The 230,686-nt window shown below is 69.5% G+C and carries 191 protein-coding genes, 5 tRNA genes and 3 pseudogenes (2 of these 199 running past the window's edge); 123 read left to right on the top strand and 76 right to left on the bottom strand.

What is annotated here, in order from left to right; translation table 11 throughout:
- The 17 genes from ACQP0P_RS35295 to ACQP0P_RS35215 form a co-directional block, all read left to right on the top strand.
- Positions 1 to 99 carry the end of a hypothetical protein gene (locus ACQP0P_RS35295; protein ID WP_433363547.1) on the top strand. Its footprint begins 1,659 nt before the window's first position, so 99 of the gene's 1,758 nt are visible here — the last part of the coding sequence; the start codon falls outside the window, past its left edge; the stop codon is at positions 97 to 99.
- Between the two features lie 91 nt (positions 100 to 190).
- The gene (gene ndk, locus ACQP0P_RS35290) at positions 191 to 601 is read left to right on the top strand and encodes a nucleoside-diphosphate kinase (RefSeq protein WP_030924808.1); all 411 of its coding nucleotides are present in this window, start codon (positions 191 to 193) and stop codon (positions 599 to 601) included.
- Positions 602 to 792: 191 nt separating this feature from the next.
- Positions 793 to 1,824, top strand: coding sequence for a rod shape-determining protein (locus tag ACQP0P_RS35285; RefSeq protein WP_030924806.1), 1,032 nt, complete (start codon positions 793 to 795; stop codon positions 1,822 to 1,824).
- Positions 1,824 to 2,732, top strand: a complete 909-nt coding sequence (mreC, locus tag ACQP0P_RS35280; protein WP_433363542.1) for a rod shape-determining protein MreC — start codon at positions 1,824 to 1,826, stop codon at positions 2,730 to 2,732. The genes ACQP0P_RS35285 and mreC overlap by 1 nt, the downstream gene beginning before the upstream one ends.
- Before the next feature lie 4 nt (positions 2,733 to 2,736).
- Positions 2,737 to 3,264, top strand: coding sequence for a rod shape-determining protein MreD (mreD, locus tag ACQP0P_RS35275; protein ID WP_355562595.1), 528 nt, complete (start codon positions 2,737 to 2,739; stop codon positions 3,262 to 3,264).
- Between the two features lie 48 nt (positions 3,265 to 3,312).
- Positions 3,313 to 5,376 (top strand): penicillin-binding protein 2, encoded by a 2,064-nt coding sequence (gene mrdA, locus ACQP0P_RS35270; RefSeq protein WP_433363537.1) that lies wholly within the window; start codon positions 3,313 to 3,315, stop codon positions 5,374 to 5,376.
- Positions 5,377 to 5,467: 91 nt separating this feature from the next.
- Positions 5,468 to 6,631, top strand: a complete 1,164-nt coding sequence (rodA, locus tag ACQP0P_RS35265; protein WP_433363534.1) for a rod shape-determining protein RodA — start codon at positions 5,468 to 5,470, stop codon at positions 6,629 to 6,631.
- Positions 6,632 to 6,686: 55 nt separating this feature from the next.
- Positions 6,687 to 8,597 (top strand): TIGR03960 family B12-binding radical SAM protein, encoded by a 1,911-nt coding sequence (locus tag ACQP0P_RS35260; RefSeq protein ID WP_433363531.1) that lies wholly within the window; start codon positions 6,687 to 6,689, stop codon positions 8,595 to 8,597.
- Between the two features lie 104 nt (positions 8,598 to 8,701).
- On the top strand, positions 8,702 to 9,481 hold the full coding sequence (locus ACQP0P_RS35255; protein ID WP_433363528.1) for a TIGR03936 family radical SAM-associated protein: 780 nt from the start codon (positions 8,702 to 8,704) through the stop codon (positions 9,479 to 9,481).
- Between the two features lie 97 nt (positions 9,482 to 9,578).
- On the top strand, positions 9,579 to 12,371 hold the full coding sequence (locus tag ACQP0P_RS35250) for an Rne/Rng family ribonuclease (RefSeq protein WP_433363525.1): 2,793 nt from the start codon (positions 9,579 to 9,581) through the stop codon (positions 12,369 to 12,371).
- Between the two features lie 333 nt (positions 12,372 to 12,704).
- Positions 12,705 to 13,007: a 50S ribosomal protein L21 gene (gene rplU, locus ACQP0P_RS35245; RefSeq protein WP_030924785.1), complete on the top strand. Its 303-nt coding sequence runs from the start codon at positions 12,705 to 12,707 to the stop codon at positions 13,005 to 13,007.
- 19 nt (positions 13,008 to 13,026) lie between these two features.
- Positions 13,027 to 13,284 (top strand): 50S ribosomal protein L27, encoded by a 258-nt coding sequence (gene rpmA, locus ACQP0P_RS35240; RefSeq protein ID WP_030924780.1) that lies wholly within the window; start codon positions 13,027 to 13,029, stop codon positions 13,282 to 13,284.
- Between the two features lie 105 nt (positions 13,285 to 13,389).
- Positions 13,390 to 14,742 carry a GTPase ObgE gene (obgE, locus tag ACQP0P_RS35235; RefSeq protein ID WP_433363521.1) on the top strand — a complete coding sequence of 451 codons (1,353 nt, stop codon included), beginning with the start codon at positions 13,390 to 13,392 and terminating at the stop codon, positions 14,740 to 14,742.
- 48 nt (positions 14,743 to 14,790) lie between these two features.
- The gene (gene proB, locus ACQP0P_RS35230) at positions 14,791 to 15,915 is read left to right on the top strand and encodes a glutamate 5-kinase (protein ID WP_433363518.1); all 1,125 of its coding nucleotides are present in this window, start codon (positions 14,791 to 14,793) and stop codon (positions 15,913 to 15,915) included.
- 18 nt (positions 15,916 to 15,933) lie between these two features.
- The gene (locus ACQP0P_RS35225; RefSeq protein WP_433363515.1) at positions 15,934 to 17,223 is read left to right on the top strand and encodes a glutamate-5-semialdehyde dehydrogenase; all 1,290 of its coding nucleotides are present in this window, start codon (positions 15,934 to 15,936) and stop codon (positions 17,221 to 17,223) included.
- Between the two features lie 246 nt (positions 17,224 to 17,469).
- Positions 17,470 to 17,661 (top strand): hypothetical protein, encoded by a 192-nt coding sequence (locus tag ACQP0P_RS35220; protein ID WP_433363512.1) that lies wholly within the window; start codon positions 17,470 to 17,472, stop codon positions 17,659 to 17,661.
- Between the two features lie 222 nt (positions 17,662 to 17,883).
- Positions 17,884 to 19,653, top strand: coding sequence for a protein kinase domain-containing protein (locus tag ACQP0P_RS35215; RefSeq protein WP_433363509.1), 1,770 nt, complete (start codon positions 17,884 to 17,886; stop codon positions 19,651 to 19,653).
- Positions 19,654 to 19,856: 203 nt separating this feature from the next.
- On the opposite strand, the gene ACQP0P_RS35210 is transcribed toward ACQP0P_RS35215, so the two are convergent.
- Positions 19,857 to 20,882 carry a M48 family metallopeptidase gene (locus ACQP0P_RS35210; protein WP_433363506.1) on the bottom strand — a complete coding sequence of 342 codons (1,026 nt, stop codon included), beginning with the start codon at positions 20,880 to 20,882 and terminating at the stop codon, positions 19,857 to 19,859.
- A gap of 74 nt (positions 20,883 to 20,956) precedes the next feature.
- Between ACQP0P_RS35210 and nadD the strand changes: the two genes are divergently transcribed.
- The 4 genes from nadD to ACQP0P_RS35190 all read left to right on the top strand — a co-directional run bounded on the left by nadD (position 20,957) and on the right by ACQP0P_RS35190 (position 23,174).
- Entirely contained in the window at positions 20,957 to 21,628 is a 672-nt protein-coding gene (gene nadD / locus ACQP0P_RS35205) for a nicotinate-nucleotide adenylyltransferase (protein ID WP_433363503.1), read from the top strand.
- 312 nt (positions 21,629 to 21,940) lie between these two features.
- The gene (gene rsfS, locus ACQP0P_RS35200) at positions 21,941 to 22,348 is read left to right on the top strand and encodes a ribosome silencing factor (protein WP_030924760.1); all 408 of its coding nucleotides are present in this window, start codon (positions 21,941 to 21,943) and stop codon (positions 22,346 to 22,348) included.
- Positions 22,345 to 22,977 carry a histidine phosphatase family protein gene (locus tag ACQP0P_RS35195; protein ID WP_433363495.1) on the top strand — a complete coding sequence of 211 codons (633 nt, stop codon included), beginning with the start codon at positions 22,345 to 22,347 and terminating at the stop codon, positions 22,975 to 22,977. The genes rsfS and ACQP0P_RS35195 overlap by 4 nt, the downstream gene beginning before the upstream one ends.
- A gap of 124 nt (positions 22,978 to 23,101) precedes the next feature.
- Positions 23,102 to 23,174 (top strand) — tRNA-Ala (locus tag ACQP0P_RS35190).
- 420 nt (positions 23,175 to 23,594) lie between these two features.
- Here the strand turns inward: ACQP0P_RS35190 and ACQP0P_RS35185 are convergent.
- Positions 23,595 to 24,935 (bottom strand): sensor histidine kinase, encoded by a 1,341-nt coding sequence (locus ACQP0P_RS35185; protein WP_433363492.1) that lies wholly within the window; start codon positions 24,933 to 24,935, stop codon positions 23,595 to 23,597.
- The gene (locus ACQP0P_RS35180; RefSeq protein WP_433363489.1) at positions 24,932 to 25,609 is read right to left on the bottom strand and encodes a response regulator transcription factor; all 678 of its coding nucleotides are present in this window, start codon (positions 25,607 to 25,609) and stop codon (positions 24,932 to 24,934) included. Before ACQP0P_RS35180 ends, ACQP0P_RS35185 begins: the two co-directional genes overlap by 4 nt.
- 50 nt (positions 25,610 to 25,659) lie before the next feature.
- Between ACQP0P_RS35180 and ACQP0P_RS35175 the strand changes: the two genes are divergently transcribed.
- Positions 25,660 to 26,280, top strand: a complete 621-nt coding sequence (locus tag ACQP0P_RS35175; protein WP_433363486.1) for a hypothetical protein — start codon at positions 25,660 to 25,662, stop codon at positions 26,278 to 26,280.
- Here the strand turns inward: ACQP0P_RS35175 and ACQP0P_RS35170 are convergent.
- A complete protein-coding gene (locus tag ACQP0P_RS35170; protein ID WP_433363483.1) occupies positions 26,277 to 26,774 on the bottom strand; it encodes a DUF523 domain-containing protein in 498 nt (165 codons plus the stop codon). The two genes, ACQP0P_RS35175 and ACQP0P_RS35170, sit on opposite strands and share 4 nt — an antisense overlap.
- 86 nt (positions 26,775 to 26,860) lie before the next feature.
- Between ACQP0P_RS35170 and ACQP0P_RS35165 the strand changes: the two genes are divergently transcribed.
- From ACQP0P_RS35165 to ACQP0P_RS35155, 3 genes are all read left to right on the top strand, one after another.
- Positions 26,861 to 27,223 carry a hypothetical protein gene (locus ACQP0P_RS35165; protein WP_433363480.1) on the top strand — a complete coding sequence of 121 codons (363 nt, stop codon included), beginning with the start codon at positions 26,861 to 26,863 and terminating at the stop codon, positions 27,221 to 27,223.
- Complete coding sequence (locus tag ACQP0P_RS35160) at positions 27,220 to 27,600, top strand: hypothetical protein (RefSeq protein WP_433363477.1); 381 nt, start codon at positions 27,220 to 27,222, stop codon at positions 27,598 to 27,600. Before ACQP0P_RS35165 ends, ACQP0P_RS35160 begins: the two co-directional genes overlap by 4 nt.
- A gap of 566 nt (positions 27,601 to 28,166) precedes the next feature.
- A complete protein-coding gene (locus ACQP0P_RS35155; RefSeq protein ID WP_433363474.1) occupies positions 28,167 to 29,396 on the top strand; it encodes a CynX/NimT family MFS transporter in 1,230 nt (409 codons plus the stop codon).
- A 62-nt stretch (positions 29,397 to 29,458) separates the two neighbouring features.
- On the opposite strand, the gene ACQP0P_RS35150 is transcribed toward ACQP0P_RS35155, so the two are convergent.
- Both ACQP0P_RS35150 and sigJ read right to left on the bottom strand, forming a co-directional pair.
- Positions 29,459 to 30,640 (bottom strand): phytoene desaturase family protein, encoded by a 1,182-nt coding sequence (locus ACQP0P_RS35150; RefSeq protein WP_433363471.1) that lies wholly within the window; start codon positions 30,638 to 30,640, stop codon positions 29,459 to 29,461.
- Positions 30,641 to 30,688: 48 nt separating this feature from the next.
- Positions 30,689 to 31,585 carry an RNA polymerase sigma factor SigJ gene (gene sigJ, locus ACQP0P_RS35145; protein WP_433363468.1) on the bottom strand — a complete coding sequence of 299 codons (897 nt, stop codon included), beginning with the start codon at positions 31,583 to 31,585 and terminating at the stop codon, positions 30,689 to 30,691.
- A gap of 109 nt (positions 31,586 to 31,694) precedes the next feature.
- Here sigJ and ACQP0P_RS35140 point away from each other — a divergent pair, with 109 nt between their 5' ends.
- Positions 31,695 to 33,125, top strand: coding sequence for an MFS transporter (locus ACQP0P_RS35140; protein ID WP_433363465.1), 1,431 nt, complete (start codon positions 31,695 to 31,697; stop codon positions 33,123 to 33,125).
- Between the two features lie 19 nt (positions 33,126 to 33,144).
- A tRNA-Ala gene (locus ACQP0P_RS35135) sits at positions 33,145 to 33,217 on the top strand.
- A gap of 243 nt (positions 33,218 to 33,460) precedes the next feature.
- Here ACQP0P_RS35135 and ACQP0P_RS35130 read toward each other — a convergent pair.
- Positions 33,461 to 33,958 carry a hypothetical protein gene (locus ACQP0P_RS35130; protein ID WP_433363462.1) on the bottom strand — a complete coding sequence of 166 codons (498 nt, stop codon included), beginning with the start codon at positions 33,956 to 33,958 and terminating at the stop codon, positions 33,461 to 33,463.
- Between the two features lie 166 nt (positions 33,959 to 34,124).
- On the opposite strand from ACQP0P_RS35130, the gene ACQP0P_RS35125 reads away from it, so the two are divergent.
- Both ACQP0P_RS35125 and ACQP0P_RS35120 read left to right on the top strand, forming a co-directional pair.
- The gene (locus ACQP0P_RS35125; protein WP_433363459.1) at positions 34,125 to 35,042 is read left to right on the top strand and encodes a diacylglycerol/lipid kinase family protein; all 918 of its coding nucleotides are present in this window, start codon (positions 34,125 to 34,127) and stop codon (positions 35,040 to 35,042) included.
- Between the two features lie 248 nt (positions 35,043 to 35,290).
- Complete coding sequence (locus ACQP0P_RS35120) at positions 35,291 to 35,728, top strand: SRPBCC family protein (RefSeq protein WP_433363456.1); 438 nt, start codon at positions 35,291 to 35,293, stop codon at positions 35,726 to 35,728.
- On the opposite strand, the gene ACQP0P_RS35115 is transcribed toward ACQP0P_RS35120, so the two are convergent.
- Entirely contained in the window at positions 35,712 to 36,533 is an 822-nt protein-coding gene (locus tag ACQP0P_RS35115; protein ID WP_433363453.1) for a MerR family transcriptional regulator, read from the bottom strand. The two genes, ACQP0P_RS35120 and ACQP0P_RS35115, sit on opposite strands and share 17 nt — an antisense overlap.
- A gap of 107 nt (positions 36,534 to 36,640) precedes the next feature.
- On the opposite strand from ACQP0P_RS35115, the gene ACQP0P_RS35110 reads away from it, so the two are divergent.
- Both ACQP0P_RS35110 and ACQP0P_RS35105 read left to right on the top strand, forming a co-directional pair.
- Positions 36,641 to 37,381 carry an SAM-dependent methyltransferase gene (locus ACQP0P_RS35110; protein ID WP_433363450.1) on the top strand — a complete coding sequence of 247 codons (741 nt, stop codon included), beginning with the start codon at positions 36,641 to 36,643 and terminating at the stop codon, positions 37,379 to 37,381.
- Between the two features lie 61 nt (positions 37,382 to 37,442).
- Positions 37,443 to 38,234 (top strand): SDR family oxidoreductase, encoded by a 792-nt coding sequence (locus ACQP0P_RS35105; RefSeq protein ID WP_433363447.1) that lies wholly within the window; start codon positions 37,443 to 37,445, stop codon positions 38,232 to 38,234.
- A gap of 33 nt (positions 38,235 to 38,267) precedes the next feature.
- On the opposite strand, the gene ACQP0P_RS35100 is transcribed toward ACQP0P_RS35105, so the two are convergent.
- Together ACQP0P_RS35100 and ACQP0P_RS35095 are read right to left on the bottom strand one after the other, a co-directional pair.
- Positions 38,268 to 39,530: a serpin family protein gene (locus ACQP0P_RS35100; RefSeq protein WP_433363444.1), complete on the bottom strand. Its 1,263-nt coding sequence runs from the start codon at positions 39,528 to 39,530 to the stop codon at positions 38,268 to 38,270.
- A 1,068-nt stretch (positions 39,531 to 40,598) separates the two neighbouring features.
- Positions 40,599 to 41,408 carry a hypothetical protein gene (locus ACQP0P_RS35095; RefSeq protein WP_433363441.1) on the bottom strand — a complete coding sequence of 270 codons (810 nt, stop codon included), beginning with the start codon at positions 41,406 to 41,408 and terminating at the stop codon, positions 40,599 to 40,601.
- Between the two features lie 747 nt (positions 41,409 to 42,155).
- On the opposite strand from ACQP0P_RS35095, the gene ACQP0P_RS35090 reads away from it, so the two are divergent.
- Positions 42,156 to 42,302 carry a hypothetical protein gene (locus tag ACQP0P_RS35090; RefSeq protein ID WP_433363438.1) on the top strand — a complete coding sequence of 49 codons (147 nt, stop codon included), beginning with the start codon at positions 42,156 to 42,158 and terminating at the stop codon, positions 42,300 to 42,302.
- Positions 42,303 to 42,361: 59 nt separating this feature from the next.
- Here ACQP0P_RS35090 and ACQP0P_RS35085 read toward each other — a convergent pair whose 3' ends face one another.
- The gene (locus tag ACQP0P_RS35085) at positions 42,362 to 43,387 is read right to left on the bottom strand and encodes a helix-turn-helix domain-containing protein (RefSeq protein WP_433363435.1); all 1,026 of its coding nucleotides are present in this window, start codon (positions 43,385 to 43,387) and stop codon (positions 42,362 to 42,364) included.
- 215 nt (positions 43,388 to 43,602) lie between these two features.
- On the opposite strand from ACQP0P_RS35085, the gene ACQP0P_RS35080 reads away from it, so the two are divergent.
- Positions 43,603 to 44,061 carry a rhodanese-like domain-containing protein gene (locus ACQP0P_RS35080; RefSeq protein WP_433363432.1) on the top strand — a complete coding sequence of 153 codons (459 nt, stop codon included), beginning with the start codon at positions 43,603 to 43,605 and terminating at the stop codon, positions 44,059 to 44,061.
- Positions 44,062 to 44,333: 272 nt separating this feature from the next.
- Here ACQP0P_RS35080 and ACQP0P_RS35075 read toward each other — a convergent pair whose 3' ends face one another.
- A complete protein-coding gene (locus ACQP0P_RS35075) occupies positions 44,334 to 46,103 on the bottom strand; it encodes an asparagine synthase-related protein (protein ID WP_433363429.1) in 1,770 nt (589 codons plus the stop codon).
- 65 nt (positions 46,104 to 46,168) lie between these two features.
- Between ACQP0P_RS35075 and ACQP0P_RS35070 the strand changes: the two genes are divergently transcribed.
- The 3 genes from ACQP0P_RS35070 (at position 46,169) to ACQP0P_RS35060 (ending at position 48,108) form a co-directional block, all read left to right on the top strand.
- Positions 46,169 to 46,297: a hypothetical protein gene (locus ACQP0P_RS35070; RefSeq protein ID WP_433363426.1), complete on the top strand. Its 129-nt coding sequence runs from the start codon at positions 46,169 to 46,171 to the stop codon at positions 46,295 to 46,297.
- Positions 46,298 to 46,396: 99 nt separating this feature from the next.
- Positions 46,397 to 47,905 (top strand): YfbK domain-containing protein, encoded by a 1,509-nt coding sequence (locus tag ACQP0P_RS35065; protein WP_433363424.1) that lies wholly within the window; start codon positions 46,397 to 46,399, stop codon positions 47,903 to 47,905.
- 130 nt (positions 47,906 to 48,035) lie between these two features.
- Positions 48,036 to 48,108: transfer RNA gene (locus ACQP0P_RS35060), tRNA-Ala, on the top strand.
- Positions 48,109 to 48,166: 58 nt separating this feature from the next.
- Here ACQP0P_RS35060 and ACQP0P_RS35055 read toward each other — a convergent pair.
- Positions 48,167 to 48,559, bottom strand: coding sequence for a DUF3224 domain-containing protein (locus ACQP0P_RS35055; protein ID WP_433363421.1), 393 nt, complete (start codon positions 48,557 to 48,559; stop codon positions 48,167 to 48,169).
- Between the two features lie 117 nt (positions 48,560 to 48,676).
- Complete coding sequence (locus tag ACQP0P_RS35050) at positions 48,677 to 50,410, bottom strand: ABC transporter family substrate-binding protein (RefSeq protein ID WP_433363418.1); 1,734 nt, start codon at positions 50,408 to 50,410, stop codon at positions 48,677 to 48,679.
- Positions 50,411 to 50,762: 352 nt separating this feature from the next.
- Here ACQP0P_RS35050 and ACQP0P_RS35045 point away from each other — a divergent pair, with 352 nt between their 5' ends.
- The 6 genes from ACQP0P_RS35045 to ACQP0P_RS35020 all read left to right on the top strand — a co-directional run bounded on the left by ACQP0P_RS35045 (position 50,763) and on the right by ACQP0P_RS35020 (position 58,339).
- Entirely contained in the window at positions 50,763 to 52,040 is a 1,278-nt protein-coding gene (locus tag ACQP0P_RS35045) for an MFS transporter (RefSeq protein ID WP_433363415.1), read from the top strand.
- A gap of 131 nt (positions 52,041 to 52,171) precedes the next feature.
- Positions 52,172 to 53,161: a hypothetical protein gene (locus ACQP0P_RS35040; RefSeq protein ID WP_433363412.1), complete on the top strand. Its 990-nt coding sequence runs from the start codon at positions 52,172 to 52,174 to the stop codon at positions 53,159 to 53,161.
- Positions 53,162 to 53,392: 231 nt separating this feature from the next.
- Positions 53,393 to 55,399 carry an ATP-dependent zinc metalloprotease FtsH gene (gene ftsH, locus ACQP0P_RS35035; RefSeq protein WP_433363409.1) on the top strand — a complete coding sequence of 669 codons (2,007 nt, stop codon included), beginning with the start codon at positions 53,393 to 53,395 and terminating at the stop codon, positions 55,397 to 55,399.
- Between the two features lie 113 nt (positions 55,400 to 55,512).
- Positions 55,513 to 56,106 (top strand): Maf family protein, encoded by a 594-nt coding sequence (locus ACQP0P_RS35030; RefSeq protein ID WP_355566103.1) that lies wholly within the window; start codon positions 55,513 to 55,515, stop codon positions 56,104 to 56,106.
- A 90-nt stretch (positions 56,107 to 56,196) separates the two neighbouring features.
- Complete coding sequence (locus ACQP0P_RS35025; RefSeq protein WP_433363406.1) at positions 56,197 to 56,970, top strand: EI24 domain-containing protein; 774 nt, start codon at positions 56,197 to 56,199, stop codon at positions 56,968 to 56,970.
- 187 nt (positions 56,971 to 57,157) lie between these two features.
- A complete protein-coding gene (locus tag ACQP0P_RS35020) occupies positions 57,158 to 58,339 on the top strand; it encodes a DUF4192 domain-containing protein (RefSeq protein ID WP_433363403.1) in 1,182 nt (393 codons plus the stop codon).
- On the opposite strand, the gene ACQP0P_RS35015 is transcribed toward ACQP0P_RS35020, so the two are convergent.
- Positions 58,306 to 58,644 carry a hypothetical protein gene (locus ACQP0P_RS35015; RefSeq protein ID WP_433363400.1) on the bottom strand — a complete coding sequence of 113 codons (339 nt, stop codon included), beginning with the start codon at positions 58,642 to 58,644 and terminating at the stop codon, positions 58,306 to 58,308. The two genes, ACQP0P_RS35020 and ACQP0P_RS35015, sit on opposite strands and share 34 nt — an antisense overlap.
- Before the next feature lie 193 nt (positions 58,645 to 58,837).
- On the opposite strand from ACQP0P_RS35015, the gene ACQP0P_RS35010 reads away from it, so the two are divergent.
- Complete coding sequence (locus tag ACQP0P_RS35010; protein ID WP_433363397.1) at positions 58,838 to 59,431, top strand: DUF1707 and DUF4870 domain-containing protein; 594 nt, start codon at positions 58,838 to 58,840, stop codon at positions 59,429 to 59,431.
- A 21-nt stretch (positions 59,432 to 59,452) separates the two neighbouring features.
- On the opposite strand, the gene ACQP0P_RS35005 is transcribed toward ACQP0P_RS35010, so the two are convergent.
- Positions 59,453 to 60,976, bottom strand: a complete 1,524-nt coding sequence (locus ACQP0P_RS35005) for an ATP-dependent DNA ligase (RefSeq protein ID WP_433363394.1) — start codon at positions 60,974 to 60,976, stop codon at positions 59,453 to 59,455.
- Positions 60,977 to 61,193: 217 nt separating this feature from the next.
- Positions 61,194 to 61,568, bottom strand: coding sequence for an FKBP-type peptidyl-prolyl cis-trans isomerase (locus ACQP0P_RS35000; RefSeq protein ID WP_343980220.1), 375 nt, complete (start codon positions 61,566 to 61,568; stop codon positions 61,194 to 61,196).
- Between the two features lie 612 nt (positions 61,569 to 62,180).
- Between ACQP0P_RS35000 and ACQP0P_RS34995 the strand changes: the two genes are divergently transcribed.
- The 5 genes from ACQP0P_RS34995 (at position 62,181) to ACQP0P_RS34975 (ending at position 67,824) form a co-directional block, all read left to right on the top strand.
- Positions 62,181 to 63,482, top strand: a complete 1,302-nt coding sequence (locus ACQP0P_RS34995) for an ABC transporter substrate-binding protein (protein WP_433363390.1) — start codon at positions 62,181 to 62,183, stop codon at positions 63,480 to 63,482.
- A 102-nt stretch (positions 63,483 to 63,584) separates the two neighbouring features.
- Positions 63,585 to 64,556, top strand: coding sequence for a carbohydrate ABC transporter permease (locus ACQP0P_RS34990; protein WP_433363387.1), 972 nt, complete (start codon positions 63,585 to 63,587; stop codon positions 64,554 to 64,556).
- Positions 64,553 to 65,404: a carbohydrate ABC transporter permease gene (locus tag ACQP0P_RS34985; protein ID WP_433363384.1), complete on the top strand. Its 852-nt coding sequence runs from the start codon at positions 64,553 to 64,555 to the stop codon at positions 65,402 to 65,404. The genes ACQP0P_RS34990 and ACQP0P_RS34985 overlap by 4 nt, the downstream gene beginning before the upstream one ends.
- On the top strand, positions 65,401 to 66,819 hold the full coding sequence (locus tag ACQP0P_RS34980; protein WP_433363381.1) for a GH1 family beta-glucosidase: 1,419 nt from the start codon (positions 65,401 to 65,403) through the stop codon (positions 66,817 to 66,819). The genes ACQP0P_RS34985 and ACQP0P_RS34980 overlap by 4 nt, the downstream gene beginning before the upstream one ends.
- 9 nt (positions 66,820 to 66,828) lie before the next feature.
- On the top strand, positions 66,829 to 67,824 hold the full coding sequence (locus tag ACQP0P_RS34975; RefSeq protein ID WP_433363378.1) for a LacI family DNA-binding transcriptional regulator: 996 nt from the start codon (positions 66,829 to 66,831) through the stop codon (positions 67,822 to 67,824).
- Here ACQP0P_RS34975 and ACQP0P_RS34970 read toward each other — a convergent pair.
- Both ACQP0P_RS34970 and ACQP0P_RS34965 read right to left on the bottom strand, forming a co-directional pair.
- Complete coding sequence (locus ACQP0P_RS34970; protein WP_433363375.1) at positions 67,808 to 68,806, bottom strand: LacI family DNA-binding transcriptional regulator; 999 nt, start codon at positions 68,804 to 68,806, stop codon at positions 67,808 to 67,810. The two genes, ACQP0P_RS34975 and ACQP0P_RS34970, sit on opposite strands and share 17 nt — an antisense overlap.
- Positions 68,803 to 70,182, bottom strand: coding sequence for a GH1 family beta-glucosidase (locus ACQP0P_RS34965; RefSeq protein WP_433363372.1), 1,380 nt, complete (start codon positions 70,180 to 70,182; stop codon positions 68,803 to 68,805). Before ACQP0P_RS34965 ends, ACQP0P_RS34970 begins: the two co-directional genes overlap by 4 nt.
- 193 nt (positions 70,183 to 70,375) lie before the next feature.
- Between ACQP0P_RS34965 and ACQP0P_RS34960 the strand changes: the two genes are divergently transcribed.
- The 3 genes from ACQP0P_RS34960 (at position 70,376) to ACQP0P_RS34950 (ending at position 73,788) form a co-directional block, all read left to right on the top strand.
- Positions 70,376 to 71,734 carry an ABC transporter substrate-binding protein gene (locus ACQP0P_RS34960; RefSeq protein WP_433363369.1) on the top strand — a complete coding sequence of 453 codons (1,359 nt, stop codon included), beginning with the start codon at positions 70,376 to 70,378 and terminating at the stop codon, positions 71,732 to 71,734.
- Positions 71,735 to 71,816: 82 nt separating this feature from the next.
- Positions 71,817 to 72,791: a carbohydrate ABC transporter permease gene (locus ACQP0P_RS34955; RefSeq protein WP_433363366.1), complete on the top strand. Its 975-nt coding sequence runs from the start codon at positions 71,817 to 71,819 to the stop codon at positions 72,789 to 72,791.
- Positions 72,792 to 72,837: 46 nt separating this feature from the next.
- Positions 72,838 to 73,788, top strand: coding sequence for a carbohydrate ABC transporter permease (locus ACQP0P_RS34950; protein WP_433363363.1), 951 nt, complete (start codon positions 72,838 to 72,840; stop codon positions 73,786 to 73,788).
- Between the two features lie 127 nt (positions 73,789 to 73,915).
- Here the strand turns inward: ACQP0P_RS34950 and ACQP0P_RS34945 are convergent, their stop codons facing one another.
- Positions 73,916 to 74,755, bottom strand: a complete 840-nt coding sequence (locus ACQP0P_RS34945; protein WP_433363360.1) for a general stress protein — start codon at positions 74,753 to 74,755, stop codon at positions 73,916 to 73,918.
- A 232-nt stretch (positions 74,756 to 74,987) separates the two neighbouring features.
- Positions 74,988 to 76,427, bottom strand: a complete 1,440-nt coding sequence (locus ACQP0P_RS34940; protein WP_433363357.1) for a GuaB1 family IMP dehydrogenase-related protein — start codon at positions 76,425 to 76,427, stop codon at positions 74,988 to 74,990.
- Between the two features lie 135 nt (positions 76,428 to 76,562).
- On the opposite strand from ACQP0P_RS34940, the gene ACQP0P_RS34935 reads away from it, so the two are divergent.
- Entirely contained in the window at positions 76,563 to 77,030 is a 468-nt protein-coding gene (locus ACQP0P_RS34935) for a GyrI-like domain-containing protein (RefSeq protein ID WP_350925923.1), read from the top strand.
- A gap of 36 nt (positions 77,031 to 77,066) precedes the next feature.
- Here ACQP0P_RS34935 and ACQP0P_RS34930 read toward each other — a convergent pair whose 3' ends face one another.
- The 5 genes from ACQP0P_RS34930 to ACQP0P_RS34910 form a co-directional block, all read right to left on the bottom strand.
- On the bottom strand, positions 77,067 to 77,600 hold the full coding sequence (locus ACQP0P_RS34930) for a hypothetical protein (protein WP_433363352.1): 534 nt from the start codon (positions 77,598 to 77,600) through the stop codon (positions 77,067 to 77,069).
- Between the two features lie 12 nt (positions 77,601 to 77,612).
- The gene (locus tag ACQP0P_RS34925) at positions 77,613 to 77,843 is read right to left on the bottom strand and encodes a helix-turn-helix transcriptional regulator (protein WP_350925919.1); all 231 of its coding nucleotides are present in this window, start codon (positions 77,841 to 77,843) and stop codon (positions 77,613 to 77,615) included.
- Between the two features lie 20 nt (positions 77,844 to 77,863).
- Positions 77,864 to 78,004, bottom strand: coding sequence for a hypothetical protein (locus ACQP0P_RS34920; RefSeq protein ID WP_433363349.1), 141 nt, complete (start codon positions 78,002 to 78,004; stop codon positions 77,864 to 77,866).
- 195 nt (positions 78,005 to 78,199) lie between these two features.
- Entirely contained in the window at positions 78,200 to 79,438 is a 1,239-nt protein-coding gene (locus tag ACQP0P_RS34915; RefSeq protein WP_433363347.1) for a cytochrome P450, read from the bottom strand.
- Positions 79,439 to 79,475: 37 nt separating this feature from the next.
- Entirely contained in the window at positions 79,476 to 80,609 is a 1,134-nt protein-coding gene (locus tag ACQP0P_RS34910; protein WP_433363344.1) for a CaiB/BaiF CoA transferase family protein, read from the bottom strand.
- Positions 80,610 to 80,837: 228 nt separating this feature from the next.
- Between ACQP0P_RS34910 and ACQP0P_RS34905 the strand changes: the two genes are divergently transcribed.
- The 4 genes from ACQP0P_RS34905 to ACQP0P_RS34890 all read left to right on the top strand — a co-directional run bounded on the left by ACQP0P_RS34905 (position 80,838) and on the right by ACQP0P_RS34890 (position 86,188).
- The gene (locus ACQP0P_RS34905) at positions 80,838 to 82,463 is read left to right on the top strand and encodes a serine/threonine-protein kinase (protein WP_433363341.1); all 1,626 of its coding nucleotides are present in this window, start codon (positions 80,838 to 80,840) and stop codon (positions 82,461 to 82,463) included.
- Between the two features lies 1 nt (position 82,464).
- Positions 82,465 to 83,445 (top strand): NAD(P)-dependent oxidoreductase, encoded by a 981-nt coding sequence (locus ACQP0P_RS34900; protein WP_433363338.1) that lies wholly within the window; start codon positions 82,465 to 82,467, stop codon positions 83,443 to 83,445.
- Positions 83,446 to 83,564: 119 nt separating this feature from the next.
- Positions 83,565 to 84,914, top strand: a complete 1,350-nt coding sequence (locus ACQP0P_RS34895; RefSeq protein WP_433382272.1) for an FAD-binding oxidoreductase — start codon at positions 83,565 to 83,567, stop codon at positions 84,912 to 84,914.
- A 14-nt stretch (positions 84,915 to 84,928) separates the two neighbouring features.
- Entirely contained in the window at positions 84,929 to 86,188 is a 1,260-nt protein-coding gene (locus ACQP0P_RS34890; RefSeq protein ID WP_433363335.1) for a class I SAM-dependent methyltransferase, read from the top strand.
- Between the two features lie 194 nt (positions 86,189 to 86,382).
- Here the strand turns inward: ACQP0P_RS34890 and tnpA are convergent, their stop codons facing one another.
- Positions 86,383 to 86,811, bottom strand: coding sequence for an IS200/IS605 family transposase (gene tnpA, locus ACQP0P_RS34885; RefSeq protein ID WP_433363332.1), 429 nt, complete (start codon positions 86,809 to 86,811; stop codon positions 86,383 to 86,385).
- Positions 86,812 to 86,834: 23 nt separating this feature from the next.
- On the opposite strand from tnpA, the gene ACQP0P_RS34880 reads away from it, so the two are divergent.
- From ACQP0P_RS34880 to ACQP0P_RS34870, 3 genes are all read left to right on the top strand, one after another.
- Positions 86,835 to 88,100 carry an RNA-guided endonuclease InsQ/TnpB family protein gene (locus ACQP0P_RS34880; RefSeq protein WP_433363329.1) on the top strand — a complete coding sequence of 422 codons (1,266 nt, stop codon included), beginning with the start codon at positions 86,835 to 86,837 and terminating at the stop codon, positions 88,098 to 88,100.
- A gap of 56 nt (positions 88,101 to 88,156) precedes the next feature.
- Complete coding sequence (locus ACQP0P_RS34875) at positions 88,157 to 88,453, top strand: hypothetical protein (protein ID WP_433363326.1); 297 nt, start codon at positions 88,157 to 88,159, stop codon at positions 88,451 to 88,453.
- Positions 88,454 to 88,523: 70 nt separating this feature from the next.
- Positions 88,524 to 88,790, top strand: coding sequence for a discoidin domain-containing protein (locus tag ACQP0P_RS34870; protein WP_433363323.1), 267 nt, complete (start codon positions 88,524 to 88,526; stop codon positions 88,788 to 88,790).
- Positions 88,791 to 88,884: 94 nt separating this feature from the next.
- On the opposite strand, the gene ACQP0P_RS34865 is transcribed toward ACQP0P_RS34870, so the two are convergent.
- Complete coding sequence (locus tag ACQP0P_RS34865; RefSeq protein ID WP_433363320.1) at positions 88,885 to 90,417, bottom strand: long-chain-fatty-acid--CoA ligase; 1,533 nt, start codon at positions 90,415 to 90,417, stop codon at positions 88,885 to 88,887.
- A 166-nt stretch (positions 90,418 to 90,583) separates the two neighbouring features.
- Here ACQP0P_RS34865 and ACQP0P_RS34860 point away from each other — a divergent pair, with 166 nt between their 5' ends.
- The 4 genes from ACQP0P_RS34860 to ACQP0P_RS34845 all read left to right on the top strand — a co-directional run bounded on the left by ACQP0P_RS34860 (position 90,584) and on the right by ACQP0P_RS34845 (position 95,703).
- Positions 90,584 to 92,155: a GMC family oxidoreductase gene (locus ACQP0P_RS34860; protein ID WP_433363317.1), complete on the top strand. Its 1,572-nt coding sequence runs from the start codon at positions 90,584 to 90,586 to the stop codon at positions 92,153 to 92,155.
- A 77-nt stretch (positions 92,156 to 92,232) separates the two neighbouring features.
- A complete protein-coding gene (locus ACQP0P_RS34855) occupies positions 92,233 to 93,489 on the top strand; it encodes a cytochrome P450 (RefSeq protein WP_433363314.1) in 1,257 nt (418 codons plus the stop codon).
- A gap of 80 nt (positions 93,490 to 93,569) precedes the next feature.
- The gene (locus tag ACQP0P_RS34850) at positions 93,570 to 94,418 is read left to right on the top strand and encodes an alpha/beta fold hydrolase (protein WP_433363311.1); all 849 of its coding nucleotides are present in this window, start codon (positions 93,570 to 93,572) and stop codon (positions 94,416 to 94,418) included.
- A gap of 52 nt (positions 94,419 to 94,470) precedes the next feature.
- Positions 94,471 to 95,703, top strand: coding sequence for a cytochrome P450 (locus ACQP0P_RS34845; protein WP_433363308.1), 1,233 nt, complete (start codon positions 94,471 to 94,473; stop codon positions 95,701 to 95,703).
- A 109-nt stretch (positions 95,704 to 95,812) separates the two neighbouring features.
- Here ACQP0P_RS34845 and ACQP0P_RS34840 read toward each other — a convergent pair whose 3' ends face one another.
- A complete protein-coding gene (locus ACQP0P_RS34840; RefSeq protein ID WP_433363305.1) occupies positions 95,813 to 97,963 on the bottom strand; it encodes a hypothetical protein in 2,151 nt (716 codons plus the stop codon).
- Between the two features lie 555 nt (positions 97,964 to 98,518).
- On the opposite strand from ACQP0P_RS34840, the gene leuS reads away from it, so the two are divergent.
- Positions 98,519 to 100,990 carry a leucine--tRNA ligase gene (leuS, locus tag ACQP0P_RS34835; protein ID WP_433382269.1) on the top strand — a complete coding sequence of 824 codons (2,472 nt, stop codon included), beginning with the start codon at positions 98,519 to 98,521 and terminating at the stop codon, positions 100,988 to 100,990.
- A 182-nt stretch (positions 100,991 to 101,172) separates the two neighbouring features.
- Here leuS and lexA read toward each other — a convergent pair whose 3' ends face one another.
- Positions 101,173 to 101,883: a transcriptional repressor LexA gene (gene lexA / locus ACQP0P_RS34830; RefSeq protein WP_343972512.1), complete on the bottom strand. Its 711-nt coding sequence runs from the start codon at positions 101,881 to 101,883 to the stop codon at positions 101,173 to 101,175.
- A gap of 637 nt (positions 101,884 to 102,520) precedes the next feature.
- Here lexA and ACQP0P_RS34825 point away from each other — a divergent pair.
- The 5 genes from ACQP0P_RS34825 (at position 102,521) to ACQP0P_RS34805 (ending at position 109,526) form a co-directional block, all read left to right on the top strand.
- Positions 102,521 to 102,787 (top strand): LysM peptidoglycan-binding domain-containing protein, encoded by a 267-nt coding sequence (locus ACQP0P_RS34825; protein ID WP_433363301.1) that lies wholly within the window; start codon positions 102,521 to 102,523, stop codon positions 102,785 to 102,787.
- Positions 102,788 to 103,207: 420 nt separating this feature from the next.
- Complete coding sequence (gene nrdR, locus ACQP0P_RS34820) at positions 103,208 to 103,669, top strand: transcriptional regulator NrdR (protein WP_350925962.1); 462 nt, start codon at positions 103,208 to 103,210, stop codon at positions 103,667 to 103,669.
- 82 nt (positions 103,670 to 103,751) lie between these two features.
- Positions 103,752 to 107,864: a vitamin B12-dependent ribonucleotide reductase gene (locus ACQP0P_RS34815; RefSeq protein ID WP_433363298.1), complete on the top strand. Its 4,113-nt coding sequence runs from the start codon at positions 103,752 to 103,754 to the stop codon at positions 107,862 to 107,864.
- Between the two features lie 224 nt (positions 107,865 to 108,088).
- On the top strand, positions 108,089 to 109,129 hold the full coding sequence (locus ACQP0P_RS34810) for a tyrosine-type recombinase/integrase (RefSeq protein WP_433363295.1): 1,041 nt from the start codon (positions 108,089 to 108,091) through the stop codon (positions 109,127 to 109,129).
- A gap of 16 nt (positions 109,130 to 109,145) precedes the next feature.
- A complete protein-coding gene (locus ACQP0P_RS34805) occupies positions 109,146 to 109,526 on the top strand; it encodes a helix-turn-helix domain-containing protein (protein ID WP_433363292.1) in 381 nt (126 codons plus the stop codon).
- A gap of 342 nt (positions 109,527 to 109,868) precedes the next feature.
- On the opposite strand, the gene ACQP0P_RS34800 is transcribed toward ACQP0P_RS34805, so the two are convergent.
- Positions 109,869 to 111,046 (bottom strand): IS3 family transposase gene (locus tag ACQP0P_RS34800; protein ID WP_433358989.1). Its coding sequence is split into 2 segments (ribosomal slippage): positions 109,869 to 110,788 and positions 110,788 to 111,046, totalling 1,179 coding nucleotides; the frame shifts between segments, so codons are not numbered across the junction.
- A 1,213-nt stretch (positions 111,047 to 112,259) separates the two neighbouring features.
- Between ACQP0P_RS34800 and ACQP0P_RS34795 the strand changes: the two genes are divergently transcribed.
- From ACQP0P_RS34795 to ACQP0P_RS34785, 3 genes are all read left to right on the top strand, one after another.
- A complete protein-coding gene (locus ACQP0P_RS34795) occupies positions 112,260 to 113,123 on the top strand; it encodes a hypothetical protein (RefSeq protein ID WP_433363290.1) in 864 nt (287 codons plus the stop codon).
- Positions 113,124 to 113,137: 14 nt separating this feature from the next.
- Complete coding sequence (locus tag ACQP0P_RS34790; RefSeq protein ID WP_433363287.1) at positions 113,138 to 113,554, top strand: hypothetical protein; 417 nt, start codon at positions 113,138 to 113,140, stop codon at positions 113,552 to 113,554.
- Positions 113,555 to 114,094: 540 nt separating this feature from the next.
- On the top strand, positions 114,095 to 114,568 hold the full coding sequence (locus ACQP0P_RS34785; RefSeq protein ID WP_433363284.1) for a hypothetical protein: 474 nt from the start codon (positions 114,095 to 114,097) through the stop codon (positions 114,566 to 114,568).
- 105 nt (positions 114,569 to 114,673) lie between these two features.
- Here ACQP0P_RS34785 and ACQP0P_RS34780 read toward each other — a convergent pair.
- A pseudogene (locus tag ACQP0P_RS34780) lies at positions 114,674 to 114,823 on the bottom strand (ATP-binding protein); the annotation flags it as partial.
- Between the two features lie 715 nt (positions 114,824 to 115,538).
- Here ACQP0P_RS34780 and ACQP0P_RS34775 point away from each other — a divergent pair.
- The 11 genes from ACQP0P_RS34775 to ACQP0P_RS34725 all read left to right on the top strand — a co-directional run bounded on the left by ACQP0P_RS34775 (position 115,539) and on the right by ACQP0P_RS34725 (position 129,344).
- Positions 115,539 to 116,570 carry a hypothetical protein gene (locus tag ACQP0P_RS34775; RefSeq protein WP_433363281.1) on the top strand — a complete coding sequence of 344 codons (1,032 nt, stop codon included), beginning with the start codon at positions 115,539 to 115,541 and terminating at the stop codon, positions 116,568 to 116,570.
- Positions 116,571 to 117,799: 1,229 nt separating this feature from the next.
- Positions 117,800 to 118,543: a DUF2071 domain-containing protein gene (locus ACQP0P_RS34770; RefSeq protein ID WP_433363278.1), complete on the top strand. Its 744-nt coding sequence runs from the start codon at positions 117,800 to 117,802 to the stop codon at positions 118,541 to 118,543.
- A gap of 423 nt (positions 118,544 to 118,966) precedes the next feature.
- Positions 118,967 to 119,830, top strand: coding sequence for an RNA polymerase sigma-70 factor (locus tag ACQP0P_RS34765; RefSeq protein ID WP_433363275.1), 864 nt, complete (start codon positions 118,967 to 118,969; stop codon positions 119,828 to 119,830).
- A gap of 4 nt (positions 119,831 to 119,834) precedes the next feature.
- Entirely contained in the window at positions 119,835 to 120,608 is a 774-nt protein-coding gene (locus ACQP0P_RS34760) for an SDR family oxidoreductase (protein ID WP_433363272.1), read from the top strand.
- 90 nt (positions 120,609 to 120,698) lie between these two features.
- Positions 120,699 to 120,842: a hypothetical protein gene (locus tag ACQP0P_RS34755; protein ID WP_433363269.1), complete on the top strand. Its 144-nt coding sequence runs from the start codon at positions 120,699 to 120,701 to the stop codon at positions 120,840 to 120,842.
- Between the two features lie 1,017 nt (positions 120,843 to 121,859).
- Positions 121,860 to 125,399 carry a protein kinase domain-containing protein gene (locus ACQP0P_RS34750; protein ID WP_433363266.1) on the top strand — a complete coding sequence of 1,180 codons (3,540 nt, stop codon included), beginning with the start codon at positions 121,860 to 121,862 and terminating at the stop codon, positions 125,397 to 125,399.
- Positions 125,400 to 125,436: 37 nt separating this feature from the next.
- A complete protein-coding gene (locus ACQP0P_RS34745; RefSeq protein WP_433363263.1) occupies positions 125,437 to 126,711 on the top strand; it encodes a serine/threonine-protein kinase in 1,275 nt (424 codons plus the stop codon).
- A 55-nt stretch (positions 126,712 to 126,766) separates the two neighbouring features.
- Positions 126,767 to 127,012, top strand: coding sequence for a hypothetical protein (locus tag ACQP0P_RS34740; protein WP_433363260.1), 246 nt, complete (start codon positions 126,767 to 126,769; stop codon positions 127,010 to 127,012).
- Between the two features lie 298 nt (positions 127,013 to 127,310).
- Positions 127,311 to 127,523: an FAD-dependent oxidoreductase gene (locus tag ACQP0P_RS34735; RefSeq protein WP_350959598.1), complete on the top strand. Its 213-nt coding sequence runs from the start codon at positions 127,311 to 127,313 to the stop codon at positions 127,521 to 127,523.
- Between the two features lie 247 nt (positions 127,524 to 127,770).
- Positions 127,771 to 127,944 carry a hypothetical protein gene (locus tag ACQP0P_RS34730; protein WP_433363256.1) on the top strand — a complete coding sequence of 58 codons (174 nt, stop codon included), beginning with the start codon at positions 127,771 to 127,773 and terminating at the stop codon, positions 127,942 to 127,944.
- Positions 127,941 to 129,344: a replication initiator gene (locus ACQP0P_RS34725; RefSeq protein WP_433363253.1), complete on the top strand. Its 1,404-nt coding sequence runs from the start codon at positions 127,941 to 127,943 to the stop codon at positions 129,342 to 129,344. The genes ACQP0P_RS34730 and ACQP0P_RS34725 overlap by 4 nt, the downstream gene beginning before the upstream one ends.
- Positions 129,345 to 129,471: 127 nt before the next feature.
- On the opposite strand, the gene ACQP0P_RS34720 is transcribed toward ACQP0P_RS34725, so the two are convergent.
- Together ACQP0P_RS34720 and ACQP0P_RS34715 are read right to left on the bottom strand one after the other, a co-directional pair.
- Positions 129,472 to 130,491: a hypothetical protein gene (locus ACQP0P_RS34720; RefSeq protein WP_433382493.1), complete on the bottom strand. Its 1,020-nt coding sequence runs from the start codon at positions 130,489 to 130,491 to the stop codon at positions 129,472 to 129,474.
- 96 nt (positions 130,492 to 130,587) lie between these two features.
- Positions 130,588 to 130,869: pseudogene (locus ACQP0P_RS34715) on the bottom strand (helix-turn-helix domain-containing protein); the annotation flags it as partial.
- Positions 130,870 to 130,935: 66 nt separating this feature from the next.
- Between ACQP0P_RS34715 and ACQP0P_RS34710 the strand changes: the two are divergent.
- Entirely contained in the window at positions 130,936 to 131,328 is a 393-nt protein-coding gene (locus ACQP0P_RS34710) for a hypothetical protein (RefSeq protein WP_433363250.1), read from the top strand.
- Positions 131,325 to 131,612 (top strand): hypothetical protein, encoded by a 288-nt coding sequence (locus ACQP0P_RS34705; protein WP_433363247.1) that lies wholly within the window; start codon positions 131,325 to 131,327, stop codon positions 131,610 to 131,612. The genes ACQP0P_RS34710 and ACQP0P_RS34705 overlap by 4 nt, the downstream gene beginning before the upstream one ends.
- Positions 131,613 to 132,215: 603 nt before the next feature.
- Here the strand turns inward: ACQP0P_RS34705 and ACQP0P_RS34700 are convergent.
- Positions 132,216 to 132,590 (bottom strand): DUF1622 domain-containing protein, encoded by a 375-nt coding sequence (locus ACQP0P_RS34700; RefSeq protein ID WP_433363244.1) that lies wholly within the window; start codon positions 132,588 to 132,590, stop codon positions 132,216 to 132,218.
- Positions 132,591 to 132,761: 171 nt separating this feature from the next.
- Entirely contained in the window at positions 132,762 to 133,637 is an 876-nt protein-coding gene (locus tag ACQP0P_RS34695; RefSeq protein ID WP_433363241.1) for a DMT family transporter, read from the bottom strand.
- 357 nt (positions 133,638 to 133,994) lie between these two features.
- Between ACQP0P_RS34695 and ACQP0P_RS34690 the strand changes: the two genes are divergently transcribed.
- The 3 genes from ACQP0P_RS34690 (at position 133,995) to ACQP0P_RS34680 (ending at position 136,292) form a co-directional block, all read left to right on the top strand.
- Positions 133,995 to 134,267: a hypothetical protein gene (locus ACQP0P_RS34690; protein WP_433363238.1), complete on the top strand. Its 273-nt coding sequence runs from the start codon at positions 133,995 to 133,997 to the stop codon at positions 134,265 to 134,267.
- Between the two features lie 542 nt (positions 134,268 to 134,809).
- Complete coding sequence (locus tag ACQP0P_RS34685) at positions 134,810 to 135,532, top strand: FAD-dependent oxidoreductase (RefSeq protein WP_433363235.1); 723 nt, start codon at positions 134,810 to 134,812, stop codon at positions 135,530 to 135,532.
- Positions 135,533 to 135,581: 49 nt separating this feature from the next.
- Positions 135,582 to 136,292 carry a VOC family protein gene (locus tag ACQP0P_RS34680; RefSeq protein ID WP_433363232.1) on the top strand — a complete coding sequence of 237 codons (711 nt, stop codon included), beginning with the start codon at positions 135,582 to 135,584 and terminating at the stop codon, positions 136,290 to 136,292.
- Between the two features lie 112 nt (positions 136,293 to 136,404).
- On the opposite strand, the gene ACQP0P_RS34675 is transcribed toward ACQP0P_RS34680, so the two are convergent.
- The gene (locus ACQP0P_RS34675; RefSeq protein WP_433363229.1) at positions 136,405 to 137,118 is read right to left on the bottom strand and encodes a DoxX family protein; all 714 of its coding nucleotides are present in this window, start codon (positions 137,116 to 137,118) and stop codon (positions 136,405 to 136,407) included.
- A 79-nt stretch (positions 137,119 to 137,197) separates the two neighbouring features.
- A complete protein-coding gene (locus ACQP0P_RS34670; protein WP_433363226.1) occupies positions 137,198 to 138,754 on the bottom strand; it encodes an MFS transporter in 1,557 nt (518 codons plus the stop codon).
- 262 nt (positions 138,755 to 139,016) lie between these two features.
- Between ACQP0P_RS34670 and ACQP0P_RS34665 the strand changes: the two genes are divergently transcribed.
- From ACQP0P_RS34665 to ACQP0P_RS34635, 7 genes are all read left to right on the top strand, one after another.
- Positions 139,017 to 140,882, top strand: a complete 1,866-nt coding sequence (locus ACQP0P_RS34665) for a hypothetical protein (protein WP_433363223.1) — start codon at positions 139,017 to 139,019, stop codon at positions 140,880 to 140,882.
- A 366-nt stretch (positions 140,883 to 141,248) separates the two neighbouring features.
- The gene (locus ACQP0P_RS34660) at positions 141,249 to 143,612 is read left to right on the top strand and encodes an AAA family ATPase (RefSeq protein ID WP_433363220.1); all 2,364 of its coding nucleotides are present in this window, start codon (positions 141,249 to 141,251) and stop codon (positions 143,610 to 143,612) included.
- A gap of 123 nt (positions 143,613 to 143,735) precedes the next feature.
- Entirely contained in the window at positions 143,736 to 144,719 is a 984-nt protein-coding gene (locus ACQP0P_RS34655; protein WP_433363217.1) for an ABC transporter permease, read from the top strand.
- A 7-nt stretch (positions 144,720 to 144,726) separates the two neighbouring features.
- Positions 144,727 to 145,635, top strand: a complete 909-nt coding sequence (locus ACQP0P_RS34650) for an ABC transporter permease (RefSeq protein WP_433363214.1) — start codon at positions 144,727 to 144,729, stop codon at positions 145,633 to 145,635.
- Positions 145,636 to 145,639: 4 nt separating this feature from the next.
- The gene (locus tag ACQP0P_RS34645) at positions 145,640 to 147,850 is read left to right on the top strand and encodes a dipeptide ABC transporter ATP-binding protein (RefSeq protein WP_433363211.1); all 2,211 of its coding nucleotides are present in this window, start codon (positions 145,640 to 145,642) and stop codon (positions 147,848 to 147,850) included.
- A gap of 52 nt (positions 147,851 to 147,902) precedes the next feature.
- The gene (locus ACQP0P_RS34640; RefSeq protein WP_433363208.1) at positions 147,903 to 149,609 is read left to right on the top strand and encodes an ABC transporter family substrate-binding protein; all 1,707 of its coding nucleotides are present in this window, start codon (positions 147,903 to 147,905) and stop codon (positions 149,607 to 149,609) included.
- A 135-nt stretch (positions 149,610 to 149,744) separates the two neighbouring features.
- Positions 149,745 to 150,833, top strand: a complete 1,089-nt coding sequence (locus ACQP0P_RS34635; protein WP_433363205.1) for a winged helix DNA-binding domain-containing protein — start codon at positions 149,745 to 149,747, stop codon at positions 150,831 to 150,833.
- A 99-nt stretch (positions 150,834 to 150,932) separates the two neighbouring features.
- Here ACQP0P_RS34635 and ACQP0P_RS34630 read toward each other — a convergent pair whose 3' ends face one another.
- The 5 genes from ACQP0P_RS34630 to ACQP0P_RS34610 form a co-directional block, all read right to left on the bottom strand.
- Entirely contained in the window at positions 150,933 to 151,823 is an 891-nt protein-coding gene (locus tag ACQP0P_RS34630; RefSeq protein WP_433363202.1) for a biotin-dependent carboxyltransferase family protein, read from the bottom strand.
- On the bottom strand, positions 151,820 to 152,443 hold the full coding sequence (locus ACQP0P_RS34625; RefSeq protein WP_433363199.1) for a 5-oxoprolinase subunit B family protein: 624 nt from the start codon (positions 152,441 to 152,443) through the stop codon (positions 151,820 to 151,822). Before ACQP0P_RS34625 ends, ACQP0P_RS34630 begins: the two co-directional genes overlap by 4 nt.
- 10 nt (positions 152,444 to 152,453) lie before the next feature.
- A complete protein-coding gene (locus ACQP0P_RS34620; RefSeq protein WP_433363196.1) occupies positions 152,454 to 153,209 on the bottom strand; it encodes a LamB/YcsF family protein in 756 nt (251 codons plus the stop codon).
- A gap of 7 nt (positions 153,210 to 153,216) precedes the next feature.
- Entirely contained in the window at positions 153,217 to 154,728 is a 1,512-nt protein-coding gene (locus ACQP0P_RS34615; RefSeq protein WP_433382265.1) for a hypothetical protein, read from the bottom strand.
- 207 nt (positions 154,729 to 154,935) lie between these two features.
- Positions 154,936 to 155,124, bottom strand: coding sequence for a hypothetical protein (locus tag ACQP0P_RS34610; protein WP_386274015.1), 189 nt, complete (start codon positions 155,122 to 155,124; stop codon positions 154,936 to 154,938).
- Between the two features lie 599 nt (positions 155,125 to 155,723).
- Here ACQP0P_RS34610 and ACQP0P_RS34605 point away from each other — a divergent pair.
- From ACQP0P_RS34605 to ACQP0P_RS34595, 3 genes are all read left to right on the top strand, one after another.
- Positions 155,724 to 157,817 (top strand): SpoIIE family protein phosphatase, encoded by a 2,094-nt coding sequence (locus ACQP0P_RS34605; RefSeq protein WP_433363193.1) that lies wholly within the window; start codon positions 155,724 to 155,726, stop codon positions 157,815 to 157,817.
- A 310-nt stretch (positions 157,818 to 158,127) separates the two neighbouring features.
- Positions 158,128 to 159,699 (top strand): RNA polymerase sigma factor, encoded by a 1,572-nt coding sequence (locus ACQP0P_RS34600; protein ID WP_433363190.1) that lies wholly within the window; start codon positions 158,128 to 158,130, stop codon positions 159,697 to 159,699.
- A 109-nt stretch (positions 159,700 to 159,808) separates the two neighbouring features.
- Positions 159,809 to 160,774: a hypothetical protein gene (locus ACQP0P_RS34595; RefSeq protein WP_433363187.1), complete on the top strand. Its 966-nt coding sequence runs from the start codon at positions 159,809 to 159,811 to the stop codon at positions 160,772 to 160,774.
- A gap of 70 nt (positions 160,775 to 160,844) precedes the next feature.
- Here ACQP0P_RS34595 and ACQP0P_RS34590 read toward each other — a convergent pair whose 3' ends face one another.
- Positions 160,845 to 161,585: a YaaA family protein gene (locus ACQP0P_RS34590; protein WP_433382262.1), complete on the bottom strand. Its 741-nt coding sequence runs from the start codon at positions 161,583 to 161,585 to the stop codon at positions 160,845 to 160,847.
- A gap of 46 nt (positions 161,586 to 161,631) precedes the next feature.
- On the opposite strand from ACQP0P_RS34590, the gene ACQP0P_RS34585 reads away from it, so the two are divergent.
- Positions 161,632 to 162,360 carry a GNAT family N-acetyltransferase gene (locus ACQP0P_RS34585; protein WP_433363185.1) on the top strand — a complete coding sequence of 243 codons (729 nt, stop codon included), beginning with the start codon at positions 161,632 to 161,634 and terminating at the stop codon, positions 162,358 to 162,360.
- 17 nt (positions 162,361 to 162,377) lie between these two features.
- Here the strand turns inward: ACQP0P_RS34585 and ACQP0P_RS34580 are convergent, their stop codons facing one another.
- The gene (locus ACQP0P_RS34580; protein WP_433363182.1) at positions 162,378 to 162,608 is read right to left on the bottom strand and encodes a DUF7455 domain-containing protein; all 231 of its coding nucleotides are present in this window, start codon (positions 162,606 to 162,608) and stop codon (positions 162,378 to 162,380) included.
- Positions 162,609 to 162,849: 241 nt separating this feature from the next.
- Between ACQP0P_RS34580 and ACQP0P_RS34575 the strand changes: the two genes are divergently transcribed.
- Positions 162,850 to 164,922 (top strand): DNA gyrase/topoisomerase IV subunit B, encoded by a 2,073-nt coding sequence (locus tag ACQP0P_RS34575; protein ID WP_433363179.1) that lies wholly within the window; start codon positions 162,850 to 162,852, stop codon positions 164,920 to 164,922.
- 48 nt (positions 164,923 to 164,970) lie between these two features.
- Here ACQP0P_RS34575 and ACQP0P_RS34570 read toward each other — a convergent pair whose 3' ends face one another.
- Positions 164,971 to 165,465: a beta-class carbonic anhydrase gene (locus ACQP0P_RS34570; RefSeq protein WP_433363176.1), complete on the bottom strand. Its 495-nt coding sequence runs from the start codon at positions 165,463 to 165,465 to the stop codon at positions 164,971 to 164,973.
- A 165-nt stretch (positions 165,466 to 165,630) separates the two neighbouring features.
- Between ACQP0P_RS34570 and ACQP0P_RS34565 the strand changes: the two genes are divergently transcribed.
- Positions 165,631 to 165,948 carry a hypothetical protein gene (locus tag ACQP0P_RS34565; RefSeq protein ID WP_030920235.1) on the top strand — a complete coding sequence of 106 codons (318 nt, stop codon included), beginning with the start codon at positions 165,631 to 165,633 and terminating at the stop codon, positions 165,946 to 165,948.
- A gap of 164 nt (positions 165,949 to 166,112) precedes the next feature.
- On the opposite strand, the gene ACQP0P_RS34560 is transcribed toward ACQP0P_RS34565, so the two are convergent.
- Together ACQP0P_RS34560 and ACQP0P_RS34555 are read right to left on the bottom strand one after the other, a co-directional pair.
- Complete coding sequence (locus ACQP0P_RS34560) at positions 166,113 to 168,605, bottom strand: DNA gyrase/topoisomerase IV subunit A (RefSeq protein WP_433363172.1); 2,493 nt, start codon at positions 168,603 to 168,605, stop codon at positions 166,113 to 166,115.
- A gap of 227 nt (positions 168,606 to 168,832) precedes the next feature.
- On the bottom strand, positions 168,833 to 169,417 hold the full coding sequence (locus tag ACQP0P_RS34555; protein ID WP_433363169.1) for a GNAT family N-acetyltransferase: 585 nt from the start codon (positions 169,415 to 169,417) through the stop codon (positions 168,833 to 168,835).
- A 246-nt stretch (positions 169,418 to 169,663) separates the two neighbouring features.
- Between ACQP0P_RS34555 and ACQP0P_RS34550 the strand changes: the two genes are divergently transcribed.
- Positions 169,664 to 170,485, top strand: a complete 822-nt coding sequence (locus ACQP0P_RS34550) for a TauD/TfdA dioxygenase family protein (protein WP_433363166.1) — start codon at positions 169,664 to 169,666, stop codon at positions 170,483 to 170,485.
- Between the two features lie 122 nt (positions 170,486 to 170,607).
- Here ACQP0P_RS34550 and ACQP0P_RS34545 read toward each other — a convergent pair whose 3' ends face one another.
- On the bottom strand, positions 170,608 to 172,230 hold the full coding sequence (locus tag ACQP0P_RS34545; protein ID WP_433363163.1) for a SulP family inorganic anion transporter: 1,623 nt from the start codon (positions 172,228 to 172,230) through the stop codon (positions 170,608 to 170,610).
- A gap of 206 nt (positions 172,231 to 172,436) precedes the next feature.
- On the opposite strand from ACQP0P_RS34545, the gene ACQP0P_RS34540 reads away from it, so the two are divergent.
- From ACQP0P_RS34540 to ACQP0P_RS34525, 4 genes are all read left to right on the top strand, one after another.
- Positions 172,437 to 174,506, top strand: a complete 2,070-nt coding sequence (locus ACQP0P_RS34540; protein ID WP_433382259.1) for a RecQ family ATP-dependent DNA helicase — start codon at positions 172,437 to 172,439, stop codon at positions 174,504 to 174,506.
- A gap of 657 nt (positions 174,507 to 175,163) precedes the next feature.
- Positions 175,164 to 177,953, top strand: coding sequence for a class IV lanthionine synthetase LanL (gene lanL, locus ACQP0P_RS34535; protein WP_433363160.1), 2,790 nt, complete (start codon positions 175,164 to 175,166; stop codon positions 177,951 to 177,953).
- The gene (locus tag ACQP0P_RS34530; RefSeq protein WP_433363157.1) at positions 177,929 to 179,773 is read left to right on the top strand and encodes an alpha/beta hydrolase family protein; all 1,845 of its coding nucleotides are present in this window, start codon (positions 177,929 to 177,931) and stop codon (positions 179,771 to 179,773) included. The genes lanL and ACQP0P_RS34530 overlap by 25 nt, the downstream gene beginning before the upstream one ends.
- Before the next feature lie 242 nt (positions 179,774 to 180,015).
- Entirely contained in the window at positions 180,016 to 181,062 is a 1,047-nt protein-coding gene (locus ACQP0P_RS34525; protein WP_433363154.1) for a radical SAM protein, read from the top strand.
- Positions 181,063 to 181,098: 36 nt separating this feature from the next.
- Here the strand turns inward: ACQP0P_RS34525 and ACQP0P_RS34520 are convergent, their stop codons facing one another.
- A complete protein-coding gene (locus ACQP0P_RS34520) occupies positions 181,099 to 184,446 on the bottom strand; it encodes a BTAD domain-containing putative transcriptional regulator (RefSeq protein WP_433363151.1) in 3,348 nt (1,115 codons plus the stop codon).
- A gap of 401 nt (positions 184,447 to 184,847) precedes the next feature.
- Complete coding sequence (locus tag ACQP0P_RS34515) at positions 184,848 to 185,741, bottom strand: carbohydrate kinase family protein (protein ID WP_433363148.1); 894 nt, start codon at positions 185,739 to 185,741, stop codon at positions 184,848 to 184,850.
- Positions 185,742 to 185,940: 199 nt separating this feature from the next.
- Between ACQP0P_RS34515 and ACQP0P_RS34510 the strand changes: the two genes are divergently transcribed.
- Positions 185,941 to 188,559, top strand: a complete 2,619-nt coding sequence (locus ACQP0P_RS34510; RefSeq protein ID WP_433363145.1) for a GNAT family N-acetyltransferase — start codon at positions 185,941 to 185,943, stop codon at positions 188,557 to 188,559.
- A 53-nt stretch (positions 188,560 to 188,612) separates the two neighbouring features.
- Here ACQP0P_RS34510 and ACQP0P_RS34505 read toward each other — a convergent pair whose 3' ends face one another.
- Entirely contained in the window at positions 188,613 to 189,095 is a 483-nt protein-coding gene (locus ACQP0P_RS34505; protein ID WP_433363143.1) for a hypothetical protein, read from the bottom strand.
- Between the two features lie 384 nt (positions 189,096 to 189,479).
- Here ACQP0P_RS34505 and ACQP0P_RS34500 point away from each other — a divergent pair, with 384 nt between their 5' ends.
- Both ACQP0P_RS34500 and ACQP0P_RS34495 read left to right on the top strand, forming a co-directional pair.
- The gene (locus ACQP0P_RS34500; RefSeq protein ID WP_030920184.1) at positions 189,480 to 190,073 is read left to right on the top strand and encodes a DUF5998 family protein; all 594 of its coding nucleotides are present in this window, start codon (positions 189,480 to 189,482) and stop codon (positions 190,071 to 190,073) included.
- Positions 190,070 to 191,185, top strand: a complete 1,116-nt coding sequence (locus ACQP0P_RS34495) for an alkaline phosphatase family protein (RefSeq protein ID WP_433363138.1) — start codon at positions 190,070 to 190,072, stop codon at positions 191,183 to 191,185. Before ACQP0P_RS34500 ends, ACQP0P_RS34495 begins: the two co-directional genes overlap by 4 nt.
- Positions 191,186 to 191,194: 9 nt before the next feature.
- Here ACQP0P_RS34495 and ACQP0P_RS34490 read toward each other — a convergent pair whose 3' ends face one another.
- The 4 genes from ACQP0P_RS34490 to ACQP0P_RS34475 are packed head-to-tail and all read right to left on the bottom strand — an operon-like array spanning position 191,195 to position 195,876.
- On the bottom strand, positions 191,195 to 193,708 hold the full coding sequence (locus tag ACQP0P_RS34490) for a CHAT domain-containing protein (RefSeq protein WP_433363135.1): 2,514 nt from the start codon (positions 193,706 to 193,708) through the stop codon (positions 191,195 to 191,197).
- Positions 193,709 to 194,173 carry a hypothetical protein gene (locus ACQP0P_RS34485; protein WP_433363132.1) on the bottom strand — a complete coding sequence of 155 codons (465 nt, stop codon included), beginning with the start codon at positions 194,171 to 194,173 and terminating at the stop codon, positions 193,709 to 193,711.
- Positions 194,170 to 194,748 carry an RNA polymerase sigma factor gene (locus tag ACQP0P_RS34480; RefSeq protein WP_350925783.1) on the bottom strand — a complete coding sequence of 193 codons (579 nt, stop codon included), beginning with the start codon at positions 194,746 to 194,748 and terminating at the stop codon, positions 194,170 to 194,172. The genes ACQP0P_RS34485 and ACQP0P_RS34480 overlap by 4 nt, the downstream gene beginning before the upstream one ends.
- Before the next feature lie 60 nt (positions 194,749 to 194,808).
- Complete coding sequence (locus tag ACQP0P_RS34475; protein ID WP_433363129.1) at positions 194,809 to 195,876, bottom strand: S8 family peptidase; 1,068 nt, start codon at positions 195,874 to 195,876, stop codon at positions 194,809 to 194,811.
- Between the two features lie 207 nt (positions 195,877 to 196,083).
- Between ACQP0P_RS34475 and ACQP0P_RS34470 the strand changes: the two genes are divergently transcribed.
- Both ACQP0P_RS34470 and ACQP0P_RS34465 read left to right on the top strand, forming a co-directional pair.
- A complete protein-coding gene (locus ACQP0P_RS34470) occupies positions 196,084 to 196,578 on the top strand; it encodes a DUF3145 domain-containing protein (RefSeq protein ID WP_030920167.1) in 495 nt (164 codons plus the stop codon).
- Between the two features lie 206 nt (positions 196,579 to 196,784).
- Positions 196,785 to 200,438, top strand: coding sequence for a protein kinase domain-containing protein (locus ACQP0P_RS34465; protein ID WP_433363125.1), 3,654 nt, complete (start codon positions 196,785 to 196,787; stop codon positions 200,436 to 200,438).
- 61 nt (positions 200,439 to 200,499) lie between these two features.
- On the opposite strand, the gene ACQP0P_RS34460 is transcribed toward ACQP0P_RS34465, so the two are convergent.
- The 9 genes from ACQP0P_RS34460 to ACQP0P_RS34420 form a co-directional block, all read right to left on the bottom strand.
- Positions 200,500 to 201,921: an acyl-CoA carboxylase subunit beta gene (locus ACQP0P_RS34460; RefSeq protein ID WP_433363122.1), complete on the bottom strand. Its 1,422-nt coding sequence runs from the start codon at positions 201,919 to 201,921 to the stop codon at positions 200,500 to 200,502.
- A gap of 12 nt (positions 201,922 to 201,933) precedes the next feature.
- Entirely contained in the window at positions 201,934 to 203,166 is a 1,233-nt protein-coding gene (gene fabF, locus ACQP0P_RS34455) for a beta-ketoacyl-ACP synthase II (RefSeq protein ID WP_433363119.1), read from the bottom strand.
- A 52-nt stretch (positions 203,167 to 203,218) separates the two neighbouring features.
- Positions 203,219 to 203,458 carry an acyl carrier protein gene (locus ACQP0P_RS34450; RefSeq protein WP_030920149.1) on the bottom strand — a complete coding sequence of 80 codons (240 nt, stop codon included), beginning with the start codon at positions 203,456 to 203,458 and terminating at the stop codon, positions 203,219 to 203,221.
- 65 nt (positions 203,459 to 203,523) lie between these two features.
- Entirely contained in the window at positions 203,524 to 204,480 is a 957-nt protein-coding gene (locus ACQP0P_RS34445) for a beta-ketoacyl-ACP synthase III (protein ID WP_433363116.1), read from the bottom strand.
- A 7-nt stretch (positions 204,481 to 204,487) separates the two neighbouring features.
- Positions 204,488 to 205,399 (bottom strand): ACP S-malonyltransferase, encoded by a 912-nt coding sequence (locus tag ACQP0P_RS34440; protein ID WP_433363113.1) that lies wholly within the window; start codon positions 205,397 to 205,399, stop codon positions 204,488 to 204,490.
- A 117-nt stretch (positions 205,400 to 205,516) separates the two neighbouring features.
- Entirely contained in the window at positions 205,517 to 206,626 is a 1,110-nt protein-coding gene (locus ACQP0P_RS34435; RefSeq protein ID WP_051753216.1) for a PucR family transcriptional regulator, read from the bottom strand.
- Positions 206,627 to 206,858: 232 nt separating this feature from the next.
- Positions 206,859 to 207,350 (bottom strand): DUF350 domain-containing protein, encoded by a 492-nt coding sequence (locus ACQP0P_RS34430; protein ID WP_433363110.1) that lies wholly within the window; start codon positions 207,348 to 207,350, stop codon positions 206,859 to 206,861.
- A 22-nt stretch (positions 207,351 to 207,372) separates the two neighbouring features.
- Complete coding sequence (locus ACQP0P_RS34425; RefSeq protein WP_433363107.1) at positions 207,373 to 208,533, bottom strand: glutathionylspermidine synthase family protein; 1,161 nt, start codon at positions 208,531 to 208,533, stop codon at positions 207,373 to 207,375.
- A 10-nt stretch (positions 208,534 to 208,543) separates the two neighbouring features.
- Entirely contained in the window at positions 208,544 to 208,885 is a 342-nt protein-coding gene (locus tag ACQP0P_RS34420) for a hypothetical protein (RefSeq protein WP_433363104.1), read from the bottom strand.
- A gap of 283 nt (positions 208,886 to 209,168) precedes the next feature.
- On the opposite strand from ACQP0P_RS34420, the gene ACQP0P_RS34415 reads away from it, so the two are divergent.
- Entirely contained in the window at positions 209,169 to 210,977 is a 1,809-nt protein-coding gene (locus ACQP0P_RS34415; RefSeq protein ID WP_433363101.1) for a serine/threonine-protein kinase, read from the top strand.
- Positions 210,978 to 211,239: 262 nt separating this feature from the next.
- On the opposite strand, the gene ACQP0P_RS34410 is transcribed toward ACQP0P_RS34415, so the two are convergent.
- Positions 211,240 to 212,787 (bottom strand): alpha/beta hydrolase, encoded by a 1,548-nt coding sequence (locus tag ACQP0P_RS34410; RefSeq protein ID WP_433363098.1) that lies wholly within the window; start codon positions 212,785 to 212,787, stop codon positions 211,240 to 211,242.
- Positions 212,788 to 212,880: 93 nt separating this feature from the next.
- Positions 212,881 to 215,628, bottom strand: a complete 2,748-nt coding sequence (gene aceE / locus ACQP0P_RS34405) for a pyruvate dehydrogenase (acetyl-transferring), homodimeric type (RefSeq protein ID WP_433363095.1) — start codon at positions 215,626 to 215,628, stop codon at positions 212,881 to 212,883.
- Between the two features lie 478 nt (positions 215,629 to 216,106).
- Between aceE and ACQP0P_RS34400 the strand changes: the two genes are divergently transcribed.
- From ACQP0P_RS34400 to ACQP0P_RS34375, 6 genes are all read left to right on the top strand, one after another.
- Positions 216,107 to 216,514, top strand: coding sequence for a secondary thiamine-phosphate synthase enzyme YjbQ (locus ACQP0P_RS34400; protein ID WP_030920120.1), 408 nt, complete (start codon positions 216,107 to 216,109; stop codon positions 216,512 to 216,514).
- Positions 216,515 to 216,637: 123 nt separating this feature from the next.
- Positions 216,638 to 217,066: a DUF3052 domain-containing protein gene (locus ACQP0P_RS34395; protein WP_030920118.1), complete on the top strand. Its 429-nt coding sequence runs from the start codon at positions 216,638 to 216,640 to the stop codon at positions 217,064 to 217,066.
- A gap of 82 nt (positions 217,067 to 217,148) precedes the next feature.
- Positions 217,149 to 217,607 (top strand): peroxiredoxin, encoded by a 459-nt coding sequence (locus ACQP0P_RS34390; protein WP_433363090.1) that lies wholly within the window; start codon positions 217,149 to 217,151, stop codon positions 217,605 to 217,607.
- A gap of 62 nt (positions 217,608 to 217,669) precedes the next feature.
- Entirely contained in the window at positions 217,670 to 217,981 is a 312-nt protein-coding gene (locus tag ACQP0P_RS34385; protein WP_030920115.1) for a hypothetical protein, read from the top strand.
- Between the two features lie 345 nt (positions 217,982 to 218,326).
- Positions 218,327 to 219,424, top strand: coding sequence for an ROK family protein (locus ACQP0P_RS34380; RefSeq protein WP_433363086.1), 1,098 nt, complete (start codon positions 218,327 to 218,329; stop codon positions 219,422 to 219,424).
- Positions 219,425 to 219,457: 33 nt separating this feature from the next.
- Positions 219,458 to 219,532 (top strand) — tRNA-Val (locus ACQP0P_RS34375).
- A 56-nt stretch (positions 219,533 to 219,588) separates the two neighbouring features.
- On the opposite strand, the gene ACQP0P_RS34370 is transcribed toward ACQP0P_RS34375, so the two are convergent.
- Genes ACQP0P_RS34370 through ACQP0P_RS34360 form a run of 3 tightly spaced genes read right to left on the bottom strand, consistent with a single transcriptional unit; the run spans position 219,589 to position 222,451 of the window.
- A complete protein-coding gene (locus ACQP0P_RS34370) occupies positions 219,589 to 220,752 on the bottom strand; it encodes a site-specific integrase (RefSeq protein ID WP_433363083.1) in 1,164 nt (387 codons plus the stop codon).
- The gene (locus ACQP0P_RS34365; protein ID WP_433363080.1) at positions 220,749 to 220,955 is read right to left on the bottom strand and encodes a helix-turn-helix domain-containing protein; all 207 of its coding nucleotides are present in this window, start codon (positions 220,953 to 220,955) and stop codon (positions 220,749 to 220,751) included. Before ACQP0P_RS34365 ends, ACQP0P_RS34370 begins: the two co-directional genes overlap by 4 nt.
- Positions 220,952 to 222,451 carry a replication initiator gene (locus tag ACQP0P_RS34360; protein WP_433363077.1) on the bottom strand — a complete coding sequence of 500 codons (1,500 nt, stop codon included), beginning with the start codon at positions 222,449 to 222,451 and terminating at the stop codon, positions 220,952 to 220,954. Before ACQP0P_RS34360 ends, ACQP0P_RS34365 begins: the two co-directional genes overlap by 4 nt.
- A 125-nt stretch (positions 222,452 to 222,576) precedes the next feature.
- Between ACQP0P_RS34360 and ACQP0P_RS34355 the strand changes: the two genes are divergently transcribed.
- On the top strand, positions 222,577 to 223,419 hold the full coding sequence (locus ACQP0P_RS34355) for a GntR family transcriptional regulator (protein WP_433363074.1): 843 nt from the start codon (positions 222,577 to 222,579) through the stop codon (positions 223,417 to 223,419).
- A 139-nt stretch (positions 223,420 to 223,558) separates the two neighbouring features.
- Here ACQP0P_RS34355 and ACQP0P_RS34350 read toward each other — a convergent pair whose 3' ends face one another.
- From ACQP0P_RS34350 to ACQP0P_RS34340, 3 genes are all read right to left on the bottom strand, one after another.
- The gene (locus ACQP0P_RS34350; RefSeq protein WP_433363071.1) at positions 223,559 to 225,052 is read right to left on the bottom strand and encodes a hypothetical protein; all 1,494 of its coding nucleotides are present in this window, start codon (positions 225,050 to 225,052) and stop codon (positions 223,559 to 223,561) included.
- A gap of 391 nt (positions 225,053 to 225,443) precedes the next feature.
- Positions 225,444 to 225,680, bottom strand: coding sequence for a hypothetical protein (locus tag ACQP0P_RS34345; protein ID WP_433363068.1), 237 nt, complete (start codon positions 225,678 to 225,680; stop codon positions 225,444 to 225,446).
- 2 nt (positions 225,681 to 225,682) lie between these two features.
- On the bottom strand, positions 225,683 to 226,060 hold the full coding sequence (locus ACQP0P_RS34340; protein ID WP_433363065.1) for a hypothetical protein: 378 nt from the start codon (positions 226,058 to 226,060) through the stop codon (positions 225,683 to 225,685).
- A gap of 174 nt (positions 226,061 to 226,234) precedes the next feature.
- On the opposite strand from ACQP0P_RS34340, the gene ACQP0P_RS34335 reads away from it, so the two are divergent.
- From ACQP0P_RS34335 to ACQP0P_RS34320, 4 genes are all read left to right on the top strand, one after another.
- Entirely contained in the window at positions 226,235 to 227,521 is a 1,287-nt protein-coding gene (locus tag ACQP0P_RS34335; RefSeq protein ID WP_433363062.1) for an XRE family transcriptional regulator, read from the top strand.
- Positions 227,522 to 227,619: 98 nt separating this feature from the next.
- Positions 227,620 to 227,706, top strand: a tRNA-Val gene (locus tag ACQP0P_RS34330).
- A 400-nt stretch (positions 227,707 to 228,106) separates the two neighbouring features.
- Positions 228,107 to 228,259, top strand: a complete 153-nt coding sequence (locus tag ACQP0P_RS34325) for a hypothetical protein (RefSeq protein WP_433363059.1) — start codon at positions 228,107 to 228,109, stop codon at positions 228,257 to 228,259.
- On the top strand, positions 228,259 to 228,567 hold the full coding sequence (locus tag ACQP0P_RS34320; RefSeq protein ID WP_433363056.1) for a helix-turn-helix domain-containing protein: 309 nt from the start codon (positions 228,259 to 228,261) through the stop codon (positions 228,565 to 228,567). The genes ACQP0P_RS34325 and ACQP0P_RS34320 overlap by 1 nt, the downstream gene beginning before the upstream one ends.
- A 506-nt stretch (positions 228,568 to 229,073) precedes the next feature.
- Here ACQP0P_RS34320 and ACQP0P_RS34315 read toward each other — a convergent pair.
- The 3 genes and pseudogenes from ACQP0P_RS34315 to ACQP0P_RS34305 all read right to left on the bottom strand — a co-directional run.
- Complete coding sequence (locus ACQP0P_RS34315) at positions 229,074 to 229,634, bottom strand: SMI1/KNR4 family protein (RefSeq protein ID WP_433363054.1); 561 nt, start codon at positions 229,632 to 229,634, stop codon at positions 229,074 to 229,076.
- Between the two features lie 122 nt (positions 229,635 to 229,756).
- Entirely contained in the window at positions 229,757 to 230,530 is a 774-nt protein-coding gene (locus ACQP0P_RS34310; protein ID WP_433363051.1) for an IS630 family transposase, read from the bottom strand.
- Between the two features lie 82 nt (positions 230,531 to 230,612).
- A pseudogene (locus tag ACQP0P_RS34305) lies at positions 230,613 to 230,686 on the bottom strand (hypothetical protein) (its annotated part continues 16 nt past the right edge of the window); the annotation flags it as partial.

The following is a 230,686-nucleotide window of genomic DNA, read 5'->3' as shown; positions in this document are numbered from 1 at the left end:
GAGCCTGAGCCGGAGAAGGTGGTCGCGCCGCCGGTGGTGGTGCCACCGCCCGCGCCCTCCCCGGAGGACGGCCCGGGGAGCGGTCCGGCCCTCCAGTGACTCCGTCGACCACGGGAAAGCGCGCGAAGGGCGGTAAACTTCGCGCGATTACCGCAGTCAGCGACCCATACGTGTTCGAAGGAGAACCTCAGTGTCCGAGCGCACCCTTGTCCTGATCAAGCCCGACGGTGTGGCGCGTGGTCTCATCGGCGACGTGATCGCCCGTGTCGAGCGCAAGGGCCTAAAGGTCGTGGCGCTGGAGCTGCGCACCCTGGACGTCGACACCGCCAAGACGCACTACGCCGAGCACTCCGAGCGGCCGTTCTTCGGTGAGCTGGTGGAGTTCATCACCTCCGGTCCGCTGGTCGCGCTGGTGCTGGAGGGGCCGCGCGCCATCGAGGCCTTCCGCTCCCTCGCCGGCCTGACCGACCCGGTCAAGTCCGCTCCCGGCACCATCCGCGGTGACCACGCTCTGGAGATCGGCGAGAACGTCGTCCACGGTTCGGACTCCCCCGAGTCCGCCGCAAGGGAGATCAAGATCTTCTTCCCGGATCGCTTCTAGGCGCCCGCTTTTATCGTGTTTGTCGGGCCCCGCCGTCCTTCTGGACGGCGGGGCCCGACCTATTTGGCTAACCCAAGATTTTGCTGCGGTAGGCCGGCTCATTGCGCTCAAGGGTGGGTGCGTCACGTTACGATTCGAGTGCGTTCCGTAGTTTTCGCCGACGACCTGACGGAAGGAGGCCAGCCTTCCTCATGGGCAGCAATCTTGCTTTTTTGGGCCGTGACATGGCAGTCGACCTCGGCACCGCGAACACCCTCGTGTACGTCAGAGGGCGCGGAATCGTGCTCAACGAGCCGTCCGTTGTAGCGATCAACAGCATCACCGGGAAGATCGTGGCCGTTGGCATCGAGGCCAAGCGGATGATAGGTCGCACTCCGAGCAACATCATCGCCATCCGTCCGCTCAAGGACGGTGTCATCGCCGACTTCGACGTCACCGAGCGCATGCTGCGCTACTTCATCCAGCGGGTGCACAAGCGCCGCCATTTCGCGAAGCCGCGCATCATCATCGCCGTGCCGAGTGGGATCACCGGGGTCGAGCAGCGGGCGGTCAAGGAGGCCGGATACCAGGCGGGCGCCCGCAGGGTCTACATCGTTGAGGAGCCCATGGCCGCCGCGATCGGCGCCGGGCTCCCCGTGCACGAGCCCACCGGCAACATGGTGGTCGACATAGGCGGCGGCACCACCGAGGTGGCGATCATCTCGATGGGCGGTGTGGTCACCAGTCAGTCGATCAGGGTGGGCGGTGACGAGCTCGATCAGGCGATCATCGCCTTCGCGAAGAAGGAATACTCGCTCATGCTCGGCGAGCGCACCTCCGAGGAGATCAAGATGGCCATCGGCTCCGCTTGCATGCTCCCGGAGGAGAGCCATGCCGAGATCAGGGGACGTGACCTGGTCAGCGGCCTGCCGAAGACGATCGTGGTGTCGGCGGCCGAGATCCGCAAGGCCATCGAGGAACCGCTCAACGTGATCGTCGACGCGGTCAAGACCACACTTGACAAGTGCCCGCCGGAGCTCTCCGGAGACCTCATGGACCGGGGGATCGCCCTCACCGGAGGCGGCGCGCTTCTCAAGGGCATGGACGAGCGGCTGAAGGCCGAGACCGGTATGCCGATCCACCTCGTCGACAACGCCCTCGACTCCGTGGCGCTGGGCACGGGCAAGTGCGTCGAGGACTTCGACGCACTGCAGCAGGTCCTGGTTCCCGAGCCGCGGCACTGATGAAGGACACCCGCCGGGCACGGGTCAACCTGGGGCTGCTGCTGGCCGCCGCGCTCGTGCTCGTGACCATCGACCACCGTTCGGCCGCGCAGTCCCCGTTCGGGCCGCTCCGCATGGTCGGCACGACACTGTTCGGCACCGCGGAGAGTGTGGGGTCGGGGATCGTGCGGCCGGTCGGCGAGTTCTTCGAGACGATGACCGAGGCTCCTTCCGCGCGTGGACGCGTCGAGGAGTTGCTCGCGGAGAACCAGCGGCTCAAGCGGGACCTGGTGGCGCAGAGCCTTGACCGGGGGCGTTCGGAGGAGCTGCGCAAGCTGCTCGGAGTCTCGGGCACCGGCGGATACAAGATCCTGCCCACCCAGGTGATCGCTCGGCGGGGGGCTCCCGGGTTCGAGGAGGCCGTCGAGCTCGACGTGGGGCGCGCCGACGGGGTGCGTACCGAGATGACGGTGCTGAACGCCGACGGCCTGGTCGGCAGGGTGATCCACGTGGGCGCGTCCACCTCGACCGTGGTCCTGCTCAGCGACCCCGCCTCGGCGGCCGGTGCCCGGCTGGAGGGAAGCAACGAGATCGGGGTGGTGCACGGGGTGGGGGAGAACGGCCGCCTGGTCCGCTTCCGGCTGCTCGACTCGACCGCGCCCATCATCCCCGGCCACCGCATCGTGAGTTTCGGTTCCCAGCGCGGTGCGCCGTACGTGGCAGGGGTGCCGATCGGGGTGGTGGAGCGGGTGGAGGCCACGCCGGGTGAGCTGACCCGTATCGCGTACGCGCGGCCGTACGCCGACCTCACCGCGCTGGACGTGGTCGGCGTGGTGGTGCAGGCGCCGCGCCGCGACCCGCGTGACGCGGTGCTCCCCTCCGGCCCGCGAAAGGCGGCGCCTCCCCGCTTCCAGCGAGAGGGGGTCTGACGGGATGGGGCGCAATGCGATCTTCGTGGCGCTGCTCCTGGGAATCATGATTTTCCAGGTGACCGTCGTCAACAGGCTGCCGCTGCCGGGGCAGGCCGCGCCGGATCTGGTGCTGCTCGCCGTGGTGGGGTACGCGCTGGCCCGCGGGGCAGCGGCGGGGGCGGCCATGGGTTTCGCCGCCGGGCTGCTCAGCGATGTGCTGCCACCGGCCGCGCACCTGTTCGGGCACCACGCGCTGGTGCTCTGCCTCGTCGGCTTCATCGCGGGGCGCGCGGTGGAGAGCCATCCGGGGGCGGGGCCGCTCGCGGCGCTGGCCTGCGCGGTCGCCGGTCCGGTGATCGCGGTGGCGACCGGTGCCCTGCTGGGAGACCCGCGGACCGGCGTGTCCATGCTCACGACCACGCTGCCGCAGGCGGTGCTCTACAACCTGCTTGCCGCGTCGCCGGTGGTGTGGGTGGTGCGAAGGCTCGTCTGCGGGCCGGAGCCGCGCCCTGTCCAGGTGCTCGGATATGTCATGCGGAGCCGCTTGTGAGGCACCTCGTGCTGGGGGACACGTGAGCGGCGGTGGGGAGGAGCGAGCATGGGCCTGATGCGGGGGCGGCTGGTCGTGGTGCAGTTGCTGGTGGTGTCGATGCTGGCGTTGCTCGCTGTCCGGCTCTGGCAGGTGCAGGTGGTGCGCGGTCCGGAGTACGTGGTGGCCGCCACCGAGACGCGCACGCGCGATGTCGTCGTTCCCGCGGTACGCGGGCAGATCCTTGACTCGACGGGCCGTCCGCTGGTCCGAAACCGGACCACGCTGGTGGTCTCGGTCGACCGCACCCGCCTGAACCGGATGGAGGGTAACGGCAAGGAGGTGCTCGAGAAGCTGGCCGCCGTGCTCGGCCGTCGCCCCGCCGAGCTGCGGGAGCGGATCAGGGCATGTGGGCCGGGGGTCACCCGTCCCTGCTGGCCGGGCTCCCCGTACCAGCCGATCCCCATCGACGCGGATGTCACCACGCGCGAGGCCCTGCAGATCCTGGAACGGCAGGAGGAGTTCCCCGGGGTCACGGCCGAGGTGCAGGCGGTACGGGAGTATCCGAGCCGGAGCGCGGGAGCGCAGGCGCTCGGCTACCTGCAGCCGATCACGCAGGAGGAGCTGAACAGGCGCGACGGGCTCAGGGCGGCGTTCTCCGGGGTCGACCTGGTGGGCAGGGACGGCCTGGAGTCGGTCTACGACGTGTCGCTGCGTGGGACGCCGGGGAAGCGGCGGGTGCAGGTCGACCGGCTTGGCAAGGTCATCGGGGTGGAGCAGCACGTGCCTCCGGTGCCGGGCGACACGCTCATCACCAGCATCGACTCCAGGGTGCAGGCCACGGCGGAGAAGGCGCTGGCCGAGGCGATGAAGGGCGCGCCCACGGCGGACGGCGCGGCGGCGGTGGTGCTGGATGTGAAGACGAGCAGGGTCGTCGCTCTGGCCAGCGCGCCGACGTACGATCCGGCGATCTGGACCGGGGGAATCTCCGAGGTGCAGTACCAGCGCCTGCTGTCCGGCAAGGCGGGCAAGCCGTTGGTCTCCCGGGCCATCAAGGGCGAGTTCGCGCCTGGTTCGACGTTCAAGGTGTCGTCGGTGGCGGCGATGCTCAAGGACGGCTACCCGCTGCACGGCCAGTACGACTGCCCGGGGTCCTTCATGGTGGGCGACCGGCCGTTCAACAACTTCCGGGGTATCGGGCTGGGAACGCTCACCCTGCACATGGCGCTGGTGAAGTCCTGCGACACGATCTTCTACCGGGCGGCCTACGAGCAGTGGCTGCGCGACGGCGGGCTCAATCCCAAGGGGAGGACCAAGGAACCGATGGCGGCGATGGCGCGCGCCTACGGTTTCGGCCGCCCCACCGGCATCGACCTGCCGGGTGAGTCGGCGGGCCGGATTCCTGACCGGGCGTGGAAGAAGACGCTCTGGTCGGTGACCAAGGACACCAACTGCAAGCGGGCCAGGACCGGCTACCCGGAGGTGGCCAGGAGCAGCCCCAGCAGGGCCGCCTTCCTCAAGCGGTTGGCGTACGAGAACTGCCTGGAGGGGTACCAGTGGCGGCCCGGTGACGCCGCCAACTTCTCCATCGGGCAGGGCGACGTGCTGGTGACGCCGCTGCAACTGGCGGCGGCCTACGCGGCGCTGGTCGGGGACGGCAGGCTGCGCAGCCCCCGGCTGGGCTGGGCACTGGTGCGTCCCGACGGAACCAAGGTCAAGGAGATCGAGGTGCCGGTGGTGGGCAGGCTGCCGCTCTCACCACGGGAGCGGGCCTACATCAAGGGGGCGCTGAGCGAGGTCGCCTCCGACGGCACCGCGGCCGGGGCCTTTGTCGGGTTTCCCATGAACAAGGTCAAGGTCGGCGGAAAGACCGGCACCGCCGAGGTCTACGGCAAGGCCGACACGTCGTGGTTCGCCTCGTTCGCCCCGACGGACAAGCCGCAGTTCGTGATCGTCGCCATGGTGTCGCAGGGCGGGATGGGCGCCCAGACCGCGGCTCCGGCGGTGCGGAAGATCTACGAGGGCATCTTCGGGTTCAAGCCCGACGGCAAGCCGGCCTCCCCGATCCTGCCGGGCGGGCGCCCGATAAGAGCGCTTCCGGTGATCGCGAAAGACGGGACGGTGGCGCGATGAGGTCCGCTGTGGCATCGGTGACACTGTCCGCGGTGGTGTCCGCGGTGAGGTCCGTGACGGCGTCGGCGGTGACGTCCGCCAGGAGAGCGGCGTGAACCGGGTGGCGGCCGCGCCGCCGAGGGCGTCCCTGGCCGGCAGGACGGTGGCGGCGGCCGCCGCGGTGGGCCGGATGGACGGTGTGATGCTGGTCGCCGTAACCGCCCTGGGGGTGATCGGCACGATGCTGGTCTGGTCTTCGACCAGGACATGGGCGGCCGGCTCCACGGGACTGGTCAAGAAGCACATCCTCAACCTCGTGATCGGAGCCGTGCTGGCCGGTACGGCCGCGATGCTGGACCACCGGACGTTGAGAACCTTCGCGCCGCTGGTGTACGGCGTGACGCTGATCGGACTACTTCTGGTGATCACCCCCCTCGGCAGCACCGTGAACGGCGCACATTCGTGGATCATGCTGGGTGGCGGTTTCGCGTTCCAGCCCTCGGAGTTCGCCAAGCTCGGCCTGGTGCTGATGCTCGCCATGCTGCTGGCCCAGCCCGCCCGCGGCACCGACCGGCCGAGGAGCTTCGACGTCGTGATCGCGCTGGTGGTGGCCACCTTCACCATGGGGTTGGTGATGCTCCAGCCCGATCTGGGAACCACGATGGTCATCGGGGTGATCACGGCGGGTGCGATCGTCGTGGCCGGCGCCCGCAAGCGCTGGATCGGCGGGCTCACCCTCGGCGTGCTCGGCGCGGGGGCGGCCGTGTGGTTCCTCGACATCCTGGAGCCGTACCAGATCGCTCGGTTCACCGCGTTCCTCAACCCGGCCAGCGATCCACGCGGGGTCGGCTACAACAGCACCCAGTCGTTGATCGCGATCGGGTCGGGAGAGGTGTTCGGCAAAGGGCTGTTCGGGGGTGGCCAGACCACCGGCCGCTTCGTACCCGAGCAGCACACCGACTTCATCTTCACGGTGGCGGGAGAGGAGTTCGGCTTCCTCGGTTCGGTCACCGTGGTGGCACTGCTCGGGGTGATCCTGCTGCGGGGGGTGCGGATCGCGCGGGAGTGCGAGGACCGGTTCGGCGCGCTGGCGGCCGGGTCGATCGTGTGCTGGCTGGCCTTCCAGTCGTTCGTCAACATCGGGATGACGGTCGGGATCATGCCGATCACCGGTCTTCCCCTGCCGTTCGTCTCCTACGGCGGTACCGCCACCTTCGCCAACATGATTGCTTTTGGGATGCTTCAGGCGATTCACGCGCGCCGGCAGTCTTTCTAGCGCCGGCATGGGTGACTGCCTATGGCACTCTCTCCAGGCGGATATTCTTGATGGCATGTCTGTCGAGTCGCTGTTTCCCCGCCTGGAAGCGCTCCTGCCCAGAGTGCAGAAGCCGATCCAGTACGTCGGAGGTGAGCTCAACTCGACCGTCAAGGACTGGGACGAGACCACGGTTCGCTGGGCGTTGATGTATCCGGACGCCTACGAGGTCGGTCTGCCCAACCAGGGCGTCCAGATTCTCTACGAGATCCTCAACGAGCTGCCGGAGACGCTGGCCGAGCGGACCTACGCGGTCTGGCCCGACCTGGAGGCGCTCATGCGTGTCGAGGGCGTACCGCAGTTCACGGTCGACGGGCACCGTCCGGTACGGGCGTTCGACGTGTTCGGTCTCTCCTTCTCGACCGAGCTCGGCTACACCAACATGCTGACCGCGCTGGATCTGGCGGGCATCCCGCTGGAGGCGTCGGAGCGGGGCGACGATGATCCGATCGTCCTGGCCGGCGGTCACGCGGCGTTCAATCCCGAGCCGATCGCCGACTTCCTCGACGCCGCCGTGCTGGGCGACGGGGAGCAGATCGCCATCGCGATCACCGAGGTCATCCGCGAGTGGAAGGCCGAGGGCTCGCCCGGCGGGCGCGACGGGCTGCTGATGCGGCTGGCCGAGTCCGGCGGGGTCTACGTGCCGAAGTTCTACGACGTCGACTACCACCCCGACGGCCGTATCCAGCGCGTCGCACCCAACAGGTCGGGTGTGCCGTGGCGGATCCACAAGCACACGGTCATGGATCTGGACGAGTGGCCGTACCCGAAGAAGCCGCTGGTCCCGCTGGCCGAGACCGTGCACGAGCGGTTCAGTGTGGAGATCTTCCGCGGCTGCACCCGGGGTTGCCGGTTCTGCCAGGCCGGCATGATCACCCGTCCGGTGCGTGAGCGCTCGATCACCACGATCGGCGACATGGTCGAGGCGGGCGTGAAGGCGTCAGGTTTCAACGAGGTCGGCCTGCTGTCGCTCTCCTCGGCCGACCACTCCGAGATCGGTGAGGTCGCCAAGGGACTGGCGGATCGTTACGAGGGCACCAACACCTCGCTCTCGCTGCCCTCGACCCGGGTCGACGCCTTCAACATCGACCTGGCAAACGAGTTCTCCCGCAACGGCCGGCGCTCCGGTCTGACGTTCGCTCCCGAGGGCGGCTCCGAGCGGATGCGCAAGGTGATCAACAAGATGGTCACCGAGGAAGACCTGATCAGGACCGTCACCACCGCGTACACCCAGGGCTGGCGGCAGGTGAAGCTCTACTTCATGTGCGGCCTGCCCACCGAGGAGGACGTCGACGTCGAGGGCATCGCCGACCTGGCCAAGAAGGTCATCAAGGCCGGTCGAGAGGCCACCGGGTCGCGCGACGTCCGCTGCACGGTCTCCATCGGTGGCTTCGTTCCCAAGCCGCACACCCCGTTCCAGTGGGCCGGCCAGGCCGACCACGAGACGGTCGACCGCAGGCTCAGGGCGTTGAAGGAGGCCCTGCGCGGTGACAGGGAGTACGGCCGGGCCATCGGCCTGCGCTACCACGACGGCAAGCCCTCGATCGTGGAGGGCCTGCTGTCGCGGGGCGACCGCCGGGTCGGGGAGGTCATCCGCGCGGTGTGGGCGGACGGCGGCCGGTTCGACGGCTGGAGCGAGCACTTCTCCTATCAGCGCTGGATGGACGCCGCGGCCAAGGTCGGCGTCGACGTCGACTGGTACACCACGCGCGAGCGCGAGGAGAACGAGGTCCTGCCCTGGGACCATCTCGATGCCGGTCTCGACCGCGAATGGCTCTGGCAGGACTGGCAGGACGCGGTCAACGACGTCGAGGTCGAAGACTGCCGATGGACCCCGTGCTACGACTGCGGCGTCTGTCCCACGATGGGGACGGAGATCCAGATCGGGCCCACCGGGAAGAAGCTGCTGCCACTGACGGTTGTCTGAGATAGGCGGTGCGTGAGCGCCGCCCACCCAAGAGACGACGACCACGACTTTGGAAGGACGACACCACCCTGAAACCCGCTCCCGACGGGCCGCCGCCCGCGCCAGTGGTGCAGCGCCTCCGTGTGCGCTACGCCAAGCGCGGCCGCCTGCGCTTCACCAGCCACCGCGACATCTCCCGGGCGCTTGAACGCGCGGTCCGGCGAGCCGACGTCCCGGTGGCGTTCAGCGCGGGCTTCTCGCCCCACCCGAAGATCTCCTACGTGGGAGGGGCCGCACCCACCGGGGTCGCCAGCGAGGCCGAATACCTCGAGATCAGCGTGACGCGCGAGTGTGACCCGGAGCGGCTGCGAGCTGCTTTGGACGCCTCGTTGCCTCCCGGTCTCGACGTGCTTGACGTCGTGGAGGCCGGCCCCGCGAGTCTGGCCGACCAGATGGAGTGCTCGGCGTGGGAACTGCGGCTGCCCGGAGCCGATCTCGCCCTCGCCGGTGTCGCGGTTGAGAAATTCGTCGGCACCGATCACGTCGAGGTCGAACGCCTTACCAAGAAGGGGATGCGACGTTTCGACGCGCGGGAGGCGGTGCTGAGCCTCACGGCATTTGAGGGCAAAGGGACAACAGCAGGTCAGGCGTCCAGTCGGCCATGTGTCATACTTCGCATGGTTGTACGGCACGCAACTCCTGCCGTTCGACCCGACGACGTTCTCACTGGACTGCGTCTTGTGGCTGACTTCGCGCCGCCGGTGCCCCCCGAGGTGACCAGGCTGGCGCAGGGCCCGCTGGACGTTCGCACCGGTGAGCCCGCTGATCCGTTCGGCCTGGACCGCGACATTACGCGCGGCGGCGAAGCGGAACCGGTGGGCAGGCACGTCGGCGGCGACATATAGGACTTGGCGCCGGGCTATGAGCCTGGCGGACAGTGAGAGACGAGAGCTCCCGCGCGGCGCGGAGACGTGCCCGGGAGCTGAACGGGAGAGCGCCCGCATGCTCGACAACGAGCCCAACGCCGGGGTCAACAGCCTCGGTGGGGATACGACAACAGAAGAGACGCGGCCACCGGCGCCCCGGCGCAGGGCCGCGAGCCGACCCGCGGGACCTCCGCCGGAGGAGCCGGATTCGGCTCCCGAGGTCGTGACGGCACCCGCACCCCGGGCGGCGTCCGGCGTCTCGCCGGAACCATCGGCGGCCGGTGCGCCCGGGCCCGCGGCGGAGCCCGCGAAGGCTGCGGAGCCCGCCGAGGTGGCAGAGCCCGTGGAGGCGGCAGAGGCGAAGGAGGCTGCGCCCAAGCGCGCCACCAGGCGCAAGACCGCCGCGACGGACGGCACCGCCACCACCACGCGGCGTAGTCGTGCGAAGAAGGTGGCCGAGCCGGTCGCCGAGCCTGCCGAGACGGCGGCCGCCGCCGAGCCCGCGCCGCAGGAGGAGCCCGCCGCCCCTGCCAAGCGCAGCCGTACGCGCAAGAAGGCAGTCGTGCGGGAGGAGCCGACCGCGGCCGAGGAGGTCACCGGCGAGGTGCCCACGGCCGGGGCGGAGGAGGCCGAGGCGGAGCTGCTGCTCGAACTGCCCGTCGACGAACCGCTCGATGACGAGCCCGCGGGTGAGGACCTCGTCGAGGACACCGTCGAGGACACCGTCGAGGACACTGTCGAGGAACGGCGGCCGGGGCTGTTCGCCGACCCCTTCGGGCTGGTCGCCCAAGAACGTTCCGAGGTGCCCTCGGTGACCTTCCAGGCACCCGCGGCGGTGTTCCAGCCACTGTTCCAGGCCCCCGACCCGCAGCGGGCCACGCAGCCCGCCGTCCGGCCCGCGCCGGTCCAGCCTCCCGCGCCGCAGCCGGAGCCCGAGCCCGTCGAGGCGAAGGCTGAGATCGCCGAGGAGCCCGAGGACGAGGACACGGACGGAGACGAGGACGCCGGTGGCCGCCGGCGTCGGCGCCGCAGGGGCGGTCGGGGCCGTGGCAAGACGCGGGACCTCGACGAGAGCGAGGAGACCGAGGCCGAGCAGGACGAAGAGGACAGGCCCGAGGCCGAGCAGGACGAAGACTCGGAGAGCGGCAGCTCGCGTCGGCGTCGCCGCAGGCGGCGCAGGGGCACCGACGAGGCGGGCGAGGTCCACGACGACCCGCCGAACACCGTGGTGCGCATCCGCGCGCCCCGCGCCGGGCGCAGCACCTCGGTGGACGAGGTGCAGAGCGTGCGAGGCTCGACCCGCCTGGAGGCCAAGAAGCAGCGCCGCCGCGAGGGACGCGAGCTTGGCCGCAGGCGTCCGCCGATCATCACCGAGTCGGAGTTCCTGGCCCGCAGGGAGTCCGTCGAGCGCATGATGGTGGTCCGCCGTACCGGCGGGCGCACCCAGATCGCGGTGCTGGAGGACGGGGTCCTCGTCGAGCACTACGTCAACCGCGAGGCGAGCCAGTCGTACGTGGGCAACGTCTATCTCGGCAAGGTGCAGAACGTCCTGCCGAGCATGGAGGCCGCGTTCGTCGACATCGGCAAAGGCCGTAACGCGGTGCTGTACGCCGGAGAGGTGAACTTCGACACCGCCGGGCTGGAGGGACAGCCCAAGCGGATCGAGGTGGCGCTGAAGTCGGGCCAGTCGGTGCTGGTACAGGTCACCAAGGACCCGATGGGGCACAAGGGCGCCCGTCTGACGAGCCAGATCAGCCTGCCCGGGCGCTACCTGGTCTACGTGCCCGACGGCTCGATGACCGGGATCAGCCGCAAGCTCCCCGACAAGGAGCGCACCCGCCTCAAGAGCATCCTCAAGAAGGTCATGCCGGAGAACGCCGGGGTCATCGTCCGCACGGCCGCCGAAGGCGCGTCGGAGGACGAGCTGAGCCGCGACGTGGCCAGGCTGTCGGCGCAGTGGGAGAACATCCGGCGCAAGGCCAAGTCGGCCAGCGCGCCGGAGCTGCTCTCCTCCGAGCCGGACCTGACGGTCCGGGTGGTCAGGGACGTGTTCAACGAGGACTTCTCCTCGCTGGTCGTCGCGGGAGACGAGGTGTGGGAGACGGTCGACGAGTACGTCCGTTACGTCGCCCCGCACCTGGCCGACCGCCTCAGTAGGTGGGAGGAGGACGGTGACGTCTTCGCCGCCTACCGGATCGACGAGCAGATCGCCAAGGCGATGGAGCGCAAGGTCTGGCTGCCCAGCGGGGGCTCGCTGGTGATCGACCGGACCGAGGCCATGACCGTGGTCGACGTCAACACCGGCAAGTTCACCGGCCAGGGCGGCAACCTTGAGGAGACCGTCACCCGCAACAACCTGGAGGCGGCCGAGGAGATCGTCCGCCAGCTCAGGCTGCGCGACATCGGCGGCATCATCGTCATCGACTTCATCGACATGGTGCTGGAGAACAACCGGGACCTGGTGCTGAGGCGGCTGCTGGAGTGCCTGGCCCGCGACCGTACCAAGCACCAGGTCGCCGAGGTCACCTCCCTGGGTCTGGTCCAGATGACGCGTAAGCGGGTCGGTCAGGGTCTCCTGGAGGCGTTCTCCACGGTCTGTGAGTGCTGCAACGGCCGCGGCCTGCACGTCTCGGCCGAGCCGGTCGAGGGCAAGCCGGAGCCGCGTGGTACGCAGGGCAAGATGGCGGTCGAGAAGGCCGTCGCGGAGAAGCTCGGCAAGGACGGTAGCCACGCTGTGGCGGCCGGTGACCAGTCGGGTCGTGATACGGTGACCGATGCGCTTGATGGAGTCCAGAACGAGGACGGTCAGGCAGCACAGGCTTCTGGCCGGGGGCGGAGACGCTCCCGCAAGGCCAGGTCGGCCGAGTAGGTCCTGTCCCGCAGATTTTGCCGTGGCGTGGGTCTGCCGGACGGTGCCTCGCAGGGCGGAAGAGGAGCTCATAGCGTGCTATGGGTGACGGAACCGTCGCGAGGCCCCGTCTGGACGACCAAGGCAGGCAGAAGATCCAAGGAGCAGGACCTGAGGTCGGCACCCCCGACGTTCCGCCCGGTTCGACCAGGACACCGTCAATCCGGTATTCTGGTGAACCGGTGCGCTCATGGCGCGCCCTGTTCGCGCGCCTACCCGGTACGTCATCAATGACCACAGCCGGATGCGGGGCGCAGCATCCAGCGAGCAAGCAGTCAGAAGAAGGGTTCCGCGGTGTACGCGATCGTTCGTTGCGGCGGCAGGCAGCAGAAGGTCTCCGTCGGTGACGTCCTTGAAGTGGACAAGGTCGCCGGCGAGGTCGGTTCCACGGTTTCGCTGCCGACGGTCCTCGTCGTCAACGACGGCGACGTGACCACCGAGGCGGGCAAGTTCACGGTTGCCGCCGAGATTCTCGGTGAGACCAAGGGTCCGAAGATCCGGATTCTGAAGTACAAGAACAAGTCGGGGTACAAGAAGCGCCAGGGTCACCGTCAGCGGTACACCCAGGTGAAGATCACCGGCATCGACCAGGCCTGAGTTTCGGGAGTTTTGCGAGATGGCACACAAGAAGGGCGCGTCGTCCACTCGGAACGGCCGCGACTCCAACGCCCAGCGGCTCGGTGTGAAGCGCTTCGGCGGTCAGCTGGTCAACGCCGGCGAGATCATCGTTCGTCAGCGTGGCACCCACTTCCACCCCGGCGACAACGTCGGCCGTGGCAGTGACGACACGCTGTTCGCGCTGGCCGCAGGCCACGTTCTGTTCGGTGTCAAGCGCGGGCGCCGCGCGGTGAGCATCGTTCCGGTCGCGGAGTAGATTCGCACCGACAGACGTTGAGGGCAGGGGTGGATCGCATTCGGCGGTCCACCCCTGTTCGCGTTTTCCGCAGAAGTTCCCGTAGATAGAGGTAGGAAAGTAGAGATGCCGGACTTTGTGGACCAGGTGGTCCTGCACATCAAGGCCGGTGACGGGGGAAACGGCTGCGCCTCTGTCCATCGGGAGAAGTTCAAGCCGCTGGGGGGCCCGGACGGGGGCAACGGCGGCCGCGGCGGCGACGTGATCCTGGAGGTGGACGCCAACACGGCGACGCTCCTGGAGTACCACCGCCGCCCGCATCGCAAGGCCGACAACGGCAAGCAGGGACAGGGCTCCAACCGCGACGGCGCCAACGGTCCCGACATCGTCATCCCGGTGCCGGACGGCACCGTGGTCAAGGACGCCGACAGCGGTGAGGTCCTCATCGACCTGGTCGGCGCGGGCACCCGCTATGTGATCGCCGAGGGCGGGCACGGTGGGCTCGGCAACGCCGCACTGGCCAGCGCCAAGCGCAAGGCCCCCGGTTTCGCGCTGCTCGGCGAGCCCGGCGACGAGCTCGACGTGATGCTGGAGATGAAGAGCGTCGCCGACGTGGCGCTGGTCGGCTTTCCCAGCGCGGGCAAGTCCTCCCTCATCGCAGCCCTCTCCGCCGCCCGGCCGAAGATCGCCGACTACCCGTTCACCACGCTGGTCCCCAACCTCGGGGTGGTCACCGCGGGCGCGACCGTCTTCACGGTCGCGGATGTCCCCGGCCTGATCCCCGGCGCCTCACAGGGCAAGGGCCTGGGGCACGAGTTCCTGCGCCATGTCGAGCGCTGCAACACGCTGGTGCACGTGATCGACTGCGCCACGATGGAGCCGGGCCGCGACCCCATCAGCGACTACGAGGCGATCGAGGCCGAGCTCACGGCGTACGGCAAGCTGGAGGACCGGCCGCGCCTGGCGGTGCTCAACAAGTCCGACGTGCCCGACGCCCGCGACCTGGCCGACATCGTCGGGCCGATGCTCGCGGAGCGGGGGCTACGGGTCTTCTTGATCTCCGCGGCCACCCACGAGGGGCTCAAGGAACTGACCTACGCCATGGGGGAGATGGTCGCCGCGGCCAGGGCCGCAGCCCCCGTCCCCGAGCCGACCCGACTGGTCATCAGGCCCAAGCAGCACGGTGACACGGGATTCGCCGTCCGCCGGATCGACGAGGACACCTTCCAGGTCACCGGGGCCAAGCCGGAGCGGTGGATCCGCCAGACCGACTTCACCAACGACGAGGCCGTGGGCTATCTGGCCGACCGGCTGGAGCGGCTCGGTGTCGAGGAGGAGCTCACCAAGGCCGGGGCGAAGGCCGGGGCCGAAGTGATCATCGGTTCCATGGAGAACGGCTACATCTTCGACTGGCAGCCGACGCTCAACGCCGAGGCCGTGCACCAGGGGCCGCGTGGGTCGGACAACCGGCTCGGTTAGTACGCTTCCCGCTGTTCTTCCAGTGATCATTTTTGAAAGGTGCGTGTCGTGGACTCTGCGCGCGAACGGATCCGTAAGGCCTCACGCCTCGTCGTGAAGGTGGGTTCGTCCTCGCTCACCACTCCGCAGGGAATGATCGACGTCGACCGGGTGGACGCCCTGGTCGACGTGCTCGGCGCCCGGCGGAAATCCGGTACCCAGATCGTGCTGGTCTCCTCGGGCGCGATCGCGGCGGGCCTCGGCCCGCTGGGCCTGGCGGCCAGGCCACGCGACCTCGCCACCCAGCAGGCCGCGGCCTCGGTCGGTCAGGGCGTGCTGGTGGCCCGCTACACCTCCTCCTTCGCCAGGTACGGCCTGCGGGTCGGCCAGGTGCTGCTGACCGCCGACGACATGATGCGCCGCTCGCACCACGTCAACGCCGAGCGCACGCTGGCACGCCTGCTGGAGTTGGGCATCGTCCCGGTGGTCAACGAGAACGACACCGTGGCCACCGACGAGATCCGGTTCGGCGACAACGACCGCCTCGCCGCCCTGGTCGCTCACCTGACCAGGGCCGACGCGCTGGTGCTGCTCTCCGATGTGGACGCCCTCTACGACGGTGACCCCCGCCGCCCCGGCGCCCGCCGGCTCACCGAGGTGCGCGGGCCCGCCGACCTCGTCGGGGTCGAGCTCGGCAAGGGCGGCGCGGTCGGCACCGGTGGCATGGTCACCAAGGTCCAGGCCGCCAAGATCGCCACAGGGGCGGGCGTTCCCGTGGTGCTGACCGCCGCCGCGCACGCGGCCCAGGCCCTCGCGGGAGCCGATGTCGGCACCTACTTCCACCCGGAGGGCCGCCACCCGGGCACTCGCCTGCTCTGGCTGGCCCACGCCACCACCGGCCGAGGCCGGCTCCACCTGGACTCCGGCGCCGTCGAGGCCGTGGTGAGCCGCCGCAAGTCACTGCTTCCCGCGGGGGTCACGGCGGTCGAGGGCGACTTCGCGGCGGGCGACCCGGTGGATCTGTGCGAGCCGCTCGGCCAGGTGGTCGCGCGCGGCCTGGTCAACTTCGACGCGGGGGAGATCCCCGGACTGCTCGGCCGTTCCACCAGGGAACTGGCGGCCACCCTGGGACCCGAGTACGAACGAGAGCTCATCCACCGTGACGACATCGTCATACTGGAATCCCACCACTAGTTCTTTTTGGAGCGCGAGATGTCCGAGGACTTCCTGAAGGTAGCCCTGGCGGCTAAAGAGGCCGCCGCCGAGCTGGCCCCGCTGCCGAGGGCGCCGAAGGACGCCGCGCTCCATGTGATCGCGGACGCGCTCGTGGCCGGGTCCGCCGAGATCGTCGCGGCCAACGCGCTCGACGTCGAGAAGGCCAGGGAGAGCGGGACCTCCGAATACATGATCGACCGTCTCAGCCTCGACGAGGCCAGGATCGAGGCGATCGCCGAGGCGGTCCGTCAGGTCGCCGACCTTCCCGACCCGGTGGGTGAGGTGATCCGGGGCAACACGCTGCCCAACGGACTGGAGTTGCGCCAGCTCCGGGTCCCGCTCGGGGTGATCGGCATCATCTACGAGGGCCGGCCCAACGTGACCGTGGACGCCGCGGCGCTCTGCCTCAAGAGCGGCAACGCCACCCTGCTGCGCGGCTCCTCCAGCGCGTACGAGTCCAACACGGTTCTCGTCAGGATCATGCAGGAGGCGCTGGCGGGCACCGAGGTGCCCGCGGGGGCCGTCCAGCTGGTTCCCGGGCTGACCCGCGACTCGGTCAAGCAGCTCATGCGGGCCCGCGGCCTGGTCGACGTGCTGATCCCGCGCGGCGGGGCCTCGCTGATCAATTCGGTGGTGGAGGAGTCCATGGTCCCGGTGATCGAGACCGGCGTGGGCAACTGCCACGTCTACGTCGACGCCGACGCCGACCTCGACCTGGCGATCCAGATCCTGATCAACGCCAAGGTCCAGCGCCCCTCGGTCTGCAACTCCGCGGAGACGCTCCTGGTGCACGCGGCCGTGGCGGACACCTTCGTGCCGCGCGCACTGGCCGCGCTGGCGGCGGAGGGCGTCACGGTGCACGGTGACGCCCGCGTCGCGGCGTACGGTGACGTGGTGCCCGCCGATGAGGAGGACTTCCGGATGGAGTACCTCTCGCTGGACATCGCGGCCGCCGTGGTCGACTCGCTGGAGGACGCGGTCGCGCACATCAGGAAGTACGGCTCAGCCCACACCGACGCGATCGTCACGCGCTCGGTCAGCGCCTCTCGCAGGTTCGTCGCCCTGGTCGACTCCGCGGCCGTGGCGGTCAACGCCTCGACCCGGTTCACCGACGGCGCGGAGTTCGGTTTCGGTGCGGAGATCGGCATCTCCACCCAGAAGCTGCACGCGCGCGGCCCCATGGGCCTGCCGGAGCTGACCTCGACCAAGTGGGTCTACACCGGCGAGGGCCACCTGCGCACCAGCGAGGGCACGGTTCTCGCCTCGGCCGGAGCCCGCCTGAGGTAGGGGCGCGGGCCGCGGAGCATTCCCGATGCCAGGGACCAACGGCATCGGGAATGCTCCGCGAGCCGCACGGTACGGGTGTGATCCATGGGGTTCCCGGATCATCGTGCTGCCAGGCGCTCGGGGGTCTATGGTGTAGTCGGCATTCCGGAGGTTCAACGGGGTCTCGTTCGGTGACCTTGATGCTCACTGAGCGTTATGGTGTGTCGCTCCGTGTGATCAGGGTTGCTTATGGTTTGACTGGACTTCATGGAAATCGTCGTTGCATTCCTCTTCATAGCTTTTGTCGTTTTTGGTGCGGATCGGCTACTGCTGCTCATGGAGAGCCGCGGGCACGTCAACTGGCGCCGCACCCGGCGCCGCGACCTGTCGGCGGAACCCACTGTGAAGCTCGACAGCCTGCTGGAAGACCCGGTCCGCAAGCCCACGCGCCGCCCCTGAGACGCCCCGCCCGTGGCCTGACCCGAGCCTGACGAGGCGCACGAGGAGGCGTGCGTCCCGCCATGCCCGATCTTTCCGGGAGTCCGGCGTGCCATCGGGAAAACGTCACACTCGCCCGCTATGGTGTGGTCTCCTACGGCTGGACAGCAGGGAAGCGAGCGGGAGCGAGCGACCCGATAGGCGCAGCGGTCCCTGACCCATGTGGCCGACGCAGGAGGTCACATGGGTCGTCTCGGGCGGGTCGGTCCTTACACGTTGCTGGAGCGTCTCGGCCGGGGAGGCATGGGCGAGGTCTACCTCGCGGTCGGCCGCCGTGGTGACAACGTCGCGCTCAAGGTCCTCCACGACATGGTCGACACCGACTCCGAGGCCCGGATACGTCTGGAACGGGAGGTCCGTGCCCTTCGCAGGGTCGAGAGCCCCTACGTGGCCCGCGTCGTCGACGCCGACCTCAACGGTGATCGGCCCTACCTGGTCATGGAGCACATCGAGGGAGAGACCCTCCTGGAGCGGGTGCGGCGCGGCGGTCCTCTGGAAGGCGGCCTGCTCACCCTCGCCCAGGGGCTGGCCACCGCCCTGTCGATCATCCACGCGGCCGGGGTCGTCCACCGTGACCTCAAGCCCGCCAACGTGCTGGTCAACGAGGACGACGAGCCCGTCCTCATCGACTTCGGCATCGCCCATGTCCTGGACGCCACCAGACTCACCCTGACCGGTACCTTCCTCGGCACCCCCGGTTACGCCGCCCCCGAGTTGTTCGCCGACGAGCCCGTGGGCGAGCCCGCGGACGTGCACGCCTGGGCGGCCACCGTGGCCTTCGCCGCGACCGGCAGGCCCACCTTCGGCAGGGGCACGGTCGAGGCGCAGATGTACGCGATCCTCAACGGTCAGGCCGATCTTGAGGGTGTCCCGGCAGCCCTGCTGCCCCTGATCCGCGCGGCCCTGCACCGTGAGCCGGCCAAGCGCCCCACCGCGGCCCTCCTCGCCGGCCGCCTCGGCCGCCTCGCCCGGGTGGCCGCGCCCGAGGCGGGAATCTCCCAGAAGCCCGGCGGAGCAGGGAAACAGGAGAGCCGTCCCAAGCCCCGCGCCAAGGGCGACGAGCCCGCGAGGAGCGGCCGACCGGCCAGGGGAAGGTCGCCCGCCCCGGCGGCGGAAGGCTCGGCGGGGCCCGCGCGGGCGGTACGCCCCCCTGCCGCCGCGGAGGGCACGTCACGCGGTGGACGGGCGGCGCTCGCCTCCGATGAGGCGTCCCGCGCGGGGCGGGCGCTCCCCGCGGCGGGGGAGACGTCGCGGGGCGGGCGTCAGGCCTCCCCGGCCGCTGAGGCGTCCAGCGGTGGGCGTGCGGCTCTCGCGGCAGGTGAGGTGTCGCGGGGCGGGCGTTCCTCCGCCGCGGATGGCCGGGTGACCCGGCGCCGGGCGGGCAGACGGTCCGGCGGTGTGGCAGGGGAAGCTCAGGCCCCTGGCCGGGCAGGGCCGCTGCCCACGGACAACGCGGCGCTGCTCCTGCTGGCGGTGCTGGCCGTGCCGTGTGTCGTGGCCACGGTCATCTGGCCGCCGGCCACCTTCGCCGTCACCGGCCTGTTCGCCGCACTGGCCCGCGCGCTCTGGAGCGGGCACTGGCTGGTCAGGAAGCGCAAGTCGGCCAGGGTCCGGGTGGCCCTGCGGGTGCTGGGCTTCCCGGTGATCCTCGCCGCCTCACTGCTGACCGTCCTGGCCTGGCCGGGGCTGCCGGCGGCCGCCCTGGCGGGTCTCGTACTCTGGCTGACCCTCGGTGGCTCGCTGCCACCGGAGTGGTGGCTGCACTCGGCCCCGGTCGCCGTTTCCGGCGTCGTGTTCGGCGTCGTCTGCGGCGGTCTCCTCGGCCGGGAGATCGAGCGGATCGGCGCCGAGCTCGTCGAGCTCCGCAAGGAGGGGCTGCGCGCGCTCGCCGTGCTGGGCGGCTTCGTCGCCCTGTGCTCGGCGGCCGTACGCGCGATCGCCCTTCTCGTGTAGGGGCGTTCTTTCGCGTACGGCGCCTCCCGGAAGACCCAGCGACGGCCGTACCGAATGTTTGTCACATGAAGCGGCCACAGGTCGTCGGCACTGACGAGCCGGTTCTGGCCGATCCGCAGCCGTATCGCCGGCGATTCTTACTGGGGATATAAATAAAAAGGGCCCGACGGTGGGTGTCCGGGCCCTTTTGGTGGAACTCTCGATTAATTTCCATCGCGGCGGGAGAAGCGATTGAAGATGCGCTCCCCGGCGTTGACAGCACCTTCCGCCACGTCGCGCAGGACACCGATGAACGGGTCCTGGGACTGCGACCAGGACTCGCGATAGGAGCGGGCGGCAGCCCGGACCTCCTCGGAGATCTTCGCGTTGGAGTCGTCGGCGCGGCGGGGGTAGTCGCCGGCGATGATCGTGTCGTACTCGCCGCCGCGGCGCCACTTGTCGAGCTCGGCGACGCGGGAGACGGCGAACGGATGGGTGGTGCCCAGCAGGTTGAGGACCTTGAGCAGGCCGTCGCGGACGTCGCCCGCGGTGTCGTACTCCCGTGCCTGGTCGAGGAAGGCCTCGATGTTCATCTCGTGCAGGCGCGAGCCGCCGGCGAGCTTCATCAGGGCGCGCAGCGCCGCATCGGGGTCCTGGCCGCAGAGCAGGCCGCCGCGGTCGGCGGAGAGCTCGGACTTGCGGTGCCACTCCTCCAGGCCGGCCACGATCGCGCGCAGGCCGATGTAGCCGAGCGGGATCCAGGCCACGCGCGAGGCCAGACGGGTCAGGATGTCGAGCATGGTGCGGTAGACGGCGTGGCCCGACAGGATGTGGGCGGTCTCGTGGCCGATGACGAAGCGCTGCTCCTCCAAGTCCATCAGGTCCAGCAGGCCGGTCGTGACGACGATGAACGGGTCGTCGAAACCGATCGCCTTCGCCTGCACCAGCGGGCTCTGCTGCACGTAGACCTCGGGAATGCGGTGGAGGTCGAGCGCGTAGGCCGCGTCGCGGCCCATGTCGTGCAGTGCTCGGAACTGCGTGTCACCGGTGCGTACGGCCGAGGCGAGGTAGATCAGGCGCAGGCGGCGCTCACTGACCAGGCCGGACATCTGCTTGAGCACCGTGTCGAATCCGCTGAGCGATCGGAGGGCGACCAGCGCGGACCGGTCAGCGGGATGTTCGTAGGCGCGTGAGCTGATGCCGGGAAGCTGCACGCGGTTGCGATCCGGGGTGGTGGTCATGTCCGGCATGCTACGTCGGGTCTGCCTGCCACGCGCGGGGGGTGATTAAAAGCTCTGTACGGCTTGCGCGTATGGTCCGTTTCATGATGAACGCGCCTACCGGTCGGGGGAAGCGGCGCCTGGGCGTCATGGGCGGGACCTTTGATCCGATCCACCATGGTCACCTGGTCGCGGCCAGTGAGGTCGCCCACCACTTCGACCTCGACGAGGTGGTCTTCGTGCCGACGGGACAGCCCTGGCAGAAAGCCGACAGGACCGTCTCCGCCGCGGAGGACCGCTATCTCATGACGGTCATCGCGACCGCGTCCAACCCTCGCTTCTCGGTGAGCCGCGTCGACATCGACCGCCCGGGGCCGACCTTCACCATCGACACGCTCCGGGAGATCTCCTCTGCTTGGGGGCCCGATGTCGATCTCTACTTCATCACCGGCGCCGATGCCCTGGCCCAGATCCTGAGCTGGCGCGATGTCGACGAGCTGTTCACCATCGCGCACTTCGTGGGCGCCACCAGGCCCGGCCACGTCCTGCACGACCCCGGCCTTCCCGAGGGGAAGGTCAGCCTGGTGGAGATCCCGGCGCTGGCCATCTCGTCGTCGGAGTGCCGCGAGCGGGTGGCCGCCGGGGAGCCCATCTGGTATCTCGTGCCCGACGGCATCGTCCAGTACATCAACAAGCGTGGCCTCTACGGCAAGGCGTCGGCTGAGGAGGATCGTCCTCGGCGGTTGGGGCAGGGCAGGCCGGGCGAGAATCTGTGAATCGCGATGATCTGCGGAAATGGCGCAAGTAAGAATGTGTTTCGCTATGATTCGAGAAGTTTGCGTGGGACGGGTGCCCACAGTTCACCCGGCTTGATCGTCGAGTGACCCGGGCACCTGCCCGTCCCACCCGAGATCGGCAGGCGCGGCCCCGACCGCGCGGTACGCCCCCGATCAGACCGCCAACCCGTTTGCGGTACGGAATCGGGCGGCCCACGATAGGCGTTGTTCAGACGGTGGCTCTTCAACGAGCGCCGAATCGGGCACCCTGATAGGTGACAGCGCCGACTAGCAGGAGGACTGACCCACACCGTGACAGCAACCGACAGATCCATCCAGCTCGTCAGGCTCGCCGCCGAGGCGGCGGCGGACAAGCTGGCCGATGACATTCTCGCCTATGACGTGAGCGACCAACTCGTCATCACCGACGCGTTCGTGCTCTGCTCCGCCACCAACGACCGCCAGGTCCGCGCCATCGTCGACGAGATCGAGGATCGGCTGCGGATCGAGGCCGACGCCAAGCCCGTCCGCCGCGAGGGCGAGCGCGAGGGCCGCTGGGTCCTGCTGGACTACATCGACATCGTCGTGCACGTCCAGCACGAGGAAGACCGCACCTTCTACGCGCTCGAGCGCCTGTGGAAGGACTGCCCCTCCATCGCGCTGCCGGACAGCGTGACCCAGGTCGCCGCCCAGCGCGCCCGCGGGGCGGTAGCTGAGTGAGCCGTCGCATCGTCTGTCTCAGACATGGTCAGACGCTGTGGAACGTCGAACACCGCTTCCAGGGCCACAGCGACATCCCGCTTGACGAGACCGGGATCGCGCAGGCGACCCGTGCGGCCTCGCTGCTCGCCGCGCTCCGCCCGAGCATGATCGTCTCCTCCGACCTCCAACGGGCCTTCGACACGGCCTCGGCACTGGCCCGGGTCACCGGCCTGAACGTCATGGTCGACAAGGATCTGCGAGAGCGGGGCGGCGGGCAGTGGGAAGGGCTCACCCGGGAGGAGATCTCCGCGGGTTGGCCCAGGGAGTTCGCGGCCTGGGAGGCGCCTGGCGGCGAGGAGGTCGGCGACGTCGCCGACAGGGTGGCCTCGGCGGTACGTCGCTGGGCCGAGCAGGTCGACTCCGACGGCCTGCTCGTCGTCGCCTCCCACGGGGCGGCGATCCGGCTCGGCATCGCCAAGCTCATGAACCTGCCGCAGGAGCTCTGGCCCGCCCTGGGCGGCCTGGGAAACTGTTCGTGGTCGGTGCTGGAGGAGTCGCGCAAGGGCTGGCGCCTGCTGGAGCACAACGCCGGAACCCTCCCCGAGCCGGTCAGTAGCGACGACAGCCCCGAGGCCACCCAGGAGTGACCTCGCCGGTGCGGCTTGCGCCCCGGTGGCGGGCGCGGGCCGTGTGGCCGTCGATTAGGTGAACATGTCGGTGTCCTTATATGCTTCCCAAGCGCCGCGACGAGAGCACTCGAAGCGGTGACCAGGGGCTATGGCGCAGCTGGTAGCGCGCCTCCATGGCATGGAGGAGGTCTGGGGTTCGAATCCCCATAGCTCCACAGCTAAACCGCCTCTGACCTGCGCTTTTGTGCAGGTCAGAGGCGGTTCCCGTTTCTGGTCGCGGCCCCCGGCGCGTCTTGCCGGGCCGGCCGCGCGCCCTCCGTCTGAACGTGAGGCCGGCCCGGTGAGACGAGCGGGGGATCACGGACGCGGGCGGCGTACGCGATCCCTTCCGCGCTCCTTCATGATCGTGCAGCTGGAATGGTAAAACAGCGTGCTTTAGCTGCTCTTAAGGCGTGCTTACGTGTGATCTAACCAATGTCTGGCTTCTCCGCTCCCCGCGGGAAGCGGCCTCTCGCCTTCCTCGAACGAGGCGGGCGACGGCCAAGCCCTGCCCGTTTCCGGCACGGGACCCACAAAAGGGAAGAAACGCGCCTATCGCGCACCGCCAAGCATGACGGTGACCTTCAGCGGGCTGTTCAACGTGATGCGTCCCCACGGGACCAGCGGCCGCGGACCAGGCGCCGGGTGATGCGCGGAGGCCGATCGTGCCGGTCGGTGCGGAGCCAGAGCTGGACCCTGGCGCCGCCGAGGGAGGAGGCGTCGATCCGCAGTGTGCCGCCGGTGGACTCGGCGAGCCGGCGGGCGATGTCCAGGCCCAGCCCGGTGGATCCCGCGCCGCTGCTCCCGCGCCGCAGCGCCGCCTCCGGGTCGGGGATCCCGGGGCCGGCGTCGGCGATCAGCATGCCGACGGTGCCCGAGCCCTGGTGCAGGGTCACCGTGAACGCCGTGCCCTCGGGGGTGTGCCGGAAGATGTTGCCGAGCAGGGCGTCCAGCACGGCGCTGAGCTCTCCCGCCGCGACCGGAACCCGCGTGGGGGTCGAGGCGCCGATCAACTCCCAGGCGCGCTGCTGGTCCTCGGCCAGGGCGGACCAGAAGGTCAGCCGCTCGCGCAGCACCTCGGCGGCGTCACAGTGGACGGGCTCCGGCGCCAGGGAGGGTTGCCTGGCCGCCGCGATGATCTGGTCCACCTCCGCTTCCAGGCGGCCCAGCGCGCTCCTGCTCTGTTCGGCCTCGGGCCCCAGGTGGTCCAGGCTGAGCCGGAGCGCGGTGAGGGGTGTGCGCAGGCGGTGCGACAGATCGGCGGCCATCTCCCGCTCGGCGGCCAGGAGCTGGACCACACGGTCGGCCATGCTGTTGAACGCCTCACCGGCCGCGACCAGCTCGGGTGGGCCCTCCGGCTCGATGCGGACGCTGAGATCTCCGGCGCCCAGCGCGCTCGCCGCCCTGCCCAGGCGCCGGGCCGAACGCACCACCCGGACGCCCAGCCGGTCGCCGACCAGCAGGGAGCCGGCGACGAGCACCGTCGCCACCCCGCTCAGCACGGCCCACGACGCGGTGACGCCCCGGGTGAGGTCGTCCGAGGGGATGAAGATCTCGATGACCACGGTCCGTCCGCCCTCCAGGGCGACCGGGCGCAACAGGAGGTAGCCGGTGTCCATCTGCGCGGTGATGGCCCTGGTCAGCCGGGAGGCGGCGGCCACGGTCTCAGCGGGGGCCCTGACGGTGCCGGCCGAGCCGCCGCCGGGCAGATGGACCGCGATCCGGTCCTGCGCGCCCGTGCTGAGCAGCGCGTGGGTGAGCCGGGTCTCCTCGACGGTGATGGCCAGCACCGGGACCAGAGCCGACGCCTGCCTTTCAGCCTCGGCCATGGCCCGGCCGTAGGCGATCTCCCTGACGATGAGCCCGAGCGGGATCAGGAAGGCCAGGGCGACCATCGAGGTCCCGGCGACGGTGAGCAGGGCCAGGGTCCGTCTCACGGCGGTGTGATCAACATGACCCCCACGCCGCGTACGGTGTGCAGGTAGCGGGGGGAGGACGCGCTCTCGCCGAGTTTGCGCCGCAGCCACGACAGGTGGACGTCGATCGTCTGGTCGTCGCCGTAGGACTGCTGCCACACCGCGGTGAGCAACTCCTTGCGGGAGACCACCCGGTCGGCGCGGGCGGCGAGGTAGGCGAGGAGGTCGAACTCGCGTCTGGTGAGGGTGAGAGGGGCGCCGTCCAGGTGAGCCTCGCGCCGGTTCAGGTCCACCGACAGCGCGCCGACGCACAGTAGCGGTGGTGGGGTCGCGCTCCGCGCCCGGCGCAATATGGCGTCCAGACGGGCGTTCAGGTGGTCGCCGGAGAACGGCTTCACCAGATAGTCGTCGGCCCCCGCCTGGAGCAGACGGACGATCTCCGCTTCGTTGTCCCTGGCCGTGACGATGATGACGGGGACGCTGGATACGCTGCGGACCATCTTGAGAGCCTCCGCCCCGTCCAGGTCGGGTAGCCCAAGGTCGAGGACCACCGCGTCCGGGGGGTTCTGGGTGATCTCCCTCAGGGCGTCGAGGGCACGTCCCGCGCTGCGCACGACGTGCTGGCGCCTGCTGAGTTCCTGAATGATCGCGGATCGTACGTACTCGTCATCTTCGACCACCAGAACTGTCGCCATGTCATGTAACGGTAGTGAATAGTGGGACATGTGACGTAATAATCCGTGACATGCGGCAAACGCTGGGGTTCATAGCGGTGTGGTGCGGAGCCACCGTCCTGGCGATCTCGGTCGCCTGGTTCGGCGTCCGCGACGTGCTCCGCAGCGAGGTCTTCGAGGACGCGAGCATCGAGCCCCTCAACGCCGCCCTCGGCCACACCGGAGACTCGCCTCTCCCGCCGGGGGCGCCGACGGGACCGCAGGTCGTCGGCGTGCCGACGGTCTCCCCGGAACCCGTCCGTACCCCGGCGCCCCATCTCATCCCGCCCACGCGGGATACCGCCAGGTCGCAGCCGGCCCGTTCCCCGTCGAGGACGGCCGTGCCGGTGCGCACGCGGGACGCCGGGCTCTCCCGGTCCGCGCCGTCGTCCACCGCGCCCAAGCCGACGGCCACCAGGACCAGATCGATCTCGACCGAGAACCTGCGCGTGGTGAACGTCAAGGGCGGTTCGGTCTCGTTCGCCATCGAGAACGGTGTGTGCCGTCTGATCGCCGCGGCCCCCAACGCGGGCTACGAGGCCAAGGTCGCCTCGGCCACCGGGTGGATCCGGGTCGACCTGGTCAAGGGAGAGCACGGCTCGGCGGTCTTCTGCATCGGCGGGGAGAGCCGTACAGACCTGTGGGAATACTAGGGTTCGCCGATCTCGCGCAGTCGTGCCGCGGCCTCGGTGACGCGATCCTCGCCGAAGACCGCGATGCCGTGCAGTTCGAGCAGGGCCGAGGTGACTCCGTGGCCGGGAACGCGCCGACCGGCGAAGGTGCCGTCGTAGACGGTCAGGCTGCCGCAGGAGGGGCTGCCCTCCTTCAGGATCGCCACCTTCACGTCGAAGGACCTGGCGACGGCGAGCGCCGCCTGAGCGCCGGCGAGGAAGGCTGCCGTGACGTCGGCACCCCCGGCGGTCAGCACCCGGGCCGTCCCGGAGAGCACCGCCGCGCCTCCGGCGCCGCCCTCGATCTCCGCGGCGGGGCGCGGGACGGGCAGGCCGCCCTCGACCTCCGGGCAGAACGGCACGAGCCTCCCCTGGCGCCGCCACGCGGCCAGCAGCGCGTCGCCGCTCGTCTTGGCGGCCCCGTCGTAACGGACCTTCCGCCCCATCAGGCAGGCGCTGACCAGGATCTTTTCCACGGTCTCAGAATAGGTGCCGTGAAGGAGGGGGCGAGGGGGGCGGGCAGTACCCTACTGCTCATGCTTTTCGATCCCCTGCGGTCTCGATGATCGGCCCGCTCGCGACCGGCCTGATCCTGTTCTCCCTGGCGGTCGGCCTGGTCAGCCTCCTGACCAGCATGCGGAACAGGGCGATGGGCACCGTGCTTCTCGTCGCGCTCGGGGTGCTGGAGGTCGGACTGCTGGTCCAGGCCGGGTTCGTGATCGCCGCGATGGTGCGGGGCGAGGGGCCGGCGAGCTCGGCCACGCTCATCGGCTACCTGGCGGGCAGCGTGGTGATCCCGCCGGTGGCGGCCTTCTGGGGGATCGGCGAGCGCTCGCGCTGGGGTCCCGCGGTGATCGCGGTGGCGGGCTTCGCGATTACCGGCGTGGTCGGGCGGCTGCTCCAGGTCTGGCAGGGGATGCCGTGAGCGAGCCGGCGATCGGCAGCGGACCCGGCCGCGCGCTGGTGGCGGTCTACGGGGTGTTCGCCCTGGCCGCGGGGGCCCGCGCCGCGGTGCAGATCGCGACGCGCCTGCAGGAGGCCCCGCTGGCCTACTGGCTGTCGGCGTTCGCCGCCGCCGTCTACGTCGTGCTCACCGTCGCGCTGGCCAGGGGGAACCGGACTCTGGCGCTGGTCGCCTGCGGGATCGAGCTGGCCGGGGTGCTCATCGTCGGCACGCTCAGCATGGTCTATCCAGAGGCGTTTCCGCGTGCCACAGTCTGGTCGGGTTATGGAAGCGGATATCTCTTCATCCCGTTTGTGCTGCCGGTCCTGGGGCTTTACTGGCTTCTGCGGCGCCGCTAGTTAGGCCCGGCCCGCGGTGACCTGGAGCGTTTCAAGACCTTCATCGAGTCGCGCGGCGGCGAGGCCGGCGCCTGGCGCGGGGATGTGCCGGGACCGCACGAGCACGGCGCCCGTGTCGGCGGCACCGGCATGACCGGTGGCTACGGCTCTGACGAGCCCGCGCCTCCGCGCACCGTGGGCCAGGGTTACCCGCCGGAGTCCGCGCCTCCGCCTCCCGGCGGTGAGCCGCCGCTCACCCCGGGGCCACGCATCTGACGCTCGCGGGTCCGGGATGACCGCCTGATGTCCGCCCGGACCGCAGGCTCGCTCGGTGCGGCCCCAGATGTCCGGTGCCCTGACCGTCCGGGTTCTTCGGCGTCGGAGCCGGGGACACGCCGGTGCGCGAGAGAGCCGGGTCACGCCCTGTAAAGGGACACGTGACCCGGCTTTCATGTTGTCAGCAGTTTTCGATCGTCCCCGCCCCGGCGCGTCGGTCAGGAACAAACGGAGGTTTCAGTCCTGTTAAAGTTGCGGTCAGCCAATCATCCTACGATTGGATGAAACCACTAAGGAGGACTGAAACCAGCATGAGCGTGCTAACCCATCAGACCAGGGGCCGCACCGGTGGAACGACAGGATCTCTCGCCTGGTTGCTCGTGCTGGGAATCGTTCTCGCGGCGCTGAACCTGCGCACCGCCGTCACGAGCGTCGGGCCGGTTCTCGACCAGATAATCTCCGGCCTCGGCATGACCGCCCTCGGAGTCGGGCTGCTCACCACGCTCCCCGTGCTCATCTTCGCCTCGGTCGGCGCGCTGACCCCGGCGCTGGCCAGGAAGGTCGGCGAGCACCGCCTCCTGCTCTTCTCCCTCATCGTCCTGGGCGCCGGCCTGCTCATCCGCTCGATGGTGGACTCGGCCGAGGTGTTCCTCTACAGCAGTGCCCTGGCGCTGTCGGGCGGAGCGGTGGGCAACGTGCTCATCCCCAGCCTGATCAAGCGCCACTTCCCCGGCAGGGCCGGGACCATGACCACCGTCTACACCACGGCCCTCGCGGTGGGCACGATGCTCGCGGCCGCCGCGACCGTGCCCATCCAGCAGGCCACCGACGGCAACTGGCACGTTGCCCTCGGGGTGTGGGGGGCGCTCGCCGCCGTCGCCGCCATTCCGTGGCTTGCGCTCGCGCGCAGTGAGCCGGAGCGGCGCGGCGCGGGCGAGGGAACGAGTGCTCGTGCCCTGCTCCGCAGCAGGCTGGCCTGGGCGGTCGCCGCCTACTTCGGCACCCAGAGCATGGTCGCCTACATCATGTTCGGCTTCCTGCCGAAGATCCTCATCGATGGCGGCTACAGCAGCGGGCAGGCGGGTCTGGTGCTGGGCGTCTTCACCGCGATCGGTATCCCGGTCTCGCTCCTCGTGCCCTGGGTGGCGTCGAGGTTCTCCGACCAGCGGCCCGTGGTCGCCGCCTTCGTGGTCTTCTACGTCGCCGGTTTCCTCGGCCTCTGGCTCGCGCCCGTCGGCCTGGCGTGGCTCTTCGCGAGCCTGGTCGGCATCGGGATGGGGTCCTTCCCGCTCGCGCTCACCATGCTCGCCATGCGCACCCGCACCCCCGAGGCGACAGCCGCGCTGTCGGCTTTCGGGCAGAGCACCGGATATCTCATCGCGGGCGCCGGACCCCTGGTCATCGGCTTCACCCACGAGTCGACCGGCGGCTGGACGCTGCCGTTCCTGCTGCTGCTCGGGGTGGTCGCGGCGCAGTTCGTGGCCGGCTGGTACGCCGGGCGGCCGGGTTACCTGGAGGATGAGCGGGCTCTGGCACGCTGACCCTCCCTCGCCGCGCGGCCTGTGCCCTCTCGGGGGCGGCACAGGCCGCGCCGGCGCAGCCGTCAGGCGATCGACGAGTGCGGCTCCGGGTGACCCGCTCGCCGGGTGGCCCACAGGGCGGATTCCGCCGCGATCAGAGCGCTGTGCGAGGAGACCTCGCTGAGCAGGCCGGGGGCCGCCACCGAGTCGCCGACCAACCAGACGCCGTTCCCCCGGTCGATCGCGGGCCGGTCCCGCCAGGTGGTCCCCGGCAGGTCCAGTGCTCCGGTGCGGCCGTTGCAGGTGGCCTCCCGCCGCCAGGTCGTCCGCTCCCGCCAGCCGGGAAGCCCGAGATCTGCCACCCGCTCCGCCCTGGACACCGCCTCGGCCTTCGTCTCACCCGCTCTGACCGGCATCTGTAGCTGGCAGAGGGTCTGCCCGTTGGTGGCGAGCGAGGGGTCCGCCAGGCTGTACTGCTCCATGAAGCCGCCCTCGTCCAGGTCGGAGACGAGGAAGAGGTCGTCGCCGCTCGTACGGAGGCCGAGGTCGAGCAGGACGGCCTTCCCGCTCTCCCAGCGCAGCGACCCGTCGCCGAGCAGCGTCCTGGCGGCGTCCAGTGCGGTCGCCACGATCACGGGGGTGTCCTCGGGCAGGCGGTCCACCCGCGAGCCGGTCTCGATCCGCACGCCCAGGCCGCGTGCGTGTACGGCCATCCGCTCGATCACCCGCCCCCAGCCGCCGACGATGTAGCGCGGTGCCGGATACCTCGGCGCGGTCGCCCGCAGCACTCGCTCCCAGACGAACGCCGCCGACAGCCGTCCGGCGTCGGCGTCGTAGGTGATCACACCGACCAGTCCGGCGAGAGCCCGCATGGCCTCCTCACCGAAGTGCCGGGTGGCCCAGGTCCCGAAGTCCTCGTCCACCGGGGCCCGCAGTCGCCGCTTGGTGCACGCCCTCAGCAGTGACCAGGGTGGCATGGCGGACAGCCGGTCGCCGTGCCGGAACCTGCCCTTCGCGAGCTTGCCGGGCGTGGGCTTGGTGTACGGCCCGACCAGCCCCCTTCTCGCCAGCCAGCGCCATGGCTCGCCGTCGGAGTAGAAAACGTGGGGACCGTCGTTGGCGATGTACGGCGCCGCGGTGCTGCGGGCCCGGCCGCCCGGCTCCCGGTGGGCCTCGTGGAGGGTGACCCGCGCGCCGCCCTCGGCGCACGCGATGGCCGCGGTGAGCCCGGCGAGCCCGCCGCCGACGATGCTGATGTCTCGCATGTTCGATGTCATGCCCTCACGACGGAGCGCGGGGCGCCGTTCGTGACATCACCGCGATCCCCTCAGCCGGGAGAGCTTCTCCGGGTTCGCCACCAGGAAGACGGTCCTGATCAGTCCGTCCCCGACGACCAGCGAGAACACCGTGATCGGCTGCCCGCTCACGCTCACCACCGCGGCGGGCCCGCCGTTCACCTCCGCGATCTCCACCTCGAAGCCGGGGAACGACTCGGCGCCCAGGCTCTCCATGAATCTCCGTGCGCCCGTCTCGGATCCGATCGAGGACAGGAACCGCGCCACCCTGACCGCGCCCCTGATGACCCGCAGCGGGGCCTTGACCTTGCCGCCGCCATCGCTGACCAGCGAAGCGTCCTCGGCGAGCAGCGTGGTCAGCGCCTCCAGGTCTCCGGTCACGGCCGCCGCGGCGAACCGCTCGGTGAGCCTGCGCCGCAGCCCCCGGTCCACCTCGAACCTCGGTCTGCCCTCCTGGACGTGCTCCCTGCCGCGCCGGGCCAGTTGCCGGGTCGTCGCCTCGCTGCGCCCGATCACCTCGCCGATCTCCGCGTACGGCATGTCGAACGCCTCCCGCAGCACGAACACCGCACGTTCCAGCGGGGACAGGGTCTCCAGTACCACGAGCAGCGCCAACTCGACCGAGTCGGCCAGTTCGGCGTGCTCGGCCACATCCGGGGTGACGACCAGTTCCGGCAACCACGGCCCGACGTAGGACTCCCGCTGGGCCCGTACCCGCCGGAGCCGGTCGATGGAGAGCCGTGTCACCACCCTGACCAGGTAGGCGCGGTCGTCTCGCACCTGGGAGGCATCCACCCCCGACCAACGCAGCCACGCCTCCTGGACCACGTCCTCGGCGTCGGTCACGCTGCCCAGGATCCGGTAGGCGACCCCGGTCAGCAGGTCGCGGTGTCCTTCGAAACGCTCAACGGCCATAGGGGCATAGACGTATCACGGCCCTCCGGTGTGACATAGCCCGGTAAACGACTGTTTACTGCCGCGCCTTACCATGCGAGAGCAGAAGTCGGCAGCGAAGGAGCGTGCAGTGACGGGAACGATCGTCGTCGAACCGGGCACCGTGCAACAGGGCAGACATCTCTGGTTGCCCCTGGTGGCGCTCTCCGCGGCAGGGATGGTCGTCTCCGTCCAGCAGACCGTGGTCATCCCGCTGCTGCCCCGGCTGATGGCCACCTTCGGCGTGTCGGTGGCCGAGGTCACCTGGGTCTTCACCGCCTCGCTGCTCGCCGCCGCGGTGGCCACGCCGCTGCTGTCGCGCCTCGGCGACATGTACGGCAAGAAGCGGATGATCCTGTTCACGGTCGGCCTGCTCGTCCTGGGCTCGTTGGTCTGCGCCCTGTCCGGTTCCTTCACCGTACTGATCGCCGGACGGGCCCTGCAGGGCGCGTCGGCGGCGCTGGTGCCGCTGGCCATCGGCATGATCAAGGACACTTTCCCGCCCGACAGGGTCATGACGGCCATCGGGGTGGTCAGCGCCACCATGGGCGTCGGCGGCAGCCTCGGCATGATCGTCACCGGCCTGATCGCCGACCGCACCCCCAGCCACCACCCGGTCTTCTGGATCACCGCGGGGCTCGGCGTGATCGCGATCGTTCTCATCGTGCTGAGTGCCCCCGGTGGCGGAACCGGTGCCGGAGGCCGCCCCGACCTCATCGGCGCGGCACTGCTGTCCGCCTGGCTCGTCTGCCTGCTGCTGGCGATCTCCAAGGGCAACGACTGGGGCTGGGGTTCGGGAGCCGTCCTGTGGCTGTTCGCGGGCGCGGGCGGATTCGGTGCCGTCTGGGTCTTCAGCCAGCTGCGGCTCCGAGCGCCGATGGTACGGCTCCACCTGCTCGTCGGCCGTCGTTCCCTCCCGGCCAACCTGGCCTCGCTGCTCCTGGGCTTCGCCATGTTCGGCTCCTTCGCCCTGATCTCCAGCTTCATCCAGACGCCCCCGTCCGCCGGGTATGGTTTCGGGGGATCTGTCCTCGACGTCGGTCTCTACGCCCTGCCCAGCACCGTGACCATGCTGCTCTCCTCCTTCATGGCCGGCCGTCTCTCGGCCTGGTTCGGCCCCGCCTATTCCCTCGCTCTCGGCGCGGGCCTGTGCGCGATCGGATTCGGCTGGTTCACCCTCTTCAACGACTCGGTGCTCCAGTTGGTCGGCGCCAACGCGGTGCAGGGGCTGGGCTTCGGCGTCGCCTACGCGGCGCTGGGCGCGCTCGCCGTGCAGCACGTGCCCAGGGACCAGAGCGGCATCGCCAGCGGTATCAACTCCCTGGTCCGCTCCATCGGCGGCAGCCTCTCCGGTGCCGCGACCGCCGCGCTCCTCACCTCCATCACCGTCGCCGGTACCGCCATCCCATCCCGGGACGCCTACGTGATCTCCTTCGGGATCATCACCGGGAGCGCCCTGGGGTCGGCGGCCATCGCGCTCGTGTCCGGAATGATGGCGCGAGGGGTGTCCGAAGTCGGTTAAGATTTCATCTGCATCGCAAGGGGCTATGGCGCAGCTGGTAGCGCGCCTCCATGGCATGGAGGAGGTCTGGGGTTCGAATCCCCATAGCTCCACTTCGGTGGTTGGGGTTCGCTGTTCGCAGACGGAGATCTGCTTCCGGCGGGCCCCTTCGTCGTTCACACGGGGGGACGCCCCCCGGGCCCTTCGCTTCGCTCGGGGAAGTGCCGCGCGTTGTGCGGTCTCCGTGCTGTTGGTGGGCGTGGCTGGTAGGGCCAGGCTCGTCGTAGGGCGAGAAGGCGAAGCCTGGGAACCGGTATCCGTGTTCAGTGGTCGACGCTCTGCTGGTGGGGGCGGGGTCAGTCGTCGGAGGCGACGATGACGGCCAGGGAGCCCTCGTTCCGGTCGATCAGGACCAACTCGTGGAACTCGCCGAGGATCCATCCCAGGTCGTCGTCGCGGGCCGCCTCGTCGAGGTCGCGGAGGCGGTAGAGGGAGGTGGCCGCGCGGATCAGCCGGTGGACCTCGCTCTCCAGGTCGTGGGCGACGGTCTCGGGGAGATCGGTGTACCTGTCGGCCCAGGTGCGGATCGTGGCGGAGGCGGTTTCCGCGTCGACGCTCTCGAAGGAGGCGGTCGAGAGCGCGTCAAGGCGGTAGGGGCCGTGCACCGACCCGCTGTCCTTCCAGGAGTCGGGGCCCAGGTAGTCGTCCCGGTACAACTGGTGCGAGAGCAGTGCGGTGAGCAGCGGTTCGTCATCCTGTCCGGGGGTGATACGGAAGTGCTTCACGTCCACCCAGCGGTAGGTCCTGTCCTTGAAGTTGACCAGGGTGGTCGAGGTGAACGCCAGTTGCTCCATGACTATGACGATAGTGACTTCCGGGACCTGTTGATCACCGATTGACCGAACCGGACGAGCAGCCGGGAGGTGCGGAAACCGGGTACGAACTGGGCGCACGCGACGTTTGCCGCTCCGGGGCGAGGGCAGCCGTCACCGTATCCGGCACGGTGCTACAGGAGGTCAGATGCTGCCCCGGAAGCAGAGGATCGGCACGGTCGCGGTGATCGCTCACCAGCGGAAGTCATTCGGCGGAGGGCTGGACGAGCTGCGCAGGCTCCTCGCCGACGAGGGAGTCGGCGAGCTGCTCTGGTACGAGGTGCCCAAGAGCAAGAAGGCGCCGAAGAAGGCGCGGAAGGCGCTGAAGGAGGGGGCCGACCTGATCCTGGTGTGGGGCGGTGACGGCACGGTGCAGCGCTGCGTGGACGCGATCGCGGGCTCGGGTGTCACGGTCGGCATCCTCCCCGCGGGAACGGCCAACCTCTTCGCGCAGAACCTGGGCATCCCCGAGGACCTGCCCAAGGCCGTGCACGTCGCGTTCCACGGTGAGAGCCGGAAGCTGGACCTGGGGAAGGTCAACGGGGAGCACTTCGCCGTCATGGCCGGGGTCGGCTTCGACGCGGCGATGACGGAGGAGGCCGACCGGGGGTTGAAGGACCGCCTGGGGCGTGCGGCGTACGTCTGGACGGGCCTGCGTCACGTCCGCGGGGAGCTCGTGCCGATGGAGGTCAGGATCGACGGGGTGACGTGGTTCGAGGGCGAGGCCAGCTGCCTGCTGCTGGGCAACGTCGGTACCATCACCGGCGGCATCGAGGCGTTCGACGACGCGCGTCCCGACGACGGATGGCTGGAGATCGGCGTGACCACCGCGAACGGGCCGATCCAGTGGGCCCGCGTGCTCGGCCGGATGAGCGCAGGGCGGTCCGAGGAGTCGCCGTTCGTCCGGATGACCCGGGCACGCAAGATCACCGCCAGATTCGACTCTCCCATGACCTACGAGCTGGACGGTGGCGCCAAGGGGGCCGTCACCAAGCTCAAGGCCAAGGTCGTGCCCGGCGGCATCACCGTCCGCGTCCCCGAGTCCACCGGCTCCGAGCAGCTGTGACCCCGGGTCCCCGGCCACCGTGGACCCGGGGACAGACGTCAGGTCGACGCCGATTCTCCCTTTTAGTCAACATTCATAACAAATGCAGATTCGATATGGTTTGTCGACTAAATCGCTTGATGGAAAAGAGCGGTAATGACCAGTAGTCATTGGGCGGAGGTCGCCGGCCCCGGCCGCCCCCGGCGGGTCCGTTCCGGTGCTCGCTCGCGGGCGAGGTCAGAGCATCTGACAGGGATCGTGTACGGGCTGTGATCGAGCTGAACGTGTCGATAGAGATAGCGCGTCCGGCGGCCGAGATATGGCGGATCATCGCCGACTTCGGCCAGGATCCCCGATGGCGCGCGGGCGTGACCACCATGGCGCCGGACCCGCCGGGCCTCGTCGTCCCGGGTACCAGCGCGGACGAATCCATCACTTTCCGGGGCCGTGTCCACCACACCGGCAGCGTGGTGACCTCGGTGGTCCCCGGGACGGAGTTCGCCTGGCGGATGATCTCGGGGATCGACGCCGAGGGCGGCCGGTCGGTCGTGCCGCTGGACGGCGACCGGTGCCTGGTGACCGTTCACCTCAAGATCAGGCTCCGCGGCCTGCAGCGGCTGCGTGTCCCCTTTGTCAGACGCGCGCTCAGGAACAAGCTCCAGCAGGACCTCCGCCGCCTCGGCGACCTGGTCATCGCGCGCGCGTGACCGTCATCTGCAACTCGGTCACCCAGCTGTCATGGTCGTCGGGTGGGCAGTCGATGGAGACCTCCCGCGCGAGTCCGACACTCCGGTAGCCGTGCTCGTCGATCCAGTGGGCCAGCGCCTGGAACGTCGGGCCCGTCTGCTCCATCGAGCCGCGGTGAATGATGGTGGCGGCCGACTCGATCTCCGGCAGGTCCACGATCGCGAAGTCGTGGTCGCCGCCCGTCTCCGCGGCGACCTCCAACCCGGCGTGCACGATCACCCGGCCATCGGCCTCCGGTTCGTAGCGGGCGATGCCGTAACCGGTGATCCTCACTCCGGCGGTCTCGACCCTGCGGCACAGGTCGTCGAAGAGCGGCTGGATGACGGGGCCGATGTCCTCGGCGTCGTAGCTCGCCGCGACGGCGGTGAGCTCCGCCACGCGGGTCGCGGGGATCGGCTTGAGCAGAACCTCTTCGGGATACATATGACCTTCCTTGGCGATTGTCGTGAGCCTTACCTCAACCCGGATCAGCCGTGCGACGTCCGCCGCGATCCGCTCCTCCAGTTCCGCGCGGCGCAACCGCAGCATTCCGTGAAGCTCCGCGGCGTCGACCTGCTCGTCCAGGATCGAACCGACCTGGTGCAGGGTGAAGCCGAGATCCTTCAGGGCGATGACGCGGTTGAGCCGCGACAGCTGGTCGGCCCGGTAGAAGCGGTGACCGGCCGGGTCGACATGGGCGGGCTGAAGTAGGCCGATCGCGTCGTAGTGCCGCAACATGCGCACCGACACGCGGCCGAGCTGGGCGAACTCTCCTATGCTGAACATGGTGCCTTCAGGTGTAGGGGCTGACACCGTGTCAGCCGCAACCTCAGATCCGCCCCCCGCGGATAACCGGTTGTCCGGCCGTTCCCCACCTGGGAAGCATGGTGGTCATGTCACTGCGTTTTCACGAGATCGCCGAGGGCGGTCACCGCATCCTCAACCCGTTCACGAACGACAAGCTGGCGCTGCTAGGCGAGATCGCCAGGCTCCGGCGGGGAAGTCGCCTGCTGGACCTGTGCTGTGGCAAGGCGGAGATGCTCTGCCAGTGGTCTCTCGCCCACGGGATCGAGGGGGTCGGGGTCGACATCAGCGATGTCTTCCTCGACGCGGCACGTGCCAGGGCAGGGGAACTCGGGGTCGCCGATCGCGTACGCCTGGAGAAGGGCGACGCCGGAGCCTACCCGGTGGAGCCGGGCACATTCGACGTCGTGTCCTGCCTGGGGGCGACCTGGATCGGCAACGGGCTGGAGGGGACGGTCAAGCTGATGCTCCCCCCGCTGAAGGAGGACGGGATCCTGCTCGTCGGCGAGCCGTACTGGAACTCCGAGCCGCCCGCGGCGGCATACGAGTCGTTCGGCTTCGGACCGGACGACTTCACCTCGCTGGCGGGGACCTTCGACAGGTTCGAGGCGGCAGGGGTCGAGGTGCTGGAGATGGTCCTCGCCGACCAGGACAGCTGGGACCGTTATGTGGCGAGCCAGTGGTGGACGCTGAGTGACTGGCTGCGTGACAATCCCGACGATCCCGACATCGAGGGAGTGCGCGGCTTCCTGGAACGCTGCCGCCGCTCGCACGTCGAGTACGGCAGGCGACACCTCGGCTGGGGTGTCTTCGTGCTGCGCCGTCGTTGACGGCTACTGACGGGTAGGAATAGGTTCCCAGAGACCGGCTGGTCGGTTCGAGGGAGCTTGCATGCGGGTGCGGGACAAGGTCGTGGTGGTGACCGGGGCCTCGAGCGGGATCGGCCGGGCGATGGTCCGCAGGTTCGCCGCCGAGGGGGCGGCCGGCGTGGTCGTGGCCGACATCGACACGGCGGGCGCGACCGCGGTGGCCAGGGAGATCGGTGACCGGGCGGTCGCGGTACGGGCTGACGTGTCGGTCGAGGAGGACGTACGGGGCCTGGTCACCACCGCCGAGAGTGCCTTCGGCCCGGTCGGCCTGTTCTGTTCCAACGCCGGCGTCGCCACCGGCCGCGGGCTCGACGCCACGAACCCGGACTGGACCCGGACGATCGCGGTGAACGTCCTCGCCCACGTCTACGCGGCACGCGCTGTCGTGCCCGGTATGGTCGAGCGCGGTGAGGGCTACCTGCTCAACACCTGTTCGGCGGCCGGGCTGGTGAGCTGCCCCGGAGACGCCCCCTACGCCGTGACCAAGTCGGCGGCGATCTCCTTCGCCGAGTGGGTGTCCATCCACTACGCGACCAGGGGCGTCAGGGTCAGCGTGCTCTGCCCGCAGAGCGTGCGCACCGCCATGTTCGAGCGCGGCGTCGCCGCGGACCATCTCAGTGCGAGGGCGGCGGGCGCGTCGGGACCCGTCCTCGACCCCGAGGCCGTGGCCGACGCGGTGGTCGAGGGCCTCGCCGCCGAGCGGTTCCATATCTTCCCGCACCCCGAGGTCGCCGGCTTCGTCCGGCGCAAGGCCGAGGACCCCGACCGCTGGCTGACCGGAATGGCGCATTTCGTCGACTCGTTGCGGGCGTGATCGCCGACGTCCGGCCTGACCGTCCGTGCCGGCTCAGTTCCCGGCGGCCGGATCGCCGACCTGGCCGATGAACAGCGGGGTCAGCGTCGGCCGGTGAACGATCGCGAAGGCGAACGGGTGGTCGGCGCGGACCTCGGCCTCGGGCGTGGCCGGGGCCGATACGGCGAAGGCGAGGCCGGTGACGGCGGCGGCCTCGGTGCCCCACTCGTTCACCGTGATGTTGGCGCGGTGGACGGCCTGCTCAAGAGAGGCGCCGTCGGTGATGCCCGAGTAGTCGGTTCCCCGCAGTCCCAGCTTCCCGAGCGGCTCCGCCAGGTCCAGGCTCGTGGAGAAGTCCCAGCGTGGCATGGCGAGCCTCACCGGCCGTTCCCTGAGCCCGGCGGCCACCCGTGCCGTCACGGCGGGGGAGAGCAGATCGCCGGGAGAACCGCCCGCCTGTGGTACGAGAACCCACATGGCCAGGTCACCGCCGGCGTACCGCAACTCCACGGCCTGCCAGTCGGGCCCCGCCGCGTACGGGAGGACTCCGTCGCGGCGCATCAGGGCCGTACGCACGGTCGTGCCGTCCGTTCGGGTGAAGGTGGCGCCTTCCTCAGGCGGGTCGACGAACGGCGTCGTCCACTCGGCCCTGAGGTAGACGGCGTTGGCGATGACCATTCTGGTCTGTGGGCTCAGGTTGTCGAACACCTTCCTGATCCGCCCGGCTGTCCGCTCCTCGACCCAGGAGTCGATGACCTTGGCGCCGTCTCCGGTGAAGTCCACCTGACGCACACCCGCGCCGTACTGTGCCGCGAGCGTGCGCAGGAACTCCGCCCTGACGCTCAGCCCTTCCTGGGTGAAGAGCCCGTTGGCCATGCCCACGATCGCAGGGGCGGGGGCATCTTGGGCATCCCGCTCCGCGCCTGGGGCAGGGGCAGGGGGTGGCGGGTCCTCGGTCGTGATGATCTGCCTGGTGAGCGCGTTGAGCGAGGTATGTGGTCCTGCCGAGGGGAAGCCGAAGACCCTGTCGAGTTCGGTCGCGGTGTCCGCGACCGCCCCCGCCCTCGCCAGGCCGAAGGCGTAACCGATGCTCAGCGGAGACAGGACGGCGTTGGCCCCGGGGCTCGCGGTCGCGGTGAGCAGGGCATGCCCGAAGGACGTCAGACCACGCACGGTCTCCGCGACCGGAGGGTTCTCCGGGACCTCCCGCCGCACCCCCTTGGCGGTGATCACGTTGGGCTCGGCCATGGCGCACGACGACAGGACGGCGATGGCCAGCAGAGTGGGAAACAGTCGGCGCATTCCTCTAACACGCATGCCGCCGCACGGTGGTTCACCTCCGGTGTGGCCGGGGGCATCAGGTGAGTGCGGCGAAGGTGTCCGCGCGCGGGGTGTCGATTCGCGGGCCTGCGGAAGAGGCGACGGTCCTGCGCGGGCGTGGGATCTTCCGGCAGGGCTCGGACAGACAGCGAGGTACGGAGCGATATCGCTCCGTACCTCGCTGTCTGTCAGTTCTTGCGGTCAGTCGACGGCCACCTACCCGGCACAGCCGTTCCCGAATGCCACTTTCCTGGTCCTGGAGACCTGTGGAGTGAACCGCTGGGCCGGGAGGTGCCAATCGATCTGTTCCATGAGACCCCTGGAAACCTCAGCAGATCTTCATGGGAGTACAGGCCCGAACATGCATGGGGGCCCAGATGATCGGGGCAGTGAAAACCGGCGGCCTGGCCGTCGGGGTGCTCAAAGTCCCTGATCCGGGAGGGCCTTGCGGTCCTTCGGGTCCTGCGGGTCCCTCGGGTCCTGCGGGTCCTTCAGGTCCTGCTGGGCCTTGCGGTCCTGCGGGTCCCTCGGGTCCGGGTGCGCCGTCGGCACCTACCGGTCCGGGTGCGCCGTCGGCGCCTTCGGGTCCTTCGGGTCCTGCTGGGCCTTGCGGTCCTGCGGGTCCCTCGGGTCCGGGTGCGCCGTCGGCACCTACCGGTCCGGGTGCGCCGTCAGCGCCTGCGGGTCCTTCGGGTCCTTCGGGTCCTGCTGGGCCTTGCGGTCCTGCGGGTCCCTCGGGTCCGGGTGCGCCGTCGGCACCTACCGGTCCGGGTGCGCCGTCGGCGCCTGCGAGTCCTTCGGGTCCTGCTGGGCCTTGCGGTCCTGCGGGTCCCTCGGGTCCGGGTGCGCCGTCGGCACCTACCGGTCCGGGTGCGCCGTCAGCGCCTGCGGGTCCTTCGGGTCCTTCGGGTCCTGCTGGGCCTTGCGGTCCTGCGGGTCCCTCGGGTCCGGGTGCGCCGTCGGCACCTACCGGTCCGGGTGCGCCGTCGGCGCCTGCGAGTCCTTCGGGTCCTGCTGGGCCTTGCGGTCCTGCGGGTCCCTCGGGTCCGGGTGCGCCGTCGGCACCTACCGGTCCGGGTGCGCCGTCAGCGCCTGCGGGTCCTGCGGGTCCTTCGGGTCCGGGTGCGCCGTCGGCACCTGCCGGTCCGGGTGCGCCGTCGGCGCCTGCGGGTCCTGCGGGTCCTTCGGGTCCGGGTGCGCCGTCAGCGCCTGCCGGTCCGGGTGCGCCGTCGGCGCCTGCGGGTCCTGCGGGTCCTTCGGGTCCGGGAGCACCGTCAGCGCCTGCCGGGCCTGCGGGTCCTTCGGGTCCGGGTGCGCCGTCGGCGCCTGCCGGTCCGGGTGCGCCGTCGGCGCCTGCGGGTCCTGCGGGTCCTTCGGGTCCGGGAGCACCGTCAGCGCCTGCCGGGCCTGCGGGTCCTTCGGGTCCGGGTGCGCCGTCGGCGCCTGCCGGTCCGGGTGCGCCGTCGGCGCCTGCGGGTCCTGCGGGTCCTTCGGGTCCGGGTGCGCCGTCGGCGCCTGCCGGTCCGGGTGCGCCGTCGGCGCCTGCGGGTCCTGCGGGTCCTTCGGGTCCGGGTGCGCCGTCGGCGCCTGCCGGTCCGGGTGCGCCGTCGGCGCCTGCGGGTCCTGCAGGTCCTTCGGGTCCGGGTGCGCCGTCAGCGCCTGCCGGTCCGGGTGCGCCGTCAGCGCCTGCCGGGCCGGGTGCGCCGTCGGCGCCTGCGGGTCCTGCCGGGCCTTCGGGTCCGGGTGCGCCGTCAGCGCCTGCCGGGCCTGCCGGGCCTGCGGGGCCGGGTGCGCCGTCGGCGCCTGCGGGTCCTGCGGGTCCTTCGGGTCCGGGGGCACCGTCAGCGCCTGCCGGGCCCTCGGGTCCGGGGGCACCGTCGGCGCCTGCCGGCCCTTCGGGTCCTGTCGGCCCTGCGGGTCCTGCCGGTCCCTCAGGGCCGACGGGGCCCTCAGGTCCGGTTGCGCCAACGGGACCTCGGGGCCCCACCGGGCCTCTGGGGCCTGTGGGCCCAGCAGGACCCTGGACTCCGTCAGGAATCCGGCACAGGAAGGTTGGCAAGCCCAGCCACTTGCACAGCGGGATATAAGCCGAACTGCCCGAGATCGGCTGCGGCTGCAATGCGCCCTGGATGATTGCCTTGGTGCTGGAGAGGTCGCGGGCGTTAACTGTTCCGGGGACGGAGATGAAGCTTGTACAAATAGTGGAAATCGTCAGAAGGCAGGGGTCAACCTGGGTTCCCCTGGCGGATTCGATTCTCTCGTGACGAGCCTGCGCCGAAGTCGAAAGTTGCGAATCGGCTGAAACTGGGACAGGGGAGTGCAGAAGAAGGACGGCTCCGGCGAGCGCGCCGCCCGCAAGGGTCCGTTTCATGAAAATAGACACGTGCGTTGTCTCTCCCGTTGTATTCAGCGAAAACACTTTGCGGCCATTCTTGGGACGCTCGGGAAGTGGCGGGAGAAGTGTCGATCGAATCAGGTGTGGAAGCTTGATGAAGGGTGCGCGTTTCTTTGCTTTCCGTAAATTTGGATCGCTACATAAAAGCCCAATATCCTGTCGTGGCAATTAATCGGATAAATGAATTATATTCACTCAAGTCGGATAACGGGCTGGCTGGACGGTGATTGAACGTAGGCCTCGACGCCGTCCGGCACCGGCTGTGGGCCGAGGTCGGAGCCGTCGTCGTCACCGCGGAAAACGCCCGTTTGCGGAACTCGCTCCACTGCCGGGACATGTTCGTCGAACACGATCTTCGTACGTCGTACGCGTAACGTTGTGTGATGTGCACGGCCGGGAGGTTCCCGGCCCGAACGGGGCGAAGTTTTCGCGACTACCCGACAGCGGTGGAAGGCGGGTTCGCGCGGGCCGGCGACACCGGGGCGCGGAACGCCCGGCGGTAGGCAGAGGGAGAGGTGCGCATCGCCCGGGTGAAGTGGTGGCGGAAGGCCGCCGCGCTGTCGAAGCCCACCGCGGACGCGATCTCCTCCACCGGCGCGGAGGTGGACTCCAGCATCGTCAGGCTGGCGGTGACCCGCTGGGAGATCACCCAGCGCAGCGGGCTCGTCCCGGTCTGCCGGCTGAAATGTCTGATGAACGTGCGCCGGGACATGCGCGCCACCTCCGCCAGGGCGGCGATCGTGATGGGGGCGGCGAGGTGGTCCAGTGCCCAGGCCATCGCGGTCGCCACGGCGGTGCTGTCCTCCACGGGCGTGACCGCCGCCTGGATGAACTGGGCCTGCCCGCCCTCCCTGTGCGGAGGGATGACGAGCCTGCGCGCGACCTCGTTGGCCACGCCCGGCCCGTGGTCCTTGCGTACCAGGTGGATCAGCAGGTCCAGTCCCGCGGCGCTGCCGGCGCTGGTCAGGATGTCCTCACCGTCCACGTAGAGGACATCCGCGTCGACCCTGACCCGTGGGAACCTCCGCCGGAGCAGGTCGGCGTACCTCCAGTGGGTCGTCGCCTCCCTGTCGTCCAGCAATCCGGCGGCGGCCAGCGCGAACGCACCCGAGCAGATCGACACGACCCGTGCCCCCCGGTCGTAGGCCCGCCGCAGCGCCGCGATCACCTCGGGGGACACCTCACCATGGACGTCGGCCACCCCGGGCACGATCACCGTGTCCGCTGAGGCCAGTACGTCAAGCCCGTGTTCCGCCCGCATGGTGAACCCGCCCGCGACACGCAGGTCGGCAGGACTCTCGGCGCAGACCGACAGCTCGTACCAGGGCACCTCCAGCTCAGGCCGGGCGATGCCGAAGATCTCGACCACGCAGCCCAGCTCGAAGGGGGTCATGCCGTCGAAGGCGAGCACGGCGACGGCGGGATGCGCGCCGCGTGGTTTCGGAGGCGGAACCAGCATGGCGAGATATTAACGATAAGCGGCATTCATGCCACTGTCGGGCCGGGCTCCCCGGCGGGCACCATTGCCTCACCGAGCCGTCCGCCGGCTCCGCTGGAGGTCGCACGGGGCGGTACGAGTGGCTTGCGTGAAGTCCGCCCCGATCTGTCCGCTGCCAAGCACGTACGAACGAAAGGTTAAGCATGGACGCCATCGCCGCTTCCCTCTCAGTCCCGGTGAGCGCGGTAACCTCGGTACCGGCCGCGGGGAATGCCGTCGCGCTGGCGCATTTCGCCGCCCGGCTGGCGTTCGAGACCGACGTGTCCGATGTCGCCGCCGACCTGGCGGCCGGGGTCGCGAGCATCGTCGTGGTCGACTCACGGAGCCTGGCGAGCTGGGAGCAGGGCCATGTTCAGGGCGCCGTCCATCTGCCCACCGCGCTGATCGCCACCCAGGCCGGCTCGGTGATCCCGGTCGGCGTGACCGTGGTGACCTACTGCTGGGGGCCTGGTTGCAACGGCGCCACCCGGGCCGCGCTGGAGTTCGCCAGGCTCGGCCACCCGGTGAAGGAGATGCTCGGTGGCTTCGAGTACTGGGCCAGGGAGGGCTTCCCCGTCGAGACCGCAGGAGGGGTGTCCCGCCGGCCCGTCGACGCGCTGACCGCGCCGGTCTCCGGGGCCGCCTGCGCCTGCTGACGGCGCCCGGCGATCGGTGAGGTTCGAGGCGGTGGGCGTACGATGCCGCGGGTGTCGGTGCTGGGTACGCCCATCCCACCGATGCCCGACGCACCGGTGGGCAGGCGGGGCATGAAGGTTCTCCCGGAGGGCGACCGGCGGTGCAGCGGGAAGCCTGGCCGGTGAGGACTCCGTTGCCCGACACCGGACATGCGGGGCGCGGAGCTTGAGAACGAATCGGGGAACGGAGCCGGCGAAGACCGGTCTTCCCCGGCTTCGGCCGTGCGGACAGGTCAGGACGGGATGGGGATGTGAATCCTGGGCAGGCCCTCGGGTTCCTTGCCGGGATAGTCTCCACCCAGCATGGTGGCCACCGTGTAGAGATGCCAGGCCTGGTTGGGCTTCTTGAGGACGGGGTCGGCGAACAGCGCGCGAACCTCGTCGGGGTTGACGATGGGCGTCAGCAGATCGAGGCGGCCCAGGACGTGGTCGCGTATCAGGCCGGTCAGCTCCGTACCGGGGCTGGTCCGCCAGTTCCAGCCACCGCCGCCGGTTTTCGGCGCGGTCAGCACCTGCGGCCTGCGCTGCCAGGGGTAGTACCGCTTCCCGGCGGTGAATCGCCACGGCTTGCCCTCGATCGGGATGTCCCTGAGCGACGGGGCCAGGACGCCGAGGAGTTCGTAGATGACCTCCTCCGACAGCCGCCAGGTCTGGTCGAGACCCAACGCGGCGCGGACCACCCGGTTGTCGAGGAAGGGCCAGATCTGGTCGCCCCGGCGCAGCGAGCCCGCCCGCGCCCCCGCGTGCCAGCGGCCGACCTTGTAGGAGATGTACATGTGGTCGAGCGCCTCCAGCGGAGCCCGCTCTCGCCACGGCCCGGCCAGCTCGCGGGCGTGCTCGTTGGCCGCCTCACTGAACAGCGCCGGATCTCGCAGGAAGGTCACGTCCACCCGGCGGCGCAGTGCTTTCTCCCCCAGGTCGGTCTGGAGCAGCAACAGGCCGCCGGCCCGCAGGATCTCGCCGCTCTGCCCGGACATGGTCGGCTTGGCGCTGTAGGGGAGGTAACCGACGACCGACTCGTACGCCGATGTCATGCCTTCGCAGGCGCGCAGCGTCTCGTAGGCCCGCGCGAGCGGGTGCTCGATGACGATCGCGTCCTTCTTCTCGGCGCGGGCCGGGGGGATGACGGTGTGCTCGACGCGGAGCGCCTGGGCGACGCGCCCGGCGAGGATCACGTCGGGGTGGGTGTCCAGGCCGTTGGTGGTCGCGCGCAGCGGGATGCCGGCCGCGTGCAGCACCGCGGCGATCAGGCGGCTGTCCCTGCCACCGGTGAGCGCAAGGTTCACCGGTTCCCCCGCCGCGCGCAGCGGCTCCACGGTGGCCAGCAGCGCCTCGGCCAGCTCCCCGACGAGCTCCTTCTTCCGCCTGCGCGACTCCGGTGCCGGCACGGCCGTCGGGAGCGGGGTCGTGGTGATCGTACGGGTGCCGCCCCTGACGGTCACCGACGAGGACGGCGGCAGCGCGCTCACCCCGAGGTAGGGCGTCTCGTCGGACAGGAAGTATCCCTGCCGGACCATCGACTGCAGCGCGAGCACGTCCCAGTCGACGCGCTCGCCGCAGGCGAGATGGACCAGGAGGGCCCGGCTGCCGATCACGTGCACGCCGGGCGTCTCGGCGTAGTAGACCGGGCAGACCCGGTGGATCGCGGTGGCGGCCGACAGCTCGCCCCCGGTGGCCCGGAACACCGAGAAGCACCCGCCGACCGCCTCGCTGTCCAGCGTGGTCATGCCCGCCAGCCGGTTCACGTCCTCCGGTGCGGCCAGGTAACCGTTCACCCCGGTCACCCGGTCGTGCTCGGTCATCAGCGGCGGGGGCTGCCGCGAGTCGTCGGGCTCGTTGGTCCAGGCGAACATGGTGATGCCGGGGCGGTGCCACTCGCGTGACCTGATGACCTCCGGCGGTACGGGGAACGCGCTGTCGATCGCGCTCCTGACACGGTGCAGCATCGCCTCCGGTATTCCGGCTTCCGGATCTTTGGCCGCGAGGCCGAGGTACACCCGCATGACGAAGAATCCTATGTCGCGTTTTTTCAGGATGACTGGGAATCCGGCCACACAGCATGGCCGAGATGAACGAGATGCTGTCGCACACCGTCACCCGTACGGCGACCGCGGCCCGCGGCGTCCGCGACGACCAGCCGGGTCCGCCCACCCCCGGCGAGGACTTCGGCGTGCGGGATCCGGCCCGGAAACCCTGATCACGTGCCGAACACGGTTTGCGCTCGCTTGGGTCAAGCTCCCGGCGGGAGGCTGGAAGGAGCCGTCGTAGGGGGTGACACGCATCCCTAGGAGGCGACATGAAGTCACGCCCGCTCGCCATTGCCCTCGCCGCGATCGTCCTGCTGTCCGCAGCCTGCGGAGGGGCGTCGGACGGGAAGGGAACCGCCAGCCAGCCGATGCCCGAATCCGGCAAGCAGGTCCCGCGGCCCTCCCTCGCGGAAACCGGTGGCCTTGCCACCTCCGGGATCGAGGACTCCGAGGCCGACGCCGCCAGGCAACGTGACACCGCCGCCGAGCAGATCTCCACCTTCGCCCTCGACGTGGACACCGCCTCGTACGGCTACAGCAGGCGGACCATCCAGGAGGGCAGGTTGCCGGAGCCTGGTCAGGTCCGGCCCGAGGAGTTCGTCAACTCCTTCGCGCAGGACTATCGGGAACCGGACGACGACGGCTTCACCGTGCACATGGACGGTGCCCGTACGCCGGGGAACGGCGCCGCGCTGCTCCGCGTCGGCCTGCAGACCCGCAGGGCGGACGCGGAGGCCCGGCGCCCGGCGAACCTCACCTTCGTGGTGGACGTGTCCGGTTCGATGAGCGAGTCCGGCAGGATCGACCTGGTCAGGGAGGCCCTGCACAAGCTCGTCGACCAGCTCGGGCCCGGTGACCAGGTCTCCATCGTGGCCTTCAGCGACCGGGCGGACGTCGTCCTGTCCATGACCCCGGCAACCGACAGGGACCGGCTCCATGCCGCCGTCGAGCGCCTCGCCATAGGACAGTCGACGAACCTGGAGGAGGGACTGACCAGTGGCTACGCGCAGGCCGCGACGAGCTTCAGGGCGGTGGCGGTCAACCGGGTCATCCTGCTCTCCGACGGACTGGCCAACGTCGGTGACACCACCTGGCAGGGCATCCTCGCCCGGGTCCAGGAGGCCGCAGGCAGGAAGATAACCCTGCTGTGCGTCGGCGTCGGCCGCGACTACGGTGACCAGCTGATGGAGCAGCTCGCCGACAACGGGGACGGTGCCGCGGTCTACGTCGGCTCCGCCGACGACGCGCGCAAGGTCTTCGTCGAGCAACTCGTCACCAACCTCGACCTGCGCGCCCGCGACGCCAAGGCACAGGTCGTGTTCAATCCCTCGGTCGTGGAGTCGTACCGTCTGATCGGCTACGAGAACCGGCAACTCGCGACCGAGGACTTCCGTGACGACGCCAAGGACGGCGGCGAGATCGGTCCCGGTCACTCGGTGACCGCCCTGTACGAGGTGCGGCTGCGCGGCGGGGCGTCGGGTCAGCTGGCCACCGCCACCGTACGCTGGCAGGACCCCGACACCCGCGATCCCGCCGAGGCCACCCGCGCCCTCGCGGCCGGTGACCTGGCGGCCTCGCCGTGGCGGGAGTCCGCGCCGAGGTTCCAGGTCGACGTGGTTGCCGTGGGCTTCGCCGAGTACCTCCGCACTGGGGAGGGGATCGCCGGAGCGGACCCCGGGGATCTCGCCGCCCATGCCAGCCGGCTGGCCGCGTCCACCGAGGACCCCGCGGTGACCGAGCTCGCCATGCTGATCGAGAAGGCCATGTCGCTACGGTAGGCACCCGCCCGCGGCCCCGAGGCGAGCCGGCCCCTGTGGCGGCCCGCCTCGGCGGTTACAGGGTGTGGAGTGATTTCCTATACACTGGCGTGGACGCCGGGCAGGGCCCGGCGACATCGGTTCACACCGAGGGGCTATGGCGCAGTTGGTAGCGCGCCTCCATGGCATGGAGGAGGTCTGGGGTTCGAATCCCCATAGCTCCACTCCTCACGAAGGGCGGCCAGATGGCCGCCCTTCGGTGTTTTCCCGGACGAATCGCTCTCAGCCGAGCTCGTAGTCGAGGTGGAAGGAGTGGGCGCCGTCGTCGTTGACGATCTGCCCCCCGCCCCGGATGCCCAGCAGTTCCCCGGTGCCCGAGTCGGGCAGGATCGTCCAGCTCAGCTCCGACTCCCCGGCGTGTGTCGCGGCCGTGTGGTGGAGCACGAAGGTGCCCTTGCGGCCGTGTGCGGTGCCGGTGAAGCGCTCGAAGCCCGCGTAGGCCGCCGACGTCTCGACCGGGGCGACCGCGGTGATGATGTCCGTGGTGCTGGTGCCGACCAGGTCGCCGTCGAAGGTCTTGGTGATGTGGACGCGGGAGAGCGTGGCACCCTCGGCCTCGTCGTAGGCGTGCGGATCCCAGCTGTCGATGGTGAAGGTTCCGGTGGCGCGAGGCATGGTCTGGGCTCCCTTGGAAGGTCTCAGCTCTTGCGCTCATCCTGGCGCCTGTACCTGTCATCTAATGTCAGATACGGGGCTCTCCAGCCGTGACCGCGGCGGCGAGAAGGGGGCGCTCTAGGAAAGGCGCCATTTATCCATGTTCCAGGTGATGGTCGACTGCGCGGGGTTCGGGACGACGTTCTGGAGCGTCTCGTCCCACGCGCTGAGGCCCGGATGCTGGAACAGCGGGATGGTGGCCAGGTCCCTCCAGAGCCGCTTCTCTATCTCACCGATGATCGGGTCCTGGGCGGCCAGGTCAACGGTCGAGTTCAACTCCTTGATGAGGAGGTCGACCCGCCTGCTGGAGTAGCAGCCGTTGTTGTTGCCCTTGCTGTGGGCGTCGCACTTCTGCGGCGAGGTGAAGCTGGAGGCCCAGCCACTGACCAGGGCCGAACCCGACCAGGCGAACAGCGCCACGTCGTAGCCGTTGGTCGGCATCACGGTGCCCAGGAAATCCTCGGAGCCCTTGTCGACGACCTTGAACCCGGCCTTGTCGCAGGAGTCGATGATGAGCTGCACCGCCGCGGTGCGGCGCGGGTTCGGGGTCTGGTAGCCGATGCTGACTTCCAGCCCCGTCTTGCCGGTTTTCCGCAGTAGTTCCCTGGCAGCCGCGATGTCCTGTCGCGTGTACACGTCGGCGCTGCCGCTGGCGGCCACGACCGCGGCGCTGTTGGCCTGGAACGGAGCCACGGTGCGAACCTGCAGGGGCCTGGCCGCGGGTGCGACGGGCTTGATCAGATGGTCGACGATGAGCTGCCTGGGCACGCATCTGGCGAACGCCTCGCGCAGCCTTCTGTCGCGGAACGGGCTGGAGTGGAAGTTGAAGTCCAGGTGCTCGTAGGTGTACTTGTCGGAGACGCTGACCTTCACCCCCCGCAGGGACTGCAACTGCTTGAGCACCTCGGGTCCCGGCTGCGGCTCGACGATCTGGACCTCGCGGTTCTGCAGCGCCTGCGCCTGCTCGTCGAGGGTGATGAAACGCTCGACGATCGTCGGAGTCGCGGCGGGGGTGCCCCACCACCTGTCGTTGGCGATGAGGGTCAGCCGCTGCCCGGCGTCCAGCTTGGAGAGCTTGTACGGTCCCGAGGAGGGGATCAGCCTGGCCTCGGGCAGCCTGCCCTCGGAGACCCAGCCGTCGTTGAAGAACTTGATGCCCTCGGCGAGTTTCTTCGAGTCGGTGTTCTTGACCGCCGCGATGAAGTCCTCCTCGGACAGGCCGTCCTGCTCGGCGACCACGTGGGCCGGCAGCATCTCGGTCGCGCCGGGGCCGCCGGCCACCCAGTCCGCGAACGGCTTGTCGTAGGCCAGGGTGAACTCCTTGCCGCCCTTCTCGCAGTCGGGGACCTCGGTGTCCTGGACGCCGTTGGTGTCGGCTGAGGCGAAGCCCTTGACCTTGCCGGACCGGAAGGCCCACCACAGCATGACGTCGTCGCAGTCGATCGGGGTGCCGTCGGACCAGACCGCCTTGGCGTTGATCGTGTACTTGACGCTCAGCGGGTCGTCGGAGATCTTCTCGTAGGTTCCGAAGTCCTTGTCGGGGACGATCGCGCCCTTGTCACCGTAGAACCAGAAACCCGTGAGCACCCGCTGCAGGGGCGCCGCGTTGCGCGTGGCGTTCTCGGCGGTGGTGTTGTTGTTGTAGGAGTGGAACTCCTGCTCGTACGCGTAGGCGATGGTCTCGGCCGGGATCGACTCCGAGCCCGATGCCGTCGGGTCGTCCGTCGGATCGGTGCTCGCGCAGGCGCTGAGCAGGAGCGAGCCGCATGCCAGCAGTGCCAGGATCCCTGCCGGCCTTCGGGTGTGGAACACGGCACACTCCTTTGATCGCCCGTTCTCCGGCCGGTCCCGTAACGGCCCCGCGGAGCACGAGTGTCGTCGCTCCCTGATGGCCGCGCGGGACCGGAGACCGGCCTCGCGTCTCCCCGTGACCATGCCGGATGCGAGACCTCCAGTTGACGAGAATAGAAAAAACGGAACCTTTGAGCGAATTCTCCCAGTATGTGAGATGGCCATTACCGGGCTCCCGGCGTGCCTGCGTACGGGAAGGGCATCCGCGCCGGGGAAAGCGGCGGTACCGCCGGAGCGAAGATGGCCCGATCCTTGTGGGTATTGGCACTCGGGCCACTCGCGTGGAGCGTTTCGCCCCTCGATTATGGGGCGCATGACAACGACTCTTCGGGCGCCTGAACGCAAGCTGCACCGCGCCTGGATCGTGGCGGGAGTCGCGTTCGTGGCCATCCTCGGCGCGGCCGGGTTCCGGGCGACGCCCGGCGTGCTGATCACACCGCTCCAGGAGGAGTTCGGCTGGTCCCGGGGCACGATCTCGCTGGCCGTCTCGGTCAACCTCATGCTCTACGGGCTGACCGCGCCCTTCGCGGCAGCGCTCATGGACCGTTTCGGAATGCGTAGAGTCGTAACGTACGCCCTGCTGCTGGTCGCCGCGGGCAGCGGGTTGACCATCCTGATGAACGCCCCCTGGCAACTCGTCCTGTGCTGGGGGGTCCTGGTCGGCCTCGGCACCGGCTCGATGGCCCTGGTCTTCGCCGCGACCCTCACCGAACGCTGGTTCGTCCGCCACCGCGGCCTCGTCACCGGTGTGCTCACCGCGGGCGGCGCCACCGGGCAACTCGTCTTTCTGCCCGTCCTCGCGCACCTGGCGGCCGACAGCGGCTGGCGGGCGGCCGCCGTCACGGTCGCCGTCGCGGCTCTGGCCGTGGTCCCCCTGGTCTGGTTCCTGCTGCGTGACCGGCCTGAGGACGTGGGCACCACGGCTCTGGGCGCAGACCCCGCCGCACCCCCGGCCGTGCGGCCCGTGCGGACCGGTGGCGCCGCCTCGCGGGCTCTCGGCGTGCTGTGGAGCGCCGCGCGTACGCGCCCCTTCTGGCTGCTCGCAGGGGGGTTCGCGATCTGCGGGATGAGCACCAACGGTCTGATGGGCACCCATTTCATCCCCGCCGCCCACGACCACGGCATGGCCGAGCCGGTCGCCGCCGGGCTGCTCGCGCTGGTCGGGATCTTCGACGTGGCCGGCACCGTGGCGTCCGGGTGGCTGAGCGACAAGGTCGACTCGCGCGTCCTCCTCGGCGCCTACTACGGGCTGCGGGGCCTGTCGTTGATGGCCCTGCCAAGCCTGTTCGGGGCCACCGCCGAGCCCAGCATGCTGGTCTTCATCATCTTCTACGGCCTCGACTGGGTGGCCACGGTCCCGCCGACCGTCGCCCTGTGCCGCCAGATCTACGGTCCCGACGGGGCTGTGGTGTTCGGCTGGGTCTTCGCCTCCCACCAGATCGGCGCGGCGGTCGCCGCGGTCGCCGCGGGAGTCACCCGTGACCACTTCGGCGCCTACGACCTCGCCTGGTACGCCGCGGGGTTGCTCTGCTTCGCCGCCGCGCTCATGTCGGTGCTCATCACCAGGAAGCAGGCGTCCCTGAAGGTCTGACCTCCTCCCTGTCCCGAAGGGACGGGCAGCCAGGCCACGGCCGCCGGATGGACAGGTGTGGAAGGTACTCGTTCCCGAAGTGTGATGGGGATCCCGCACGGGAAAACCGGATTTGTCGTACGCTCCCGATCGTGCTCGATGGGTTGGGTGGGACTCAGGGGACCCGGGAGACGGGTTCCGCGCCGACATATGTGACCGCCGAGGCGGAGACGTCGGAGTTGCCGAAAATCGTGGTGGAGAGCCCCCCGAAACCATCGGACTCACCGGTGAAGCGGTCCCGCATCGGCGACCTGCCGATGCGAGTGATCTACCGCATCCTGGCCGTGGGCGTCGCGCTGGTCCTGGCCGCCGTCGCGGCCGTGGTCGGTTTCGTCTCCTCGGGCTCCTCAGATCAACCGGGCGGGGGAAAGACGGGGCAGATCGCCGCGCCATCTGCCGCGCCACCCTCGCCCGGTCCAGGATCGCCGGGGCCGTCCGCCTCGGCGTCGGAGCAGGCGTCCCCGTCGGAGAGTCCTGCCGAGACGGCCGCTCCGTCCCCCTCGCCCGAGGCCGGGGGAGCGGCCCCCGACCGCAGCGCCGTCATCGCGGCCCTCACCGACCCCCGGGTGCCCGAACTGCCGCGTGACAAGCGGCTCGGCCGGCTCCCCGGCAAGGCGTACAAGAGCAAGCGCCGCATCGAGGACGACAGGTCGGGGGTGTCGCTGATCCGTTTCGGCAAGCCCTGGAAGGTCTTCGGCGCGTCGCCGTTCTCCACCAAGCAGGTGCTGCCGAAGGTGAAGGGGACCGCCCACCGGGCGATGCTCGTGAGCTGTCCGGTGCCGATCCTGGTGCAGCGGGAGGCGAAGGACACCGCACTGCTGGCGGCCCGGTGGACACTCAACCACCACCCCAAGGGCAGCAGGATCGCCTGGGTCGCCTCGCAGCCGATCAAGGACGGCTGGCTGCTCGCCTACCGGGTGAAGTACAAGGTCAAGAGCAAGACACGCTCCTCCATGGCCGCCCTCGCCGTGGTCGAGGCTCCCGGCGCCAAGCCCGCGATGCTCTTCGTGACGATCCCCGACACCCAGAGCAAGCGCTGGCGCGACATCAACACCGCGGTCTCCTCCCTCAGATTGAAGTAAGCCCCATCTGGGCAGGAATCGCCATATCTATGTGATCTGGTGAAACTCGGGGGAATTTCACGGCAGGCCGCTCCATCGCCACCCGCGCGACGACCTCCCGCACGCTCGCCGGGCGCGAGGTTCCGGGCTCGGGGCGCGGGCGAAGGACGGTCTCGGTTCGAGAGCCCGGACTGAGCCGGGTGTCCTGGGCATCCGTCCAGGCAGGCTCCCCCAGCCGTCGAGGGGGAAGTCTTGAAGCGACCGGCGTCTCAGGAGCGCAAGGGGTCTGACCAGGACACGGCCGACAAGCAGCGCGGATCCAAGCCCTGGCGGTCCGAGGGCCTGCCCGACGGGCCGCCCGCCCCGCAGCGCCCGAGGATCAACTGGGTGCGTTTCCTGGTGACCATGCTCATCGTCTACGCGGGTTTCTTCATCGTCTCCTCGTTCTTCGGCGAGGTCACCGAGCCGATCTCCTACACCCGGTTCACCGATCAGGTGCGGGCGGGGAACGTCAAGGACGTCTACGCCACGGGTACCTCGATCCAGGGCACCCTCAAAAAACCCGTCCGCGACCCCGACAGCGGCAACACCGAGTACGACAAGTTCTCCACCGAGATACCGGTCTTCGCCGACCAGGCCGCCCTCTACCGGCAGCTCACCGCGACGGGCGTGAACATCAAGGCCGAGCCTGTCGGCGGCCGGAGTTTCCTGTCCAACCTGCTGCTCTCCCTGCTGCCGGTCCTGCTGCTGGCGGGCCTGTGGATCTGGTTCATCCGGCGCTCGGCGGCCGCGATGGGCGAAGGGCTGGGCGGTCTCGGCGGGCTCGGTGGCCTCGGCAGGTCGAAGGCCGCCAAGCCGGTGGAACCGGCCAAGGTCCGGGTCGACTTCGACGACGTCGCGGGCATCGACGAGGTCGAGAACGAGGTGGCCGAGGTGGTCGACTACCTCAAGGACCCCGACAAGTACCGGAGGCTGGGGGCGAAGCTGCCCAAGGGGGTGCTGCTCACCGGGCCGCCGGGAACCGGCAAGACACTTCTCGCCCGCGCCGTGGCGGGCGAGGCGGACGTGCCCTTCTTCTCGGCGAGCGCCTCGGAGTTCATCGAGATGATCGTGGGGGTCGGCGCCTCGCGGGTACGCGAGCTGTTCGACGAGGCTCGCAAGGTCGCACCGTCGATCATCTTCATCGACGAGATCGACGCGATCGGCAGGGTCCGCGGCGGCAGCACCATCGGTGGCCACGACGAGCGCGAGCAGACTCTCAACCAGATCCTCACCGAGATGGACGGCTTCACCGGTTCCGAGGGCGTCATCGTGATCGCCGCCTCCAACCGGGCGGAGGTCCTCGACCCGGCGCTGCTCCGTCCTGGCCGGTTCGACCGTACCGTCGTGGTGTCGGTGCCGGATGTCGAGGGGCGGCTGGCGATCCTCCGGGTCCACAGCAGGGGCGTGCCGCTCGCCGACGACGTGGACCTGGAGCGACTGGCCAGAACCACCCCCGGCATGACGGGTGCCGACCTGGCCAACCTGGTCAACGAGGCGGCGCTGCTCGCCGCCAAGCGCGGCCACGACAAGGTGCGCGCCGCCGACTTCGCCGACGCGCTGGAGAAGATCCTGCTCGGTGCGGCCCGCGCCGTCGTGATCCCGCAGGACGAGCGCAGACGCACCGCCTACCACGAGGCCGGCCACGCGCTCCTCGGTATGCTCCAGCCCGGCGCCGACCCGGTCAGGAAGGTGTCGATCATCCCGCGTGGGCGGGCGCTCGGTGTCACGCTCTCCACGCCCGACACCGACAAGTACGCCTACGACGAGAAATACCTGCGCGGCCGGATCGTCGGTGCCCTCGGAGGCATGGCGGCGGAGCAGGTCGTCTACGGGGTGATCACCACCGGCTCGGAGAACGACCTGGAGCAGGTCACCGTGATCGCCCGCGGCATGGTCGGCCGCTGGGGCATGTCCTCCAGGATCGGCCCGCTGAGCGTGCTGCCCGGTGCCGCCGCCGGTCAGCCCGCCGCCGCCCCCGACACCCTCGCCGCGGTGGACCAGGAGGTCCGGCGCATCGTGGACGAGTGCTACGAGGTCGCCCTGGCGGTCCTGGAGGAGAACCGTGAGCGCCTGGACGGCATCGTCACGGCCCTGCTGGAGCACGAGACCCTCGGCGAGGCGGAGGCGTACGCCGCCGCGGGCCTTCCACCGGGCGCCGCCCCCGAACTTCCCCCTTCGGGACCGCCCCCGCAACTCCCGCCCTCGCCCCACGCCTGACCCGCGAGCCGCCGCCCGGGCACGCTGCCCGCGGCCTTTGACCGGACGCCCGGCCCGCGGAGGCCTCCGCCCGCGGCGAGGGGACGGCGGGAGCCGCGCTAGGCTCGATCGGCGTGACCCAGATCGTTCTCGCCTCCGCATCCCCTGCCCGCCTCGCCCTGCTCCGAAGCGCCGGACTCGATCCAGGAGTGATCGTCAGCGGTGTGGACGAGGAGGCCGTCACCGCCGACAGCCCGAGCGAACTCTGCCTCGCGCTGGCCCGCGCGAAGGCGGCTGTGGTGGCCGAGGGCCTGACCGACGGTCTGGTCATCGGCTGCGACTCGGTGCTGGAACTCGACGGCCGGGCCTACGGCAAGCCGTCCTCTCCGGCGGAGGCGGTCGCCCGCTGGCGGGGCATGCGCGGCCGCGAGGGCCGTCTGCTCACCGGCCACTGCGTGATCGACGCCGCGGACGGGCGCGAGGTGGCGGAGGTGGGCGCGACGGTCGTGCGTTTCGGCACCGCCACCGACGACGAGATCGCCGCCTACGTCGCCACCGGCGAGCCTCTCCACGTGGCCGGGGCCTTCACCCTGGACGGCCGCGGCGGCTGGTTCGTCGACGGCATCGACGGCGACCACGGCAACGTCCTGGGCATCTCCCTGCCCCTGCTGCGTCGCCTCTTCGCGGCCCTCGGCGTCTCCGTGCCCGGCCTCTGGCCGCGCGCCTGACGTCCACGACCCGGCCCGCGTCCGCTCTCGCCCGTAGACGGGCCATGAGGAGCAGTCCCGGTTGACGTCCGGTCCCGATAATCTTCCGCCATGGGTCATTTCCGCTCCTTTCTGGACGGCATCGGGTTCTTCTTCCAGGGACTGCGCTGGGTCGCGCGATATCCGCGCTGGTGGTTGTTCGGGTTGATCCCGGCGCTGATCGCGTTCGTCCTCTACGCGGTCGGCCTCTACTTCCTCGGCAAGAACGCGCTGGACATCGCCGCGTGGGGCACGCCGTTCGCCGACGGATGGAGTGAGGCGGCGCGGACCGCACTGCGCGCGCTGGTCGGGCTGGCGCTCTTCGGCGCGGGGCTGGTCCTGGCCGTGGTGACCTTCACGGCGGTCACCCTCATCCTGGGCGACCCCTTCTACGAGAAGCTCTCCGAGAAGGTGGAGGAGACCTACGGGGAGGTGCCGACAGGGTACGAACTCCCGCTGTGGAAGTCGATACCCAGATCCATCCGGGACAGCCTGGTCACCCTCGGCTGGTTGTTGCTGTTCACGATCCCGCTGTTCTTCCTCGGCTTCGTGCCGGTGGTCGGGCAGACGGTGGTTCCGGTCCTGGGCGCCCTGGTCTCGGGTTTCTTCCTCACGATCGAGTTGACCGCACTGGCCCTGGAGCGCAGGGGACTGGCGCGCAAGAGCCGCTTCGGCCTGCTTCGCGCGAACAAGGCTCCCACGCTCGGCTTCGGGGTCCTGCTCTTCCTGCTCTTCCTCGTCCCGTTCGTCGCGATCATCGCGATGCCTCCCGCTGTGGCCGGTGCGGCCATCATGGTCCGCAACCGCCTGGCCCCGGCCCTTTTGTCGGCGGAGAGGACGGGTTGAGAGGCGCCTGAGGAAGCGCCGGCCGTCAGCGCGCCTCGCCCCGGGCGCCGGTGGTGAGGGGGACGGTCCGGTGGGTCTCCACGGGCCGGTGACCGGGATCAGCCCGGCTGTGGACGGCCGCACGTTCCGTCCACAGAAAGGAGTTCGGGCCGAAAGACACGGGAGCGGGTCCGGGAGGCTTCCGGCCATGACAACAGAGAGTCCGGACTCGCCCGAGTCCCTGTTTCCGCCGGTTTCCCAGCCCCGGCTCCTGCTCGGCTCCACCGAAGACGTCCTGGGCGCGGTCCCCTACCTGCTGGGGTTCCATCCCGCGGAGAGCCTGGTCGTCATCGGCCTCACGGGCGGTCTGCCCAGGAGCAGGCTGCACCTCACCGTCCGGTGGGACCTTCCCCTGGCGTCCGGCGGTCTCGGCGACATCGTTCCGCTCTTCCGGAAGGAGGAGGTCACGCAGGTCGTCATGGTCGGCTACGGTCCAGGTCCGCTGGTGACCCCGGCCATCGACGAGGCCGGTGCACTGTTCCGCAGGGGCGGCCTCACCGTCGTCGACGCGCTCCGGGTGGAGGACGGCCGTTACTGGTCGTACGGCTGCCCACGGACCGACTGCTGTCCCGTCGAAGGCGTGCCGTACGAGAGGCGGGCCACCGTCGTCGCGGCCGAGGCGATCCTGCACGGACTGGTCGCGTTGCCGGACAGGCAGGCGCTGGAGCGCTCACTCGACCCGGTCACCGGGTCCGCGCGGGTGGCCATGCGTGAGGCGACGGGCCGCCTCACGGAGGAGTTGAGCGGCAGGCTCGCCGGATGTCGTGACGCCGACGGGCTCGCGGTGGAGTTCGTCGCGGAGGGGGTGACCAGGGTCCGCGAGGCGATCGCCACCTACGCCTCGGGCAGCCGGCTCGACGACGATCAGGCGGCCAGGCTGGGGTTGGACCTGGCGGTGATCAGGGTTCGCGACGAGGCGTGGGCGCTGGTCACCGACGACGGTCATGACGCGCATCTCAAGCTCTGGCACGACCTCACCCGGAGGCTGGAGCCGAGGTTCGTGCCCCCGGCCGCCTCGCTGCTCGGCCTGGTCGCCTGGCGGCGGGGCGACTCCGCGCTGGCGGGCGTCGCCCTCACCCGGGCGCTTGAGGCCGATCCCGGCTACTCGATGGCTCACCTGCTCATGCACGCGATCCACCACCTGGTCCCGCCACACGCCCTCAACGACAGGATGCCCAGCCCCGAGGAACTGGACCAGGAGATGGGCAGCCCCAAGATGGCCTGGCTGCTCCCGATGGCCGCGTTGCTGGAAGAACCCGGTGGCCCCGCGCACGATGCGACCACCGGGTTCCCGGCTCAGCTCTCCGCGCGCTTCTGGCGCTCGTTGTAGGCCCTCATCCGGGGGGGATAGCCGGTCAGTTGCACGTCGTAGACGGGCAGGGCCAGGTCGCGGGCCACCTTGCGAATCACCGCGGGGGAGCCGACCCGGCGCCGGGTCCATTCGCCGTCGTCGGCGACGGCCACCGCCGTGGTGTCGGTCGCGAACGTCTCCGGCTCGACGTAGAACTCCACGCCCCGGCGTGACTTCGCGAAGGCGATGAGCGTCTCGATGTCGGCGTCGGTGGCATCGCGGTCGAACTTGGCGATTTTCGGCCCGCGCTTGCGCCTCAACCCATAGCGATCTCGCCATCTCATGTCTCTTTGTATACCTCTCCTGCTCGATCCACGGTGAAAGGCCAAGGGTCGGTTTCAGGGGCCTATAGGGGTTCATCCTGATATACGGGGCCGACAATCTGGACGAGCATTGAGGTCGAAGAGGCGACGAAAGGGTATCGGTCTCATGGCAGGCACAACGGCATCGGCGGGTCAGTGGCACGGGGGAGTGCCGGTGAGCGGCCCTGGGCCCGGTCACGCGGAGCTCCGGGTCAGCAACCAGGATCGTGACCGGGTGGTCGAGCACGTCCAGGCCGCCTATGCGGAGGGAAGGCTCGACAAAGTCGAGTTCGACGACAGGCTGGAGCGGGCGATGACGGCCCGCGTGCACGGCGACCTCATGCCGATCATGAACGAGCTGTACGGTACGCAGCCGGTCCGGCCCGCGTTCCAGCCGCCGGTCACGCCCCAGGCGGCGTACGGCCACCACGGGCACCTCGGCAGGCGGGGGGGCGACACCGGAGCGGAGCGTCTGGGCGCGGCGGCGGCGCACATGCTCCCGCTGGTCGGCCTGCCCATCCTCGGTCCGCTGGTCATGATGCTCACCGCGGGCAGGACCTCGCCCTACATCCGCGCACACGCGGTGGAGGCTCTCAACTTCCAGCTGACGCTGATCGCGGCCACCATCGTGCTGGCGATCACGGTGGTGGGCGTCATCCTGACGCCGCTGCTCTGGATCGGCGGCGTGGTGCTGTCCGTCATCGGCGGCGTCGCGGCGATGGGCGATGGAGACTTCCGCTACCCCCTCACGCTGCGCCTCGTGAAGTGACCCGGTAAAGGCCGGAAGGCGTCAGAGCATGAGGGAACGGACCATGTCGACGGTGTCGGCCTGGTCCGCCGTCTTGTCGGGGCGGTAGCGGATGACCCTGGCGAAGCGCAGGGCCATGCCGCCGGGGTAGCGGCTCGACTGCTGCACGCCGTCGAAGGCGATCTCGACGACCAGCTCGGGGCGGACGGTGACCGTCCAGCCGTCGGTGGGGCCCTCGGCGATGCCGAGGAAGCGGTCGGTCTGCCAGGCGAGCAGCTCGTCGGTCAGGCCCTTGAAGGTCTTGCCGAGCATGACGAACCCGCCACGCGGGTCGCGGGCGCCCAGGTGCAGGTTGGAGAGCCTGCCCTCGCGGCGGCCATGGCCCCATTCGGCGGCCAGGACGACGAGGTCGAGCGTGTGCCGGGGCTTCACCTTGATCCAGCCGGCTCCGCGCCTTCCTGCGGCGTAGGGCGTCAGGAGCGATTTGACCACCACACCCTCGTGACCGCCTCTGATCGCGTCCTTGAAGAACGCCTCGCCGTCCGTGACGTCGCCGGTGACAAGACGCGGGGTCACCAGCTCGGGGGGCACGGCCGCGGTCAGGGCCGCGTGACGCTCCGCACCCGGCAGGTCGAGCAGGTCGGCGCCGTCGACCCGCAGCGCGTCGAAGAAGAAGACGCTCAAGGGGGTCTTCTCACGCGCTCGCGGCACGTCGGCGCGGCTGGACACGCGGCCGGAGGTGACCTGGAAGGGCTCGGGGCGGCCGTCGGGGCGCAGCGCGATGACCTCGCCGTCGAGAACCAGGTCGCTGGAGGGCAGGGCGCTCACCGCCTCGACCAGTTCGGGCACCTGGGTGGTGATGTCGTCGAGGGCGCGGGTGAAGACGGACACCCGGTCGCCGGAGCGATGTGCCTGCACCCTGACCCCGTCGAGCTTCCACTCGACGGCGACCGGGCCGCCGAGCTTGCCGAACGCGGTCGCGACGGAGGTGGCGCTCTGGGCCAGCATCGGCGACACCGGCCGGCAGACCTCCAGGTGAAAGGCGCGCAGCGCCTCGACCCCGCCCGTCAGGGCGGCGGCGCCGACGGCGGGAAGCCAGCCGCGAAGCGTCAGCGCCCGCCTGACCTCGGCGGCCGGCACCCCGGCCGCCTTCGCCACGGCCTCGATCATCACCCCTTCGAGCGCGCCCTGGCGCAGCTCGCCCCCGAGCAGGCGTGACAGGAAGACCTGTTCCTGGCGGGTGAGGGCGCCGAACAGCTCGGCGACGAGTGTCCTGCGTGTGCTCTGCGAGCCGGGACCGGCCAGGGACTTGACACGGTCGAGGAGGTCGTGGACCTCGCGCAGGGTGGCGGTGGCGGCCAGCCGGGGTTCGGGCGGATCCTGCAGGCTCGTCCAGCCCACGCCGACGTTGCGCTGCGGCAGCTCTCCGGAGAGGTAGGCGATGGCGATCTCCGCCTCGTCCGGCTCGACCCGGCCGAGTAGCTCCGCGAGATGCGCGGTCTTCGCCAGCCGGGCGGAGACGGCGGCCACGGCCGCCGAGGTGCGCGCGAGGTCGATCAACAACACAGTGGCCAGCCTAAGAGCTGTAAGCGACATTTCGGTGAGAGGGGGGCCTGTTTTTCACCGGAATCGCAGCGTGGGGGCCCTGTCGTTCACGATGGCGAGGAGCTGAATCGCCCTCCCTGAAAGCACGCGCGAAAGCGGGGTGGGCGGGCCGCCCTGTCACCGAAGTTCTTCGGTGACAGGGCGGCCCGCCCACCGGTGCTGTCCCGTCTCCCGGGCGTCAGCTCACGCCGAGCAGGTCCACGACGAAGATGAGCGTCTCGCCGGGCTTGATGCGGTTACCCGCACCGGCGTTGCCGTAGCCGAGGTGCGGCGGGATGGTGAGACGGCGACGGCCGCCGACCTTCATGCCCGCGACGCCCTGGTCCCAGCCCGCGATGACCCGGCCCCCGCCCAGCGGGAACTGGAAGGCGTCGCCGCGGTTCCACGACGCGTCGAACTCCTCGCCCGTCGAGAAGGCCACGCCGACGTAGTGCACGGTGACCTGGTGCCCCGGCTTGGCCTCCGGGCCGTCCCCTACGACGATGTCGACGATCTCCAGCTCCGAGGGCGGGGCGCCTTCCGGAAAGTCGATCTCCGGCTTCTCCAGTGCCACGTGGTTCTCCTTGGTTGGATACGCGCCGGTCGATTTCCGACCGGCCGGACGACTCTACGGGGTCCGGCGCCGCCACGAGAGCCACGGGGACGGGACGGCTCCCGCGTCGTCCTTCGGGAAAGGACCGTGGAGCGGGCGGGGAGACGAGGCGCACGGGATTCACCGCCGGAGTAACGGCGCGCGTGGGAATGGCGGGACGAGTCGTCGGGACCACCTGGTCCACCTGGTCCACAGTCGGAGGCATCCACGCCGCGGGTGGCCGGCGACGGGTGGAGCCCTGCCGAGAGTCACTGGGGAGCGCTCTCTGATTGAGAGAGTGACCCGGCTCGCGAGGAGTGTCAAGGGTGTGGAGCAGCATCGTGGAACATGATGGAAACGCGACCTTAATGTGACCTTTCGTTGTGGGAGCGCTCCATCCACTGCTAAATCTAACTCTTAAACATGTCTGACCTGGGAAAACGCCTCGAAGTCTGGGAGAGCGCTCTCCAAGAAAAGCCGACTTCGGGGCTCGGGCCGGCATTCGGGGGGCCGTTGACATGCAACCCCGTTGGTATCAATCTGCTCAGGGAGCGCTCTCTCCATGATCATTTATGAGGACCCAAGGAGGGTTCCATGCGTAAGTCACGCCACCGGTTCCTCGCCCCGATGGTCGCCGTCTCCGCCCTGGCCCTGGGCCTCACCGCCTGCGGCGGCGACAGCGGCGGTACCACCGCAGACGGTGGGGCGGCCTCCCAGCCGGCCGAGAAGATCAAGCTGACCGTCGGGCTGTTCAGCGACTTCCACTTCGCGCCGCTGTACGAGGAGTTCAAGAAGACCCACCCCAACGTGGAGATCGTGGAGCGCCGCGCGCAGTTCAACGACCACCACGCCAACCTCATCACGCAGCTCACCACCGGCGCGGGCGCGGCGGACGTGGTCGCGGTCGAGGGCGGCTACATCGGCACCTTCACCCCCGTGCCCGACAAGTTCCACAACCTCAAGGAATACGGTCTGGACTCGCGCCAGAGCGAGTACCTCGACTGGAAGTGGAAGCTGGGCGTCTCCAACGACGGTTCCTCGCTCATCGGGCTGGGCACCGACGTCGGCGGCCTGGCCATGTGCTACCGCCCCGACCTGTTCAAGAAGGCCGGCCTGCCCACCGACCGCGACGAGGTGTCGGCGCTCTGGCCGACGTGGGACGCCTACGTCGAGACGGGCAAGAAGTTCGTCGCGGCCAAGGTGGCGGGCGCCAAGTTCACCGACGGCCCCGGTGAGCACTTCCGCGCCATGGTCGAGCAGGCCCCCGTCGGCTTCTACGACGCCCAGTACAACATCGTCGCCGCCACCAACCCCGAAGTGCGCAAGGCGTTCGACACAGGCGTGAAGATGATCAACGACGGTCTCTCCGCCAACCTCGCTGCCTTCTCGCCGCCGTGGAACACCGGAATCGCCAAGGGCACCTTCGCCACCATGGTCTGCCCGGCCTGGAAGACCGGCACGATCAAGGACCAGAAGCCCGGTGAGGGCACCTGGGACATCGCCGCGGTGCCCGGTGGCGGCGGCAACCAGGGTGGCACCCACCTGGTGCTGCCCAAGCAGGGCAAGCACCCCAAGGAGGCAGCGGAGCTGATCAACCTGCTGACCAGCAAGGAGAGCCAGATCAAGCTCTTCAAGGAGGCCAGCGCGCTGCCCTCGCTGCCCGCCCTGTACGACGACCCGGCGGTGTCCGAGTACGTCAACCCGTACTTCGGCAACGCGCCGATCGGCAAGATCTTCACCGACGCCGCCAGGGCGCTCAAGCCACAGCCCGTCGGTCCCAAGGCCGGTGACGTGCTGAGGGCGATCGGCGACGGTCTCCAGCGGGTCGACCAGGGCAAGCAGAACCCCGAGGAGGCCTGGAAGCAGGCGCTTGAGGACGTCGGCAGGATCAAGTAACCGCCCCGTCGGCCGACTGGTCTCGCACCGGTCGGCCACCTGCTTGTCATCCGGACGAGCCGCACACCCGCCTTCCTCAGCGCATCATCGAAAGGAGCTGCCATGGCCACTCGGGCACCCGATCGCCTGGTGGCGGTCCCACCGGGCAAGCCGACGGGACCTCGCCGCCGCCTCCAGCGCCACCTGGTCCACCGGCTCGACGTCAAAGGCTCGCCGTACGCGTATGTGGCCCCGTTCTTCCTGCTGTTCTCCGCCTTCGGACTGTTCCCCCTGGCCTACACCGCCTGGGTGAGCCTGCACGAGTGGACGCTGCTCCGGGACGAGCAGCCCTTCGTCGGCCTGGAGAACTTCAGGACGCTGCTCGCCGACGACTACTTCTGGAACGCCACCTTCAGCACCCTGTCCATCGGGGTGCTGTCCACGGTTCCGCAGCTGCTGCTGGCCATCTGGCTGGCCCACCTGCTGAACCGGCCGCTGCGGGCGCAGACCTTCTTCCGCATCACGCTGCTGCTGCCCAACGTGACCAGCGTGGTCGCGGTGGTGGTCATCTTCAGCCAGCTCTTCGGCCGCGACTTCGGCATGATCAACTGGATGCTGTCGCTGTTCGGCGTCGAGGGTGTCGCCTGGAACGAGGGGGTGCTGACCTCCCACGCCGCCATCTCCGCCATGATCATGTGGCGCTGGACCGGCTACAACGCGCTGATCTTCCTGGCGGCCATGCAGGCCGTACCGCGCGAGCTGTACGAGGCGGCCACCATCGACGGCGCGAGCGACATGACCCAGCTCCGCAGGATCACCATCCCGATGATCAGGCCCACGATCGTCTTCGTCGTCGTCACCTCGACGATCGGCGCCATGCAGATCCTCGCCGAGCCACTGCTGTTCGGCACCTACCTCATCACCGGAGGGGTGGACCGGCAGTACCAGACGCTCTCGCTGTTCATCTACGAGAACTTCACCAAGCTCGACTTCGGCTACGCCTCGGCCATCTCCTGGATGATGTTCGTCTTCATCGTCCTGGTCGCCGGCGTCAACTACCTGATCACCCGCCGCGCGAAGGGAGGGTTGACGTGAGCGCCCGTACCGCCGTCTCCGGAGCCCGGCGCTCCACGGCCGCCCGCAGGCTCACCTATCTCACGCTGGCGGCGGTGGCGTTCTTCTCCATGCTGCCGCTCTACTACAGCATCGTGGTGGCCTCCCGCGACAACGCGGCCCTGGCCGACGTCCCACCGCCGCTGCTGCCCGGCGGCAACTTCTTCGCCAACGTCGCCCGCGTCTTCGACACCGTCCCCTTCGCCCTGGCGATGGTCAACTCCGTCCTGGTCTCCGGCTCCGTCGCGATCGCGGTGATGTTCTTCTCCACGCTGGCCGGGTTCGCCTTCGCCAAGCTGCGCTTCCGCGGCCGCAACGCCCTGCTCCTGCTCACCGTGGCGACCATGATGGTGCCGACCCAGCTCGGCATCATCCCGCTGTACATGCTGATGGTGAAGCTGGAGTGGACCGGCACCATGTACGCGCTGATCGTGCCCGCGCTCGTCAACGCGTTCGGCGTGTTCTTCATGACCCAGTACCTCTCCCGGGCGCTGCCGACCGAGTTGCTGGAGGCAGGCCGGGTCGACGGCTGCAGCACCTGGGGCCTGTTCTGGCACGTCGTGCTTCCGGCCGCACGCCCGGCGGCGGCGGTGCTGGGCATGCTCACCTTCATGTCGGTCTGGAACGACTACTTCTGGCCGCTGGTCGTGCTGACCCCGGAGGATCCGACGGTGCAGGTCGCCCTGTCCACGCTGGCCAGCGGATACGTCAACGACTACGTACTCGGCCTGGCGGGCACCACGCTCGGCACCCTGCCGCTGATGCTGGTGTTCGCTCTTCTCGGTAAACAGATCATCGGAGGAATAATGCAGGGAGCGGTGAAGGGATGACCGTCGTCGGCACTCGGGGGGCCACCCTTACGGAAGGGCGTGCGGACTTCCCCACCGGTTTCGTCTGGGGCGCGGCCACCGCGTCTTACCAGATCGAGGGGGCCGTGCGCCAGGACGGCCGCGAGCCCTCGATCTGGGACACCTTCTCGCGTACCCCGGGCAAGGTCGCCGGGGGCGACACCGGCGACGTGGCGTGCGACCACTACCTCCGTCACGCCGACGACGTCTCGCTGATGAGCGAGCTGGGCCTGGCGGCGTACCGGTTCTCGGTGGCCTGGCCCAGGGTCCAGCCGTACGGGAGCGGTCCTGTCAACGCGCGAGGCCTCGACTTCTACAGCCGCCTGGTGGACCGGCTGCTGGAGGCGGGCATCACGCCGTACGTCACCCTCTATCACTGGGATCTTCCGCAGGTGCTGGAGGACGCGGGGGGCTGGCCCGAGCGCGACACCGCCTACCGGTTCGCCGAGTACGCGGCGGCCGTGTACGCGCGGCTGGGGGATCGCGTCCACAACTGGACGACCATCAACGAGCCGTGGGTGGCGGCCTTCCTCGGTTACGGCAACGGGGTGCACGCGCCTGGCAGGACCGATCCCGCGGCGGCCTTCCGTGCGGCCCACCACATGCTGCTGGGACACGGGCTGGCGGCACGGGCGCTCCGCGAGGCGGGCGCGCGGGAGATCTCGCTGGTCCTCAACCTGTCGCCGGTGATCACTCCGGCCCAGGTGGCCGATCCGGGGGCCGCGCCCTCGGCGGCGGACGCGGAGGCGGTCGGCCGGATCGACACCCTGCTGACCAGGCAGTTCATCGACCCGGCGGTACGCGGGGAGTATCCCGCCGAGTTCCTCGACATCGTCGGGCGCAACGGTGGCGTCGACCACATCCGGGACGGCGACCTGGCGATCATCAACCAGCCGATCGACCTGCTGGGTATCAACTACTACAACCCATGCGTGGTGGAGTCGGGTCCCGGCCAGGCGGCCGACGCGGCGTGGCCGGGCAGCGAGGACATCAGGTTCTGCCCGGCGGACGGCGTGCCGGCCACCGCGATGGGCTGGCCGATCGTGCCGAACGGGCTCTCCCGCCTGCTGGTGCGGCTCTCCGACGACTACCCGGAGGTCGGCCTGATCATCACCGAGAACGGCGCGGCGTTCGACGACGTCGTGGAGGACGGCGGCGTCCACGACGCGCGCAGGACCGACTATCTGGACGGCCATCTGCGCGCCGTGCACGCCGCGATCGCGGACGGGGCGGACGTGCGTGGTTACCTGGTCTGGTCGCTGCTGGATAATTTCGAATGGGCCGAGGGGTACCGGCGGAGGTTCGGGATCGTACATGTCGACTTCGCCACCCAGCGGCGCCTGCTCAAGGACAGCGCGCTCTGGTATCGCGAGGTCATCGCGCGCAACGGACTGTAGGGGAACACGATGAAACGACCCACCCTGGAGGCGGTCGCCGCCCGTGCCGGGGTCTCCCGGTCGACCGTCTCCCGGGTGGTGAACGGCCAGACCACGGTCACCGCCGACATCCGAGAACTGGTCATGCGCGCGGTGAACGAGCTCGGCTACGTGCCCAACGGGGCGGCGAGGAACCTGGCGACCCAGCGGACCAACTCGGTCGCGCTGGTCGTCTCGGAGTCGCCGAACCGGGTGTTCTCCGACGACCCGATGTTCTCCACGGTCATCCGCTCGGCCAGCCTGGAGCTGGAGGCCGTCAACAAGCAGGTCGTGCTGCTGCTGGCCGGGTCGCCGGAGAGCCACGCCCGGGTGGAGAACTACATAGCCGGCGGTCACGTCGACGGCGTCATGCTCGTGTCGAGCCACGGCGCCGACCCGCTGCCGATCGCGCTCACCCGGCTGCGCGTCCCGGTCGTCTCCTACGGCAGGCCGGCCGTGCCGGTCGCGATGCCGTACGTCGACAACGACAACGTCGCCGGCGCGGCCACCGCCGTGCGGCACCTGCTGGAGCAGGGCAGGCGGCGCATCGCCACCATCGCGGGACCGCTGGACATGATCGGCGGCCAGGACCGGCTGGCCGGGTACCGCGAGGTGCTCCGCGACTCCGACCGCCGCTCGATCATCGCGGTCGGCGACTTCACCCGGGAGTCCGGGGCGGTCGCGATGCGGCAGCTGCTCGCCGACGACCCGGAGCTCGACGCGGTCTTCGCCGCCAACGACCTGATGGCGATCGGCGCCATGCACGCGCTCCGTCAGGCGGGGCGGCGGATTCCCGGCGACGTCGCGATCGTCGGCTACGACGACATAGAGGCCGCCCGCTACACCGACCCGCCGCTCACGACCATCCACACCCCGCACGCCGAGCAGGCCGCGGCCATGGTCCGTCTCCTGCTCGGCCTCCTCGACGGGGGGCCCGCCGAAACCGTGATCGTCTCCACCGAGCTGGTCGTCAGGGCGTCGTCGTAGACCCCCGGACGACCAGCTCGGTGGGGAGCATCACCTGTGCCTTCTCCTCCAGGTCGAGCACCATGCGGGCGAGCCTCCGCCCCATCTCGACGGTCGGCTGCCTGACCGTGGTCAGCGGGGGCTCGGTGTAGGCGGCGGCGGGGATGTCGTCGAAGCCGACCACCGCGACGTCGCCGGGGACCTGCCGTCCCGCCTGGCGCAGGGCCGTGAGCGCGCCCAGTGCCATCAGGTCGTTGGCCACGAACACCGCGTCGAGCTCCGGGTCGTCGGCGAGCAGCTGCCGCATCGCCGACGTACCCGACTCGCGGGTGAAGTCGCCGACCGCGACGATGGAGCGGCGGTCGGAGTCACGGAGCACGGCACGGTAGCCGTTGAGCCGGTCGATCCCGGCGATCATGTCCTGCGGTCCCGCGATGGTGGCGATCCGACGGCGCCCCTGCTCCACCAGGTGCCGCACCGCACGCTCGGCGCCGCCGACGTTGTCCATGTCCACGTACGGCAGGCCGCTGGGCACGCTGGGCCGGCCGCTGCACACCACCGGCACGCCGCGCCTGGCGAGGATGCCGGGCAGCGGGTCGGTTCCGTGCATCGAGGCGATGATCACGCCGTCCACGTGGCCGTTGGTGGCGTAGCGCTCGACCCGCTGGTAACCGCCGGTTAGGCCGGTGAGCATCAGCACAAGCTGCTTGTCGGCCTCCTCGATCTCCATGCTGACCCCCCGGATGATCCCGGAGAAGGTGGGATCCTCGGAGAAGACCCGGGTCGCCGGTTCGGGGAAGACGAGGGCGATCGAGTCGGCCCGTTGGGTGACCAGGCTCCGCGCCGCCTGGTTGGGCACGTAGCCCAGTTCGTCCACGGCGCGGTTGACCGCCTCGCGGATCTCCGGCGCCACGCGCGTGGAGCCGTTGACCACGCGTGAGGCGGTCGCCCGGGACACACCGGCCCGGGCGGCCACCTTCTCCAGGGTTGGCCGGGCCCTCACAGTCCGTTCCGGCGTACTACCTTGCTGTACCACAGGGCGCTGTCCTTGGGGGTACGGCGTTGGGTTCCGTAATCGACATGTACGACGCCAAAGCGTTTGCGGTAACCTTCGGCCCACTCGAAGTTGTCCAGCAGGGACCAGACGAGGTAACCGCGTAGGTCCGCACCACCCTCGATGGCCGCGTGCGCCGCGCGCAGATGCCCGTCGAGATAGGAGAGGCGGCCGACGTCGTGCACCTCGCCGTCCTCGACGACGTCGTCGTAGGCGGCGCCGTTCTCGGTGATGATCAGTGGGGTGCCCGGATAGTCGCGCGAGAGCCGCAGGAGCAGATCGGTCAGGCCGAACGGCTGGACCGGCCAGCCCATCGCGGTCTTCGGCGCGTCGGCGAGGCCGAAGGCGATGCCCTCGCTGCCCGGGTAGACGGGGTTGGCGGGCTCACCGGTGCGGGCGGCCACGGTCTGCGGGTGGTAGTAGTTCACGCCCAGCAGGTCGATCGGCTGGCTGATGGTCTCCAGGTCCCCGTCCCGCACGAAGGACCAGTCGGTGAAACGGCGGGCCCGCTCCACGACGTCGGCGGGATACTCGCCGCGGAGCACCGGGTCCAGGAAGATCCGGTTCTGCAGGCCGTCGACGAGCTCGGTCGCCGCGACGTCGTCGCCGAGCACGGGGGCGAGGTTGAGCGTGATGCCGACCTTGGTGGCGCCCGAGGCGCGCAGTGCCTGGACGGCCAGGCCGTGGCCGAGCAGCAGGTGGTGGGTGGCGGCGAAGCCCAGCGCGGGCTCGGCGAGGCCGGGAGCGTGGATGCCCGAGGCGTAGCCGAGGAAGGCCGAGCACCAGGGCTCGTTCAGGGTGGTCCAGGTCTCGACCCGGTCACCCAGCCGGCCGTGCGCGATCGCGGCGTAGTCGGCGAAGTGCGCGGCGGTCTCCCTGCTGGTCCAGCCACCGAGATCCTCCAGGGTCTGCGGCAGGTCCCAGTGGTAGAGCGTCACGATCGGGGTGATGCCCGCGCCGAGGAGTTCGTCGACGAGGCGGTCGTAGAAGTCCAGGCCGCGCGGGTTCACCGGGCCCGAGCCGTCGGGCTGCAGGCGGGGCCAGGAGATGGAGAAGCGGTAGGCCGCGAGGCCGAGGTCGCGCATGATGGCGACGTCCTCGGGATAGCGGTGGTAATGGTCGCATGCGACGTCACCGGTGTGGCCCGAGTAGACCTTGCCAGGTGTCCGGGAGAAGGTGTCCCAGATCGAGGGCCCCCTGCCGTCGTCCCGGGCGGCGCCCTCGATCTGGTAGGCCGCGGTCGCGGCACCCCAGACGAAGCCCTCGGGAAACCTCAGCACGCCGGAGTCCCGAAGGTGGTAGGACTTTTCGGCGGACATGGTCATGTCCTCACCGTCCCATTCTGTGTGGCTGTTCCGTGAGAGCGCTCTCACGAGCATCACGGTATCGCACGGATTGTGTCAAGAAAAATGAGACTGTAACCGTAATATCACGGTTCTTGACATTGGGTGGTGTGCGGACAATTCTTCCAGAGAGCGCTCTCTCACTCCCCGGCAATGTACATATGGAGGAAGGTCCATGTCGCTCCTCTCTCGGCCCAATCGTGCCGTCCTGGTGGCGGGCACCATAGGGCTGGCGCTGGTCGCCACCGCATGTGGATCCACGGAGGAGGCCAAGCCATCGGCGGGCGGCGGCAGCAGCACGTCCCCCGAATGCGCCGCCTTCAGCCAGTACGGCAAGCACGAAGGCAAGACCGTCAGCATCTACTCGCCGATCCGCGACGCGGAGGCCGACCTCTTCGAGCAGGCGTGGAAGCCGTTCGCCCAGTGCACCGGAATCAAGATCACATACGAGGGCACCGGCGAGTTCGAGGCCCAGATCCAGGTCCGCGCGGACGGCGGCAACCCCCCCGACATCGCCTTCTTCCCCCAGCCGGGACTGCTGGAGCGCTTCGCCAAGGCGGGCAAGCTCAAGCCCGCCTCCGAAGAGGTCAAGAAGCTCACCGGCGAGGGCTGGTCTGCGGACTGGGCCAAGTACGCCACGGTCGACGGCACCTTCTACGGCGCCCCGCTGGGCGCCAGCGTGAAGTCCTTCGTGTGGTACTCGCCGAAGATGTTCACCGAGAAGGGCTGGGCCGTCCCCAAGACCTGGGACGAGCTCATGACGCTCAGCACCACGATCGCCGGCACCGGCATCAAGCCGTGGTGCGCGGGCATCGAGTCCGGTGACGCGACCGGCTGGCCGGCCACCGACTGGATCGAGGACATCCTGCTCCGGGAGATCGGCCCCGAGGGCTACGACGACTGGGTGGGCCACAAACTGCCGTTCAACGACCCCAAGGTCGTCGCGGCGGTGGACAAGGTCGGCGCGATCCTCAAGAACGACAAGTTCGTCAACGGCGGCTACGGCCCGGTCAAGTCGATCGCCAGCACCGCCTTCCAGGAGGGCGGTGTCCCGATCACCGAGGGCAAGTGCGCCCTGCACCGCCAGGCGTCCTTCTACGCCAACTTCTGGCCCGAGGGCACCAAGGTCGCCGAGGACGGCGACGTGTTCGCCTTCTACCTGCCGGGCAACGACCCGGCCAAGAAGCCGGTGCTCGGCGCGGGCGAGTTCGTGGCGGCCTTCACCGACCGCCCCGAGGTCCAGACCGTCCAGGCCTACCTCGCCTCCGCGGAGTTCCCCGCCGCCCGGATGAAGCTGGGCACCTATGTCACCGCCCGCAAGGGCGTCGACCCGGCCAACGCCCAGAACCCGATCGACAAGCTCTCCATGGAGATGCTGCAGGACCCGAGCACGATCTTCCGCTTCGACGGCTCGGACCTGATGCCGGCCGCGGTGGGCGCGGGCACGTTCTGGAAGGGCATGACCGACTGGATCAACGGCAAGGACACCAAGACGGTCCTCGACTACATCGAGGCATCCTGGCCCAAGTCCTGACATAACTCGATAGGTCCGGTCCCGCGTGATGCGGGACCGGACCGTCGTTCCCCCCGGCCCGATCCTCCCGGGAGATCCTCCGATGGACTTCGACTTCGCCGCCGAACTGCCCAAACTCGTCCAACTGCTGATCGGCGTCGCCGCCTTCCTCGTGGTGGTCGCGGTGATACTGGTGCTGGTCGACCGCGCCCCGATGCGACGGCGCGCCTGGCCCCACGCCACCATCCTGCTGTTGCCCGCACTTCTGCTTCTCGTCATCGGCCTGGTCGTTCCGGCCGTAAGGACCACCCTGCTGTCGTTCATGAGCGGTGACGGCAAGCAGTGGGTGGGCATGGACAACTACGGCTGGATGTTCACCCAGCCGGAAGCGGTGACCGTACTGCGCAACACCCTCATCTGGGTGCTGCTCGTCCCGCTGCTGGTGACCGCGATCGGCCTGGTCTACGCCGTCCTGGTGGACCGCACCCGCTTCGAGTCGCTCGCCAAGTCGCTGGTCTTCCTGCCGATGGCGATCTCCTTCGTCGGCGCGGGCATCATCTGGCGCTTCGTCTACGCCTACCGCTCCGAGGAGCAGGACCAGATCGGCCTGCTCAACCAGCTCGTGGTCGCCGTCGGCGGCGAGCCGCAGCAGTGGCTCCAGGAACCCCCGCTCAACACGCTCTTCCTGATCGTGGTCATGGTCTGGATCCAGGCGGGCTTCGCCACCGTGGTGCTCTCGGCGGCCATCAAGGGCATCCCCGCCGAGATCGTCGAGGCCGCCAAGCTGGACGGGGCGACCCCGTTGCAGATGTTCTTCAGGGTGACGTTGCCGTCCATCCGCTCGGCCATCGTCGTCGTGATGGTCACCCAGTCGATCGGCACGCTCAAGCTGTTCGACATCGTCCGCACCATGACCGGCGGCCAGTTCGACACCAGCGTCATCGCCAACGAGATGTACAACCAGGCCTTCAGGTATGGCGAGACGGGCAAGGGCGCGGCTCTCGCGGTCTTCCTGTTCGTACTGGTCACCCCAATCGTGATCTACCAGATCCGCCAGCGCAGGGAGGCCCTGAGGTGACCGGGCGATCAGGCTGCGCGAGCACGCCCCGGACGGAGGAGGCCACGTGGCCACGTTGACCCAGAGCGCGGTGCGGACCCGGGCGGAGAACGCGCCGCAACGCGTACGGCGGCGGCTGAGCGGCCGGGTCGCCAGTGCCGTCGCGATCGTCATCGCCGTCCTGTGGACCACCCCGACCTTCGGCCTGCTGCTCTCCTCGCTGCGCCCGGAGGACCAGATCAAGACCACCGGCTGGTGGACGTTCTTCTCCGACCCGCAGCTCACGCTGGAGAACTACCAGCAGGTCCTGTTCGGCACCTCGTCGTCGTCCGGCCAGATGATGAGCTTCCTGATCAACTCGGTGGTCATCACGATCCCGTCGGTGCTCTTCCCGCTGGCGCTGGCCACCTTCGCGGCGTACGCGCTGGCCTGGCTGCCGTTCCGCGGGCGCGAGTGGATCTACATCGGCATCTTCGCGCTGCAGATCGTGCCGCTGCAGATGTCACTCGTGCCGCTGCTGTCGTTCTTCTCCGAGGGCGTGGCCGTCTTCGGCGTCCAACTGCTGCCCGCCTGGGACCTGGAGGGACCGGCCCGCTTCGTCCAGGTCTGGTTCGCCCACACCTGCTTCGCGCTGCCGCTGGGCGTCTTCCTGCTGCACAACTTCATGTCCGAGCTCCCCGGCGAGCTCATGGAGGCGGCCAGGGTGGACGGGGCCAGCCACGGGAAGGTGCTGCGCACGATCGTCCTGCCGCTGGTCGGTCCCGCGCTGGCCACCTTCGCCATCTTCCAGTTCCTCTGGGTCTGGAACGACCTGCTGGTGGCCCTGATCTTCGCCGGTGGCACCCCGGACAGCGCGCCGATGACCGTACGGCTGGCGCAGATGGCCGGCACCAGGGGCAACGAGTGGCAGCGCCTGACCTCGGGCGCGTTCGTCTCGCTGGTCATCCCGCTGATCGTCTTCCTGTCGATGCAGCGCTACTTCGTCCGGGGCCTGCTCGCCGGCGGCGTCAAGGGCTGACCGACCCCGGGCTCTCCTCGATCCGGGTGTTCGCACACGCGGTGAACACCCGGATGAAGAGAGCGAGGTGCCCCTTCTGCCGCCCTCTCCGGTAGGCCCCGGGCGCCCGGGGCCTACCGGGTGTGTTTCAGGAGCGGGGCTGTTCCGGAGCGGTCCCCTTCGAGGGGACCCGGTGCTCCGCGGCGTTCGGCCGCGGCGGAGCGGGCCGGTCCTCGGTACTCGGTGGTGTGGGGGCGGAGGTGACCGGCCTGGCCGGAGGCGGAGTCGAGATGGCCGGGCGCGCGGAGAGGTCGGGGGTGACCGGCTGCGGAGGAAGGTCGGAGGTGACCGGGCGGCCGGAGAGGCCGGGGGCGGTCGGCTGCGGGGGGAGGTCCGTGGCGAGCGGCCGCGCGGGGGTGGAGTGACCGGGGGCGGTGGTCTGCGCGGCGGCGGGGTCGTACATCCCGGCCGACGGCGGGACCTCCACGACGACGGTGTCGGCCGGACCGGGGAGCGACGACTCCAGGACGGCGCGGGCGTGATCCAGGTACGAGGCCGTGACCAGCACGTCGTAGCGGCCGGCGACGATCGCGCTGCGTGAGGCGAAGTCCCGCTTGCCGCGGGTGAAGACGTGGTTGATGAACCCGAACGCGGCGCCCATCACGGCACCCCACAGGGCGGCCCAGAGCACGAGCACGATGAACGACAGCGTGGTCGAGGTGAACAGTCCGAGGAACATCCCGACCACGGTGCCGAAGGCCGCGCCGCTGCCCGCTCCGGTGAGCGCGGCCCGGCCGTTGGTCACCCTGCCGGTGACGGTCTCCTCAAGTCTCAGGTCGCTGCCGACGATCGCCACGTTCTCGACGGGAAATCCCGCGTCGGAGAGCCCGTCCACGGTTCGCTGCGCCGCGAGGTAGTTGTCGTAGCCTGCCAGGACCCTCCGGTCCACCACGACCTGCGTGTCCAGGCCGGTGGGCGTCTCGTTCATGGGTGCTCGCCTTTCGGGGTGGGGGACGACTCGACGGTCGGACTACCCCGTGACCGAGGGAGGATGCCTGCCGGTGTCGGCATCTTGTCGTGTGTGGCGACTCCGGGCGGGGCAACGTGGTGCGAGGGCGGACGGTGATGATCCACGAGGGACTGCGATTACCGCTGGGACGGGGTGGCGACCCGGGAGGGTGGGCGCCGCGGGGACGGCGGCGCCCACCCCGGCGGGTGAACTACCAGCTCTGGTGGAGCGGCATGCCCTCGGTGTAGCCGGACGCGCTCTGCACACCGACCACCGCGCGCTCGTGGAACTCCTCCAGGGTGGAGGCGCCCGCGTAGGTGCACGAGGAGCGCAGGCCGGCCACGATGGCGTCGATCTGGTCCTCGACGCTGGGCATGGCCGGGTCGAGATACATCCTGGAGGTGGAGATGCCCTCCTCGAACAGCGCCTTGCGGGCCCGCTCGAAGGGGGAGTCCTCGGCGGTGCGCAGCATCACCGCGCGAGCCGAGGCCATCCCGAAGTTCTCCTTGTACTTGCGCCCGTCGGGGGCGGTACGGGTGTCGCCGGGCGACTCGTAGGTACCGGCGAACCAGGAGCCGATCATCACGTTGGACGCCCCGGCGGCCAGGGCCAGGGCCACGTCGCGGGGGTGGCGGACGCCGCCGTCGGCCCACACGTGACGGCCCAGCCTGCGGGCCTCGGCGGAGCACTCCAGCACGGCGGAGAACTGCGGGCGGCCCACGCCGGTCATCATCCGGGTGGTGCACATGGCCCCGGGCCCGACGCCGACCTTCACGATGTCGGCTCCCGCGTCGACCAGGTCGCGCACGCCCTCGGCGGTGACGACGTTGCCCGCCGCGACGGGTACACCGGGGTCGAGCGCGCGGACCGCCCGCAGGGCGCTGATCATCTTCTCCTGGTGGCCGTGGGCGGTGTCCACCACCAGGCAGTCCACCCCGGCGTCGAGGATCTCCTTGGCCTTGGCGGCCACGTCGCCGTTGACGCCGACGGCCGCGGCGACGCGGAGCCTGCCTGAGTCGTCGACCGCGGGCTGGTACAGGGTGGCGCGCAGCGCGCCGGTCCTGGTCAGGATGCCGACCAGTCGGCCGTCGCCGTCCACGACCGGGGCGAGCCGGTGGCGGCCCTCGTGGAGGCGGTCGAAGACCTCGCGTGGGTCGAGCCCGGCGGGCAGGGTGAGCAGGTTGTCGGACATCACCCGGGAGAGCTGCGTGTACATGTCCACGCCGGAACAGTCGCCCTCGGTGACCACGCCGACCGGGCGGTTCTCCCAGTCGACGACGATGATCGCGCCGTGGGCCCGTTTGGGCAGCAGGTTGAGCGCCTCGCCGACGGTGTCGTGCGGGGTGAGCGTCAGCGGCGTGTCGTGGACCAGATCGCGCTTCTTGACCCAGTCGACGACGCCTGCCACCACGTCGATCGGGATGTCCTGCGGGATCACGGTGATGCCGCCCCGGCGCGCGACGGTCTCGGCCATCCGCTTTCCCGCCACGGCCGTCATGTTGGCGACCACGATGGGGATGGTGGTCCCGGTGCCGTCCCTGCTGGAGAGATCGACGGCGAGCCGTGAGCCGACGGAGGAGAGCGACGGGACCATGAACACGTCGCTGTAGGTCAGGTCGTAGGCCGGTACCGGCTCATTGAGAAATTTCACGTTATTCCACTCTATCCCGCGAATTGCCAGAGGTGAGCGTTCCCCCTTTCCGTGCTCTCCAAGAGGATCCAGCAGGTCGGAGCGGAGGCTAAGATCCGGTTTGCATGAATAAGTGGGTGGCCAAGAGGAGGCGTTGTGATCCTGGTTGATCGGCCCGAGATGCTCGTAGTAGGCCATGCCGTACGAACGTCGAACGCCGACGAGATGGAGCCGGGCCGGGGGAGGCTCCGCGCGCTGTGGGCGAGGGCGGGGGCCCCCGGAGCCTTCGCGCACGTGCCGGGACGGGTCGACGAGAACATCTACGCCGTGCTCACCGACTACGAGAGCGACCACAACGGCGCCTACACCCAGATCGTCGGGGTCGCCGTGCGCAGTGCCGCGGCGCTGCCCGAGGGCATGGTGGCGGTACGGGTGCCGGGGGTGCCCTCGCTGAAGCTGGAGGCCAGAGGGCCGATGCCGGACGCGCTGACCGAGGAGTGGCAGCGGCTGTGGAAGCACACCGAGTCGGGAGGAACCCCGCCGAGGGCCTTCACCACCGATGTGGAGGTGCACCACCCCGGGGGAGCGGACATCTACGCGGCGGTCCTGTCCCCGATGCGCTGAGCGGTTCGGCGCGGCTCCCGTCGCGCCGGGACGGGTTCAGTCGTCGTCGTTCGGCGGGTCGGGCAGTCGCCAGCCGGAGATGATCAGTGGCAGCACGAAGTGCGTCAGGAACAGCGCGATCGTCAGGGCGACGAGCGCGTCCCATGGCAAGGAGTGGTCGTGGCCCCGGGCGATGCCCACCCCGATGACGACGGCGGCGAGCGCGACCAGGATGCCGGTCGTGACGCGGTGGGCGACGGCGACCGCCCGCAGGCGCTCGCCCACCTGACGCTCGTCCAGGTCGCGCTCGCGCAACTCGACGACACCACGGGTGGCGATGTTGAGCAGGCTGACGGCCGGTAGGTAGACGACCGTCGCGATCGCCAGCAGGGCGAGGCCGGCCAGGGCGCTCCTGTCGTCCCGGGGAACGGCCCAGGAGATGGCCACGTCCACCCACAGCAGCGATATCGCGAGGACCACCGCCGAGGCGAGCAGCCGCCTGCGACCCCGGGTGGCGTACCAGCTGGGCAGGTAGTCGCGCTGCATGATCTCAACGCGGGTCGGTAGCCTGTCTTTTTTCCGGGTGTTCATGACTCCACCTGACTAGTTGCTGCCGAGTCGCGGGAACGGCTTGAGGGAGAAGACGACTTCCAGCGGCACCTCGAAGTGTTCGGCGATGCGCAGGGCGAGGAACAGGCTGGGGCTGTACTCGCCGCGTTCCAGGTAGCCGATGGTCTGGTAGTGGACCCCCAGCGCGGCCGCCAGATCCTTGCGTGAGATCCCGCGCTCGGCTCTCAGCACCGAGATCCGGTTGTACACGTCCTCCGAAGGCATTCGGGCGGGTCTCCCGGCGCTCAGGAGACCCGCGCGGCCGATGGCCGGGCCTGGTCGTGGGGGGCGAGGGACTCGTTCCGGAGTCGCGGATCGACGCCCCGTGCCACCTCGGTCGCCTCGCACGCCGCCTGTGGTTTCTGACCGTTCGGTGCAGTACTCATGTGTGTGAATGTAGTACATCTACTACATTCGAATCAACCCCTACGACGAAAAGCGGCACGTCTATGGCAGACGTGTCGCTGGTGAGGTGGCCGAGCCGATCGGAAGACGGGGGCGGGTCGGGCCGGTGGGCGGGAAGGCGTGTTCAGCGGGGTTTCAGGACGGCGGGGAAGGAGAGGGCCACCGGGGGCGCGCGTTCAGCGGGGTTTCAGGACGATCGGGAAGGAGGTGACCCCCCGGACGAAGGCGTTGGGCAGGATGCGCGGGCCCTGCTCGTCGGCCCGGGTGGCCGAACCGATCCGGCGGACGAACTCCTCGAAGAAGATCCGCAGTTCCAGCCGGGCCAGTGCCGCCCCCAGGCAGAAGTGGGTGCCGAGACCGAAGGCGATGTGGCCGCCGGCGGGACGGGTCACATCGAAGACGTCCGGGTCCGTGAAGACCGAGGGGTCCCGGTTGGCGGAGCCGTACATCAGCAGGACCTGACCGCCCGCGGGGATCCGCCGGCCGTGCAGGACCGTGTCGCGGGTGGCGCTCCGGCACATGTTGAGGATCGGGGTGGTCCAGCGGATGAACTCCTCGACGGCGTTTCCGATCAGCGAGGGGTCCTCACGCAGCATCCGCCACTGCTCGGGGTGGTCGATCAGCGCGCCGATGGCGGTGGCGATGACGGTCCTGGTGGTCTCGGCGCCGCCGTCGAGCAGCAGCAGCGCCTCGTTGGCCAGGTGGTCGTCGTCGTAGCCGGCCTCCCGGCTCCAGATCGACGTCAGGTCGTCGCGCGGGCAGCCGCGCCGCTCGGCGGCCAGCTCCAGGACGGCGGTGGCGAACTCCCCGGCGGCGACGGCGGCCTCATGAGTGACATAGCGCAGGCCGCCCCCGGCCGCGACCGTCGTCTCCGACCAGTGCACCAGCTCCGGCCAGCGTTCCTCGGGGAAGCCGAGCAGCCAGCCGATCATCCGGCCCGGCAGCGGCGCGGCCAGTGCGGGCACGGCGTCCACGGCGCGCCTCTCCAGCGCCTCGTCGATGAGTTCGGTGACGACGGCGCGTATCCGGCCGGCGTACCGCTCCGCCACGTGGCGCGGGGTGAAGCGCCGGTAGACCAGGCGTCGGCGTTCGGCGTGTTCCGGGTCGTCCATCCCGATCATCGACGGGTCGCTGGGGAGCTGTGGCCGGTAGCCGCCCGCGTTGGACCACAGTTTCGGATCGCGCTCGATCGCCGAGATGTCGGCGTGCCGGGAGACGCCCCACAGCGCGTTCTCCGCGTCGTGATAGACCGGCGCGTGCTCGCGCAGCCAGGCGTACACCGGTCCAGGGTCGCCGGCGTACATGTCGCCGTCGAGCAGATCGATCCCGGCGGCACCGGGCGACTCGGCAGACGCGGGCGCCGCCGCGACGCGGCGCCCGATCTCCTGGCCCACCTCTGAGAACGGGCTGGTCATCGAAGATCCCCTTCGAGCCTCTGTGATCCCTCCGGCATCAGGCCAGCACCCCCGCGTCACGCAGTGCGGCCGCGGCCTCGTCGGACAGGCCCCAGGAGGTCAGATCCGCCAGCCGGGTCGCGGGGGAGAGGTCCTGCTCCGCCACGCCGAGCAGGCGCGGCGCGGGGGCGGGCTGCCGGACGCCGCCGACCTCGACGAACGTGCCCCTGGCCTTGTTGTGCGGGTGCTCTGTGGCCTCGCTCACCTCCAGGACGGGGGAGACGCACGCGTCGGAGCCGTCGAAGAGCGCCTCCCACTCCGCGCGGGTCCTGGATCTGAAGGCCTCGGCCAGCCGCTCGCGAAGCGCGGGCCACTGCTTCCTGTCGTTGCGGTCGGGCAGGTCCTCAAGCTCCATCAGTTTGACCATCTCCGCCCAGAACTGCGGTTCCAACGGGCCGACGGCCACATGTTTGCCGTCGGAGGTCTCGTAGGTGTCGTACATCGGCGCGCCGGTGTCGAGCAGGTTCGTGCCCCGCGGGCCCCAGAAGCCGGTCTGCACCCCGTGGTAGAACATCGCGAACAGCGTCGCCGCGCCGTCCACCATGGCGGCGTCGATCACCCGGCCCGCACCGGTCCGCTCCCGCTCGATCAGCGCGAGCAGCACGCCGTACGCGAGCATGAGGCCGCCCCCGGCGAAGTCGCCGAGGATGTTGATCGGCGGGGTGGGACGCTCGCCGTCGCGGCCGAGCATCGACAGCACGCCGGAGACGGCGATGTAGTCGATGTCGTGCCCGGCGGTCGGCGCGAGCGGGCCGTCCTGGCCCCAACCGGTCATCCGCCCGTAGACCAGGCGCGGGTTGATCGCGTGCAGGTCGTCGGGGCCGATGCCGAGGCGTTCGGCGACCCCGGGCCGGAAGACCTCGATGACCACGTCGGCATGGCGGGCCAGTTCCTTGAACGCGGCCACCCCCTCGGGGGACTTCAGATCCAGGCCGACCGTTCTCTTGCCCCGGTCCATCACGTCGGCACGTGGGTTGTCCCCCGCCTTGGCGACGACGCTCGCGCGCTCGACGCGCAGCACCTCGGCCCCATGGTCGGCGAGCATCATCCCGGCGAACGGCCCGGGGGCCAGCCCCGCCAGTTCGAGCACGCGGACTCCGGCCAGCGGGCCCTTCCTGGTCACGCGCTCCATCGATATTCTCCTCGGATGTGGTATCGACTCTAGCCCGGTACGGCGCACACAAGCAAGCGCTTGGTGTGATGTATGACCGTTCCCTCCGCTCAAGTAGAACAACATTCGGCTTTCCGTGGCAAGACACATCGCGATGAGCCGCGTGGCGCCCGTGCGCGTATGGGAAACTTGCGCCTTCGCCGAATGGGACCTAGGGGTTTTGCGATGACATATCCGCACAGTGAACGGATGGTCGCTGGGCGTTATCGACTGCTGCGGGAGCTCGGCAGGGGCGGCATGGGCGTCGTCTGGGAGGGCTACGACACCCTCCTCAACCGCCCGGTCGCCGTCAAGGAGGTGCTCCTGCCGCCCAACCTCTCCCCGGCCGAGCACCAGCTCCAGCTGACCCGTACCTCCCGCGAGGCCAGGACCGCGGCCCGGCTCAACCACCGGAGCATCGTGGCGATCTACGACGTGGCGGAGCAGGACGGTCGTCCCTGGATCATCATGGAGCTGGTCAGGGCCCGAGGGCTGGACGAGGTCGGTCTGCTGCCGGTGCGCCAGGTCGCCGACATCGGCCGTCAGGTCCTCTCGGCCCTGCGCGCGGCACACGAGGCCGGGATCCTGCACCGTGACGTCAAGCCCAGCAACATCCTGCTGGAGGCCGACGGCCGCGCGGTGCTCTCCGACTTCGGCATCGCCACCATCGAGGGCGACACCTCGCTGACTCAGACCGGCATGGTGACGGGCTCGCCGAGCTTCCTGCCGCCCGAGCGCGCCACCGGCACCGACGCGGGCCCCTGGTCCGACCTGTGGGCGCTCGGCGCGACCCTCTATGCGGCACTGGTCGGGCACGGCCCCTTCGAACGCCGAGACGCCATCGCCACCCTCGGCGCGCTCCTCACCGAGGAGCCCGATTTCGGCAGGGTGCCCCTGGAGATGCGCGCGGTGCTCACCGGCATGCTCCAGCGCGAGCCCGCCCACCGGCTGACCGCCCAGCAGGCCGACGCCATGCTGGCGGAGGTCCTTGACGACCCGTCGGCCGCGGCCCGGCGCACCGGAGAGAGGGCGATCCACCGTACGGCACGGACCGCTGAGAGTCCGCGCGGCACTGGGGAGTGGGGCAGGCACGAGACCGAGACCTCGCCCGCGTCCGGTCGTCGGCGCGGTGGGGGGCGGCGCGGTGGCCGGATCCCCCTGGTCTTGGCGGCCGTCGTGCTCCTGGCCGCCGGTGGCGCCGTCGCGGCCGTGGCGATGTCACAGCCGGAATCACAGCCGGTGGCGCGCGCCGAGCCCGCCCCCTCGATGGCGACGGCCGAACCGGTGGAGGAGACCAGGTCCCGGACGCCCACCCCGAGTCCCACCCCCACTCCCAGCAGGACCAGAGCGGTGGTGCCCACCGGAGGGTTGAAGGCCTGGCGGGCCCGTCCGCCGGAGAACTGGTCCATCAGCTATCCGGCCGGCTGGAACGGCGACTGGGCGGCCGAGACGGGCTACACCCAGTGGCTGCGCAGGGACGGGGCCGCCCACCTGTCTGTGGAGGTGCTGGAGGCGAACGCCGACGGTCTGGCCTCCCTTCAGGAGATCGTCAAGGAGAACGTGGTCCAGTGGAGCGAGATCCACTCCGAGGACACGGCGAGGATCCCCCTGGCCTACGGCTCCGGACTTCAGTGGGAGTTCACCTGGAGCATGAAGGACAACGGCGGAGCCCCCTGGGCCACGGCCGGGGTGACCTACCACGAGGTGCAGCGTTTCATCGAGGTGGGCGATACGGTCATGGTGCTCAGCTGGACCACCCACGACGACGACTGGGATGCCCAGCGGTCCCTCATGAACCGGGTGTTCGGCAGTTTCCATCCCCGCGGCGGCGAGTGACATGACCTGGAAGGTGCTCGCGCTACCGCCGCTCCCCGAGGGGGCGGTGCGCAACCTGCTCGGCTCGCTGGGCGACCGGATCGCGGTGTCGGTCCCCGCGGCCCGCGACCGGGAGTCGCTGCTCGCTGCGCTCGGCGAGGCCGAGATCGTGGTCGGTGACTGGAGCGGCGAGCTCGTCCTGGACGCCGAGGCGGTCAGGTCCGCCCCGAACCTGGCGTTCGTGCAGCAGCCGTCGGTGGGCGTGGACGGCCACGACCTCGCCGCGCTCGCCGAGGCCGGTGTGCCGCTGGCCAACACCGCGGGGGTGAGCGCGACAGGGGTGGCCGAGTGGTGCTTCGCGGCTGCGCTCGCACTGTCGCGGCGGCTGACGGAGGCCGACGCCGCGGTCCGCGCCGGCCGCTGGCCGCAGCTGGATCTCGGGCCCACCGAGCTGTACGGCTCGCGCGTCGGCATCGTCGGTTTCGGCCCGATCGGCGAGACCTGCGCGCGGATGTTCGCCGCCCACGGGTGCGAGGTCTCCTACTGGACGCGCACGCCGCGCGAGGTGCCCTACACCTACCGGGGGCTCGCCGAGCTGGTCGCGAGCTCCCAGGTCCTCGTCCTGGTCATCCCGCTGGTGGAGGGGACCAGGAGGCTGATCGACCCGTCCCTGATGCCCGCGGGCTCGCTGCTCGTCAACGCGGCCCGGGGGCAGGTGGTCGACTCGGCGGCGCTGCTGTCGGCCCTGGAGTCGGGGCACCTGGGCGGCGCCGCGCTCGACGTGTTCGACACCGAGCCGCTGCCGCCGGACGACCCGCTGCGGAGCAGTCCCAGGGTCCTGCTCTCGCCGCATGTGGCGGGGGTGACCCCGCAGTCGACCGGCCGCCTGATCCGTTGCGTGCTGGACAACCTGGAGGCCGCGATCGACGGCCGCCCGGTGACGAACGTGGTCAACGGGGTTGATCCGGTGGTCGGCCGCAGGTTCCTGGAAGGACAGTCGTAGAGTTTTCCAGTGTTTAACGCGCCCCGCCTGGCTCCGGAGACATCCGAGATATAACGTGCCTAGGGGCGATCTTTCCAACGATGGTCATGGGGGTGATTACCGTGCGACAGATGACAGAAATGTCGGCGCACCGGCAAGCGGTGGAGCAGATCAGGGATTCCTACGCCGCCATTCCCGGCGACGCGGTGCCCCGGCTCTCCAAGGCCACCACGAACCTGTTCCGCTTCAGAGAGGGCACTCGGTCGGCGAAGCTTTCCGCCAGGGACCTGGACCAGGTCATCGCGGTCGATCCGGAGACGATGACCGCCGAGGTCCAGGGGATGACCACCTACGAGCACCTGGTGGACGCCACGCTCGCCCACGGGCTCATGCCGTACGTGGTGCCGCAGCTGAAGACGATCACGCTGGGCGGGGCGGTGACGGGGCTCGGCATCGAGTCCACCAGTTTCAGGGACGGGCTGCCGCACGAGTCGGTGGAGGAGCTGGAGATCCTCACCGGCGACGGAAGGATCGTCGTGGCCCGTGACGACAACGAGCATCGCGACCTGTTCCGGGCGTTCCCCAACTCATACGGCACGCTTGGCTACGCCCTGCGGATCCGGATCAAGCTCAAGCCCGTCCAGCCGTACGTCAGGCTGACCCACATCCCGTTCGGGGACGCCGACAAGTGCATGCTCGCGATGCGCGAGATCTGTGACAGTGGCGAGTACGAGGGCGAGCGCGTCGACTTCGTGGACGGCACGTTCTTCGGTCCGGGTGAGCTCTACATCACCGTGGGACGCTTCGCCGAGCGTGCTCCGTACCTGTCCGACTACACCGGGATGCGCATCTACTACCGGTCGATCCAGACCAGGACCCGCGACTGGCTGACCGTCCGCGACTACCTGTGGCGCTGGGACACCGACTGGTTCTGGTGCTCGCGCGCCTTCGGCGTGCAGACCGCGCTGGTGCGCTCCCTGATGCCGCGTAAGTGGATGCGCTCGGACGTCTACCGCAGGCTCGTGGGCCTTGACCGCAAGTACGGGGTGATCGCCAGGGTCGACCGCTGGCGCGACCTGCCGGTGCAGGAGTCGGTCATCCAGGACATCGAGGTGCCCGTCGAGCGCGGTGCCGAGTTCCTGAGTTTCTTCCACGACAAGGTCGGGATGGCGCCGGTCTGGATGTGCCCGCTGAAGTCCACCGGCGAGTGGCCGCTCTATCCGCTGGAGCCCGGCCGGCTGTACGTCAATTTCGGCTTCTGGGGAACGGTCCCGTTGCCCAGGGGGCAGTTCGACGGTTACCACAACCGTCTCATCGAGAACCGGGTCCACGAACTGGACGGCCATAAATCGCTGTACTCCACCTCGTTCTACCCAGAGGATGAATTCTGGCGGTTTTATAACGGAACCGCCTATTGGCCGGTCAAGCGGGCATACGACGGGGGTGGCCGGTTGCTCGACCTCTACGACAAGTGTGTTCGGGGGCGTTAAGAGAGGTTGATTCTGTGTTGCTCGCAGAGATCTTCGAAAAGGTGATGGGCTCTGAGGCGGATGTACGCTTCGTCGCCTACGACGGAAGTAAGGCCGGCCCGGCCAGCGCCGACATCAGCGTCGAGGTGAAGACCCCGGCGGCCGTCGCGTACCTGGCACAGGCCCCCGGGGAGCTGGGACTGGCCAGGGCGTACGTGTCCGGCCACCTCGATGTCCAAGGGGACATGTACACGCTGCTCTCCCGAATGTGGTCGCTCACGATCAACGACCTCCCGGTCGGGCAGAAGCTCGCGGCCATCAGAGCTCTCGGAGTCCGCCCGCTGCTCACCCGGATGCCGCCGCCTCCGCAGGAGGTGCGGCGCAGCATGCTCGCCCGGATGGGCAGCAGGCACGCCAAGCAGCGCGACGCCGAGGCGATCCACCACCACTACGACGTCTCCAACAGGTTCTACTCGTGGGTGCTCGGCCCGTCCATGGCCTACACCTGCGCGGTCTTCCCCGAGCAGGAGTCCACCCTGGAGGAGGCGCAGCTCGCCAAGTTCGAGCTGGTCGCCCGGAAGCTGGGCCTGAAGCCGGGGATGAGGCTGCTGGACGTCGGCTGCGGCTGGGGCGGCATGGTCATCCACGCCGCCCGTGAGTACGGGGTGAAGGCGCTGGGCGTCACCCTCTCGCGCCAGCAGGCCGAGTGGGCGCAGAAGGCCATCGCGGAGGCCGGTCTCGGCGAGCTCGCCGAGGTCCGTCACATGGACTATCGCGACGTGCCTGAGACGGACTTCGACGCCGTCAGCTCGATCGGCCTGACCGAGCACATCGGCAAGGAGCAACTGCCCTTCTACTTCCGCTTCCTGTACGACAAGCTTCTCCCCGGCGGGCGGCTGCTCAACCACTGCATCACCCGGCCGACGGGCACCGAGAAGACCCTCAACGCCGGCGGCTTCATCAATCGCTACGTCTTCCCCGACGGGGAGCTGGAGTCGGTCGGCTACCTGGCCCGCCAGATCGAGGACACCGGTTTCGAGATCCGGCACGAGGAGAACCTGCGCGAGCACTACGCGCAGACCCTCCGCTACTGGTGCGCCAACCTCGACGAGCACTGGGACGAGGCGGTTCAGGAGGTCGGCGAGGGTACGGCACGGGTGTGGCGCCTCTACATGGCGGCCTGTGTGGTCGGCTTCGAACGCAACAAGATCCAGCTCCACCAGGTTCTCGGGGTGAAGCTCAACGACGACGGCACCGCCGGCGTCCCGCTCCGCCCCTCGCTCGACTGGCCCTGACCTCTGGGACACGCGCTCACGCGGGACCCCCGCGCGGGAGACGCTCATATGGGATGTTCCTATACGAGAATCCGCGCGGGCCCTCACGCGGACGCGTTCACGCCGGACCGACGGCCCCCGTCGCGGACATCTCGCGGCGGGGGCCGTACGGCTTCGTGGCGTAGGACGAGGGATCGATGGCCTTCACCCGCAGGTCACGGTGGGCGTTGCTGCTGCTCGATGTACTGCTTGAGTACCGTGAGCGGTGCGCCGCCGACCGACCCGGCGAAGTAGGACCCAGACCAGAAGTGTCCACCCCACAGATGGTTGCGGACATGCGCGGCATACTCCTTGCGCAGGAGCCGTGCCGAGACGCCCTTGAGACTGTTGACCAGTTTGGACAGGGCGACCTTCGGCGGGTAGTGGATCAGCAGATGGACATGGTCGTGGTCGCCGTTGAACTCACGCAACTCGACCTCGAAGTCCGCGCACACCTCCCGCATGATCTCCTCGCAGCGGGCCAGCATCTCGTTCGTGAACACCCCCCGCCGATACTTAGTGACGAACACCAAATGCGCGTGAAGGTGATAAACGACATGGCGTCCTGTCCGGACATCGGGATTTGGATTCCAGCGCGGTGACATAAACCAAACGATACGATCAATGCGTGGAGTTGGTGAAGCAGACCCGGGCGCACGTGGCGCGTCTCGACCTGAGCGCGGCACAGGCGGCCGTGCTGGATGGTCAGGCGCACACCGCTCGCACCCTGTGGAACCTGCTGCATGAGTACTTCACCTTCCGCCAAGGCCGTCTGGCCTCGGTCAAGGACTGCGACGCGGCGATCCGGCAGGCCCGCCGCGAGATCGACTGGATGGGCCAACTGCCCGCCCAGGCGGCGCAAGCGGTGCTGAGAACGTATCGGCAGGCGTGGGCGAATTTCCTCAACCCCGACCATCCGGCGAAACGGCCCACGTTCAAGGGCCGCCTGCGGTCCCGGTTGGCCGTGGATGTCCCCCAGGCCCGCGATTTGCAGATCAAGCGGGTCAACCGGCGGTGGGGTGCGATCAACCTGCCCAAGGTCGGGCGGGTGCGGTTTCGGTGGACCAAGGACCTGCCCGGCCTCACCAAGGGCGGCCCTGCCGGGCGGATCACCGGAGCCCGCCTGGTCAAGGAAGCCGACGGCTGGCACATCGTGTTCCGGACCGAACGCCAGGTGCCCGCCCCGCTCTGCCACCCCGGCCCGCAGGTCGGGATCGACCGGGGAATCAACGTCGCCCTGGCCCTGTCGGACACCACCATGCGTGAGCACGCACCCTGGCTCGCCGGCGGCGAGAGGGAACACCTGCGCCGCTTGGAGAAGAAGTCCGCACGCCAGCGCCGCACACGCACTCCCGGCCGGCCCACGTCCAAACGGCTGAGGCGCACCTACGACCAGATCGCCAAGGCCCGCGCGACAGCCAAGCGCCGAGCCGTGGACTGGCAGCACCAGACCACCACCGAACTCGCCGACACCTTCAGCGTGATCAAGGTGGAAGACCTGAAGATTACGAACATGGTCCGCTCTGCCAAGGGCACAGTCGACAACCCCGGCGTGAACGTCGCACAGAAGGCCGGACTGAACCGCTCGATCGCCGGGGAGGCCTGGGCTCGCACGGTCACCCTGCTGGAGTACAAAACCCGTGATCGCGGCGGGATGGTGGTGAAGGTGCCCACCCCGGGCACGTCGCAGACCTGCCACCGGTGCGGGCACCGCGACCCGGCCAGCCGCGTCAAAACCGTGTTCACCTGCACAAGCCCCGCGTGCGGATGGGTCGGGCATGCCGACACCAACGCCGCGATCAACATCAACAACGCCGACGGAACAGCGGTGTCAGGACGTGGAGACCTCGGGGTTACCCGGTCTGCGAAGCGTCAACCCCCGCGCGCCGCTTGACCACGACGCGACGGGAGAGTCTCCGGCCTTCAGGCCGGGGAGGAGTTCAAATCTCCATGTTCGACGAGTACAACGAGGGCAACCAGATCGCCAAAACCGCCGAAACCCTCGCGAGCGTCCCGGCCAACTCCGGCATGCTCGCCCTCGACGAGGACGGTACCGCCTGCTCGGCCGACTACTACCTGCGCCTGACCGGCGACGGCGGCAGAATGCTCAAGGGCCAGATCGCCCTCACCGCCACCCGCCCCACCCGTGCTCTCCGGCGGGGGCGGCGACAACCTGGCGCGAGGCAAGGCGGTGACGGCGAGCAGCCACAACATGAACTTCATCCCGCCGAACGCGGTCGACGGTGATCCGAACACCTACTGGGAGAGCGCGAGCAACGCGTTCCCGCAGTGAATCCGGGTCGACCTGGGGGCGGCGGTGCCGGTCGGCAGGGTGGTGCTGAAGCTGCCGCCGCCGGCGGCGTGGCAGGCCCGCACGCAGACGCTGTCGGTGCAGGGCAGCGTCAACGGGGCGTCGTTCACGACGCTCGCGGGATCGGCGGGCCACTCCTTCAACCCGGCCTCCGGCAACACGGTGACGATCACGTTCCCCGTGACGTCCACCCGGTACGTCCGGTTGGACGTCACCGGAAACACCGGCTGGCCGGCCGCGCAGCTGTCCGAGTTCGAGGTCTACCCGGCCTGACACCTTGGGACCGGGTTCCGGGACGGTACGTCGGGTGCCTCCCGGAACCCGGCCTCGCCGCCGTGGCCTCATCGGCCAGGCGGGTGCGGACCGCTCAGCGCAGCTCGCGCTTGAGGATCTTGCCCGTCGCGGTCATCGGCAGCGCGTCACGGAACTCGATGATCCGCGGATACTTGTACGCGGCCATGTTCTCCTTACCCCAGGCGATGAGCTCGTCCTCGGTGATCGTCGCGCCGGGGGTGCGGATGACGTACGCCTTGACCTCCTCGCCGTGCGAGTCGTGGGCGACTCCGACCACCGCGGCGAGGGAGACCTCCGGATGGGTGATCAGGACCTCTTCGAGCTCGCGCGGGTAGACATTGAAGCCACCCCGGATGATCATGTCCTTGGCCCGGTCGACGATGGCGTAGTAACCGTCCGCGTCGCGGGTGGCGATGTCGCCGGTGCGGAACCAGCCGTCCCTCATGACCTCGGCGGTCGCCTCGGGCCGGTTGTAGTAGCCCTTCATCACGTTGTGGCCGCGGATCGCGATCTCGCCGGGGCCCTCGCCCTCGATCGTCTTCCAGTCGCCGTCGACCAGCTTCATCTCCACACCCCAGATCGGCGTGCCGATCGTGCCGGGCTTGGTGGGCCTGCCCAGCTGGTTGAAGCTGGCCACCGGGGAGGTCTCCGACAGGCCGTACCCCTCCAGGATCCCGATCCCGAAGGTCTTCTCGAAGTCCCTGAGCACCTCGACGGGTGAGGACGCACCGCCGGCCACCGCGACCCGGAGCGAGGTGGGCACCTCGTCGCCCTCGGCGTGGATCTTCGTCAGCATGGCCCAGTACATGGTCGGCACGCCCGCGAACAGCGTGATGTTCTCGGCGCGCATCAGTTCCAGGGCGGGTCCCGGCTCGAAGCGCGGCACGAGCACGACGGTCGCCTGGCGCCGGAAACCGGCGTTCATGACGACGGTCTGCCCGAAGGAGTGGAAGAGCGGCAGCACCGCCAGATAGGCGTCGCCGCCCTCGGTGCGGGGGAACATCTCATCGGAGACCATGGCGTTGAGCAGCATGTTCTGATGGCTGAGCTCGGCGCCCTTGGGCTGGCCGGTGGTACCGCTGGTGTAGAGGATCACGGCGGTGTCGTCGGGTGCGGTCTGCACGGTCTCGAACTCGCCGGACACGCCGTCGAGCGCAGCCCAGAACGTCTCGCCGTACTCGGACTCGGTGGCGAACGCGGCGGCGGGCAGCACGAAGAAGTGCTCCGCCGACGATCCCTCGAAGCCCGCCTTGCCCCGCTCGCCGAGCGGCAGCTCGGGAGTGCCCTCGAAGCAGAACAGCGCCTTGGCCTGGGAGTCGTCCAGGTGGTAGGCGATCTCTCTGGACTGCAGCAGCACGTTGAGCGGCACGACCGTGGCGCCGGTCTTGAGAATGCCGTAGTAGACGAAGGGGAAGTACGGCAGGTTGGGGCAGGCCAGCGCGACCTTGTCGCCCTTCCCGATTCCCCTGGAGACCAGTAGGTTGGCAACCTGGTTCGCGACGGTATTGACCAGGGAGTACGGCAGCCGCAGGTCACCAAAGACCAGTGCGGTGCGGTCGGGGTTCTCCCGGGCGCTGTCCTCCAGTGCGATCGACAGGTTGAGCATCGTGCGTCCTCCTCCGAGCGAGCTCTGACTCGCCCATACTGGCAGCCTCCAGTTACCTACTGATAGGTAACTTTGGTTACAAATTGACGGGCAAACCGTGGGGGAGTAAGCAGATAAGAGCCCGCTTACGGGGAGGCGAGCTGACCGTCTGTGCGAGGAGGGGTCAGTGAGCGTGGAGTACGACTACGTCATCGTGGGCGCGGGGTCGGCGGGGTGCGTGCTGGCCAACCGTCTCTCCGCGGACCCGGGCACGAGGGTCGTCCTCATCGAGGCGGGTGGTTCCGACCGGAGGCTCGAGGTCCGGATGCCGGCCGGCTTCGCCAAGCTGTTCAAGACCGAACACGACTGGAACTTCACCACCGCCAAGCAGCCCGAGCTCTCCGGCCGGGAGCTCTACTGGCCGCGCGGCCGGATGCTCGGCGGTTCCTCCTCGATGAACGCCCAGATGTGGGTGCGCGGGCACCGCGCGGACTACGACGGCTGGGGCGTGCCCGGCTGGTCCTACGACGAGGTCCTGCCCTATTTCCGCCGGATCGAGCGCCGGGCCGGCTCCAACCGCGGCGGTGTGTACGGCACGGAGGGTCCGATCCACATCTCGGAGCTGCGCTCCCCGAACCGCGCCACCGCGCTCTTCCTGCGGGCCTGCGAGGAGTTGGGCATCGCCCGCCTGGAGGAGCTCAACGGCCCCTCCAACGAGGGCTGCTCGCCGACGCCCGTCACCCAGCACCGGGGACGCCGCTGGAGCTCCGCCGACGCCTATCTCGGACCCGCGGCCAAGCGGCCCAACCTCACGGTGCTGACCTCCTCGCAGGTGAGCCGGGTGCTCATCGAGGGCGGGCGTGCGACCGGCGTGGAGTGCGGCGGTGGTGACGGTGGTGGTGACGGAGGCACCGTGGTGCGGGCGCGCAGGGAGGTCGTGCTGTCGGCGGGGGCGATCGGCTCCCCGCACCTGCTGATGCTGTCGGGCCTCGGCCCGGCCGACGAGCTGCGGGCCGCCGGCGTCGAGCTGGTCCACGAACTTCCCGAGATCGGTGCCAACCTCCAGGACCACCTGGCCTCGGGTGTCGTCCTGCACTGCCCCGAGCCGATCACGCTCGCCGGCGCCGAGTCGGCGGGCAACCTGCTCCGCTTCCTGGTCGGTCGCCGGGGCATGCTCACCTCCAACGTCGGTGAGGCCGTGGCGTTCATTCGCACCTCTCCCGAGGAGCACGCTCCCGACATCGAGCTGATCTTCGCTCCGGGCCCCTTCGTCAACCACGGCCTCACCCCGCCGCCCGGCCACGGCCTGACCATCGCCTCGATCCTGCTCCAGCCCGACAGCCGCGGCCGCGTCTCGCTGGACGGCCGCGACATCGTGATCGATCCCGGCTACCTGACGGCGGAGGCCGACGTCCGGCGGCAGGTGGCCGGGCTGCGGAAGGCCGGGGAACTGTTCGCCACCGAGGCGCTCCGGCCGCTCGCGGGGCCCCCGATGGACCCGTACTGGGGGGCGAGGAGCACCGAGGAGCTCGTCCGCTGGATCCGCGAGCGCAGCGAGACCCTCTACCACCCGGTCGGCACCTGCCGGATGGGTGAGGATCCCGAGTCGGTGGTGGACCCCGCCCTGAGGGTCCGCGGGGTCGTGGGTCTGCGGGTGGTCGACGCCTCTGTCATGCCGGTCATCAACCGGGGGCATACCCACGCGCCCACCGTCATGATCGCTGAGAGGGCCGCCGACCTCATCGCCGCAGACCGCTAAGGGTGCCGACTATAAGCAGACAAAGTGTGCTATGGCTCACACTTGACGTAAGTAAGTACTTGCATGAATCTAGGGCAATGACCGTGAACATGGCGGATATCGACCTATCGGAGATGCCGTTCTGGGGGCTTCCCCAGCGGGAGCGCATGGAGGCATTCCGGCGTCTTCGCGCGCTGGACCGGCCGGTGTTCACGAAGGAGAACAAGATCCCCTTCATCGGGCACGGGGCCGGTTACTACGCTCTGGTGCGGCACGCCGACGTCTCCGAGGCCAGCAGGAACGCCGGGGTGTTCAGCAGCGAGCCGACCGCCAACAGCATCGCCGACATGCCCCGCTGGCTGGCGGTGTACTTCGGCTCGATGATCAACATGGACGACCCCCGGCACGCCAGACTCCGCCGCATCGTCTCCAGGGCCTTCACCCCCAGGGTCCTGGCGAAGATGGAGGAGGACCTGCAGCGGGCGGCGACCCGGATCGTGGACGAGGCGATCGCCGAGGGGCCGGGTGACTTCGTCACCCAGGTGGCCGCCCGGCTGCCCGTCGAGGTCATCTGCGACATGATGGGCATCCCTCCGGAGTTCCATCACCGGGTCCTGCGCGCGACCAACATCATCCTGGGCAACGCCGACTCCGAGTACACCGGGATCGATCCCGAGCTGAACCGCTGGAACGTGGCCCGGGGCCTGGTCAAGCTACTGGCCGCCGGGCGCGAGCTGAGCAGGCTGGCGGCCAGGCTCGGCCGCGAGCGCCGGGGCGCCTCCACGGGCGACCTGACCAGCATGCTGGTCAACGGCGATGAGCACCTCACCTCGCAGGAGCTCGGCTCGTTCTTCATCCTGCTGGTGGTTGCCGGAAGCGAGACCACCCGCAACGCCATCTCGCACGGCCTCAAGCTGCTCACCGACAATCCCGAGCAGCGCGAACTGCTCGTCGGTGACTTCGAAAAGCACCTTCCCGGCGCGGTGGAGGAGATCATCCGTTACTCCACCCCGGTCATCCAGTTCCGCCGTACGGTCACTCGCGACCACGAGATGAACGGGCAGCAGTACCGCAAGGGTGACAAGGTCCTGCTCTTCTACAACTCCGCCAACCGCGACGAGAGCGTCTTCACCGATCCCGACGCCTTCGACGTCACCCGTCACCCCAACCCGCACGTGGGCTTCGGCGGTCCCGGTCCCCACTACTGCCTGGGCGCCCACCTGGCCCGCCGCGAGGTCACGGTGATGTTCCGCGAGCTGTTCACCCGCCTGCCCGAGATCCGTTCGGCCGGTGAGCCCTCCTATCTGCTCTCCAACTTCATCAACGGGGTCAAGCACCTGCCGTACACGACCTGACCGCCGGCGCCGGGCGAGGGCCGGGCGGGGGCTGGGGCGATCACCGCCGCGTCGGCCAAGCGAATGCTAGGTTCCGCCCCATGGACATCAGCACCGTCACCGCCAATGGCGTCGAGTTCGCGTACCTGTCGGCGGGGGAGGGGCCGCTCGCACTCTGCCTGCACGGGTTCCCCGACACCGCGCACACCTGGCGGCACCTGCTACCCGAGCTCGCCGGGCGTGGCTACCGCGCGGTCGCGCCGTTCATGCGCGGCTACGCGCCCACCTCGATTCCCGCCGACGGCGCCTACGAGGGCGGGGCGCTGGTCGCCGACGCCTGCGCGCTGCACGAGGCGCTCGGCGGCGACGCCGACGCCGTGCTCATCGGCCACGACTGGGGCGCCTTCCCCGTCTACGGCGCCACCGCCTTCGCCCCGGAGCGCTGGCGCAGGGCGGTCGCGATGGCGGTGCCCCCGATGGGCGCGATGCTGGCTGCCTTCCTCGACTACGAGCAGCTCAAGCGGTCGTTCTACATCTTCCTCTTCCAGACCGGGCTCGCCGAGGCCGCCCTGTCGCGGGACGGGTTCATCGAGGGGCTGTGGCGCGACTGGTCGCCGGGCTACGACGCGGCCGAGGACATCACGTTCGTACGGCGTGCCCTGGGCTCCCCGGAGAATCTGGCCGCCGCGATCGGCTACTACCGGGCGATGCTCGGCACGGTGGCACCCACCGGCCGCTACACCGCCGAGCAGTCCGCGACCGGCGGGCAGGTTCCGATCCTCTACCTGCACGGGGTCCGTGACGGCTGCCTGGGGATAGGGCAGGTCGATCAGGCCGCGGCCTTCCTTCCGCAGGGCTCCAGGGTGGAGCATGTTCTCCGGGCAGGGCACTTCCTGCATCTGGAACGGCCCAGGGAAGTCAACGACATCGTTCTCGACTGGTTGCGCTGAGGATCCTGTGGCAGGATCGGTAAAACCGAATAGGGTTCTAGTGGAGGCTGGCGTGACGGTTTCACTCGCGGACATCGACCTGTCGGACATCGCTTTCTGGGAACGTCCGATGGCCGAACGAGAGGCCGCCTTCGCGGTGCTCCGTGCGCAGCCGGGCCCGATCCTGTTCGCCGAGCCGGTGATCCACTTCGCGCCCCCCGGCCCCGGTTACTACGCCCTGGTCCGGCACGCGGACATCACCGAGGCCAGCCGCCACCCCGAGATCTTCTCCTCGGGCCGGGGCGCGACGTCCATCCAGGACCTCGGCCCCGACTTCGGCGAGTACTTCGGCTCGATGATCAATATGGACGATCCCCGGCACGCGAGGCTCCGCCGGATCGTCGCCCGGGCGTTCACACCGAAGATGATCAAGCAGTTCGAGGCCGACGTCGAGGCGACCGCCGCGCGGATCGTGGACGAGCTGATCGCCGCCGGGCCCGGCTGCGACTTCGTGACCGAGGTGGCCGCCAAGCTGCCCCTGAAGATCATCTGTGACCTGATGGGGATCGGCCCCGAGCACTACCAGGAGGTCTTCGACGCCACGAGCATCATCCTGTCGGGCGGCGACCCCGAGTTCATCACCGACCTCAACCGTGCGGCCGAGCTGCTCCTCGGCGCGGGGCAGCGCCTCCAGGACCTTGTCGTCTCCCTGGCCGCCGAGGGCGGAGACAACCTCACCACCTCCCTGACCAGTGCCAACATCGACGGTGAGAAGCTGACGATGCAGGAGCTCGGGTCGTTCTTCATCCTGCTGGTGGTGGCGGGCAACGAGACCACCCGCAACGCCATCTCGCACGGCCTGCATCTGTTCACCGAGAACCCCGACCAGCGGGCCCTGCTGGTCGAGGACCTCGACGGGCGCCTGCCCGGCGCGGTCGAGGAGATCGTCCGCCTCGCCTCGCCCGTCGCCTGGATGCGCCGCAGCCTCACCCGCGACCACGAGATGAACGGCCACCTCTACCGCGAGGGCGAGAAGGTGCTGCTCTACTACTGGGCGGCCAACCGCGACGAGAGCGTCTTCACCGACCCGCACCGCTTCGACATCCTGCGCACCGAGGGCCCGCACGTCGGCTTCGGCGGACCCGGGCCGCACTTCTGCCTCGGTGCCCACCTGGCCCGCCGCGAGATCACGGTGATGTTCCGCGAGCTGTTCACCCGCCTGCCCGCGATCCGCTCGGCCGGTGAGCCCGACCGCCTGCGATCCAGCTTCATCAACGGGATCAAGCACCTCGACTGCGACTTCTGAGGTCCTGCCGCACCCTGCCGGTGGTGATGGGCGAAACGAGACCGCCGGCAGGACCGCGGGCCCGGGCGACTCCAGCCAGGTCAGAGCATGGAGTGCGCCCGTTGAGAGGTCACCGCCCCGGCACGCGGATCGACTTGAAGACCGTGTTGATGTCGGGGAGCAGTTCCTTCCTGCTGTCCGGCACCGACATGTAGACGATCGCCGGCAGGTCGGCGCCGGTGCTCACGGCCGCCACGACCATGGTCGTCTTCGAACCGCCCGAGGTGATCTCGTACGCGGCGAGCTGGCCGGGCAGACCGTTCACGGACAGGGTCTGCTGGGCGGTCTTGCGGGCGGTGTTGTCCTCGGGGAAGAACCGCTTGCGACCGGTGGAGGCCACTGCGTTGATCACCGGGGCGAGGTTCTCCGGCGAGGTGTACTTGCTCTTCAAACGAGGCGAGAGCGGGCCCGACATCAGCTGCGCGTACTGGGTTTTGCCCGTGGAGTCCGTACCGGCGGGGAGGTACTGGCGGGTTGTGAAGCCGTAGGTGGTGGGCACGCTGGGGCGCTGGTCCTGCCGCCACGGGGCACCGAGCTGGGCCAGGGTGATCCCCGCCGGCTGGTCGGTGAGCGTACCGGCCACCGGCGAGGGATCGCCGGTGAATCGCGGCAGGCGGCCGATGGCGGAGGGCTTGGTGGTCTTCTGGGGAGCCGCCGAGGACTTGGGTTCGGCGATCTCCTCCTCGGCGGAGGCCAGCGGCCCGGCCAGGAACGCCCAGAGCACCGCGCCGACCAGCGCGATGATCACAGATCCGGCCAGCGCGAAGATCCAGACGGGCCGACCCCGCTCCTCAAACTCGTCCTCGTCCTCGATGGCCTGGTAGTTGTCGCCGAAGACCGTGTTCCACAGCTCCTGCTGGCGCTCGGGCGGAGGGGTCTTCGGACCGCTGATCTGGCCGGCGGTGACGAACGGCCTGTTCGGGTCGGAGGGGTCGCGGCTCAGGTGATGGCCGGGTTGCCCCGGATACGCGGGCTGTCCCGGCTGGGGCTGCGGCGGTTGGGGGCCGGCTCCGGGGTGAACGGGAGTTCCCTGGGGCGAGGGGGCCTGGGAGGCCGCCGCCGCGTTCGCCGCGGCCATGGCCCACATGGCGGGGTTGTCCGGCACGCCGTAGCTGCGCCGCGCGTTTCCGGCGCCGTTTCCACCGCCCCCGTCAGAGGGGACGGCGTCCGCGGAGGCGTCGCCGAAGTGAGCGGCGGGGCCCTCGGCGGGAGGATCGGCCCAGGAGGAGGAGAACGTCGACGTCTGTGCCTCGGCGAAACCCTGGTTTCCCATGGGGGGAGCGGGCGGCCAGGTGGCGCCGGACGCCGGAGGAGTGGGCGGCCACACGCTGTTCTCCACCGGCTGAGCCGGAGGGCGGCCGGAGGCGTCGCGCGGCGGTGCGGCCTGCCACGCCTCACCCCCGCCGGGAGTCTGCTGCCCGCGCGCATCCCCCTGTGGGCCTGCCGGATGCGTCCGGCCGTCGCTTTGCGGGGTGGATGCCTGCGCCCAGCCGTTGCCGCCCGGGGAGGTCTGGCCCCAAGGGTCCGACTGGGGAGTGGGGATGGATTGTGGCCACCCGTTGCCGGGGGAGGACGGATTGTGGTCGCCGGCGCCGCCTGACCAGCCGCCGCCCTGTGACGGGGTGGGCTGCGGCCACCCGTTGCCGGGGGAGGTCTGGTGCGGGTCGTCGGCGCCGCCCTGCGGGCTGGACGCCTGTGCCCAGTTGTCGTTCCGCGGGCTGAAAGCCTGCCCCCAGCTGTCGTTCTGCGGGCTCGAGGCCTGTGCCCAGCCATCGCCGGGGGAGGTCTGTGCCCAGCTGTCGTGCTGTGGGGTGGACGCCTGTGCCCAGTTGTCGTGCTGCGGGTCGGAGGTCTGTGCCCAGCTGTCGTGCTGCGGAGCCATGGCCTGTGCCCAGCCGTCGTGCTGCGGGGCCGGTGCCTGCGCCCAGCCGTCGTTCTGGGGTGCCACGGCCTGTGCCCAGCTGTCGTGCTGCGGGGTCGACGCCTGTGCCCAGCCGCCGCCCGGGGAGGTCTGGCCGGGCGAACCGGCCTGCGGGCCGGAGATGTGCTGCCCCCCACCGGGCGAGGTCTGCCAGGAGCCGTTGCCGCTCTGCGGCTCCTCCTGCGGGCTGGGGAGCCGGGGGCCGGTGCCAAGAGGGTCGTTCGTCCACGAGGGTGACGGTTCGGCAGCCTCCGGCCATGCCGGAGGCAGGTGGGACTGGCTGGACTGCTCCGAGGCCATGCTTTCCTTACCTCCCGCGTGGGTGCCCGAATTAGGCGTATTGGGCATGATCTCACGTGAGACGGGGGGGCTCGCAGGGAAACTGGAGAACGCCCCTCTGAACTGGAGTCCGGTTGGGTCGGTCGGTGGGTCCTGCATGGGCAGGCCGACCTCCAACGGATCCGGGCCCCGCCCCGGCTCTACTGAATGTGCCACGGTGAAAAGAGTAAACGCGAAGGACGTACGAGGTCACAACAGGTGCATAGCCATCGGGTCTCGTTCGCTCCGGCGAGTGCGGAAATCCTCATTCTGCCGACCCGCTCGGACGGCTGTCTCCTGTTTGCCGCGATCGGGGCTGTTTCCCCAGGCCACGAATATGCCTTGCGGGCTGCGATAGTCTTGCTCTATGCGTGCCGCGAGCCTGCTTACCGGGCCGCATCGGCCTCCCCGCCCCTGAGCGCCCTGCCGATGCGGCCACCCTCCGCGTGAGCGGGGGGTTTTTGCATTGGGCCAGGCGGGTCAGACCATCCACGCAGACATACCCGAGGGAAAATCGACGTGAGCGAGCGAGCCGACATGCAGAGCGACGAGCAGCACTATGACCCGCAGGCCCTGCAGGTCAAGTGGCAGCGCAGGTGGGAGGAACTGGACCCCTTCCGGGCCTCCGACGACCCCGCCGACCCGCGTGAGCGGCGCTACATGCTCGACATGTTCTCCTACCCCTCGGGCGACCTGCACATGGGGCACGCCGAGGTGTTCGCCCTGGGCGACGTCATCGCCCGCTACTGGGTCCAGCGCGGCTACAACGTGCTGCACCCCGTCGGCTGGGACTCCTTCGGCCTGCCCGCCGAGAACGCCGCGATCAAGCACAACGCGCACCCGGCGGAGTGGACCTACGCCAACATCGAGACCCAGGCCAACTCCTACAGGCGTTACGCGATCTCCTTCGACTGGTCCCGCCGCCTGCACACCAGCGACACCTCGTACTACAAATGGACCCAGTGGCTGTTCAACCGCTTCTTCGAGCGCGACCTGGCCTACCGCAAGGGCGGCCTGGTCAACTGGTGCCCGAACGACCAGACCGTGCTGGCCAACGAGCAGGTCAAGGACGGCAGGTGCGAGCGCTGTGGCGCCGAGGTCGTCCGCCGCGAGCTGACCCAGTGGTATTTCAAGATCACTGATTACGCCGACCGGCTGCTGGACGACATGGCCCTGCTGGAGGGCGGCTGGTCCGAGCGCGTGCTGACCATGCAGCGCAACTGGATCGGCCGATCCGAGGGCGCCGACGTCAACTTCGTGATCGAGGGCCGTGACGAGCCGGTCACCGTCTACACCACCCGTCCCGACACCCTGTACGGTGCCACCTTCTTCGTGGTCGCCCCGGACGCGCCGCTGGCCGAGGAGATCGTCGCCGACGACCGGCGCGAGGCGTTCGAGGCCTACCGGGTCGAGGTGTCCAAGCTGTCCGACATCGACCGGCTGTCCACCGAGAAGGAGAAGACCGGCGTCTTCCTGGGCAGGTACGCGATCAACCCGGTCAACGGTGAGCGCATGCCGGTCTGGGCGGCCGACTACGTGCTGTCCGACTACGGTCATGGCGCGATCATGGCCGTGCCCGCGCACGACCAGCGTGACCTGGACTTCGCCCGTGCCTTCGACCTGCCGGTACGGGTCGTCGTGCACACCGGCCTGGCCGACCCCGGTGAGACCGGCATCGCCACCGCCGGGGACGGTGCGATGGTCAACTCCGGCCCGCTGGACGGCCTGACCAAGGCCGACGCGATCCGGAAGATCATCGAGGTGCTGAGCGAGCGGGGCACCGGCCGCTTCACGGTCAACTTCCGGCTGCGCGACTGGCTGCTGTCCCGCCAGCGCTTCTGGGGCTGCCCGATCCCGATCATCCACTGCGCCGACTGCGGCGAGGTCCCCGTCCCCGACGACCAGCTGCCCGTCACCCTGCCCGACCTGCGCGGCGAGGCCCTGGCACCCAAGGGCGTCTCCCCGCTGGCCTCGGCCGAGGACTGGGTCAACGTCTCCTGTCCCAAGTGCGGCGGCCCGGCCAGGCGCGACACCGACACGATGGACACCTTCGTCGACTCCTCGTGGTACTTCCTGCGTTACGTCGACCCGGCCTACGAGGACGGCCCGTTCGACGTCGAGCGCGTCCGCAGGTGGGGCCCGATCGACCAGTACATCGGCGGCGTCGAGCACGCCGTGCTGCACCTGCTGTACGCCAGGTTCTTCACCAAGGTCCTGCACGACATGGGCATGGTCGACTTCGTCGAGCCCTTCACCCGCCTGCTGAATCAGGGGCAGGTCATCAACCAGGGCAAGGCGATGTCCAAGTCGCTGGGCAACGGCGTCGACCTGGGCGCGCAGATCGACGCCTACGGTGTCGACGCGGTCAGGCTGACCGTCGTCTTCGCCGGCCCGCCCGAGGACGACATCGACTGGGCCGACGTCTCGCCGGCCGCGTCCCAGAAGTTCCTGGCCCGGGCGTTCCGTGTGATGGTCGAGGCGGGGGCGGCCTCCGCTCCCGGCGTCGACTTCGCAGGTGGAGACCTGAACCTGCGCAAGGTCGTGCACCACACGATCGACGAGGTCACCAGGCTGGTCGACTCCCACCGCTTCAACGTCGCGGTGGCCCGGATGATGGAGCTGACGAGCGCGACCCGCAAGGCCATCGACTCCGGGCCCGGTGCCGCCGACCCCGCGGTCAGGGAGGCCGCGGAGACGCTGGCGGTCATGCTCTCCCTGGTCGCGCCGTACGCGGCCGAGGAGGGCTGGGAGCGGCTGGGACACAGCGGCTCGGTCGCGGTCGCGGGCTGGCCGGCGGCGGACCCGGCGCTGCTCGTCCAGGACTCCGTCACCTGCGTCGTCCAGGTCGCGGGCAAGGTGCGCGACCGGCTGGAGGTCTCTCCGGAGATCTCCGAGGCGGACCTGAAGGCGCTGGCGCTGGCGTCGGAGAAGGTCCAGGCGTTCCTGCCCGGTGGCGCGCCGCGTAAGGTCATCGTGCGCGCGCCCAAGCTGGTCAACATCGTCCCGTAGACGGTTCGAGAGGGGCGCGCGTCCAGCGTGCGCCCCCGAACGTTCATGGGCCGACCGATGTTCGGCTCATCCGGCTCGGGCACTGCCCGCCGCTCGTCGTACCGTCATCCGAAAACACTCCGGGCGACCGGCACCCCGACGTCGGGGTGCCGGTCGCCCGGAGTGTTGAAGGCGCGCGTGCTTCAGAGCTTGCGGAGGACCGCCACGACCTTGCCGAGCACGGTGGCCTCGTCACCTGGGATCGGGTCGTAGTTGGGGTTGTGCGGGACCAGCCAGACGTGGCCGTCCCTGCGCTTGAAGGTCTTGACCGTGGCCTCACCGTCGATCATCGCCGCGACCACGTCACCGTTGTCGGCCACCGGCTGCTGGCGTACGACCACCCAGTCGCCGTTGGCGATGGCGGCCTCGATCATTGAGTCTCCGGTCACCTGGAGGAGGAAGAGCGTGCCCTCGCCGACGAGCTGCTTGGGCAGGGCGAAGACATCCTCGATGCTCTCCTCGGCGAGGATCGGGCCGCCGGCGGCGATCCGGCCGACGAGTGGCACGTAGGCGGCGGTCGGGCGGCTGACCGGGGTCTCGTCCTCGCCGGAGTCGGGATCCACCCACAGCACGGGCTCGCCGGGAAGGCGCACCTCCAGAGCACGGGGGCGGTGCGGGTCACGCCGCAGGTAGCCCTTGCGCTGCAAAGCCGTCAACTGGTGCGACACGCTGGAGGTGCTGGTGAGCTGCACCGCCTCACCGATCTCCCGCATGGACGGCGGGTAACCGCGCTGCTGCACGGAGTCGCGGATCACCTCAAGGATCTTCCGCTGCCTGGGGGTGAGGCCAAGGGAGTCACGCCTTCGCACCGCCAGGTCGCTGGCGGCCGAACCGTTCTCGTTGTGCTGGCTCATACGAACTCCTCGCCTCCCGGTCTGTATCTGATGTGTCGCACACAGCGACCATACAACGACCGAAGATCATATTCAAACAATTGTTCGAATGTCCTCGATATCGGCGACGCCGTGGTGTACAACATCGTACGGGAGTTCGATCGACATCGTGTTCGATTCACCGATCTTTCTTCGACATGTGTTCGGCCAGGTCGAGGGGATGGGGGCCACCGTGAAACCGACCGCGACGACACCACGATCCATGGCCGTGCCGAGATCCCGGACCGCGCGGCGATCGCCGGGGGCACCGCTGCTGCGCCTTGTGCCGCCACCGAGATCGGAGCCCGCTCCCGCGCCGGAATCCGGCAGGGGGTCCGGGGCGGGGCGGGGTCCGGAAGGCGGAAGGGTGCCGGGGCGGCCCGGGCGCGAGCGGGCGGCCGGGCCGCCCCGGGAGCCGGAGGCCGGGGGGGAGCCGAGGCCGAGACTCGGGCGTGGAGCGAGGCGCGGGCGGGAGCCTCGGCGGGGGCTTGGGCATGGGGCGCCGAGGCGGGTGCCCGGGGCGGGAGCGGTTCGTGCCGGCGTCCGCCGCCCGGGTGCCGCCCGGCCCCGGACGGCCGGGCGGCCACTCCGGCTCACCCGGCGTGGGAGGATCGTGGCGGTGACGGCGCTCGTGCTGTTCACCCTGGGGATGCTCTGGGCCGGCGGGCGCATCGACACGGCCCTGGCGGGCGAGCGGACGGGTCACGAGGGCCTGCCCCGGATCACGGTGCACGCGGGTGACACGCTGTGGGAGATCGCGGACGCGTTGACGCGGGAGGGCGACGCCGGTCGGGAGGTCCGTCGCATCATGGACCTCAACGGGCTGGCCGACTCCAAGGTCCGGCCCGGAACCCGGCTCTATCTCCCCGATGGCCTCATTCGCTGAGAAGGGGCGCATTCCGTGGGGCGCGTGGGATCGGCCGGCGGGGTTCGAGGAAGGCGTGGGCGAGCCGCGCGAGGGTCCGATGAGGGTCCGATGAGGGTCCTGCCTGGCATATCGTCTGGGGCGCAGGTGCGGGAAGGGGTGCGTGAGGTGGGAGGGCGTTGCCCGAGAGGCGACACGCCGAGACGTGACGGCTGATCAGCGACTTCGTGTGGCGAGGGCCTTTCAACTTGCGTTCATGGTCGCGCACTTCTACCGTTAGACCACAACATCTAGTGGCTGCACTACAACACTTCACCACAGATTGTGTTTCCATTACCGCATCTCGACCATTCGAGGGGCGTGCGCGAGCGTCTCGACATACGCGCCTATGGGGCAGGTGAGGTGGGTGAGCCGCCCTCGCAGCTCAAGGAGGCGACGCGCGTGCACTGTCCGTTCTGTCGTCATCCGGACACGCGAGTCATCGACAGCAGAGCCACCGAGGACGGCGGTGCCATCCGCCGCAGGCGCACGTGCCCGGAGTGCGGGCGCAGGTTCACCACGCAGGAGACGGTCCTGCTCATGGTGAGCAAGCGCAGTGGCGTGACGGAGCCGTTCTTCAGGGACAAGGTGATCGCCGGGGTCCGGCGGGCCTGCCAGGGGCGGCCCGTCGGCGAGGACTCCCTGGCGCAGTTGGGCCAGCGGGTCGAGGAGAGCATCCGGGCCACCGGATGCGCCGAGATCGCGGCCCACGAGGTCGGGCTGGCGATTCTGGGGCCACTCCGCGAACTGGACGAGGTGGCGTACCTGCGGTTCGCCTCCGTCTACCGGGGGTTCGAGACCCTGGCCGACTTCGAGGCGGAGATCGAGCAGCTCCGGGCGGGGCGCTCCAGCGGGCAAGACTGAGAAAGACCCTGGGCGCCGGGGGTGAGCGGCGTGTTGGTGTGGTCCGATATGAGGGCTCGCGGAGCCCCAGGAGGGGGAAGTCATGACGGAGACCGCCGGCGCGGTGGCACGTGGGAGCAAGCGGCCGCGCAAGGGCCTGAGGATGAAGCGCATCTTCACCACCCCGGGCGTGCACCCCTATGACGAGCTGTCCTGGGAGCGCCGTGACGTCGTCATGACCAACTGGCGTGACGGCTCGGTCAACTTCGAGCAGCGCGGCGTCGAGTTCCCCCAGTCGTGGTCGGTCAACGCCGCCAACATCGTGACCACCAAGTACTTCCGCGGCGCGGTCGGCACCCCGCAGCGGGAGTGGAGCCTCAAGCAGCTGATCGACCGCGTGGTGGGCGTCTACACCCGTACGGCGGTCGAGCACGGCTACTTCGCCGGCGAGGAGGACGTGGAGATCTTCGACCACGAGCTCAAGCACGCTCTGGTCAACCAGGTCTTCAGCTTCAACTCCCCCGTCTGGTTCAACGTCGGCACGGCGTCGCCGCAGCAGGTCAGCGCCTGCTTCATCCTGGCCGTCGACGACCAGATGGAGTCGATCCTCGACTGGTACAAGGAAGAGGGTGTGATCTTCAAGGGCGGTTCCGGTTCCGGCGTCAACCTCTCCAGGATCCGCTCCTCCAAGGAGCTTCTCTCCAGCGGCGGCACCGCCAGCGGCCCGGTCTCCTTCATGCGCGGAGCGGACGCCTCCGCGGGCACCATCAAGTCCGGCGGTGCCACCCGTCGCGCCGCCAAGATGGTGGTCCTCGACGTCGACCACCCCGACATCGAGGAGTTCGTCGAGACCAAGGCGCGTGAGGAGGACAAGATCCGCGCCCTCCGTGACGCCGGGTTCGACATGGACCTGGGCGGCAAGGACATCGTCTCCGTCCAGTACCAGAACGCCAACAACTCCGTGCGCGTCTCCGACGAGTTCATGCGCGCGGTGGAGCAGGGCGAGGAGTTCGGCCTGCGCGCCCGGCTCACCGGCGAGGTCATCGAGAAGGTCGACGCCAGGAGCCTGTTCCGCAAGATGGGCAAGGCCGCGTGGGAGTGCGCCGACCCCGGCGTCCAGTACGACGACACGATCAACGACTGGCACACCAGCCCCGAGACGGGCCGCATCACCGCCAGCAACCCCTGCTCGGAGTACCTGCACCTGGACAACTCCTCGTGCAACCTGGCGAGCATCAACCTGCTGAAGTTCCTGAGGGACGACGACACCTTCGACATCGCGAACTTCGTGAAGATCACTGAGCTGATCATCACCGCGATGGACGTCTCCATCACCTTCGCCGACTTCCCGACCGAGAAGATCGGCGAGACCACTCGCGCCTACCGCCAGCTCGGCATCGGCTACGCCAACCTCGGGGCGCTGCTCATGGCCACCGGCCACGCCTACGACTCCGAGGGTGGCCGCGCCCTGGCCGGAGCCATCACCTCGCTGATGACCGGCGCCTCCTACCGCCGCAGCGCGGAACTGGCCGCGGTCGTGGGACCGTACGACGGCTACGCCCGCAACGCCGACGCGCACAAGCGGGTCATGCGCAAGCACAACGACGCCAACGAGGCTCTGCGCACGTTCGAGAAGATGGACGGCGACATCCACCACGAGGCCTCCAGGCAGTGGGCCGAGTGCCTCCGCATCGGCGACAAAAATGGATACAGGAACGCGCAGGCCTCATTGCTGGCGCCCACCGGGTGCCTGACGGGTGAAACACTGATCACCACGGACCGGGGGCTCGTCCGCTTGGCCGAGATCGCTGACGTGTACGGCGATCGCTGGCAGGACCTGGACATGATGGTCTCCACCGACGAGGGACCGCGCCGGGCTACGAAGTTCTTCGTCAACGGTGAGGAGCCCACCCGTCTCATCCGCACCCACGGCGGCTACCGCGTCCAAGGCACGCTGACCCACCGTGTCAAGGTCGTCGACAGCGCGACCGGAGCGTGGGAGTGGAAGCGCCTGGCCGACATCGAGCCGGGCGACCTCGTCCCCATGCAGCTGCAGACCCTCGTCGGTGAGCACCGTGCGGTTCCCCTGCCCGTGCTCGACCAGGCGTACTACGCCGGAGACCGCTCCATCGTCGTCCCCGACCTGGTGTCGCCGGAGCTGGCCGAGTTGGTCGGCTACTTCATGGGTGACGGCAGCCTGCATGCCAAGGGTGTCCGGTTCTGTGTCGCGGACGCCGACCTCGATGTGGTCGAGCGTCTTCGTATCCTGTCCAAGGAGCTTTTCCACCTCGAACCAGTGCTCACCCAGCGGGAGGGATACCAGGAGGTCGTCCTCCAGTCGGTGCGGCTCGCGCGCTGGTGGCAGGCCTCCGGTTTCGCGAAAGAGCTTCCCGGTACCGACCACTCCGGCAAGGGCTGGACGCCGCGGATCCCCTCGGCGATCCTTGAGACCAACGACGGCGAGATCTACGGTGCCTTCCTACGCGGTCTCTTCGAGGCCGACGGCACCGTCCTGGAGGGCGTGCCGAGCCTCTCGACGGCTTCCGGCTCCTTCGCGGGTGAGATCCGGACTCTGCTTCTCGCCCTCGGCATGGCCACCACGACCCGTGAAACGGTCAGTGGCTTCGGCGGGCCGATCTTCCAGGTGCGGTTGCGCAACGTCGACCACGCCCTGAACTTCGACGAGATCATCGGGTTCATGGGAGACCGCAAGAACAAGCTCATGACCGAGCTGGAGCCTGAGCGGTCCGCCAGGAAGGACCAGGTGTTCCTGTCCCGAGAGGTGTGGGAGACGATCCTTCCCGAGGGACATTCCCTGCGCGAGACCGTGTTCCAGTCGGTTCGCAGGAGCGGTGGTGTCGCTCGGATGCTGGCCAAGCAGGTTTTCGCCGAGTTTCCCGACGAGCGGCTCGGCCACGCGCTCGGCTACCTCTTCGAGCGGGTCGAGGCGAACGAGGACGGCGGCGTGCAGCCGACCTACGACCTGTCCGTCCCGGACAACGTCACCTACGTGGCCAACGGTATGGTCAGTCACAACACCATCGGCCTGATGATGGACTGCGACACCACCGGCATCGAGCCCGACCTCGCCCTGGTCAAGTTCAAGAAGCTCGTCGGCGGCGGTTCCATGCAGATCGTCAACCAGACGATCCCGCGTGCGCTCCGGCAGCTGGGCTACCAGGAGGAGCAGATCGAGGCGATCGTCGAGTTCATCGCCGAGCACGGCCACGTCGTCGACGCCCCCGGCCTGCGCCGCGAGCACTACGAGGTGTTCGACTGCGCCATGGGCGAGCGCGCGATCGCCCCGATGGGGCACGTCCGGATGATGGCCGCGGCCCAGCCGTTCCTGTCCGGCGCCATCTCCAAGACCGTCAACCTCCCCGAGTCCGCCACCATCGAGGACATCGAGCAGGTCTACCTGGAGGGCTGGAGGCTTGGCCTGAAGGCCCTCGCGGTCTACCGCGACAACTGCAAGGTCGGCCAGCCCCTCTCGGCCGCCGGCAGGAAGACCGAGGCGAAGGAGGTCGCCGCCGAGCCGGAGATCCAGGTCGTGGAGATCAGCCGTCCGACCCGTCGCCGGATGCCGAACCAGCGTCCCAGCACCACCACCCGCTTCACCGTGGGCGGCGCCAAGGGCTACATGACCGCCTCCTCCTACCCCGACGACGGCCTCGGCGAGGTCTTCCTGAAGATGTCCAAGCAGGGCTCGACCCTCGCGGGCGTCATGGACGCGTTCTCGGTGGCCATCTCCATCGGCCTGCAGTACGGGGTGCCGCTGGAGACCTACGTCGGCAAGTTCGTCAACATGCGCTTCGACCCGGCCGGCATGACCGACGACCCGGACATCCGGATGGCGGCCTCGGTGATGGACTACATCTTCCGCCGCCTGGCCCTGGACCACCTGCCCTACGACGACCGCGCCGCCCTCGGTATCTTCTCCGCCTCCGAGCGCGCCGCCCAGCAGCGTGGTGAGGACCCGGCCCCGATCCACGCCGACGAGGTCATCGCCGAGCTCGCCACCTCGGCCCCCATCGAGGAGCCCCAGGCCCGAGCCGAAGCGGTGCCGGTGGAAACCCCGCGGCGGGCCGGTTCCCTGGAGTCCCACCAGGGCCGCACCGCCGACGCGCCGCTCTGCATGACCTGCGGCACCAAGATGCGCCCCGCGGGCAGCTGCTACGTCTGCGAGGGCTGCGGCTCCACCAGCGGTTGCAGCTGACTCCCCGAAGTCATCCGGTCTAACCGGAACTCGGCGCTTCGGCTGAGGTCTTGCTGATGTTGGGTTTACGGGGAGGTCCGGCCTTTTGGCCGGACCTCCTTGCTATTGACGCAGGGCCCTCACATGCTGGTCTCCGGTTTAACCGGCACATCACCGGTTAAACCGGAAGAGGTATTGCGGCGAATAGTCACCTTCGTCTCGTGCAGGGAACCCCTCAACAGGGGATGCAGGCGGAGCTCTTCGCCGACATGCTGCGGGGCTACGGCACCATGCTTCTGGCGGCCGGCAGGGATCGGCAATCAGTCGGCAAGCTCCTGCAGATGCTTCGTGGATTCGTCGTGTGGTCGGACGCCTGGCCTTGGGAGTGGACTGCTCAGGACGTCGATGAATGGTCGGCTGACATGCGTGAACGTGAGATCGCACCGTCTACGCTGCGCAGCCGCCAAGGAGTGGTTCGCCGGTTCTGCGAGTACGCCGTCAACCCGCAGTACCCGTGGATCGAGCTGTGTCAGGAGGCGTTCGGCCAAGTGCCGAAACAGGTCTGCCACGAATGGAACACCACCCGGCACATCGAAGAATACGATCACCGACCGGAACGGCGCGAGGTCAGCCGAGACGAGCTGCGGGTGCTCTTCGACCACGTCGACGACCGGGTTGAAGAACTCGTGGCCGCCAACCACAAGGGCGCGGCGATTGCCTGGAGAAACGCGACCATGTTCAAGGTCCAGTACGCCACTGGCGTGCGGCCGGGCGAACTCGTCAAGATCCAGACCTGCGATCTGCTGCCCCATCCGGTGGCGCCGCAGTTCGGCCGCCTGGCCGTCGTGAGAGTCCGCTGGGGCAAGCGCAGCAAGGGCGGCACTTACCGCCAGCGCGGAGTGCAGATGGTCTTGGACTGGGCGGTCGAGGCGCTTCGTGTCTATTTGGAGGACATCCGGCCGGTCTTCCCCGAAGGGCCTTGGCTGTGGCCCTCCGAGCGCTGCGACGCCTCCGGCCGTCAGCAGCCGCTCACGACCCGTACCTATCAGAGCGCCTTCGCGGACCGCCGCGATGCCTGCGGCCTGGACACCAACCTGACGCCGCACTGCCTGCGTCACAGCTATCTGACACACACCGCCGAGGCAGGCCGCGATGCCGCATGGCGGCAGCGCCAGGCCGGGCACAAGCTGGCGTCGACGACCTCGAACTACACCCACATCGGCGAGGACCACATGAACCGTGAGATGACGGCGGCAATCGCCGACCTGACCACGCGGACCCGGTAGCGGCAGCGGAGGAACCATGGCCCAGGCGACAGCCAAGAACGACGTCGGCGGTACTGCGCGCGGACCGCTGGTGCGGACCATGCCCTGGGGGCAGGCGGTGCGGTGGCAGTTGCCGGTACTGATGGCCAATGCCCAAATCCGGTTCGCCAAACAGGTCCAGGAACTGCTGACGGCCCAGGGGGTCAAGATCGGACACAGCCGCGTTCACGAGCTGGTGACCCAGGCGCCGGCACGACTCACCGTCGAGGTTCAGTTCGCGCTGTGCCGGATCTTCGATTGCACGCCGTCCGATCTGTGGCTCGACCTCGGTCAGGTCGCAACTGATCACGAGCCCGACCCCGCAGCCCGGCAACGGCTGCGCGGTGCGAAAGTCGTTCGCGCCGGTGAGTTCCTGTGACGGCCGCCAAGACTGCGGCCGAGATGGCTGAGGCTATTCACGGTCGCCTTTCCGGCACGACGCTGGACGCTGTCGCCGCCGCTATCGAAGCTGCCGGACTGGCCCAGAGCGGTCTTGCGCGCTTCGTCAACCGGCTACAGAGTCCCGCGGGGGCAGAGTGGCCGAATGTCGCCATGACCGGGGAGGTCTCATATCGGCTGGCGGTTGCACTGCACGAGGCCGGCATCATCGACCGCATTCCTTCGTGCACGCATTGCGGACGCCCCCGTCGGGTGGACTCGCGAGGATCGTCGCAGCTGAGGGGCTGAGATCATTCCGGACAGCGGAATCTGCGGCCGTGAGCTACGCCACCGACTGAAGTGCTGTGTACTCGTCGAGGACTTCGAATGGCGTCCGGTAACCAACAGATGAATGAAGTCGGCGCCGATTGTAGAAGCCCTCGATATAACGGATCACGGCTCGGCGAGCCTTCGCCCGGCTGGTGAAAACATACCGTTTCAGCCACTCGTTCTTCAACGCCGAAAAGAACGATTCGGCCATGGCGTTATCGTAACATATGCCGGTACGGCCAACGGACCTCCGAATACCCAACCTCTTCAGTGCGGCACCAAATTCATCGGACGTGTAGTTCGACCCTCTATCGGAGTGGAAGATCGCGTCCTTTTCAATGGTGAAGGCCTGTACCGCGTTCTCTATCGCCTCGGTGATCAACTCGGTGCGGTAGTGATCGGCCATCGCCCACCCCACCACGGCCTTGCTGTAGCAGTCGATCACCGTGGCCAGGTAGCAAAACCCCTCCCAGGTCGGGATGTAGGTGATGTCGCCTACCAGCTTGACGCCGGGCCGGACGGCGGTGAAATCGCGTCTGACCAGGTCGGGGATGCCCCGGAAGGCGCCCTGCTCGGTGAGCTTCGGCGTGAAGGGCCGCACCTGCGCCGGCAGCAGGCCCAGCTCGCGCATCAGCACCCGTACCAGCTCAGCCGAACAGCGCTCACCGCGGCGCAGCAACTCGGCGTGGACGCGCCGGTAGCCGTACACCTCCTCGTGCTCGTAGAAGATGCCCGCGATCAGGTCCTGGAGCAGGTCGCGACGCTGCGCGGTCGCCGAGGCGGGCCGGTCGCGCCACTCGTAATACCCCGAGCGGGACACCTCCAGCCAGTCGCACATTTTCACAATCTTATGGTTGGCCTTCTCCGCGTCGATCAACTCGAACTTCGCGGTCACCGATTGTTCTCGGCCGCGAAGAAGGCCGCGGCTTTTTTCAAGAAGGAAAGCTTCTCGCGGAGCTCGGAGTTTTCCCGCTCGAGTTCACGCAACCGGGCGCGCTCGGGGCCACTGAGGGAGTGCGGTTCTTCTTCCGCACGCGTTCGCTTGTAGGTGTTCACCCAATTGCCGAGCGTGGTGTCGTGGACGCCGAACTCTCTGGCGACCTCGGCGATCGTACGGGGGCCATCGAGGACCATGCGCACAGCCTCGTCCTTGAACTCCTGGCTGAACCTACGCCTGGAACCTTTCGGCATGTTTCTATCTCCTTCGGACTGTTACCACCCTAGCGAGTGGTCTGTCCGGAATCCTTGGAGCACCTCACAGCCGACCTGCATGGCTTGCGGGCCCCGTAATGCCGACGGGTCCAAGGCCCGGAGCGTTGATCCCAGCAGATCGACGTGCCCTGCCGGACTCCACAGGATGCCGGCATTGGCCTCACGCTGTGACAACTGCGCCGACGATCAGGACACAGCTCTTGTCGAGCGCGCGATCGTGCAGCTCGGTGCCAGCAACGACGCCGCGCAAAAGGTCATCGTAGACGTCCTGATTCACCGGATATCCCGACGCCGGGTCGCGGAATGGATGCGCGCTGGCGGGTCACTGACTCAGGACAACGCACCCCCGCCACTGGTTCAACGGCTTCGGCACGCCCTTGCTGCCGAACTGCCACATCTTGCCCGGCCCCGCTGCGCGGGCTGCGGAAGAGAGCGGCGTGTCCTTCCCCATCGAAGTGAAGACGGCCGTATCTGCGAGAACTGCTATCGGAAGACCTCAGGACGAATCGAGACCTGCCGGTCCTGCCAGAAGGAGCGCAACGTCGCCTGGCGCGACGAAGACGGCTGGTCCTGGTGCGCCCCATGCCGCCGACGCCATCCCGATGTCGTCGAACCATGCGTCCGCTGCGGGCAGATCGGACATGTCGTCGCGCGAACACCGGATGGGCCGATCGGGCTCTGCTGCTATCAGACCCCTGTGGAGCAGTGTCGTGGTTGCCTACGGCACCGTCCTGTCTCCGCCCGGACCGATGACGGACCGCTCTGCAAGTCCTGCGCCCGACGCCCCTTGGAGACCTGCGCCAATTGCGGACAAGAACGGCTGATCCCTCGGCTGAGGACCCGTGGCCGTTCCGGCTGGTGCTTCGGCTGCATCGCGCAGGCCACAGCGACGTTCGCCACGGTCGGCGAAGACCCTGTGGAGGCCGCAGACGCCGACAACGTGCGATTGGCGGTATGCGTCACCTGCGGCAGAGACCACGGCATCAGCTTCCTCCCAGACGGCCCGAGATGCTCCAGCTGCCGAGATCGGGCCATGCGTCGACGGGAGGAGTGCAGCCGCTGTGGGAAGACCAGGCGCGTCTTCTTCATCCCCGGAGTCTGCAGCGAATGCCTCGGCGTCGACGTCGGTGGCACCTGCACTGGATGCGGGCTCGAGGACCGGCTCCACTCGGGCGGTCGTTGCGAAAGATGTGTGCTGACCGAGCACATTAGAAAGGTCTTCAACGATTGTGGAGACGCAGGCCGCGCGGTCGCCGAGCGGTTGGCCGCCAGCCCCAACCCCAGATCCAGCCTGAACTGGCTCGAGCAGAGCCCCACGGCACAGATTCTTATCGGACTTCTTCGGCGTGAGCACAAACCCGCTCACGAAGATCTCGACGCGATCGAAAGCCTGGAGCGTGCCGATGGCAAAGCAGATCGGCGCCAAGCCGTCGAGAACGCCAGGATGATCCTCGTCTCGACCGAAGTTCTCGAACCCCGACATGCTCTCGCCGGCCGTTACGAAGCCTGGGCGCGACAGGTGCTGGCCAAGGTCGAGCAGGCCGCCGACCGCTGGACTCTCCAGCAGTTCCATCGTCACCGGCTCCTACCATCCGTCGAAGGTCCATGCGAAGCCGGCAAGGCGACTCGTGGCACCGTGAGGCGAGCCCAGAACCAGCTACGTGCTGCGATCGACCTGCTGGCTTGGGCTCAACTGCGAGGCGGACTGGCCGGGCTCGACCGATCAGGCGTCGACGAGTGGCTGGCAGGCCCGAGCACCCGCCACTGGGCCCGGGAGTTCTTGCTCTGGGCAATCCGCCAACGTCTGCTGGACCTTCCGATATCCGCCATCCCGTTGCGGATGCCCCAATCCCCACCCGCCGTCGAGGACTACCAGCTGCGCATCGACTTGCTCACAGACTGCTTCATGAAGAAGGGTTTCCCGCAGACGTTCGCGTTGCCGGTCTTCTCGTCGTCCTCTACGGTCAGCACCTGTCTCGGATCGCCAGCATCGAACGAGAGAGCGTCGACCCAGCATCTACGCCCCCACGGATCAAGCTGGGTAAGGATTGGCTAGAGCTCCCCGAGCCGATGGGTCGGCACATCGCCGAGCTGCTCGCGCAGGGTCCTCGCCGGAATGCGCCATTCATCGAAAACGCCAGGTGGCTCTTCCTCGGAGATGGAGCCGGAACCCATCTATCCTCCGACCGACTTGGCGTCCGGCTGGCCAAGTACGGCATCCACGCCCGACCGATGCGCAACACCATGCTGTTCCAGCTGGGCACGACCGTCCAACCAAGGACTCTGGCCCGGCTCCTCGACCTCCACATCAACACCGCCGTGGACTGGGTCAACAAGGCTGGCGGCATCTACGCGAACTACTGGGGACAAGTCCTCCGGGATGAAGACGTCGAGGATCTTGACCTCTTCGACCCAGGACTTGAAACTCTCGACGAGGATGGCGATGACGATCCGGAGGATCTCCTCGACGAACTCGGAATCCTATGACAAGCACGTGGACCACGTGAGCACCGTCGCTGTGTCTACGCTTTCGGCACCGGAGCGGGGCCTATCGCAGACCCTCGTTTGCGGTGTTCTCGCCGAACGGGTCCCGTCAGTGGCTATGAAAGTGTGAACGAGAGCCAGGTATTGATGAGTTTGAGGGCCAGTCGCTGATCAACGGGCTTGAAATGTTGATGACTTTGGGAGCCAACCTAAACGGTCTGAACCACCCAAGGAGCGTCACTATGAGTGAGTCTTTTCCAGCCGCTACCCGCCGGGGATGACCTAGCGGTGGGGGGATGCAGGACCATACTGGAATACTGCAGCAGCAGGATGGGCAGCACCATCTGAGCGTGTGGCCTGGACATCGTTACGCTGAAACACATGGGACATACGGAACAGAAACCGTCTGACGACTCCTACCGATTCTTCGATGAGCAGGCGTTATTCGACGCGCTCGACCACGGCGCACCGCCACTCCCGATGACTCTCCCGCCCGGCTCGGCCACGATCGCTGTGGCAGGCCTGTGGGGTCGCTATGGATCGGTGATCGTACTGTTCCGCAACGGAGAAGACGAAGAGCTCTACGACGACACTTACCTGCTGGCGCGCTCACCGGCCGGACAGTGGCAGTATCCGCTCACCTCCTCGGGAGGCGGCATGCCGGAGTGGGTGCTGAACCGGCCGGATGAGCCGCTGTCCGACTGGCGCGGCAACGACCTGGTGAACCTGTCAGCCCAGCTTGCACATCCCGACACGGAATGGGTGGCTGAGTTGACGATGATGGCGACGCGAAGGATAGCCACCGTGCAGGTGCGCTACGCCGGAGACGTCATCGACGTTCCCGTTCCGGCCAGCGGACTGATCACCGTGCCGCACACGATCCGCCACGTCGACGACAGGGCCGAATTCCGGGGCTTCGACGGCTCCGGTGAACTCATCGCCGTCACGCACTACCAGCCGTTGACTGACGATGACCGCAGGTACGAGTGGCCGGATGCCTTGCTGTGGGCCGACTGATTCCTGAGCACGCCATCATGCGCATGGCGCCCTGCGGTGACCTTCTCGGCCGTACTCACTACGAGCATGACACCGATGGAAAAGACTCAGTGACGGGACCAGTGATCAGCTGGCTAGGTGGTCGGCGCGGGCTCGGGTCTGAGCCAGGCGGTAGGAGTCAGTGCCGGTTTCGATGATGTTGCCTGCGAAGGTGAGGCGATCGACGATCGCGGCGCAAAGGCCCGGGTCGGTGAAGGTCTTGGTCCAGCCCGAGATTCCCGACGGATCGCTACGAACAGCTCGACCTTAGGCATCGACCGCGGCACCGGCACCTCCTCACATGGAGTAGCGCCTCGATACTCCCACCGCGACAGCGTCGGTGGCTCCCGAATTCACCAACACGGCTTAACCACCTCAACCGCCGCGAGAGCCGTTGACCAACATCTGGCCTCGAATCTCACCTACAAAGCCACGTCAGCATCCGTCACTGCTCGCGCAAGTCACGACAACAGCAGTAGCCGACTGGCGGCATGAGCTCGAACTCAGCGTACCTATGACTCCCAGCAGGTCCCAGTACTTCCAATATTCCGGGCGGAAAAGCAGTGTTGGATATAACGGCCGAATCTGCATAGTGCCTGGTGATCGAAGGGGGCCGGAATCAAGTCCGGCCCCTTTTCGGTGTTTCCGGGGCAGTGAACCGTTCGCTGATCTGGAGGAGGCGTCGGAGTTCTCCCTTCACGGCTCGACGAACTTTTCCGCCACCCACGATGGGGCGCGCCTTGCTCGGGCGAGCCATGCAGGCCCGACGTTCGATCGCGGTCAGAGAGCTCTGGCTGACGAGTTCAATTCGCTTTTCGACGGGGCTGTCAACTTCCGGTGAACAGGCTGACCTGTCGACGTATCGCTGAGGGCGGGATCCCTGCCCACGATGTAGTGGGCGGGCCATCTCGTCGGGTTGGCAGATTGCCAGGCACGATCGATAGTTGCGAACATGGGCGAATTATCGGGTCGGGCGCTCCTTGCCAGGAGCGCCCTGGTAGGACTTATCGTCGGTGTGGTGGTCGCCGTCATCTGGACCGACGACGTAATGGGCTACAGAGGGCTGAGCAGCTTTGTCATCAGGGCCATCCGGCCCAACGAGCTGGCGCTCTCCCAAGGACCGGGCGGCGTCATCAACGGCCTCGCGATCATCGTGGTCCCGATTCTGCTCAGCGGGATCTTGGCGCGGTCGGCCAAGGTCTCCCGTTGGTGGCTGGTGGCACTCGCCGGATCCGCGGCCTTCGGGGCGCTGACCTCGGGGCTGTTCGCGCTCGCCCCTTCCCACAGGGCGGCCTACGGCCTGCCGGAACCGCTCTTCGGGATCACCTTTCTCCTGGCCGGTGTCGCGGGGTACGCCGCCGCGGCCTGGATGGTCATGCCGCGTACCGCCCTGCCGCGGATTCTCCTCGCGGGAGCGATGATCGCTTTTCCGGTAGGTGCCGCCCAGGTTTCGGATCAAGTACGGCACTGGCACCAGGTCCGGGACCTGGACACGATGGGAGTGCCGCTGGTCTCCCTGAACCTCCCCGGCCGTCGGTACGTGGCGGGTTTGTGGCGACTCGATCCAGAGGACGGAGGCCCGGCAGTCGAGCTCACCTATCGCCTGGACACACCCCGCATCATCCTCCATCGCTTTTACACACCCGGTTTCGATATGCGAGCGGACTGGGAGACGCAGGTGTTCATTCGTGCCACGGCGGCAACCCCCGGCCAGGCGTGTGCCGCACGGTATCTGAAATCCGCGCGGTATCTGAAACCCGTCTGGGCTTTTCCGAGCAACGATACCTGTCGGCCGCTGCCCGATGGTCGCGTCCTCTGGATCATTGACGACAGGCCCGTGGCCCTGTTCGCCAGATACGGCGAGGTGCTGCTCCAGATCAGCGGTCTTGTCGTGACCGAGGCGGAACTACTCGCCGCCACCGACCATGTTCGGCCGACGACCGCCCGCGAGCTGCTGGACCGGAGGACCGGAGGGCGTCGCTAGTGTACTGCCCACACTGGTTGGGTACGCGGCGACACGACTTGATGATCTTGTAATGGGTGAGGGCCTGCAGGAGGGCGATCACCGGCCCGAGCGGCTGCATCGTGGCGAACTCCTTGCGCGCGATCGAGTGGGGGTTCCCGGCCTCGAAAGTGGTGGCGCGGTGCATGTCCTTCACCGCCGGGGTCTATCGCAGACCCACGTTTGCGGTGTCCTCACCGAGCGGTTCCCGTCAGCGTCTGTCACTGCTGGCGCGGGTCACGACAACAGCAGTAGCCGACTGGCACCATGAGCTCGAACTCGGCGTACCTATGACTCCCAGCAGGTCCCAGTATTCTGGGCGGAAAAGCAGCGTTGGATACGGAAGCCAAACCTGCATAGTGCCCGGTAGGAAGGGGGTCGGAGTTGAGTCCGGCCCCCTTCTGGTGTTTTCAGAAGGTCGTAGCGGCGAAAGCAGGGGCAGTCGATGGCCGATGCGGACGGTCGGCGAGAAGTGCGGACGGTCGAGCAGGTGCGAGGGTACCTGTTCACTCAGATCAATTCGGCTCTTCGTCGGCCAGGAATGTTCGGCGGAGAGATCGCCCTAAGAATTTACTTCGACGCAATGGCGTTCACGGACGATCGTGAACAAGTCTGGAGTGAGGAACAGGATTCCCTTCGTGCTCGGAGGGCTTTTCTCTCCACGGGAGTTCGGGGAGCCTTCGAGTCTCTCTGGGTGTCGGAACCGATGACATGGCCGCGTCCGTCTATGCCGAGTTCGCCTATCGTCACGGATGTCTCCGGCTGGACCGTATCCTGTCGCGGGACGGGTACGACAAGCTGATCGGTGCCAACAAGGCTTGGTGTGAGCGAGATCGACCCCTCGGACAGACCCTCGGTATGTTCGGGCCGCCGTCTGTCCACTGCGGTGGCACGAACCCGTACTTTCCCAAGACCCTGGTATATGCGACGGGGCACCCCCAGGATTCTTTGCTCTGCTTCCATTTCTGGAACGAGTTCCTTCATTTGCGTACGGATCAGACCGCATTGTACGGCGAGCCCATGCTTCTAGCCGTCCGCGGCGAGGGGGCCGACTTCGCCGACAGCTTCACTTTCACGCCTGTCGGCGCGAACCAGTGCCAGGGAGCCCGGAGGAGTAATCAGTTTTCCGAATAGGCGTCCTATGCTCCAAGCGGACAGGCGGTAGTCGTCGAGGAGGGCGATATGGCATGAGACGGCTATCCATGGCGAGTGTGGTCGAACGGCGGCTCCTGGTGAACTACCGGGTCGATCCAGAAATCGCCGCACGTTTGCTGCCGATGCCACTGCGGCCTCAGCAGGTCGGAGGATGGGCGGTCGCCGGAATCTGCCTGATCCGCCTCGGGCGGGTTCGACCCACGTGGCTCCCGGACGGTCTGGGGATGCGCAGTGAGAACGCCGCGCATCGCATCGCCGTGGAGTGGGACGGGCCGCGAGGTCCTGAGACGGGGGTGTACATCCCGCGCAGGGACAGCGGATCGATGGTCACTGTGCTGGTCGGCGGCCGGTTGTTCCCCGGTGTGCACCACCGGGCGTCGTTCGACGTGCGGGAAACGGCGGAGGACCTCCACGTGGCCTTCGACGGCCGTGACGGCCTGGTCAGCGTGAGCGTACACGTTCGCACGGCAGAGCTGTTCCAGGGCAGCGAACTGTTCACCGACCTGGGTGAGGCATCGGAGTTCTTCCGGCACGGCTCGACAGGTTTTTCCGCTACCCACGACGAAGGGCGTCTTGACGGGCTAAAAATCGGGGCCGACTCATGGCGCGTGCGGCCCGTCGACGTCCACGCTGTCCGGTCCAGCTATTTCGACAACCGGGATCGGTTCCCGCACGGCAGCGCGAAGCTCGACTGCGCGCTGCTGATGCGCGAGGTGCCGGCAACATGGACCCCGGTCCAGTCAATGCGGGTTACGACGCCGGACCGCAGGCACGCCGGAAACACCGAACCTTCCGAATAAGCGCACTCCCTCAGTACCCTCGGCGCTGCCGAGGAATGAAATGCCTGGTCAAACAGGGCCTGCTGGGTTCCACTCCTGGCTTCGGCCGATATGACCTCCCATTGTTAATGTGATTGATACCGCCGGTGCTTGCCTGGTGAAATCGGCAGATGAGGTGAATGACGCAGGAATACCGCAGCCCATGAATAAGTGCTCTGCCCCAGTATTCCAGCGCCGTCCGATGTGAGACGGCGGATAGGTGCGGAGAGTCGGCGATGACAGGTCGGCTCCCCGCCTCGTCGGGTACGGCTGGACCGGCACCGGTGGGCATGGCCGCTGCCGCGTCCTCCCGCCGCCGTCTCGGCATCCTGGCCGGCGACCGCGACGCGCGAGGTCGTGCGAGGGGGCGGCGGGGATCTCCGTTCCGTCTGGCACCCTGGTCGGGTGATCGAGGAGTTCGAGGCGGAGCGGCCGAAGATGTTCGGCCTGGCCTACCGGATGCTCGGTTCGGCGGCCGAGGCCGAGGACGTCGTCCAGGACGCCTACCTGCGCTGGAGCGGTGCCGAGCGTGAGCACATCGGCTCCCCCGGAGCCTGGCTGGCCAAGGTAGTCACCAACCTCTGCCTCAACCGGCTGACCGCCGCCCGCGCCACCCGCGAGCGCTACGTCGGCTTCTGGCTCCCCGAGCCCGCGCCGACCGGCGCGCTCGGCCCGATGGAGACCGCCGAGCAGCGCGACGCGGTGTCCCTGGCCTTCATGCTCCTGCTGGAGCGGCTCACCCCGGCCGAGCGGGCCGTCTTCGTGCTGCGGGAGGCGTTCTCCTACGGCTACCGCGAGATCGCCGACGTGCTCGATCTGTCCGAGGCCAACTGCCGCCAGCTGTCCGGCAGGGCCCGGCGCAGGGTCGGTGAGCGTCCGAGGTTCGACGCCCCGGGCGAGCAGCGGCGAAGGATCGTGGAACGGTTCCTGGCGGCCGCCACCAGCGGCGACCTGGCGGGGCTGGAGCGGCTGCTCGCCGACGACGTGGTCGCCTGGGCCGACGGTGGCGGCAAGGTGCGCTCCGCGCTGCGGCCGATCACCGGCAGGGAGAAGGTCGTCCGCTACCTCGCCGGGATCGTCGGCAGGTACGGGCAGGGGGCGGAGTTCACCCACGCCGACGTCAACGGTCAGGACGCGGTCCTCGCCTGGCATGGGGGAGAGCTCATCGCGATCTTCGTGATCGAGATCTCCGCCGAGACCGTCGTCGGCCTGCGTGCCGTGCTCAATCCGGAAAAGCTGTCACATTTGCAAGGGGCTGCCGGTTCGTAGGGGTATGACAGAAAACATCCTGGTAACCGGTGGTACGGGGGTCCTTGGCCGCCACGTTGTGGACCGCCTCGCCAAGGCCGGTCATCCGGCCCGAGTGCTGAGCCGCACGCGCGGGCCCCACATCGGAGACCTGAAGACGGGGGCGGGACTCGGCCTCGCCCTCGACGGGGTCGATACGGTCATCCACCTCGCGAGCGACCCGCGCGACGCCTCGGCGGACGTCGAGGCCGCCCGGCGGCTGATCGCCTTGACGCCTCCCAAGACCCATCTGGTCTACGTCTCCATCGTCGGCGTCGACCGGCACCCGTACACCTACTACCGGCACAAGCACGAGGTCGAGAGGCTGATCGAGAGCTCGGGGCTGCCGTACACCGTCCTGCGCACGACGCAGTTCCACAACCTGCTGGTGCTCATGCTGGGGAAACTGGCGAAATCGAAGGTCCTGCCGGTCCCGGCCGGGACGGCCTTCCAGCCGGTGGAGGTCACCGAGGTCGCCGAGCGGCTGGTGGAACTGGCGCTGGGCACGCCCGCCGGGCGGGTTCCCGACATGGGAGGCCCGGAGATCGCGAGCGCGGCCGAACTGGCGCGGACCTATCTGCGGGTCACCGGCGGGCGCGGGCTCGTCATACCGCTGCCCATACCCGGCAGGATCGCCGCAGCCTTCCGGCGCGGCGTGCACCTCGCGCCCGACCACCCCGACGGGCGCGGTACCTTCACGGACTTCGTCTCCGTGGCCGCCGGCCGGAGCGGCTACGAGGCAGGAGCGGAGGGACGATGAACGAGACGGTCTCCACCACGCGCGTGCCGTTCCGGACCGCGACCTGGTCGCGCGTCCTGCTCGCCGCTTGCCGGACACCTGCTCCTCTCGGTGCCGCACCTGACCTTCCACCTCGGTCACCTGGGGCACTTCGACATGGTGGACGCGGTGGGGCAGGTCGTCGTGCTCGCCCTCTGCGTGCTGGCCCCGGTGTTCCTGCTGTTCCTCACCCGGAAAGCCTCCGGCGGCGAGTAGGCCCGAGACCGCCGGTGACCGGGCCGTGGACGTGGAGGCGGTCGGCGCCGGGGCACGGGAAGGGGCCGGAAACGGAGAAAGACCCGCTCGGGCGGGTCTTTCGCGATGGAGGTCAGGCGGCGGAGGTAGGGCCGCTCGTCTGTGGAAAGCGCAGAACGTTGCGGCCCGTGTAGGCGCTGAGATCGACCACCTTGGCGTCGCCGGTCACTCCACGGCGTGTCGCGGAACGAATATCCCTGATCTTGAGCCGTGCGACATATGGTGGCACGACCACAAGTCTCTTCATTGAGCCCCCCGGCGTGATGGTTCCGTTATATGAAATATCTACAGATCGCCGCATAAGACTGCCGTAAAGACCAGGTCAATAGGGGAGTGGGCGACCCGAGGGAGACCTCAGATCCAGGCCGGAGGTGCGGACGGGGCGGCGTGCGCTCCGCTGCCGGATGATCCTGGCGCGTCGAATGATCTTCCTCCCCTCCTCGGGCTCGCCGTGCTATGCGTCGCCTGACACCGGCGTGCCCGGGGCTGGTGGGCCCGGCACGCGCGAAAGTCCGTGCGAGCCAACCTAGCCCGCCCCCGCCCTCTGGATCAACCGGTTTGGCTACGGAGAGCCTCCGAATGCGTGCGTACGGTGATGGCGGCCCGGGGCTGGACGCTGATCGCCGGGATCGCCGCGACCCATGCCACCGGCACCTCCGGCCGACCACGGCACGACGTGTTTTTCGCGGCGTACGCGCGCCGAACGCGGCACGTCCGGTGCGGGCCCGGCTACTCTGACGACCGGTCGGCCCGTGACGTCTCCGATCTCCGAACGGTCCTCCCCGGCCGGCCGGAAGCAGGCATCCTGGTCGGTGTTCCCGGCCTCGTCGAGGTCGCCCAGCAGGCCACGGGCCATGCCGGCCGCGAGAGTTTCGTCACCGTTCACTCAAGGAGGGCGAGACGTGTTCGGAATGTTCGGCACTCCGCGAACTTCGTCGTCCTCAGGAGCGTCCAACCTGCCGTTGAACGGAGTGTGAGTTGAGCACGACACTTATCGACGGTGATCCGCAGCGGCTGGGCGGTTACTGGCTGGCCGGGCGGTTGGGTGCGGGTGGTCAGGGTGTGGTCTACGAGGCGTACGACGTCGACGGCAGGCGTGTGGCGGTGAAGGTGCTGCACGGTGACGCCGGGAGCGATCCGGAGTTGCGTGAGCGGTTCGGTCGTGAGGCCGCCGCGGCTCGCCGGGTGGCCTCGTTCTGTACGGCGGGGGTGCTGGACGCCGATCTGGACGGGCCCAGGCCGTACATCGTCAGCGAGTACGTCGAGGGCCCCAGCCTGCGCAGGGCCGTCGCCGAGGGGCGCCGCTTCACCGGAGGCGACCTGCACCGTCTCGCGACGGCGATCGCCACCGCGCTGACCGCCGTCCACGAGGCCGGGGTCATCCACCGCGACCTCAAACCCGACAACGTGCTGCTGGGTCCTGACGGCCCCCGTGTGATCGACTTCGGCGTCGCCCGCACGGAGGACATGTCACTGACCGCGACCGGCATGGTGGCGGGCACCCCGACCTACATGGCCCCCGAGATCTTCATGGGCCAGCGCGCGAGCACCGCCGTCGACATCTTCGCCTGGGGCGGGATCATGGTCTTCGCCGCGACGGGTGCCGACCCGTTCCGGGCGGAGAGTCTGGGCGGGATCATGCACCGCGTGCTGTCGGTACAGCCCCAGCTGGACATGCTCCCCGAGCACCTGCGACCGTTCGTCGCGGCCTCCCTCGCCAAGGACCCCGCCGCGCGGCCCACCGCGAGGGACCTGCTGCTCGCCCTGGTCAGCGGGGACGGCGCCATCGACACACCGAGACTGCTGGCGGCGGGCAGCGACGCCGGGGCCCAGATCCGCGCGGCGTCCGCCGACCCCGCGCTCGGCACCCTCGCCGAGGACGCCTACGTCGCGCTCGGCCCGGCCGAGCGCGAACTCGCCCCCGAGATCTTCCTGCGGCTGGTCACCGTGACCGACGACGACCAGCTGATCGTACGGCAGGCGCGATGGGCCGAGCTTCTCGACGGGCGCGAGGAGGGCGAGGTGACAGCGGTCCGGCGTCTGGTGGAGGTGTTCTCGTACCTGGTCGCCCACGACGAGGAGGAGGTCTGGCTGTCGCGGCCCGCGCTGCCGCAGGCCTGGCCGAGGCTGCGGATGTGGGTCCAGGCCAACCGGGACGGCCTGGCCGTGCACCGCGGCATCCTGACCGCGGCGCGGCGCTGGGAGGCCCAGGGGCAGCGGGAGGGCGACCTGTTCCAGGGCAGCAGCCTGGAGAACGCCATGCGCTGGGCGGCCACGGGGCGCCGCAACATCACGCTCAGCCCGGTCGAGCGGGACTTCCTGGAGGCGGGTGCCGCCCTCACCCGGCGCCGCGCCCGCCGGGGCCGGGTGCTGTCCGGCACGCTGGCCGTGCTGCTGGTCGTCGCGCTGGTCGCCGGGGTGCTCGCCGTGCAGCAGAGCAGGGTGGCCGACGCGCGCAGCGACGTCATCGCCTCCCAGCGCGACCAGGCGACGGCCGCCCGGCTCGCCGCGACGGCCGACGCGCTGCGGATCGCCGAGCCGGTCAGGGCCATGCTGCTCAGCGTGGCCGCCTGGCGGCTGGCGCCGGTGACCGAGGCCAGGGCGAGCCTGGCCGGTTCGCTGGCCCAGCGGGAGACGGCCGCCTTCCATGATCCGGCCGCGGGAATTCAGACCCTCAGGGCGCTGAGCGCCGACGGGCGCACGCTCGTCAGCGCGAGCGACGGCGAGGCGCGCTTCTGGGACGTGCGGACCGGAAGGCGCACCGGCGGTCTCACCGGCGTCGGCGACGACCTGCGCGACATCGCGCTGAGCCCGGGCGGCGGGTTGCTGGCCGTGATCAGCGGTCTGAGGCTGAAGGTCTGGAACGTGCGGACCGGCAGGCCGACGGGGTTCTCCATCGCCGTCCAGGGGCGGACCGCGGGTGGCGACACCGGGGTGTTCTTCGGGCAGTCCGACGACTGGCTCGTGGTCACCCAGGGGCAGGGCCTCACGCTCTGGAACGTCGTGACCGGTAAGGAACTGTCGCCGCCCGTGTCCGTCGGCGGCTTCGACATCTCGGCCGACGGACGCGGGTTCGCGATCGGCGACCTCAACGGGGAGACGGCGTCCTTCACTCTGGAAGACCTGCGCAGGATCCCGCTGGGCAGCCGCTGCAACGGCTGCGGGCCGCACGTGGCCTACAGCCCCGACGGCACGACCGTCGCCGTGGCCAAAGGCAGGCGGATCGAGCTGCGCGACGCGTCCACCGGGGCCGACCTGGATCGTTTCTTCGAGGATGGCGCCACCGGCGACCTCGTCTTCAGCCCGGACGGACGCTTCCTGGCCTCGGCACTCGATACGGCCCTGCGGGTCTGGCGGGTCCAGGACGGCCGGCTGCTGCTCACCCAGAAGATCGACGCGTACCAGCCCGTCGTGGCCTTCGACCCGGACGGGCGTACCCTGCGTTACCTCACGGAGGATTCGGTGACGAGCCTCGACGTCTCCGCGCTGACCAGGCCCGTCACGCTGAAGGGGCCCGGGACCGGCTGGGCGACCCTCAGTCCCGACGGGAGGCTCCTCGCCTCCAGGGGCGACAAGGCGAGCGAGGTCGTGATCCGGGACGTCCGGCGGCGCGCCCGCGTGGGCTCGCTGGAGGTCGGGCCCGAGGGCGCCGACGGCTTCTTCGAGATGGCCTTCAGCGCCGATGGCGGGCGGCTGGTGGCCAACACCGGAGGGGACAGTTCCCGACTGACCGTCTGGGACACGGCCACCTCCAAGCGGATCGCCGCCGTCGCCACCGCCCGCGCGGGCCAGGTGCCCGCCGTGGCCATCAGCGCCGACGGCACCGCGGTGGCCTCCTACACCCTCTACTACGACTCCGACGAGGTGCCCGGCGGGGAGATCCACGTCTGGGACGTGCCCAGCGGCCGGCTCCGCTGGTCGCGGGCGCAGGAGATGGTCGATGGGCTGGTGTTCACCCCGGACGGCAAGACGCTCGCGGTCGCGGGCGGTGACCACCGGTTGCTGGACGCGAAGACCGGCGAACCGTTCGGCGACACCTACGGCTCGCCCGGCGTCGGCATCCCGACGATCGCGCTGGCCTTCGGCGAGGACGGAGCCCGCTTCGCCATCGCCGACCAGGTCGGGCGGATCTCGGTGTTCGAGACCCGGGGCAGGGACCGGGTGGGCACCCTGATCCGGAGCGAGCGGGGCGCGGGGGCCGCTCTGACGTACTCGCCCCGCGGCGACGTCATCGCCGCGGCGGTGAACGAACGGTCGGTGGGGCTGTGGGACGTCGCGACCGGGCGCCGCCTCGGCCAGCCGATCGTCGCGCAGACCGGCGATCTCCAGTCGCTGGCGTTCAGTCCCGACGGGGCCAGGCTGGTCGCCGTCGACTCGGCCGGCACCTTGAGCGAGTATCCGGTCGAGCCGGAGGCGGTGGCGCGGGTGGTCTGCGAGCGTGCGGGCCGCACCCTCTCGCGTGAGGAGTGGCGCACCTACCTCGGTGACCTGCCCTATCGCAAGGTCTGCCCCGGCTAGCAGAAACTTTTTCTCCGGAGATCGCATCAAACACCCCATGAGAGTGGCGCGGGAACTGATCGTGGGTGATCCGCAGCGGCTGGGCGGTTACTGGCTGGCCGGGCGGTTGGGTGCGGGTGGTCAGGGTGTGGTCTACGAGGCGTACGACGTCGCCGGCAGGCGTGTGGCGGTGAAGGTGCTGCACGGTGACGCCGGGAGCGATCCGGAGTTGCGTGAGCGGTTCGGTCGTGAGGCCGCCGCGGCTCGCCGGGTGGCCTCGTTCTGTACGGCGGGGGTGCTGGACGCCGATCTGGACGGGCCCAGGCCGTACATCGTCAGCGAGTACGTCGAGGGCCCCAGCCTGCGCGGGGCCGGCCGGATCTTCGACGGTGACGACCTGCACGCCCTCGCGACGGCGATCGCCGTCGCGCTGACCGCCCTCCACGACGTCGGGGTCGTCCACCGCGACCTCGCACCCGACAAGGTGTTCCTCGGCCGGAGCGGACCCAGGATCGTCGGATTCGGGGTTAGTCCCGGGCTGAGAACCGCGCTGACCGCCACCGGGCTCAGGCCACGCGCGCCGTCGTACACGGCGCCCGAGGTGTTCACCGGCGGCGAGGCGGGTCCCGCCGCCGACGTGTTCGCCTGGGGCGGGATCGTGCTGTACGCCGCGAGTGGCGAGGATCCGTTCGCGGCGGGCAGCCTGGGCGCGGTGATGCACCGGATCCTCTCGCTCGACCTCGACCTGAGCCCGCTGCCCCGCTCGCTGCGGCCCCTGGCCGCTGCCGCGCTCGCCAAGGATCCCCGGGCCAGACCCGCCGCCCGTGACCTGCTGATCGCCCTGATCGCCGCCGACCCGGCCGTTCCCCGGACGGGTGCGCCGGAGCCCGAGACGGCCCCGCTGCTGCGGGCGGGTGCCGAGGTCGCGGCCAGGGTCCGCACGGCCTGCGACGATCCGCATCTGGGCGCGCTGGCCGAGTCGGCGTTCGCCGCGCTGGACCCGGCGGACCGGGAGCGCGTGCCGGGGGTGTTCCTGAGGCTCGTCGTCATCGACGCCGACGGGCAGGCGGTCGCCCGCGAGGCCAGGGCCCCCGCCGGGTCCGAGGGCGTCCTGCACGGTTTCGCGGGGCTGGTCGGGCACCGGGGAGACCAGGCGTGCCTGGTCCACCAGGCGCTGCCCTATGCCTGGCCCCGCCTGGCGGAGTGGATCGACGCCAACCGCGCCCGTCTTGTGGCACGTGAGAGGTTCGCCCGGCTGCTCCCCCCGCTGCTGGCCGCCTCGGCGGTGTTCGCGCTGGTCGCGGTGGTGATCGTGGTGGGAAGGATTGTCTGACTGACAGCTACCTGGGTAGGACTTAACCGGAAATGCCGAGTTTTCGGGGGGAAACATGGCGACTTGTGAAACGTGCGGTAACGACTACGACATGAGCTTCGAGGTGCACACCCAGGGTGGGGTGCACGTCTTCGACAGCTTCGAGTGCGCGATCCAGCGGCTGGCACCGATCTGCGAGCACTGCGGGGTCCGCATCGTCGGGCACGGCGTCGAGGCCGGTCGACACTGGTTCTGCTGCGCCAACTGCGCACGCCAGGAGGGGGCGACCGCGATCGTGGACCACGTGGGGGCGATGGCGTAAGGCGGTGGCGACACGGCGTGGCGGCATGAGGCCGCCACGCGGGAGATGCTTGGCCGAGACGCGGTCACCGGGCGAGGTGCCGGTGCGCCGAGGCCGGAGGTGTCGGCAGGGCCGCCACGGTCCGGACCGCTCATCAGGTTCAGCGCCGGAGGGCGAATCGCCTCCTTGCCGCGGTGCCGGTGTCCGAAACGGTCAGGGGTGCCTTTACCGGCCGGGGGAGGCGAGAAGCGGCTTCCCTCGGTGAGCGCGGGAGTCACAGGTCTGGTTGGGATCGTTCCGTGCCTTCACACTGAGCCCTATGTGGGATTTTGATGTCATCGTTCTTGGTTCCGGGCCGGGTGGGCAGAAGGCCGCGATCGCCGCCGCGAAACTCGAACGGCGCGTCGCGCTCGTCGAGCGGCGCAACATGCTCGGCGGAGTATGCATCAACACCGGCACCATCCCCTCCAAGACGCTGCGCGAGGCCGTCCTGCACCTGACCGGCCTCAACCAGCGCGGCATGTACGGGTAGAACTCTCTCAAGGGCGCTAAGTCTTGGAGGGTTCATGATTAGGCCGGGGTGAGCACCCGGCCGCCGGGTGGCGCCCAGCGGGTTCGTCCCGCGACAGCCGAGACAAAGACGCTCACCAACCCAAACTCTCAGAAGCGACTCGTCGAAGCCCTGTGGTGGATGCGCCGTACGCGCATGCCGCCGTGGGGCTTCTCCCTGTGGGTCTGCTTTCTTGGGTGGCTCCTTCCGCTGAGAGGAAGGAGTTGGTTTGGAGCGCTTGCCGAGCGCCGAAGCGCGCGCATGGGGCAGGAAGAAAGCCGCCGAACGCCCCCGGTGGACCGCCGAGAAGTGGCACCGGATCAGCGTGATCCTCGGTGTCGAGATCATCGGCGACCTCGACGAAGGGCCTATGGCCGGACCCGATGACGAGGTGGCCGCATGACTCCCGGCCACTTCTCCGCAGACATCAGAGCCGCCATCGAACGCGCAGCCATGCCGGACTTCGACCGATGGCACCGCATGGTCTACGCGACCGGCGGCTGTGCCCAGCCGATCCGGCTCCACGGTGAGCGGATCACCGTGGACGCCGGAACGGGTGAGGTCCTGGACGTCTACCGCACCGCCGACGAGCCGACCGGGTTCCTGCTGACCGCGTGTGGAAACCGCCGGGCCTCCCGGTGCCCGGCCTGCTCGGCGACCTACAAGGACGACACCTACCACCTGATCATCTCCGGGTTGCGCGGCGGCAAGGGCGTCCCCGAGGACGTGAGCGGGCATCCCCGTGTGTTCGCCACCTTCACCGCCCCGTCCTTCGGTGCGGTCCACGCCCATCGGGAGAAGGACGGCAAGACACTGCCCTGCCGTCCCCGGCGCGACTTCCCGGTGTGCGAGCACGGGCGGCCGGAGGGCTGCGGCGCCCGGCACGAGCGCGATGATCCGCAGGCCGGGCAACCGCTCTGCGTGAGCTGCTACGACTACGAGGGCGCGGTGCTGTGGAACGCCCACGCGGGGGAACTGTGTCGGCGCCTCACCCAGGCGCTTCCCGGCGTCCTCGCCTCGCTGCTCGGCGTCCGCCGTTCCACGCTGCGCCGTACGCTGCGGCTGTCGTACGCCAAGGTCGCCGAGTACCAGGTGCGCGGCCTGGTGCACTTCCACGCGGTGATCCGCCTCGACGGCCCGGACGGACCCGCCGACCGGCCGCCGGACTGGGCGACCGTCCCTCTCCTCGACCAGGCGATCCGCCAGGCGGCCGGACAGATCGTCGTCCCCATGGCCGATGGTCTTTCCCCGATCCAGCTGAGCTGGGGCGATCAGCTCGACGTTCGTCCGGTGTACGTCTCCAACGACCTCGACGGCGTGAGTGATCAGCGGGTGGCGTCGTACGTGGCCAAGTACGCGACCAAGGGAGCCGAATCCGCGGGAACGGTCGATCGCCCGGTCCGCAACGCCTGGGAGGTCGCCGGACTCGACGTGACCGAGCACGCCCGGCGCATGATCTACACCTGTTTCGTCCTGGCGGACCTACCCGAGTACCGGGACATCCCGCTGCGGCAGTGGGCTCACATGCTCGGCTATCGCGGGCACTTCTCCACCAAGAGCCGTCACTACTCCACGACCCTCGGCGACCTCCGTCAGGCCCGCGCCGCCTACCGGGCCGAACAGGCTCGGCTAATCCTCGGCCTGCCGGAACCTGAGGACGGCAAGACTTTCACGCTGTCGGAATGGCGTTACGCGGGCAGCGGCCATCGGCACGGCGAACCGTTCTGGGCCGAACTCGCCCGCCAAAGCATCACCGCCGCTCGACGGATCGCCCGAGATGGTGAGCTGGAGGACCGGCATTGATGCCTGGCCTTCCCCGTCGCCGAGTGGTGCGGCCGGCGGAATGCCGTAGGCACCCGAAGGGCTCGCGAAGCGAGTTCGGCCGGCGGCACCACGACCGATCCTCACCGGCCTCGATGGCCCCAGGAGGCTACGCATCCGCTGAGGTCGTCGCCTCCTGCGCGATGGCGTGGGTCAGCTCGTCGGCGAGACCGTTCATGCCGTGGGCGCGAGCGCTGGTCACCATCATCTGCAGGTCACCGGATATGCGCCGGGATCGGACCCCGGTGGCGTCCTGTACGGCCCGGCGCGCCTCGCGTTCGCCGTGTTCCAGGTCTCCGGCGCGCATGTGCAGGGTGGCCAGCCGGGTACGGCAGCGCAGCCCGGTGCGGGTCCGGCCGCTGTCCAGCCTGACCATGGCGGACGACAGGCGTTCCCGGGCTCGGGTGTCCTCTCCCAGGGCGAACAGGGCCAGACCCAGGGCGCTGTCATGGTGCCCGGGGGAGACGGTGATGCGCCGCGCCCAGTCCGGTGAGGAGGCCGGTTGCGGCCTGGTCAGTGCCTCCTCGGCAAGGTCGACATGTCGCAGTCCCGCCGGGCGATCGTGGGCTGCGGCACAGTGCCGGGCGGCGACGGCGTGCAGATTGGCCCGTTCGGCGGAGCTGATCCGCTCATCGCCCAGGGCCAGCCGGAGGATCTCCACGCCTTCCGACGGGCGGCCCGAGTCGGTGACGACGGTCGACAGATCCAACATGACGTGGGCGCGCAGGTCCCGGTCAGTGCCGCGTGCGGCGTTGTCCAGGGCGAGGGTGAGCACCCGGCTGGCTTTGGCGGTGTCGCCAGCGTCGTAGATCGCCCAGCCGAGCCGGTCGGCCAGCAGCCCGATCGCTGAGGACAGGCGTTCACGGACCGGTGGCGTCATCGGCCTGTCCAGCAGTTCGATCGCCCAGCTCAGAGAACCGCGCGCCATGGCCGCCGCCATGCTTCCGCCGTGTGCCAGGTCCATCCGGGTGTACAGGTCGGCGGCGGCCTCGACCGCCTGGACCTCGGCGATGCCCACGCTGGTGAGGTCCTTGCCGTCCAGCCCGTCCAGGAGGCGGGCCAGCGGCTCCAGCGCAGCCGATCCCACGGAGGCGGCGGCGATGATTCCTAGAACATTTCTGCGTTTCATGTCTTCCATAGTGTCCGGTAAGAGGGATTCGGTGTCTGTTGCCGCAACATGTACGCCTAAGGCTTGTTGGTAACTGCGAAGTAAGGCCGGTGTGACCTCGCGTTGTCCGCGCTCCACTCGGCTGAGATGTCCTTTTGACATGCCGATCTGCTCGGCGAGCACATCGAGACTGATCTTCACGCTCTGCCGCGCTGTTCGTAAGTCCTGGCCACTGACCACGTCGAACGCCCTCTCTGACCGCTGCGGCAACGATTGTTGCGGCAACGGTGCAACGGTGAATTGCCGGTTGTCGACCCTGATGCTTTTACCAGGCGAAGAACAGGCGGCTACCAATCGTCTTCTTCGCCCCGAAAGGTCATTTCCCTGTCCGGTAATCATCGAAAGCAACTGCCGTCACGCGGCTACGGCGCAATCCATGGTGGCTCCGGCACAGGGACGTGGTCAATGACTACGGCGAAGGACGGCACCGTGACCAGCCTCGAAACAGGAACCACCCCGCAGCGTCACCTGCGGCGCCCCTATCCGGCCTTGAGCACGGTCGATCCCGTCCGGCAGGCCGAACTCCTGCGTGCAGCCCTGGAGAGGCACGGCATCGCCGCTGACGTCCACGACGGCTACGGGCTGGCGCTGGTGTCGGTCTGGGTCGGCCTGGTGGTGTGGTGCGACGGAGAGCGGTTCTGGTGGCGTACCGGTTGGGATGCCCGGCGTCGGCGGTTCGTCTATGCCTGGCACCCCACGACCGAGCCCGAACGAGCCGCCCGCCGGATCACCTTCCGCTACCGGGAGCTTCGGGAGACGCATCCGCTGTCGGAGCTGATCGCCGAGAGCATGTCGTGATCACGCTGGATGAGTGCCTGAGCCTGCACGTGGTGATGGCTCAGCGAAATCACGTACGGCTGGAGTGGCGAACGCCGTACCCGGTACTCGCCCGGGTGCGGCCGGTGGCCTGGACCTGCTTCTGCCGGGCCACGGTCTACGAATTGTGCGAGGGCGGCGGCCGGGCATTCATCCAGCGGACCGTCCAACTCGATGCCGACAACGAAGTCCATGAGACCTCTGTCGGTTCGATCCTTGAGGCTCGGGCGATCTGGGCGGCACTACTGTCCGGAAGAGCCCGGTGAAGACGGGCGTGGCGGCGTGGGATCCGGAGGGACGGCGCCGCCACGCCTGCCAAGGGCCAATCGGATGACTCCTGGTCCATTTTTCTTTCGCCCTGGTACTACGACTGTCCGCTTTCCAGGCAGACCAACCACCCTGGTCGGGTAGCGGAGACCGTGGTCAGAGGGTGGTGGACGGTGGCCGAAGTGAGTCCGTGTGTGGGGACTTTGCTGTCAGCGCTGCTGTCATTCTCGGCCGAAGGCCGAGTACCTGAGTGTCTACTTGCAAACGGGAGCCAGTCATGACGTAGAGGGCTCCTCGCCCTGCTCAAGTGGTAGTTGCGGACCGGTGGCGTGTGGTCATGTGAGGCGGCGTTGCTGTATCCCGCTGCTGTACAGCGCTCTTCGCGGGACCTCGGCCCCTTTGTCAACGCGGATGGAGCGTGCCTGGCAGGATCAGCAGGGAACAACGAGTGCCGTCACGTCGCCTGCTCTCCCGTCTGGCGATCTCCGCCGTGGTCACCCACACCCCTACCGGGACGACAAATGACCTACCTCGATGAGTTTGACGAGTGGCTGCTCCTACTGGATGGAGAGCCCGCTCCCCGTCGACGACCGAGCCCCCGGTCAGCCCGCCGTTCGCGGTGGGTGTGTGCGCGCGGGTCGCCGCCACGGCCAGTGGCCCTCCAACTCGACCTCGAGGGAGAAGCTAAGGAACGTCCGCACCAGCACGATCACCGCGAGCACTCCAAGGCTGGCGAACGTTGGCGAGACCGCGACCGTACGGATGATGTCACCGGCGACCAGAAACTCCAGCCCGAGCAGGATGGCCCGGCCCAGGCTCTGGCGGTACAGCCGGTACGCGTCCGAGAACTCCTTGCCGCGGTGGAGTAGTCGACGTATGAACACACCCGTGGCGATCAAGGCACCGCACACGATGACGGCCACTCCAGCGACGTCCACCGCCGCGCCCACCGTCTCAACCGTGGTCGCAAGCTCCATGACGGCTCCTCCGTTCGAGCTCGCACTCGGCACCTTGTCGTGTGCTCGGTGAGGCAAACGTTATGGCCGCACTGCCGACCGCTGTCGACCGGCTCACCGTGGACAGAGAACGCGATCGGCGGGCCGCCAGCGGGCGGGCACTGTTAGACGCTGGGCCCGCCGAGTCGTTCCTCACTCTTCCTGCGGGGCCATGAGGTCTTGTCCGCGGATGTGCGGGGACTGGGCAAGCTTGACGCTGCCATAGAAGATCAGGCCCACGCCGAGCAGTTCGAGCACGATCCAGCCGCCCAGGCGGATGCTCTCGCCGAAGAGCGCGACACCGAGGCCGATGCTCGTCACGGGGTCGGTGACGTTGAGCGTCGGCTGAACGACGACGAGGCTGCCGCTCTGCAGGGCGGTTTGCAGCACGAAGACGCTGAATATGCCTGCGGCGACCATGGCGTAGACCGGCCAGGTGGTCAGCACAGCGGCCTTTTCTGTGTCGAAGAGACGGGTGCTCTCCTTCATCAGCGCGGCGGTGACGGCGAACCCTAGACCGGACGCGATGCCGAGCAGCGCCGCACGGTGCGAGCCGCTCCTGATCTTGGCCATCCCGATCAGGAACGCAGCGATGCCCCCGCAGACGATCGCGGTGATCACCCAGTCCTGGGCGATCGGGGCCCGGCGCCCTCCTCCGGGGCTGGCGGAGGCGAGCAGGAGCGCCAGCCCGAGGGTCACGGAGATGATGGCCAGCCACAGCTGACGGTCCAGTTTGATCCTGAACCTGAGCCAGATGATGAGCATGGTGAACGGCAGCTCCATGATGAGGAGCGGCTGTACCAGGGAGAGCATGCCGAAGTTCAGCGCGCTCGCCTGGAAGAGGAAGCCGCCGATCATGGCGCCGATGCCGCCCAGCCAGACCGGTCTGCGCATCATGTCCCACAGCAACGACAGCTTGAACGCCTCGCTCTGTGGGGCGGTCCGTGCCGCCTGGCGCTGCAGTACGGAGGAGAGGGCGTTGCAGGCCGCCGCGCACACGGCCAGGATCACCGTGAGCACCGAGCTCACCCGGCCTTCCGGCCCGAGGCCGCCTGCTGTTCGTCGGTGGAGGTCATAGGGCTTCGCACATGCTCCGGCGGTCTCGTGGCGCTCGTCATCTCGAGCATCTGGTGAACGCGCTGGTAGCGCAAGCACCCCACGCCGCGTGCGGACATAGCCGGGACCTGCCTTTGCGCCCTCCCCTGCGCGGCTCTTCGCGTGGCCGTCCTCGGGTTCTCCGGGCTTCCCTGAAAGGCGAAAACGAGGTCAGTCGCAACTCACGCACGTCCCGCTGGAGCGACCAGCCAAAGTCCTAGCCAAGCAGCGTTATTGACGACCGTGGGAGGGCATCGGGGTGCTGTACGTTCCCGAGTCACGGAGGACGGCATGGCCCGGAGATTAACCGCTGCATCGGATGACAAAGCACGCAGCCAGGCGGGCACGGGCAGGAAACCACATGTCACCGTGCCACTGTTCGGCACCTTCACTGTGCCGGAACCGGACCGACTTGTCTTCTACGCGGTGCTCGGCGTGCTGGGTGCCCTAGAAGTCATCGATTGGCCCGTCGTGGCGGCTATTGGGGTCGCCCACCTCCTGGTCGACCAGCATCGTTTCCCGATCCTTCGGGAAGCTGGCGAAGTCACTGAAGAAGTGGTGTAACCGGGCACCCTCGTCGTGGAGAGTCTGGACGGGGCAGGCGCTTCGCTTTCTGTCGGTCCCGCCGCCAGCCTGATGTGCTGATCTCTCGTCTGCCTTCGACCCATCCGAAGGACAGCGGGCCGGCGACGGAGGGGCAGGCCCGGCCTTGCGTGTACATGTTCCCGGTGACCTTCCTCGTCCGCTGGTTGTCCTGCCTGCACGGCTGGGCTTGACCTGGAGGAGTCGGGCTGCTGGGCTCTGCCTGGGTCGATGGCGGGCGAGCGATCAGGACTTCCAGTCCCACCATCTACGGCCAGCGCGTTCCGCGGGCCACCTCTCGGAGCCTGAGCGCCCCGGGGTTTGGGGCGGCGCCCCAAGGTCGTCGCTGCTCCTCTGGAAAGAGTCTCATCGGCATAAAGCATGCCGTCAGTTCGCCGACCGTCGTACCGTGCTTGCTGGCGGGCAGCGCGACCGCGAGGCGGGACCGGCCGATTGGTCTGCTGTGTCCCTGCCGTGGGGAAGAGTTGCCAGTTCAGCGGCATAGAGAGTGGATTGGGCTGAGGGTGCGCCCGTTTCTGGAGCTCCAGGTTGGTGTCTCGAACCTATTCCCTTTAGAGGTCTTCTGTGGCCAGAGCTACCGGGTTAAGGATGAGATCACCGCGGCCGATCTGGGCATTCGCACCCAGCACGTGATCGGCCGGGAGATCGACGTGATCCGCAGCCAGCTGTCGCGCAACCACGTGGCGGTGCTCAGCGGGATGGGCCATTTTGTCGACCCGCACACGGTCGGAGTCGTCGACGAGCACGGCCACGAGACCAAGGCGACCGCCGACAAGATCATTATCGCCACGGGTACCCGGCCGGCCCGCCCCGACACCGTGGAGTTCGACGACCACGCCATCATCGACTCGGACGGCATCCTGAAGCTGCAGGACATCCCCGACTCCATGGTGGTCGTCGGGGCCGGGGTGATCGGCATCGAGTACGCCTCGATGTTCGCCGCGCTGGGCACCAAGGTGACGGTGGTGGAGCGCCGTGACCGGATGCTCGACGGCATGCTCAAGCTCCTGGTCTCCCCGGAGACCCGCGCCCTGCTCGGCGTGCACGTCTTCGGCACCGGCGCCACCGAACTGCTCCACATCGGCCAGGCGGTCATGGGCTGCGGCGGCACCATCGACTACCTGGTCGACGCCGTCTTCAACTACCCCACCCTGGCCGAGTCCTACAAGGTCGCCGCCCTGGACGCCATGAACAAGCTCCGCCGGGTGGCCCGCTTCGAGCTCTGAGCCCGCCGATGGGGTCCCGTGCGGGGAGGAGCGCTGCGATCATGGCGGTATGACGCAGCAGGTTCCGGATGGTGACGAAAGGCTGAGCCGACGGGAGATCTCCGACGCCGTCGGCGATCTCGGGTGGCGCTATGTCCTGGACGTGGTGCGCACGTCGGTGACCGTGGCATCGCCCGCGCGGGCGGTCGAGGTCGTCGCGCGGGCGGTGGCCGTGGCCGGCGCGGACGGAGAGCGAAGCCTGGAGATGGACGTCCGCTCTGGCCGGGTGGTCCTGACCCTGCGCTCACCGGTCACCGGTGCGGTGACGCCGGTCGAGGTCGAGCTCGCCGGTCGGATCTCCGCGGTCGTGAGCGAGCTCGGGCTGAGCACCGGCCCCGACGTGGGCGGCCGGGAGGTGCGGTCGGTCCAGGTCCTTGAGATCGCGATCGACGCGATCGACATCGCCGCCGTCCGCCCGTTCTGGAAGGCGGTGATGGGTTATGACGACGAGCCCGGAGCGTCCGGCGGCGAGGGCGCGCTCGTGGATCCCGTCGGGCAGGGTCCGGCGATCTGGTTCCAGCGGATGACCGCGCCCCGGGCGCAGCGCAACCGGATCCATCTCGACGTCTCGGTCCCCCACGACGAGGCGTCCCACCGGGTCGAGGCCGCGCTCGCCTCGGGCGGGGTCCTGCTGTCCGACGCCTCGGCGCCCTCCTTCTGGGTGCTGGCGGACGCGGAGGGCAACGAGGCGTGCGTGACGACCTGGCAGGGAAGGGACTGACGGCCGACCGGTGCCGGCCGTGATGCTGCCGAGGCACCACCCGCGCGACCACGGTGAGTCGCGCGAGGACCGGCAGCGGCCGGGCGAGACCGGGCGTCCGGGATTCGTCCGCTCAGGTTCCGGAAGGCTCGTCCTTCTTGCCCGCCACGAGGGTGTCGCCGGCCTTGCCGGGGGCGGGCGGCGCGGGTGGCGCGGTAGCGGAGGAGGGCTTGCGGGTACGCGTGCGCGGACGGGCGGCGGCGGGGAACTCCGCGGTGTCGGTGCTGCTCTCGGAGGCGGCCGGAGCGGGCCTGTCGGTGTCGGCGGGCTTCTTCCCGGCGGCGGGCAGGGCGGGCGCCGGAGGGGTCTCCGGCTCGCGCAGCGCGGCGATGACGTCGTCGGCCTCGGTCTCGGCGGCGAAGTCCTCGGCGGCCTCGGCCTCACGGCGCTTGATCACCACCATGTGGTCGACCGACAGGCGGCCCGCGCCGCCCACCGCCAGCAGGATGGAGGCGGCCCCGAGCGCCACGATCAGCTTGGCGTCGCCCCCGGTGAGCGGCAGGCCCGTCTCGCCACTGGCCAGTACGAACACGGCGAGGGCCTCGGCGAACAGCAGCAGCCCGCACGCGGGTACGGCGAGCCCGGCCACCAGCAGCGCGCCGCCGATGAGCTCCGTCAGCATGGTGGTGGCGGCCCACACGCCCGGTGCGGGGGCACCCAGGGTGGTGAACTGCCCGGCGGTGGCGGTCAGGCCCGCTTCGAGCTTGTGCCAGCCGTTGGCGAAGAAGATCCCGCCCACCCCGAGCCTGGCGGCCAGGGAGGCAAGATCGTGGAGGGTTCGTCGCACGGTTCCTCATTCTGGTTAGATTCACCGTTCCTGCCCAGGCTTGACCGATAGATGACCGAGCGAGGGCCTTCCAAACCCCTCACGAGGGGTCACTCCCCTCTCCGTCTTCTTCGGGGCGGCGGGGTACCAGGAGCATCACGGCCAGTGCGGTGCAGCCGAGCAGGAGCACGCTCACCACGATCGTCGTGTGCAGGCCCGCGACGAACGCGACGCGGGCCGCGGAGAGCAGTGCGTCTCCTACGCCGCCGCCGATCTCCTGCGCCATGTGCGCGGCGGAGGCGAGCGACTGGCGGGCCTGGTGCATCGTCTCGGGAGCGACGCCGGGGACCGGGCCCAGCGAGGGGGCGTACACGACCGTGGTGATCGTGCCGAGCACCGCGACCCCGAGCCCGGCACCCAGTTCGTAGGCGGTCTCCTCGATCGCGGCGGCACCGCCCGCGCGTGACTCGGGCGTGGCCGACATGATCGTGTCGGAGGCGGCCAGCAGGGCGACCTGGATGCCGAAACCGATGCCGACGAAGCAGAACGTCAGGGCCACCGGATGCCCCTCGGTGCCCCAGAACAGGGTGGGGGCGAGGGACAGGGCGGTCAGCGCCAGCCCGCCGCTCATCGTGGCGCGCAGCCCGAACCAGCGCAGTAGCCGAGCCCCGGCCAGGCCGCCCGCGATCGCGGCGATCATGAGCGGGAGCATCCGTACGGCCGCCCCGAGCGGGCTGTCACCGAGGACCAGCTGGAGGTACTGGGCGAGCATGAGCTCCAGCCCGACCAGGGCGAAGACGGTCAGCAGCACGGCGCCCACCCCGGCGCAGAACGCCCGTCGCCGAAACAGGCCCAGGTCGAGCAGGGGAAAGGCCAGTCGCCGCTGCCTGCGGACGAACCAGGTCAGCAGCCAGACCCCGCCCAGCAGGACCGCCACCCCGCCGAGATGCCCGGCGCCCGTCTCCTTCAGGCCGAAGGCCACGCCGAGGATGCCCAGCACCGACAGCAGCGCGCTGGGCGCGTCCCACGGCCGGTCGGAGCGCGTCCGGATCTCGGGAAGAAGCCTGATCGCGGCGGGCAGCAGGACCATCAGGATGGGGACGTTGATCAGGAAGACGGCGCCCCACCAGAACTTCTCGAGGAGCAACCCGCCGATGAGCGGGCCGACCGCGGCCCCGGCCGCCGCCACCGCGCTCCACACGCCCAGCGCGATCGCCCGCTCGTGCCGGTCGGTGAAGACCTGCCGGATGATGGAGAGGGTGGCGGGCATGATCATGGCACCGCCGACGCCGAGCAGCGCCCGCGCCGAGATCAGCGCGAGCGGGGTCGGGGCGAACGCGGCCGCCGCCGAGGCGACGCCGAAGACCACGTATCCGGCCAGCACCAGCCGTTTGCGCCCGTAGCGGTCACCGAGCGTGCCAAAGGTCAGCAGCAGCGGCGCGACCACCAGCGAGTAGACGTCGATGATCCACAGCAGTTCCACGGAGGTCGGCTCCAGGGCCGCCGTCAGCGTGGGCACCGCGATGTGCAACACCGTGGCGTCCACCGCGATCAGCAGCAGGCTGAAGCAGAGCAGGGCGAGGATCGACCACCGGCTGGCCCCGGGCGCCGGTGAGCCGCCGTCCCCACCCCTGGCTTTGGCCATGATGGTGGTCATGGGCCGCTCAGGAGTTGTCAGCCTGGACGAACATACGTCGCAGCCTAGGCGAAGTGCGGCAGTGCGCGGGGTGGCATTCGATGATGGATTTACATGGATATGTGTACCTTGTGTCTCGCGATCGATCGGCGATCCGTGTTTCCGGTGACACTGTGAGTGACCTCTCTAGAGAGATACAGGCATATACCGTTATCTAGGCAAATGGTGATCTCCCACGGACCATGGCGATCGTGGGGAGTCAGCGTGAGGCCCGTGAGCCGCCGTGGTGAGCGGGGCCGGCGGGCATGACTCGGCCCCGGTGCCGCCGCCCCGAGATCCCGACGACCCCCGGCAGTGGTGTGCCGTGGCCGCCGCGTTGCTGGGCCGTGACCATCCCGAGGCCGCGCTGGAGGCCGCCCGCAGGGCGCTGGACCTCGACCCCCGATCCGAGTCGGGAACCGACTGGGGATACCGCCTCGCCAGCCTGGCGTTCGAGCGGCTCGGTCGCGACGCGGAGGCCGTGGCCGCCGCCGAGGAGGCGGTACGCCTCGCGCCGGGCTCCTGGGCCGCGCGGATGCGCCTGGGGGCGGCACTGCGCAGGGTGCCGGGCCGCTGGCGCGAGTCGCGGGCACAGGCGGCCAGGGCCGTCCGCTATGCGCCGGAGGAGCCGGACCCGCATGTTCTCACCGGTGACCTCGCGCTGCTGCGCGGTGAGTACCCCCGCGCGCGGGCCGCCTACCGTGACGCGCTGCGCCGCCTGCCCGACCATCCCGGCGCCAGGATCAACCTCGGCCTGACCTGGTTGCGCTGGGAGCGCCCACGCGCTCACCACGACCCCGCCTGGCCGGTCGACCCCCGTGAGACGGGTCGGGCCAGGCGCGCCCTGGAGACATGGTCGCGGCAGATCCGCATCCTGCTGGCCGTCGCCCTCGTCGCGGTCTGCGCGGCGGAGTTCGGGTTCGGCCTGGCAGGCGTGGCGAGGATCGGTGGCGGGCTGGTGCCGCTCGCCGTCCTGGTGATCACCCTCAGGCAGGCGCACCGGGTCGGGCTCTGGTCGTACGTGCCCGGCATGCTCGCCCGCGACCTCTGGCTCGGCACGTCGATCCTGATCACCCTGGTCGTCGTGGCCGCGTACGTCGCGGTCGTCGCCACCCTCCCACCGGAGGTCCCACCGCTCCTGGCCGGACCGCCGCCGGACGCCACGGGGGCGCTCTGGGCGGGCCTCGCCGGGCTGGTGCTCCTCAACGGCGCCGTACTGCTCGTCCTGCGCGTGCTCGTCGATGCCTGGCGCGGGCGGCCGGTCAGGGCGCTGGCCGAGTTCGCCGCGGCCGGTGACGACCGTACGGCCAGGCGGGACGTCAACGTGACCCTCTGGCTGGTGGCGGGCCGGATCTGGTCGGTACCGGTGACGGTCGTGCTGGTGGTGGCGGTCCTGGACGAACGGCGTTGGGCGCTCGCCGCGCTCGCCGTGCCGCTCGTGCTCGGCCGGGCGTACCGCGGGGCCGGTCCCGCCCTGGGCCTCGGCAGGGTGCTGGCAGCGGACCGCGGGCTGGCGGTGGCGCTGGCCCTGTCCGCCGCGGCCGCGCTCCTGCTCGGCATGGCGGCCGCGGTCACCACACTCGGGCTCGCCCAGGCGGGCGAGTGGGCCTGGCGGGCCGGGACCGTGCTGCCGGCCGTCTCGTCGGCGGTGTTCGCCACGAGGTCGGTGCGGGCGTGGTGGCGGGGTGCGCCGGGTCCCTGGCGCGCCTCGCTGGTCATGTGCGACGGCTGCGGCGGCCGCCTGCCCGGCGATGCCTCCCCGCCGGTGGGGCTCAGCGGGGAGGTACGCGCGGCCTTCACCCGCGCGCGGGGGGTGGTGCTCGCCTACGCCGACCCCAGCGGCCCGCGCGCGCTGGCCGTCGGCGCGGTCGGTTCGGTCGGCCCGAGCGGCGAGTTACGCCTGATCGCCGCCTCCGACGCGTGGGAGGCCGCCGAGCGCGATCCCAGAGTGGCGGTCTTCGTCGCGGACCCGCAGGGCCGCAGCTTCTGGGCCGAGGTACGCGGCATCGCGATCGGCGACACCGAGGCCGGCCTGCTGAGGATCACCCCCAAGCAGGTCGTGGTCGGTGAATATCCCGGCCGGCACCAGGGCCGTGTCCGCCGAGGCTGAGCCGCACCCCGAAAGCGCGGCCGCGCCAGGCCGGGCGGCCGTCGGGAGCGCGGACCGCCTTGCCCGGCGGTGACATTCCCATGCCCGTCACCCGGCCGGTTCCCCGGGAAGGACGGGCGCGGGGACCGGGTACTCCCACCCGGCGGGAACACGGGCGCGAACCGCCGTGCGAGGGGCGCGGAGGCGGCACAGGGAAGGGTGTGGCCACCGGTGCGGCACCGGTGGCAGCTTGCCACCTCGAACGTGGATTTCATCCGTTCTCGTCCACATATCTGATCGTGCCCGCGCGGCGGCGTGGCGCGACGCCCAGGCACGCGCAAACGTCCTCCCGGTGCGGTATAACCGGGGGCGGACCGGGGAGGCGTGATGCGGGAATCCAGCAGGGCCCAGCCGGCGGGGCGCGCGGCCGCACGGGATCTGTTCGAGCGGGTGCGGCTGGGCTACTTCCGGCTCTCGCCGCCTCTGCGCAGGCTGATCTACGTCGCGGTGCTGGTCGGAGCGGTCGGGCTGGCGTTCGGCCTCGGCTGGTCGGTGCTCAACACGCTCTTCGTCACGCTGACGCTGCTCGGCTTCGCGGCGCTGACCCTGAGCTTTCCCCGCGCCGCGGCCACCCTGCTCGTGGTGCTCGCCTGGCTGTCGGCGCTGATGATCTTCCAGGGCGCGTCCGGCTGGAACTCGCCGATCCCGACCGCGCTGATGATCCTCGCCCCACTGGTGGCCGGTGCGGCCCACCTCATCCGCTGGGTCACCCCGTGGGTGAGCACGGCCATGGCACTGGTGCCCGCCGGACTGGTGGCCGTCCTACTCGGCGTGCTCATCCCCGGGCTCGCGCCGGTCACCGCCATCTGGGTCGCGTACGCGGTGGCGGCCGGGGTGCTCGTCCAGCGCTTCCTCCAGGCCCGCCGGGTGCGGGCGGCGTCGGCGGTGGGGGAGCGGAGCCAGGCCGGGCTCAGGGTCCGCGGGGGCGTTCCCCCCGCACCCGCCGCCGTGACCGGCGAGCGGGAGGCGCCGCCGCCCATCTCGGTGGAGGAGGCGCTCGGAGAGCTGGACGCCATGATCGGCCTGGCCCCGGTGAAGGAGCAGGTGCGCTCGATCGCCGCCTCGATCGAGGCGGCCAGGCTGCGCAGGGAGGCCGGATACTCCACCGAGCCACCGATGCGGCACTTCGTGTTCGTCGGCCCCCCGGGCACCGGCAAGACCAGCGTGGCCAGGACCGTCGCGAAGATCTTCTACGCCTTCGGCCTGCTGGAGACCCCCTACGTGGTCGAGGCCCAGCGGGCCGACCTGGTGGGGGAGTTTCTCGGTGCCACCGCGATCAAGACGAACGAGCTGGTCGACCGGGCGCTCGGCGGAGTGCTCTTCATCGACGAGGCGTACAGCCTGATCAACTCCGGTGACGGCCAGCCGGACAGGTTCGGTGCGGAGGCCGTGCAGACGCTGCTCAAGCGGGCTGAGGACGACCGCGACCGGCTGGTCGTCATCCTGGCCGGATACGAGAAGGAGATGGCCACCTTCCTGTTGTCCAACCCCGGCCTGTCCAGCCGGTTCGCAAGCCGGGTCCGCTTCCCCAGCTACGCCCCCGATGAGCTGCTCCAGATCACCGGGTTGCTGCAGAGGCGCCGGGGAGACCGGCTGTCACCGGAGGCCGAGCCCGCGCTGCTCGCCCGATTCGAGGACATCCACCGGCGCTCGATAGTCGACGACCTGGGCAACGCCCGGTTCGTCCGCAGCCTCGTGGAGGCCGCCGCGCAGGCCAGGGATGTGCGCGTGGTGGGGGCGGGCGGCGCGCCCACCACTGAGGACCTGGTCACCACGGCCCTGGAGGATGTCGTCAAGGCCTTCGACGAGCTCACCGCCCGCTACCGGGGCTACCAGGCCGCGCCCTCCCTTGAGGAGGCGCTGGCCGACCTCGACCGCATGGCGGGTCTCGAACCGGTCAAACGGCAGGTGCACGCGATCGCCGCGCAGCTCAGAGTGGCCAAGATGCGTCAGGAGCGAGGGCTGCCGACCCCGCCGCAGCTGCGGCACTTCGTCTTCGCCGGGCCGCCGGGCACCGGAAAGACCACGGTGGCCCGCATCCTGGGCCGTATCTTCGCCGCGCTCGGCCTGCTCGCCCAGCCCGACGTGGTGGAGGCCCAGCGGGCCGACCTGGTCGGCCAGCACCTCGGCGCCACCGCGATCAAGACGAACGAGCTGGTCGACCGGGCGCTCGGCGGAGTGCTCTTCGTCGACGAGGCCTACGGCCTGGTCAACTCCGGCTACAGCGGGGGCGACGCCTTCGGCACCGAGGCCGTGCAGACGCTGCTCAAGCGGGCCGAGGACGACCGCGACCGGCTGGTGATCATCCTGGCCGGATACGAGCGGGAGATGAACACCTTCCTGTCGTCCAATCCCGGCCTGGGCAGCAGGTTCAGCCAGCGGGTGCGGTTTCCCTCGTACTCCGCCGAGGAGCTCACCGAGATCGCGGTGCTGCTCGCCGACTCCTCGGGTGACAGGTTCGACGACGCCGCCCGGCGTGACCTGGCCGAGGTCTTCGCCTGGGTCTGCGACGAGGGCCTGATCGACGGCCTGGGCAACGGCAGGTTCGCGCGCTCGCTCTTCGAGCGCGCGGCGATGCGCAGGGACGTCCGCCTGGCCGCCCTGGGCGGTGCCACCGCCACCGCCGCCGACCTGACCACCATCACCAGCGTTGACCTGCGCGCCGCCGTGGACGAACTCTCCGGAAAGTGATTCCGGGTCCGACCGGCGTCATCGTTCACCGAGATCCCTCCGATTCGGTACGCTATGCAGCCCATCGGTCGCTGAGTGTAGCAAGATGGTCACCGACAGCGGTGGGGCTCCGGAGGAGGAAAGATGACGGGATTCCTTGCCCGCAGGCTGCTCAACTATCTGGTGCTGATCGTCGTGGCCACCAGCCTCGCCTACATGCTGGCCGCCTCCGCGCTCGACCCGCGATCCAACTACGAGGGCCGCAACCCGCCGATCCCCCCCGCGGTCGTCGACGCCCGCCTCACCGACCTCAACCTCAACGACCGCACCCCGCTCTTCGAGCGCTACCTGACCTGGGCGGGCGCCCTGGCGCACGGCGACTTCGGCAGGACGGTGGCCGGCGGCTCGGTTGGCGACGACCTCGGGCGCCGGATCGGCGTCACCCTGCGCCTGATCACGGTCGGGCTGGTCGTCGGCAGCGTCACCGGCGTGCTCGTCGGCGCCTACGCCGCGGTCAAGCAGTACGGCGCCTTCGACCGGCTCTCGACAGGTCTCTCCTTCGTCGTCCTCGCGATCCCCACGGTGGTGCTGGCCAACATCCTGATCATCGCCGCGGTCCGGTTCAACGAGGCCGTCGGCGCCCAGATCCTCCTCGTCAGCGGAGAGGCGACCCCCGGGCTCCAGGGCGGGTTCGCCGCCGCCGGGATCGACCGGATCCAGCATCTGCTGCTGCCCACGCTGTCGCTCTCGCTCGGCCTGGCCGCCGTCTACAGCCGCTACCAGCGCAACATGATGCTCGATGTGCTCGGCGCCGACTTCATCCGCACGGCCATGGCCAAGGGGCTGAGCCGCCGCGCCGCGCTGACCCGGCACGCGCTGCGTACCGCGCTGATCCCGGCGGTCACCTACTTCGCCTTCACCTTCGGGGCGCTGCTGGTCGGCACCACCTTCACCGAGAAGATTTTCGGCTGGCACGGCGTGGGAGAGCAGCTGGTCGACTCGATCTCCACCAACGACATCAACACCGTCGCCGCGATCAGCTGCTTCGCCGCGCTGGCGGTGCTGCTGGCCGCGTTGGCCTCCGATGTGCTCCACGCCGTCCTCGACCCGCGCGTCCGGGTGGGGTGAGCCGGAGATGACCATCGCCGAGGAGGAGCTCACCGAGCAGCGGGCGTCCGTGGACAGGATCAAGGCGCCCTCACGGCTGCGGGTGGTCATGGGCCGCCTCCTGCGCTCGGGCCGGGGCCGGACCGGCTCCGTGCTCCTCGTGCTGATCTTCCTGCTGGCCTTCGCCGGCCCTTACCTCACCCGCTGGACCTACACCGCCAAGGACTTCACGGCCTTTCTCGCGCCGCCGTCGACCGAGCACTGGTGGGGGACCCTGCAGACCGGCGCCGACGTGTACGCGGTCACGCTGCGCGGCATGCGCAGATCCCTGGTCGTCGGCCTGCTCGCCGCGGTGGTCGGCACCGCGCTCGCGGCCGTGGTGGGGGCCTTCGCCGGATACTTCGGAAGCTGGACCGACCGTTCGCTGACCTGGGTGACCGACCTGCTGCTCGTGCTCCCCGCCTTCCTGATCCTAGCGATCATGTCCCCGCTCTTCGCCGGGGGACAGTGGCCGATGTTCGTGCTGGTGCTGGCGCTCTTCCTCTGGATGGTGACCTCGAAGATCGTCCGGAGCATGACCATCTCGCTCAGGGAACGGGAGTTCATCCAGGCGGCCAGGTTCATGGGCGTGCCGCCGACAAGGATCATCTTCCGGCACATCATTCCCAACATGTCCTCGCTGCTGGTCGTCGACGCCACGCTGAACGTCAGCGCCGCGATCCTCACCGAGACGTCCCTCTCCTACTTCGGCTTCGGCATCCAGCCGCCGGACGTCTCGCTGGGCAGCCTCATCGCGGACGGCGCCCAGACGGCGCTCTACGCCCCCTGGACGTTCTGGTTCTGTGCGGGCCTGTTGATCGTCACCGTGCTCGCGGTGAACCTGGTCGGCGACTCCCTGCGCGACGCCTTCGACCCCACGGCCCGCAGGGGTGGGTGAGCGGATGACAGGCGAGCGAACCGCGGACGCGAGATCCCGGAGCGGCCGGACCGGCGGACGCGGCGCCGGGGCCGACCCCCTGCCGGTGAGGGCCGGAACCGACCTCGTGCCCGCCGGCCCCGTGCTCGAGGTGCGCGACCTCGACGTCACCTTCGGCCGGGGCCCCGGCGCGGTCCGCGCGGTCAGGGGAATGGGTTACGCGGTCCGTCCGGGCGAGGTGCTCGGGATCGTCGGTGAGTCCGGCTCCGGCAAGTCGGTCACCTCGCTGGCCGTGATGGGCCTGCTCCCGCCGCACGCCCACGTCACCGGGTCGGTGCGGCTGCGAGGACAGGAGATCCTGGGCGCCCCGGAGAGGACACTCACCGCGTTCCGCGGCAAGACCATCTCGATGGTCTTCCAGGACCCGCTCTCCGCGCTCACCCCCGTCTACCGGGTCGGCGACCAGATCGCCGAGGCGGTCCGCGTCCACCGGCGGATCGGCGCCGCGCAGGCCGCCAGGCGCGCCGTCGAGCTGCTCGACCTGGTCGGCATCCCCAACGCGGCGCAGCGCGCCAGGGCGTTCCCGCACGAGTTCTCCGGCGGCATGCGCCAGCGCGCGGTGATCGCGATGGCGATCGCCAACGACCCCGACGTGATCCTTTGCGACGAACCGACCACCGCGCTCGACGTGACCATCCAGGCTCAGGTGCTGGAGGTGCTGAAGACGGCGCAGCGGGAGACGGGCGCGGCGATCGTCATCATCACCCACGATTTGGGGGTGGTGGCCGGGTTCGCCGACCGGGTGCTCGTCATGTACGCCGGGCGCCCCGTCGAGATCGGCTCGGTGGACGAGGTCTACTACCGCACCCGCATGCCGTACACCATGGGCCTGCTCGGTTCGATCCCGCGCCTTGACCGCGGCCGGGAGCAGCCGCTGGTGCCCATCGAGGGCAGCCCGCCGTCACCGGCGGCGCTGCCGCCGGGCTGCCCGTTCGAGCCGCGCTGCCCGATCGCCGTCCCGGTGTGCGCCGAGTCCGAGCCCGAGCCGGTACGGGTGGGCTCGCCCGGCCACCTCGCGGCGTGCGTACGCTCCGGTGAGATCGAGGCGGAGGGGTGGTCACCCGCCCAGATCTACGGTGTGCGCGCCATCGCGGGGGAGGCGACCGGCCCCGGTCCCGCTGTCGGTCCAACTGTCGGTCCCGTCGCCGGGGAGCGGTCACGGCCGCGTGGCGGGCGTGAGGTGGTCCTGGCGGTCGAGGGCCTGGTCAGGCACTATCCCCTGGTGAAGGGGAGGCTCCTGCGGCGGCGGGTCGGTACGGTCCGCGCGGTGGACGGTGTCAGCTTCGACATCCGCGAGGGTGAGACGCTCGGCCTGGTCGGGGAGTCGGGCTGCGGCAAGACGACCACCCTGATGGAGATCCTCGAACTGGTCGCACCGCAGAGCGGCGGGATCACGGTGCTGGGCCGCGACACCGCACAGATGAGCGCCCGTGACCGGATGGCCGTCCGGCGCGACATGCAGGTCGTCTTTCAGGACCCGCTGGCCTCGCTCGACCCGAGGATGACCGTCTACGACATTCTCGCCGAGCCGCTGCGCACGCACGGCAGCCGTGAGGTGGGGCCGAGGGTCCGCGAGCTGCTCGGCATGGTCGGCTTGGAGGCCGGTCACGCCGCCCGCCATCCGCAGGACTTCTCCGGAGGGCAGCGTCAGCGCATCGGCATCGCCCGCGCTCTCGCCCTGGAGCCCCGGCTGGTCGTGCTGGACGAGCCGGTCTCGGCGCTCGACGTGTCCATCCAGGCCGGGGTGCTCAACCTGCTGGAGGAGCTGAGGACCCGCCTGGGCCTGTCGTACCTGCTCGTGGCGCACGACCTGGCCGTGGTCCGGCACATCGCAGACCGGATCGCGGTCATGTATCTCGGCAGGATCGCCGAGATCGGGCAGGCCGGCCGGGTGTACGGCGCTCCGATGCATCCCTACACGCGGGCCCTGCTGTCGGCCGTCCCGCTGCCGGATCCGGTCATGGAACGCTCCAGAAGGCGGATCCTGCTGGAGGGAGACCTGCCCAGCCCGGCCGATCCTCCCTCCGGCTGCCGCTTCCGCACCCGCTGTCCCCTGTTCAGGTCCCTCGACGAGACCGTCAGAAGGCGTTGCGTGGAGCAGGAACCCCAGGTACGCCGGCTCGGAGACGACCACGGAGTCTCGTGCCACTTCGCCGAGAGGTCCGGCGCCGGATGATCCAGCCGAGTGCCCTTCTGTTCGCCCAGTCGTATCCTCCGGGAGGAAAACAGTGACATCGATCCGGCGCGTGGGCGCGCTCGCCACCGCGCTGGCCGTGGTCCTGGCGGTCTCGCCGGTTCTGACCGGCTGCGGTGGCGGGGGCGGGGCGGGGAGCGGGTCCATTTCGGCGATCAAGGCCTACGACGTCAACCCCGTCGCCCGCGACCGGGTCGTGGACGGAGGGGTGCTCCGCTGGGGGCTCGGCGAGTATCCGTCCAACTGGAACCTCAACCACGTCGACGGCAACCTGGCGACGGTCAAGAAGGTCATGGACGCCCTCATGCCCTCGCCGTTCCGCTCCGACGCCAAGGGGCAGATCTCCCCGAACACCGACTACCTGTCGGCGGGCAGGGTCACCTCGGACGGCCCCAGGCAGGTCGTCACCCTGACCCTCGACCCGCGTGCCAGGTGGTCCGACGGCACCCCGATCACCTGGGAGGACTACCGGGCCCAGTGGCAGGCGATGAACGGCCGCAACGGCGACTACCGGGTGGCGAGCACCACCGGCTACCAGGACATCGAGAAGGTGACCAGGGGCAAGGACGACCACCAGGTCGTGGTGACCTTCGCCAAACCCTTCGGCGACTGGCAGTCGCTGTTCGCGCCGCTGTACCCCCGAAGCACCAACGCCACCTCCGAGGCGTTCAACAACGCCTGGCTGAACCGTATCCCGGTGACCGCCGGCCCGTTCAGGTTCGTCTCGTTCGATCCGACCGCCAAGACCGTCACCATCGCCAGGGACGACCGCTGGTGGGGAGAGCGGGCCAAGCTGGATCAGATCATCTACCGCTCTCTGGAGAGTGACGCGCTGGTCGGGGCCTTCAGCAACGGTGAGCTCGACACCTTCGACATCGGTCCGTCCGCGCCCGACTACGCGCGCGTCAAGGCCACCCCGGGCGCGATCGTGCGGCAGGCGGCCGGGCCCGACTTCCGGCACATCACGATGAACGGCGAGAGCGCCCTGCTGTCCGACCGGAGGGTACGCAGGGCCGTGGCGATGGGTATCAACCGCCAGGCCGTCGCCCAGTCCGACCTCCAGGGCCTCGACTGGCCGATCGTCCTGCTGAACAACCACTTCTTCATGAACACCCAGGAGGGCTACCAGGACAACGCCGGTGAGATCGGTACCTACAACCCCGTTCAGGCCGGGCGGGAGCTGGACGCCGCAGGCTGGAAGCCGGAGGGGCGGATCAGAAGGAAGGGCGGCAGGGAGCTGAACCTGCGCTTCGTCCTGCCGTCCAGCCTGCAGCTCACCAAGTCCGAGGCCGAACTCGTCCAGGACATGCTCGCCCAGATCGGTGTCGGGGTCACCCTCCAGTCGGTACCCACCGATGACTACTTCACCAAATACATAATTCCTGGCAATTACGACATCACTGCCTTCGCATACATGGGCACACCGTTTCCCGTCTCCAGCGCCTACGGTCAGTACGCCGACGCCACCAGGCGCCCGGACGACACCGGGCAGTGGAACGCCAACCTCGGCCGCATCGGCTCCCCGCAGATCGACGCCGCCATGAACAAGGCGACCGCCGCCCTCGCCCCCGGGCGGGCCATCGCCGACACCAACGCCGCCGACAAGCTCATCTGGCAGGCGGTCAACGTGGTGACGCTCTACCAGCGACCGCAGAACGTCGCGGTCAAGAGCACGGTCGCCAACTTCGGCGCCCGCGGCTTCTACGACCTGAGATACCAGGACATCGGTTTCACCCGGTGACGCGGCCGTGCAGGGTGGCCCGGTCGGGCGGGGCGTCTCGCGGTCCTCGGACGGCCGAATACCCGAGGACCCCGGGAGGCCCTCGGCAGCGGGACGGGCGGGCTTTCTGTCGGGGGCGGAGTGTAGAAGTGGGCCATGGCTATCTCGGTTACCTGGCCCCAGGTGCTCGCGTGGCGGTTGGAGCGGCAGTTCGTGGACCCGGCAGACGGGCCGGACGCGGTCTCCGTCGTGCGCAGGCTCACCGGGGTGCAGGCGCAGGTGGCCTCCTCCGCCGGCTTGGCGGTGGCCGTGCGGAGCGCGCGGCCGAGACCCGATGAGATCGACGATGCCCTGTGGCGAGACCGCAGCCTGGTCAAGACCTGGACGGCGCGCGGCACCCTGCACCTCGTCCCCGCCGACGAGCTGGCCTGCTACGCCGCCGTCCTCGGCTCGTTCCGCAACTGGGACAAGGGCTCCTGGCAGCGGGGCCACGGGGTCACCGCCGCCGAGGTCGCCGCCATCCTCGACGCCGTGCCCAAGGCGCTCGCCGGCCGCGCCCTCACTCGCGAGGAGCTGGTCGACGGGGTCATCGAGATCACCGGCGACGCCCACCTGAAGGAGGCGCTCACCTCCGGCTGGGGCGCCCTGTTCAAGCCGCTGAGCTTCCTCGGTGAGCTCTGCTACGGCCCGCCACGCGAGGGGAGGGTGACCTTCGTCAGCCCCCGCGACTGGGTGCCCGGCTGGCCGGCGGAGCTTCCCTCGGCCGAGGAGGGCGGCGTGCGCCTGCTCCGCTCCTTCCTCGGTGCCCACGGCCCGGGCACCCCCGAGACGTTCGACGGCTGGCTCTACCGTGGGGCGGCCCGCAAGGGGACGCTGCGCGGCTGGTTCCGGGATCTCACCCCCGAGCTGGCCGAGATCGAGGTCGGTGGCAGGCCGATGGTCATGCTCGCCGAGCACCTCGACGACCTGGCCGGCACCCGGCCCGCCACCGGGGTCCACCTCCTGCCAGGCTTCGACCAGTACATCCTCGCCGCCCCTCGTGACCTGGAGCCCCTCCTGCCCGCCAAGGCGAAGGCGAGGGTCAGCCGGGCCGCCGGCTGGATCTCCCCCGTCGTGATCCACGAGGGCCGGGTGGCCGGGATCTGGGAGGCCAAGGACAAGAAGGTCGTCGTCGATCTCCTGGAGGAGGTGCCCGCCGCGGCTCTCGCAGCCGAGACCGAGCGGGTGGCCGAGCTGCTGCGCTGATGGCTCCGGCTTCGAAAGCCGTCATGACCGGGGCTTCCGTGTTCGAACACCGAACCTCGTGTCCGAAGTGCCCTCCCGCCGGCTCCGCTGAGGAGCGGTTCAGCCGCGGCGGAAGCGTACCCGGTCGCCGGGGCGGAGCTGGGCGGCCCTGGCGAGGCCCGCCGAGGTCAGCACGGCGATGACCGGGTAGCCGCCGGTCGGCGGGTGGTCGGCGAGAAACACGATCGGCTGGCCGCTGGGCGGCACCTGGACGGCCCCGGCCACCATGCCCTCGCTGGGCAGCTCCTCATCCCGGGCCCGTTCCAGACGGGCACCGCGCATTCGCACGCCCACCCGGTTGCTGTCCTGGCCGACCTCGTACGGCTCCGCGCACAGGGTGGCCAGGGCTCCGGGGACGAACCAGTCCTCCCGGGGGCCCGGCAGGGCAAGCAGGACGCCCGCTCCGAGCTCCGGCGAGGGCGCCGCGTCCACGGTGATCGGCGGCAGGCCGTCCGTCGGCCCCATGGGCAGGACCGTTCCGGCGCGGAGTGGGGGAGGGCCGAGCCCGGACAGCGAGTCGGCCGACCGGCTCCCCATCGTGACGGGCGTGTCGAGGCCACCACGGACGGCGATGTAGGTGCGCAGGCCGGTTTCCGGTGTCCCGGTGCGCAGTTCGCCGCCCGCGGGCACCCAGAAAGGCGCGCACATCCCCTGTGGGGCCGGCACGCCGGGAGCCGCGTCGTCCGGGGCGGTCCCGTGCGGTCGCAGGAGCTCCAGCGGGCAGGCGGCCCCGGTGACGGCGACCCACGTCCCGGTGGTGAAGCGCAGCCGGGCGCCGCCGAAGGTCAGCTCGATCCCTGCGGCGCCCTCCGGGTTGCCGACCAGGCGGTTGGCCAGCCGCAGGCTCGGCTCGTCCGCGGCACCCGAACGGGGCACCCCGAGATGGGCGTACCCGGGCCGGCCAAGATCCTGCACCGTGGCGTACGGCCCCGGCGCGATCACCTCGATCATGGCCCGCCGACCGCCAGGAAACGCACCCGCGTCCCCGGCGTGAGCAGGGTGGGCGGGTCGGCGGTCACGTCCCAGACCGCCGTTGTGGAGCGGCCGAGCAGCCGCCACCCGCCGGGGGAGGCCGAGGGGTAGACCGCCGAGTAGGGGCCGGCGACCGCCACGGATCCGGCGGGCACCGAGGTTCGCGGGATGTCCAGCCGTGGGACGCGCAGCGCGGGATCCAGCCCCGTGAGGTAGGCGAACCCGGGGGCGAAGCCCAGCCAGCCCACCACCAGTTCCCGCCCGGTGTGCCGCTCGACCACCTCCCTGGGGGAGAGGCCGCTCAGCACGGCCACCTCGTCGAGGTCCGCGCCGTCGTACACGACCGGGATGGTCACGGCCGGCGCCGGCGCGGCGGTGTCCGCGCCGATCGTGGACCCCGCCTCCAGCAGGTGAAGGAGCCGGTCCCGCAGGCGCGTCAGGTCGGCCCCCGGCGCGGTGACGAGGACCGTGGCGGGGCCGGGCACGATCTCCACCACCCCGGCCGGCCGATCGGCCCGCAGCAGGGCGTCCAGCCGGTGGGAGATCTCCAGTGAGCCGGTCTCCACCAGCAGCGACCGCTCCCCGGCCCGCCGGATCACCGCCGGCCCCTCACGTGAAGGACCTCAGTGTCACCCCGGCGTCCACCAGGCCGTCGCGGACGGCCCGGGCCACCAGCACCGCGCCGGGGGTGTCGCCGTGGACGCAGATCGAGCGCGCCTTGACGGGGACCAGCGAGCCGTCCACCGCCTCGACCACTCCCTCGGTCACCATTCGCACCATACGGGCGGCGACCGTACCGGGGTCGTGCAGCACGGCGCCGGGAGAGCGGCGGGAGAGCAGCGTTCCGGCACCGGTGTAGGCGCGGTCGGCGAAGGCCTCGATGACCGTGGTGACCCCCTCCCCGGCGGCGATCTCGTGGACGGCGGAGCCGGGCAGGGTCAACAGCGGCAGGTCCCGGTCGTAGTCGGCCACCGCCGCCACGACGGCCCCGGCCTGCTCGGGGTCGCGGCAGATCCGGTTGTACAGCGCGCCGTGCGGCTTGACGTAGGAGACCCGGCCGCCCATCGCCCTGGCGATGCCGTCCACCGCCCCCAGCTGGTAGAGCACCTCGGCGCAGAGCTCCTCAGGGTCGACGTCCATCTCGCGGCGGCCGAACCCGGCCAGGTCCCGGTAGGACACCTGGGCGCCGATCGCGACCCCCCGGTCGATCGCCGCCGCGCACGTGCGGCGAATGGTCAGCGGATCACCCGCGTGGAACCCGCAGGCGATGTTGGCACTGGTCACCAGTTCGAGCAGGGCCGCGTCCTCGCCCAGCCGCCAGATCCCGAAGCCCTCGCCCAGATCGGCGTTGAGATCGATCATCATGACTCACCTACATCGGAGGTTCATCGGGAATGTCCGCGATGTCATCGAGGGCGATGGCCAGCTCCTCGGGGTCGTCGCCGATGCGCTCGGCGATCTCGATCAGCACGTGCAGCACGTCGTGCCGGTCGTGGCCCAGGTCCAGCAGCCGCTGCGCGGCCTCCCAGAGCTGCGGCGGATCGCCCTCCCACAGCCGGGCGGCGATCTCCTCGTGCCAGGCGAGATGCTCGTCGTGGTCGGGCCGGGTGGGCTCGCCCGCGTGGTCGATGCCCAGCAGGATCCGCCGGTCGGCGTCGTCCGCGGGGTTGAGCAGGCCGAGCTGGATCTCGCCGTGCGTGCCCTGCAGGAAAGGGAACGCGAACACCCGCCTGGCCAGTGCCGACAGGTCGCCGTCCGGCAGCAGCCGGTCGAGCAGGTCGCGGTCGAGCCCGAAGGTCGTCGGATCGCGGTAGGACTCGGCGAACTTGCCCGTCGCCTCCCAGACCGCGTCGAGCGTGGCTCGCAGCCCCTCGTCCGGCAGCCCGGTCCGGCCGGCGGCGAAACGCGCCCAGGCGCCCAGCACGTGCGGCACCGCCTCCTGCTCGGCGGTGGTGAGCATCACCTTGCGCGGCAGCCAGTCGAGCAGGAAGGTCTCGCACTTGGTCGGGCTGACCCGGAGTGGGCGGCCGAAATCCTGGTCGCAGCCGTAGTCGATGATGTGGTCGGCGCATCGGGAGGCCGCGGAGGGGTCGGACAGGTGCTCGGCCGCGTCCGAGGAGAGGAACTCGGCGGCCAGCATCGCCCGGCGGTCGCGGCTGTAGGGGGCCTCGCTGTGCAGCGGGGCCGGCCGCTTCCGGCCGGGCGGCAGCGCCTTGATCCGGGACCTGGCGAAGGCGTGGTAGGCGCTGTAGCTGTCGCTGACCGGCGCGGCCGTCCTGCGGTGGCCGTACTCCGCGGTGGCCTTCATCGCCGATTCGAGCAGCGCCCTGGCCTGCTGCGGCTCGATCTGGCCGAACCTGAGCATCGGGTTGTCCTCGGCCTCGGCCCTGGCCTGCTCCAGCAGCTTGTCGACGTGCGATGAGACCCAGGCGTCACGGGCGATGCCGCGCATGTTGTAGTCGACGATCACGACCAGCGCGTGCCGGTCCTCGCCGCTGTCGGCGCCCCGGTAGCCGAAGGTGCACACCACCGTGTCCTGGTCGCCGTAGGCGTCGCGGGAGACGAAGCAGCCGGTCGTCTTGACCGCGCCCAGCCGGTCGGCCCAGCGGGGCCTGGCCACGCCGCGCTCCATGAGCGCCAGCGCGGCGCCCTCCGCCTTGGCCGCCTGGCGAGCCGTGCCGAGGTAGGCCAGCGCGATCAGCAGGGTGAGCGCGGCGGGCGAGCCGGCCTTGGCCGCGTAGTCGACCAGGCCCTCGCCGAGGACCTGTTCGGCGTCCCCGCGTTTCAGCCGGCGCCCCCACCAGGCTCCGACCATGTCGGAGACCATGAGTTCGGCGTCCAGCGGGCTGCGTACGGCCAGCAGCTCGCGAGCGGCGAGCAACATCTCGGAGAAGACCGCCTCAGGGGACTGGCTCTCTCTGGGGTCTCGACGGTGTCGCCGGCTCAAGCAGTCTCAGCCTCCCCCGTCGGCCGCGTGAGCTCAGCGCGGCCGTCGCCGTGCGGATCGGCCCGCTCGCTTCGCTCGCTCACGTCCCAACCTTCTCGCATTCCCGGTCCAAACGGTGCGTAGAGACGGCCGGGTTCCCCGATGCTACCGGGGACCGCGGGGCGGCGGCGCGGAGTTGACAAGGGCGAGTAGATGCTCGCGGGCGACACGCTCGACGACCTCGGGCGTCGCCTCGATGCCGAGGTGCTCCGCGCAGGCACAGACCTCTGCCACGCACCTGCCGACGGTCTCGACGGGAACGGTCAGGAACTCGGCGGCCAGGTGAGAGGTCACCGGCTCGTGATAAGTCGTTGAAGGCCCGGTGGAGCGGGTGGCAAGAACGGGCATGGATGTCGCATTCCTCCGGAGTTTCCCGGGAGCATCCCCCGGATGTGTCGGCGGGGACGTGCGTTCTCATTCCACAACTTATCTCGGGAGTGTCAACCCTCGGCACCCTGATATGGGAAGCTGGCCCCGTATCTTGACTGAATCCTGCAACAGTGGAGTAAGCGAGTGTCCCCGAAGAGGGAGCCGAATTGACGGCGAGTCAGTAGCCTGATCTCGCCTGCAAGCCCGACGGAGATGAGGTGAGCAGTTGCCGGGACGGTCCGGCGCGATCCTGCTAGGGTCCTGGCCGCAAACGTTCGAAGGCGCAACGCCGACTGGTCGCCGCCCGTACGGGAGCCCCGGCGCGTCGGCCCGGGGATCCCGGTCATCGGAGCGGTGGCGTTCCCGGGGTGTGCTGACCGCATCTTGGGCGGGGCTTCCGTCCGCACCTGCCCATCGCCGATGATGTACTCCAGGATCCGGTCCCCCGGAGCCGCGCTACGCCAATTCGCAAGTTTGGAGATGTGCCTCGTGGGAGACCCTGGCACGCGACGGAGGTGCCGACCATGAGCGCCGAAACCTCCGTGCCCCGTCCCCGGGAGTCGGGTGTGGACATCTCAGACTCCGGCCTGCTGCAGGGCCTGCTGTCACAGTCGCCGTTCGCCTTCGCGTTCTTCGACCCTGGAGGTCGCTTCGAGCGTGTCGACGAGGTCTTCGCCAACGTGGTCGGCCTGCCCGCCGAGCGCCTGGTCGGCCGGGCCCCTGGTGAGTTGCTCTCCGCCGACCTGACCGCCCTGATCGAGGGCTCGGTGCGGAGCATGGTCGCGGGAGCCTCGGTCGACGGCGACCAGCGGATCCGGGTGCGCACCGTCGGTGGTGAGACCCACCACTGGTCGCTGACCTTCTCCCCGATCCACGACGACAAGGGCGCATTGCGCGCGATCTGCCTGGTCGGCGTCGACATCACCGACAGCAGGCAGGTCGAGGAGGATCTCAGGCGCAGCGAGGAGCGATACCGCTCGCTGGTCGAGGCCCAGTCCCAGCTGGTCTGGATCACCGCGCCCAACGGCGTCGTGGAGGAGGACGCGCCGCAGTGGCGGGCCATCACCGGCCAGGGGCTGGAGGAGTACCTGACCCACGGCTGGCTGGAGGCCGTCCACCCGGACGACCGCCCGCACACCGAGGAGGCCTGGCGTGAGGCGCTGCGCGGCCGGATCATGTTCGAGTGGAGCTACCGGGTCCGCACCCGGGCCAGCGGCTACCGGCACTTCGAGGTGCGCGCCGTCCCGATCATCCGGCACAACCGGGTCGTCGAATGGGTGGGAGCCAACACCGATGTCACCCCGCAGCGCGAGGCCGAGGAGATGCGGGGCCGCCTGACCGATCAGCTCGGCGCCGCGGCCCTGCGGACCGCGCGCCTGCAGGGCGCCACGGCGCTGCTCGCCGAGGCGCTCACCGTCGAGCAGGTGGTCCAGGTCATCATCGACGTGGGTCGTACGGCGCTGGCCGCCGACCGGTCGGCCGTGGCGCTGCTCGACGTCGACCGGGCCGCGCTGAAGCTGGTCAACAGCGGTGGCATCCCCGACGTTCCGGGCGCGCCCGGCGAGGAGATCCCGCTGTCACACTCCAGCGTGATGACCATGGCGGTCAACAGCCGGCGCCCGGTCTTCGCCGAGTCGCCGGACAGCCTGCGGTCCCAGCTGGTCGACGCGGGCGGCGATGACGACAGCATCACCGGTTTCATCGCACACAGTGACGAGCGGGCCTGGGTGGGCCTGCCGCTGCTGGCCGCGGGTCGCGCGCTCGGGGCACTGAGATTCTCCTTCACCCGCCCGCAGAAGATCTCCCAGGAGGACGGGGTGTTCCTGGAGGCGCTCGCGGGGCAGTGCGCCCTCGCCGTGGAGCGGGCCACCCTGTTCGAGCGCGAGCACCGCACCGCCGAGACGCTCCAGCGCAGCCTGCTGCCCGATCGCCTGCCGGTGGTCAGGGGGCTGGTCCTGGCCCAGCGGTTCCGCTCGGGAAGCCGCCATGTGCAGGTCGGCGGTGACTGGTACGACGCGTTCGTGCTCCAGGACGGCCGGGTCGCGGCGGTGGTCGGCGACGTCATGGGCAAGGGCGTCAAGGCCGCGGCGGGGATGGGCCGCATCCGCAACGCCATGCGGGCCCTGGCGTTGACCAACCCGCCGCCCGCGGCGGTCCTCACCGGCCTCGACCGGGTCTTCGAGGCGACCGAGGAGGAGGAGCAGGTCACGACCCTCGCCTACATGGTCGTCGAGCCCGGTACCGGAGAGGGCACGCTGGCGCTGGCCGGTCACCCGCCGCCCCTGCTGGTCTCCCCTGAGGGCGTGCCGATACTGTGCGACGGCGAGCCGGGCACCCCGCTGGGCTGGCCCACGAGTCGCAGGCAGTTCAGGTTCTGTGTCCCGCCGGGCCACACCGCCGTCCTGTATTCGGACGGTCTGGTGGAGAACCGGAAACGTGGTCTTGATGCCGGACTCGCTGATCTTTGCTCTGTTGTGACCGAAGCGCCGGCTGAAGTGGTCGGAAGCCCTCACATGTTGCTAGATTTCCTTGTCGACCGGATGTTGTCTGGATATGAGCAGGATGACGACGTCACGGTGCTCGCGATTCACGTTCCCGCCGCCACGAAGAGTGACTGAATGAAACAGTCATAACGGTTGCTTTCGGGTATCGGTGCCTCGCTTCCGTACGCACTACTCTCTTGGTCGGCCTAGGGTGGAGGGCAACCGCCAGGAGGCGGCCGTATGGATCACGGTGTCATGCCACAATGCTGGACAGGTGCGTCGCGGTTCGCGCGGCCTCGCTAACCACAACTAGAGGTAGAAGTGCCCCTAGTTGGGCATCTGGGTCCATTCTCGTCTCGCTTTCCTTCGAGAGGTGTTCGTGTCGCCTGCAAGTTCGACTCGCTCGAAGCCATCCGAGCTGAACGAGCCCGTCATTCAGCAGCTGATGGAGCGGGGGCGCTCGCAGGGGTTCCTCGAGTCCGAGGATGTCCGCAAGGCCGTCGAGGAAGCGGACATTCCGATGGCGCAGGTCGCTGGAATCCTGCGAAGCCTCAGCAAAGAGGGCATCACCGTACGGCTGACCGCCGAGGACTCCGCGGCTCCCAAGAAGTCCCGCACTCCGGCCAAGCGTCGTACCGCCCCGGCTGCGCCCGCCGCCGTCAAGAAGACCAAGACCGCCGCGGCGGCCAAGGAGCAGCCGGAGACCGTCACCGCGGTCGTCGGCGGCTCCGAGCCCGCGGCAGCGGCCAAGAAGCCCGTCCCCGCGGCCAAGAGGCCCGCGGCGCCGGCCAAGAAGGTCGCCCCGGCTGCCAAGAAGCCGGTTCCGGCCCCGCCGAAGAAGGCCGGCCCCGAGGTGGCCGCTCCGGCTCCCGCGTCCGAGTCGAAGTCGCTCGCCGGCGATGACGACGAGGTCATCGAGCTCGAGGACGTCGAGCTTGAGGACTTCGACCTGGAGGCCGTCGTCGAGGTCGAGGTCGAGGTGGAAGCCGAGGTCGAGACCGAGGAGGAGCCCAAGGCCGAGGCCATCGAGGTCAACGAGGACGAGGTCCTCATCCTCTCCGATGACGACGATGACGCCCCGGTGCCGCAGGTCGCCGCCGCCGGCGCCACCGCCGACCCGGTCAAGGACTACCTCAAGCAGATCGGCAAGGTCCCCCTGCTCAACGCGGAGCAGGAGGTCGAGCTCGCCAAGCGGATCGAGGCCGGTCTGTTCGCCGAGGAGCAGCTGGGAACCGACGGCGAGAGGCTCCCGGTCGACGTCCGCGCCGAGCTGGAGTGGATCGCCGAGGACGGCCGCCGGGCCAAGAACCACCTGTTGGAGGCCAACCTCCGTCTCGTGGTCTCGCTGGCCAAGCGTTACACCGGCCGCGGCATGCTCTTCCTGGACCTGATCCAGGAGGGCAACCTGGGCCTGATCCGCGCGGTGGAGAAGTTCGACTACACCAAGGGCTACAAGTTCTCCACCTACGCCACGTGGTGGATCCGGCAGGCGATCACCCGAGCCATGGCCGACCAGGCGCGGACCATCCGCATTCCGGTCCACATGGTCGAAGTGATCAACAAGCTGGCCCGCGTCCAGCGGCAGATGCTTCAGGACCTGGGGCGCGAGCCCACTCCCGAGGAGTTGGCCCGCGAGCTCGACATGACCCCCGAGAAGGTCGTCGAGGTCCAGAAGTACGGTCGCGAGCCGATCTCCCTGCACACCCCGCTGGGTGAGGAGGGGGACAGCGAGTTCGGTGACCTCATCGAGGACTCCGAGGCCATCGTCCCCGCCGACGCGGTCAGCTTCACGCTCCTGCAGGAGCAGCTCCACTCCGTTCTGGACACGCTGTCCGAGCGCGAGGCGGGCGTGGTCTCGATGCGTTTCGGCCTGACCGACGGCCAGCCGAAGACGCTGGACGAGATCGGCAAGGTTTACGGGGTGACGCGCGAGCGCATCCGGCAGATCGAGTCCAAGACCATGTCCAAGCTCCGCCACCCGTCCCGGTCGCAGGTCCTGCGTGACTACCTTGACTGAGGTTCTCTGACAGAGGGCCCGCACTGTTCGGTGCGGGCCCAACGTCATTAACGCCGGTGTAATAGGTCGGTAGCACGGGGTGTGAAACGAACTTCTAGGCTCCCGCCTCATGGGTGTGGCCGACGTTGACAGGATTCGCGCCCGGAGGCTGCGGGTGATCGTCGATCGTCCGTGGGCGGACGTGATGCTCGACGACGCGGTCGCCGCGGTGCGCCGGAGGGTATTCGAGAGCGGTACGTTCACGCTCGGCGTGGCCCGTGGCGATCCGGAGAGGCGCGCGCTCAGGGTCGAGGCGCTGGCCAGGGCGGCCGTCGGCCACAGTGGCGCCATTGAGACGCTGGCGCTCCATGATCGGGCCAACCCCGACCTGTGGCTCTGGCTCGGGCGTACCCGCATCGAGGAAGCCTGGACGATCAAGCCGGATGTCAAGGCCCGGGCCGTGCAGGCGCAGCGTCTGCAGGCGTTCCAGGCGGCGATGGAGAGAGCCAGGCAGCCGCTTTTCACCGCGGCGGCGCTCGTGCCGTCCGATCCGGTGCCCTGGGAGTCGATCATGTGGCTCTATCTCGGCCTCGACCGGCCGCGCCAGGAGAAGGACGCGGTCTGGTTTGAAACCGTTCGCCGTTATCCGACGCTGTTCCCGGCCAATGTGGCCAGGCTCATGACGTTGTCACCGGCCTGGGGCGGCAGCGCCCAGGAGATGCTGGAGTTCGCCAGGCAGGCCGTGTCGCGGGCGCCCGACGGGGACCCGATGGCGGCCCTGCTGCCGCTGGCGCACTTCGAACAGGTGGCCGCCGAGCGGTCACCGATGTCGCGCGGAGGGTGGTTCTCGGACGGGGCGCTGCGCGAGATCGTCTCGCACGCGGGCCGCTGGCTGGGCGGCGACAGCCATCCACGGTCCATAGAGGCGCACAACCTGTTCGGGGCCGCCTTCTATCTGGCCGACCTGCGCAGGCCCGCGCGCGGGCACCTGACGCGTACCGGGGGCAGGGTCAGCCGGTTGCCGTGGTCGTATCTGGGTGATCCCGCTCAGCAGTTCGAGCGGGCCTGCGGGCGGCTCCGTCTTGTCCCGGCGTGAGACGTGCACACCGGGTCCAGCGCGTGCCGCCCGGTCTTGACATAGGGCTATAAGGGAAATGTGGCGAATATCACACCGTTACGTTGAGTATCCATGACTGCCTCCCCCTGGGAGGCGGGCAGAGGGTGACGGAGTGCCCAAGGTGGTCCAGGACCTTCGTGAGTTCCTCGGGACTCTGTGGATCGACGTCCCCTTCCAGCAGTGAGCGGGCTATGACGCCGCGAGTGGCCTTCGCCATGTGGCTGACGACCTTCCCCTCCTTGAGCACCCGCACCGCCACCGCCTTGCCGCCCGGCTGCCACGCCGTCGCGTAGGTGCCCGAGCGCAGATCAACCACCAGACCGGGCTCGGCGTCGAGCAGCGGGGTGACCGATCGGCGCCAGAAGGCGCCAAGACCGCCGAGCGGCGGCAGTCGCACCCCCATCGACAGCCGGTACGAGGGTACGCGGTCGCCGATCCGCAGCAGACCCCAGAGGCCGGAGAAGATCAGCAGACTCTCCGAGGCCCGCGCCGCGGCCTCGGGGGAGAGCGAGGCCAGGTGAAGGTTGTCGTAGAGCACGCCGGTGTACAGATCGGCCGCGGCCAGCGTGGGCGCGGTGCGCAGAAGCAGGTTCTTGCCGATCTCGCCCGCCTGTCCTGGCGACAGCCCGAGCACCTCCCGTGCGGCGGGACCCGCACACAGGGTGGTGAGCGCGTCCAGGACGCGCTGCCTGGACGGGATGAGGGCGGGGAAACTCAGCCGGGGCAGGTCGAGGGCGGGGCCGTCACCCAGCGCGGCCTTTCCCTCGGACGGAGGCAGCAGAATCAGCACACTCACCGAGCGTAGTGCGGCGACCGAGGGGTTATGATCCTGCAGCATGATCGATGAGGTCTTCGACCGGCTGGTCGACCAGGCCTGGCCGGCGATTCACCGGGTGGACGCGGGTGGTTGGATCCTGCGCGCGGCGGACGGGGTGACCAAGAGGGCCAACTCCGTGCTGCCGCTGGGTGAGCCGGGGGATCTGGAAGCAGGCGTCGAGGCGGCGGAGAAGTTCTACGCTGGCCGGGGTCTGCCCTGCGTCTTCTCGGTGGGAGGTGGCGCCACGCCCGGCCTGGACGCGTTACTGCACGCGCGTGGCTATCGGGTGGTCGATCCAACGCTGGTCATGACGGTGAGCCTGGTGCCCGAGGCGCCCGGGAACGGCGTCGGCGCGTCGCGGGAAGAGGTCGATCTCGCCGAGGCGCCCTCGCGGGCGTGGCTGGACGCCTGGTGGAGCGTGGACGGGAGGTCCGGTGGCGACGGTCTGGCGACGGCCGCGCGGATCCTCACCGGTGTGCCCGCCACATACGCCTCGCTCGGCGAGGAGGCCGTGGGGCGGGGTGTGGTTCAGGGGGAGTGGTTCGGGATCTACTCCATGGCCGTGGTGCCGCACGTGCGGCGCAGGGGCCACGGACGGAAGGTGTTACGCGCCCTGCTCACACATGCGCGAGAGCAGGGCACGCAGCGGGCATATTTAGTAGTGGTGGAGTCGAACACGGTGGCCAGGACGCTCTACGAGCGCCACGGCTTCACAGTGGCGGGCCGATATCACTATCGGGTCCGCTGATGGCTCCATCCGTCTGGTTATCGTTCGTCGTTGCCTGCCGTTGCCGGAGCGTCACTGAGACGCGCAGACTCGTCCTGGATGTTGGCACCCTTGTCTCTCAGCACGGCTACGTGCTGACGCCCGTGGTGGGCGCAGAACAGCAGCTCCCCACCTATGGGCAGGGTCGCGCGGATGTAGGCCTGGGCGCCGCACCGGTCACAGCGGTCCGCAGCGGTCAGCTGCTTGGCGGGGGCGAGGGTTCCAGTCACGTATCGCCTTTCAGGTCATCCCCTGAGGTGGAGGATCTGGCGTCAGTCACTTGAGAGAACATCTAACCCGATACGAACGTTCCCAACCGACCCCCTGCTACGCCCAGAGCGGAAAGCGGCCGAAAGTAACGATGATCACGCTGGATGTAACGCCGTTGTCCACCGGATGGCAAGCTTGTACGCGTCGTGGCGGGAAGAACGGTAAGCTGCGCACACGTGTTCGACAGAGCTGGGAGTGGGTGTGACCGCAGTTAGCGCGGAGACGGGTTATACGGCCCGCCACCTGTCGGTGCTGGAGGGGCTCGAAGCCGTCCGCAAGCGCCCCGGTATGTACATCGGGTCAACCGACAGCCGCGGTCTCATGCACTGCCTGTGGGAGATCGTGGACAACGGGGTCGACGAGGCCCTGGCCGGTTACTGCACCCGCATCGAGGTCGAACTCCACGCCGACGGCTCCATCGAGGTCCGTGACAACGGCCGGGGCATCCCCGTCGACATCGAGCCCAAGAGCGGCCTGGCGGGCGTCGAGCTCGTCTACACCAAGCTTCACGCCGGCGGGAAGTTCGGCGGCGGTTCCTACGGCGCCTCCGGTGGCCTGCACGGCGTCGGCGCCTCCGTGGTCAACGCCCTCTCCTCGCGGCTGGACGTCGAGGTCGACCGCGACGGCCGGATCCACGAGATCAGCTTCCGCAGGGGCGTTCCCGGCGCCTTCGAGGGCGACGGGCCCAAGGCCAAGTTCAAGAAGAAGTCGGGGCTGCGTGACGGCGGTGCCGCCGCGAAGAAGGTCACCGGCACCCGCGTGCGCTTCTGGGTCGACCACCAGATCTTCCTCCCCGAGGCCGAGGTCTCCCTCGACGAGATCCACGTCCGCCTGCGCCAGACCGCGTTCCTGGTCCCCGGCCTCACCCTGGCCGTGCGTGACAGCCGCGGCGAGGAGGCGGCCGAGGAGGAGTTCCACTTCGACGGCGGCATCTCGGAGTTCACCGAGTTCCTCGCCCGGGACGAGGCGGTCTGCGAGGTGCTGCGCCTGCAGGGCGTGGGCCACTTCCACGAGACGGTCCCCGTCCTCGACGACCTGGGGCACATGACCCCGACCGAGGTCCAGCGCGAGCTCACCGTGGACGTGGCGGTGCGCTGGGGCAAGGGCTACGACAGCACGGTCAGGTCCTTCGTCAACGTGATCGCCACCCCCAAGGGCGGCACCCACGTCAACGGCTTCGAGCGCGCCCTCGTCCGCACCCTGAACGAGCAGCTGCGCGAGACCCGCCTGCTCAAGAACGGCGACGCCCCGGTCACCCGCGAGGACATCATGGAGGGTCTCACCGCGGTGGTGACCGTCCGGGTGCCCGAGCCGCAGTTCGAGGGTCAGACCAAGGAGGTCCTGGGCACCTCGGCGGCCTCCCGGATCGTCGCCCACGTCGTCTCGCGTGAGCTCAAGGAACTGCTCGCCAACCCGTCGCGCACTGTGAAGCCGCAGCTCCGCGCGGTCCTGGAGAAGATCGTCGCGGCGGCCAAGGCCCGTATCGCCGCCCGGGAGCACCGCGACAACCAGCGCCGCAAGACCGCCCTGGAGAATTCGGCGCTCCCCGCCAAGCTGGTCGACTGTCGCAGCGACGAGGTCGACCGCAGCGAGCTGTTCATCGTCGAGGGCGACTCGGCGCTGGGCACCGCCCGCGCGGCCCGCGACTCGGAGTTCCAGGCGCTGCTGCCGATCCGAGGCAAGATCCTGAACGTGCAGAAGGCGTCCGTCGCGGACATGCTCAAGAACGCCGAGTGTGCCGCGATCATCCAGGTCATCGGGGCGGGTTCCGGCCGATCCTTCGACATCGAGGCGGCTCGCTACGGCAAGGTCATCCTGATGGCCGACGCCGACGTCGACGGGGCGCACATCCGCTGCCTCCTGCTGACCCTGTTCCACCGCTACATGAAGCCGATGGTCGAGGCCGGGCGCGTTTTCGCCGCCGTGCCGCCATTGCATCGGATCGAGGTCATCAACCCCAGCCGCGGTCACGGCAAATACGTCTACTGCTACTCCGACGCCGAGCTGCACAAGGTGCTGCGTGATCTGGAGCGCAGGGGTAAGCGCTGGAAGGATCCGGTCCAGCGGTACAAGGGCCTGGGCGAGATGGACGCCGACCAGCTGGCCGAGACGACCATGGAGCCCCGCCACCGCACCCTGCGCAGGGTCCGTATCCAGGACATCGAGGAGGCCGAGCGTATCTTCGCCCTTCTGATGGGCAGCGACGTGGCCCCGCGCCGGGAGTTCATCGTGAGCAGCGCGGCCGAGATCGACCGCGACCACATCGACGCGTAGCGGAGCGGGCCGCGGGCCGCGGGCCGCGACGGGGCCGGATCCCGAGGCTCAGATCTCGACCGGCATCAGCTTGCCGGTGCGTACGTCGTAGACGGCGCCGCCCACCGGCATGCCCGCCGGAAGGAACGGGCTGGTCCTGATCCGGGTGAGGTCGTGGCGTAGCGCCGCGTCCTGGTCGGGGACGGTGTGGAAGTCCAGGCTCCGGGTGTCGATACCGTGGCGGGCGGCGATCGCATGCACCTCGTCGTCGGTGACCTTGGTCATGCCGCAGTCGGTGTGCGGCATGACCAGTACCCGCTCCACCGCCAGTAGGTTGACCGCCAGGACGAGCGTACGCAGCACGTCGTCGGTCACCCTGGCTCCGGCGTTGCGGAGGATCTTGGCGTCACCCGGCTTCAGGCCGAAGAGACCCAGCGGATCGATCCGGGAGTCCATGCAGGTGACCACCGCAAGGCCGCGAGCCGCCTTGCCGGTCAGTTCCGCGTCGGTGAACGTGGCGGAGAACTCCTCGTTGGCGGCCAGCAGGTCGTCAAAGGCACTCACGTACGTATCCCTTGGTCGATGAAGTTAACGGACTAATGATGCTTCATACCCGTTTGGTGAGAGTTGTCGGGGGCGCCTCAGGTGACGACTTCACCAAGATCCCACCCTCTGGACTCGCATTGAGTGATGATGTCGTCACTCAAAGTCCGGGAGGTGGAGAGGGTAATGAGCAGGACGGAATCGCTGGCCGACTATCTCCGTGACCAGGGCAGGCGGAAGCTGGACCGGGTGGAGTCCAGGGACGGGGGGCGCAACGCGCGCTCGGCGCTGGCCCTGCTCGACGCGGCGGCCTACACCCGGTCCCTGAAGGAGGACGACCCGTTCGTGGCCGTCCTCGTGGAGGCGGGGTGTTTTGGGCCGTACGGGGCCGGTGGGTTCGATCCGCCGGATCGAGTCGCCCGGGTCATCCGCTTCTGGGAGTCGGGTGAGCCCTGGCAGTTGCTGATGGCCATCAGGTTCGCGCTCCAGGGGGCGCTCACCTGAGATCCCGAGCGGATCCCGAGCATCGCGCAGTGCCGGGTGGCGTCGCGGGGGTCGGGGGACGCGACGCCGGCGCCCGGTGCGCGGGACCCGTCATCCCCGCCGGCCCCGAGGAGCCTCCGTCGTCCTGACGGGGGCTCCTCGGGGTCCTGCACAGGGGATGAGGATCATTCCGGGGAGGTGGCCGCCCCCTGGTCCTGCCAGCCGTCCTCGGCGCACAGAGAGCCGCCCACGGCCGACACCGTGTGGGTGAGCCGGACCCCGGAGCCGTCGCGGCGGCCCAGCTCCTCGGGGAGCGGCACGGGCTTGCCGACGGCCGAGACCGCGCGGGCCGGGCCGGGGCCCGCCCAGGCGAGCAGCAGGACGTCCTCGCCCTTGAGGAACCGCTGGACGCGGACACCGCCGGTGCCGCGGCCCTTTGGCGGGTATTCGGCGAAGTCGGAGATCTTGGCGCCACCGATCTGGGTGCCCGGCAGTGCGGTCGAGGAGCCGGCGATCGTCACGACCTGCGACTCGCGGGAGGGGTCGACCACGCCGAACCAGACCACCACGGCGTCTCCGTCCAGCCGCACGCCGGCCATGCCGCCCGCCGGGCGGCCCTGCGGGCGGACCGCGGAGGCGGGGTAGCGCAGCAGCTGGGCCTCAGAGGTGATGAAGACCAGGTCGTGGTCCTCACTCGTCAGCTCCGCCGCGCCCACCACGGTGTCGCCGTCCTTGAGGCCGATGACCTCGAAGTCGTCGCGGTTGGCCGGGTAGTCGGGGACGACCCGTTTGACCACGCCCTGCGCGGTGCCCAGTGCCAGGCCGGGCCCGTCGGGGTCGAGCGAGCCGACGCCGACGACGGTCTCACCCGGGTTGAAGGTGACGTATTCGGTGACCGGATGGCCTCCGGACAGCGACGGCGGGTTGGCCGAGCGGGGCAGCGTGGGCAGGTCGACCACCTGAACCCGGATCATCCGCCCCTGGTTGGTGACCACGCCCACCTCGCCCCTGACCGTGCTCCGCACCGCGGAGACCAGCACGTCGTGGGCCGAGCGGTCACCGTCGCCGGCCAGCGGCGAGGCGTCGGCCGTGCGGGCCAGCAGTCCGGTGGACGAGAACAGCACCAGGCAGGGGTCGTCGGCGACCTCCAGGGGGGCCGAGACGTTCCTCACCACCCCCGAGGACTCCAGCAGCACCGTGCGGCGCGGGGTGCCGAAGGTCTTGGAGATCTGGGCGAGCTCGTCGGAGACGACCTTGCGGAGCCTGTCGTCGGAGGACAGGATCGCGGTCAGCTCGGCGATCTCGTCACGCAGCGTCTGGCTCTCGCGGTCGAGCTCCAGCTTGTCGTAGCGGGTCAGGCGGCGCAGCGGGGTGTCGAGGATGTAGTTGGCCTGGATCTCCGACAGCTGGAATGCCTGCGTCAGGCGCTCGCGGGCCTGGGCGGAGTCATCGGAGGAACGGATGACCCGGATCACCTCGTCGATGTTCAGCAGGGCGACGATGAGGCCCTCGACGAGGTGCAGCCGCTCCTCGCGCCTGCGCCTGCGGTACAGCGAACGGCGGCGGACCACGTCGATACGGTGGTCGACGTAGACCTGGAGCAGCTCGCGCAGGCCCAGCGTGCGCGGCTCGCCGTCGACCAGCGCGACGTTGTTGATGCCGAAGGTCTCCTCCATCGGGGTGAGTCGATAGAGCTCCTCCAGCACGGCCTCGGGGATGAAGCCGTTCTTGATCTCGATGACCAGGCGGAGGCCCTTGTGCCGGTCGCTGAGGTCCTTGAGGTCGGAGATGCCCTGGAGCTTCTTGGCGGTGACCAGCTCCCTGATCTTGGTGACCACGCGCTCGGGGCCGACGTTGAAGGGCAGTTCGGTGACGACGATGCCCTTGCGGCGGGGGCTGACCTGCTCGATGGCGCACTTGGCGCGCATCCGGAAGGTGCCACGGCCCTTGGCGTACGCGTCGCGGATGCCGTCGAGGCCGATGATCGTGCCGCCGGTGGGCAGGTCGGGGCCGGGGACGAACCGCATCAGGTCGTCGAGCGTCGCCTCCGGCTTCTTGATCAGGTGGCGGGCGGCGGCGACGACCTCGACGAGGTTGTGCGGCGCCATGTTGGTGGCCATCCCGACCGCGATGCCGGTGGCCCCGTTGACCAGCAGGTTGGGGAAGGCCGACGGCATGACCGTGGGCTCGGTCTCCTGGCCGTCGTAGTTGGGTTTGAAATCGACGGTGTCCTCGTCGATCGACTGGACCACGGCCATGGCCGCCGAGGCCAGCCGGGCCTCGGTGTAGCGCATCGCGGCGGGCATGTCGTCGGGGGAGCCGAAGTTGCCGTGCCCGTCGATGAGCGGCAGGCGCATCGAGAACGGCTGGGCCATCCGGACCAGCGCGTCGTAGATGGCGGTGTCGCCGTGCGGGTGGAGCTTGCCCATCACGTCGCCGACGACGCGCGAGGACTTGACGTGGCCCCGGTCGGGCCGGAGACCCATCTCGCTCATCGAGTAGAGGATGCGGCGCTGGACCGGTTTGAGGCCGTCCCTGGCGTCCGGCAGCGCACGCTGGTAGATGACCGAGTATGCGTATTCGAGGAAGCTGGTGCGCATCTCGGTGGAAACGTCGATGTCGACGATCCGCTCCTCGAAGCCCTCGTCGGTCGGGGGTGTGGTCGTCCGTCGAGCCATCTGATTTCCTGCGCGCGCGCCCCGGCCGTCAGGCCGGGGGGGAGGCGCATCCTCCTTCTGTCTTCGTGGTCGAACCGTTGGCACCGGCTCCCCTGGGAGCCTCAGGCCGGGGCGTCCGGCGGGAGACCGGGTATGGTACCGAGACTCGATACCATACCCAGCTCATCCGACACCTTCGGGCCTTCCTCGGCCTGCCGCCGAGGGCTGCCGCCGTTCCGGGCGGGGTGTCAGGGGGTGTCGCGGGTCCTGGGGCCCGCTCCGGGCCAGGGGCCGGGGGTCTCCCCCTCGTACTCGTCGCCGGGCACGTTCAGTTTGGTGTCGTAGATCCTGAAGCCGCGGGCCTGGTAGTTGGCGAGCGCCACCGGGCTGTCGAGGGAGCAGGTGTGCACCCACACCCGCCGGGTCGGCTCCCGGCCGGGCTGCCGGTCGGCCAGGTCCCAGGCCCTGGCGGTGCCGACCTCCAGCAAACGGCCGCCGACGCCTCTGCCGATCGCCCACGGCAGGAGGCCGAAGCAGGTGATCTCGACCGTGGCGTCGTCCTGGGGGGCGAGCTCGACGTAGCCCGCGGGGGTGCCGCGGTGGTAGGCCACCCACGTCTCCACGCCGCCCTCCAGCCAGTCGCTCCACTCCAGCCAGGTCCACGGAAGCCGGTTGGTCCAGTGCCATTCTCCGCCGACGGCCGTGCTGAGAAACCGGCTGAACTCGGGCGAGGGCACCTCGGCGGATACGACGTCGATCTCGATCGACGGCGATTTGGCGGGCAGCAGGTCCGAGCGTGAGGTCTGTTCGAGATACCAGGTGGTGACGTCCATAGTGGATGCATCAAACCATGGCGCGGAGCCTGCCAGCTCCCTCACTCCCCGCCGACCCGGCGCGACCTTCTCGTGAGGGTGTCCGCAGTGGGCGGGGCCCGCCCTCGACCGGTGCCGGTCCGGACTGTGTTGCTTACCAAGCAATTGCTTGTTTTAGTGGATCGGGCTAGGCTCGGAAAGAGGGCTGGGTAAGGATGACCTAACCTTCGCGAATGCCGTGCGGCCACGATGGAGGGGCGTCCGAAGATGATCGAGTTCAAGCCCGTGACCAGGCACATCGGCGCCGAGGTGAGCGGTGTCGAGCTGCGCAAGCCACTGTCGGAGGGGGAGGTTCAGGAGATCCGGCGAGGCTGGCTGGAGCACAAGGTCCTCTTCTTCCGCGACCAGCACATCAGTGACGAAGAGCACATCCGCTTCGCGGAGAACTTCGGCTCGATCAACCACCCCGCCTTCAAGAAGGACGGCGGCACCGCCATCCACGTCCTCGACCAGACCGACCCCAAGGGCGAGGGCGGCGACGAGTGGCACAGCGACAACACCTTCGAGCCGGTCCCGCCGATGGGCTCGCTGCTGCGCTGCGTGCAACTGCCCTCCGTCGGCGGTGACACCCTCTGGGCCAACGCCCACCTGGCCTACGAGACGCTCTCGCCGCCCATCCAGCGGCTCTGCGACGAGCTCACCGCGATCCACGACATCACGGCCTCGATGAAGAAGGCCATCTCCAAGGGGCACGACTTCGACCTCGAGCAGGTCCAGGCCAAATGGCCGCCGATCGAGCGTCCCGTGGTGCGCACGCACGCCGAGACCGGACGCAAGGCGCTGTTCGTCAACCGCTCCTCCACCACGCGGCTGGTGGGGTTGTCCGACCGGGAGAACGAGGCGTTGCTGCCCTACCTGATCGACCACATCCGCTCTCCCGAATACCAGGTCCGGCTCAAGTGGCGGCCGGGCACGCTGGCCTTCTGGGACAACCGGAGCACCCAGCACTACGCGGTCGCCGACTACACCGAGCGCCGCCGCATGCACCGGGTGACGATCAACGCCTTCCCCGAACACCTGGACGCCTAGGCCCTGCCCGGCGGATCTCGCCGTGGCGAGGATCGGCCGGGTGGTGTCTCGCCGCGGTGACCGGCGGCAACGCGGCGAGGCACGGCCTGACCGCGATGGGCAAAAGATCCAAGGGGCGGGGCCTAGGAGCCGCGGGCACGGTAGGCCGTGACGGCGGCCTCCACGCCCGGATGCAACCGTCCCCGGTCGGACAGCCACCCCCCGATGCCCATACGTCCGAGAAGCTCAAGGGGCTGGAGGCTGTCGAGGGCGACCCACAGGTCGATGCCGTGCTGTCGTACCAGGCCGTAGAACTCCCTGGCCGCCGACACCGCGGTGAGATCCATGCCGGGCACGCCGGTCAGGTCGAGAAGCACCGCCCGGGGCCGGGGGGTGGTGGCCTCGATGAGCGACCTCACCCGATCCGCCACCCGCCGGGCGTTGGCGAAGTACAGGCGGCTCTCGATACGCACGATCAGCAGCCCCGGCTCGGTCTCGTCCGACGGGTGACGCCTGAGGTCGCGATAGGCCCCCGACTCCGGGTCGCGGCCCAGGGGGTAGATCGGCGGGTTGTCCACCTGGTGCAGCAGCAGAAGTATCGAGATCACGACCGCGGCCAGCACGCTCTGCATGATGCCGAGGCCGACCGCCACCAGCATCGTGACGCAGGCGAGCGCGAACTCCGGCCGGCTGGCCCGCCAGATCGCCGCCAGCCCGTGGACGTCGATCAGGCGTGCCGCGACGGTCAGCACGATCCCGCCCAGGACGGCCGTGGGCAGCGGGGCCAGGACCGGGGTGAGGAGGAGCAGCACCACCGCGGTGCAGAGCGCGGTCACGATCTCGGCCCGCTGGCTCCGGGCGCCGAAGGCGTCGTTCATCTCGCTCTGCGTCATCCCACCCGCCGCCGGGTAGGCACGGAAGATCCCGCCCACGGCGTTCGCCAGTCCGAGTGCGAGCAGTTCCCGGTCGGCGTCGAGCGGCGGGTCGTCCAGGTGCCGGAAGATCCTCGCCGCGGTGATCGACTCCACGAAGGCGAGCAGCGCCATGCCGAGGGCCATCGGCGCCAGTGCCCTTACCAGGCCGAGGTCAGGCAGGAGCGGGGTCGGCAGGCCGCCGGGCACCCTGCCGACCGTGGCCACGCCGTACGAGGACAGGTGCGCCAGGAAGCTGATCAGTGTGACGATCGTCACCGCCACCAGCGGGCCCGGCACGTGGGGCACCCGCCGAAGCACGACGAGCAGCACTATCACCCCGGCCGCCACGAGCATCGTCGGCACGTTGGCCTCATCCAGCCTGCCGACCGCGGAGAGCAGCCGGTCGAAGACCTTGGTTCCCTCCGCGTGGACGCCGATCACCGTACCGAGCTGGCCGGCCGCGATGGTCAGGCCGATCCCGCTCTTCAGGCCGGTCATCACCGGGTCGGAGATGAAGTCGGCGAGGAATCCCAGCCGCAGGACGCTCGCGGCCAGCAGGATCACCCCGGTCAGCACGGCCAGCGTCGAGGCGGCCGTCAGCGGCGCGGTCCCCGGGGGCGTCGCCGCGAGGGCGGCCGCCGTCAGCGCGGACAGGGTGGAGGTGGTGCTGACCGACAGCGGGCGTGAGGTGCCGAGCAGCGCGTAGGTGATCATCGGGACCAGCGCGCAGTACAGGCCCGCCTGCACGGGCAGCCCGGCGATGGTGGCGTAGGCCACCGCCTGGGGCAGGACGACGGAGGCAGTGGTGATCCCCGCCACCGTGTCGGCGCGCAGTCTGCTGAGGTTTGGCATGTGGATGGAGCGCGGTTCTCCCTGGTGTGCCCGGTTGGTGATCCCACTGTCCTACCGGTGCCCGCGGGGGGAGCCGAAGAGGCTCCGGCGGTTCGGTCAAGGTTCGGCCATCACCGTGCGACGTCGTCCGGGCGGAAGGCGCCGCCGGAGTCCGGAGTGAAACAGTCGGCTGGACCTGGTACCAATGACCGGTGAGCGAAGAGCAGATGCTGCGAGAAGAGGCCGAGGGGCGGCTGCGGGCGCTCGCCGGGGAACACGCCCGGCTGCGCGAGGACCAGTGGTCGGCCATCAGGGCACTGGTCATGGACCGGCGCCGGGTGCTCGTCGTGCAGCGCACCGGCTGGGGCAAGTCGGCCGTCTACTTCATCGCCACCGCGCTCCTGCGCGAGCTGGGTGAGGGGCCCACCGTCATCGTGTCCCCGCTGCTGGCCCTGATGCGCAACCAGATCGCCGCCGCCGAGCGCGCCGGGATCAACGCGGTCACGATCAACTCGGCCAACCCCGAGGAGTGGGAGCGGGTCTACCACCAGGTCGCCGAGGGTGAGGTCGACGTGCTGCTGGTCAGCCCCGAGCGGCTCAACAACCCCGACTTCCGCGACCACGTGCTGCCCGAGCTGGCCGAGAGCGCGGGCCTGATCGTGGTCGACGAGGCGCACTGCATCTCCGACTGGGGCCACGACTTCCGTCCCGACTACCGGCGGCTGCGCACGCTGTTCGGGGAGCTCACCGAGGGCGTGCCGATCCTCGCGACCACCGCCACGGCCAACGCCAGGGTCACTCGCGACGTCGCCGAGCAGATGGGCGAGGAGACGCTGGTGCTGCGCGGCGCGCTGGAGCGCGACAGCCTCCATCTCGGGGTCGTGCGGCTGCGCGGCGCCGAGCAGCGCCTGGCCTGGCTCGCGAGCACGCTGCACGAGCTCCCCGGTTCCGGCATCGTCTACACGCTCACCGTGGCCGCGGCCCAGGAGATCGCCGCCTACCTGCGCGAGCAGGGCCACGAGGTGGTCGCCTACTCCGGGCAGACCGAACAGGCCGAGCGGCTCGCCGCCGAGCAGGCGCTGCTGGACAACAAGATCAAGGCGCTGGTCGCGACCTCCGCGCTCGGCATGGGCTACGACAAGCCCGACCTGGGCTTCGTCATCCACGTCGGGGCCCCGCAGTCCCCGGTGGCCTACTACCAGCAGGTCGGCAGGGCGGGCCGCGGGGTCGAGCGGGCAGAGGTGATCCTGCTGCCCGGCGCAGAGGACCGCGACATCTGGGCGTACTTCGCCTCGCTGGCCTTCCCGCCGGAGCCCGTCGTGCGGGCCGTGCTGGCCGCGCTGGAGGAGGGCGGAGTGATGTCCACGGCCGCCCTGGAGAACCGGGTGGATCTCAGCCGGAGCCGCCTGGAGACCATGCTGAAGGTCCTCGACGTCGACGGCGCCGTGCGCCGGGTCAAGGGCGGCTGGGAGTCCACCGGCGAGCCCTGGGAGTACGACGCCCCGCGCTACGCCAGGGTCGCCGCCGAGCGGGAGACCGAGCAGCGGGCCATGCTCGACTACCTCGACACCACCGGCTGCCGTGAGGAGTTCCTCCGCCGCCGCCTGGACGACGACACCGCCGCCCCGTGCGGGCGCTGCGACAACTGCACCGGCGCGCACCGCTCGCCCGAGGTGGACGAGCAGGCCGTGCGTTCGGCGGCCGACCGGCTTCGCCGGCCCGGGGTGGAGGTCGAGGCGCGCAGGCAGTGGCCGACGGGGCTGACCGATCTCAAGGGCCGGATCAGGCCGGAACTGGGCGCCGAGCCGGGGCGGGTGCTGGGCAGGCTCACCGACATCGGCTGGGGCAATCGCCTGCGCGGCCTGCTGGCCGACGGCGCCTCCGACGAGCCGATCCCTGACGACGTCTTCGCCGCCGTGGTCAAGGTGCTGTCGTCCTGGGAGTGGGCGCAGCGCCCGGTCGGTGTGGTCGCGGTGCCCTCGAGCAGCCGCCCACAGCTCATCCGCAGCCTGGCCGAGCGGCTGGCCCAGGTGGGGCGCCTGTCCTATCTGGGCGATCTCGGCTACCGGTCGGGCCCGCCGGGACGGCAGTTCAACAGCGCGCAGCGGGTCCAGGCGATCCGGGGCACCCTCGCCATGCCCTCCGCCCTGGGCGCGGCCGTCGCCTCGGCCCAGGGACCGCTCCTGCTGGTCGACGACCGGATCGACACGGGCTGGACGATGACCCTGGGAGCCGCCATGCTCCGCCACGCCGGAGCCCCTGCCGTGCTGCCCCTCGCCCTGGCGGTCACCAGCTAGGAGGGCGCCGGACGGTGCGGCTCGCGGCTCGGAGGCCAGCCCTCCCGGCCGGGGATACGGGCCGAGGCCGGGGTCCGGCGATCCGGCGGGTGGTCACCGCCCGTCCCGGCCTGCCGGATCGGGAGAAGGCTCCCAGCCCGGCCGCCTTTGCCGGCTCCTGCGGCGGTTCCGGATCGACCGCCGTCCCCGTGGCGTGGTGGTGGGCACGGTCCGTCGATCGCTCCAGGTCTCACCATGTGAGAACCCCTTTAGCCTGCGTAAACAGGCCAGACATCGCCGTGACCAGGAAAAAGGCGAGCCGGAGCGCTTCCCGTGAGGCTCGTCTCGACGGAAAACGAGTGGCGTGCTCAGCTTCCCGGCCCTTTCTCAACGAGCTCTCCTCTTGGGGCCGGGGAGTTGCCGGCGTGCACTCCTGACGATGCCGACGATGATCGGGAGGTTCTTATGGGCCACTTAGCCGCTCTTAATGCGCCCTCCCGGCACGGGCCGGCCTGCGGGCGTGGAGACCTTAAGGCCGCCGTTAGGCGCCGCCGGCAGGCTGGTCCGCGTCCGGAGGATCACCAACGGAACCGGTCACGGGTGAGATCCGGGCAGTCATTTCGCACCAATGGCTCGGCATCGGCCCATGCTGGAGAACACGAATGGAGATTCGGCGTCGTGAGTGAACGTGGTTCGGCGGGGGACGGCGTCTCCGGTGCAGACCGTCACGTCCTGGGGGACATCGCTCGTGCGACATTGCGCCGCATGGCGGGTGACAAGGACTCGATGCTCGGTGCCGGGTTCGACGGCGTCCCAGATTGGGATTTCCGCGTCGATTCGCCCTGGACGTACGTGACTCCGGCCGGCGCGACCACGCGGGCGCAGGGATGGAAGCTGCATGTGGCGGCGACGCCGTTGTCGGCTTCGGTGGTGCTGGCGCGCGCGGTGCGGGTGCTGGGGCGCCGCCGTTGTCCCTTCAAGTACGCCACCGACTTCGACGAGCTGGGTCGGCTCGTGGCACGCAACCAGGATCGTGGGTCGGTGGGCAAGTTCATCACGGTCTACCCGCCCGACGACGCGAGCGCGGTGCAGATCGCGGAGGAACTGCACGAGGCCACCTACGGCCTGCCGGGCGCGCCGATCCTCTCCGACCGGATCTACCGGCCGGGCAGCCTGGTGTACTACCGCTTGGGGGTGTTCTCGGCGCCCAGCGTGCTCGACAACGACGGCTCCTACGCCTCCCGGCTGACCGCGCCCGACGGCACCCAGGTGCCCGATGAGCGCAACGCGTGGTACTCCCCGCCGGCCTGGGCGGCTTGCCCCTTCGAGTCGGGCCAGGCTCCGGTGCGGACCACGGCGCCGCAGGCGGTGTTGCTGGCCGATCGGTTCGTGGTGCGCGAGGCCATCCGGCACGGCGCCAAGGGCGGGGTGTTCCTGGCGGAGGACCGCGCGGACGACGGTCAGGTGGTGATCAAGCAGGCGCGTCCCCACCTGGGCGCCGGGCTCGACGGAACCGACGAGCGGGACCGGATGCGCCACGAGGCGCGCATGCTGGAGATCTTCGGACCGCTGGGCGTCACGGCGCGCAAGGTGCTCCTCTTCGAACAGAACGACAACCTGTTCCTGGCGCAGGAACACATCGCGGGCACCCCGCTGAACGGCTGGGAGGCCGCTCAGCACGACCGGCCCGGCGCCGTGCTGGGCGTTCTGCGCCGGATGGCCGCGCTGGTCGCCGTCGTGCACGAACAGGGCCATGTGCTGCGCGACCTGACGCCCAACAACATCATGGTGACGGAGGACGGCGACTGCCGCCTGATCGACCTGGAGATGGCCGTCGTGCCCGGCGCGCCGGTCGGGCGCGCGTTCACTCTCGGTTACGCGCCGCCCGAGCAGGTGAACTCCGCCCTGTACGCTCCCGCGCTCGGCGTGGAGGCCGACCTGTACGCGTTCGGGGCGACGACGTTGTTCACGGCCACCTCCTGCCAGCCGCCCCACCTGCGGGACCGGCCCGCCGACGCGCGGTCCTGGGACGAGCGGGTGGAGACGGTGGTGCGGGTGGCGACCGCGGGCGACCCGCTGGCCACCGCGCTGTCCCCGCTGATCCTGGGCCTGATGCGCGAGGATCCCGCGCAGCGCTGGGACCTGCCGCGGGTGCGGGAGTTCCTGGACGACGTGGACGTCGCCGCCCTGGGGTCCGCCACCCGGACCGCCGGTTTCCGTCTGGGCGCGGCCGAGCAGGACCGCTTGCTCCACGACGGGCTCGCCTACACGTTGCGCACCATGTCGCCCGGCACCAGCGAGCAGCCGGTCGCCCGCCTGTGGCCCAACTGGGGCTTCGGCCTGACCGCCGACCCGTGCGCCGTCCAGTACGGCTCCGCCGGGGTGATCGCTCTGTGGGCCGCCGTGCTGGACCCCGCCCGGGCGGACGACGCGCTGCCGCCGGACACCCGGGCCCGCCTGACCGCCGCCCTGCGGGACGCGGCGGACTGGACGGTGCGGCGGCTGGCGCGCGAACAGCGGCCCTCCCCAGGTCTGTACTTCGGCCGGGCGGGCATCGCCGTGGCCCTGCACGACGCCGGCCGCGCGCTCGACGAGGAGAGCCTGCGCACCGCCGGCGTGGAACTGGGGCTGGACCTGCCGGTCGCCTGGCCCAACCCGGACATCTGCCATGGCGCGGCCGGGACGGGGACGGCCCTGCTGCACCTGTGGCGCGCCACCGGCGACCCGCGATTCCGGGACCTGGCGGACGCTTGCGCCGATGGCCTGCTCAAGGCGGCGCAGCGGACCCCTGACGGTGTGCTGTGGCCCATCCCCGCGGACTTCGGTTCCGTGCTGGCGGGTGCGGAGCACTACGGCTTCGCGCACGGCGTCGCCGGGGTCGGCGCGTACCTGCTGGCCGCCGGGATCGAGCTCGACCGGGACGACTGCCTGGAGGCCGCCCTACTCGCCGGGAAGACCCTGCTCGGCGCGGCCGGGTATCACGGGGAGAGCGCCTGGTGGGCCGAGGGCCCGGGCGGCGGGACGAAGCTGCCGCACTGGTGCAACGGCTCCTCCGGGGTCGGCACCTACCTGGTGCGCCTGTACGCGGCGACCGGGGACCAGCGCTTCCGGGACGCCGCCCACGCGGCCACGCTGGCCGTCCACGGCAGCCGGCTGGTCTCGGGGACGGCCGCGTGTCACGGAATCGCCGGCGACGGGCAGTTCCTGCTGGACATGGCCGACCTGCTCGGCGAGCGCGCCTATCACGACCAGGCGGAGGAACTGGCGGCACCCTTGTGGGCCCGCGCCGTCCTGCGCGACGGGCTCATGGTGGTGCCCGACGAGCTCTCCGGCGAGGACATCTCCGTCGCCTGGAACACCGGGCTGGCCGGGGTGCTGGACTTCCTGTACCGGTTGCGGCACGGCGGCCCGCGCCGGTGGATGGCCGAGACGGGCGCCGAGGCATGGACGCGCGGCGGCGAGGCGTGATGATCCCCGAGACGATGAGCCCGGTCGCCGCGGTGACCGGCGGGCGGCGGAGGTCGTTCGTCCACCGGCTGAACTTCCGCTTCTCCCCCGGCGGGAGGTACGCCGCCTGCCTGGCCGCCGACGATCGCGACCCCGCGATGTACCCGGAACTGTGGGATCTCACCGGCCCCGAGCCCCGGCCTCGGGCGGTGCACACCCGGGACGGCGAGACCGCGGCGAGCGTGCCGCTGCCCACGGACGACGGCGACCTGCTGCTGTGCCGGTCCGGAGCCTACGGCTCGCGGCTCACCTTCGCCGCGTCCCGTGCCGAGGGCGGGTGGCCGGTCGAGGAGGCCGAGCTGATCGCCGTCCGAAGAGGCGGTCTGCGGCTCCTCCCCGGCACGGCGCGGATCCCCACCCTGGTGCTGGAGATGGACGGGGACGGGGGCACCACGGTGTGGCGCCTGCCCGGCGGGGCCGTGCCGCCGGAACAGATCACCTGGGTGCCGCACCTGATCGGCGGAGCGGTCTGGCTCGACGAGCGCGGGCACGCCCTCGCGCTGGCCACCGGCGAGCCGGGGGCGGGCACCATGGTCCTGGATCTGACGCGCGGCACCATCACGTCCCTCGGCCTGCCCGCCGGCGAGCACCTGCTGCTGGCCGCGCCCCGCGGCGGGGTGCTGCTGACCGCCGCGTCGCGCGGTGGCGGCTACCGGCTCGGCGTGCGCCGCCTCGACGACCCGGCGCCGACGGCCTTCCCCGATCGGCTGAACGCCGTCGAGGGCAGCGTGACCCCGCTTGCGCTGGACCCCACCGGGCGGCTCCTGGCCCTGTCGGTCACCCGCCGCACGTGCTCCCACCTGCTGGTTCATGATCTGACGGCGGACGCCCCCGGCGAGATCGAGCTGCCGCCCGGCGCCCTGCATCCGACGGCCCACTGGTCCGACGCCGGCCTGCATCTGGTGCACAGCGCCGCCGACCGTCCGACGGGCGTCATCACGATTCCGGACCCGTCCCGGCCGAGCGTCCTGGCCGCGACCGGCGAGCACTGGTCCGGGTGGGCCTCGCCGCGGGCGCGGGAGTATCCGGCGCCGGCGGGCAGCACGGAGGCCGTCGTGTACGGCGATCCGGCCGGCGCCCCGCGCCTGGTGGTGGCGCTGCACGGCGGCCCCGAGGCCGCGTGGCAGCTCAGCTTCGACCCGCTGTTCCAGCGCCTCGCCGCCGAGGAGATCGCGGTGGTGGCGCCCAACCAGCGGGGCAGTACCGGTTACGGCGCGGCACACCGCGAGGGCATCCAGGGCGTCTGGGGCGGTCCCGACCTCGCCGACATCCTGCACCTGGGCCGCCGGCTGGCGGCCGGCCGCGGTCCGGGCCGGCCGCGGCCCATGCTCTACGGCGCGAGCTATGGCGCATACCTGGCGCTGCTGGCCGCGGCGGCGGAGCCGGACCTGTGGGAGCGGGCCGTGGTCGTCGCGCCGTTCCTGTCCGGTCGGCTGCTCTACGAGGACGGGCCGGTCTCGGTGCGCAACCTGATCGACCGGCTGGGCGGGTGCGAGGAGATCCACGATGACGACCTCGGGCCGCGCGATCTGCTCCGGCTGGCCGACCGCATCCGGCTGCCGCTGCTCATCGTGCACGGCGAGCATGACCCGATCATCCCGGTCGACCACTCCCGCCGCCTGCGCGAGCGGCTGCGGCGAACCCGCCACCCCGACGCCGCACCGGTGACCTACCTGGAGGTTCCCGGCGCGGGCCACGACCCGCTGTCCGACATCGGCGGGCATGCCGTCAGGGAGCGCGTGCTCGGCTTCCTGCGCGGCGGGCAGGACCGCGCCGACTGAGGCGCGGGCCGCCGGACCGGTTCCCCGGGACGCGCATTTCGGTCCGTGCCCTATCGCCCACCGCATCAGCTCCGCGATCCGAGGCCGGCGCATCCTGCTGCCGGACGGCACCGCCGCGTACACCGGGACCCACGCGGACCTGCCGACCCGTTCCCCCTGTACGCCGACCTGGTCGGGCACTGGACGAACGACCGAACACCCGGTGCCCGTCCCGGGCCCCCGCTCTCGACGAGGAGGTCCTCATGAGCGCCCCCGTGAACAAGCCCACCGACATCATCTGGGACGTCACCTACGCCTGCCCCCTGCGCTGCATCCACTGCTACTCCGAGTCGGGCAGGCGCCCGGCCCGGCAGCTGGGCCACGGCGACATGCTGCGGCTCGCCGACGCGATCATCGCCATGCGCCCGGACTCGGTGGAGTTCGCGGGCGGCGAGCCCCTGGTGGTCAAGGGGATCTACGAGGTCGCCGAGCACATCGGCCGGGCGGGGATCACCGTCAACCTCTACACCGGCGGATGGACACTCACCCCCGAGACCGCCGAGGAGGCGGCCCGGGCCTTCCAGCGGATCACCGTCAGCATCGACGGGACCGACGCGAAGGTGCACGACCGGGTACGGGGCAGGGCCGGCTCCTTCGACCGCGCGATGAACGCCCTGGCCATGCTGGACGACATCGCCGCCCGGCGCGCGGCAGAGGGCGGCACTCCGCCGGTCTTCGGGATCGACTGCTCGGTTGTGCGGAGCAATTTCCACCAGTTGCCGGATTTCTGCGCAGACATCGCCCCCCGGTTCCCGCGGATGCGCTTCCTCAACCTGGCCGCGGCGGTGCCGTCCGGGCTGGCCAGCCGACCCGGCTTCGCCGAGACCGAACTGCTCGGCAACCAGGAGCTCGGCACCCTGACCAGCGAGGAGTACACCGAGCGGCTGCGGTCACTGGCGCCGGCGTCGCTGGCGGTGACCACCTCCGACAACTTCATTCTGATGATGCACCCCGGCCTCGTCGCGAGCTACGGGTTCACGCTGATGCAGATCGAGCCCGACGGCGAGGTGCGCGCCATGCCGATCTACGAAGGGTGCGTGGGAAACCTGCTGACCGAGGCCCCGGACGTGCTCTGGCGGCGCGCCGTCGAGCGGTGGAGCGATCCCTTCGTGGTCGAGACGCTGTCCCAGGTGCGCTCCATGACCGACTGGGCAGAGGCGGTCCGGCGTATCGACCGCCGGTTCGGATTCCCGGAGGTGCTCGCGCGCATCGACCGCCGCCCGCCGTGGCCGGCCGCGCAGCCCGCGTGAGCCCGAGGCCCGCCCGGCCCCGCTGTCCGGCGGCTACTACGACGGCGCCGGGCGTCCGGGGGCCGGGACGGTCTCGTCGAGGGCGGCGGCGAGCAGATCCAGGAAGTGGTCTACGGGACCGATGCAGGCCACCGCGGATCCGCCCGAGATCCGCCCGGCGTAGGGCCGCAGTTTCCTCCAGGTCGTCCGGCATGCCGGCAGGTCGCCGACGGCGGCCTGGGCCGCGCCCTGCAAGCAGGTCATGGTCAGCCACGACCAGTCCATCGGCGGGGTCGGCCACCCTTCCCGGGCCAGGGCCCGGGCCTCGTCCAGGCGGCCCTGGGCGCACAGTTCCAGCACCCGGGCGTCGTGGTCCACGCTGGGATGGATGCCGGCTATCTGGTCGATCAGCGGTCCGGCCTCGGCGATGGCGCCGCGCTGGTAGCACAGCATGAGGCGGCCGTTCGCCACGACCGCGCCCGCGTACCACATGCCGAGCCGCTGGGTCTGGCGTTCGGCATCGTCGTACAGGGCGTCGGCCTCGTCGAACCGGCCGCCCAGGGCGAGCCGGTTGGCCCGCCACATGGTGTGCTGGAACCGCGGCCATGGGAGTTGCAGGTGATCCAACATGACGTCGCAGCGTGCGGCGACTCGGTCCGCCCCGTCCAGATCGGACATCTCCAGCTTGTAGTGGGTGTCCATCATGTAGGCGAGCAGTTCGAATCCCGGCGTCCCGGTGTCCAGCGCGAGCCCGTGCAGCTCATCGGTGATCTCCATGAGCTCGCCGATGCAGGTCACCTGCGGCACGGACAGCGAGCGGGCGTTGAGCGCCCGCATGAGCAGGTGCGCGTCACCGATCCGGCGCGCCATCGCGACCGCTTCGGCGGACAGGGAGAGGCAGCGGGTGTTTTCGGCGCCACCGTCGTACAGTTCCTGGGCCAGGCCGCCCAGCAGCAGCGTCCGCTCGGCGCTGTCGGTCTCGGGCAGCCGGCGCAGGGTGTGCTCGAACTGCTCCACCAGCTGCAGTTCCACCGGCTCGTACGGGTTGCGCAGCGTCCAGATGGCCGGGGCGTCCAGCGCGGTGAGGGCGCGGGCGGTCAGCTCGGGGCCCGCTCCGGCGCGGTTGGCGACCCGCAGGGCCTGCGCGCGGACCTGGCGGGCGCCCATCGCGTCTCCCGCCTCCAGCAGGGCGCGCACCTGCTGCAGCAGGAGCTCCACGTGTTCGGTGGGGTCGCCGCCGCAGGCGCCGTGCGCGGTGACGGCCCGGCCCCACCAGGCGGCGGCCTCCCCGTACGCCGCGCGGGAACTCGCGTGCCGGGCCACCGCGCGGGCCCAGTGCGCCGTCTCCCGGTACGCCGCCGGGCCCGCCTCCACCGAGTGATAGGCGATGGTCGTCACGTCGGCGCTCGGCTTGGCCGACAGCGCGGCCATCACCTCCCGATGGATCATCGCCTTCCGCAGCGGTGGGACGTCGCGGATCAGGGTCTCTCTGACCAGATCGTGGACGAATGTCATGCATCCGTCGCCGGTGACGATGAGCTCGGCCTGCGCCGCCCGGTCCAGCAGGCCATAGGTGTGCGTCGCGTCCGGCTCCGACGCCTGGCACACCTCCGCGACCAGGCCGGGATCGAAGCTCCTGCCGATCACCGCGGCGATGCCGAGCACCTCGGTGGTCCGCGGCCCAAGCATGGCCAGCCGTTGCCTGATCAGATCGGCCACCGCGTCCGGCACGATGTCCAGGCCCTGGCCCTGGGCCAGCAGGCGGGCGCTCTCGCAGACGAAGAACGGGTTGCCGCCGGTCCGCTCGGCCAGCCGCTCGGCCGCGGGGCCGTCCACCTTGCCGCCCATCTCCTCGGCGAGGGCCCGAACCTCGGTGGTGGTCAGGCCGCTCAGCCGGATGCGCACCAGATCGTAACGGGCGAGATGGTAGAGGACCTCGTCCACCGAGAGCTTGAAGGCATCGTTCGGGGAGGCGCCGGGGTGATTCGTCAGGTCGCGGTACGCCGCTTCGCGGAACGCGGTGACCAGGGTCAAGGAGACGTTCCTGGCCTGCTCCCCGGACAGTACGACGACGTTCCGGAGCAGTTCGAGCGTGGCGGAGTCGGCCCAGTGCAGGTCGTCCAGGATGATCACCAGAGGCCGGAGCCGCGCGGCCTCGATGAGCCACTGCGCGATGAGCTGGTTGCGATGACGCGGCGCCGTCCCGGGCGCGCCGGTGAGCCGCTCGTCGCTCAGCAGCCCCGCCAGCGCCTGGCGATCCGGGGGCGGGACGGACTCGGCCAGCGCGCGCAGCACCTGCAGCCACGGCCACAGCGGTGGCACCCCCTCTCCCTCGTGGCAGCGCCCCCACAGCACCAGATAGCCGAGATCGGCGCAGTCGTCGCGGAACGCCTGCAACAGCCGGGTCTTGCCGATGCCGGGCTCGCCGCTGACCGCGGCGGTCACCATGCCGTTCCGGTCCATCAGGATGGGGAGGGTCGTCAACGTCGCGAGCTGCCGATCCCGCCCGATCAGATGCCCATGGGCGGGCCCCGGCAAGGAGACCTCGGCGGACACGGGGGGCGAGGGGGGCTCGGGCGGGAAGGTGAGCGACCGCGACTGCTGGAGGATGTCCTTCTCCAGCGCCTGCAGCTCAGGGCCCGGATCGAGGCCGAGTTGTTCGGCGATGACCTTCCGCGCCCGGCGCAACGTGGCCAGCGCGTCGGCCTGCCGCCCGCTGCGGTAGCGGGCCAGGGCGAGCAACCACCACAGCCGCTCGCGAAGCGGATGTTCCCCGATCTCGGACTCCAGCTCGTGGACCACCGCCTGCGGGCGGCCGAGAGCCAGCAACGCCTGGGTCCGGCGCTCGATCGCGGTCAGGCGCAGCTCGCACAGGCGGTTCACCTCGGCGATCGCCCACAGCTCGTCGGCGAACTCGCCGTAGGGCAGGTCGCGCCACAACCGCAGCGCCTCCTCCAGGAGGGTGAGCGACTCCGCGGGCGGGCGCTGTTCCGCGTCGGAGACGAGCCTGCCGAAGCGCAGCGCGTCGACGTTCGCCGTGGCGAGCATGTAGCCGGGCCGCCGGGCGACCAGGAGCCGCGGCGGGGTGCGCGGAGCCCGGTCCGGTTCGATCGCCCGGCGCAGGTTCGATATGTGGACATGGATCGAGGCCAGCGCGTTCACCGGCGGCGCGCCGTGATACAGATCGTCGATCAGGGTGTCCGTGGAGACGACCGTACCCGCCGCGGCCACCAACCGGGCCAGGACGGCTCGCTGCCGCGGACCGCCGAGGCTGACGGAGGCCTCGGCGGCATAGGCCTCGAAGGGACCCAGAACCCGGAACTCGATGCTCCGCTCGTCGTCTGGTCGCCCGTGAAGCGACTTCTCGACCCCGCTCTCCGAGTGCCCTGCTTCACTGCCCCGCACGTTGCCTCCTGGCGAAGAGTGGTTCACGACGTCGTCTCATGATCGCCGGAAACCCGGCTCCGCCTCGTCACTCGTGCGGCGGATTTCGGCTCAGTCGAAAGTGGGACACTCTCCGTCCCCGCATGGTGTTTCTCCTGCGACCGGTGCCAGGAAAGAGCCGGTCAGGCTGAAGCCGAGCCGGGTCGTGCCGGCCTTGTCCGACACCGGCTCTCAGTCGTCTTCCAGCGGCGTTCACGCCGCGATCAGCTCTTCCGGTTCCCACGCCCGGCGACCGGCGTGCTCGCTCGTCCAAACTCGTGACGATCACGAACCGCGACCGTGATCTATCGCAGCGCTACTTGGCGGCCGGGGCCATGTGGGAGAGGACCGCCGAATCGGGTCTGCCCGGCCAGGGGACCCCGCTAGAGGCGGGGGCGGGCGCCCAGGTGCGAGATGGCCCGGGAGGCCAGGTGGCAGCCGGAGGCCAGGGCCTCGGCCGGAGGCTTGCCGCCGAGCCAGGCCGGCAGGAAGCCCGCGGTGAAGGCGTCACCGGCGCCGGTGCCGTCGACCACGCGTTCCACGGTCCCGGCGGGGACCTTGATCGGGTCGGGGCGGTTGTTGCCGAACCAGAGCGCGCCCTCGTCGCGGAGCTTGACGACCACCTGCGGGAACCAGGCGGTGAGGACCTTGGCGGCGGCGGCGGGATCGTCGCGGCCGGTGAGGACCTTCGCCTGGTCGGTGTTGGCGAACAGCAGCTTGGCGCTCTGCGTCCACTCCAGGAAGGGCTCGGCTCCGGTGCGCTCCAGGGGAGCGGAGGAGGAGCAGTCGACCGAGACGGACATCCCGGAGCGGCGAGCCATCTCCAGCGCGGCCATACCGGCGTCGCGGGAACCCTCGTTGATCAGTGTGTAGCCGGACAGGTGCAGGTGCCCGCCCTGGGAGAACAGGTCGCGGGGCAGATCCTCGGGGGACAGGGCCGCGTTCGCGCCGGGGTCGGACAGCATGGTGCGCTCGCCCTTGTGGGTGACGAGCACCACGCAGGTGCCGGTCGGCCGCTCGGGGTCCATGACGAGGCGGGCGTCGACGCCGTAGCCCATCAGCTCCATGTCGCGGTTACGGCCGGTGATGTCGGCACCGCGCCGCCCGATGAAGGCGACCTCCGTGCCCTCGACGGCGAGCCAGGAGGCGATGTTGGCCCCTGAACCACCGCCGTGCATGGTGACGACCGCCGGTGTGTCGCTGGCCCTCGCCAACGGGTAGCGAGCTCTCGCGACCGCGTCGGTCATGAGATCGCCCACCACGACCACCCGCGTCATGATGTCACCACCTTGCTGCCTTCGATGCCGACGTGCCTCTAGCCGTGCTTCAAGCCGTACCTCTAGCCGCGAAAAACTTAACAGCTTCCGGCCAGGGTATGGGGTCTTGACCAGACACCGGACCATAGTCGATGCACAAGCGTTGCGTGAATTCGTGCCGCTGGTCCATCTTGTGAGATTCGCGTCTACTCTCGGGGCTGTGGAGGCTGCTCAGTACCCTGCTCACTGGGAGGCGGACGTCGTCCTGTCGGATGGCGGAACCGCCCACGTACGCCCGATTCGGCCCGCCGACGCCGACCGGTTGCGTTCCTTCTACAGCCGGTTGTCCGCCGAGTCGATCTACTTCCGCTTCTTCGGCCCCCGGCCGCGGCTGTCGGATCGGGAGATCACCTGGTTCACCAACGTCGACTACGTGGACCGCGTGGCGTTGATCGCCACGATCGGCACTGAGATGGTGGGGGTCATCCGCTATGACCGGATCGAACCCGGCGAGGCGGAGGTCGCCTTCCTGGTCGAGGACGCCCACCAGGGCCGGGGGGTCGCCTCGGTGCTCCTCGAACACCTGGCCGCCACCGCCAGGGAGCGGGGCATCGCCCGCTTCGTCGCCGATGTGCTGCCCGCCAACCAGAAGATGATGGCGGTCCTCAAGCAGGTCGGTTACACCGCGCAGAGCAGTTTCGCCGACGGCGTGGTCCGGATGACCCTCGATCTCACCCCGACCGAGACCGCCCAGGAGGTGACCGCCTCCCGCGAGCATCGCGCCGAGTCCCGCTCGATCGAGCGCCTGCTCTCGCCGGGCTCGGTGGCGGTCGTCGGAGCGGGCCGCGAGCCGGGCGGCGTCGGCCAGACCGTGCTGCGCAACCTGCTCGGCGCCGACTTCACCGGTCCGGTATACCCCGTGCACCGCGAGGCGCGGGCCGTGGCGGGGGTGCGGGCCTACCCAAGTGTGACGGACATCGACGGGGAGGTGGACCTCGCCGTTCTCGCCGTACCCGCCGACGGGGTGATCGACGTGGTCAAGGAGTGCGCGGAGAAGGGGGTGCGCGGGCTGATCGTGGTCTCCTCCGGATTCGGCGAGACCGGCCCCGAGGGGCGGGCCAGGCAGGACGAGATGGTGCGCATCGCCCGCGCGTACGGCCTGCGGGTCGTCGGCCCCAACTGCCTCGGCGTCGCCAATACCGACCCATCGGTACGCCTGAACGCCACGCTCGCCGCCACCCTCCCCGAGCGCGGCAGGGTCGGCTTCTTCAGCCAGTCCGGAGCCCTGGGCACCGCGCTGCTGCAGCGGGTGGCCCAGCGGGGCATGGGCATCTCCTCGTTCGTCTCCGCGGGTAACCGCGCCGACGTGTCGGGCAACGACCTGCTCCAGTACTGGGAGGAGGATCCGCAGACCGACGTGATCCTGCTCTATCTGGAGTCGCTGGGAAACCCCCGCAAGTTCGCCCGCCTCGCGCGGCGTATCTCGCGCCGCAAGCCGATCGTGGTCGTCAAGAGCGGCGGCACCACCCAGGGCGTGCCCACCGGTCACGCCGCGCCCGTGCTCGGCCTGCCGGACACCGCGCTCAGCGCGCTGTTCGAGCAGGCGGGAGTGATCAGGGTGGACGACCTGATCCAGCAGTTCGACGTGGCGCAGCTACTGGCCTACCAGCCGTTGCCCGCCGGGTCCAGGGTCGGCCTGGTCGGCAACTCCGACGCGATGGCGCTGCTGGCGGCCGACGCCTGCGTGCGGGTCGGTCTGGCGCCCAGAGCGCCGGTCAACCTCGGCGCTCGGGCGGGCGCCGCCGAGTTCGGCACGGCCCTGGCCTCGGTGCTCCCGGACGTGGACGCGGTGGTCGCGATCTACATGCCGCCCATCCCGGGCAACGCCGAAGAGGTCGGCGCCGAGCTGTTGCGAGCCTCCAGGGACTGTGGCAAACCGGTGCTGGCCATCTTCGAGGGCAAGATCGGCATGCTCGGGGAACTGCGGGCCGGCGCCACCCCTGAGCGGGGCTCCATCCCCTCGTACACGGCGCCGGAGGAGGCGGTCCGCGCGCTCGCCCATGTGGTGCGGCACGCGCGCTGGCTGGAGCAGCCCGCCGGGGTGCCGGAGGAGATCGAAAGCGTCGACACCGGTGCGGCACGGAGCCTCGTGCTGGCCGCTCTTGGCGACGCCCCGGCCGAGATCGACGCCTCACGGCTGCTCGCCCACTACGGGGTGGAGGTCTGGCCGGAGGAGACGGTGACCTCGCCCCAGGAGGCGGTCGACGCCGCGACCAGGCTCGGCTGGCCGGTGGTGCTGAAGGCCGCGGGAGCCGAGGCGGCCAAGCGCGCCGGGACCGTGCGCCTGGGACTGTCGGGACCCGACGGGGTGCGTGACGCCTACGCCGACCTGACGCGCCAACTCGAACCCGAGGCCGTGCTCACGGTGCAGCGGATGGCTCCGCAGCCCGCGGTGCCGACCGTGGCCGGTGTGATGGACGACCCCGCCTTCGGCGCGGTCGTCTCCTTCGGGCTCGGCGAGATCACCGCACGGCTGCTGCGCGACGAGGCGTACCGGCTGGCACCGCTGACCCGCGAGGACGCGGCGGCACTGGTGAGGTCGCCGCGCGCCGCCCCCCTGCTCCTGGGCGAGTACGGCTACCCGCCGGTCGCGGTCGAGGCGCTGGAGGACCTGCTGATCCGGCTCGGGCGGCTGGCGGACGATCTCCCCGAGGTGGCGCGGCTCACCCTCGACCCGGTGCTGGTGGGGGAGTCAGGGGTGACCGTGCTGGGCGCCCGGGCCGTGCTCCGCAGCCACCAGGGGCCGCGTCCCGACGGCGGCCCCCGGCGCCTCGGCTAGCGCGCTCTCCCACCGGGCCCACGGCAGGAGAGCACGGTGCACTCCGGCCTCGGTCAGGTCGCGGGCGTCGCGGGGACGATCTGGACCGTGCTGGCGACGGTGGCGGTCGCAGGGCGGGTTCCGGTGGGGACGGCCACGGCCTCGACCGCCCTGCCGGAGGCGGTCAGCGTGCCGGTGGCGTCCCTCGCCACGGTCACGCCGACCGTGATCCGGGGAAGCTGGAAGCCGGGGGAGGCCAGGTCACGCGTTTCGCAGCCGACGCTGCCGGCCGTGATCCGGCATCTCCAGCCCGCGCCGGAGGCCCGTACCGGGGTCAGGCCCGCGGGGAAGTGGTAGGTGACCTCGGTCGGGTACCCGATCCCGCCGGAGGCGGGGTCGGCGGTGACGTCTATGGAGAACGTGCCGGTGCCACCCGCCTCGAACGGGCCGTCGTGGACCGTGGTGAGGATCAGGTCGCCGGGGAACCTCGCTCCCAGGGCGGGCGGCACGCCCGCGACGGCCGCCGCGACGATCAGCACCAGACCGATTCGTCGCATCGGCCCGCGTCCCGCCGGATCTGGACGTTCATCGGTCATATTTCCTTATCCCCCGATTCCATTGGGAATCCACCGCTTCCAATTCCGATGCGGTGAAAAACATTCTCGGATTTGCGAAACAGTCACCGAATGCGGCGAACCGCCCGTCGCCACGGCTCGGGACGGCAGGCATGCCACCGCCACTGCTCCCGGTAGCCCCGAAAGGATCACGCCAAACCGATCGAAGGGAAAAGTCGAGGGCCGGTGAGGACGTCCGGCGGCACCCACGCGGGCGCCCACGCGGCAGGGAAGGGGCCGTGGCGGGCCGGATCACGATTTGCACCACCTGCCAAAGGTCGCGCGCTCCCGGTGAAAGCGCTGCCCCGGACAGGGCAGGATGGACCCATGAGGGAAACCCGACTCTCGTCCGCCGGCCTGCGCGACGCCATCGACCGCAGTGGCTACTATCCCGATCTGGTCGCCGACGCGGTCGAGTCCGCGCTCGGCAAGGAGCAGGTGGGCGCCTACGTCGTGCATCACGAGGCCACCTTCGACCCGGCCATGGAGGTGCGCAGGCACGTCACGGTGCTGGTGCTCTCACCCACCCGGCTACTCGTCTGCCACACCGACGAGCACCCGCCCGTGGAGGGGGTGTCGGCGTCACACGCCTCCACGACCACCGAGGCCGTGCGTCTCAGCCGGATCCAGTCGGTCGCGGTCACCAGGGTCGTCCCCGACCCCGCCTCCTACGTGCCGGGCGTGCCGCCCACGGAGGTCACGCTCACGATCGGCTGGGGCGCCATCTCCCACGTCGACCTGGAGCCGGCCACCTGCGGCGACGAGAACTGCGAGGCCGACCACGGGTACACCGGTGCCATCACGGCCGACGACCTCTCCCTGCGGGTGAGCGAGGCGGCCGACGGGCCAGAGGCCGTCTCCCACGTGCTGGCCTTCGCCAAGGCGCTGTCAGAGGCAACGGCCCGCACGGCCGCCTCGTGAGGGCCCAGGTCCCCGCGTACGGCACGGCCACTCTCGCGGACCTCTCCTCCTCACTGCTGGCCGCGGTCGGGATGGACGGCGACAACCCCCTGGGCCTCGCCCCGGCCGAGCGGGTTCTGCTGTTCCTCGTCGACGGCATGGGCGCCGAACTGCTCCGCGCCCACCCGGAGACCGCGCCGTTCATGTCCGCCATGCTCGACAGGGTGCTCACCGCGGGCTTCCCCGCCACGACCGTGACCAGCCTGGCCACGCTCGGCACCGGCCTGCCGCCGGGCGAGCACGGCATGCTCGGCTACCAGCTCGCCGTGCCCGGCACCGGCTACATGCTCAACTGCCTGCGCTGGACCGCCCAGGGCCCCCTCGTCGAACCCGGCGACTGGCAGCCCGCTCCGACCGTGTACGAGCGTGCGGCGGCGGCCGACATCCAGGTCAGCTACATCGGCCCGGCCAAGTTCGAGACCACCGGTTTCAACAGGGCCGTCTACCGGGGCGTGCGCTTCGTCGGTGCCGACGAGGTCGACGACCGGATCGCCGGGGTCCGCCACGCGCTGACCGAGCCCCGCGCCCACGTCTCGGTCTACTACGGAGACCTCGACTCCGTCGGCCACCGGACCGGCTGGGGCTCCCCGGCCTGGCTCGACCAGCTCGCCCGGGTCGACCGGATGGCCGAGCGGCTGGCCGAGACGCTCCCGCCCGGCTCGGCGATGTACGTCACCGCCGACCACGGCATGGTCAACGTCACCGAGCGCGTCGACGTCGACACGCTCGGCGTACTGCGTGAGGGCGTCGCACTGCTCGGCGGGGAGGCCAGGGCCCGTCACGTCTACACCGTCCCCGGCGCCGCGGCGGCGGTCCTCGACACCTGGCGCGACATCCTCGCCGGAAAGGCCTGGGTGGCATCCCGCCAGGAGGCGGTCGAATCCGGCTGGTTCGGTCCCAGGGTCCGCCCCGAATGGCTGCCCAGGATCGGCGACGTCCTTGCCGTTCCGTACACCGACTGCGCCATCGTCGCCTCGGTCGCCGAGCCGCAGGAGGCGGCCTTCGTCGGCTGTCACGGTTCGCTGACACCCGCCGAGCAGCACGTTCCCCTCCTGGAGGTGAGCACCAGATAGACCCGCGCGCTACGCCGGGTCGTGGGCCGGTCGAGTGACCGATGCTCCGGGGCCTGACGCCACCGGCTGATCCCCGCACCCGAAGCAGACGAAGCCCGCCACCCCGGTCTTCCCGCTCGCGGTGGCCAGCGCCCGTGCGGGCGGGGCGCCGGAGGCCAGCGACCTGTGGAAGGCGGTCATCAGAGCCAGCGTCTCCTCGTCGCGCACCGGCACCAGGCTGGCCACCACACACCGCGTCCCCAGCGACAGGAACGTGCCCGCCAGTCCCAGCGGCGCCCCGTCGGCCGGGGCGTGCGCCATCCCCGCGTCGCAGGCCGACAGCACCACCAGGCCCGGCGGGGTGCGCAGCCGGAGCAGGTCGTACGCCATCAGCGGGCCGTCGTCGAGATCGATGCTCGACAGCAGCGGGCTGCGCGGGGAGAACATTCCGTGCGCGGCCAGGTGCGCCACGTCCGCCCGCTCCAGCGCCGTCATCACCTCCGCCCGCCGAGCCGCCACCCGCTCGGTTCCCGGGTGGCACTCGCCGACCATGCGGGCCTCGGCCTCCGAGCACCGCAGCCCCGGACCCGCCACCGTCACGACCCGCCCGTCCCGCACGGCCGGCACCTGCCTGCCGGCCAGCCAGGCGGCGGCGCTGGCCGCCACGCTCACCGGCCGGTCCGCGTTCATCGGCAGCAGTGGCCAGGGCAGGATGTGCAGCGTCCCCGTCGGCACGATCACCAGCGGCCGGTCGCCCAGCCGGTCACGCAGTGGGCGGAAGAGCAGTCGTTCCAGCTCCGCGGCCTCCGCGCCGGACTCCGGAGCCCTTCCGTCGAGCAGGTGTGTCCTGCGCAGCCCGTACCGGAGGCGGACGGTGGCCTCGGCGACGGTCGCGAACGGGCCGAGGCGGCGCAGCGTCACACGCTCCCCGGTGACCACGACGGCGGCCAGTTCCGCCTCGTGGCGGACGAACTCCACCAGGGCCGACTCCCCGAGCGCCGCCCGCAGCGCGGCCAGGCCGGGCGCGAGCGGCCGGCCCGCACCCCCGGTGATCGCCCGCCACCGCTCGGCCCACGCCAGGACCGTGTGGCCTCGCCCGGTCCGCATGGCGAGGGCCAGCCCGAACTCGGCCAGTGGCTCACCCTCCCTGGCGGCGTGCGCGCGCACCACCGGGTCCTCGAACGCCTTCGTTCCGGACCCCACCTCCGCGAGGCCCGCCAGCACCGCCGCGAACGCCCCCCGCCGGTCGCCGGCCAGGAACCGCCGCAGCGCCGTCGCCTGGCGGGCGACCACTCCGCGACCCGAGCGGGCGAGGAGGGCCAGCTGACCCTCGGCGGACGGCCGGTCACCCAGCCGGAGCGCGACCTCGGCGGCGTCGAACCTGAGCGCCGCCGAGGCATCCCGGTGCCCGGCGGCATCGAGCGCCTCGGCGCACGAGAGCATCTCCGGCACCGTCGCCGGCAGCTCGGCGGAGGACGGGTCCAGCGCGAGCCGGGCCCGCAGCAGGATCTCTTCGGCGAGTGGCGTCAGGACCGTCCGCCCCTGCGCGGCCAGCTCGCGAGCGGCCAGCTCCGCGCTCTCCCGGGCCCGGCGCGGATCTCCGGTGCGCAGCTCGACCCTGGCGAGCAGGAGGCGGGCCTCGGCCAGGGCCACCCCGGCGCCCGCCGCCGCCAGCTCGGGAACCGCCATGTCCAGCAGCGCCCGAGCCTCACCGGGCAGGTGGGCGGTGACCAGGGCCTCGGCCAGGTTGCAGCGGACCGTCGCCAGCCGCTCCGGGTAGTCGAGCAGGACGTCCTGGGCACGCCGGTAGGCGGTGAAGGCGGCGGGCAGGTCGCCGCGCCGCGCGGCCAGGAACGGCAGGTTGCCCTCGGCGAGCGCGAGCACATGTTCCAGGCCCGCGCCCCTCGCCAGCTCCGCGCACCGGCCCAGGTCGGCCTCCGCCGCCTCGAACTCCCCGAGGAACACCCGGGCGAGCCCGCGGTTCAGCATCGCCCCGGCCACGAACCTGACGTCGTCGCCGAGGACGGTGATGGCCCGGTCGCAGTGTTCGACGGCCTCGCGGTAGCGGCCGAGCCTCGCCAGGGCCATCGCGCGGTGCACGCCGAGCTTGCCCAGCTCGGCCGGGGTAAGACCGGGCTCGGCGTCCGTGGCGATGGCCAGTGCCTGCTCCGGGTGGCCCAGCTCGGTGCGGATGTGGACCAGCGACAGGCGCGCCTGGGCGGCCCGGTGCGGCAGCCCGGCCCGCAGTGAGATCTCCACCGCCCGGTGCAACCGCTCCTCGGCGAACGGCAGGTCGCCGAGCTCACGTGCCGCCACCGCCAACGCACGGTGCGCCACCGCCTCCGCCTCGCAGTGCCGGCAGCCCGAGGCCCGCTCCGACACCGCGCCGCCACCGTCCGGATCACCCGTCTGGCCGGTCGTTCCCCGGCAGGATGCGGGGAGCGAGGCGAGCACGGTACGGGCGAGAGCGAGGGCTCGGGCCGGGTCGCTGCCCGAGAGGTCGACCGCGCGCTCGGCGGCGGCGAGCGCCTCGTCGAAGGTCAACTACGGGCGGATCCGGGTCCAGCTGGTGACCACCGGGAAGCTCTCCGGCCGGTGACACACCACGCTGAACCAGCCCGGCGGCAGGCCGGTGACGGCGAACTGGCCCGTCGGGGACAGGGGACGCGATTCGGTGAGGTGTGGCGTGCGGATCTCGACCAGCGTGCCCGCCTCGGGACAGGGGGAGATCTGGCCTGCCAGGTCGACCAGACCGTCCAGGGAGGTGACCTCCAGCTCCACCGTGAGCTCGGCGGCGACGAACCTCAGCAGCCGGGGCTCCTCGGTGGACCGGACGCCCTGCGGCGCGGGGGTGACCACGGGGCGGGCCATGCCGGCGCCGGGCAGCCGCAGACCGAAGACCGCGCGGGCGGCGGTCGTCACCTGGGCCGGCACCGGGTCGCTCCCGGAGGCCAGGCGCAGCGCGGCTATCAGGGACTCGTCGTCGATCGTGGTCGGATGTCGCGTCACGGTGTCGCCTCCCGAGTGGTGAGCATGGTGCGTAGTCGGTTCAGGCAGCGCCCCCGGGTGGGGCCGTAACTGCCGCTGGGCATGCCCAGACGCCCGGCCAGCTGGTGGACGCCCGCGTCGGGGGCCGTGGCCATCAGCCGGAACAGCGAGCGGCACGGCTCGGGCATCTGGTCGACGGCCTGCCACAGACGACGGCTCTCGTCGGCGGTCAGCACGGCCAGCGCCGGATCGGCGTGGACGTGCCCGGCGTCGGCCGGCTCGGTGTCCACGCACGCGCGTTCCGCGTCCACCGGGTCGGCGACCAGCCGCTCGCCCCGGTGTCGCCGGCGGAGCAGGGACGCCTCGCGCTTGGCCGTGGTGAACAGCCAGGGGCCGATCCGGTCCGGGTCACGGATGGTGTGCAGGCTCTCGAGCAGCCGTAGCCACGTGCCCTGCACCGCGTCGGCGGCGTCCGCCGGGCTCAGGTCGTAGGCGCGCACCGCCGACCACAGCGCGCCCGTGAAGCGGGTGACCAGGGCGTCCCAGGCCGCCTGGTCGCCGGCCAGGACGGCCTCGATCGTGGGCTGGTCGCTCACCGGCACCTCCGGACCACGTAGAGCACTCCGAGTATTCGAGTGAATACTTTGGGTGAGACTTTAGTCGGGCGTGGGCACGACGACTCCCAAATCGGGGATCCGCCTGGCCCCCACCGGATCGAGGACGTGTTTCGCGGCCTCCCGCGGGGGCCGGTCCGCCGACGCCGCGGCGATCACCCCGCTCACCAGGGCGGCGGCGAAGGAGGTCCCGCTCCAGCACGCGTAGCCGCGGAACGCGCCGTGTTCGAGGAAGGTGCTGGACAGCCACTCGCCGCGGGCACACGCGTCGACCCAGGGGCCGTATGCCGAGAACGGTGCCCTGGCCCGCTCCGCCGCGTCCAGTGCTCCGACGGCGATCACCCCGGGCGAGGCGGCGGGCCAGAAGGGGCGGTCCGAGGCGGTGTTGCCCGCGCAGGCCACCGTGACCGTGCCGGCCAGTTCCGCCAGGGCGGCCTCCACCAGCGGGGAGGGGCCGTCGTCGAAGGTGTGCCCGCCGAAGGACAGGTTGAGCACCCGGGGCGGTTCGGCCCTGAGCCGGCCCAGGACGCGCAGCAGTCCGGCCTCATCCCCGATGCCATGGTTGTTCAGCATCCGGATCGGCCGCGGCCTCGCCGCCGGGGCCGACCGCAGGACCAGCCCGGTGATGAACGTGCCGTGCCCCGCCTGGGGGTCCAGCTCACCGTCGCCGTCCGAGTCGGGCACCTCCGCGGACTCCTGTCCCCGTTCCAGAAACCACGGGCTCGTCTGCCACCACGGGTGCGACGCCAGGCCCGTGTCGGCCAGCGCCACCGTCACGGCGGTCGTGGCGGGCCCGTCCGCGGCGGGTTCGGGCATCGGGAGGGCGGGGCTGGGAAAGGGGCGGGAGGCCGGGCCTCCGAAATAGAGCGGCTGGCCTGTCAGCACATGGTTGGGGGAGGCGGGAAACCCCCGCTCCCGTAACGACGCCACCAGGCCGCAGACGTCCACGCCCGCTGAGAGCCGCACCCGGTAGATCCCCTGGGCCTCGGTGACGGCGTCGGCCCAGCGGGCGGTGGCGGCCATGCCCGAGGCGTCGGTCAGCAACTGACCTTTTCTGATCAGAGCGGGTGATCCAGGGATGGGTTCGACCCGTTCTATATCGGTATCCATCTGGTCCTCCGGGGGTGCTCACCAGCTTGCGGGGATTCTCTTCGCTCCCGAGGATGCCCTGGCCAAGCGTCCGCGTCGCAACATCTTGGTATGACCCCCCTCTGGTGCGACGTCACAACCGACGGTAGTCTCTCCTTCAGTCACTTGTGATCATCCTGGGACGAGGCCGTTGGGGAAGGCGCACCTCGTACCGAAACGGGAGGTCCGGTGTCTGCTCGTGGCGTGCTTTACGTCCACTCAGCTCAGCCTGCGCTGTGCCCTCATATTGAATGGGCGGTCGCAGGTGTTCTTGGCGTCCCCGTAGACCTGACCTGGACTCCACAGCCCGCCGCGCCCGGTCACGTGCGCGCACAGGCCGAGTGGGAGGCCCGGGTGGGTACCGCGGCGGCCATCACCTCATCCCTGATGGGCTGGCAGCGGATCCGCTTCGAGATCACCGAGGACGCCTCACCGGGTGTCGACGGGTCCCGGCACGCCTACACCCCGTCTCTCGGTGCCTTCACGGCCGTTGTCGGGGCCACGGGCGACATCCTGATCCCGGAGGACCGGCTGCGCTCCGCCATGCTGATGGCACGCCAGGGCCGCGTGGTGCTGGAGGAGGAGATCGATCGCCTGCTGGGCAAGCAGTGGGACGCCGAGCTTGAGTCGTTCCGCTACGCGGGGGAGGGCGCACCGGTCCGCTGGCTGCACGCCGCCGTCTGACCTCGGAGTCCGACCCCGCCGGTCTCGCCGCTCCCGTCGATGTGACCGGCCCGTACCCACCCTGACGACCCCCTTGCCGGGTCAGCGGCTGATCATGTGCACGTCGCGCCGGGAGACATGGCTGAGTTTCCCGCCGGATGTCGAAACTTTTGATGCCTTCATAGCGACATAAAGGGGTGTCGGAATCTGGATCGTCGGGAGTGGGCGTGTCACTGCGTGTCGGAGACCCTCAGCGGATCGGTGGCTACTGGCTCGCGGGGCGCCTGGGTGAGGGCGGGCAGGGAGTCGTCTACGACGCCTACGACGAGACGGGCGGCAGAGTCGCGATCAAGGTTCTGCGTGCCGGCGGTAGGGCGGATCCGCAACTGCGGGGACGCTTCGCCAAGGAGGTCGCCGCCACCCAGAAGGTCTCCTCCTTCTGCACCGCGAGGGTCATCGAGGCCCACCCCGAGGCGTCCCCGCCCTACATCGTCAGCGAGTTCGTCCATGGCCCGACGCTGAAGCAGGCGGTCACGACCGCCGGGCCCTACCACGGTGACGGGCTCCACCGCCTGGCCACCGCCATCGCCACCGCCCTCGCCTCCATCCACCGGGCAGGGGTGATCCACCGGGACCTGAAGCCGGAGAACGTGCTGCTCGGCCCGGACGGTCCACGAGTGATCGACTTCGGTATCGCGCGAACGGAGGAGGCGTCACTGACCACCGACGGCCTCGCCGCCGGCACGCCGCCGTACATGGCGCCCGAGGTGCTGTCAGGGCAGCGCGCGCAGGCGTCCGCCGACGTGTTCGCCTGGGGGGCGGTGATCCTTTTCGCGGCGACCGGCCACCACACCTTCACCGGTGAGACCACCGCCGCGATCCTGCACCGTGTCCTGACCTTCCACCCCGACCTGAGCGTCCTGGACGGCTCGCTCCGCATCCTGGTCGGACGGGCGCTGGAGAAGGATCCGGAGCTGCGCCCGTCGGCACAGGAGTTGCTGATGGGCCTGATCGGGAACCCCGGCGACACCGGCAGCCTTCTCCGGGACGGCGTACGGGCAGCCGAGCGGGTACGCCCGCCCGCGCAGCTGCACGCCGCCGATCCCGCCCTCGGCACACACGCCGAGACCATCTATCTCAGCCTGCCGCCCGCCGCGCAGCGGCTGATGCCGGAGATCTTCCTGCGGATGGTCGGTGTCGACGAGGACAGTCAGGACACGCTCAGGCGGGCTCCACGTGCCGAGTTCGCCGACGGCAGGTCCGAGGAGGAGGCCGCCCTCGTGGCGCAGGTGCTCGCGGCCTACGGCTCCGCCGGTCTCATCGTCACCGACCCGGACACCGACACCGTGACCATCGCCCACCTCGCGCTGTTGCGGGCCTGGCCCCGCCTGCACGAATGGGTCGACGCCGAACGTGGCGGCCTGCCGGTTCACTGGCGGCTCAACGCCGCGGCCCGGCGTTGGAAGGCGGGCGGGGTCAAGGACGGAGACCTCTACCAGGGAAGCGCGCTGGAGACCGCACTCCAGTGGGCGGCCACCGGCCGCCACCACCTGAACCTCACCGGTTCGGAGAGCGGCTTCCTCACCGCCAGCACCGTGCTGGTCCGCCGGCGGGGCAGACGACGCCGGCTGGTCACCCTCATCCTGGCCGCGTCGCTGGCCCTCGCGGTCGCCGCAGGTGGCCTCGCCGAACAGCAGCGCCGCACGGTGGCCGAGCAACTGGACCGGGCGCAGGCCCAGGCGATAGCGGGCAGGGCGGACGCGCTGCGGGCCACCGATCCGCGGGCGGCGATGCTGCTGAGCGTGGCCGCCTGGCAGACCGCTCCCGTCGCCGAGGCCCGGTCGAGCCTCTACAGCTCGCTGGCCCAGCCGCAGCAGGACCTGTTCGCCGATCCGGACGCCACCGCCACGACGGTTCACGCCCTGAGCCCCGACGGCCGGATGCGCGCCGACGTGAACGAGAACGAGGTCCGGGTCTGGGAGGTCGGCACGCGCGAGCGGCGCCACACCTTCACCACGACCGGAAAGGCGGCCTTCGCCGCAGCCCTGAGCCCGGACGGCAGCAGGCTCGCCACGGCCGCCGGCGACGGTTTGCGGCTCTGGGACCTCGCCTCGGGAAGGCAGGTCGGCGCCACGTTCGGCGACGCGTCCTACCTTGAGCACGCGGAGAAACTGGAGTTCAGCCCCAGCGGACGCCTGCTGGTGGTCAGCGATGACGGCGAGCTGCCGCAGAGCCAGCTGTGGGATGTGGACAGCCGGCGGCGGATCCTGCCGCCGACGACGCTGACCTACCTCGACGTGAGTGCCCTGTCCATCGACGACAGGGGCGTCATATCGGGTATCCCGCCGGCCGGCGTCAGCGATGGAGGGTCGACGACCGAGCTGTGGGATCTTCGCACCCGGACACGGGTGCCGGCACCGTGGCTCTCCGATGGCGGCTTTCTCCCCCTGGCGTTCAGCCCCGACGGCAGGACGCTGGTGAGCACGACGTTCGACCAGGCTCGGACGGAGTGGAGGGCGGAACTGTGGGATGTCGCCTCCGGCAGGCGGCTGGCCGGGAAGTTCACGCCGACGCGGTCGATTCCGCGGTTCGCGTTCAGCGCCGACGGCCGCTTCCTCGCCTCCTCCGACGCCGAGAGCGCCAGGGTGACGCTCTGGCGGGTGAGTGACCGTCGTGAACTGGCCCGCTACCCGCTTCCCGGCCTGGGGAGCGTGACGCCCCGCTTCGGGCCTGCGGATCGCACGCTCCGTCTGCTCGGAGACTGGGGTTCGGTGCTGACCCTCGACATCGAGGCCTACACCCATCCGCTGCTCAGCGGCACCGGCGGCCACGACGCGGTGTTCAGCCCCGACGGGCGCGTCATGGCGGTGGAGGGCAGGGGAGAGGTCCGGCTGTGGGACACGGTGCTGCGCAGGCCGCTGGGCGATCCCATCCGGGTGCCGGGAGACGACCTCACGCACGATCGCCGGGCACGGGCCGCCGCGACCTTCAGCAAGGATGGGAAGACCCTCGTCGTCGGCTACGGCACGATGGTGAGCGTATGGCAGGTCTCCACCCGGCGCATGCTCGCCTCCTTCCCCTACAGCGAGCAGAAGCCGCGAACCGACGCGGTGGTCGGCCCGTACCAGTACGACGGCATCGAGGAACTCGTGCTCAGCCCGGACGGCAGGACTCTCGCCGCCACGTTCTACCTCACCTGCGGGGAGTGCGCCGAGCCGCTGGGGGCCCTCGCGCTCTGGGACCTGCCGAGCGGGCGCCCGATCCGGCTCATCGAGCAGCAGCACACACCAGCCCTGTTCGGCCGCGCGGGCTTGGCGTTCCTTCCAGACGGGCGCACCTTGGCGGTGGGCAGCCTGGGCGCCGTCGGCCTCATGGACGTCGCCTCGGGCAAGCTGGTCAACAGGCCGAGCGGAGCGGCCGACTCCAACAGCGTGGTGGCGGTAAGCCCTGACGGCGCCACCGTCGCCACCGGTGAGGAGAACGGCCAGATCAAACTCTGGAACGCCCGGACCTGGCAGCGCCTCGGCCCCGTCCTGGTCGGTCACACCGGCGCCGTCACGGATCTGGTCTTCGACCAGGGCCTGTTCGCCAGCGCCGGGCGGGACGGCACGGTAAGGCTCTGGAATCCCGCCACCGGCCGGCAGATCGGCTCCGCCGTCACCGGGCACACGGACGAGGTCGCGGCGATCTCGCTCGGCCCCGACGGCACCAGCCTGTATCACGCCGCGCGCGACGGCGGCTTCCAGGAGTTTCCCCTGGACTCCCCACGGGTCGTCGCGGCGGTGTGCGGGCGGGCGGGCGGGAACCTCTCCACCCAGGAGTGGGCGCGTTACCTGCCCGACCTGCCCTACCGGGAGGTCTGCCCCGCTACCGGCACCTGACGCCGCAGCTCGTCGAGCCCCCGCTCCGGCGGGACCGGGACGGGGGCTCGACGAGCCACGTTCAGAGCGGGATGTTGCCGTGCGCGCCCCGGGCGGGGGTCGCCTTGGCCAGGATCCTGGCGATGGCGCCCCGGGTCTCCTCGGGCTTGATGACCTCGTCGATCACGCCGAGCTCGATGGCCCGATCGAGGCCGCCGGCGAGGACCTCGTGCTCCTCGGCGAGCCTGCTCTCCAGGGCGGCGCGCTCCTCCTCGGGGGCGGCGGCGAGCTCGCGGCGCTTGAGGATGCGGACCGCGGCGACCGCACCCATGACCGCGATCTGGGTCGTCGGCCAGCCGAACACCTTGGTCGCGCCCAGCGAGCGGGAGTTCATGGCGATGTAGGCGCCGCCGTACGCCTTCCTGGTCACCAGGGTGATCCGCGGCACGGAGGCCTCGGCGAAGGCGTGCAGGAGCTTGGCGCCGCGGCGGACCACACCGTCGTGCTCCTGTCCGACGCCCGGCAGGTAGCCGGGGACGTCGACCAGGACGACCAGTGGCACCCCGAAGGCATCGCACATCCGGACGAATCGCGCGGCCTTCTCCGCCGAGGCGGAGTCGAGGCAGCCGCCCAGGCGCATCGGGTTGTTGGCCACCACGCCCACGGTCCGGCCCCCGAGACGGCCCAGGGTGGTGACGATGTTGGGCGCCCACTTGGCGTGCAGCTCCACGCCCGGCTCGTCGAGCAGGCCCGCCACGAGCGGCTTCACATCGTAGGCGCGGCGCACGTTCTCGGGCAGCAGGCCGGAGAAGTCGACCTCCTCGACCTCGGTGCGCACCCGGCCCTGGTGGCCGAGGAGCACCGCGAGGCGGCGGGCCTGCAGGTAGGCCTCCGTCTCGGTCTTGGTGACCACGTGGACGACGCCGCTGCGCTTGCTGTGCGGCTCGGGGCCACCCAGGCCGGCCATGTCGATCTGCTCGCCGGTGACGCTGCGGACCACGTCGGGACCGGTGACGAAGATACGGCCCTCGTCGGCCAGGATCACGATGTCGGTCAGCGCCGGGCCGTACGCGGCGCCGCCGGCGGCGGGGCCCACGACAACGGACAACTGCGGGATCACGCCTGAGGCGCGGGTCATCGCGGCGAAGACGCGGCCGACCGCGTGCAGTGACTCGACGCCCTCGGCGAGGCGGGCGCCGCCGGAGTGCCAGACGCCGATGATCGGGACCCGCTCGCGGACCGCGACGTCGTAGGCGTGCACGATGTGCTCGCACCCCTCGCTGCCCATCGCACCGCCCTGCACGCGGGCGTCGCTGACGAACGCGACGACCGGCACGCCCTCCACCCGGCCCGTCGCGGCGAGCATGCCGCTGCGGTCGACCGGCGAGATCAGCCGGAGCGAGCCCTCGTCGAACAGAGCGGAGAGGCGCACCTGGGGGTCACGGGGATCAAGAGGCTCCTGTTCGGAGGCCTCGCTCACCACCCCGTTGTCGAGCACAGTCATCACGAGCTCCTGTCAGACGCTGGTGAAGGCCACGGCGACGTCGTGCCCGCCGAACCCGAAGGAGTTGTTGATCGCGGCGATCTGGCCACCGGGCAGAGCACGTGGCCCGGCGCGCACGATGTCCACCTCGACGCCGTCGTCGAGGTCGTCCACGTTGATCGTTCCGGGTGCGCGCCGCTCGTGAAGCGCGAGAACCGTGAAGACGGACTCGATGCCGCCGGCGCCGCCGAGCAGGTGACCGGTCATCGACTTGGTGCCGCTGACCAGCGGGTGGTCGCCGATGACCTCCTTGATCGCGATTGTCTCCACCACGTCGCCGGCGGGAGTGGAGGTGGAGTGCGCGTTCACGTGCTTGATGTCGCCGCCCGTGAGGCCGGAGTTCTCCAGGGCGCGGCGCATGGCGAGCATGACCCCGGCACCGGTCGGCTCGGGCTGGGCGATGTGGTGGGCGTCGGCCGAGTACCCGACCCCGGCGGCCACCGCGTAGATCGTGGCGCCACGCGTACGGGCGTGCTCCTCCGACTCCAGCACCAGGATGCCGGCGCCCTCGCCGAGGACGAACCCGTCCCGGCCCTTGTCCCAGGGCCGGGAGGCGCGCTGGGGCTCGTCGTTACGGGTCGACATGGCGCGCATGGCGGCGAAGGAGCCGATGTTCAGCGGGTGGATGGCGGCCTCGGTGCCGCCTGCCACGACCACGTCGGCCCGGCCGGAGCGGATCATTTCGATGGCGTACCCGATCGACTCGGCGCCGGTGGCGCAGGCGCTCACGGTGGCATGGACGCCGGCGCGGGCGCCGACCTCGATGCCGATCCAGCCCGCCGCGCCGTTCGGCATCAGCATGGGCACGGTGAACGGTGAGAGCCGTTGCCAGCCCTTCTCCTTGAAGGTGTCGTAGGCGGCGAGGATCGTGGTGATGCCCCCGATACCGCTGCCCACGACGACACCGAGCCGCTCGGGGTCGACCTTGTCGATCGCGGCGTGCGCCCACGCCTCACGGGCCGCGACCAGTGCGAACTGCTCGGCCCGGTCCAGCCGCCGGGCCTCCGGCCGGGGCAGGACCTCGGTCGGGTCCACCGCGGCGAAGGCGGCGAACTTCACCGGGACGGAGTCGACCCAGTCTTCGGTGATATCGCGGACCCCGGACTGACCGGCGAGGAGCGCCGACCAGGTCGAGGCGACGTCTCCACCGAGAGGCGTCGTCGCGCCGAGCCCGGTGACGACGACACGTACCTGGCCTGTACTCACGTTCTACGCTCCTTGTGAATCGCTGGTCTTAGGGGTAAGGATCGAGACGTCTTTAGTTCTGGATGAAGTTGATGACGTCCTTGACGTTCTTGAGGTGCTTGAGCTGGTCGTCCGGGATCTCCACGCCGAACTCGTCCTGGGCGGCGACGGCGATCTCGACCATGGACAGCGAGTCGATGTCGAGGTCGTCGACGAAGCTCTTCTCCGGAGTGACCTCGGAGGCCGGGATTCCGGTGATCTCGTTGACGATCTTGCCAATGCCGGCGAGGATCTCCTGCTCGGTCAGAGCCATGTCGCGTGTTCTCCTTGAAATGGGTTTTCTTCTGGCTTTCCGTGCGGCGGAGCCGCGCGGAAGTTCTAGGGGATCTCGATGACCTGACCGGCGTAGGTCAGGCCCGCGCCGAAGCCCAGCAGCAGGGCGAGCCCGCCGGACCGGACCTCGCCGCGTTCGATCATCCGAGACAGCGCAAGGGGGATCGAGGCGGCCGAGGTGTTGCCCGCCAGGACGATGTCCTTGGCGATGACGGCGTTCTCGGCGCCGAGCTTGCGGGCGATCGTCTCGATGATGCGCAGGTTGGCCTGGTGGGGCACGAAGGCCGCGAGGTCGGCGGGATCCACCCCGGCACGCTCGCAGATCTCCTTGGCGACGGGGTGGAGCGCGGTGGTCGCCCAGCGGAACACGGTCTGGCCCTCCTGATGCAGGAAGGAGTCGCGGTCCTTGATGATGATCGCGTCGAACTTGTCACCGGCGCTGCCCCAGACCACGGGACCGATTCCCGGGGTGTCGGAGGGGCCGACGACCGCCGCGCCCGCGCCGTCGGCGAAGATCACCGCGGTGGCGCGGTCGGTCCAGTCGATCCACTGGGAGAGCTTCTCGGTGCCGACGACGAGCACGTTGGTGGCCGAGCCCGCGCGGATCGCGTCGTTGGCGACCGCGAGCGCGTAACAGAAGCCGGAGCAGGCGGTGTTGACGTCGAACGCGCCGGGGGCGTCGATGCCCAGCCGCGTGGCCACCCGGCCGGCGGCGTTGGGGATCTGGGTCTCCAGCGTGCAGGTGGCGACGATCACCAGGTCGATGTCGGAGACCGACAGGCCGCTCGCGGCGAGTGCCTTGCCGCCCGCCTGCACGGCCAGGTCGATCTCCGACTCGCTGTCCGGGGCGATCCGGCGCTCCTTGATGCCGACCCGGCTCTGGATCCAGGCGTCGTCGGTCTCCATGGTCGCGGACAGGTCGTCGTTGGTGACCACCTGGGAAGGCTGGTAGTGGCCGAAGGCCAGGATCTTCGCGCCCGGAGAACCCTGAGGGGTCTTCATACGTCTGTCACCGCTCCTCATTCGACTGGAGAGCGGCTCGTGCGGCTCCCAGATCGTCGGGGGTCTTCAGGGCAACGGTCGTCACCCCGCGCAGAGCACGCTTGGCCAGGCCGGTGAGCGTGCCGCCGGGGACAAGTTCGATCATGGTGGTGACGCCGCGCTCGGCCATCGTGGCCATGCAGGCGTCCCAGCGCACCGGGTTGGCGACCTGGGTGACCAGACGCTCCAGGAAGTCGGCGCCGCTGGTGACCGCCGCGCCGTCGCTGTTGGACAGCAGGGTGACGGCGGGGTCGGCCGGGGTGAGGCCCGAGGCGGCCTCGCGCAGGCTGTCGACGGCGGAGGCCATGTGCACGGTGTGGAACGCGCCGGCGACCGACAGCGGGATCACCCGGGCGCGGGCGGGCGGCTCCGCCTTGAAGGCCGCCAGCTGCTCCAGCGTGCCGCCGGCGACGATCTGCCCGGCGCCGTTGACGTTGGCGGGAGTGAGCCCGTTGGCGGCGATGGCCGCGAGGACCTCCTCCTCGACCCCGCCGAGGACGGCGGACATGCCGGTCTCGGTGATGGCCGCGGCCTTGGCCATGGCCTGGCCGCGCTCGCGGACGAGGCCGAGGGCCTGTTCGGGCGTGAGCACCCCGGCCAGGGTCGCGGCGGTGAACTCGCCCACGCTGTGCCCGGCGACGATGTCGGGAGAGGCCCCCAGGACCTCGGCGATGGCCAGTCCGGCGGCCACGAGCAGGGGTTGCGCGACGGCGGTGTCACGGATCTCGTCCGCGTCGGCGGTGGTCCCGTAGGCGATCAGATCGAGTCCGGCCAACTCCGACCAAGCGGTCAGCCGGTCGGCCAGGCCCGGTAGTTCGAGCCATGGACTGAGGAAGCCTGGAGTCTGGGCACCCTGGCCCGGAGCGACGATGACGAGCACGAAATCCAGCCTGCCCTGTAGAGGTTCAATACTCGGATAGAGATCCAGACGAAGTTTATCCCCACTTTTTTGTAGGGAACCTACAGTGGGGGTTTCGTGGAAGTTAAGTAAAGCCTGCTACGTCACCGGCGTTTCCGATAGGCGTCCGAGGATCAGTCCCACCTGCAGAGTGAAGGCGGATCGCCCCTCCGTCGGCTGGTAGCCGGTCAGCTCGGTGATCTTACGCAGACGGTAGCGCACCGTGTTCGGGTGGACGAACAGCAGCCTGGCCGTCGCCTCCAGGGAGGTGCCCTGTTCCAGGTAGGTCGCCAGGGTGTCGAGCAGTGGCGTACCGATCAGTGGCTGGTAGACGTTCTCGATCAGCTGTGCCCTGGCGTCGGCGTCACCGTCGAGGGCCCGCTCGGCCAGCAGGTCCTCGGCGTGGACCGGCCTGGGCGCGTCCGGCCACCCCGCGGCCGCCCGCAGCCCGGCCATCGCCGCCCGCGCGGATCTGGCGGCCGAGTGCAGGTCCGCGACCTCGGGCCCGATCACGATCGGCCCGTTTCCGAAACGCGGCACCACGTGCCTGGCCGCGGCGGCGACGCTGTCCGCACCGCCCACGATCACGATCAGCCGGTCGCCCTGCACTCCGGCCAGCATGTCCAGACCGGACCTGCGGCCCCGGTCGCGCAATGCGTCTATCACCGCCTGCGGGTCGTCGTCGGGCGTCTGTCCGGCCAGCACCACGACGGGGGTGGAGGTCCAGCCGAGCGCGGCGGCCCAGGAGTGCAGGCCGTCGTCGACCTCCCCCCTGACCAGGGCGTCCACGATCAGCGCCTCCAGTCGCGCGTCCCAGGCGCCGCGCGCCTCGGCCTCCCGCGCGTACACCTGCGCGGCGGCGAACGCGACGTCGCGGGTGTAGCGGAGCATCGCCTGCTGGAGCTGGTCATCGCCGCCGGGCGCCGCCAGCTCCTCGGTCTGTGCCTCGACCACCTCGACCACGACCCGCACGATGTCGACCGTCTGCTGCAGCGAGATGGACCGCTTCAGCTCCCTGGGCGCGGTGCCGAAGAACTCGATGCTGGGCGTCGGGCGGCCCTCGCCGGCGTGCTGGAACCACTCCACGAAGGCGGCGATCCCGGCCTGGGCGACCAGCCCGACCCAGGACCTGTCCTCTGCGGAAAGCGCGCGAAACCACATCAGCCGGTCGTCCATCCGGGACATGGCGGCCGTGCTCAGCGTGCCCATGGCCCGCTCCAGCCGGCGCGTGGTGTCCTCCCTGACCCGGTCGGGATCGAGATCCCTCCCGTCCGACCCGATCACGACGTCGCTGTGCCTGACCGCTCGCTCGCTCCGTTCCCTCACGCCACTAAGAGTGCCAGGTCGTCGGAGATGCGCCGGCCACGGTTCCCGACAGCGCACGCTCCTCGATCTTGTACGTCCGGTACGACCGGGCCCCTTGCGGTGGACGCGACCGCGCTCAGACGACCGCGACGGCGGTGATCAGCCCGATGGCCAGGTGGGTGACCGCCAGCAGCCGGGCGCCCGGTTGGAGTTCCGGCTCCTTGACCAGATCGCGCACCGAGATTCCCGCCACCCTGTCGAACGCGATCATCGCCACGGTCTGTACGGCGATGCCGACCAGGCCGAAGACCAGTGTCGCGAGCAGGCCCTCCTGCAGGGCGCCGCCGGAGGACCAGATGGAGGCCGCGACGATCAGCCCGACGGCGGCCAGCCCGGAGCAGGCCAGCAGCGTGGCGTTGGGGTTGCGCTCCTCCTTGATCAGCCGGCTGAGCTTGCCGGGAATGGCCATGTCGATCACGTAGAAGCCGATGATCAGCAGGATCACGCCGAGGGCGGCGTAGGCGGCGATCGCGAGCGCGCCGCGCCCGAGAATCTCGGCGAGCGAGAGCGTCTCGGTGCTGGGCACGGAGGGCACGTACGTCATGGTCGGCACGGGGGTGGGGGTCATGTGTCGTTTCTCTTTCCGGGACTCAGAGTTCGATGCGGTGCGGGACGAATGACGACGTGTCGTCGGTGATGAACCCCGAGGTCTCGCGGATGCCGACACCCGCCGCCTCGTCGTGGACCACCCAGGCGCCGAGCACGGGGCGCCAGCCGTCGAAGACGGGCAGTGCCTGGAACTCCTGGTAGACGTACCCTTCGGCGCCGTAGCCGCCCGAGGTCTCGACGCGCTCGCCGGGGGCGACGATTCGCATGCTCGCGCCCTCGCGGCCGAGCAGCGGCTTGGTGATGTACGAGGACATGTCGCGAGGGCCGTCGAGATAGGCGGGCAGCAGGTTCGGGTGGTCCGGATACAGCTCCCAGAGCACCGCGAGCAGTGCCTTGTTGGACAGCAGCATCTTCCACAGCGGCTCGATCCAGGTCATCGAGACCTGCTGGCGCACCGCCCGTGTGCCGAACGGGTCGGCGACCGCCCACTCCCACGGGTACAGCTTGCAGAGCGAGCGGATCACCCGGCGCTCCATGTCGACGAAGCGGAGGTTGAGGTCGTCCCAGCCGATGTCCTCCATGGCCACCGCGACGGTCTTGAGCCCGGCCTGGTCGGCGGTCTCCTGCAGGTAGGCGAGGGTCATCGCCTCCTCGCCCGAGGCGTCCATGTTGGTCCAGGCGAAGTGCGTGGGTCCGGTGGGCAGGCCGGTCGAGATCTGCTGCCACCTGGCGATCAGCCGTTCGTGGATGGAGTTCCACTGGTCGTCGTCGGGATAGCGGTCGCGCAGCCAGAACCACTGCACCACCGAACTCTCCAGCAGGCTGGTGGGGGTGTCGGCGTTGTACTCCAGCATCTTGGCCGGACCGGTCCCGTCGTAGCGCAGGTCGAACCGGCCGAACAGGTGCGGATCGTTCCGCTCCCAGGAGGCGGCGATCTCCGGGGCCACCCAGTCAGGAACCGCGAAGTCGGCGTAGCGGTTCTTCTCGATGACGTGCTCCACGGCGTGCAGGCACATCCGGTGCAGGTCCTCGACCTGGTTCTCCAGGTCCAGGACCTCGTCCATGGAGAAGACGTACTGCACGGTCTCGTCCCAGTACGGGCGGGTGAGACCCTCGGGGTGTGCCGAGCGGTGGTAGGCCAGGCCGTGGCCTTCGATGATGCTCTCCCAGTCGGCGCGGGGGAGCGAGGTCTCGCGTCTCATCTGTGCCGGATCAGCTCCCGCTACCCGACCCACTGCGCCCGCCGAAGCCGCCCCGCTGGATCACGGTGCCCTTACGGCTGGTGATTTTGACGTCCGAGGGGCGCACGGTGGTCCCCTGCCGGATGCGGACGCCGTTCCTGACGCCGCCGTAGTACCAGCTGTAGGCGCCCCGCGACCCGTGGTAGCGGGTGTCGTCGTCGCAGAGGTCCTCGTCCACCACCTGGTACGTGCCGTCCGGCTGGCGGCTGTTGAGGTCGACGCACTCGGCGCCCACCTCCTCGTAGTCCTGCTGCGTGGAGCAGGAACTGACCAGAAGCAGCGAGACGACGCTGATCCCGGTGATGGTGACCACCCTGGAAGCCTTGAACCCCGAAGACCTGGCGGGTGGTCTGCCGGGAAGATTCTGTGGTGCGGCCGGCGGGTGTTTTGGTGGTTGGGCCATCGAGCTCCAATGAGATGCGTCGGCCTAGGCTATCGATGCTGTTTTGTCGGTTCAACCGCGGTATGGAGCCATGGTGAGGATCACCGTTGTTCACACATGGGAGATCGCGTCCGGTCGGCCCGGCGAAGAAGGGTGATCATCCCCCGTCCGATGTGTAATGTTCTGGCAAAGCGCAGGGAACGAGGGGTCCGCGGTGCCGGAGATCAGACCGTTGCGGCCGGGGGATCCGCCGCGACTGGGGGAGTACTCGCTCAGTGGCAGGCTGGGGGAGGGCGGTCAGGGGGTCGTCTACCTCGGGGAGTCCGAGGGCGGCGAGCGCGCCGCCATCAAGCTGCTGCACGTGCGCTTCACCGAGGAGGTCCACGCGCGCGCCCGCTTCGCCCGCGAGCTGGCGGCGGCTCGCCGGGTGGCCCACTTCTGCACCGCCCGGGTGCTCGACGCCGACCTCGACGGTGAGACGCCCTACATCGCGAGCGAGCTGATCGAGGGCCCGTCGCTGCGCCGGGTCGTCGAGCGCGACGGGCCGCTGTCCGGTGAGGCACTGGAGAGCCTGGCCATCGGCACCGCCACCGCGCTGACCGCGATCCACCACGCGGGCATCGCGCACCGGGATTTCAAGCCCGACAACGTCATGCTCGCCACGGACGGCCCCCGGGTGGTCGACTTCGGCATCGCGAAGATCATTGACGAGAGCGGGACGATCACCACCCGCGCGGTCGGCACCCCCGCCTACATGGCGCCCGAGCAGATCGCCGGAGAGCGGGTGGGGTTCCCCGCCGACGTGTTCGCCTGGGGCTCGACCATCGTTTTCACCGCCACCGGAAAGGCCCCCTTCGGGAGCGACACGATCGTGGCGACGCTCAACCGCGTCATCAACCACGAGGCCGACCTGAGCGCCCTGCCCGACGGGCTGCGTGAGCTCGTCGCCACCTGCCTGAACAAGGACCAGAAGCTCAGGCCCACCTCGGACGTGCTGTTGAAACGCCTGCTCGGCCATCCGGTGGACGAGGCGGAGGCATCCGAGGAGGTGCTGGCCGAGGGCGTGCAGGCCGCCACAGTGGATCTGACGCGGCCGGAGGAGCCGGTCAGGCGCACCCGGAGGCGGGTCGCGATCGCCGGCGGGATCGCCGTCCTCGGCGGGGTCGGCGCCTTCCTGGCCGTCCAGTTCGGTTTCCCGCCCGGCGGGCGGGCCGAGCCCATCCGTCCGCCGTCATCGCCCCCCTCGGTCGCGGCCGAGGTCACGAAGGTCTCCACGGGCTCACCCCTGCTCGATCGGATCAAGGCCACCGGCAGGCTCCGGGTGGGCTACCGCGGCGGCCTGCCGGGGATCTCACTGGGCGACGACCCGCCGCGCGGGTTCGAGGCCGACGTGGCCGCCTACCTGGCGAAGGCCCTGTCGGTGCGCGCCGGCGGTCTCGAATTCGTGCCCGTGGGCTACGCGGCCAGGGAGGAGGCGGTCGAGAGGGGCAAGGTCGACCTGGTGATCTCCAACCTCTCGATCGACGACGCCGATCGCAGCCGGGCGGCCTTCGCCGGGCCGTACTACGTCGCCCATCGCGACGTGCTCGTCCGCGCCAGTGCGAAGATCGACGATCTGAAGGACCTGCGCGGCAGGAGGATCTGCCTGTCGACCGGCCAGACCACGGGCACGATGATCCGGGACAGGGGCGTCGACTTCGTCGCCGTACGGGATGACGACCCCGCCAAGTGCGCGGTACAGGTGGCGGACGGCCGTGCCGACGCCATGGTCGGTGACGACCTGCTGATCGCCGGCTTCGGCGCCCGCCTGCGCGGCGTCAAACTCAAGATCGTCGGAGTCAGGCTCACCTCGGAGCGGTACGGTGTGGCACTTCGAACCGGCGACCCGGTGGCCTGCCGGAAGATCAACGAAGTGATCACGTCGATGTACCGGGACGAAACCCTGGCACGCCTGCTCGAAAACCACCTGGGCAGGGTCGACTTCCGTTTCGAGACCGCGCTGCCCCGGCTGGAGACCTGCTAGGAGGCTGGTGTTAAACGGCCGCTTAGCGATCATGGTGGAGCGTCACACCCACAGAGCGTCCATTCCGGAGGCAGATTCGGCCTCCAAGTGGAGTGTGTGCTCCCGATCCTCACTGTTTTTGACGGCTTGGTGGAGGGACCAAGATTACTTCGCGCGAAAAACACCAGCCTCCTAGGCCCCCTCCCGGGTGAGGCGGTTCCCCGGCAACGCGGGGGCGTCGCCAGGGGGACCGCGGTGCTCGGAGGGTCCGGGAAAGGGCATGTCAGGAGTTCGAGCAGGTGATTCCCTTCGCGGGAACCTTCCCGTCGATCAGGTAGGCGTCGGTCACCTTCGAGATGCAGGCGTCGCCGGACAGGTAGGCGCCGTGCCCCTCGCCCTTGTAGGTCACCAGCACGCCGGTCCTGAGTTCCGAGGTCAGTTTCGGAGCCCACTCGTACGGAGTGGCGGGGTCGCCGGTGCCGCCGATCACCACGATCGGGGCCGAGCCCGTGGCGTTGACCCGCCTGGCCTCGTCGCTGCCGGGAACCGGCCACATCGAGCAGGTCAGGCCCATCCCGCTGCCGCCGAACAGCGGGGAGACCCTCATCGTCTCGGCCTCGACCGTGGCCAGCTCCCCGGGAGTGGGTCGTTCCGCGGTGTCGACGCAACTGATCGCCGGGAAGCTGCTCATGAGCGTCGTGTAACTGCCGTCGGGCAGGCGGCCGTTGTAGCTGTCGGCCAGTGCCAGCATGATCCGTCCGTCACCCTTGATCGCCTGGCCCAACGCCTGGTCGAGCAGCGGCCAGGTCATCTCCGAGTACAGCGCGGCGGCGATGCCGGTGCCCGTCAGTCCCTGCGTCAGAGTACGGTCGCCGACCTCGAGCGGGGTGTCCTTCAGGTCGTCCATGAGTTTCATGACGTTCTTGTTGGCGAGGGTCACGTCGGTGCCGATCTCACACTGACCGGGTTCCTTCACGCAGTCCTTGAGGAAGGCGTTGTAGGCGTGCTGGAAGCCCTTCGTCTGGACCATCGTGCGATCGGCCAGGGACACGCTCGGGTCCAGCGGGGCGTCCAGCACGAATCGGCCCACGTTCTTCGGGAACTTGGTCGCGTAGACCGCGCCGAGCTGTGTCCCGTACGAGATGCCGAAGTAGTTCAGTTTCTTCTCGCCCAGGGCCGCGCGGAGGCGGTCCATGTCCGCGGCGGCGTTCACCGTGCCGACATAGGGCAGCAGCCTGCCCGAGGTCTGCCCGCAGGCCGTCACGAACTCCTTGGTGGTCTGCCGGATCTCGGCGCGATCGGCGTCGTTGGTGGGCAGGGTGTTCATCGAGGTGTACTTGTCCATCATCGCGTTGTCGCCGCACCGGACGCCCGCGCTGCGGCCGACCCCGCGGGGGTCGAAACTGACCAGGTCGTAGCGGCGGTTCAGATTGGTGAAGGCCTTGGCGGCCTGGGCGAGGGTGTCGACGCCCGAGGCGCCGGGACCGCCGAAGTTGAAGACCAGCGAGCCGATTCGGGTACCGGGACCCGAGGCCCTGACGCGGATGACGGCCATGTCGATGGAGTCGCCGTCAGGCTTGGCGTAGTCGAGCGGGACCTTGAGCTTTCCACACTGCTGCGCGCGTTCGGACTGCGCGGGAGGCTGGCCACCGGGTCGCTTGATATCGGTGCACGGGCCCCAGGCGATCGTTCCCGAGGGCGTGGCCGAGGGCGTGGCGGCCGGCGCGGAGGTGCCCGCGGCGACACTGTTTCCGTCGCCGCTGCCGCCGCAGGCGGCGAGCGCGGTTGACAGGGCCGCGACCGTCGCGGCCGCCCTAAGGATTCTTGCCATGAAAAAGCTCCCCCTGGAATTGTTCGCCGGGGGAAGCGATTCCACCCTAACCGGGCGGGCCTCCATGGAAAAGGAGAACCCGCCCGGAAAGGATCACACGCCCATGGACTGGGTGTCGTTGCTCTCGGCGCCCCCGGCCTCGGTCACGCCGTTCTTCAAGTGGTACATGGAGATGGCGTCGCCCAGCACCTCGGGGTCGAGCTCACCGCGCTCGACCAGCTGGGTGAGCACGGCCAGGGTGATCGAGGCCGCGTCGACGTGGAAGTGGCGGCGCAGCGCCGACCGGGTGTCCGACAGGCCGAAGCCGTCGGTGCCGAGCGAGTTCCAGTCACCGGGAACCCACTGGGCGATCTGGTCCTGGACCGCCCGCATGTAGTCGCTCACGCCCACGAACGGCCCCTGGGCCTTCGACAGCGCCTGCGTGACGTACGGCACGCGCTTGTCCGCCTCGGGGTTGAGCAGGTTGTGCTCCTCGGCGGCGAGCGCGTCGCGGCGCAGCTCTGTCCAGGAGGTGGCCGACCAGACCTCGGCCGCCACACCCCAGTCCTCGGCCAGCATCCGCTGGGCCTCCACGGCCCACGGCCCGGCCACGCCGGACGCCAGGATGTTGGCCCTCGGGCCCGAGACGTCCGGAGCCGGGGCGAACCTGTACAGACCCTTGAGCAGGCCCGCCACGTCCAGGTCCGCGGGCTCGGCGGGCTGGAGGTAGGGCTCGTTGTAGACGGTCAGGTAGTAGAAGACGTTCTCCGGCTGCTCGCCGTACATCCTCCGCAGGCCGTCCTTGACGATGTGGGCCACCTCGAACCCCCACGACGGGTCGTACGAGACCGCCGCCGGGTTCGTCGAGGCGATCAGCGGGGTGTGGCCGTCCTCGTGCTGCAGGCCCTCGCCGTTCAGCGTGGTGCGGCCGGCGGTGGCGCCGAGCAGGAAGCCGCGGCCCATCTGGTCGGCGAGCTGCCACATCTGGTCGGCGGTGCGCTGCCAGCCGAACATCGAGTAGAAGATGTAGATCGGGATCATGTGCTCGCCGTGCGTGGCGTACGACGAGCCGACCGCGATCGTGGAGGCCATCGAGCCCGACTCGCTGATGCCCTCGTGCAGGATCTGGCCCTCGGTCGACTCCTTGTACGACAGCAGCAGCTCGCGGTCGACCGCCTCGTAGGTCTGGCCGTGCGGCGAGTAGATCTTCGCCGTCGGGAAGATCGCGTCGAGACCGAAGGTGCGCGCCTCGTCAGGGATGATCGGCACGAACCGGTGGCCGATCTCCTTGTCACGCATGAGGTCCTTGAGCAGGCGGACGAACGCCATGGTAGTGGCGACGTTCTGCTTTCCGGAGCCCTTCTTCAGCTGCGCGTAGGCGGCGTCGCCGGGAAGTTTGACCGGCTTGGCGCGCGTCACGCGCTTGGGCAGGAAACCGCCCAGGGCCGCGCGCCGCTCCTTCATGTACTGGATCTCGGGGTCGTTCTCGCCCGGGTGGAAGTACGGGGGAAGGTCGGCCTCGAGGGCGGAGTCGGGGATCGGCAGGTAGAGCCGGTCGCGGAACTCCTTCAGGTCGGCCTTGGACAGCTTCTTCATCTGGTGCGTCGCGTTGCGCGCCTCGAAGTCCTTGCCGAGGGTCCAGCCCTTGATGGTCTGGGCGAGGATGACGGTCGGCTGGCCGACGTGCTCGCGGGCCGACTTGTAGGCCGCGTACACCTTGCGGTAGTCGTGGCCGCCGCGCGACAGCTTGCGGATGTCCTCGTCCGACAGGTGCTCGACCATCTTGCGCAGGCGCGGATCGTCGCCGAAGAAGTTCTCGCGGATGTACTCGCCGGACTCGACGGAGTAGGTCTGGAACTGGCCGTCGGGGACGGTGTTCATCTTGTTGACCAGCACGCCGTCGACGTCGGCCGCCAGCAGCGGGTCCCAGTCGCGGCCCCAGACGACCTTGATGACGTTCCAGCCGGCGCCGCGGAAGTAGGACTCCAGCTCCTGGATGATCTTTCCGTTGCCGCGTACCGGGCCGTCGAGACGCTGCAGGTTGCAGTTGATGACGAAGGTGAGGTTGTCGAGCTCCTCACGGGCCGCCAGGCCGATCGCGCCGAGCGACTCGGGCTCGTCCATCTCGCCGTCACCGAGGTAGCACCAGACGTGGCTCCGGCTGGTGTCCTTGATCTTCCGGTTCAGCAGGTAGCGGTTGAACCGGGCCTGGTAGATCGCCCCGATCGGGCCGAGACCCATGGAGACCGTGGGGAACTCCCAGAAGTCGGGCATCAGGCGGGGGTGCGGATAGGAGGGCAGGCCCTTGAAGCCGTGCGAGAGCTCCTGGCGGAAGGCATCGAGCTGGGCCTCGTTGAGGCGGCCCTCAAGGAAGGCGCGGGCGTAGATGCCAGGTGCGGCGTGGCCCTGGAAGAAGACCTGGTCTCCGGACTCGCCGTGGTCCTTGCCGCGGAAGAAGTGGTTGAAACCCACCTCGTAGAGCGACGCGGCCGAGGCGTAGGTGGCGATGTGCCCGCCGACGTTGGTGCGGGCATTGGCCCGGGTCACCATGATCGCCGCGTTCCAGCGCGTGTAGGCGCGGATCCGGCGCTCGACGTACTCGTCGCCTGGGAACCAGGGCTCACGCTCCGGCGGGATGGTGTTGATGTAGTCGGTGCTACGCAGGCCGGGCACACCGACCTGATGCTCGCGGGCCCGTTCCAACAGCCGAAGCATCAGGTAACGAGCACGAGTGCGACCTTCCGTCTTGATGACGTTGTCGAGCGACTCGAGCCACTCCTGGGTCTCACTGGGGTCGACATCAGGAAGCTGGCTGGGTAGGCCGTCGCTGATGATCGAGAAACGCTGGCGTCCGGAAGCCACTGGGTCTCGCCTTCCGAGGATGGACTTTTGTCTGGTGTAGGTCGTCTTCCATCCTGGTCGCTTACCCCGGAAAGTGCATCTCTACTTACCGGTAACCAGGAGATCCCTGCTGGCAGGGGTGCATAAGTGGCCTAGACCACCGATGGTAGGACGAATTGCCGTCAAAGGGTACATCGAGGTTCCTTCTTTTTACAGGTCCCCTCCCTGTGAATCCGGGTCCCGCCGTCTGGCCGGGTCCGGAACCCTCCCGCGAGGAGGGCTCCCAGGGCTGGGAGGAGCGACTGGAACCTTGCATATATGTAACGAGTGGCCCTCCCTCTTAGTGCCCTCCGCGCCCCTTTCGTACGCCCATGGAGCGCTGGAGCGTCCCGTATAAGGTGATCTACCCAGTGCGGGCGCGTGACGGATGGGGCGCCTGATGTGCTCCGCGCCGGGTGCGGTCGTCATCGCAGCTCACGATGGATCGTAGGATCGGTATGTGAGATCTCAGACGATCGAGGTGGTAACGGGTTCCCGGGAACGGGTGCACGACATCACCTCCGAGTGCGAGAGCTTCGTCCGGTCATGTGGGGGCGACGGTCTGTTGAACGTCTTCGTGCCCCACGCGACCGCCGGGGTCGCGCTGCTGGAGCTGGGCTCAGGCAGTGACGACGATCTGCTCGTGGCGCTGGAGGCTCTGCTTCCCGCCGATGACAGATGGAGGCATGCGCATGGCTCAAGAGGGCATGGACGGTCGCATGTCATGCCCGCCCTCATTCCGCCGTACGCCACCGTCCCGGTCCTGTCGGGGCGGCTCGCGCTGGGAACCTGGCAGTCCATCGCCGTGGTGGATCTCAACGTCGACAATCTGGAACGCCAGGTCCGTTTGTCATTTTTGTCGGACTAATTCATACGTAGCCCAGTCGTTGCCGTGGCGACCGTTGACGACTAAGGGTCACAGCGTGTGGACTGTGCCGAAGCACTCTGAGCACCGTGTGATTGCGGGGCCATCCAAGCAGGAGGGACAAACGTGAGCGCGACCGCGGGTCAGGCCCAGGGCGAACGCGGCCTGGCCGAACGACTCGGCCTCAAGCAGGGTCAGGTGGTGCAGGAGGTCGGATGGGACGAGGACGCTGACGACGATCTGCGCGACTCCGTCGAGGAGCTGACCGGTAACGAGCTGGTCGATGAAGACTTCGAGGACGTCGTCGACGTCGTGCTGCTCTGGTGGCGTGACGGTGACGGTGATCTGTTCGACGCCCTGAGCAGCGTGGTGACCAACCTCACCGATGGTGGCCAGATCTGGCTGCTCACTCCCAAAGCCGGCCGGGACGGGCACGTGGAGCCGAGCGACATCGGGGAAGACGCCACCACTGCGGGTCTCTCGCAGACCAGCAGCATCAGTGCGGCCCCCGACTGGTCGGGGACGCGTCTGGCGACGCCCAAGGCGCGCCGCTAAGGGTCCGCCCTGCCGTACGGCTCGCGCGAGCCGTACGGCAGGATGATGGCGCATGCCTCATGCGACGAAAGGAACCCTGGCCATGGCGATCGAGGTGGGTACCCGAGCTCCGGGCTTCGAGCTGAGCGACCAGCACGGTACCCCGGTCAAGCTTTCCGACCATCGGGGCAAAAAGATCGTGCTGATCTTCTACCCTCTCGCGTTCACCGGCGTCTGCGGCGGCGAACTCGACGCCATCCGCGACGAGTTCATGGCCGACATGCCCGAAGACGTTGAAGTTCTCACCATCTCGATTGACTCCATCTTCGCTCACCGCGCGTGGGCGGATCAGAAGGGCTACACCTTCCCGCTGCTCTCCGACTTCTGGCCGCATGGACAGGTCGCACGGGCGTACGGTGTGTTCGATGAGGAGAAGGGCTTCGCGGAGCGCGGAACCTTCATCATCGACGGCGAGGGCGTGGTCCGCTGGCGTGTCGTGAATCCGATTTCACAGGCCCGCGACATCGCCGAGTACCGCAAGGTGCTCGCCGAACTTCCCTAAGCGGTGATCCGGCGACCGCCCGTTCGCGCGGCGCCCGCCGGTCCGACCTCTCGGAGGCGATCATGCCCTGCTTCTCCTGCGGGGCCAGGCAGACCGACCCGATCCGTGGTGCCAGCCCGTGGACGCGCGGGGTGCGCGACGAGACGCAGGTGCTGATCTGCCCGGACTGCCGGCGCACCCATGAAGTCGAGCTCGACACGTGCTCCTCATGCGGCTCCGTCGCGCTCATCTGCCGGCTCGGCGAGGTGGAGTGCCGGTCCTGCGGCTCGGTGCGGCTCGCCCGCGCCGACGGCCGACCGGCCGTCGCCTGTGCCCCGGGCCTGGCCGACGAGGTGGAGGCCGCCCTGGCCAGGGTGCTGCGCCGGGTCCCCTGAGGGGCCGGTTTCGCTTGAGGCTACCCGGCCGACCAGGTCCGCGCACGCAGTGCCGGTTGATCATCGCCGGGGTGAAAGCGCAGCGAGGGCGAGGAAGTGGGGGTTTCTGTTCTCCGGATGGTTCGGCATGCCACCGGCGTGCCGAACCACCCGGATCAAGGAAACCACCGCTTCACTGCGCCATCCAACGATTGATCGCCCCAGATACCCGTAAGTCGTGTATGAGGCCGTAGCAGGGGTTCCTGTCTGGCCCTCGCCATATCGGTGGATCTACCCCATCCGAGCACGCGTGCCGTGCGCTAGGGTCGGGCTCGGTCCCGCCCCCTCGACCTGTTGGATGGGTGCATGAGCTCCTTCGTTGTTGCCCTTGACGTCGGTGGAACGTCGATGAAGGGCGGCCTCGTCACCGGGTCCGGTGAGATCATCCGCGCCGACCGCCGCGCGACCCCACGGGATCGGGGCCCCGCCGCCGTCGTCGCGACGATCCGGTCATTCATCGACGACCTCGCCACCGCGGGCGGCGGTACCCCCGCGGGTGTCGGACTCGCCGTGCCCGGCCTGGTCACCGCCGATGCGGCCCTCTACTCCGCCAACATCGGCTGGAGGGACGTCCCCGCGACGGATTTCGTCCCGCTCGACGTCCCCGTCATGCTCGGCCACGACGTCCGCACCGGTGGCCTCGCGGAGAGCGTCCTGGGTGCCGGTCGCGAGCTCTCCGACTTCCTGTTCCTGCCCATCGGCACCGGCATCGCGGGCGCCGTGATCCTGCACGGCGAGCCGTACGGCGGGAGCGCCGGCTGGGGCGGCGAGATCGGCCACACCCCGGTCTTCCCGGAGGGCGAGCCGTGCGCCTGCGGCCAGATCGGCTGCCTGGAGACCTACGCCTCCGCCTCCGCCGTAGCCCGCCGCTACTCCGCTCGCGCCACCTCGTCCGCAGCCCCCGCCTCGCCTGACACCGTCCCCACCGCCTCAGCCGCCACCACCGCCTCGCCCACTGCCTCGTCGCCCGCCATTGCCGCTAACCTTGCCACTTCGCCCACCCCAGCCTCGCCCGTCACCGTCCCCACCGCCTCGCCCGCCCCCGTCACCGCCGAGCAGGTCGCAGCCCTGACCGCCTCCGGAGATCCTCTCGCCATGGAGATCTGGGGCGAAGCGGTCGAGGCGCTCTCCCTGGCCCTGGCCACCTACACGCTCCTGCTGGACCCCTCGGCCATCGTCCTCGGCGGCGGCCTCGCCGAGGCGGGCCCCCTCCTCTCCGTCCCTCTGGCCGAGCGCCTTGGCAAACGCCTCGCCTTCCGCGACGCACCACCTCTGCGCCAGGCTGCCCTCGGCATGTCAGCCGGCATGCTCGGCGCAGCCCTCCTCGGCTGGCGCGCCGCCGGTTTCGCCGACGCGGGGGCCAACTGGTCTCCCGATGTGCTGAAATCCCCCCGGGTGGCGTAAGGTGTTGTCCCGTCTGTCCAACGGGATTACCCCGGGCGCTTAGCTCAGCGGTAGAGCGCTCGCCTTACAAGCGAGATGTCACTGGTTCGAACCCAGTAGTGCCCACCAGCCAAAACGCCCCGTTTCTGATCTTCAGAACGGGGCGTGAGTGACTAACTGGGTGACTAACTCCCGAAGATGTCGTCCATCGCCTCCGCGCCCTGCATGAGCACCGGGCGAATCTGCTTCCGATAGACCGTCTCCGTGACCACCGTGTTCCGGTGGCCGACGAGCCGGGAGATGTCCTCGATCGGGACGCCGGAGTCCGACAGCAGCGAGACGAAGCTGTGCCGCATCTCGCGAGGAGTCCAGTCGGTGCCACGGAGTCCCGCCTTCTCAATGATCTTCCGTACGTCGCGTCGCACGTTGCCCGCGCTCATGGCGGTCCCCTTCGAGGTGGAGAAGACAAGGCCCGCTTGTGCTCCCGCCTTCTCCTGCTCTTCCCGGAGAATCCGCAGCGCGTCCACGCACCGCCGGGGGAGCTTGAGAGAACGGCGCGACTTGACGGTCTTGGTGTCTCCCTTCTGCTGCACGGACCGCCACACGTAGATCGCGAACTGCTCGTGCTCCCAGCCGGTCTCGGTGACAGGTGCCCACACGTTCCGGCTCTCGTCGAAGGCGACCACGTGTGACCAGAGAAGCGCACGCAACTCCTCCGTACGGGCACCGATCAGCAGCGAGAGCACCACGTACGCCCGCATGCGCGGGTTGGCCTGCTCCGCCAGGGCGAGAATGGAACTGGCCTGTGCGAGCGTGAGCGCCTTGGAGGTACGGCCCTCCCGTCCTTCCGGGATCTCGCAGAGATCGACCACGTTCCGCTTCACCTTGTCGCGGCGCATGGCGCCCTTCACCGACCGGTTGAGGATGCCGTGGATCAGCTTGAGAGACCGGGTGCTCAGCTCACCCGTCTTGCTCGCGAGCCACCGGTCGACGTCCTCCACCGACAGATCCCGCAGCTTGCGCGCTCCCACCGCGGGGATCACGTGCTTGTCAGCGTAGGTGGTGTACATCTTCACTGTGGTCGCTGATCGCCCGCCCAGGCCGTGCTGCAGCCAGTACTTCACGGCGTCGGCCACCGTGTAGTTCGCCGGAGCGATGGCCAGGCCGTCGTCATAGTCGCGAATGATCTCCTTGAGCTTGTCCTTGGCTTCGGTCTTGCTCCTGCCGCTGGCCTTCTTGACGATGCGCTTTCCGGCGGGGGTGTAGCCGACCGTCACCGAGGCGATCCAGCGCTCTCGCTGCTCGTCCCAGTGCAGGCCGCCGTCTCCCCGGCTGCGTCGTGCGGTCATGATGCCCTCGCTTCCCGTTCGAGTAGAGCGATGTAGTCGGAGATGGCCGAGGCCGGGATGAGCCGGGTGCGGCCCTGGGTGACGGAGCGCAGACGGCCCGCCTTGATCTGCTCATAGATCACGCTGCGACTCATGCTGAGCAGGTGCATGGCGTCGCATATGCGGTAGAGCCGCCGTTCACCGGGCGGTCCGGGTGCTGTCATCCGCCCTCCCGCTCGGTGGCGATCCTCCGAGCGGTGGCGACCTTCTGGCGGATGTGTTCGGCCATGATCGCCTCACCGGGGGAGTAACCCGATCCGGCGAACCGCCAGTGACCGAGTACGAGGGTCGTCTCGTCACCGAGGGCCGGGAGCCCGTGCCGCTCGCGTGCTTCGGTGGCCCTGTGCGTGGTGCGTACCTGCCGAAGGTCGCCGAGGGTGGTTGAGTAGCGGCGCGACTTGGATGAGAAGTGGCCACGAAATCCCAGCATGTGCGCCCAAGGCCGCAGCCGGAGAGCCTTGTATTCAGGACGTGCGCCCAGCTCCCAGCAGGTGCGGATCATCCGCCGGGCATGCTCGTTGACCGGGAGCGCGTCCAGGTGCAGCCCCGGCTTCAGGCCCGTCCCATGGCAGCGACCGCAGGACGCCATCAGGCTCAACCGTCCTCGACCGCCGCAGGCCGAACACGACAGGCGATGGTCGACGGTGCCGGAGGCTTCGGCACCCTTGGTGGCGTACTTGGCGATGTAGCCCGCCACCGCCCGCTCGCTCAGCCCGTCCGCCGCCTGGTCGAGCAGGATGGGCCGGATGTCGAGCTGATCGCCCCAGACCAGATCCCACCGGCCGAGATCACTCAGGGGAGAGGCGACCGTGACCCGCTGGACCGCCGGAGGGATGGCCCGGCTGAGCAGGTCGTGATCAGCCCAGTCCGGAGGGACCTCACTCCCGCCGCCCGGACCGTCGAGCCTGACGATGGCGTGGAAGTGCACCAGGCCGCGCCGCTGGTACTCGGCGACCTTGGCGAACGACACCCGGACCCACCTGGCGAACTCCCGGCGGCTCAGCCCCGCCTCGCTGGCGAGGGTGCGCCGTACTTCCAGGGTGAAGCGATGCCACAGCGCGCCCGCGTGCGCCTGCCAGAGCACCGCGCCCACGTAGTCGTAACACCGGTCGCAGATGGGTTGTCCGAGCCGTTCGTCTCCCGGTTCGTGGCGAGCATGGCAACCGACCGGATGCCCGTGCTCACAGACCTTGTCGCGCTTACGGGGACGGCAGGCCCGTACCGTCCCGTTCTTCTCCCGCCGCGTGTGCACCGGTCCGAACGAGGGAGCTGTGAGCGTGACGAACGCCCGAGGGTGAGCGCTCACCTCCTGCGGGACACCTTTGCCGCCGGACAGGCCCGCCCGGATCAACTGGAAGGTGTCGGCCCGGTAGACCTCCGAGCAGGCCGGACACACCGAGGCCCGTCGGTTGCCGCAGGCCACCAGCAGATGCCCGGACGGCTCATCCATCGTGCGGTAGCTGTGCAGCACCTCACCGCTGGTCACGTTGACGATCAACGACTCGCCCGCCAGGTGCACCGGGTGGGCACACCCTCCGGTCGCCGCGACCATCGAGCGCCACCGGTCGTAGCCCGGATCGTTGATCACCCGTGCGAGATCGACCAGCCATTCCGGCTGCTGGTCGGCGGTGCGGTGCTGCGGTTCCTCCTTGCTGTTCATGACGTCCTCCTTCGCTTGCTCCCAACAGGTACTCCAACACGTGCTACGTCTTGGCCCATGTGGACATGGTAAACAACACGTGCTACCTCTTGTAAAGAGCAAATGTGGAAGAAGGAGAACTCGGCATGACCGATGACAAGGGCGCCGCCCGGTGGCGAATCATCGCCGACCTCCTGCGCTCAGATGTGGTGCAAGACCACTACCAGCCAGGACAGGCACTCCCCGGCGAAGCGTTCCTCGCCAACGAGTACGCCACCTCACGCCCGACGATCCGCAAGGCCATTGCCCAGCTCGTCGGCGAAGGACTACTCACCGTCGCCCACGGCCGAGGCACCTTCGTTCGCCCCACCCCTGACCGCCGCCTCATCCTCATGGGCGGCTCAGAGCGCGAAGACCTGCTCAGCCCCACGTACGACCCCGCCAAGCAGGGATGGGAACACGTCACTGTCGCCAGCGAGGCCGAGCGCACCGCAGGCGGTGTCACTCCCAACTCGGCACTGTTCATGACCATCGAGGGCAGCAAGGCCGACGTCCTGGGAGTGCGCCGAGGCCGCATGGGCGTCTACCGCTACGCCTACTGGCAGCACACCAAGACCCGCGCCCGGATCCACCTGTGCTCCTACCTCCTGGCCGACCAGGTCGCTGTGATTACCGGCGAGGGCAGAGGTATGGAGATCGACTCTGAGATCGAGCCCGAGGACTACTACGCCCACCTGGAGCGCACTCACGGGCCACTGCGCTGGATCACCTCGGTCCACACCCAGATGCCCTACGGTGAGACCTACGAAGACCTCAACATGGAGCCCATCGGCACACCCTTGTTGCTGGTCCGCCGGCTGATGCTCAGCGAGGACGGGCGCCCGCTGGAGTTCACCGAGATCGAAGCCCCCGGCGACCGCTTCGAAGCCGCAGCAGCCAGCGAGCATGACCAGGCCGGATCAGACGGACAGGTCGCACTCAGGGTGTAGTGGGCTCAGACTTTCTTTACTGGTTCAAGGCGACCCGCCTGCGGCGACTCGCCGTGCGTTGGATGGTCGCAGGCCGCGCTGCGGCTCTCCGGCCGGTCGCGACCTGCGCCATCCACGCGCGAAGAATCATCCTGTTCATTCAATCGTTTGCATCGGGGGTGAGCGTGCCTTTTTCTTTGAGTGCTATCTCAGCACCATCTCGCATGGAGCGTGCAGCTTCGACTATATAACGAATGCTCTTGGCCTCATAGATGGCTTCCGTTATAAAGAAAGAAATTCCATGCAAGTCTGCACGGAATAAATTTCCCTTGCGGTCGGTTATCGAGGTTGAGATCACCAGTGAATCGTGCGGGTGCCCGTTTTTCTCGGAGGATCTTGACACCTCAAAATCGGCATCCTCTAGAGCTGTAACTATTCTACCCGGATTCCCTATTATGGCAATGATTAGGCGACCATGCATTAGGTCGAATATTGCCCTTTGGGGAATCGAGTAGAGGTAGTAAGGTAAGAATAACTGGGCCCCCTTGCTTTCATAGGTCGGTATTCCATTTATTACGATCGAATTCTTCTCCTTATTGTCGGGGTACAATATCCCTGATTCAAGAAGGTCTTGAGGAATGGCCGTCTTCTGAATGTCCTCTATGGTTACGCCGTCAGTGTTATAAAAGGCAGCATAAAGAAAGGCTCCCTCGATGCATTCGCTTGCGTAGCCCTCTGTGCGGGAGCGTCGGATCACGCGCCTTAATGGCTTCCAGTGTGAAATGGCTTCGGAATCAAACGCCATTGTAATTAATGGGCTCTCTCCCTCTATTTTGGTAACTGTCCCTTCTTTGGCTTGCTGGCGAGCGAAGGCCTTCGACATTCGGCGTGCTTGGCGCCCTACTCTACGGTCTGGGATGGGTAGCGGATTCCTGTTGACGATATCCTCAAGGCTGTTCATGTCCTGAGGGCCGGGGTCGTTGTTTGGAATCGACGCATGGCTTTCCGGAAAGTCAAACGGAACTGACGATACCATTGTCACCTCATATTCGTACTCCGTCACTTTCTCGTCTACCTGCCGCTCTCCTTTGAGATGTGTCTTCACCTCAACTGTGTGTAGCTTGCGCTCACCATCCTCAGGTTTGATAAATGTGACATCACCAATCCTGAGACAGTCTGTAACATCGTGAAGCAGAGGAAATCCCCATCCTTCGTTTGCCAGATGAGAGGAAATTGTAATTAAGCCACGGCTGCCATGGCCTTCTTGAGAAATTGGAACGGAGGCATTGGTGGAGAGGGATCGTATGACCTTCTTGTCCAGTCCTAAAAGAATCCAGGCGAATGCATCTCCAAGTCGCCGCGCATGCCATCTTGCAACCCTGAGATCCTGCAATATCTTATACTTGGATTTATCGCCACGAGTTCGCGATTTGGCATTTGAAATCGATTCCTGTATTTCACGCTGAAGTTCAAGCAACGACTCTTGGAGTTGCCAAACACCATCTGCTCCCTTGAAGCGGCCACCGATCAGTGTTTTTGCAAGCCGCTCCAGTCGGTGCAGGTAGGGCTTAGCGTCTTGTGGGCCCTCACTAGAAGTGCGGGATGCTGAGGTCTTGGCGATGGGAGGACGTGGCATACGTAGAGTCTTGCTCATCAAAGCGATGGATGGGAGTAGTTTGCCCCACACTCCTCCCATCTATCTGAGACCCTTACTCTCGCGCAGTGTGATCATTCACAGATGGCCTAGATGCCAGCCAGATTGCTCCCTACAACTGTCGGTTCAACCGCTTCATGGCTATTTCTAAGTTCCATCCGGCATTGCGCCGGCCGTCTCCACTCGGTGCCCATCAGGAACGTCCCGTAACGAGGATCAAGGGCTCTGCCGCCCTGCTTCCGGTGCTCGCGCCTGGCGGCACTGCGCTCCGGGTCAGGTTGCCACCGGATGACACGGTTACCTGGTCACGGTCATTACTGGTCGGGTACGGCAACGCGACCACGGGAGGTCTCTCGCCGCACCCGACCGGTGATCATTCGATGTGGCCGGTTTACGGCGCGCGTTTTCCGTGACTTCCCGGAGTGCGGTGGTGGCTTTGGAGGCGGGTCAGCGCGGCATCGACCAGGCGGCCGAGGTTGCCCAGTTCGTACAGCATCCGGTGGCGCTCAGCGTTCTCCCACGCCCTGATGACCGACCTGATGTCGCCCGATTTACCGGCCGTGACGATGACCTCTTTGCCGTTGACTCTCTTGGTGGCCGCATCGCCCACGATGATCCAGCCGTGCACGGTCACGTCCCCCGAGCAGCCACGATCAGGGCGACCACCTTTTCCGGATGCTCGCTTCGCACCGCCTGAAGGTCCGCGCCGTCGCGAAGAGAGACCAAGTAGCTGCCCGAGCGCGCCCCCACGGTCACCGTGGCCACGCGCCAGCCTTGCGGACCCTTCACGGTCAGCTCCGGCGGGTGTCGCTCCATCCACGACCGAAGCGGAGGCTGGTCGGGCCAGGCGGCCGCACTGTTGGCGAACAGTCCGAGACTGATCGTGTGGTGGCAGTGGGCGCGGATTCCCCGCGCGTTGAGCAGCCGCTGGACGACGGCCAGCGCCCTGTCATGGATCTCCACCGTCGCCTCGTCAACGGCGGGTGGGACGGTTCTACAGTTGTCCATGGGTCGCACCTCCAGTGTGCGATCAAGGGACCCGTACGGCGCTGAGATCGCCTGCGGGTCCCGCCATTTGCACGGTCTCTCCATCACATCGCCGCAGACACGCCCGCTGACAGTGCGACTAGGGGAGACTGAGGGAGACGAGCGGATCCCCGACTCTCCCCTGAGGAGTACGCGATGCGCGATCTTCCGGGCTGGGCCGTACGGCTACGCGCCGAACGACGGCAACGGCTGTGGACGCAGCGGGACATGGCCAAGCAACTCACTGAGGCCGCCGACGCCCGCACTCGTGAGCGCTTCCCTGAACGGGAGTCCTTGGTGCGCATGATCAAGGACTGGGAGGCGGGCAGGCACCAGCCCAAAGACCCCTACCGCGTCCTGTACTGCCGTACGTTCGACATTGATGAAGCCGAGCTGTTCGGCGATCGGCAGGCGGTTCAGGATCGTACTCCCGCCGAGGTTCTGAGCGTTCCGATCCCCGCATTGCCGTTGCCGACCATCGCGCCCGACGCGGACATGTTCGAACGGATCACCCGCACCCTTCAGCAACCGAGCCGCGTGGATCAGCAGACCGTGAAGTGGTTGGACACCTGCTTGGCTGAACACCGCAAGGTCGAAGACACCATCGGTTCTCGCCCGCTGCTCGGGATCGTGCGCCAGCAACTCGGCGTGGTGGTCGAACTGGCTCAGCACGCCCGTGGCTCGCTCGCCGACACTGTGGTTGACCTGGCCGCCCAGTACGCCCAGTTCGTCGCGTGGATGTCCCTGGACGTCGACGACCAGGCCGCCGCGCTCGCCTGGTATGACCGCGCCCATGATTGGGCATTGGAGATCGGCGACGTGAACATGGCCACCACCACGCTCAGCATGAAGGCCCACCAGGCATGGAGCGCGGGCAACGCCCGCAGGTGCGTCCGGCTCGCCGACGCGGCCCGCTGGCACGATGGCCAGGTGACGCCGGGGGTACGAGGGATGGCCGCGCAGATGGCAGCCCGAGGTCACGCGCTCGCAGGTGACGCCAGACCAGCACGCACGCTGCTGGACGAAGCCGAGGCGCTGATCCGACGAGCCGCCGAGCACGCCGACGACGAGCCGGTGTGGATGTACTTCTATGACGAGACATGGTTCCGTCTCCAGCGCGGCATGACTGAGTTGCACCTTGCCAACTGGTCGAAGGCGATCGACCTGCTGACAGATGGACTGTCCGGTCTGCCGGAGAGCTACAAGCGCGATCGCGTCTGGTATGGCTCGTGCTTGGCTAAGGCACACGCCGAGGCCGGAGACGCGGCGGCGGCCCTACAGGTGAGTCTTCCCCTCGTAGTCGACGCTGTCATGTTGAACCGCCATGCGAGCAGGGAACTGGTCGACGTCGAGGTCTTGCTTGCCGGACGCAAGTCACCTCAGGCTGTCACGTTGAAGGAGGCGCTCACAGCCGCTGGTCGTGCGGATGGAAGCACGCTCTGACCGGCTCGGACAGATGAATCTCTGGGTGACTAACTGAGTGACAACGACCACGGACGAGGCCGGACGACGGTGGATCACCATGGACCGTATGCGCAGGTGGGAGCGGGTATTGCCCATGGTCCCGCTCCCTCCCGCCTTGCCTTACAAGCGAGATGTCACTGGTTCGAACCCAGTAGTGCCCACCATCAGCTCCTCACCTGCGAAAACAGGTGAGGGCTTCTCTTTTTACCGCTTAACCACCTCGCCATGTCGCTTAGCCAGATGTCGCCTCAACACGTGAGCACACGCTTGTGTCATGCCCCCTTGGCGTCTCGGGGGGGGCGAGGTGACTCTTCGATCGTTGCCGTCGGCGATGGTTCGCTACTCTGAGTGAGGTGAGTGCGCGGAGGGAGTCTCAGGTGCATAAGCCATATGGCTTTGAGATCGAGCCGGAGGTCCGTGAGTGGCTCGACAACCTGAGCGACAGCGACTTCAAACGGGTTGACGAGGTAGCCGGTCTACTGGCGGAAAAAGGGGCTGAGCTTGGCGGTCCATGGTCGGACCATCTGGAAGGGGCAGTCTGGGAACTGCGGGTTCGGCTCCGTGATGTTGCAGCGTAGGACGATCGTGTTGCTCACGGTTTTCCGCAAGACCAAGCAGCACGATCAACGGCAGATCGACAGGGCGGTGCGGGCGCAGAAGATCTGTGAATGCGACCACCACGGGTTGGTGGCCGAGATCTATGAGAGGAAGGTGTGATGACTGGTTATCACACCCGCTGGGTGCGGCCTGAACCTGAGATCGAGGATCCCGAACGGATCATGATCCGTGAAGCGCTGGCTTTTGGTAAGGCGCTGTATGACCGGCGTGGTGCGCTTGGACTGACTGTGGCGGAGCTGGCCGAGCGTGCGGGTATGACCGAGGGTGAGATCGAGGGCATTGAGGAAGGCGGGACCGCGCCGACGATCGCCTTGCTGCGGCATCTGGCCGCGGCGCTGAACGCCGACGTTCGCCTCACCTCCGGTCATGATCTGGGGTCGGTCTGGTTCGAGCCACACGCGGCCTGATCGGCGGACACCGGTCACCCGGCGCGCAGGAATCCCGCTCGCTGCCGAGGTGCTGTGGGGAGTCACCGAAATCAGCACTGATGACAGGATGCGCAGAGAGCGCGAGCTCTGGGTGACAACGGCCACGGACGGGGCCGGACAACGGTGGACGGCCGTGGACCGTGCGCCCAGTTCAGGACCGTTGTCGTCTCTGGTTGGGCGCCTGCGACGAAGCTGTGCCGCATCTCGCGAGGGGTCCAGCCGATGCCACGGAGTCCTGCCTTCTCGATGATCTTCGTACGTCGCGGCGCACGCTGCTTGCGCTCATCGGGGTGCCCTTCGAGGTACAGAAGACGAGGCCCGCCTCTGTCCCTTTTTAAAGGCGATTCGCCTGCGGCGTCTCGCCGCGCGTCGGGCGGTCGCCGACCGCGCTGCGGCTCTCCAGTCGGTCGCGGCCAGCGCCGCCCACGCGCATGACCACCGCCATGAAGAACCCGAGACGGCGAAACTCAACGACGAAAGGGACATCAACGCGCGTATCGCATTCGCAGCTCGTCCATTGCGAGATCCCAGAAGGACCTGTAACGCTCAGCGCCGGGTTTCCATGGCGCGAGATACCAGGCTTCCCACTCACCTTCAGCGGTGCGGACGTGGGGATTGAGGAGAGCCACTCCATCATCCCAATACCCGGCCAGAAAGGTGTCGGGCACATACTCCCCTCTGTAATGAATGGAGTCCTGCTCCAGTCCGTAGACGAAGTAGAGCTCGTCGGGCACGCTCCATGAGTTCTCCTGCTTGGGTGCTGACCAGCTCTCGGCGATCGAGGGATCGACATCACGGAGCCAGCCGACTTCTTCGACACGCAGCAGGCAGCAGTCATCGTCGCTGCCCCACCCGTTGGCGAACAGGAGAAACTGCCGGTAACTCGGCGGCAGCTCCACGCCCAGCCGCTCTTCAAGCTCGCGGACCTCTGCTTCGGTAGCCGGAGGATACAGATCGCCGAGTGGACTGACCGCCGGGTGATCAGAACCCTCGGTCACCGGATGCCGTGCAGGGAAACGTTCAGACCATGCGTACTGGGCACTCATTGTGAAGAAGACCTCGTTTCGAGTGGCTGCTGCACGTGCAGCACAAAGCTAGGGCTGCCCCTCCCGATAACCTCCAGGCGTGGGACATACTGAGCCGATCATAAATTTTGGGACTATTGGTGCTACCGGCTGATGTAGGCCAGGTGCGGGTCGGTGAAGAAGGCCCGGACAATGTCGGGGCGCTTCTGCAGTCGGTGCATGCCACTGTGCATGGCCGCGGCCAACTCCTGCTCATCGGCGACCGCCTCACGGGCCGCCCGGGCCTTGATGTTCTGGCCGACCCACTCATCGGGGTTGAGATCGGGCGCATAAGCAGGCAGGAAGAACAGGCGCAACCGGCCGCCGGTACGCGCGACGAAGTCACCGACCGCCCGGGCGGTGTGGATCGAGGAACCGTCGACGATCAGGAAGATCAGCCCGGTGACGGTCCGCAACAGGTGCGCGCAAAACCCGATGAACGCCCACCGGTCCATCGAGCCGTGACCCAGCCGGTAGCGCAGCGTGCCGTCCGCCCCGACCGCCGAGAACATCTTCACCGACCGGCGTTCCGCCCCGGCCCGCACCAAAGGAGTCTGTCCGATCAGTCCCCAGGTGGTGCCATGGCGGTGATCGACGCGCATGCTCATCTCGTCGGCGAACATCACCAGCGCCTCTTTCTCGCGCGCTTGCCGGCAGATCCACGGGAAGACCACGCCCGTCCACCGGGCGATGGCCGCCGGATCACGCCGCAACGCCCGGTAAAGCGGGCGCTGCGGTGACATGCCCAGCCCGCGCAGCAGCCGACCGGCCGCCGCCACCGACACCCCGATGCCGAACCAGGCCGCGATCACCACCGCCACCAATGCCCTGGTCCACAACACCACGGCCGTGCCCAGTACCTGACGGGGGGGTGACATCACGCACCACCGCCTTGACGGTCTGCTCCTGCCCAGGTGTCAGCCGCCGTGGCCGGCCCGGCGCCTTCTTGATCCTCAGCGCCTCGTCACCGCCCGTCCGAGCCTGGCGTTTCCACCGAAACACCGATTCGCGGCCCACCCCCAGCGCCTCAGCCA

Origin of the sequence: Streptosporangium sp. CA-115845, from assembly GCF_050943795.1 — a bacterium.
Taxonomy (GTDB): Bacteria; Actinomycetota; Actinomycetes; order Streptosporangiales; family Streptosporangiaceae; genus Streptosporangium.
Note: the sequence above shows the minus strand (reverse complement) of the source record. Positions and strands in the feature narration are given on the sequence as shown.

Excerpts from the sequence above, each read along its gene's own strand:
- ACQP0P_RS34595 (WP_433363187.1), top strand. The coding sequence starts at position 159,809 with ATGGGTGTGGCCGACGTTGACAGGATTCGCGCCCGGAGGCTGCGGGTG.
- ACQP0P_RS35075 (WP_433363429.1), bottom strand. The coding sequence starts at position 46,103 with ATGCGGGTGTACCTCGGCCTCGCGGCCAAAGATCCGGAAGCCGGAATA.
- ACQP0P_RS34745 (WP_433363263.1), top strand. The coding sequence starts at position 125,437 with ATGAGAGTGGCGCGGGAACTGATCGTGGGTGATCCGCAGCGGCTGGGC.
- ACQP0P_RS34840 (WP_433363305.1), bottom strand. The coding sequence starts at position 97,963 with ATGGCCTCGGAGCAGTCCAGCCAGTCCCACCTGCCTCCGGCATGGCCG.
- ACQP0P_RS34670 (WP_433363226.1), bottom strand. The coding sequence starts at position 138,754 with ATGACCACCATCATGGCCAAAGCCAGGGGTGGGGACGGCGGCTCACCG.
- ACQP0P_RS35025 (WP_433363406.1), top strand. The coding sequence starts at position 56,197 with ATGGGTCATTTCCGCTCCTTTCTGGACGGCATCGGGTTCTTCTTCCAG.
- obgE (WP_433363521.1), top strand. The coding sequence starts at position 13,390 with ATGCCGGACTTTGTGGACCAGGTGGTCCTGCACATCAAGGCCGGTGAC.
- ACQP0P_RS35065 (WP_433363424.1), top strand. The coding sequence starts at position 46,397 with ATGAAGTCACGCCCGCTCGCCATTGCCCTCGCCGCGATCGTCCTGCTG.
- ACQP0P_RS34990 (WP_433363387.1), top strand. The coding sequence starts at position 63,585 with ATGGCCACTCGGGCACCCGATCGCCTGGTGGCGGTCCCACCGGGCAAG.
- ACQP0P_RS34905 (WP_433363341.1), top strand. The coding sequence starts at position 80,838 with ATGGTCGCTGGGCGTTATCGACTGCTGCGGGAGCTCGGCAGGGGCGGC.
- ACQP0P_RS34910 (WP_433363344.1), bottom strand. The coding sequence starts at position 80,609 with ATGGAGCGCGTGACCAGGAAGGGCCCGCTGGCCGGAGTCCGCGTGCTC.
- ACQP0P_RS34710 (WP_433363250.1), top strand. The coding sequence starts at position 130,936 with ATGACTACGGCGAAGGACGGCACCGTGACCAGCCTCGAAACAGGAACC.
- ACQP0P_RS35150 (WP_433363471.1), bottom strand. The coding sequence starts at position 30,640 with ATGCGAGACATCAGCATCGTCGGCGGCGGGCTCGCCGGGCTCACCGCG.
- ACQP0P_RS34340 (WP_433363065.1), bottom strand. The coding sequence starts at position 226,060 with ATGGACAACTGTAGAACCGTCCCACCCGCCGTTGACGAGGCGACGGTG.
- ACQP0P_RS35020 (WP_433363403.1), top strand. The coding sequence starts at position 57,158 with ATGACAACAGAGAGTCCGGACTCGCCCGAGTCCCTGTTTCCGCCGGTT.
- ACQP0P_RS34390 (WP_433363090.1), top strand. The coding sequence starts at position 217,149 with ATGGCGATCGAGGTGGGTACCCGAGCTCCGGGCTTCGAGCTGAGCGAC.
- ACQP0P_RS35115 (WP_433363453.1), bottom strand. The coding sequence starts at position 36,533 with ATGTTCAGCATAGGAGAGTTCGCCCAGCTCGGCCGCGTGTCGGTGCGC.
- lexA (WP_343972512.1), bottom strand. The coding sequence starts at position 101,883 with ATGAGCCAGCACAACGAGAACGGTTCGGCCGCCAGCGACCTGGCGGTG.
- ACQP0P_RS35210 (WP_433363506.1), bottom strand. The coding sequence starts at position 20,882 with ATGCCGGACATGACCACCACCCCGGATCGCAACCGCGTGCAGCTTCCC.
- ACQP0P_RS35250 (WP_433363525.1), top strand. The coding sequence starts at position 9,579 with ATGCTCGACAACGAGCCCAACGCCGGGGTCAACAGCCTCGGTGGGGAT.
- ACQP0P_RS35225 (WP_433363515.1), top strand. The coding sequence starts at position 15,934 with ATGTCCGAGGACTTCCTGAAGGTAGCCCTGGCGGCTAAAGAGGCCGCC.
- ACQP0P_RS34915 (WP_433363347.1), bottom strand. The coding sequence starts at position 79,438 with ATGACCAGCCCGTTCTCAGAGGTGGGCCAGGAGATCGGGCGCCGCGTC.
- ACQP0P_RS34960 (WP_433363369.1), top strand. The coding sequence starts at position 70,376 with ATGTCGCTCCTCTCTCGGCCCAATCGTGCCGTCCTGGTGGCGGGCACC.
- ACQP0P_RS34505 (WP_433363143.1), bottom strand. The coding sequence starts at position 189,095 with ATGCGACGAATCGGTCTGGTGCTGATCGTCGCGGCGGCCGTCGCGGGC.
- ACQP0P_RS34725 (WP_433363253.1), top strand. The coding sequence starts at position 127,941 with ATGACTCCCGGCCACTTCTCCGCAGACATCAGAGCCGCCATCGAACGC.
- ACQP0P_RS34645 (WP_433363211.1), top strand. The coding sequence starts at position 145,640 with ATGACAGGCGAGCGAACCGCGGACGCGAGATCCCGGAGCGGCCGGACC.
- ACQP0P_RS34460 (WP_433363122.1), bottom strand. The coding sequence starts at position 201,921 with ATGACTGTGCTCGACAACGGGGTGGTGAGCGAGGCCTCCGAACAGGAG.
- ACQP0P_RS34310 (WP_433363051.1), bottom strand. The coding sequence starts at position 230,530 with ATGTCACCCCCCCGTCAGGTACTGGGCACGGCCGTGGTGTTGTGGACC.
- ACQP0P_RS34565 (WP_030920235.1), top strand. The coding sequence starts at position 165,631 with ATGAGCAGGACGGAATCGCTGGCCGACTATCTCCGTGACCAGGGCAGG.
- ACQP0P_RS34805 (WP_433363292.1), top strand. The coding sequence starts at position 109,146 with ATGGCCCAGGCGACAGCCAAGAACGACGTCGGCGGTACTGCGCGCGGA.
- tnpA (WP_433363332.1), bottom strand. The coding sequence starts at position 86,811 with ATGTCACCGCGCTGGAATCCAAATCCCGATGTCCGGACAGGACGCCAT.
- ACQP0P_RS34760 (WP_433363272.1), top strand. The coding sequence starts at position 119,835 with ATGACAGAAAACATCCTGGTAACCGGTGGTACGGGGGTCCTTGGCCGC.
- nadD (WP_433363503.1), top strand. The coding sequence starts at position 20,957 with ATGATGAACGCGCCTACCGGTCGGGGGAAGCGGCGCCTGGGCGTCATG.
- ACQP0P_RS34955 (WP_433363366.1), top strand. The coding sequence starts at position 71,817 with ATGGACTTCGACTTCGCCGCCGAACTGCCCAAACTCGTCCAACTGCTG.
- ACQP0P_RS34815 (WP_433363298.1), top strand. The coding sequence starts at position 103,752 with ATGACGGAGACCGCCGGCGCGGTGGCACGTGGGAGCAAGCGGCCGCGC.
- ACQP0P_RS34875 (WP_433363326.1), top strand. The coding sequence starts at position 88,157 with ATGTTCGACGAGTACAACGAGGGCAACCAGATCGCCAAAACCGCCGAA.
- ACQP0P_RS34965 (WP_433363372.1), bottom strand. The coding sequence starts at position 70,182 with ATGACCATGTCCGCCGAAAAGTCCTACCACCTTCGGGACTCCGGCGTG.
- ACQP0P_RS34855 (WP_433363314.1), top strand. The coding sequence starts at position 92,233 with ATGACCGTGAACATGGCGGATATCGACCTATCGGAGATGCCGTTCTGG.
- ACQP0P_RS34660 (WP_433363220.1), top strand. The coding sequence starts at position 141,249 with ATGCGGGAATCCAGCAGGGCCCAGCCGGCGGGGCGCGCGGCCGCACGG.
- ACQP0P_RS34445 (WP_433363116.1), bottom strand. The coding sequence starts at position 204,480 with ATGAAGACCCCTCAGGGTTCTCCGGGCGCGAAGATCCTGGCCTTCGGC.
- ACQP0P_RS34325 (WP_433363059.1), top strand. The coding sequence starts at position 228,107 with ATGTTGCAGCGTAGGACGATCGTGTTGCTCACGGTTTTCCGCAAGACC.
- rpmA (WP_030924780.1), top strand. The coding sequence starts at position 13,027 with ATGGCACACAAGAAGGGCGCGTCGTCCACTCGGAACGGCCGCGACTCC.
- ACQP0P_RS34410 (WP_433363098.1), bottom strand. The coding sequence starts at position 212,787 with ATGGCAAGAATCCTTAGGGCGGCCGCGACGGTCGCGGCCCTGTCAACC.
- mreC (WP_433363542.1), top strand. The coding sequence starts at position 1,824 with ATGAAGGACACCCGCCGGGCACGGGTCAACCTGGGGCTGCTGCTGGCC.
- ACQP0P_RS34500 (WP_030920184.1), top strand. The coding sequence starts at position 189,480 with ATGAGGGAAACCCGACTCTCGTCCGCCGGCCTGCGCGACGCCATCGAC.
- ACQP0P_RS34315 (WP_433363054.1), bottom strand. The coding sequence starts at position 229,634 with ATGAGTGCCCAGTACGCATGGTCTGAACGTTTCCCTGCACGGCATCCG.
- ACQP0P_RS35180 (WP_433363489.1), bottom strand. The coding sequence starts at position 25,609 with ATGGCGACAGTTCTGGTGGTCGAAGATGACGAGTACGTACGATCCGCG.
- ACQP0P_RS34515 (WP_433363148.1), bottom strand. The coding sequence starts at position 185,741 with ATGACGCGGGTGGTCGTGGTGGGCGATCTCATGACCGACGCGGTCGCG.
- sigJ (WP_433363468.1), bottom strand. The coding sequence starts at position 31,585 with ATGGCCGTTGAGCGTTTCGAAGGACACCGCGACCTGCTGACCGGGGTC.
- ACQP0P_RS34380 (WP_433363086.1), top strand. The coding sequence starts at position 218,327 with ATGAGCTCCTTCGTTGTTGCCCTTGACGTCGGTGGAACGTCGATGAAG.
- ACQP0P_RS35125 (WP_433363459.1), top strand. The coding sequence starts at position 34,125 with ATGCTGCCCCGGAAGCAGAGGATCGGCACGGTCGCGGTGATCGCTCAC.
- ACQP0P_RS34735 (WP_350959598.1), top strand. The coding sequence starts at position 127,311 with ATGTGGGATTTTGATGTCATCGTTCTTGGTTCCGGGCCGGGTGGGCAG.
- ACQP0P_RS34555 (WP_433363169.1), bottom strand. The coding sequence starts at position 169,417 with ATGGACGTCACCACCTGGTATCTCGAACAGACCTCACGCTCGGACCTG.
- ACQP0P_RS35045 (WP_433363415.1), top strand. The coding sequence starts at position 50,763 with ATGACAACGACTCTTCGGGCGCCTGAACGCAAGCTGCACCGCGCCTGG.
- ACQP0P_RS34975 (WP_433363378.1), top strand. The coding sequence starts at position 66,829 with ATGAAACGACCCACCCTGGAGGCGGTCGCCGCCCGTGCCGGGGTCTCC.
- ACQP0P_RS34810 (WP_433363295.1), top strand. The coding sequence starts at position 108,089 with ATGCAGGCGGAGCTCTTCGCCGACATGCTGCGGGGCTACGGCACCATG.
- ACQP0P_RS34475 (WP_433363129.1), bottom strand. The coding sequence starts at position 195,876 with ATGGATACCGATATAGAACGGGTCGAACCCATCCCTGGATCACCCGCT.
- ACQP0P_RS35015 (WP_433363400.1), bottom strand. The coding sequence starts at position 58,644 with ATGAGATGGCGAGATCGCTATGGGTTGAGGCGCAAGCGCGGGCCGAAA.
- ACQP0P_RS34525 (WP_433363154.1), top strand. The coding sequence starts at position 180,016 with ATGAGCGCCCCCGTGAACAAGCCCACCGACATCATCTGGGACGTCACC.
- ACQP0P_RS34530 (WP_433363157.1), top strand. The coding sequence starts at position 177,929 with ATGGACGCGCGGCGGCGAGGCGTGATGATCCCCGAGACGATGAGCCCG.
- ACQP0P_RS35175 (WP_433363486.1), top strand. The coding sequence starts at position 25,660 with ATGCGGCAAACGCTGGGGTTCATAGCGGTGTGGTGCGGAGCCACCGTC.
- ACQP0P_RS34545 (WP_433363163.1), bottom strand. The coding sequence starts at position 172,230 with ATGCCAAACCTCAGCAGACTGCGCGCCGACACGGTGGCGGGGATCACC.
- ACQP0P_RS34450 (WP_030920149.1), bottom strand. The coding sequence starts at position 203,458 with ATGGCTCTGACCGAGCAGGAGATCCTCGCCGGCATTGGCAAGATCGTC.
- ACQP0P_RS34605 (WP_433363193.1), top strand. The coding sequence starts at position 155,724 with ATGAGCGCCGAAACCTCCGTGCCCCGTCCCCGGGAGTCGGGTGTGGAC.
- ACQP0P_RS34995 (WP_433363390.1), top strand. The coding sequence starts at position 62,181 with ATGCGTAAGTCACGCCACCGGTTCCTCGCCCCGATGGTCGCCGTCTCC.
- ACQP0P_RS34540 (WP_433382259.1), top strand. The coding sequence starts at position 172,437 with ATGCTGCGAGAAGAGGCCGAGGGGCGGCTGCGGGCGCTCGCCGGGGAA.
- ACQP0P_RS34385 (WP_030920115.1), top strand. The coding sequence starts at position 217,670 with ATGCCCTGCTTCTCCTGCGGGGCCAGGCAGACCGACCCGATCCGTGGT.
- ACQP0P_RS35055 (WP_433363421.1), bottom strand. The coding sequence starts at position 48,559 with ATGCCTCGCGCCACCGGAACCTTCACCATCGACAGCTGGGATCCGCAC.
- ACQP0P_RS34945 (WP_433363360.1), bottom strand. The coding sequence starts at position 74,755 with ATGAACGAGACGCCCACCGGCCTGGACACGCAGGTCGTGGTGGACCGG.
- ACQP0P_RS35285 (WP_030924806.1), top strand. The coding sequence starts at position 793 with ATGGGCAGCAATCTTGCTTTTTTGGGCCGTGACATGGCAGTCGACCTC.
- ACQP0P_RS34655 (WP_433363217.1), top strand. The coding sequence starts at position 143,736 with ATGACGGGATTCCTTGCCCGCAGGCTGCTCAACTATCTGGTGCTGATC.
- ACQP0P_RS34615 (WP_433382265.1), bottom strand. The coding sequence starts at position 154,728 with ATGTTGCTCGCCGCTCGCGAGCTGCTGGCCGTACGCAGCCCGCTGGAC.
- ACQP0P_RS34920 (WP_433363349.1), bottom strand. The coding sequence starts at position 78,004 with ATGAGTACTGCACCGAACGGTCAGAAACCACAGGCGGCGTGCGAGGCG.
- ACQP0P_RS34775 (WP_433363281.1), top strand. The coding sequence starts at position 115,539 with ATGGGCGAATTATCGGGTCGGGCGCTCCTTGCCAGGAGCGCCCTGGTA.
- ACQP0P_RS35070 (WP_433363426.1), top strand. The coding sequence starts at position 46,169 with ATGAACGAGATGCTGTCGCACACCGTCACCCGTACGGCGACCGCGGCC.
- ACQP0P_RS34560 (WP_433363172.1), bottom strand. The coding sequence starts at position 168,605 with ATGGCTCGACGGACGACCACACCCCCGACCGACGAGGGCTTCGAGGAG.
- ACQP0P_RS35155 (WP_433363474.1), top strand. The coding sequence starts at position 28,167 with ATGAGCGTGCTAACCCATCAGACCAGGGGCCGCACCGGTGGAACGACA.
- ACQP0P_RS34335 (WP_433363062.1), top strand. The coding sequence starts at position 226,235 with ATGCGCGATCTTCCGGGCTGGGCCGTACGGCTACGCGCCGAACGACGG.
- leuS (WP_433382269.1), top strand. The coding sequence starts at position 98,519 with ATGCAGAGCGACGAGCAGCACTATGACCCGCAGGCCCTGCAGGTCAAG.
- ACQP0P_RS34355 (WP_433363074.1), top strand. The coding sequence starts at position 222,577 with ATGACCGATGACAAGGGCGCCGCCCGGTGGCGAATCATCGCCGACCTC.
- mreD (WP_355562595.1), top strand. The coding sequence starts at position 2,737 with ATGGGGCGCAATGCGATCTTCGTGGCGCTGCTCCTGGGAATCATGATT.
- ACQP0P_RS35110 (WP_433363450.1), top strand. The coding sequence starts at position 36,641 with ATGTCACTGCGTTTTCACGAGATCGCCGAGGGCGGTCACCGCATCCTC.
- ACQP0P_RS34365 (WP_433363080.1), bottom strand. The coding sequence starts at position 220,955 with ATGACAGCACCCGGACCGCCCGGTGAACGGCGGCTCTACCGCATATGC.
- ACQP0P_RS34320 (WP_433363056.1), top strand. The coding sequence starts at position 228,259 with ATGACTGGTTATCACACCCGCTGGGTGCGGCCTGAACCTGAGATCGAG.
- ACQP0P_RS34680 (WP_433363232.1), top strand. The coding sequence starts at position 135,582 with ATGACGCAGCAGGTTCCGGATGGTGACGAAAGGCTGAGCCGACGGGAG.
- ACQP0P_RS34585 (WP_433363185.1), top strand. The coding sequence starts at position 161,632 with ATGATCGATGAGGTCTTCGACCGGCTGGTCGACCAGGCCTGGCCGGCG.
- ACQP0P_RS34930 (WP_433363352.1), bottom strand. The coding sequence starts at position 77,600 with ATGAACACCCGGAAAAAAGACAGGCTACCGACCCGCGTTGAGATCATG.
- ACQP0P_RS34360 (WP_433363077.1), bottom strand. The coding sequence starts at position 222,451 with ATGAACAGCAAGGAGGAACCGCAGCACCGCACCGCCGACCAGCAGCCG.
- ACQP0P_RS35130 (WP_433363462.1), bottom strand. The coding sequence starts at position 33,958 with ATGGAGCAACTGGCGTTCACCTCGACCACCCTGGTCAACTTCAAGGAC.
- ACQP0P_RS34690 (WP_433363238.1), top strand. The coding sequence starts at position 133,995 with ATGGCCCGGAGATTAACCGCTGCATCGGATGACAAAGCACGCAGCCAG.
- ACQP0P_RS34850 (WP_433363311.1), top strand. The coding sequence starts at position 93,570 with ATGGACATCAGCACCGTCACCGCCAATGGCGTCGAGTTCGCGTACCTG.
- ACQP0P_RS34370 (WP_433363083.1), bottom strand. The coding sequence starts at position 220,752 with ATGACCGCACGACGCAGCCGGGGAGACGGCGGCCTGCACTGGGACGAG.
- ACQP0P_RS34740 (WP_433363260.1), top strand. The coding sequence starts at position 126,767 with ATGGCGACTTGTGAAACGTGCGGTAACGACTACGACATGAGCTTCGAG.
- mrdA (WP_433363537.1), top strand. The coding sequence starts at position 3,313 with ATGGGCCTGATGCGGGGGCGGCTGGTCGTGGTGCAGTTGCTGGTGGTG.
- ACQP0P_RS34895 (WP_433382272.1), top strand. The coding sequence starts at position 83,565 with ATGTCGGCGCACCGGCAAGCGGTGGAGCAGATCAGGGATTCCTACGCC.
- ACQP0P_RS34790 (WP_433363287.1), top strand. The coding sequence starts at position 113,138 with ATGGGTCGGCACATCGCCGAGCTGCTCGCGCAGGGTCCTCGCCGGAAT.
- ACQP0P_RS34620 (WP_433363196.1), bottom strand. The coding sequence starts at position 153,209 with ATGATGATCGATCTCAACGCCGATCTGGGCGAGGGCTTCGGGATCTGG.
- ACQP0P_RS34430 (WP_433363110.1), bottom strand. The coding sequence starts at position 207,350 with ATGACCCCCACCCCCGTGCCGACCATGACGTACGTGCCCTCCGTGCCC.
- ACQP0P_RS34425 (WP_433363107.1), bottom strand. The coding sequence starts at position 208,533 with ATGAGACGCGAGACCTCGCTCCCCCGCGCCGACTGGGAGAGCATCATC.
- ACQP0P_RS35215 (WP_433363509.1), top strand. The coding sequence starts at position 17,884 with ATGGGTCGTCTCGGGCGGGTCGGTCCTTACACGTTGCTGGAGCGTCTC.
- ACQP0P_RS34630 (WP_433363202.1), bottom strand. The coding sequence starts at position 151,823 with ATGATCGAGGTGATCGCGCCGGGGCCGTACGCCACGGTGCAGGATCTT.
- ACQP0P_RS35105 (WP_433363447.1), top strand. The coding sequence starts at position 37,443 with ATGCGGGTGCGGGACAAGGTCGTGGTGGTGACCGGGGCCTCGAGCGGG.
- ACQP0P_RS34720 (WP_433382493.1), bottom strand. The coding sequence starts at position 130,491 with ATGAAACGCAGAAATGTTCTAGGAATCATCGCCGCCGCCTCCGTGGGA.
- ACQP0P_RS34550 (WP_433363166.1), top strand. The coding sequence starts at position 169,664 with ATGATCGAGTTCAAGCCCGTGACCAGGCACATCGGCGCCGAGGTGAGC.
- ACQP0P_RS34635 (WP_433363205.1), top strand. The coding sequence starts at position 149,745 with ATGGCTATCTCGGTTACCTGGCCCCAGGTGCTCGCGTGGCGGTTGGAG.
- ACQP0P_RS35260 (WP_433363531.1), top strand. The coding sequence starts at position 6,687 with ATGTCTGTCGAGTCGCTGTTTCCCCGCCTGGAAGCGCTCCTGCCCAGA.
- ACQP0P_RS34435 (WP_051753216.1), bottom strand. The coding sequence starts at position 206,626 with ATGGGCACGCTGAGCACGGCCGCCATGTCCCGGATGGACGACCGGCTG.
- ACQP0P_RS34900 (WP_433363338.1), top strand. The coding sequence starts at position 82,465 with ATGACCTGGAAGGTGCTCGCGCTACCGCCGCTCCCCGAGGGGGCGGTG.
- ACQP0P_RS34865 (WP_433363320.1), bottom strand. The coding sequence starts at position 90,417 with ATGCTCAACCTGTCGATCGCACTGGAGGACAGCGCCCGGGAGAACCCC.
- ACQP0P_RS34700 (WP_433363244.1), bottom strand. The coding sequence starts at position 132,590 with ATGGAGCTTGCGACCACGGTTGAGACGGTGGGCGCGGCGGTGGACGTC.
- ACQP0P_RS34980 (WP_433363381.1), top strand. The coding sequence starts at position 65,401 with ATGACCGTCGTCGGCACTCGGGGGGCCACCCTTACGGAAGGGCGTGCG.
- ACQP0P_RS34600 (WP_433363190.1), top strand. The coding sequence starts at position 158,128 with ATGGAGCGGGGGCGCTCGCAGGGGTTCCTCGAGTCCGAGGATGTCCGC.
- ACQP0P_RS35165 (WP_433363480.1), top strand. The coding sequence starts at position 26,861 with ATGATCGGCCCGCTCGCGACCGGCCTGATCCTGTTCTCCCTGGCGGTC.
- ACQP0P_RS34925 (WP_350925919.1), bottom strand. The coding sequence starts at position 77,843 with ATGCCTTCGGAGGACGTGTACAACCGGATCTCGGTGCTGAGAGCCGAG.
- ACQP0P_RS34350 (WP_433363071.1), bottom strand. The coding sequence starts at position 225,052 with ATGAGCAAGACTCTACGTATGCCACGTCCTCCCATCGCCAAGACCTCA.
- ACQP0P_RS35100 (WP_433363444.1), bottom strand. The coding sequence starts at position 39,530 with ATGCGTGTTAGAGGAATGCGCCGACTGTTTCCCACTCTGCTGGCCATC.
- ACQP0P_RS34650 (WP_433363214.1), top strand. The coding sequence starts at position 144,727 with ATGACCATCGCCGAGGAGGAGCTCACCGAGCAGCGGGCGTCCGTGGAC.
- ACQP0P_RS35220 (WP_433363512.1), top strand. The coding sequence starts at position 17,470 with ATGGAAATCGTCGTTGCATTCCTCTTCATAGCTTTTGTCGTTTTTGGT.
- ACQP0P_RS35085 (WP_433363435.1), bottom strand. The coding sequence starts at position 43,387 with ATGCTGGTTCCGCCTCCGAAACCACGCGGCGCGCATCCCGCCGTCGCC.